Here is a 230,686-nt window from a genome sequence, read left to right as displayed (position 1 = left end):
TCGGGGCCCGCTGGACATGCGTCGCACGGTTCGGTCGAGCTTGCGCACGGACGGCATTCCGTTTCGGTTGGTCACCAGGACACCGGTTCCGGACAAGGTTCGATTGTTGGTGCTGGCGGACGTCTCGTTGTCCGTTCGCCCGATCACCGCATTCACGCTCAGACTTGCCCAGGCGATGCACTCGCGTGCGCATCGCTGCACTGTGATGGGCTTCGTCGATTCTCCGGTGGACGTGACGACCACCTTGCTCGGGAGTACGGGCGACGGTGCTCTGGCTGCAGTACTCGCAGATGCGCGATTGGACCTCGAAGCGAGCAGCGATTACGGCAGGACCTTCGCGGACCTGCTGGACTCGCATGGGGAGGTGTTGAACAAGCGCACCGCGGTGATCATCGTGGGGGACGGTCGGTGCAACGGACGGCCGCCCGGACTCGATGCGTTGGAGAAGATTCGGTCCAAGGTGCACCGCATCGCCTGGATCACTCCCGAAGCTCGTCGTTACTGGGCGCAGGCCGCGTGCTCGATGGAGGAGTACGAGCCATTCTGCGATCGAGTGGTGGTGGCACGAGACGGGGAACAGTTGGCGGCGCAGGCCGCCGATCTGGGGCATGCGCTGTCATGACCCGACCCGTCACACCGCTTACCTGCCCGATCGGGTAGGTAGGAACCTGGCCCGGTGCTGGTGGGAACGGACCGTCTGCGCTCGTAAGGTTGTAACCTGAATCACAGGTCCGGTTCGTGTTCGGATCGAAGGACAGCGAGGGTGTGAACGGTGGACCAGGCAGCTACTGCGAACGTAGGCAAGGCGCTGCACGATCTCGATACTCGGCGCAGCCGAGCCGAGACGCCACGTGTCCTCAAGTTCCATGCGCCCGAGATCGTGTTCGGTCCGGATTCGCTCGGAGAGGTCGCGCATGCGACGCGTCGTCTCGGTGGGGTACGGCCGATGCTCGTCACGGACGCCGGCTTGATCGAGAGTGGCTGGGCCGGGCAGCTCGTCGACCTCCTTCTTGCGCAGGGGCTCGAGCCCCAGGTCTGGAGCGCACTGACGCCCAATCCCAAGGACGTCGAGATCGAGGCCGGCCACGGTTACTACGCGGACTTCGGCTGCGACGTGTTGGTGGCGATCGGGGGAGGGTCGGTGATGGATGCGGCGAAAGGGATTGCCGTCCTCGCCGGCAACGGCGGTCGAATCCTCGACTACGAGGGGGTGGATCGGGCCACCCGGCCGATCCCGCCTCTGGTGATGGTGCCCACGACATCCGGCACCGGAGCCGACGTCTCGCAGTTCTGCATCGTCACCGATACCGCACGCTCGACGAAGATCACCATTCTCGGCCGAGCCCTGGTACCGGACATCACGGTGATCGACCCGATGTTGCTGACCACGATGCCCGAATGGCTCAACGCCGCAACCGGTTTGGATGCTCTGACGCACGGGATAGAGGCGTTCGTGTCGTTGGGTCACAACCAGCTCACCGACCATCATGCGCTCCGAGCCATCACCATGGTGATGTCACAGTTGGCTCGCACCATCGACGAGCCGACCGACATGGTTGCACGAGGGTCGATGGCGCAGGCGAGTCTGGAGGCCGGCCTGGCATTCACGAACGCGATACTTGGTGCGACGCACGCGATGAGCCACCAGGTGGGCGGGCTGCTCGATCTCCCGCACGGGGTGATCAACGGTGTGCTGCTGCCGCACGTCATTCGTTTCAACGCTGCCGAGGATCCGTTGCCGTACGTGGCCATCGCGATGAGTCTCGGGCTGCCCGAGGGCAGGGCCAGGCCGGAGGAGGCCGCAATGGCCGTGGCCGATCGAGTGGACCGCCTCGCTCGTCAGGTCGGTGTTCCCGCCGGCCTGGCCGAGATCGGCGTCAGCGAGTCCGATCTCGATGTGTTGGCCACCAACGCATTACGCGATGCATGCATGTCCACCAACCCGCGCTCGGCCACTCACCGCGAGATGGTCGATCTGTTCAGGACTGCACTGTGACGTCGGGACCCGACCTCTCGTTGCTGACGGGACTGCGTTCGGGCAAGAACACGTTCTACCCCCAGTATCGCGGCGCTGCGGAACGTTTGGAACGCGTCGTCTATGCGCTGGAACTGATCTCGCGAGCGCTGGTGCGCACGGTCGACGGTCCGGAAACGCTGGTGTGCGCTGTGGCCGAGGCGGCACGAGCCCATCTGAGTGCGCGCTGGGTCGTGTTCGCTCTCGCCGACGGGGCGTTCCCCGACGCCGGTCCTCGCAGATTGGTACTCGGACCCGACGCCACACCGTTTCTGGTCGACAACGTCGAAGGGCCACCGTTGCCGGACGACGTCGTCGACTGCCTCGAGTCGATCCGACAGTCGACGTGCGGCGACGGGCTGACCCCGGTGATCTCCGCCCATCACGCCTTCGTGCCGATCGCGTACGACGGGGGTGTCGTGGGCGCTTTTGCAGCGTGGACCGGTGAGCAACGTGTGCTGGACGCCACCGACGCCGCGGTGCTCAGCATCCTGGCCAGGCAAACCGCGGTGGCCCTGCAGAATTCGGCTCTGTTCCAGAGCCGAAGACAACTCCTCGAGCGCACCGAGAATGCCTACGCCGAGGCGAATCGAACAGCGGCCGACCTCGCCGCCCGCAATGCCGAACTCCTGCTGACGCAAAGACAATTGGGTGCCGCGCATCGGCATCAGGTGCTCGACGATGAACGGCATCGCATCGCGCGCGAACTGCACGACAGCGTGACCCAGGCCGTGTTGTCGGCCGGTATGCAGATCGAGGTCTGTCGCAGCGACATCTCGGCGGAAGAGCGCAGTGACAGGCTGGATCTGGCCAAGGATCTGACGCGTCGGGCAGTGGATCAGCTGCGGTCGGCGATCTACGCGCTCAATCACCCTCAGGACGCCGACCGAACGTCGCTTCCCGAAATGCTCGAACAGCTTTCGGTGGTCCACATGCCCGACGAGTTGCAGGTCTCGCTGCGGGTGGAGGGAACTCCCGTCGAGTTGAGCAGCGAATGCGAGCATGCTTTGCTCCGCATCGCCGGAGAGGCGTTGTTCAACACTGCAGTGCACGGACATGCATCCCGGGCCATTCTTCGATTGAGCTACTCGCTCGATCAGGTACAGCTGTCGATTGCCGATGACGGTGACGGCGATCCGGCGCACTTGCGCATGATGCTGCACATGGCCGAGTCCACCGACGTCGACGGCCGCCACCGCGGGTTGGCGAACATGGCGGCGCGCGCCCGCGAACACGGCGGGGTCTTCGAGATCCGCCGTGCCCGCACCGGGGGCGTGCGAGTGGCAGTGCGTATACCGCTCGACCCGAATTCCACGAAGGGCACAGCATGAGCGTCACAGTGGTACGAGACGGTTCGCCTCCGGCGGCGCCGCCCAGGGTTCGGATCGTCCTGGTCGACGATCATGCGATTCTGCGCGACGGGTTACGGTCGGTGCTCGAACGTGAGTCCGACCTGACGATCGTGGGGGAGGCGTCGACGCGGGAGGAGGGCTTGGCCGTCGTCGCTCGGGTCACACCCGACATCGTGCTGATGGACCTCAAGCTCTCTGCCAGCTCCGATTACGAGGGTCTCGCCCTGTGTGCGCAGTTGTCCAAGGCGCACAACGGAATCGGTCTACTCGTCTTGACGACGTTCCTCGACGATCGTCTGGTGGTGGAGGCCGTGCATGCCGGTGCCCGGGGATATGTGGTCAAGGACGTCGACACCACCGAGTTGGTTCGCGCGATCCGCGCGGTGTCGCGCGGTGAGAGTGCGTTCGATTCCCGGAGCGCCTCGGCCGTCGTTCGTTCACTCAACGGCACACCGAGCAGCATCGAGCGGCTGACCGAGCGTGAGCTCGAAGTGCTCCGGCTACTGGCAACGGGTCTGTCCAACAACATGATCGGAACGCGGTTGTTCATCTCGGCGACGACGGTGAAGTTTCACGTCAGCAACATCATGCGCAAACTCGCGGTGTCCCGCCGTGCCGAGGCCGTCTATGCCGCGAGTAAACAGGGATTGATCTGAGCGATGAGCCTTCGGGCACAGAGTGCAAAGTAGACGGCGCTCGGCGTCCTGTCGGGAGCGTCCTCGCGGTGCAGGCTACGGATAACACATACCAGTGATATCCACGCCGAGGAGCACCCATGACGACTGTTCAGGAAGATACGCGCTCACACGACGCCCCGGCCGACCGCCCGACGGAACTCACCGTTCTCGGAGCGTGTGCGCAGGATTGTCCGGATTCGTGCTCGATGGTGGTGACCGTCGAGGACGGGGTGGCGACGAGCGTCAGCGGGAGCAAGACCAACCCGTACACCAACGGCGGCCTCTGCGTGAAGGTGGACAACTATCTCGACAAGGTCTACAGCCCGGACCGAGTGCTGTACCCGCTCAAGCGGTCCGGGCCCAAGGGCTCGGGAGAGTTCGAGCGGATCTCGTGGGACGAGGCCGTGGCCACCATTGCCGAGAAATTCACCTCCATCGCCGAGGAATTCGGCCCCGAGGCGATCATGCCGTGCAATTACCTCGGCACCCAGGGCATTACGCAGGGTCTCAACGTCGGGGATGCATTCTTCAACCGACTCGGGGCGACGGTTGCCGAGCGCACCTACTGCGATGCCGGCTCGTGCACGGCCTACGCGATGACGGTGGGCGACACGGCAGGCGTCGACCCCGAGAGTTTCGTCCACTCCAAGTTCATTCTGATCTGGGCGGCGAACACCATGAGCACCAACCTGCACCTGTGGCCGTACATAGCCGAGGCGAAGAAACGCGGGGCCAAGGTGGTGGTGATCGATCCGATCAAGACCAGAACCGCCAAGGCCGCGAGCTGGTACATCCCCATTCGTCCGGGCACCGACGGCGCTCTCGCCCTGGCGATGATGCACGTGATCATCGACGAGGGATTGACCGACGCGGACTACATCGAACGCTTCACCATCGGTTTCGACGAATTGGCCGAGCGGGTGCAGCAGTACACCCCGCAATGGGCGTCCGAAGAGACGGGCATTCCCGTCGAAGACATCTACACGCTGGCAAGGGAATACGCACAGAGTCAGCCCTCCGTCATTCGGATCGGCGTCGCCATCGAGCGCAGTGCAGGTGGCGGGCAGAGCGTCCGAGCCATCTCCTGTCTACCGTCGTTGGTGGGGGCCTGGCGTAAGCCCGGCGGCGGCATCCTGCAGCTGCCGCTGTGGGCGTTTCCGGTGAACTGGCCCGAGTTTCTGCAGACGGATCTGCAGACTCCGGGTACACGCGTGATCAATCTGTATCAGCTGGGTGAGGCGCTGACCGGCGGGTTGAATCTGGACACGCCCCTCAAAGGACTGATGGTGTACAACTCGAATCCGGTGGTGGTGTGTCCCGATCAGAAGCGCATGATCGACGGGCTCAGCCGGGAGGATCTGTTCACCGTCGTCAGTGACCACTTCATTACCGACACAGCGGATTACGCCGATATCATTCTGCCCGCCACGACACAGCTGGAACAGGACGACATCAACTTCTCCTGGGGACACCTGTTCGTCACGTACAACAACCGGTCGATCGAGCCCCTCGGTGAGGCCGTCCCCAATACCGAGCTGTTTCGCCGATTGGCCGCCGCGATGGGCTTCACCGAACCGGTGTTCTCACGAACCGATGAGGAACTCCTCGCCCTCTCCTACGACTGGAATGCCCCGGCAATGGAGGGCATCACGATCGATTCATTGAAGAAGCTCGGGTGGCAGCGACTCAACCTTCCCGGTCCCGACGAGTACGCACCGCACGCAGAGGGCAATTTCCGGACGCCGTCCGGCAAAACGGAGTTTCTGTCCTCGGCGGCGGCGGGCGGCAACTTCGTGCTGCCGCTCTTCCGGCAGGGATCGAACGACCACCAGCCGGGACAACCGGTGGATCCGCTTCCGCACTACATCCCGCCGCGCGAGTCGTCGAGGACCAATCCCTTACTGGCAGAGGAGTATCCACTCAATCTGCTCACGCCCAAGTCACACGCGTACCTGAATTCGAGCTTCGGGAATCTCGACATGCACCGCAAAGTGCAGAAGGAGCCGACGTTGCTGATCAACCCTGTCGACGGCGAACGGCGGAGAATCGCTTCGGGTGATGTGGTGCGAGTCTTCAACGATCGCGGCGAATTCACCGTCGTTGCCAAACTCGACAAGTCGGTCATGCAGGGTGTCACCGTTTGTGCGATGGGTGCATGGCGCAAGAACATGCTGTCGCTGTCGACTCCGGCCTCGCTCAATCCGACGGTGTTCGCCGACCTCGGGAACGCTCCGACGTTCTCCGACACCCTCGTCGAGGTCGCGGCGCTCGGCGCCTGACAACCCTTTCTCCTACTACGAACATGAGGATTTCGATATGGCCTACGTCGTGACCGAAGCGTGCATCGACCTGCTCGACAAGGCATGCACCGAGGAGTGCCCCGTCGATTGCATCTACGAGGGCGCTCGGATGATGTACATCAATCCCGACGAGTGCGTCGACTGCGGCAAGTGCATGCCCGCCTGTCCCAACGACGCCATCTTCTGGGAGCACAAGATCCCGGAGGAACAGAAGCAATTCGTCGACATCGCCGTCGAATTCTGTGAGGACGCAGGTGCTTCCGGTGGTGCGGAAGATCTCGGCCCGGTTGGGCACGACCATCCCTCGATCGACGAAGTGGCGAAGAAGTGAGTGCCGCAACGGTTTCCGAGAGTGATCTGATCATCGTCGGTGCCGGACCTGCCGGACTGTACGGTGCGTACTACGCGGGTTTCAGGGGCATGACGGTCACCGTGATCGACGCTCTGCCCCATCCGGGCGGGCAATTGGCGGCCCTGTACCCCGAGAAGAAGATATTCGACGTCGCCGGGTTTCCGGCGATCAAGGCGCAACATCTGGTCGACGCATTGGTCGAACAGGCGGATCAGGCGAAGCCGACGTACCTGATGGGGCACGTGGCGACCGAACTCGAAGAATCCGAGAACTTCGTGCGGGTCACGACGGACAAGGGCGAGACCGTCGTCGGCAAGGCCGTTCTCGTGGCCGCAGGTATCGGTAAGTTCACGCCGAGGCCATTGCCGGCCGGAGCCGAGTTCCACGACCGAGGCCTACGGTATTTCGTACCGAAACTCGATGATCTCGCCGGCGAACGGGTGATGATCGTCGGCGGCGGAGACTCGGCGGTCGACTGGGCGTTGAGCCTGGAACCGATCGCAAAATCGGTGGTATTGGTGCACCGTCGCAACGACTTCCGGGCGCACGCTCACAGCCTCGGTCAGCTGGAGCGGTCCGGTGTCGATGTCCTCACCCCGTTCGAGGTGGAGGAAATCCTTGGCGTAGACTCCGTCGAATCGGTAACGATCGTCGACGGCACCGGAGTCGATCGCCGACAGCTCGAAGTATCGAGTGTTGTTGCCGCACTGGGGTTCAAAGCCGCGCTCGGCCCCATCTCCACGTGGGGATTGGACAAGTACCAGCGCGATATCGCCGTCGGACGGACGATGCGCACCAGCCGAAGGCGAGTCTTCGCGGCGGGCGACGTCGCCGGACACGAAGACAAGGTCAAGTTGATCGCAGTCGGGTTCGCCGAGGCCGCGACAGCGGTGAATCACATCGCCCCGCTGGTCGACGGTTCGGCAGCGATCGTGCCCGGCCACTCGAGTGACTCGCTCCACTGACGAGAGACCCGTAGGAGCTCAGTTTCACCGACGAGGACCGTGAGCAGTGCCGACCTCGGGCTGCTCACGGTCGCTCGGCCACATCGGGCGAGTGACAGCTCGCGGGTCGTCGGACTGCGCGCACGCGGCCGCGCGGTACTGACGCGGGCTCATCCCGTACTGCTCGCGAAAGGCGCGGCTGAACACTGCGGAGTCCGCGAAACCCCATCGCCGACTGATCTGGCCGAGCGAGCGGTCCACCGCGACGCTGGCGATGATCTCGCGTCGGCAGCGCTCGAGCCGTTTGACCCGAATGCTGCGCGCCACCGTAGTGCCACTTGCCGCAAACAGGCGATGCAGTTGGCGGGTGGAGACGAGCATGGCCGACGCGACCGTGGTGGGCGACAGATCTGGGTCTGCGAGGTGTTCCTCGATATAGCGTTGCGCCGTCCGAACGAGGGCGGTACCGGGGGAGTCCAGCGCCGGGCTGGTGGTGGTGTTCCTCGCGATGACGCTGACCAGATCTCCGACCTCGTCTGCGATGGCCTGTGCGCCCGCGGTACCCAGCGTCGACCGGGTCGACCCCAGGTCGTGCAGAAATCGGCTGAGGAGACCGCTGAAACCGGCCGAGCCGTCGAAGGCCATGGCCGTCAGGTCGCTGGATTCACGCTCGTCGAGTCGCAGCATGTGACGGGGCCAGGTGAATACTTCGAGCTCCCATTGATCGTCGTCGGGGTGACCGTCGATGATCCAGTCGAAGGGACGAGACGTGTCGTAGATGGCGAAGTCGCCGCGGGAGAGCACGCATTCGCGTCCGTCCTGCACCACGATCGCGCGGCCTCGACGGATCATCCCGATCTGAACGTATTCGATTCGGTCCTTCTCGATGAGCGAGTCGGTTCGCGCGATGCGTTGAGTCGTCGATCGGACAGTCGACACCTGCAGGTGCGCGAGAGACATCGATCGGACGGCTCCGGTGAATCGGCTGTCCGCCACGTCGGCTACGTCCAGGGCGACGAAGTGTTCGTTCAACATGTCGGACCAGTCGCCGCGGCTGGTCGTTCGAGTCGGAATGGAGAATCCGGATCGAGACAGCATGGGGACCCCTTGTCGTAGACGCTCATGGCGATGCAGGAGCTTTCTTCGAGATTAACCCGCAATGTTTCCGGTTGATTCACTGTTCGTAACTTTGCCGGAAAGTCGTGAGGCAGGGTCGTGCGCTGGTCGCTGCACGTCAACTACCGGGCGCGCGCGGTCAAGTGTGAGGCACTGCCGTCCGCGATTCTGGTGTTCGACCGAGTGAAAGGACTACTCCGTGGGTGACCCCGTTCGAGCAGTGCGCAGCCATCCGACCGACCTCGATTCGGGGACGGTGGACGCTCGGGGACGGGCACTTCGGGATCTCCGTATCTCGGTCACCGACCGGTGCAACTTCCGCTGTGTCTACTGCATGCCTCGAGCCGAGTTCGGTCCCGATCACCGATTTCTCGACACCGGCAGGCTGCTGTCCTTCGACGAGATCGACAGAGTGGCGCGGGCGGCGGCGACGATCGGCCTCCGAAAGATCCGTCTGACGGGTGGTGAACCGTTGCTGCGGGCCGGAATCGCCACGCTGGTCGAACGATTGAGCGCCATCGACGGCGTCGATCTTGCGATGACCACGAACGGGTCGTTGCTCGCAGCCCAGGCCGCATCCTTGTACGCGGCCGGTCTGAAACGCGTTACCGTCAGCCTGGATTCGATCGACCCGACGACGTTCGCGCGGATGAGCGACACGCGCGTACCCGTCCGGACCGTGCTCGACGGCATCGACGCGGCAGTGTGCGCCGGGATGTCACCCGTCAAGGTGAATGTGGTGGTGCGACGGGGGGTGAACGGTGATTCGATTCTCGACCTGGCCGAACGGTTCCGAGGGACCGGTATCGTCGTGCGGTTCATCGAGTACATGGATGTAGGGGCGACGAACCGGTGGGAAATGGCGCAGGTGACGGACGTCGACTCCATTGTCGACATCATCGGGGCAGCCCATCCGCTCGAGCGGATCGAGTCGATGTACGAAGGCGAGGTCGCGACGCGCTATCGGTATCGCGACGGGAGCGGAGAAATCGGGGTGATCGGCTCGGTGTCGAAACCGTTCTGCGGCAGCTGTACTCGGGCCAGGCTGTCGGCGGACGGGCAGGTGTACACGTGCCTGTTCGCTTCGGCGGGAACCGATCTGCGCGCGCTGCTGCGTTCGGGGGCATCGCAGGATGCTCTCGTGGCGCGGTTGTCGGCGCTCTGGAACAGCCGTGACGATCGATACTCCGAACTGCGAGCGGGATCGGGGGACACCCCGGCCGGCGAGCGGATCGAGATGTCCTACATCGGCGGATGAGGCGGACCGTAAACTCGACTACCCGTTCGGTGGACGAACACCGTTGTGCCATAGTAGATCTCGGATTGTCAGCCCGAGTGCGGGCGGTACCCATCGGATCGGCGGTCGGCGCAGTTCTCGCCGAGGATGTCGTTGCCGAGCGCGTTCTGCCGGCGTTCGACAATTCTGCAGTCGACGGGTTCGCTGTGCGCCGTACCGATGTGATCGGTTCCTCACGACTGCCGGCCACACTGACCGTCTCGGCGCGTAGCGTCGCCGGACGGTCGAGTACCGAGCTGAGCGTGGCACCGGGTGAATGTGTACAGATCATGACCGGTGCAGTACTTCCGCGAGGGGCCGATCTGGTGGTGCCTGTCGAACAGACCAGCGGATTCGTGACGTCGTTCGGTTCCGATACGGTGACCATCTGTTCGAGTGGTTCCAAGAGCAACATCCGCCGTCGTGCTTCGGATGTCGATGCCGGTGACGTGGCCATCAGGGCCGGTACGGTGCTGACTCCCGCTCAGGTCGGACTGCTTGCGGCACTCGGACGAACGCTTGTCAGGATTGGCTCGACATTGACCGTGGCTGTGTTGTCCACCGGATCCGAAATCCGCTGTGCTGAAGAAACTCCGACGCTCGGCGAGTGTTTCGACGCCAACTCTCCGATGATCGCAGCCGATCTGCTGCGGTGTGGTGCCGATGTGCACCTCGAATCGGCGGTATCCGACGATGTGGAGGCGTGCAGAGCGGCCCTTGCTCGCTGCGCTGCGGTAGCCGACGTCATCATCACGACCGGTGGAATCAGCGCAGGAACCGAGGAGGTGGTCCGGCTTGCGGTGGCGGATCACGACGTCACCTTCGCCTCGGTTGCGGTCAGGCCGGGAAAACCGCAGGGCTGCGGACGATTCGATGGAATACCGATCATCTGCCTGCCCGGAAATCCGGTGAGTGCGCTGATCTCGTACGAACTGTTCGTCCGGCCGGTCGTGGTATCCGCTCTGCAGGATCCGGCGGCGGAGCGAACGGTGAGAACTGTGCGGGTCCGCGGCGACGTGACCTCGGCGTCGAGCACACCTCGGGTTCTGTTGGGATTCATCGACGGCGCGGATGCCGAGGTCACGCAGTCACATTCGATGAGAGCATTGGCAGCCGCGAACGGATTGGTCGTCGTTCCCCCATGCGACTCACTCCCACAGGCAACAGGGCAATATCCCGCGTGGACCTTCGATTCACGTACGGCATCGAGACCGGGCCGGTACGTATGACCGCCACTGCCGCTTCCCCGGCTGCCACCGACCCGCGGCACGCTGCCAAATCGACCACGTGATCCCGTTCGACCACGCCAATCCACTCGGCGGCTGGACCACCGTCAACAACCTCCAATGCCTCTGCGAATACCACCACAGCGTCAAAAACCGCCGGCCACACATCCCCACCCAACCCAGACGATCCGGCGTCATCGCCTACGCCGAACCACCCGACAACCTGACACCCGAACCGAGCGACGAGGAAGCCGACACAGCACCAGCGTTCTAGTACTCCCGCGGATCCCATGCCTGGAGTATCGAGACTGTTCAGACGAGTTGTGGTGCCGTCGTCTTGTCGATCACGAGCCAACCGCCGTGGTAAGTGGAGGTCTCGAAGGGCTTCCCCGTCGATAATCCCAGCTCGGCCAGCGCCGTCTCGTCGAACGTGCGGATGTGCCCGTGGCAGACGGTGGTCTCGGTCTCGAACGGTACCGCGATGACGACGCGGCAGCGCGCCACCCGGAGTGCCTCCGCGACGATGGCAGAGCCCGTTTCGGCGTCGACGTGTTCGAGCAGGTGCAGAGCTGTCACGGTATCGACACTGTTGTCGTCGAACGGGATTCGGGCTGCATGGAACACTGCCGTGTCGAGTCTCGCGCCGAGGTGCGGAGCGACAGTCGCGAGCAAATCCATGGTTCCCGCTGACTGGTCGGTCGCGGTGACCGAACAACCCTGCATTGCCAGCCGCAACGGGAAGAAGCCGAAGCACGAACCCAGATCGAGTACCGAACCGCGGACCGCCGCGGCGGCACGCTCGTGCACAGGAGCGAACTCTGCGCGACCGGAGAGGAGGTCATCCAACGAGTTTCGGTAGTACGTCGTCCATGCCTCGACCGGATCGGCGACAGTGGTGCGCACGATGCCGACCAGTACGTGCTCGAACTCGCTCTGGGATAGCCCGATGTGGCGCGCCTGTTCGGTGATGAGCGGAACGAGGCATTCGCCGATCTCGCGCGCAGCGAGGCAGTGGTTCACCTGGACCGTCGATCCTGCACGCACGGCGTCGAATCGAAGCCCGGGAGTGTGCCGGACGACGACGTTCTCATGAGCCCAGACCCCGTCGGGTCCGGGTGCCAATGCATCGATCTCGGTCATGTAAGTCTTCTTCTGTCGTTTCTGCTGTGACCCTCTGTTGAGTTGAGCTTTCCACAGCGAACCGCGGCAGAACTCGGATCGACCGCTGGTCGGTCCTCTCGGACGCCGCTCACCCCGCAGGCCGGACGGGCCGGTACCTACCCAACTGGACGGTTGATCGCGACGGCCGACCAGTTCCTGCGCCATGACCCGTCGGAAACCTCGACGGCCGTTAGCGTGGTGATCCTGAACACAGTCGATCGGATTGTGGCCGAACAGATTTCGTAGGAGGAATCAGATGTCGAAGAAGAGTGAGAACGCTGTGGTCGGTACGTCGGTTGTCGAGTCCGATCTGGTGGAGGAGTCGTTGGTGGAGGAAGTCTCGATCGACGGTATGTGCGGCGTGTACTGATCATGACTATTGCTGTGCAGGACGCGCTCGATCTGGACGTGCGGTGGATTCTGCATCCGCAGGTGGCGTTGCGTCCCGAGTCGTTCGGGGCGCTGCTCTACCACTTCGGGACCCGCAAGCTGTCGTTTCTGAAGAACCGCACGATCGTGGCGATCATCGAGTCCCTTCCCGACCACCGGGATATGCGGTCGGCGATCGCGGCCGCAGGGATCAGCGATTCGGCATCGGCTCCCTACGTGAGAGCGCTCGAGACGTTGGCGGACTCGAACATGATCACTCGCCCTTAGAACCTGACCCATTCGTAGAAGAGGACGGCCCCTATGACTTCCACCCTCGAAAGACCAGCTCCGGTAGGGAGATTGGTCGATCAGTTCGAGCTCGGTCTCGATGCTCCGATTTGTTTGACGTGGGAGTTGACCTACGCCTGCAATCTGTCGTGTGTGCATTGTTTGTCGTCGTCGGGTCGTCGTGATCCGCGTGAGCTCTCCACCGAGCAGTGCAAGTCGATCATCGACGAGTTGCAGAAGATGCAGGTGTTCTACGTCAATATCGGTGGCGGTGAGCCGACGGTCCGGTCGGATTTCTGGGAGCTCGTCGACTATGCGACGGCGCATCAGGTGGGGGTGAAGTTCTCCACCAACGGGGTCAAGATCGACAAGAAGGTGGCGGCGCGCCTGGCGGCGTCGGATTACGTCGATGTGCAGATTTCCATCGACGGGGCGACGGCGGAGGTCAACGACGCGGTGCGTGGTCCGGGGTCGTTCGACATGGCGTGCCGGGCGTTGGAGAATCTGAAGGAGGCCGGGTTCCGGGATGCGAAGATCTCGGTCGTCGTCACCCGTCACAACGTGAGCCAGCTCGACGACTTCAAAGCGTTGGCCGACAAATATGCTGCGACACTGCGGATCACGCGGTTGCGGCCGTCGGGTCGTGGTGCGGATGTGTGGGATGATCTGCATCCGACTGCGGGTCAGCAGCGCGAGTTGTACAACTGGCTCGTTGCGAACGGTGAGGGTGTGTTGACGGGTGATTCGTTCTTCCACCTCTCGGCGTTCGGTGACGCTCTGCCGGGGTTGAACTTGTGTGGTGCGGGGCGGGTGGTGTGTTTGATCGATCCGATCGGTGATGTGTATGCGTGCCCGTTCGCCATTCACGAGAACTTCCTCGCCGGCAACATCGTCCGAGACGCGAAAGACGGTATGGGCGGTTTCCAATCGGTGTGGCAGACCTCGGAGTTGTTCCAGGAGTTGCGGTCTCCGCAGACCTCGGGTGCGTGCACCAAGTGTGCTCATTTCGATGCGTGTCGGGGTGGGTGTATGGCGGCGAAGTTCTTCACCGGCCTACCGATGGACGGTCCGGATCCCGAGTGCGTGATCGGCAACGGTGAAATGGCGTTGGCAGCGGCGGGGGAGATCCCCAAGTCCAGTGTCGATCATTCGCGTACCGGTCAGCGCAAGACTCCCCGTAAATCGGTGCCGTTGACATTGATGATGCGTCCACCGACGAAGATCTGCGACGAAAATCCGCTCGCCGGAATGGAACAGGAAGCGTAGTCATGGCAAAGAGTGCGTGGTTCGAGACCGTTGCCGAAGCGCAGCGGCGGGCGAAGAAACGTCTACCGAAGTCGGTGTACGCCGCGCTGGTGGCCGGCTCCGAACGCGGCATCACCATCGACGACAACATGGCGGCGTTCGGGGAGCTCGGGTTCGCTCCGCATGTGGCGGGGTTGTCGGACAAGCGGGACTTGTCGACGACGGTGATGGGGCAGCCGCTGTCGTTTCCGGTGATGATCTCCCCGACGGGTGTGCAGGCGGTGCACCCGGACGGTGAGGTTGCGGTGGCGAGAGCTGCTGCAGCGCGCGGCATTCCGATCGGGTTGTCCTCGTTCGCGAGCAAGTCCGTCGAGGAGGTGGCGGCAGCGAATCCGCAGACGTTCTTCCAGATGTACTGGGTGGGTTCGCGCGAGGTGTTGTTGCAGCGGATGGAGCGGGCCCGCGCAGCCGGTGCGGTCGGGTTGATCATGACGTTGGATTGGTCGTTCTCGAACGGCCGCGACTGGGGTAGCCCGTCGATCCCGGAAAAGATGGACCTCAAGGCGATGGTTCAGTTCGCTCCGGAGGGCGTCATGCGTCCGAAGTGGTTGTGGGAGTTCGCGAAGACCGGCAAGATCCCGGATCTGACGACCCCGAACCTGACCCCGCCGACCGGTGGTCCGGCTCCGACGTTCTTCGGTGCGTATGGGGAGTGGATGGGTACTCCGTTGCCGACGTGGGAGGACGTGGCGTGGCTGCGGGAGCAGTGGGGTGGGCCGTTCATGCTCAAGGGAGTCATGCGGGTCGATGATGCGAAGCGGGCTGTCGACGCCGGCTGCACGGCGATCTCGGTGTCCAACCACGGAGGCAACAATCTCGACGGCACCCCGGCACCGATCCGCGCTCTTCCCGCGATCGCCGAGGCCGTCGGTGATCAGGTCGAGATCACCCTCGACGGCGGCATCCGGCGCGGCAGCGATGTGGTGAAGGCGTTGGCGTTGGGTGCTCGGGCGGTGTTGATCGGTCGGGCATACCTGTGGGGTCTGTCGGCCGGCGGTCAGGCCGGGGTGGAGAACGTGCTCGACATCCTGCGTGGGGGAGTCGATTCCGCGGTGTTGGGACTCGGGCACACCTCGGTGCACGATCTGTCACCGTCGGATGTGGTGATGCCCGCCGGATTCGACCGGAAGCTGGGTGTGTGACCGACTGGTTCGAGACTGTCGCCGAAGCGCAACGGCGAGCGCGTAAGCGACTTCCGGCATCGGTGTATTCGGCACTGATGGCGGGGTCCGAACGTGGGCTGACGGCGGGCGACAACACCGCTGCCTTCACCGAGCTCGGGTTCGCCCCACACGTGGCCGACCTGTCGGATTCGCGGGAGTTGTCGACGACGCTGATGGGGCAACCGCTGTCATTTCCGGTGATGATCTCCCCGACGGGTGTGCAAGCCGTGCACCCCGACGGTGAGGTCGCGGTCGCGAGGGCTGCGGCGGCGCGCGGTGTGTCGATGGGTTTGTCGTTGTTCGCGAGCAAGCCGATCGAGGAGGTCGTCGCAGCGAATCCGCAGACGTTTCTTCAGGTGCATTGGGTGGGTTCGCGGCAGTTGTTGGCGCACATGCTCGATCGTGCACGTGCTGCGGGGGCGGTCGGGCTGATCGTGACGATGGATTGGTCGTTCTCGGAGGGCCGCGATTGGGGGAGTCCGGTGATACCGGAACGCCTCGACGCCAGGGCAATATTCCGGTTGGCACCCGAGGTCTTGGCCCGTCCACGGTGGCTGGCGCAGTGGGCGCGGTCGGGGACATTTCCGGATTTGACGGCACCGAATCTTGCTGCGCCCGGGAAATCGGCGCCGACGTTCTTCGCCGCGTATCGGGAGTGGATGTCCACCCCGCTGCCGTCATGGGAGGACATCGCCTGGCTACGTCAGCAGTGGGACGGTCCGTTCATGCTCAAAGGTGTGTCGCGGGGCGACGATGCGTTGCGGGCTGTCGATGCCGGCGTCACGGCGGTGTCGGTGTCCAATCACGGGGGCAACAATCTCGACGGTTCGCCGGCGTCGATCAGGGTGTTGCCGGCGATTGCCGAGGCGGTGGGCGATCAGGTGGAGGTCACCCTCGACGGCGGGATTCGGCGGGGCAGTGACGTGGCGAAAGCACTGGCGTTGGGTGCTCGGGCGGTGCTGATCGGGCGGGCGTATCTGTGGGGTCTGGCCGCGAACGGTCAGGCCGGAGTAGAGAACGTGCTCGACATTCTGCGCGGTGGCTTGGATTCGGCGGTCCTCGGTCTTGGACACTCGTCGGTGCAGGAGCTGTCACCGTCCGACGTCGTTGCACCGCATGACTTCACCCGTGCGAATCAGCTCCCCGGTTCGGGAGATCCGACCATCCTGGCAGAAGAAAGGATCGGAGTCCGGGATACAGAACCGAGGAGCTGATTCGATCGACAACCCAGCGCAGCTGACGCTCAGGCCCTGCTGAATCCGTCGAGCATGCCGGTGTAGAGCTTGGGCGGAGGAGTCGCGAACTCTCCACGCTTGCCGGTGCCGAGTCCCAGGGTGACGAGGGATTGCACGAACAAGGTTCCCGCTGCGACCCCGTCGACGACGGGCACTCCGATTTCGGACGAGATGTGTCGGCAGAGATCGGCCATACCCGCGCAGCCGAGGACCACGGCATCACTACCGTCCGTCTCTACCGCGATGCGGCAGGCCTCGGTGACGATCTTGCGAGCGTCGGGGTCGGTTTCGAGATCGAGGACGGGCAGGTCGCACGCATGGATGCCGAGGCACTGCCGTCCGAAGCCGTAATGGTCGGCCAAATCCTGTGCCCGTCCGATCGTGCGCGCGAGCGTGGTGACGACGCTGAAACCGCGGCCGAGGAAACTCGCGGCATGCATGGCCGCTTCCGCGATCCCGATGACGGGCCCCGATGCGAGCTCGCGGGCCGCGTCGATGCCGGGGTCGCCAAAACAGGCGATGACGTAGCCGTCGACCCCGGTGGCCTCGCCGCGGGCGATCTCGGCGAGAATGCCTGGGACGCTGAGGGCTTCGTCGACGTGGCTTTCGATCGACACCGGTCCCATGGATGGGCTGACCGCATCGACGACCGTGCCCGGGCCGACTACGGCCCGGGCACAGTCACCGATCGTTGCGGTCATCGAACTCGTGGTGTTCGGATTGATGACCTTGATGAGCACGTGCGAGATCCTATGCTTTCACTGGTGTGTCGAAGTTGGTGACGGCCAGCTTGGTCCGCGTTGCGAGGTAGAAGTACATCGCGAATCCGATGCCGCATCCGATGAACCAGCTGTACTTGGACGCCGTCGACATTCCGGCGATCTGCATGCCGTCGATGGCTCCGTTGAACAGCACGGTGAACATGGCCACCAGCGCGCCGACGATGGTGGAGTACACCGCAGCCGGGTTGTATCCCTTGGAGTACCAGTACAGACCCGTCGTCGACATCGAGAACAGCTCGTCGACGACGACCTTCTGCTTGCGGACGAGGTAGTAGTCGGCGATCAGAATGCCGAACAGTGGTCCGATGAATGCGCCCAGAGTTTCGAGCGTCAGGTGGATTACGTCGGGGTTGTTGTACAGGTTCCACGGGGTGATCAGCACCGAGCCGATGGCGGCGATCATTCCGCCTGCGCGCCAGCTGATGCGCTGCGGGCTGACGTTGGAGAAGTCGAACGCAGGGGAGATGAAGTTCGCGACGATGTTGATGCCGATGGTGGCGATCGTGAACGTCAGTGCACCGAGAACGATGGCGAACGTGCTGTCTATTCGAGCGACGGTCTCGACCGGGTCGGTGATCAGCTCACCGAACACCGGAAGCGTCAACGACGCCGTGACGACCACCAGGATGGAGAAGACCAGGAAGTTGACCGGGAGGCCGAGGAAGTTGCCCTTCTTCACCGCGGAGTAGGACTTGCCGTAGCGGGAGAAGTCGCCGAAGTTGAGCATGGGGCCGGAGAAGTACGAGACCACGAGGGCGATGGCTCCGAGCATCACCGGAATCGAGCTCAGGCCCGTGTGCTCGACCTCTTGTAGGTTGAGATCGATTGCGCCCCAGCCTGCTTTCCAGATCAGGTAGCCGCACAGCATGAACATCACGACGTAGACGGCGGGCCCGCAGAAGTCGATGAACTTGCGGATCGATTCCATGCCGCGCCAAAAGACCGCTGCCTGGACGACCCAGAGGAACAGGAAGCTGGCCCATCCGAGCATGGAGAGACCGGCGAAGCCGTAGTCGGCGGTGACGGCGTACGGGGCCAGTGACGGGAACAGCTTGATCAACACGATGTCGAGGGCTGCCGATGCCAGGAACGTCTGGATGCCGTACCAGGCCACGGCGATCAGTCCGCGGATGATGGCGGGGATGTTGGCACCGAGGACGCCGAACACGCTGCGACAGATGACCGGGTAGGGCACCCCGGAGACCTGGCTCGGCTTGGCGACGAGGTTGCAGAAGAAGTACACGATGGTGATGCCGACGAGCAGCGAGATCAGCACCTGCCAGCTCGCCAACCCGAGTGCGAAGAGGCTGCCGGCCGTGACGTAGCCACCCACCGAGTGCACGTCGGACATCCAGAAAGCGAACAGGTTGTAGGAGGTCCAGGTCTGCTTCTTCAGCGGAGCGAGGTCTTCGTTGGTCAGCCGTGGGTCGTAACTGTCCTTGATCAGGCCTCCACCGACGGGGTGGCCCGCGGCTTCCACGAGATCTCCCGTTTGGGCGGGACCGTGCGCTGTATCTGTCATCGATGCTCCTGACGGCCGGGCAATGAATGGAACGAGTGAATGGGGAAAAGCTAGCGGCGAAGTATTGCGCCCTCGTGACGTGAGCGATATATCTTCAGCCCGGCGTTTCCGTGGGTGGATCGGCAAACAATCCGTGATCGTTCGACAATGTCGAAATGACCGAATTGAGACGCGTGTGATGGTGCTGGGCAGCGCGCAACAGTGCGTCGGAGTCGCGATCGAGGAAGGCCGCGATCATGTCGGCGTGGTCGTCGTGCAGTGACGCCCGATCGGATCCGGCGACATGCACCATCGGTTGCACGGGTTCGGTGATGTTCCAGGCGGATTCGAGCATGTGCAGGAGTCGGTGCATCCGCGACGGCCGGGTCAGCGACAGGTGGAATTCGCGAGAGAGGCGGTGATACTCGCGTGAGTCGTCCTCGGTCAACGAGGCCTCGAGCTGCCGGTTGATCTCGATCAGGTGCGCGCGATCGGCATCGGTGGCCTGTTCTACCGCGATGGGGAGTGCGGCAGTTTCGAGAACCTCACGCACGATGTACATTTCGCGCAGTTCAGCCGCTGTCAGCTGCGCCACTCGGTAGCCGAGATTGGGTCGATGGTCGACCAATCCCTCGCCGATCAGAGTCTTCAGGGATTCGCGTACCGGAATGCGGCTCACGCCGAACAATTCCGCGACCTCGTCTATCGGAATGGGTGTATTCGGAGGAGCGTCACCGGCCAGGATGACGCGTCGGAGCTCGTCCAGAATTGTCGGCTGCGGGCCACCCGGTGCCGATATGGACAATTGCGAGAGCAATATCGACCGACGGCGGGGTGGCACGAATCGAAGATTATCGGCCGTGTGTTTCGTCCGCGTGACGGCTCGGTTCCGTCCGATAGCATCTGCACCCATGGCCACTGACACGCTCGGTACCCAGTACTGGCCGGACATCGTCGGACCGAAGCTCCTCGTGGTTCCGGTCGGTTCGCTCGAGCAACATGGGCCGCACCTACCTCTCGATACCGATACCCGCATCGCCGACGCCGTCGCGCGAACGGTTCCGAACGCTCTCGTGGCACCCGCGGTGGCGTACGGCTCCAGCGGCGAGCACGAGGGTTTCGGCGGCACCGTGTCCATCGGGTCCGCCGCGCTCGAGGCGCTGTTGGTGGAGTACGGGCGCTCCGCGTGTCGGTGGGCAGAGAGGGTCGTCTTCGTCAACGGCCACGGCGGCAACGGTCCCACCCTGCGCTCGGCGGTGACGCTGTTGCGCTACGAGGGGCGCGACGTCGTATGGTTCCCGTGCTCGGTGCCGGGAGCGGACGCGCATGCCGGACGCACCGAAACATCGCTGCTGCTGCATCTTTCGGCCGATGTGGTCGACATGACGAAAGCGGCACCGGGAAACACCACCGAGATCGCGGCTCTACTGCCCGAGCTGCGCGCCGGTGGCCTGGCCCCCGTCACGGCCAACGGTGTGCTCGGCAATCCCCTCGGGGCCACCGCCGAGGAGGGACGGCTCATTTTCGAGCAACTGCGGGACCGCGTGCTGGGTGCGGTGCAGAGATGGAGTCCGTCCCCGCACGGCGTCATCGTGTGAGCGATCGCGGTACAGAACCGGCGGAAAGCCTGTTCGAGGCCTCGAACAGAAACGGGGAGCAGGTATGTTCCGACCGATTTACCGGGTGGCCGACACACCGACCGTTTGTCCGCTTACGATGCCCTGATGGGTGAAGGTCGGTTGCCTGACGGCTTCGGGGTGCGAGTGGATCCACGCGTACGCACATTCTCCGAGGGACGCGTTCTGATCGGTGGTTCACCGATGCGGATGCTCACGTTGGCACCGACGGCCGCGGCAATGATCGGTGACGGTTTCATCGAGGTGACCGACTCGCAGTCCGCCCTCGTGGCGCGCAAACTGCTCGACTCGGGGGTGGGCAACCCGCGGCCCATGTCCATCCCGTCGCCCAGTGATGTCACCGTCGTGGTGCCGCTCAAGAACAACGAGGCCGGGCTCGCGCGGCTGATCACGGCGATGCACGGCATGCACGTGATCATCGTCGACGACGGATCCGACGTCCCGGTGGCGGTTCCTGCCGTGTCGTGGAGCGTGGGTAGCGTGACGGTGCTGCGGCACGAGACCTCACGCGGGCCGGCGGCCGCACGTAATACTGGACTACGTTGCGCTACAACAGATTTCGTTGCTTTTCTGGACTCGGACGTGGTACCTCGCAAGGGCTGGCTCGAGGTGATGCTCGGGCACTTCTCGGATCCGGCGGTGGGCCTGGTGGCACCCCGAATCGTCGCGCTGGAGCCCGAGGGCAGCGCACTGGCCCGCTACGAGCACGCCCGCTCCTCGCTCGACCTCGGACGCAAGGAAGCGGCGGTGCGCGCAGGGAGCGCGGTGTCGTACGTACCCAGTGCCGCCATGTTGCTTCGCCGGTCTGCTGCGGTGGAATGCCACGGGTTCGACGAGTCGATGCACGTGGCCGAGGACGTCGATCTGTGCTGGCGTCTGCAGGAGGCGGGCTGGCGACTGCGCTACGAGCCCGTGGCCCACGTGGCGCACGAGCACCGCGTCGCCTTCGTCGAATGGTTCGCCCGCAAACTGTTCTACGGCACCGGTGCCACGCCGTTGTCCGCGCGTCATCCGGGCATGGTGCCGCCGGTCGCGATGTCGCCGTGGACGTTGGTGACGTGTCTGCTCGCCGCCAGTCTGACGCGTATCGGATTGCTCGGCGCTCTGGCCAGTTTCGGGGTCACGGTCGTTCGGCTGCGCAAGATGTTCGTCGGTCTCGATCAGCCCACCCGCATCGCGGCCGTTCTCGCTGCCGAGGGTTTCGTGGCGGGGTTGTGGCAACTTGCCTCGGCGCTGTGTCGACATTATTGGCCGATCACGTTGCTCGCGGTGTTGTTGTCGAGCCGTATCCGGAAGATCGCGCTCGGTATGGCTGTGGCAGAAGCGTGTTCGGATTGGTACAAGCATCGTGAACTGGGCGGGCTCGATCCGGTTCGATACATCTTCTTCAAACGCGCCGACGACATCGCGTACGGAACCGGGCTGTGGAGCGGCGCGCTGTCGGCTCGTTCCATCGAGGCGTTGAAGCCCCGCCTGGACGGCTGACCCGTGCGCCTGGAAGGCCGGGCCGACGACGAGGGAAGTCCACTCGACGCCGACGTCATCGTCGTCGGAGGCGGGTCGTGCGGCTGTGTCGTCGCGGCGCGACTGAGCGAGAATCCCGACCGCTCAGTTTTGCTGCTCGAAGCCGGGCCGGCATCTGCGGGGGTCGACGACATTCCGCGCAGCCTGGGCGACTCGACGACGCTCCCCATCGGTCCGGACAGCCGGTGGGTGAGCCGCTACACCGCCGAACTCACCCGCGACGTCACGCGCACGGTGACCCGGGGCCGAGTGCTCGGCGGATCGGGTGCCGTCAACGGTGGCTACTTCGTCCGGGCGATCCCCGCCGACTTCGATGCGTGGCCACAATCGACCTGGTCGTTCGATCAGGTGCTGCCGTTCTTTCGCCGTTCCGAGAGCGATCACGACCTCGATGCCGCCGGCCGTACTGGCATCGCGCGTCGCTGGCACGGAACGGACGGGCCGATGCCGATCACCCGACCGCCCGCGCGGGCCTGGCATCGGCTGACCGCCGCGTTCGTGGACTCGGCGACGAGCGCCGGGATCGGCTACCGCGAGGACCTGAATGCTCCCGATGCGGGGGCGGGCGGTGTCGGTGCTGTTCCCTCGAACGTTCTGGGCGGGACACGGGTGAGCGCGGCCAGGGCATACCTCCTGCCGAATGCCGACCGGACCAACCTTCGTATCCAGGGTGATACGACAGTGGTGTCGTTGAAGTTCAAAGGCAGCAAGGTGATCGGAGTGGAGATCACCGTCGGCGGAGTTCGCAGAATCGTCCGAGCCGATACCGTGATCGTGTCGGCGGGGTCCGTGCACACGCCCGCGCTGCTGATGCGATCGGGCATCGGTGATCCCGAAAATCTTGTCCCGCTGGGTATCTCGATGGTGGTCGACAGTCCGGGCGTGGGTCGCGGATTCTCCGACCACCCCGAGGTCGCCGTTCCCCTCGTTCCGAAACATTCCCCCGAACATTCCCCGGACGATCGGTTGTCGTCTCCGCTCGAGGCGGTGCTGCACGCGGGCGACGTGGAAATCCGGCCGTACACGAGGCGGTTCGACGAATTGATACCCGGTCTGGACGTGGGGCCGCACTCGTTCGGCGTGGGTCTGATGCGGTCGACCGCGCGAGGACGCATCGCGTTGCGCACGGCGGACGCGTTCACTCCTCCCACGGTGAACTACCACTACCTCGAATCGGAACGGGACCGTCGGGCGATGCGAGACGGGGTCGAACTCGCCGTGGATCTGCTCCGATCCCCGGCCATGGCGTCGGCCGTGGACGTTCCCGCCATCGCCGATCCGCTCGCGCCACTCGGTACGTCGTTGCACCTGTCCGGGAGCGCCCGAATGGGGCCCGAATCGGATCCGGGGTCGGTTCTGGACGACCATTGTCGGGTGCGTGGGGTCGACGGCGTGTACGTCATCGACACCTCGGCGTTCCCGGTAGTGCCCAGCAGAGGGCCCCACGCAACGGCCGTCATGTTCGCCGAGCGGGCCGCGGCGCTGATCGATCGGCACGATCGCGGCGCGTAAGGCGTAGCGTTCGTGGTCTGGGGACCGTTCAGGTTCCCCAACAGATGGGTTTCTGCCATGTCGGACAAATCGCCCCGCAACACGATGACCAAGAAATCCGGCAAATCACTCAAGGACAAGCGCGCCGACAAGCGAGCGAAGTCGAGTGGAGACACCAGCAACGACATCATCACCTCCGCCGTCAAGAAGAAGTAGCCGGTCGTCGTCGACGGGACCGGCCCCGGTCGCACCCGTCGACAGCGGCTGTATCCTTGCCTGTGAGCTGGGTTACAACGATGTGGACAGGTCACGGAGGAAGCGTCGAATGGCAAGCCGATCGGACAGTGGCGGCAACCCCTGGGTCGCAGTGCGCCCCGGTGAGGATGTCACTGTGCTGGCGCGCCAAATGTCCAGTGCCCATCAATCTTTCGTCGACGACATCCGTACACACGGCTCGGCGGTGCGGTCCGTCGTACTCGACTCGTGGATGCGAAGTAGAACCAAGGGTGTCGACCCGGACGGCGGTAGTCAGGCACCGGCCCTGAGTGGGCCGGACCTCGACCGCTACCGCAACGGGCATCCGATGGCACTCATCCGCCCGGTGATTCGCAAACTGCTCGTCGAGGACGCCTCCGACACCGGTCTGCTCGTCGCAATCTCGGACGCGGAGGGCCGCCTGTTGTGGGTCGAGGGCGATTCCTCGGCCAAGGACCGCGCGCTGACGATGGATTTCGCCGAAGGTGTCGACTGGAGCGAGGAGAGCAAGGGGACCAACGCGCCGGGAACGGCACTCGCCGTCGATCACAGCGTGCAGATCTTCGCGTCCGAGCACTTCTCGCGATCGGTCCACGAATGGAGTTGCTCGGCAGCACCGGTGCATCACCCCACCAGCGGCCACATCCTCGGAGCCATCGACATCACCGGCGGGCCGCGGGTGGCCGTACCCGAGGTGCTCTCGCTGGTGCGGGCCACCGTCGCAGCCGCCGAGTCCGAATTACGCCTGCACCTGTTGAACTCACCGAAATCGTTGGGCGATACCGCTCCTCGTCTCGAGGTCCTCGGATCCGGCCGGCCCGGAGTGGTACGCGGCTCGGGTCGAACGCCTCTCTCACAGCGGCACGCCGAGATTCTCCTGTTGCTCGGCGATCATCCGGAGGGGCTCAGTTCGGACCATCTCGCCGTCCTGCTCGACGAGCAGGAACTCGATTCGGTGACCATCCGCGCAGAGATGTCGCGGCTGCGTAAGTCTTTCGGTACCGCAGGCCTCGCATCCCGGCCGTACCGATTGGTCGGCGAGTTGTCCTCCGATGTCGGCGACATCCGACGTGCCCTGGACCGCGGCGACGTCGAGGCGGCTCTGCGGATCTACACCGGACCGGTGTTGCCCGGCTCGTCCGCACCCGGCATCGAGGAGATTCGCGAAGAATTGCGGTCTCGTATGCAGGCTGCACTGTTGCGGCTGGGGGATCCGGTGTTGCTCGCCCAGTGGACCTCCTCTATTCACGGTCGATCCGACGTGATCGCATGGGAGGCCTATCGCGCCACGCTGAGCCGCGATTCCGCACTCTACGGCCAGGTCAGCGCACGTATCGACCTGCTCGACCGCGATCTCGGAGTCTGACGCACCCGTCGCGGCGGTGCCGTCGGAGTGACGGCAACGTAGTTGCAACGTTGCACCCCCTAGTGTCCTGAATCACACACCGCATCAGCAGTGCAGCACGTGTCGATCAGGAGGATTTTCAATGTCCGTCTATGCCCGTCCAGGTACCGCCGATTCCGTCATGTCGTTCCAGTCGCGCTACGACAACTGGATCGGCGGCGAATGGGTGCCACCGGTCAAGGGCCAGTACTTCGAGAACCCGACTCCGGTCACCGGTGAGAACTTCTGCGAGGTCGCCCGTTCCACGTCCGAGGACATCGAACTCGCCCTCGATGCCGCGCACGCCGCCGCTCCCGCCTGGGGCAAGACGTCCGCGGCCGAACGCGCCGTGATCCTCAACAAGATCGCCGACCGCATCGCCGAGAACCTCGAGTCGATCGCTCTGGCCGAGTCCTGGGACAACGGCAAGCCGATCCGCGAGACCCTCAACGCCGACATCCCCCTCGCGGTGGATCACTTCCGGTACTTCGCCGGCTGCATCCGTGCGCAGGAAGGCTCACTGTCCGAGATCGACAGCGACACCGTCGCTTACCACTTCCACGAGCCGCTGGGCGTCGTCGGACAGATCATTCCGTGGAACTTCCCCATTCTCATGGCCGTCTGGAAGCTCGCGCCCGCGCTCGCTGCCGGTAACGCCGTGGTGCTCAAGCCCGCCGAGCAGACTCCCGCCTCGATCCTGCACCTGATCTCGATCATCGGCGACCTCCTGCCCCCGGGCGTGATCAACATCGTCAACGGATTCGGTGTGGAGGCAGGAAAGCCGCTGGCGTCGAGCCCGCGCATCGCCAAGATCGCCTTCACCGGCGAGACCACCACCGGCCGCCTGATCATGCAGTACGCGTCGCAGAACCTGATCCCGGTCACGCTCGAACTCGGTGGCAAGAGCCCCAACGTCTTTTTCTCCGACGTGCTCCAGGCCAACGACGACTACCAGGACAAGGCCCTCGAAGGCTTCACGATGTTCGCCCTGAACCAGGGCGAGGTGTGCACCTGCCCGTCGCGTTCGTTGATCCAGGCTGACATCTTCGACGAGTTCCTCGCACTGGCCGCGATCCGCACGAAGGCTGTGCGGCAGGGTGATCCGCTCGACACCGAGACCATGATCGGTGCCCAGGCGTCCAACGATCAGCTCGAGAAGATCCTCTCGTACATCGAGATCGGCAAGGGCGAGGGCGCACAGGTCGTCACCGGCGGCGAACGCGCACAGCTCGGCGGCGACCTCAACGGTGGTTACTACGTGCAGCCGACGATCTTCACGGGCAAGAACGACATGCGCATCTTCCAGGAAGAGATCTTCGGACCGGTCGTGTCGGTGACGTCGTTCAAGGACTACGACGACGCCATCGACATCGCCAACGACACCCTCTACGGACTGGGCGCAGGCGTCTGGTCCCGCGACGGCGGCGTTGCCTACCGGGCGGGCCGCGACATCAAGGCCGGCCGAGTGTGGACCAACACCTACCACCAGTACCCCGCGCACGCCGCGTTCGGCGGCTACAAGCAGTCGGGTATCGGTCGCGAAAACCACAAGATGATGCTCGATCACTACCAGCAGACCAAGAACCTGCTCGTGAGCTACGCCCAGAAGGCGCAGGGCTTCTTCTGATGGAGAACGCTCGGCCGCCCGCGCGGCTGAAGACAACCGCCGAGGCGATGGATCTTCTCCGTCGCCTCGGCGGTATCCACGGCGAACTGATGATGCATCAGTCCGGCGGATGCTGTGACGGCTCGTCGCCGATGTGTTATCCCGCAGGCGAATTCATCGTCGGCGATCGCGACGTTCTGCTCGGGTACATCGACCTCAGGCTCGGAGTGGGCGAGATCGCCCAGGACCTCCCCGAGGGTGTCGACGGCGTACCGGTGTGGATCTCGGGTTCGCAGTTCCAAGCGTGGAAACACACCCAACTCGTACTCGACGTGGTGCCGGGCCGCGGCGGCGGATTCTCGCTCGAATCGCCCGAAGGCGTGCGGTTCCTGAGCCGTGGGCGCGCGTACACCCCGGAGGAGAACGAACTTCTCGCCGCGCATCCACCTCTCGTCGGAGTCGACTGGGAAGAGGGCCGACGACCGCCGGTACCCGACGACCCACTCGTGGTCGCCGAGGCCGTCGACGCCTGTCCTGTGCCGGGAATGCTCCAGGGCTGAGTGCCTACGGCAGTGGTGCGGCTCCGCTTCCGGGTCGTTCCGCGGGCTATACTCCCGTGTGCCCCAGGCGGCACATAGCCGCACCACTGCGCGCAGCGCATACAGTGCGAACGATGAAGAGCTCATCGAAAACCGACGCGGCCGACGGCGGCGACAGCCTGCGCACCGTGGTGATCGCGTTCGTCGCCAACCTCGGTGTGGCCATCGCCAAGACGTTCGCGGCGGTGTTCACCGGGTCCGCGTCGATGGTCGCCGAGGCCGCCCACTCCTGGGCCGATACCGGTAACGAGATCTTCCTGCTCGTCGCCAATCGCCGCGGGGCGCGCGGCCCCGACGATCGGCGCCCGCTCGGGTACGGCCGGGAGACGTACTTCTGGTCGACGCTCGCGGCCATCGGCTTGTTCGTCGCCGGTGCGGCGGTCTCGGTGTGGCACGGCATCACCTCGTTGCTTGCCGGTGAGTCGAGCAGTGAGAACTACCTCGTCGCCTACGTCGTGCTCGCCATCGCGTTTCTGCTCGAGGGCGTGTCCTTCCTCCAGTCGGTACGGCAAATACGCGGCGAGGCAGCGCAATACGACAAGGACTTTCTCGATTACGCGTCGGAGACGTCGGATCCGACGCTGCGGGCAGTGTTCGCGGAGGACAGCGCGGCTCTGATCGGCATCGTGATCGCCGGTGCGGGAATCGGTTTGCACCAGCTCACCGGTTCGGCGGCGTTCGACGCCATCGGCTCGATTCTGGTGGGCGTTCTACTCGGGATCGTGGCGTTCGTGCTGATCGATCGAAACCGCCGATTCCTCACCGGCGAACCAGGATCGCGAGCATTATGGAACGCGGTAGTGCAGCGCATCGAGCTACTCCCCGAGGTGGCGTCGGTCCGGTTCGTTCGCATCGAGTTCGTCGGTCCCAAACAGATCTACGTGGTGGCGAGTGTCGATCTCGTCGGTGACTTCGCAGAGTCACGCATCGCGCACACGCTCCGGCGGCTGGAGCGTGAGCTGGAAACCAACAGAGCTGTGGTGGACGCAGTACTGACAGTCGCAGAACCGGACGAGGGAGATATCGGTGACGTGAATGCGGTTGCACAGCAGCCGTAATTCGCCCGTCATTCACCGATGACACCCCGCTTACATCACGGACCTATCGTGAACCGGTTCGCGCGCCCCACACACCCGAATGGGCGTCCCCTCGCGAGGGACCTGGTACGAGAGGCTTGCAATGTCCGTGAAAGATCCACAGTCGCCTCACCCGAAATCCGGCTCCTACGAGGGCACACAGTCGCACGTCGAGGGCGGTGACTACCTGGCCAAGAGAACCTTGAAGAAGGGGACCGCCGGGTGGGTACTTCTCGCGGGCCTCGGTGTCAGCTACGTCATCTCCGGTGACTACTCGGGCTGGAACCTCGGTCTCGCCGAAGGCGGCTTCGGTGGTCTGCTCATCGCGGCGATCATCATCGCGGGCATGTACCTGGCCATGGTCCTCGGAATGGCCGAGATGTCCTCGGCACTGCCCGCTGCGGGCGGCGGCTACACCTTCGCCCGCCGTGCTCTCGGACCGTGGGGCGGGTTCGCCACCGGCACAGCCATTCTCATCGAGTACGCCATCGCTCCCGCCGCCATCGCCACGTTCATCGGCGCGTACGTGGAATCGCTCGGACTGTTCGGGATCACCGACGGGTGGTGGGTGTACCTGGTGGTCTATGCCGTGTTCATCGGAATTCACCTCTCCGGCGCAGGCGAAGCCCTCAAGATCATGTTCGTCATCACCGCGATCGCCTTGGTCGGACTCATCGTGTTCGCCATCGCTGCCCTCGGACAATTCGATGCGAGCAACCTGACCGACATCGCGCCGACCGACGCAGCCGGAGCCTCGGGATTCCTGCCGTTCGGCTACCTCGGCATCTGGGCGGCTGTGCCGTTCGCCATCTGGTTCTTCCTCGCCATCGAGGGCGTGCCGCTGGCCGCCGAGGAGGCCAAGGATCCGACCAAGAACGTCCCGCGCGGCATCATCGCCGCCATGGGCGTACTGCTCGTCACCGGTGCCGTCGTGCTGTTCCTGGTGACCGGAGCCGGCGGGGCCGACGCCGTCAAGGAATCGGGAAACCCGTTGGTGGAGGCGCTCGGTGACGGAATTGCGAGCAAGATCGTCAACTACATCGGCCTGGCCGGACTGGTCGCGTCCTTCTTCTCGATCATGTACGCGTACTCGCGTCAGCTCTTCGCGCTGTCCCGTGCCGGCTACCTGCCGAAGACGCTGTCCATCACCAACTCTCGCAAAGCCCCTACGCTCGCGCTGATCGTGCCCGGCGTCATCGGATTCCTGCTCTCGCTGACCGGTCAGGGCGGAATGTTGCTGAACATGGCCGTGTTCGGTGCGGCACTGAGCTACGTTCTGATGATGGTCAGCCACATCGTGCTTCGCCGCAACGAGCCGAACATGGAACGGCCGTACCGAACCCCCGGGGGCGTTGTGACCACCGGATTCGCGTTGATCATCGCGGCACTCGCCGTCGTCGCCACCTTCGTCGTCGATTCCACTGCGGCACTGTGGTGTCTGGCAGTGTTCGTCGCGTTCATGGCCTACTTCGGCATCTACAGCAGACATCATCTGGTCGCCAACTCGCCCGACGAGGAGTTCGCCGCACTGGCCGAGGCCGAGGCCGAACTGGAATGACGATCTACACCCAGCAGGTATCCGGGACCACTTACACGTTCGACGGTCTGGTCGACCTGATGGCCAAAGCGACACCGCTGCGATCGGGTGACGAATTGGCCGGCTGCGCGGCCGAATCCGATGCCGAACGGGCTGCCGCGCAGTGGGCGTTGTCCGAGGTCTCTCTCGATGTCTTCCTGCACGATCTGCTCGTTCCGTACGAAACCGACGAGGTCACCAGGCTCATCATCGATTCTCACGACCGCATCGCGTTCGGGGCCGTCTCACACCTCACCGTGGGGGGTCTTCGGGATTGGTTGCTGCAGGTGACCGCGGGGCCCGATGCGGCCGCGACACTGCGATCGGTCGCGGCCGGATTGACACCCGAGATGGTCGCGGCGGTCAGCAAGATCATGCGGAACCAGGATTTGATCGCGGTCTCTCGGGCCGCGCAAGTGACGTCGGCGTTCCGGACGACGATCGGCCTACCCGGAACTCTCACCACGCGTCTGCAACCCAACCACCCGACTGACGACCCGCGTGGCATCGCCGCGGCCACACTCGACGGGCTGCTCCTCGGGTCGGGTGACGCGGTCATCGGGATCAATCCCGCGACCGACTCACCTCAGGCCACCGCCGACCTGCTGCATCTGCTCGACGAGATTCGGCAGCGATTCGAGATCCCGACGCAGTCCTGTGTGCTCTCGCACGTGACGACGACGATGGAATTGATCGACAAAGGAGTTCCGGTCGATCTGGTGTTCCAGTCCATCGCGGGTACCGAGGGCGCCAATTCCAGCTTCGGCGTGAACATTTCGTTGCTCCGTGAGGCCAACGAGGCGGGTAGATCGCTGCACCGCGGAACCGTCGGGAACAACGTCATGTATCTCGAGACGGGCCAGGGTTCGGCGCTGTCGGCAGGCGCGCACATCGGTACAGGCGACCGGCCCGTCGATCAGCAGACCCTCGAGACGCGTGCGTACGCGGTGGCCCGTGATCTCGAGCCGCTGCTGATCAACACCGTGGTCGGATTCATCGGGCCCGAGTACCTGTACGACGGCAAGCAGATCATCAGGGCAGGCCTCGAAGACCACTTCTGCGGCAAGCTCCTCGGACTACCGATGGGAGTGGACGTCTGCTACACCAATCACGCCGAGGCCGATCAGGACGACATGGACACGCTGCTCACGCTGTTGGGTGCGGCCGGCGTCGCATTCGTCATTGCAGTGCCGGGAGCCGATGACGTCATGCTCGGCTACCAGTCCCTGAGCTTCCACGATGTGCTCTATGTGCGACAGGTCCTCGGTCTGCGGCCCGCACCGGAATTCGAGTCCTGGCTCTCGCGGCTGGGGATGGCGGACGCCGACGGCCGAGTCCTCGACGTCGATGCCGCGGGATCGCCGCTGCGGGCCTTGATGAGTGCGCGATGAGCACGCCCGCGGAACGACCGGATTTGGGAGTGGAGCCTGCGGAACGACCGGAAGCAGAGTTCTGGGGTGAGTTGCGGGCGAGTACCCAAGCTCGGATCGGTCTGGGGCGTATCGGCGATTCGTTGCCGACGACGCGGGTGCTCGAGTTTCGCTCGGCGCACGCCGCGGCCCGGGATGCGGTGCACATGCCACTCGAGGTCGACGAGTTCGTGCGTCGGGTGGAGCAGGTGGGGCTCGGTACACCCTCGGTGGTGACGTCGTTGGCGACGAGCCGGGCCGAGTATCTGCGTCGTCCGGACCTGGGTCGTCAGCCGAAGGATTTGTCGGCGATTGCACATTCGGAGGACGAGATAGGCATCGTGCTGAGCGACGGATTGTCTCCCCGTGCCCTGGCGGATCACGGTGTCGCCATGGTGGAAGCGTTGAAAACCGAACTTGCCGAGCGGTATTCGATTGCTGCACCGGTCGTTGCGACCGAGGCCCGAGTGGCGCTCGGTGATCACATCGCGGCGGCGATGGGCGTGCGGACGGTACTGGTTCTCATCGGGGAGCGGCCGGGCCTGTCCGTCGCGGACAGTCTCGGTATCTACTTGACGCACCTTCCCAAGCCCGGCCGTACCGACGCCGATCGCAACTGCATCTCCAACATCCACCCGCCCGAGGGGCAGGGGTACGCGCAGTCGGCCCGCATCGTGGCAGGTCTGCTGGCCGGAGCCAGGAAGCTCGGACGGTCCGGCGTCGCGCTCAAGGACACGTCGCGCGCCGAGGTGCTCGAGGCTGCGGACGTCATCACGCTGGAGTAGGACCCCCATTCGGGGGTGGCCGGCCGTGACCGGCGTCACTACCGTGAGGCTCATGGACAGTTACGCCCGCGGCGATTCGGACACAGCGATACTCGACGACACGATCGGCCGAAACCTGCATCGCACCGTCGAGCGGCACGCCGAACGCGATGCCCTCGTCGATGTCGCGTCGGGCAGGCGGTGGACCTACTCGGAGTTCGCGGCGGACGTCGAGTTGTTGGCGGCGGGGCTTCTCGTGGCCGGAGTACAAGTAGGCGATCGAGTAGGGATCTGGGCACCGAACTGCCCCGAATGGACGCTGGCGCAATATGCGACGGCGGAGATCGGGGCAATTCTGGTCAACATCAATCCGGCGTACCGCTCGCACGAGCTGCAGTTCGTGCTGAGACAGGCGGGTGTCTCGGTGCTGTTGTCGGCCACCGAGTTCAAAGGGTCCGACTACACGGCCATGATCGACGACGTGCGACCGGAAGTGACAACTCTGCGCGAGGTCCTCTTCATCGGAAGCATTCAGTGGGAAGCGATGACCGATCGAGGGCACCGAGCGTTGGCGAAGACTCCGCGGATGGTCGCCGACGTGTCGAGCACACTCCGCCCGGACGACGCGATCAACATCCAATACACATCGGGTACAACGGGTTTCCCGAAAGGTGCGACGCTCAGTCACCGCAACATACTGAACAACGGCTTCTTCGTCGGCGAGCTCTGCCATTACACCGAGAACGACAGGGTCTGCATTCCGGTGCCGTTCTACCATTGCTTCGGCATGGTGATGGGCAATCTCGCGTGCACGTCGCACGGAGCAACGATGGTCATCCCCGGTCCGGCGTTCGACCCGGTGGCGACCTTGACGGCCGTGGCCGATGAGAAGTGCACCTCGCTCTACGGCGTACCGACCATGTTCATCGCCGAGTTGGCACTGGAGAACATCGGCGAATTCGATCTGAGCAGCCTCCGTACCGGAATCATGGCCGGATCACCCTGTCCCACCGAGGTGATGAAGCAGGTCATCGAACGCATGGGAATGGCAGAGGTGTCCATCTGCTACGGCATGACCGAGACGTCGCCGGTATCGCTGCAGACTCGCAGCGACGACTCGATCGAGCAGCGAGTGTCCACTGTCGGTCGTGTGGGTCCGCATCTCGAAGTGAAGATCGTCGACCCCGTTCTCGGTGAGACACTGCCGCGAGGCGAGGCGGGTGAACTGTGCACCCGTGGCTACTCGGTGATGATCGGTTACTGGGAGCAGCCCGACAAGACCGCGGAGGCCATCGATAGCGACGGGTGGATGCACACCGGCGACATCGGAGTCATGGACGGTGACGGCTACGTCGCGATCACCGGGCGCATCAAGGACATGGTGATTCGCGGCGGCGAGAACATCTATCCCCGCGAGGTCGAGGAATTTCTCTACACCCACCCCGACATCCTCGACGCTCAGGTCATCGGTGTTCCCGACGAGAAGTACGGCGAGGAGTTGATGGCGTGGATACAGCTCAGAGACGGTGCCGCACCACTGGATTCGGACGCGGTGCGGCAGTTCTGCAACGGTCGCCTCGCGCATTACAAGATTCCGCGCTACGTGCACGTCGTCGACGAGTTCCCGATGACCGTCACCGGCAAGGTGCGCAAGGTCGAGATGCGTGAACGCTCGCTCGGATTGATCTGAACCCAGCCGTTGGGCTGACATACTGACGTCCATGACCAGTGCGCTGTGGACGCCCACCGATACCGATGTCGAGCACGCTCGGGTCACCGAGTTCACCCGGTTCGTCGAGGAGCGCCACGAGGTGACGCTGCCCGACTACGCAGCGTTGTGGCGGTGGTCGATCGACGACATCGAATCGTTCTGGACAGCGGTGTGGGACTACTTCGACATTCGCTCCACCATCGAGCCGGAGTCGGTGCTCGAGGGCCACGGTATGCCGGGGGCGCAGTGGTTCCCGGGTGCCGAGCTGAATTACGTCGATCAGGTCGTCCGGCACGCTCGAGGAGATCGAGCCGCCATCGTTCATGCCTCCGAGGACGGTTCGACGCGGACCGTCACGTGGTCCGAGATGATCGCCCAGGCCGGTGCGTTGGCGGGCACCCTGTCCGACGCGGGCGTCCGGCGAGGCGACCGCGTCGTCGGGTACCTGCCGAACGTGCCCGAGGCGATCATCGCCTTCCTGGCGACAGCAAGTCTCGGCGCGGTATGGGCTGCGTGTGGGCAGGACTACTCGGCGGCGGCAGCGCTCGACAGACTGGGGCAGCTCGATCCCGCGGCGTTGATCACCGCGTCGGGGTACGTCTACGGAGGGGCCTTCCGCGACAAAGGTGCGGACGTCGACACCCTCGCTCAAGGACTGCCGACGGTTCGCACTGTGGTGACCATCGGCGACGCTGCCGGGACTGTGGGAACCGCGGCGACGTCGCTGAGCTGGGCGGACGCGACCGCGACACCACGCGAGCTCGCTCCGGTCGCAGTGCCGTTCGATCACCCGTTGTGGGTCGTGTTCTCGTCGGGGACGACGGGACGACCCAAGGGGATCGTGCACGGCCATGGTGGCGTGCTGCTCGAGCATCTCAAATCCGTTGCACTGCACTCGGATCTAGGACCCGACGATGTGTTCTTCTGGTACACGAGCCCGAGCTGGATGATGTGGAATTTCCAGGTGGCCGGTCTGCTCGTCGGTGCCACGATCGTGTCCACCGACGGAAATCCAGCGTTCCCGAGAACGGATGCGCTGTGGGGCATTGCGGCCGCGCAGGGTGTGACGTACCTCGGTACCAGCCCCGGGTACGTCCTCGCGTGCATCAAGGCGGACGCACACCCCGGTGCCGATCACGATCTCTCGAGCCTGCGCGCCATCGGGATCACCGGGTCTGCGATGCCCGCGACGTCGTCGATCTGGTTGTCGGAGAACGTCGGAGCCCACGTACCGGTGTTCTCGATCTCCGGTGGTACCGATGTGGTGTCGGCGTTCGCCGGGGGAGTGCGGACCGTGCCGGTCTGGGCGGGCGAGTTGTCGGTTCCGTTCCTGGGCGTTGCGCTCGACGCCTACGACGAGGCAGGCAACTCGGTGCACGGCGCAGTGGGCGAACTGGTCGTCACCGAACCGATGCCGTCCATGCCGGTGCGGTTCTGGAACGATCCCGACGGAACCCGTTATCGGGACGCGTATTTCGATACCTATCCGGGCATCTGGCGGCACGGCGACTGGATCACCGTGACCGAACGCGGCAGCGTCGTCGTGCACGGTCGTTCCGATGCGACGCTGAACCGCAACGGGATTCGAATGGGAAGCGCAGACATCTATCAGGCCGTCGAATCTCTCGACGAGGTCACCGAGGCCCTGGTGCTCGGCATGGAACAGCCCGACGGGGGATACTGGATGCCGCTGTTCGTGGTGGTCCCGGATGGGCTCACCGCGGAGCTACGCGAGCGCATCGTTGCCGTCATCAGGACACAGGCGTCCCCGCGGCACGTTCCCGACGACATCGTCGCAACGCCCGCGATCCCGCACACGCGGACCGGTAAGAAGCTCGAAGTGCCGCTCAAGAAAATGTTCCAAGGTGCTGCCGAGGCAACTGCTCTCGACACCAGTGCCGTCGACGATCCGGAGGCGGTGCGGTGGTTCGCAGATCGCGCGGCGGAGTATCAGCGAGTCCAGCGCGCGAGGTAGGCCTTCTCCTCGGGCGCTATCCGGCGCAGAGTCTCCGCCCCGACGTCGACCATCGCCATGCGAGTGGTCGCCACCACCGCAGGCGGCGAATCCGGGGCCGCGCCCGCTGCCCGTACCTCGTAGCCGATGGTGAAATCGACCGCACGTACCTTCTCGAACCAGAGTGTGACGTCGAGCGGACCGTCCGAGTGCCGAAGCGGCTTCTTGTACGCGATGGTGACGTTCGCGATCAACGCACTCTTGATCAGGCTTTCGTTGGCCTCGCCCTCGCTGAGCAGCCATTCGATGCGCGCCTCTTCGAGCAGAGTGACCATCCGGGCGTGATTGATGTGCGCGAATGCGTCCATGTCCGACCACCGCACCGTGACGGTCGCGTGATATCCGACGGGGTCGGTCCGATCTGTCTGCATCGCCACAGGCTCTGTCTTCATTGCAAGAGGATGGCATGCGCGCCTGCGTCGGGGGCGACGCTCTAGAGTCCCAGGAGTGATTATCGCCAATGTCGCACTGGATGATTCCGGCGTGCTCTTCGACATCGAACTCGTCGGCTCGACCATCGGGTCCATCACCCCGGCCGGAAGCGATCGCACCCGCGGCGTCGAGGTCGTCGACGGGGCGGGGGGAGTGGCCCTGCCGGGTTTCGTGGACAGTCATGTTCATCTGACGCAATGGGCAGCGGCGCGGCGGCGTATCGACGTCGGGCCGGCCTCGTCGGCGGCCGATGCCGTGGCACTGGTGTTTCCCTATGCGCGCACAGCAGGCGATTCCGTAGTGCGCGCCAACGGGTTTCGGGACGCGCAGTGGCCCGACGAACCACACAAGGACCTGCTCGAGAACGCGCTGCCCGGTGTGCGTGTGGCGATGACGAGCATGGACCTGCACACGCTGTGGCTGAGTCCGGCGCTGCTGCGCGATCTCGGTATCGACCATCCCACCGGAGTGCTTCGTGACGTCGACGGTCTCGAGGCCGTCATGGCGCTGGAGGCCTTGGAGGACCCGGCCGAGCTGGACCGAGCTGTGCTCGACGCCACCGCGGCACTGGCGGTCCGCGGAGTGACCGGCGTCGTCGATTTCGAGTTCGCCGACAACCGGACGGTCTGGGATCGACGCCTGTCGGCCGGATCTCCCGCAGTGCGCGTCGACACCACGGTGTGGCCGCAGTGGCTCGACGAAGCGCTCGATCGTGGGGAGCGCACCGGCGACGTCTCGGCCGTCTCGGACATGATCAGGCGCGGACCGCTGAAGGTCATGCTCGACGGCTCGCTGAACACCAGAACGGCCTGCTGTCACGATCGCTACCCGGGCGTCGACGGTGACAACGCCTACGGACTGTTGCTCGAGACCCACGACGGACTGTACGAGCTCGTCTCTCGCGCAGCTCGCGGCGGAATCACCTCTGCTGTCCATGCGATCGGTGACCGGGCGAACGGTGTTGCGCTCGATGCGTTCGAGCGGGCCGGTTGCGGAGGTCGTATCGAACACGCGCAGCAGCTCGTCCCCGAAGACATCGCACGCTTCGCGGCGCTGGGCGTTGCGGCGTCGGTGCAGCCGCAGCACGCCATGGCCGATCGCGACATCGCCGAGGATCTGTGGGCAGGTCGACGCTCGGTGGCCTACGGCTACGGGTCGCTACATCGAAGCGGTGCCACGCTGCTCTTCGGCTCCGACGCTCCGGTGAGTCCACCGGAGCCACTGGCAGGCGTTGCGGCGGCGGTATTCCGAACCGACGACGACCGGCCGCCGTGGCATGCCGAGGAATCGGTTCCTCTCGGCGCGGCACTGCGAGCGGCGAGCGGCGACCGCGCTGCGCTCCGCGTCGGGGACGTCGCGGACATCGTCGTTCTCGAAGAGCACCCGGTGCATCGCTCGGCGCACGATCTGGCCGACACGGAGGTGCGGGCCACGATCTGCGCGGGTCTGCTCACCCACGTCGGCCCGGCTTAGCATCGTCGATCGGGCGGCACGTCCTGGCCGAGTTCGTCGGTGACGTGAACCTGTCGGTCCGGCCGAGTAGCGTGACGTCGATGACGTCTTTCACCGATCCACGCGTGCGAGAGTTTCTGTCGGCAGGTACCCGCACCGGAAAGGTCGGCTACCTCGCTTCGGACGGACGGCCCCTGGTCGCCCCGATCTGGTTCGTCGTCGAGGACGATTCCATCGTGTTCAACACCGGAGCCGATACCGCCAAGGGGCGAGCGATTCGCAGGGACCCTCGGATCGTGTTGACCGTCGATCTCGAAGAGCCGCCGTACGGGTTCGTGCAGGTGCAGGGCGTTGCCTCGATCGACGAGGATCCCCGAGAACTGGTGCGTACGGCCACCGAGATCGGAGCGCGGTACATGGGCCGCGACAGAGGGGAGGAGTTCGGCAGACGCAACGGAGTTCCGGGCGAATTGATCGTTCGTTTGGTACCTACCAAGGTGATTGCCGCTTTCGACATGACGGCGTGACAACCGACGAACTCCGCGCGTGCGGGCCTGTAGATTGGCCGGGTGCCGAATCCAGCCACCGGTTCTGCACGTACGGGGGCGGGTGCTCTCGACGCGTGCTGGGCATGTAACGGTCCGGCCCATCTCGACGGATAAGTACTGAAAGGTAACTTCCGAGTTGTTCATGGTGAGAAAATAGAGATCGACGTAGTCAGCTTGCTCGATGTGTTCGGTGCCCATCGTTGTCCGCCGCTTCGGCGGCCGGTGGGGGCGCGTGTGATTGTGGGAAAGAGAGGAATCGATTGGACCCGCTAGGTGTGGAAGGTGCTGGAGACGACGACACGGGAGTCGACAGTCGGCAGCATCCCTCGTTCCCACTGTCACCGGCCCAATTGGGGATGTGGTTCGCGCAGCACGTGGACCCCTCGGTACCCGCCAACATCGCGCAGTACGTCGAACTGCGCGGTGATCTCGACGTCGAACTGTTGCGGCGCGCATCGTCACGCGCAGCCCTCGAACTGCAGTCCGGTTTCGTCCGTATCACCGAGATCGACGCGGAGCCACGACAGATCGTCGACCCCACCCTGGACGACTCGCTCGGACTGGTGGATCTGCGCGGCGAGAACGACCCTCGCGCGGCCGCCCTCGAGTGGATGCACGCCGATTACAGCGCTCCGATCGACATTCTTCGCGATCGACTGATCGCCGCCACCGTCCTGCGTATCGAGGACGATGTCTGGTTCTGGTACGAGCGCGTGCACCACGTCGTTCTCGACGGCTTCGGTGCCGTGACCTTCATGAACCGCGCTGCGGAGTTGTACACGTCCGAGGTCGAGGGCACCGAACCGACGAAGAACCTGGCCTCGGATCTGACCAAGGTCTACGACATCGAGATGTCCTACCGCGATTCGAGCCGCTTCCAGGCCGATCGCGAGTACTGGGCGTCGCGGATCGACGGAATCGACGGAGTCACCACCCTCGCCGGGCACACCGCTCCGCCGGCCCCGAAGAGTCAGATCGACAGCACCGCTCTGTCTGCCGACACGATGAGCAGTCTCGATGCCCTGCGCGCCGAGACCGACACGACGATGGCGACCATCGTCATCGCCGCGTTCGCGGCGTATCTGGCCCAGATGACCGGCCGCGAGGACGTCGTGCTGTCACTGCCGGTGACTGCGCGAACCACCGCGGTTCTGCGCCGCTCCGGCGGCATGGTGTCCAACGTAGTGCCGCTGCGGTTCGACGTCTCGGGCGACACCACCGTCGAAACGATGCTGGCGCGCGTCAACGCCGAGGTCTCCGGTGCACTGCGCCACCAGCGGTACCGGCACGAGGACATTCGCCGCGACGCCGGCGGCGCAAGCGGTCAAGCTGCGTTCTTCGGTCCCTGGGTCAACATCATGCTGTTCTTCGGCGAGGTGCGCCTGGGATCGATGGTCGGCGGAATCAACATCCTCTCCACCGGCCTCATCGAGGACTTCGGACTGAACCTCTACACGAGCGTCGCCGGGGCCACGACCCACATCGACTTCGAGTCCAACCCCAACCTGTACGGCCCCGATCAGTCCGGCCGCAATCACGAGCGGTTCGTCGACTTCCTCGGCCGTTTCGTGGCGGCAGCCCCGACGGACCTCGTCTGGGACCTGGCTCTGACCGACGGATCCGAGCGCGCACTGGTCGTCTCCGAGTGGAACCACACCGAACACGAGACCACGCCCAGCACTCTGCTCACCGCCTTCGAGGCTGCTGCGGCAGCTCGTCCCGACGCCACGGCTCTGGTGTACGAGGGCGACGTCCTGACTTACGGAGAACTGTCGGCGCGGGTGAACGGCCTCGCTCGCCATCTGATCGACATGGGCGTCGGCCCGGAGACTCTTGTCGGCTTGTCCATTCGACGCTCGTTCGATCTTGTGGTCGGCATGTACGCCATCGTGGCGGCAGGCGGAGCATGGGTACCGATCGACCCGGATCATCCTGCCGAACGCACGGCCTACATCCTCGATTCCGCGCAGCCTCGGTGCGTACTGATCTCGTCGCGTGACGACGTGTCGCTGCCCGAGGGCACCGAGACGGTCGCCGTCGATCTGGTCGACCTGTCCGCCCGGTCGTCCGCTCCGGTCGGAGACGCGGAACGGATTGCGCCGCTTCGTGTTTCGAACACCGCGTACGTCATCTACACCTCCGGCTCCACCGGCCGCCCGAAGGGCGTCGCCGTGGAGCACGCCGCCATCCACAATCAGATGGAGTGGATGCTGGCGGAGTATCCGATGGATACCACCGACGTCTATCTGCAGAAGACGGCGACGACGTTCGACGTCTCGCTGTGGGGTTTCTTCCTGCCGCTGCGAGTGGGCGCGACGATGGTGCTCGCCACCCCCGACGGGCATCGCGACTCGGTCTACGTGGCGAACAGGATCGCCGAACACTGCGTCACGGTCACCGACTTCGTGCCCTCGATGCTGACCGTGTTCGTCGCCAACGCGCCGGCCAACACCTGTGCTTCGCTGCGTCACGTTTTCGTGATCGGCGAGGCGCTTCCGGTCGAGACGGCAGCAGCATTCCGATCCGTCTGCGCCGCGGGACTGCACAACCTCTACGGTCCCACCGAGGCGGCGGTCTCGGTGACGTACCACGAGAGCAGCCCACAGGACACGCGAACCGTCCCGATCGGTGTGCCCGAGTGGAACACCCGCGCCTTCGTACTGGACAGCCGGCTGCGACCCACTCCGGTGGGAGAAGCGGGCGAGCTCTACCTCGCGGGCGTCCAGCTGGCGCGGGGCTACGTGGGTCGCCCCGACCTGAGCTCGGATCGGTTCGTGGCCAACCCCTTCGGCGACGCCGGAGAGCGGATGTATCGCACCGGCGACCTCGTTCGGTGGCGCAGCGACGGAGTGCTGGACTACATCGGACGCACCGACTTCCAGGTGAAGTTCCGTGGCCAGCGCATCGAGCTGGGCGAGATCGAAACCGTGCTGCTCGCACACGAATCCATCTCGCAGGCAGTGACATTGGTCGTGCAGACGGTTACCGGCGACCAACTCGTCGCCTACGTCGTCGCCGGGCCGGGGAAGTCCATCGACTCCGCCGAGGCCATCGAATTCGCCGGGCATGCGCTGCCGTCCTACATGGTTCCCGCAGCAGTGGTCGTGCTCGATGCGCTGCCGCTCAACACCAGCGGAAAGCTCGATCGAAAAGCGTTGCCGGAGCCGGTGTTCACCAGCGCCAAGAAGTACCGAGCACCGCAGAGCCGCGCGGAATACGTCGTCGCCGGAATCTACGAGGACCTGCTCGGCGCGTCCAAGGTCGGTCTGGACGAGGACTTCTTCGAGCTCGGCGGCAACTCGCTGATCGCCACACAGTTGGTGACACGAGTCGGCGGCGCACTCGGAGTACGCCTGGGAGTGCGCGAGCTGTTCGAGGCCCCCACCGTCGGCGCACTGGCTGCCCGGGCCGAGTCGGCTGCCGGCCGCGGATCCGACACCCCGATCCTCGAATCCCGGGAACGCCCCGAGCGCATCCCACTCTCGCCTGCACAGCAACGCATGTGGTTCCTCAACCGGTTCGATCCGGCCACTGCGGTGTACAACCTGCCGTTCTCGGTCCATCTGAGCGGTCCACTCGACGTGAGTGCCCTGTCGGCCGCATTCGCGGACGTCGTGGAACGACACGAGACGCTGCGCACGGTGTACCCGGAAGTGGACGGATCGCCCGAGCAGGTCGTGCTCAACGCGGCCAGGACACCGGCCACGATCACCCCGATCCGCATCGAACGGCACGAGCTCGGTGGCCGACTGCACGAGTTGGTGGCCAAGGGCTTCGACGTCACCATCGACACGCCGTTCCGAATCGCGCTGTTCGAGATGTCGCCCACCGAGTACGAACTGGCGATGGTCCTGCACCACATCGCTGCCGACGGAGCCTCCTTCGGACCGTTGGCGCGCGACGTCCTGCTGGCCTACTCGAGCCGGATACAGGGCCGCGCTCCCGAGTGGACGCCGCTCGAGGTCCAGTACGCCGACTACGCGCTCTGGCAGCGTGCGGTACTCGGTCCCGAAACCGATCCGCATTCGCTCGCTGCACGCGAAATCGCCTATTGGAGTGCCACACTCGAGGATCTACCCGATCAGCTGGCGCTGCCGTCGAGTAGGCCCCGCCCCGCCGTGTCGTCCAACGCAGGCAGCAAGCTGCGCATCGAGATTCCGGCCCGGTTGCACAGTGCTCTGGCCGATCTCGCCCGCGCGAACAACTCGTCGCTGTTCATGGTGATGCAGTCGGCGTACGCGCTGTTGCTGGCTCGACTGAGCGGCACCACCGACATCGCCATCGGCGCGCCGGTGGCCGGTCGCGGTGAGCCTGCACTCGACGACCTCGTCGGAATGTTCGTCAACACGTTGGTACTTCGTACCGATGTCGATCCGGCACTGTCGTTCGAGCAGCTGCTCGCTCGCGTCCGCGACACGGACCTGTCGGCGTTCGCGCATGCCGACGTTCCGTTCGAGCGCCTGGTCGAGGTTCTCAATCCGGTCCGCTCGACATCACGGCACCCGTTGTTCCAGGTGGCGCTCTCCCTGGAATCGGCCATGTCTCGTGAACTCACCGTCGGCGGGCTCCGCGCCGTGGCCGCCGAATTCGACGTCCCGATAGCGAAATTCGACCTCCAGCTCTGGCTCACCGAGCACCAGGTCGACGGAACTGCCGCGGGTATCGATGCGGTGTTCGAGTACGCGACCGATCTGTTCGACGCAGATCTGGTCGACAGCTTCGCGCGGCGCTTCCTCGGAATTCTGGACGCAGTCACCACCGACGCGTCGGTTCCGGTCGGCGACGTCGACATCGTGGACGCCGCCGAATACGAGTCCGTCGTGTCCACCTGGAACGTGTCCGGGCCGGACGTCTCTCGCGACGTGACGTTGATCGACCTGCTCGACGCTGCGGCCTCGGCACAGCCGGACGGAGTGGCCGTGCGCTTCGGCGACACGTCGCTGACGTACGCCGAGTTCGATGCTCGGACCAATCGCCTTGCCCGCGTACTGATCTCACACGGCGTCGGCCCCGAGAGCCTCGTCGCGGTCGCCTTACCGAGGTCGGCGGAACTCGTCGTCGCGCTGGTTGCGGTCGTGAAGGCCGGTGGCGGTTACCTCCCCGTCGATCCGAGCTACCCGCTGGACCGCGTCGAGTACATGCTCGACGATGCGCGTCCGACATCGATTCTCTTCTCGGGAACGGACCCGATCGAGCTGCCCGCGGACGTCGAATCTCGCATCGGCGCAACGTTCGTCGACATCGACACGGTCGATCTGTCGTCGATCTCGGGCGCACCGGTGACCGACATCGATCGCATTCGCCCGCTTCGCCCCACCAACGTCGCGTACGTCATCTACACCTCGGGGTCGACCGGTCGCCCCAAGGGTGTTCTGGTGCCGCACCGCAACGTGGTTCGGCTGCTCGCGAACACCGATGCGGTCTACGGCTTCGGAGCCGACGACGTGTGGACGATGTTCCATTCCTACGCGTTCGACTTCTCGGTGTGGGAACTGTGGGGTCCGTTGCTGTACGGCGGCACTCTGGTGGTCGTCGACTACTTCACCTCGCGCTCACCCGAGGCGTTCCATCAGCTGCTCGTGGACGAACGGGTGACGGTGCTCAATCAGACTCCGTCGGCGTTCTACCAACTGTCCGAGGCCGATCGCACGGCGGCCTCGACCGGCGGCGAGCTGTCTCTGCGCTACGTGATCTTCGGCGGCGAGGCCCTCGAACAGCGTCGATTGAGCGGCTGGTTCGAGCGGCACGGCGATCGTGCACCGCAGCTGATCAACATGTACGGCATCACCGAGACCACGGTGCACGTGTCGTATCAAGCGTTGGGCTCCGCGTCCGTCGCCACGACCGCATCGGTGGTCGGCAAGCCGATCGCTGGGCTGCGCGTCTACGTTCTCGATACCCGGCTCCATCCGGTCCCGGTCGGGGTGCCCGGCGAGATGTACGTTGCCGGTGGACAATTGGCGCGCGGATACCTGGGACGCGCACCGCTCACCGCGGTGCGGTTCGTGGCCGATCCGTTCGCCTCCGGCTCCGATGCCGGGTCGTTGCTGTATCGCACCGGCGATCTGGCGCAGTGGAACGCGTCGGGCGAGCTCGAATATCTGGGCCGCTCCGACGATCAGGTCAAGGTGCGCGGCTTCCGAATCGAGTTGGGCGAGGTCGAGGCCGCGGTCACCGCGCACCCCGCCGTCACCCAGGCTGCCGTCGTCGTCCGTGAGGATTCACCCGGGGCGGCCCGGTTGGTCGCCTACGTGGTCTCGGCGGTGGCGAACGGTCGGCCTACCCTCGACCTCGAGGATCTGCGAACCGGTATCGCCGAACTGTTGCCGGAGTACATGGTTCCGTCGGCGTTCGTTGCGCTGGAGACGATTCCGCTGACGGTCAACGGAAAGCTGGACCGGCGCGCACTGCCTGCGCCGGTGTTCGAGGTGCGAGATTTCCGCGCACCGACGACACCGATCGAAGAGATCGTCGCCGACGTCTTCGCCGACGTCCTTGGCGTCGAGCGGGTAGGACTGGACGACGACTTCTTCGAGCTCGGCGGTAACTCGCTGATCGCCACCCAGGTGGTCTCGCGGCTCGGAGTGGCACTCGACGCCACCGTGCCGGTGCGCATGCTGTTCGAGGCGTCGACGGTTGCACTGCTCGCGGTGCGCGTCGAACAGGCGGCGGGGGAGGGCGGCCGGACTGCACTGGTCGCGACCGTCCGGCCGGAGCGCATCCCGTTGTCGCTTGCGCAGCAACGCATGTGGTTCCTCAACCGGTTCGACGTCGACTCCGCCGCATACAACATTCCGTTCGCGCTGAAGCTGACCGGCGACCTGGATGTCGCGGCACTGCAGGTCGCCATCATGGATGTGATCGACCGGCACGAGTCGCTGCGCACCGTCTATCCCGACACCGCGCACGGACCGCAGCAGTCCATTCTCGACGCCGCTCAGACGGTGCCGAACCTGATGCCGATTCCGACCTCGGCCGCCGACATTCAGCGACAGGTCTTTGCGCTCGCGTCGACGACGTTCGACGTGACCGTCAACGTTCCGATCCAGGCCCGACTGTTCGAGATCGGCCCACGCGAACACGTGATCGCCATGGTGGTGCACCACATCTCGGCCGACGGGTGGTCGATGGGACCGCTGGCCCGAGACATCATGATCGCCTACGCCTCGCGCACCGCGTGGGAGAACCCGGCCTGGATGCCGTTGGAAGTGCAGTATGCCGACTACAGCCTGTGGCAGCGTTCGGTTCTGGGCTCCGAGGACGATCCGCAGTCGTTGATCTCCGGTCAGGTGAACTACTGGGCCGACATCCTCGCCGGCCTACCCGACCAGCTCGATCTGCCGACCGACCGGCCGCGCCCCAGTCGCCAGTCCTACCAGGGCTCCTCCATCGGATTCGACGTGCCTGCCGATGTGCACCAGGGCCTGTCCGCTCTGGCGCATACCCACAACGCATCGCTGTTCATGGTCGTCCACGCCGCACTGGCCGTGCTGCTGGCCCGACTGTCGGGCACCGAGGACATCGCCATCGGTACTCCGGTCGCCGGCCGCGGTGACGCAGCGCTCGACGACGTGGTCGGCATGTTCGTCAACACGCTCGTTCTGCGCACCGACATCGACTCCGGACGCACGTTCTCCGAACAGATCGGCCGCGCGCGCGAAGTCGCGCTCGGAGCCTTCGGCCACGCCGATCTACCGTTCGAGCGTCTGGTCGAGGTCCTCAACCCGTCGCGGTCGCAGGCTCGACACCCGCTGTTCCAGGTCATGCTCTCGTTCGAGAACCTCACCCGAACACACGTCGACCTGCCGGGCCTGTCGGTGGACAGTGTCGCCCTCGATGCCGAAATCGCCAAGTTCGACCTGCAGCTCACCGTGACCGAGTCGATCGGACTGGACGGCCGCGGACAGGGCATGGCCGCCGAACTGACCTACGCGACAGACCTTTTCGATGCCGAGACCGTTCGCGGGTTCGCCGACCGGTTCGTACGGATGCTCACGGCCGTGGTGGCCGATTCGTCGGTGGCCGTCGGCGACATCGATCTGCTCGACGACGGCGAGCACGACCGCGTGGTGGCGGAATGGAACGACACCGAACACGAGGTCCCCGCCGACATCACTCTGGTGGACCTGTTCGACCGACAGGTCGCCCTGACCCCGGACGCAACTGCGCTGGTCTTCGAGGGTGAGCGGCTGACGTACGCCGAGTTCGATACACGCGCCAACCGTCTTGCGCGCCATCTGGTCTCGCTGGGCGTCGGGCCCGACACGTTGGTCGGCCTCGCGATCGCCCGCAGCCTCGACCTGTTCGTCGGCATGTACGCGATCGTCAAGGCCGGGGCGGGATACGTGCCGATCGACCCGACCCAACCGGCGGATCGCAACGACTACATCGTGGCCACCGCGGCACCGATCCGGGTGTTGTCCACCGTGCGCGATCACGTCGAATTCCCCGACGTCGACACGATCGACATCGACGCGCTCGATACTTCTAACCTGTCGTCGGAACCGTTGCGCAACAACGACCGACGCGCCCCACTGCGTTCGCGGAATCTCGCGTATGTCATCTTCACATCGGGTTCGACGGGCCGTCCCAAGGGTGTCGGGGTGTCGCACGACGCGATCGTCAACCGACTGCTGTGGATGCAGGGCGAATACGCCCTGACTCCGCGCGACGTGGTGCTGCAGAAGACGCCGTCCACGTTCGACGTGTCGGTGTGGGAGTTCTTCTGGGCGCTCCAGGTCGGTGCCTCGGTGGTGATCGCCGTTCCCGACGGTCACCGAGATCCCATCTACTTGCTCGATGTCATTGCACGCGAACGTGTCTCGGTGGTGCACTTCGTGCCGTCGATGATGTCGGTGTTCGTGCCCGAAGTCGAGCGGCGTCGCAGCGCGGGAGCCTCGCTCCGACTGATGTTCGCCTCCGGCGAGGCGCTACCGCCCACCACCGCTCGCGCACTGCGGCGTGCGGTCGCCTCGGTGGAACTGCACAACCTGTACGGACCGACCGAGGCGGCCGTGGACGTGACGTACCACGCGGTCACGGATTCGGACTCCGACGTCATGCCGATCGGTGCTCCGGTGTGGAACACCGCTGTCTACGTATTGGATTCGCGACTGCATCCCACCCCGGTCGGTGTTGCAGGTGAGCTCTATCTCGCCGGCACCCAGCTCGCGCGCGGCTATGTGGGACGCCCCGACCTGACCGCGGACAGGTTCGTCGCTCACCCGTTCGCCGATGGCGGCGCGCGGCTGTACCGCACCGGCGACGTCGTGCGCTGGAATCGCGACGGCGAGCTCGAATACGTCGGACGTTCCGACTTCCAGGTCAAGTTGCGCGGCCTGCGCATCGAACTGGGTGAGATCGAAACGGCGCTGCTCGCCCAGCGGTCGGTCTCTCAAGCCGTAGTCGTGGTCCGCCGCGACCAACTCGTCGGATACGTGGTTCCTTCGGGGGTGTCGGTCGACACCGGAGCCGTTCTGTCGGCGCTACGCGGCCGTCTGGCGGAGTACATGGTGCCGTCGACACTGATCGTGCTGCCCGAGTTCCCGCTCGGCGCCAGCGGAAAGCTCGACCGAAAGGCGTTGCCCGACCCCGCATTCGAGGTCACCGAGTACCGCGAACCGACCAACGACATCGAACGCACCGTCGCCGAGGTGTACGCCCAGGTGCTCGGCGTCGAGCGCGTGGGTCTCGACGACGACTTCTTCGAGCTGGGCGGAAACTCGCTCATCGCCACGCAACTCGTGTCCCGACTCGGCGTCGCGCTGGACACCCGGATCGCCGTTCGCGAGCTGTTCGACGCGTCCTCGGTGGCCGACCTCGCAGCCAGACTGGGCACTCTGGTCGCCACCGGCAGCAGGCCGCCGCTGGTACCGCAGCAGCGTCCGCAGCACATTCCGCTGTCGCTGGCGCAACAGCGGATGTGGTTCCTCAACAAGTTCGACGTCGAATCGGCGGCCAACAACATCCCGATCGCCGTCCGGTTGTCCGGTCTGCTCGACCGCCGAGCCATGCAGATCGCGGTCGCGGACGTCGTCGCCAGGCACGAGTCTCTGCGGACGGTGTTCCCGGAGACCGACGGCACGGCTCATCAGGTGATCGTCGACGCGCAGTCGGCGACACCGGAATTGACGCCGATCGAAATTTCCGCGCATCAGGTGGCCGATGCCATGCGCGAGCTGGCGACGACAGGATTCGACCTGTCGAAGGACCTCCCGTTCCGTACTCGGTTGTTCGAGGTGAGCCCCACCGAGCACCTGCTGGTGTTCGTGGTGCACCACATCGCCGCCGATGGTTTCTCGCTCGGCCCGCTCACTCGCGACGTCATGAATGCCTATGCGGCGCGGTCGATGAACCAGGAGCCGTACTGGACTCCGCTTCCGGTCGACTACGCCGACTACAGCCTGTGGCAGCGCGAGGTGCTGGGCTCCGAGGACGACCCCACGTCCGTGGTCTCGCAGCAGATCGACTACTGGACGACGACGTTGGCCGGTCTGCCGGATCAGCTCGATGTGCCCTCCGACCGTCCCAGGCCGGCGGTGGCGTCGAACAGCGGTGCGCTGGTGCGTTTCTCGATCGACGGAGAACTGCATCGCGCTCTGATCGAGGCGTCCCGACGTGAGAACGCGTCGCTGTTCATGCTGGTGCACACCAGCCTCGCGGTACTGCTCTCGCGGCTGTCCGGCGAGACCGACATCGCGATCGGCACACCGGTCGCGGGCCGCGGTGAGGCGGCGCTCGACGACCTGATCGGCATGTTCGTCAACACCCTCGTGCTCCGAACGGAGATCGACACCGCGCGCAGGTTCGACCAGGTACTCGCCGATGCTCGCGAGACCGATCTGTCGGCGCTGGCACACGTGGACGTTCCGTTCGAGCGTCTGGTGGAGATCCTCAACCCGGTACGTTCCACGGCACGTCATCCCCTCGTGCAGGTGGTGCTCGCGTTCCAGAACCTGGGGCAGAAGGATCTCGAACTACCGGGACTGTCGGTCTCGGGCGTCGACTTCGAGACCCTGGTTGCACTGTTCGACCTGCAGTTCACGTTCGTCGAATCGTTCGGACCCAGTGGCGCGGCGCAGGGTATGACGTTCGATGTCACCTACGCCACCGACCTGTTCGACGAGTCCACGGTGGTCACCCTGGGTGAGCGCCTGATCAAGGTCCTCGAATCCGTCGCCGACAACCTCTCGACCGTCGTGGGCGACATCGAACTGCTCGACGACGTCGAGTACAAGCGCGTGCTCGACGACTGGAACGACACCGACCACGACGTCGACCGGTCGCAGACGCTGGCCTCCCTCGGGCGGTCGGTCGAATCCGACGGAACCGCACTGGTATTCGGTGACGAGTCGGTGTCCTACGGCGAGTTCGACGCACGGGTGGCTCGTCTTGCGCGGTACCTCGTCGATCGTGGTGTCGGGCCCGAGACCACCGTGGCGATCGCTGCCCGTCGTTCGGTGGAGCTCCTCGTCGGAATTCACGCGATCGTCGCGGCGGGCGGTGCCTACGTACCGATCGACCCGGATCAGCCTGCCGAGCGAATCGCGCACATTCTGCGCACCGCGGCACCGGTGTGCGTACTGAGCACGTCACGAGACTCGGTGGATGCCGACGGGCTCGACGTGATCGACATCGACGTTCTCGACCTGTCCGGGGTCTCCGATGCACCGATCACCGACGCGGACCGAATCGGTGCACTGGCCCCGACGAACACCGCATACGTCATCTTCACGTCCGGGTCGACCGGGCAGCCGAAGGGCGTGGCCGTCACACACGAGGCAATCGTCAACCGTCTGCTGTGGATGCAGTCGGAATACGAGCTCGTCGCCGACGATGTCGTGTTGCAGAAGACCCCCGTCACGTTCGACGTGTCGGTGTGGGAACTGTTCTGGCCGTTGCAGATCGGGGCGACGCTGGTCATCGCGAAGCCGGACGGGCACCGAGACCCGCAGTACCTGCTCGAGACCATCGAGGCGCAGTCGGTCACGACGGCACACTTCGTGCCGTCGTTGCTCGAGGTCTTCGTCTCCGTCGTCGCAGCCGAGTCGTCGTCCGCAGCCGCGTCGCTGCGGACTCTGTTCGCCTCCGGTGAGGCGCTGCCCGCCGAGGTCGGCGAACGCGTCCGACGCGTCCTGCCGGGCGTGGCGCTGCACAACCTCTACGGACCCACCGAGGCGGCTGTCGACGTCACCTATCACGAGGTGTCCGAGGCGGACGTCGACCTGGTTCCGATCGGTGTTCCGGTGTGGAACACCAGAACGTACGTCCTCGACTCCCGACTGTCCCCGGTTGCTCCCGGGGTCGCAGGTGAGCTCTATCTCGCCGGAGTCCAACTGGCCCGCGGCTACCTCGGTCGAGTAGATCTGACAGCAGATCGATTCCTGCCGGATCCGTTCGGCGAACCGGGTTCTCGCATGTACCGCACCGGCGATCTGGTGCGCTGGCGGGAGTCCTCGTCTCACACCGGGCGCCTGGAGTACTTGGGCCGCACAGACTTCCAGGTCAAGTTGCGTGGTCTGCGCATCGAACTCGGGGAGATCGAGACCGTGCTGCGCCGGCACCCGTCGGTGGAGTCGGCCGTGGTGCTGGTTCGGCAGACGGCCGTCGCCGGAGATCAACTGGTCGCCTATGTGGTCCCCGCCTCCGGTGCGACCGTCGACGTGGCCGACCTGACGGCGTTCGCCGCCCGGTCGCTCGCCGGATACATGGTTCCGGCTGCGACCGTCGTGCTCGACGCACTTCCGCTGACCGCCAACGGCAAGCTCGACCGGCGCGCGCTCCCGGCACCGGATATAGAGCAGCGTGCCTTCCGCGCTCCGACGACCACGTCGGAAGTCGTGGTGTCGCAGGTGTTCCGCGACGTGCTCGGCGTCGATGTCGTCGGAGCCGACGACGAGTTCTTCGCTCTCGGCGGTAACTCGCTCGTGGCGACCAGGGTGGCGTCGCGCATCGGTGCCGCGACGGACACCACGGTCAGTGTTCGGACCATCTTCGAGGCGTCGACGGTGGCGGCTCTGGCGGCGAAGCTGGACGAACTCTCGGGATCGGGACGAAAGATTCCTCTCGTGCGCACCGAGTTGCCGGACGTCGTTCCGCTGTCGCTCGCCCAGCGCCGGATGTGGTTCCTCAACCGTTTCGACGTCGATTCGGCAACGGAGAATCTGCCCGTCGCCATCGAACTGATCGGTGACCTCGACGTCGTCGCGCTGCGCTCTGCCGTGGCCGACGTGATCGAACGGCACGAATCGCTGCGCACCGTCTACCCCGAGGTGGACGGGGTGGCGTCTCAGGTGATCGTCCCCGCAGCGCAGGTAGCTCCGGAGCTGGCACCGACGAAGGTCACCGCCGACGACGTCACCGCCGCCCTGGCCGAGTTCTTCGTGCAGGGTTTCGACGTCACGGCCGCACCCCCGCTCCGCGCCATCCTGCTCGAGCTCGACTCGAACCGGCATGTGCTTGCCTTGGCCACACATCACATTGCAGCAGACGGTTTCTCGATCGGACCGATGACTCGCGACCTCATGATCGCGTACGCGGCTCGGAGTGCAGGAAGCGAACCGGGTTGGGCACCGCTCGCGGTTCGCTACGCCGACTACACCCTGTGGCAGCAGACCGTGCTCGGTTCCGAGAGCGATCCCGATTCACCGGTGTCCGGCCAGATCCGACACTGGACGCGAACGCTGTCGGGACTGCCGGACGAGAGCACGTTCCCCGGCGACCGAGTGCGTCCCGATCGGTCGTCCTACCGCGGCGGCAACATTCGGCTGACGCTCGATGCGCAGACGCATGCGCGTCTCGGCGCGGTAGCCCGCGCCAATCAGAGCTCACTGTTCATGGTGTTGCACTCTGCTCTCGCGGTGTTGCTGTCCCGGTTGTCGGGCGAAACCGACATCGCCATCGGTACTCCGGTCGCCGGTCGCGGTGAGGCGGCACTCGACGACGTCATCGGTATGTTCGTCAACACCCTCGTGCTGCGCACCGAGATCGATCCCGGTGCTGCCTTCACCGAACTGCTCGCCCGTACGCGCAACACCGATCTGTCGGCGTTCGCGCACGCGGAGGTGCCGTTCGAGCGACTCGTCGAAGTACTCGACCCACCGAGGTCGGCCGCGCGGCATCCGCTGATCCAGGTGATGCTCACCGTGCAGAACATGGAGCAGACCGAACTCGAGCTCCCGGGCCTGACCGTGCGCGGAGTCGATCTCGACGTCGAGACGGCGAAGTTCGACATCCAGTTCACGTTCACCGAGAACCAGGCGGACGGCAGCTCGGCCATCGACGTGACGTTCGCCCGTGATCTCTACGACGAGGACACAGCCCGCGCTTTCGGTGAGCGCCTGATCCGCGTGCTGGAGTCGGTCGGTACCGATGCCGAGCAGCCCGTCGGGGACATCCCGGTGATGGATACGGCCGAGCGCGATCACGTTCTCGCCCTTGCCCAGGACGCACCGGCGGTCGCGGATTCTGCCGACTCCATCGTCTCCCTGTTCGCGGCCAGGGTCGCGGAGAACCCGGACGCTGCCGCCGTCGTCTTCGACGGTCGGTCGCGCACGTACGGAGACATCGACACCGAGTCGACGGCACTGGCGAGACATCTTGTCGCACAGGGTGTCGGCCGCGAATCCGCGGTCGCAGTCGTACTGCCTCGCACGGCCGATCTCGTGGTGGCGCTGCTCGCGGTGCTCAAGGCCGGAGGCGCATACGTACCGATCGATCCGTCGTACCCGGCCGATCGCATCGAGTTCGTGCTCGCCGACTCGCGTCCTGCCGCGGTACTGACCTGGACCGGTGTCGAGGTCGCGCTACCGCCGGAACTGCCCAGAGTCGACATGGACACCCCAGCGGACGAGTCCCAGTTCGCAACGGACGTCCTTCCCGCGGTGACGGCCGCAGAAGCTGCGTACGTCATCTACACCTCGGGTTCGACCGGCACCCCCAAGGGCGTCGTCGTCCCGCACCGCAACGTCGTCCGCCTGCTGGCGAACACCCAGCGGCACTTCGATTTCGGCCCCGCCGACGTCTGGACTCTGTTCCACTCGTACGCGTTCGACTTCTCCGTGTGGGAACTGTGGGGCCCGCTCACCACGGGTGGCACCGTCGTCGTGGTCGACTACTTCACGTCGAGGTCGCCGGAAGCGCTGCGCGAGTTGTTGATTCGCGAACGCGTGACCGTGCTCAACCAGACCCCGTCTGCTTTCTACCAATTCGACCAGGCCGACCGCACGGCATCGGGTGCTGCCGAGTACACACTGCGCTACGTCGTCTTCGGCGGAGAAGCGTTGGAGCTGCGTCGATTGAGCGGTTGGTTCGATCGGCACGGCGATCGTTCCCCGCAGTTGGTCAACATGTACGGCATCACCGAAACCACCGTCCACGTCTCGCATCGGGCGCTCGATGCGCAGGCTGCCGCGGAGGCATCGGGGTCACTGGTGGGTCGGGCGATCTCCGGGTTGTCCGTGTACGTGTTGGATGCGCGGCTCGGCCTCGTGCCGGCGGGTGTCCCGGGAGAGATGTACGTCTCGGGCGGTCAGGTGGCGCGGGGATACCTGGGTCGGCCTGACCTGACGGCGACACGATTCGTGGCAGATCCCTTCGCAGGCGACGGTTCCGTGCTCTATCGCACCGGCGACGTCGCCCGGTGGTCGCCCACCGGTGAGCTCGAATTCGTCGGTCGCGCAGACGATCAGGTCAAGATCCGCGGCTTCCGCATCGAACTGGGCGAAGTCGAATCGTCGGTTCTGTCGGCTCCGGCCGTCGGACAGGCCGCGGTGATCGTGCGCGAGGACGCTCCCGGTGCCGCGCGCCTTGTTGCTTACCTGGTGCCCGCAACCGGTTCCACGATCGACGTCGACGCCGTCCGTGCGTCGGTGGCCGAGCAGCTCCCCGAGTACATGGTCCCGTCGGCGTTCGTGGTGCTCGACGCAATTCCGTTGACCACCAACGGAAAGCTGGACCGGCGAGCGTTGCCCGAACCGGCCGCACGAACCCGTGAGTTCAGGCAACCGACGACTCCGATCGAGTCCTTGGTCGCCGAGGTGTTCGCCGACGTCCTCGGTCTCGACCGGGTCGGTCTCGACGACGACTTCTTCGAACTCGGCGGCAACTCTTTGGTGGCCACCCAGGTGGTGTCCCGACTCGGTGCCTCCGCCGACACGACGGTCCCAGTTCGGGCATTGTTCGAGGCCCCGACGGTCGCGGCACTCGCGGCGAGGGTCGAGCAGGGCTCGGGCGCGCGGCCGGCGCTGGTGCCAGGGCCTCGTCCCGATCGAGTTCCACTGTCGCTCGCGCAGCAGCGGATGTGGTTCCTCAACCGGTTCGACTCGGACTCGACGGCGTACAACATCCCGTTCGCTCTGCGCCTGAGCGGCGATCTGAACGTCGGCGCGTTGCAGAGCGCGGTCTCGGACGTCATCGAGCGGCACGAGACACTGCGATCGGTGTACCCGGATTCGCCCGAGGGACCGCATCAGGTGGTCGTGCCGATGTCCCAGGTGCCGACGACTCTCGACGTGATCGACACCGACGCGGAATCGGTGACCGCTCGGGTGCTGGAGCTGCTGGCGTCGACGTTCGACGTGACCGCAGAGGTTCCGTTGAAGACCTCGCTGTTCCGAGTCTCCGACACCGAGTTCGTGCTGGCGATGGTGGTCCATCACATCAGCGCCGACGGTCTGTCGATGATGCCGTTGTCGACCGACGTCATGACGGCCTATGCCGCCCGTACCCGGAAGTCCGATCCCGCATGGGCTCCGCTGCCGGTGCAGTACGCCGACTACGCGCTCTGGCAACGCGACGTTCTCGGCTCCGAGGACGACGCCGAATCGATTGCAGCGCAACAGATTCGATACTGGTCTGCCGCGCTGTCGGAGTTGCCCGAGCAGATCGAGCTACCTCTCGATCGCCCGCGTCCGGCGAGCCAGACGTTCCGCGGCAATCGCATCGATTTCCGAATCGACGTCGACGCGCACGCGCGTCTCGCAGAACTGGCCCGCGCGCACAACGCGACCGTCTTCATGGCCGTGCATGCGGCCTTCGCAGTGCTGCTTTCGCGGATCTCGGGGTCCTCGGACGTCGTCGTGGGTACACCCATCGCAGGTCGCGGCGAGGCCGAGATCGAGAACCTCGTCGGCATGTTCGTCAACACCCTGGTGTTGCGACTCGATGTTCCGGGCGAGGCGACCTTCGGTGATCTCCTCGACGCCGCGCGTGAAACCGATCTGCAGGCGTTCGCCCACTCGGACATCCCGTTCGAGCGGCTCGTCGACGTGGTCAACCCCACGCGCTCGACGGCTCGGCACCCGCTGTTCCAGGTCGGCTTCTCGTTCCAGAACTTCGCTCGCCGCGAGTTCGAGCTCGACGGGTTGGAAATCTCGGCGCTCGACACCGAGACCGGCAACTCCCAATTCGATCTGCATCTGATCGTGTCCGATGCCCAGCAGGGCGACGGCGCGGCAGGTGGCTTCGATGCCCTGCTGACCTACGCGACGGATCTGTTCGACGAGAGCACCGCCCGTTCACTCGTGGCCCGCTTCGAGGCCGTGCTGGCCGCCGTCGTGGCGTCGCCGTCGACACCCATCGGCGATCTCGACGTGCTGCTGGACGGCGAGCGATCTGCGATCGTCGAGGACTGGAACGACACGGTTCACGATTTCGGTGTCGTGGAACACACGACCCTGCCCGATCTGTTCGGTGCAGCCGCCGAACGCGACCGCGCTGCAGTCGCACTCGTCCACGACGATGGCGTGGTGACGTACGGAGAGTTCGCCGAGCGGGTCTCGCAGCTCGCGCGGCACCTGATCGGCATGGGTGTCGGGCCGGAAGTGCCTGTCGGCCTTGCCATTCGACGCTCGGTCGATCTCCTCGTCGGCATGTACGCCATCTCGACGGCAGGCGGGGCGTACGTTCCGATCGATCCGGACCAGCCGGCCGAGCGCAACGCGTTGGTCCTCGAGACAGCCGCTCCTGCGTGCATTCTGATCTCCGGCGATGTGGGTGCCGAGATCACCGATGCTGCCCCGATCGTGGATCTGGCCCGGTTCGACGCCTATGCCTACTCGGGTGGTCCGGTTGACGCGTCCGAACGCACCGGGGTGCTCACCGCAGCCAACACCGCGTACGTCATCTTCACGTCCGGATCGACCGGTCGTCCGAAGGGCGTTGCGGTCTCGCACGGTGCCGTCGTCAACCAGCTGAACTGGCTGCGTGCGGAGTACGCACTCGACGAGACCGACGCAGCGCTGCTCAAGACCGCAGCGACGTTCGACCTGTCGGTGTGGGAGTTCTGGTCGCAGCTGACCTCCGGCGGACGGCTCGTCGTGGCCGAGGCCGACGGTCATCGTGACCCCGACTACCTGCTGGAGCTGATTCGCACGCAGTCAGTGACGACACTGCACCTGGTGCCGTCGATGCTGTCGATGCTCGGCACCGTCGCCGCGGGCGAGGTATCGCCGAGCCTGCGGCGGGTGCTGGCTATCGGTGAGGCACTGCCCGCTGCCGTCGCACAGGAGTTCCGCAAGCGGAACGGATCGACCGACCTGCACAACCTGTACGGGCCGACCGAGGCAGCGGTGTCGGTGACCGCGCACGCGGTGACGGACGCCGATACGACCGCGGTGCCGATCGGTGTTCCCGAGGCGAACACGACGGTGTTCGTGTTGGACTCGCGGTTGCATCCGGTGCCTGCGGGCGTCAGCGGCGAGCTCTACCTTGCTGGCGCGCAGCTGGCGCGCGGCTACTTCGGGCGTGCGGACCTGACGTCGGAGCGATTCGTCGCCAATCCGTTCGACGCGAACGGTTCTCGGATGTACCGCACCGGCGACCTGGTGCGCTGGCGGGTGCCCGTCGTCGACGGAACGCCGGCCCCGGCGCACCTCGAGTACATCGATCGGGCCGACTTCCAGGTGAAGATTCGCGGATTCCGCATCGAGCTCGGTGAGATCGAAGCGGCCCTGCGGTCGCAGCCGGCAGTGGCAGATTCGGCCGTCGTGGTGCACAGCGGCGAGTCCATGGGCGACCAGTTGGTGGCCTACGTGGTCGGCCGGGCCGGGGAGGTCGTCGATGTCGCGCACGTCGAATCCGAACTCTCGCACCTCGTTCCGTCGTACATGGTGCCTGCGGCATTCGTGGTGCTCGAAGCGCTACCGCTCAATGCCAACGGAAAGCTGGACCGAAAGGCGCTGCCCGCGCCGCACTTCGAGGCCACCGAGTTCCGCGCACCGGTCACCCCGATCGAGGAGATCGTCGCGACGACCGTTGCCGAACTGCTCGGGCTGGACCGCGCGGGGCTGGACGACGACTTCTTCGCCCTCGGCGGAAACTCGTTGATCGCAACCCAACTGGTCTCGCGCCTCGGCCAGGCTCTCGACGCGCAGATTCCCGTGCGATCGGTGTTCGCGGCGTCCACGGTGGCGGGCCTCGCTGCACACATTGCGCCGCTCGTCGGCGGCGGTGCCCGTCGGGAACTGACGGTGCGCGAGCGTCCCGATCGACTACCCTTGTCGATCGCCCAGGAACGGATGTGGACGATCAACCGCATCGACCCGGGTTCGTCCGCGTACAACATCCCCGTTGCGGTGCGGTTGACCGGTGCCCTCGACATCGCCTCGCTCCGCGGCGCGTTCGACGATGTGCTCGGTCGCCACGAGATTCTGCGGACGGCCTACCCCGATTCGGTCGACGGCCCGGTGCAGCAGATCGGTGGCGTAGCCGACGTCGGGGTGGAGCTCGAACCCGAACAGGTGGCACCGGACGCCGTGGTGTCCCGCCTGACGGACGTCCTCGGTGCGGGATTCGACGTGACGAAGACCGTCCCGGTCCGGGCTGCGCTACTGCAGGTCGGCGACGACGAACACGTCCTCGCCGTGGTGGCTCACCACATCGCCGCCGACGGGTTCTCGATGGGGCCGTTGATCCGCGATGTCATGGTCGCCTACACCGCTCGGGTGGCGGGGGAGATGCCGTCGTGGGCACCGCTGCCGGTGCAGTACGCCGATTTCGCGCTGTGGCAGCGTGACGTACTCGGCCGCGAGGACGACCCGGACAGTCCACTGGCGAAGCAGCTGGCCTACTGGACCGCCGAGCTGGCGGGAGCGCCGGAACAACTGGCACTGCCGCTCGATCGCCCACGGCCACCTCGACCGACCATGGAAGGCGCGTCGTACGGCTTCACGTTCGGTTCCGACGTGGCGTCGGCCATAGAGAAGATCGCCCGCGAGCATGCGGCGACGACGTTCATGGTGGTGCACAGCGCGTTCGCGGTTCTGCTGGGCCGGTTGAGCAACTCGTCGGACATCAGCATCGGCACCCCGACCGCAGGACGCGGCGAGGAGCAACTGGACGACCTGGTCGGCATGTTCGTCAACACGTTGGTGCTGCGCACGCAGATCGATCGGAACGGCACGTTCCTGGACCTGGTACGTCAGGCGAAGGACAAGGACCTCGCGGCGTTCGGCCACGCGGACGTTCCGTTCGAGCGGCTGGTCGATGCGCTCGGCCGCGCTCGGTCGAGCGCCTACACACCGCTGTTCCAGGCGATGTTGACGTTCCAGAACCATGCGACGGGCACGTTCGAGCTGCCGGGCCTGCAGGTGCAGGCGCTGCCGGCAGGCGACGATCAGGCGAAGTTCGACCTTCAGCTGACCGCTGTCGAGAACTTCGACGAGACCGGAGCGCTGCAGGACATCGAGGCGACGTTCACCTACGCGACGTCGATCTTCGACGAATCGACGATAGCGACGTTCGCCGAGCGGCTGTCGAAGATTCTGCGGACGGTCGTCTCCGATCCCGAGGTGGTGCTGCGATCCATCGACATCCTCACGGACGAGGAGAAGGCCGAGTTCGCGCCGCGCGCCAAGCCGAAGACGGTCGACGACCTACCGCAGTTGATTGCCGACGCAGCGGCGACCGCGCCCGATGCGGTGGCGCTCGAGCACGAATCGACGAGTGTCGATTTTGCGGCCCTGAACGCCAAATTGACGCAGATGTCGGCGACGATGGGCGCGGCGATGAAGCCTCAGGCTCTGGTGACGGTCACGCTGTCCGCACTGATTCCGGGTATCTTGCCCGCCCTCGGTGCAGAGGGGTTGTCGACCGCTCTGGCATCGTTGATCCAACGGGCGGAGTCGGTGATCGCGTCGTCGTGACGAAAGCCGAGCTCGCCGGTTGTGCACGTGGATCGATCAGGAGGAAAAGTTAGATGGCGGTTGGACGTCGACGCGAGGCAGCATTGACGGTCGAGGACCTTCCGCGCTTGGTTCGGAGCGTCGCTGCGGTCGAACCGGACCGCGTGGCGCTCGCGCACCTCGGCACGGAGTTGACCTACGCCCGGTTGGACGAGGAGATCACCACCCTCGACATGGCCATGGGTGGGGTTCTCGGCCCGGACGCGCTGGTCCCGGTCGTGCTGTCCAACACCGTTCCCGGCCTCATCGAGGCCACCGACGGTGGTCTCGACGCCGTGGTCTCGTCGGTGGTCTCCGATGCCGCGACGGTTCTCGGTGACGACGACTCGGCGTCGAGCCCGGCCGAACCCGAGGCAACCACCCTCTACACCCTGTTCGCCGATCAGGCCGAGCGCACACCGGACGCGCCCGCGCTCGTGTTCGGCGGTGAGAGTCGGTCCTATTCCGAGTTCGCAGAGTCGGTCGAACGCCTCGCCCGGGTTCTGATCGAGCGGGGAGTCGGCCCGGATTCGACGGTGGGGCTGTCGATCCGCCGCTCGTTCGATCTGCTGGTGGGTATGTACGCCATCTCGGCAGCCGGTGGTGCCTACGTTCCGTTGGACCCCGAGCACCCGGTGGATCGACTCGCCTACGTCCTCGATACCGCGCGACCGGTTCTGGTGCTCACGACATCGGAGGACCTGCCGCAGTTGCCGGACGGCACGCAGACTCTGCTCGTCGATGCCGTCGACGTCTCCGGCGTGACTGCAGGGCGCATCACCGATGCGGACCGGCTCGGCACCCTCGGCGAAGACGACCTCGCGTACGTCATCTTCACGTCCGGTTCGACCGGGCGTCCGAAGGGCGTGGCGGTGGGCCACCGCGCGATCGTCGCCAATATTTCCTGGCGGCAGCGGGAATACACGATGACCCCGGCCGACGTCGTCTTGCAGAAGACGCCGTTCACGTTCGACGTGTCGGTCTGGGAGTTCTTCTGGCCGTTGCAGATCGGCGCGACACTGGTGATCGCCGAGCCCGACGGGCACCGCGACCCCGCCTATCTCGCCCGCGTCATCGCTGAACACGGCGTGACGGTGACCCACTTCGTACCGTCGATGCTGTCGGTCTACGTTGCCGAACCCACCGCAGCACAGGCCGATTCGCTTCGCATGGTGTTCGCCTCCGGTGAGGCGCTGCCGGCGCGAACCGTCAACGCGTTCCACGCGATCTCCGGTGCCGAGTTGCACAACCTGTACGGTCCCACCGAAGCAGCCGTCGACGTCACGTACTACCGAACCCAGCAGGTGGAGGACGGCTCGGTACCGATCGGCGCTGCCGTCGACGACACCGACCTCTACGTGCTCGACGAGGGTCTGCGGCGCTCACCCCGGGGAGTCGAGGGAGAGCTCTATCTCGCGGGCGTGCAGCTCGCTCGCGGATACCTCGGACGCACGGACCTGACGTCCGATCGATTCGTCGCCGACCCGTTCGGTGAGCCGGGGGACCGGATGTACCGCACCGGCGACCTGGTGCGCCGACGCGCCGACGGCCAGATCGAGTACATCGGCCGCACCGACTTCCAGGTCAAACTGCGAGGCCTCCGTATCGAACTCGGCGAGATCGAGCAAGCGCTGCTCGCCGAGCCGCAGGTGACCCAGGCCGCGGTGCTCGTTCACGCCGACCGATCGCAGGCCCAGTTGGGTGAGCAGCTCGTCGGCTATGTCGTGAGCACCGAACCCGATATCGATCACGACGGCCTGGCGGATGCGGTGCGCCGGCGCATGCCCGAGTACATGGTGCCGTCGGTGTTCGTCGTGCTGGACGAATTCCCGCTGAACGCCAGCGGCAAGCTGGACCGAAAAGCCTTGCCTGCGCCCGATTTCGCCTCGCTCGTACGCGAATACCGTGCCCCGGGCACCGACACCGAAACGGCCCTGGTGGCAATTTTCGAGACGGTCCTCGGGATGGACCGTATCGGCGTGGACGACGACTTCTTCGTTCTCGGCGGAAACTCGCTCAACGCCACCCGCGTGATCGCGCGAGTCAACGCGGAACTGGGCACAGCAGTGGATGTGCGGTCGTTCTTCGACGCACCGACCGTCGCCGAACTCGCCGCGGCCGTCGATGCCGCAGGCTCGACGCACGCGCGACCTCCGTTGGTGGCGCAGCAGCGGCCCGAACGTGTGCCATTGTCGCTGGCCCAGCAACGGATGTGGTTCCTCAACCGATTCGAGCCGGACTCGGCTGTCAACAACATCCCGGTCGCCATCGCGCTGAGCGGTGAACTCGATTACACCGCCCTGCAGGCGGCCTTGATCGACGTGTTGGACCGGCACGAGTCGCTGCGGACGGTCTACCCCGATCACGACGGCATCGGCTTCCAGCAAATACTCGAATCCGATGCGGTGGCAGTAAAATTGGAGCGCGCGACGGCAACCGATGCAGACGTCCCCGCCGTGCTGCTCGAGTTCGCGCTCAGGCCCTTCGATCTGGCGGTACAGCTGCCCTTCCGGGCGGTGCTTCTCGAGACGGCCGAGACCGAGCACGTGCTCGCGTTCGTGGTGCACCACATCGCGGCCGACGGATTCTCGATGGGCCCGCTGACCCGAGACGTGGTGGCCGCATACGTGGCGCGCACCAACGGGCAGCAACCACAGTGGACCCCGCTCGAGGTGCAGTACGCCGACTTCACGCTGTGGCAGAGGGCCGTCCTCGGCAGCGAGGACGATCCGGAATCTCTGATCTCGGCGCAGGAAAACTACTGGCGGCACCGACTCGGCGGCGCACCCGACCAGTTGGAGCTACCCACCGACCGTCCCCGCCCGGCGGTCGCTACGACCAACGGCGGCACGCACACGTTCGAGATCGACGCCGAACTGGTCCGCGCGCTGGAGAAGCTCGGAAGAGACCACAACGCAACGACATTCATGGTCGTGCACGCCGCGCTGGCCGTGCTGTTGGCCAAGCTCGCGGCCGCCGACGACATCAGTATCGGTACGCCGGTCGCCGGCCGTGGAGACGCGGCCCTCGACGACGTCGTCGGCATGTTCGTCAACACACTGGTGCTGCGCACCGAAGTCGATCCACGGACGTCGTTCGACGATCTGCTGCGCGAGATCCGGGAGGTGGACCTCGCTGCGTTCTCGCACGCCGACGTGCCCTTCGAGCGTCTGGTGGACGTGTTGGCCCCGGCGCGCTCGCAGGCACGCCACCCGCTGTTCCAGGTCATGTTGACGTTCCAGAACCTGGATCGAACCTCGGTCGAGCTCCCCGGCCTGACCATCGCAGCGGTCGACTACGAGGCAGACCTGGCCAAGTTCGATCTGCAGGTGACGCTGTGGGATTCGGCACCGGCCGGCTCCGAGCCCGCGGGCCTGACCGTCGCCCTGACCTATGCCGCGGACCTGTTCGACAAATCGACGATGGCTCGATTCGGAGAGCGGTTCGTTCGTGTTCTTCGTGCGATCACCGCAGCGCCCGCTGCAGCCGTCGGAGAGATCGACCTGCTCGACTCGGTCGAGCGGGAGTCGGTGCTGACGTTCGGTTCGGGACCGGCGCACGAGATCACCAGCGGAACAACGTTGGTGGGGCAGTTCGATGGTCGCGTCGAGCAGACCCCCGACGCGCAGGCCCTGGTGTTCGAGGACGTTCGGCTGACGTACGCCGAGCTCGATGCGCGCGCGAACCGCCTGGCGCGGTACCTGTTGTCGGTGGGTGTCGGGACCGATTCGACGGTCGGTCTCGCAGTCGGCCGCAGTATCGAGTTGTTCGTCGGTATGTACGCGATCGTCAAGGCCGGTGCTGCGTACGTACCCATCGATCCGGCTCAGCCGTCGGAGCGCAACGAGTACATCGTGAGCACGGCCTCGCCGGTACGGGTGCTCTCGAGCACCCGAGATCACGTCGAGTTCCCCGGCGTGGAGACGGTCGACATCGATACCGTGGACGTGTCGGAATTCTCGTCGGCGCCGGTGACCGATGCGGAGCGGACGGCACCGCTGCGGGCAGAGAACCTCGCATACGTCATCTTCACCTCGGGGTCGACGGGTCGGCCGAAGGGCGTCGGCGTATCGCACGCGGCGATCGTCAACCGGTTGTCGTGGATGCAGCACGAGTACCCCCTCGGTCCGCAGGACGTGGTGTTGCAGAAGACACCGGCTACGTTCGACGTGTCGGTGTGGGAGTTCTTCTGGGCCTTCCAGGTCGGCGCATCGGTGGTCGTCGCGGTTCCCGAGGGTCATCGGGATCCGTCGTACCTGCTCGATGTCATTGCACGCGAACATGTCTCGGTAGTGCACTTCGTGCCGTCGATGATGTCGGTGTTCACACCGGAGGCGCTGCGTAGGCCCGACGCGGGAGCGTCGCTGCGTACGGCGTTCGCCTCGGGGGAGGCGCTTGCGCCTGCTACTGCACAGTCGCTGCGCCGCGCACTCCCACAGGTGTCGGTGCACAACCTGTACGGCCCGACCGAAGCTGCTGTCGACGTGACCTATCACGCGGTCTCCGACGCGGACACAGCCGTGGTGCCGATCGGTTCACCGGTGTGGAACACCGATGTGCGCGTTCTGGATTCGTCGTTGCGGCCGGTTCCGGTCGGGGTGTCGGGAGAGCTCTATCTCTCGGGTGTCCAGCTCGCCAGGGGATACGTGAGCCGACCCGATCTGACCGCGGATCGCTTCGTTGCCGATCCGTTCGCGGTCGACGGAGCGCGGATGTACCGAACCGGCGACGTGGTGCGGTGGCTGCCCGCCGGTGAGTTGGAGTACGTGGGCCGGTCCGACTTCCAGGTGAAGTTGCGTGGTCTCCGTATCGAACTCGGCGAAATCGAATCGGCTCTGTTGGATCTTCCCGAGATCGCTCAGGCCGTGGTGCTCGTGCGACGAGAACAACTGGTTGCCTACGTCGTCCCCACCGAAGGCCCGGTCGATCTGGACCGGGTACGCACCGCGCTACGTGGACGTCTGGCCGAGTACATGGTGCCGACCACCGTCGTGGAATTGGCCGAGTTCCCTCTCGGCGGAAGTGGCAAGCTCGATCGAAAAGCGCTGCCCGATCCGGAATTCGAGGCAACGCCCTACCGAGCACCGTCCGATCCGGTCGAAGAGATCGTCGCGAACGTGTTCGGCGCGGTCCTCGGACTCGACCGAGTCGGTGTGGACGACGACTTCTTCGCGCTCGGCGGCAATTCGCTCGTCGCCACTCAGGTCGCCGCACGGCTCGGTGCCGAGCTGGGCACGACGGTGCCCGTCCGAACGATGTTCGAGGCAGGCACGGTGGCAGCCTTGGCTGCTGCGTTGGAAAGCCACGTCGGCCACGGAGTCTCCGCGCCTCTGGTGCCGCAGGAACGCCCCGAACGAATTCCTCTCTCTCTCGCCCAGCAGCGGATGTGGTTCCTCAACCGATTCGAGCCCGAATCGGCGGTCAACAACATCCCCGTGGCGATCCGGCTCACCGGAGCACTCGACACTGCGGCCCTGAACGCAGCGGTCGTCGACGTTCTCGACCGGCACGAAGCACTCCGCACCGTCTACCCGAGTGTGGACGGAGCGGGGCATCAGGTGATCCTGCCTGCCGAATCGGTGGCACCGGACCTGACACCCACCACACCGTCCGCCGACGGTGCGGTGGCCGACCTGATCGCGTTCGCCTCCGAAGGATTCGACGTCACCCAGTCGATTCCCCTGCGCGCGAAACTGTTCCAGGTCACCGACGACGAGTACGTGCTGGTCGTCGTGGTTCATCACATCAGCGCAGACGGGTGGTCCATGGGACCGCTGACCCGCGACGTGATGACGGCTTACCTCGCTCGTGTGGCCGGCGACGCTCCGCAGTGGACGCCGCTGGCGGTGCAGTACGCCGACTTCGCGCTGTGGCAGCGCGCCGTGCTCGGCGACGACGCGGATCCGAGCAGCCTGATGGCAGCACAGGCGGACTACTGGCGTTCGGCCCTGGCGGACCTGCCCAGTGAGCTGACCCTGCCGTACGACCGGCCGCGTCCTGCGGTGCAGTCGTACTCGGGCGGGCGGTTCCAGTTCGACATCGATGCGGATCTGCGTGCCTCGCTCGACGATCTGGCCCGGTCGACCGGAACCACCCTGTTCATGGTGCTCCACGGTGCTCTCGCGCTGTTCCTGGCTCGCATGTCCACCTCGGACGACGTTGCGGTGGGTACCGCCGTCGCAGGCCGCGGCGAGGCCGTCCTGGACGACGTGATCGGCATGTTCGTCAACACCCTGGTGCTCCGCACCTCGGTCGATCGAAGCAAGGGATTCACCGACCTCCTCGGCCACGTCCGGGACGTCGACCTCGATGCATTCGCACACGCGGACATCCCCTTCGAGCGGCTCGTCGATCTGCTCGAACCCGAGCGAACGACGGCCAGGCACCCGCTGTTCCAGGTGGCGATCGCGTTCGAGAACCTGCCGCCGAGCGAATTCCACCTTCCCGATCTGACGGTCTCGGCGGTCGACGTCGAGGTCGACACCGCCAAGTTCGACCTGTCGCTGACGCTGCACGAGAAGGCCGACGGCACCGGTCTGTCCGCCGGTTTCCTCTACGCGCGAGACCTGTTCGACGAGAACACGATCGAGGTGTTCTCGCGACGTTTCCGCTGGCTGCTCGAAGCGATCGTGGCGACACCGAACACCCCGGTGGGCGATCTGTCCATCCTCTACGACGACGAATACGACCGGCTCACCCACGTCCACGGTGACGACGTGTTGGCCGGCGGCACTCTGGCCGAGATCTTCGCTGCCGGAGCCGCACTCGACCCGTCGGCGACCGCGATTCGCTACGAGGGCCGCTCGATCTCGTACGCCGAACTCGATGCGACGTCCTCGCAGCTCGCCCGGGTGCTCATCGAGCGCGGGGCCGGCCCCGAATCCGTTGTGGCTCTGGGGTTCCAACGCTCCTACTTCATGGTGCTCGCGGTCTGGGCAGTGGCGAAATCGGGGGCCGCGCACCTACCCGTCGACCCGACGTATCCGCAGGATCGCGTCGCCCACATGGTCTCGGACTCCGAGGCCCTACTGGGCCTGACCACCCGGGCACACTCGGATCGGCTCGCCGGCGGACAGCAGGACCTGGCCTGGCTGAGCGTCGACGACGACGAGTTCGTGGCCGAGGTCCGCACCCGCTCTGACGAGCCGGTCACCGACGCCGACCGCCTGCGACCCGTCACGTTCCAGAACCCCGCCTACGTCATCTACACCTCGGGCTCGACGGGCAAGCCGAAGGGCGTCGTCGTCACGCACGCCGGACTCGGCGGCGTCCTCGACGCAGCAACCGATCTCTATCACCTGAAACCGGCCTCGCGGTTCCTCCACGTCTGCTCGCCGAACTTCGATCCGTCGGTTCTGGAGTGGATGGCGGCGTTCTCCGTCGGCGCGACGTTGGTGGTGGTACCGGCATCGATTCTCGGCGGCACCGAACTGGCCGAATTGTTGAAGGCGGAGAGGGTCACTCACACGATCATCACGCCCGCGGTGCTCGGCACGATGGATCCCCACGGGATCGATTCGCTCGAGGTGCTCTCGGTGGGCGGCGACGTGACCACTCCCGAACTCCTCGCCCGGTGGGCAGGGGACCGGAAGTACTTCAACGGGTACGGACCGACCGAGACCACGATCATCTCGAGCTTCGCCGAGTTGACGCCCGGCGAGCCGATCACCATCGGTCGACCGATTCACGGCATGTCCGTGCTCATCCTCGATTCCAGGCTCGAACCGGTTCCGACCGGTGTCGCGGGTGACCTGTATCTGTCGGGCGGTGCGCTCGCTCGCGGCTATCTCGGTAGGCCGAGTCTGTCCTCCGAGCGCTTCGTGGCCAATCCGTACGGCATCGACGGCGCACGGATGTACCGCACCGGCGACGTCGTGCGATGGACGGACGACCTGCAGCTGCAGTTCGTCGGCCGCACCGACTTCCAGGTCAAGGTGCGCGGGTTCCGTATCGAGCTCGGCGAGATCGACTCCGCGCTCACCGCTGTTCCCGAGGTCGACTTCGCCGTCACACTCGGACACGAACTGCCCTCGGGTGTCACCACTCTCGTGTCCTACGTGTTGCCGGCGCGTGGTTCGGTCGTCGACGTCGACGAGCTGACCGCCTTCGTCGGAAAATCATTGCCCGCCTACATGATCCCGTCGTCGATCATCGTTCTCGACACCGTTCCACTGACCCCGGTGGGCAAGTTGGATCGCGCCGCGCTTCCCGCACCCGTGTTCGAGGCCCGGGAATTCCGCGCACCCACCACCGCGGTCGAAGAGATCGTCGCCGGAGTGTTCGCCGACGTCCTGCACCTCGAGCGAGTGGGACTGGACGACGACTTCTTCGCCCTGGGCGGTAACTCGTTGATCGCCACCCAGGTGGTCTCGCGGCTCGGCGCGGCCCTGGACACGGTGGTCCCGGTGCGGGCGCTGTTCGAGAGCTCGACCGTGGCCGCACTGGTGGCGCACGTGGAGAGCGCTGTCGGTTCGGGGGGACGAGCTGCACTCGTGGCGGGTCCGCGTCCCGAGCACCCGCCGCTCTCGCCTGCGCAGCAGCGGTACTGGTTCCTCAACCAGTTCGACACGACGTCGTCGGTGGACAACATTCCGTTCGCCGTGCGGTTGTCGGGTGAGCTCGACGTCGCTGCGCTGCAGTCGGCGGTGCGCGATGTCGTCGAGCGCCACGAGTCTCTTCGTACCCGGTACCCGGACTCGGCACAGGGCCCATTCCAGCAGGTGTTGTCGGCGTCCGAGGTACCGATGGACCTCGCCGTGCGAGACGTGGCCGGTGCGAACGTCGTTGCCGCCGTGACCGAGTTCTTTGCGCGGGGCTTCGACGTCACCGCCGAGGTGCCGGTCGACGCGCGCGTGTTCCGCGTCGACGAGAACGAGTACGTCCTGGCCTTCGTCGTCCACCACGTGTCGGCCGACGGCGCGTCGATGGGCCCGCTGGCCGTCGACGTCATGACCGCATACACCGCGAGATCTGCAGGGACGGCTCCGGACTGGGAGCCACTCGAGGTGCAGTACGTCGACTTCGCGCTGTGGCAGCGAACCGTACTCGGCACCGAATCGGATCCCGATTCGGTTGCAGCGCAGCAGGTGTCGTTCTGGAAGGATACGCTCGCCGAGCTGCCGGATCAGCTGGTGCTGCCCACCGATCGCCCGCGCCCGCCTGCGCAGAGTTTCCGTGGCGATGCCGTGCGGTTCACCGTCGACGCCGGCACGCACGCTGCTCTCGCCGAACTCGGACGTACCGAGCAGGCAACGTTGTTCATGGTGGTGCACTCGGCATTCGCCGTGTTGCTCGCACGCCTGTCCGGTTCCGAGGACATCGCGGTCGGAACGCCCATCGCCGGCCGCGGTGAGCGGGCTCTGGACTCGATGATCGGTATGTTCGTCAACACCCTGGTCTTCCGGTCGTCGGTCGAATCGTCGATGACCTTCCGCCAGTTGCTCGCTCAGGCCCGAGAGCGGGACCTGGCCGCGTTCGCGCACTCCGACGTTCCGTTCGAGCGTCTCGTGGAGGTGCTGAACCCGGTGCGGTCGACGGCACGCAACCCGTTGTTCCAGGTAGGACTGTCCTTCCAGAACCTTGCCGAGTCGACGTTCGAGCTGCCGGGTCTGACGGTGAGTGCCGTCGAGGCGGATGCGGTGACCGCGAAAACCGATCTGCAACTGTCGATCTCGGATCGCTACGCCCCGGACGGCTCGCCCGCGGAACTGTCGGCCGAATTCAGTTATGCCACCGATCTTTTCGGTCGCGCGACGGTCGAAGGTTTTGCCGACCGGTTCGTTCGCCTCCTCGCTGCCGTGGCCGAGGACCCGTCGGCCGTCGTCGGCGATCTCGAGCTGCTCTCGCCCGAGGAACGCACCCGAATCGTCCGCACGTGGAACGACACCGATCACGATGTCGATGCATCGCAGACGCTGGTATCGCTGTTCGATCGACAGGTGCAGGCGCAGCCCGACGCGGTCGCGGTGGTCCATGCCGGTCAGTCACTGTCGTACGGCGAGTTCGATCGTCGAATCAACCGGTTGGCCCGCGTCCTGATCGGTGCCGGTGTCGGCCCGCAGGTGACGGTTGCTCTGGCGATCAGGCGCTCGGTGGATCTGCTCGTCGCGATGTATGCCGTCGCCAAGGCGGGCGGGGCGTACGTGCCCATCGATCCGGATCAGCCGGCGGACCGCAATGCCTACATCCTGGAGGTAGCTGCTCCCGCTCTGGTCCTGAGTACTGCGCGGGACGGTGTCGATGTCGACTCGGTTCCGGTGCTGTTGGTCGACACCGATCCGCGAGTGCTCGACGCAGAGGTCTCGGACGCGCCCGTCACCGACAGTGAGCGCACCTCGCCGCTGCGGCCTGCGAACACCGCGTACGTCATCTTCACGTCCGGATCCACCGGCCGCCCCAAGGGTGTCGCGGTGAGTCATGCCGCCATCGTCAATCAGCTACTGTGGCAGAGCGCCCATTACGGACTGGGCAGCACCGACCGAGTACTGCTCAAGACCGCGGCCACCTTCGATCTGTCCGTGTGGGAGTTCTGGGTCGCCACCGTCTCCGGTGGTGCGATCGTCGTGGCCGACGCCGAGGGCCACCGCGATCCCGCCTACCTCGTCGATCTGATGAACCGGGAATCGGTGACGACACTGCACACCGTGCCGTCCGTGCTCGACGCGCTGGTCACGGCGTCGGCGGGCACCCTGCCCGAACCCCTGACGCGGATCCTGGCGATCGGCGAAGCACTGCCGGTCGCCACGGCCGAGCGCGCGCTGCGCAGTTCGGCTGCGCGACTGGACAACCTGTACGGACCGACCGAGGCCGCGGTTTCGGTGACTTCGCATCGGGTGACGACCGTCGACGGCACCACGGTTCCGATCGGTGGCCCGGAGTGGAACACCCGTGTCTACGTGCTGGATTCGCGTCTGGCTCCCGTTCCGGTCGGCGTCGCAGGTGAGCTCTACCTCGCGGGTGCGCAGCTGGCCGACGGGTACTTCGCGCGGCCGGATCTGAGCGCCGAGCGATTCGTCGCGGACCCGTTCACCCACGGCGGCCGTCTGTACCGCACCGGTGACCTCGTATCCTGGCGCGCCGACGGCGAACTGGAGTACGTCGGGCGCACCGACTTCCAGGTGAAGATTCGCGGTTTCCGTATCGAGCTCGGCGACATCGATGCCGCTCTCGGATCGCTCGACGAGATTCGCGACGTCGCCGTGATCGCACTCGCGGACACGGGATCAGGCGCGCGGCTCGTGGCCTATCTCGTGCCCGCCGATGGGGTGACGCTGGATCAGGACGGCATCCGTCGTGCACTCGTCGAACGTCTGCCGTCGTACATGATCCCGGCGGCCTTCGTCGTGCTCGAGGCTCTTCCTCGCGGCGTCAACGGAAAGCTGGATCGACAGGCGCTCCCCGAACCGCAGTTCGAGACAGCCGAATTCCGCGCGCCGACCAATCCGGTGGAAGAGGCCGTCGCGGCGATCTTCGCCGAGGTGCTCGCTGTCGAGCGCGTGGGTCTGGACGACGACTTCTTCGCACTCGGCGGTAACTCGCTCATCGCTACCCAGGTGGTCTCCCGGCTGGGGGCGGCGCTCGATACTCAGGTGCCGGTCCGCTCGATCTTCGAGTCTCCGACGGTGCAGTCGCTCGCACGTGCGATCGAGTCCGAGGTGGGTACCGGTGCGCGCCGGGCACTGACGGCTCGGACGCGACCGGACTCGGTGCCGCTGTCGATGGCCCAGCAGCGCATGTGGTTCCTGAGCCAATTCGATCCGACCTCCGCCGTGAACAACATCCCGGTCGCAATTCGGTTGTCCGGCAGTGTCGATGTCGATGCACTCACCAGCGCGGTGTATGACGTACTGGCTCGGCACGAGATTCTGCGCACCGTGTACCCGGAGGTCGACGGACGAGGCCATCAGGTGGTGCTCGGTACCGCGGAGGCCGGCGTGACGGTTGTCGTCGACGACGTCGACGAGAGTTCGATCGAGCAGGCCCTGCGCGACTTCGTGTCCGCGGGATTCGACGTGACCCGAGCTGTTCCGGTCCGAATCCGGATCCTGCGGGTCAGCGAGACCGAGCACGTACTGGCCTTCGTCGCCCACCACATCGCCGCGGACGGGTTCTCGATGGGACCCCTGACGCGCGACGTCATGGTGGCCTACACCGCCCGTGCCGCGGGGGAGAACCCGCAGTGGGCACCACTTCCGGTGCAGTACGCGGACTACGCGTTGTGGCAACGCGAGGTACTCGGTTCCGAGGACGACCCCGATTCGCCGTTGGCGAAGCAGCTCGCCTACTGGACGACGGCTCTGGCCGGTGCCCCGGCACAGCTCGACCTCGCGACCGACCGGCCGCGTCCGGCGGTGGCGTCGTATCGCGGTGCGGCATACAACTTCTCGATCGACGAGGCTCTGCAGTCGAACATCGCTCGCGCGGCCCGCGCCAACAACGCCACGAACTTCATGGTGGTCCACACCGCGCTCGCGGTGCTCCTCGGCGCGATGGCGGGTACCGACGACGTGACGATCGGAACCCCGGTCGCCGGCCGCGGTGACGCCGATCTGGACGAGCTCGTCGGCATGTTCGTCAACACGCTCGCCCTGCGTACCGCGGTGCACCCCGCGGCAACGTTGCGCGAGCAACTCGCCGCAGTTCGCGAGGCCGACCTGGGAGCCTTCGGGCACGCCGACGTGCCGTTCGAGCGGCTCGTCGACGAGCTGGCCCCGGACCGATCACAGGCTCGCCACCCGATCTTCCAGGTCATGCTGACGTTCCAGAACCTGAACCGCCAGACGTTGGCCCTGCCGGGGTTGAGTGTCGAGGGCATCGATCTGGGTAGCGCGTTCGCGAAATTCGACCTGCAGGTGACGCTCTGGGAGAACACGGACGACCGCGGTGCTCCCGCCGGAATCGACGTGCAGTTCGACTACGCCACAGATCTATTCGAAGAATCCAGCATGGCCTCCCTCGGGCGACGGCTCGTCCGGGTACTGCACGCGCTGACCGACACACCGGACGGGGTCGTCGGCGACATCGACATCCTCGAGGAGGGCGAACGTACCCGCGTCCTCGAGGATTGGAACGCCACCGCGCAGGAGGTGGATCCCGGCGCAACTCTGGTGTCGCTGTTCGAGACCCGAGTTGTCGAGTCCCCGGACAACACCGCCACGAGCTTCCTCGACGATCGGGTGACGTACCGCGAATTCTCCGAACGGGTCAACGCGCTCGCGCGTCTGCTCATCGCCGAGGGAGTCGGCCCGGAAACCGTGGTGGCGACGGCCATGCGCCGCTCCATCGACATGCTGACGGGTATCTACGCCGTGCTCGCCGCCGGTGGTGCCTACGTTCCGGTCGACCCGGATCTACCGGCCGAACGAATCGGCTACATCCTGGACACGGCGGCACCGGTGGTGCTGCTCACGACCGAGCGCGACGGTACAGATCTCGTGACCGACGCCGCCAGAATCCTGGTCGACACCGTCGACACGACAGGTCTGTCCACGGCACCGGTGACCGATGCCGAGCGAACCGCACCATTGCGACCGGCGGACACCGCGTACGTCATCTTCACCTCCGGCTCCACCGGTCGCCCCAAAGGCGTTGCGGTCAGCCACGAGGCCATCGTCAACCGTCTGCTGTGGATGCAGGCCGAATACCGTCTCACCGAGCAGGACAAGGTGTTGCAGAAGACGCCGGTCACGTTCGACGTGTCGGTGTGGGAGCTGTTCTGGCCGTTGCAGATCGGTGCCGAACTCGTCATCGCGGTGCCCGACGGCCATCGAGATCCGGCATATCTGGTGCGCACCGTTGCCGAACGCGGCGTCACGGTCGCGCACTTCGTGCCGTCGTTGCTGGCCGTGTTCGCCGCCGCGGACGGCGTGTCGAACTGCACCGGCCTGCGTGCGGTGTTCGCCTCCGGTGAGGCATTGCCTGCATCGGTTGCCTCGGCCCTGCGCACTGCTCTGCCCGCAACCGAGCTGCACAACCTGTACGGCCCGACCGAGGCCGCTGTCGACGTCACCTATCACCATGTCCTGCCGTCGGACACCGTGTCGGTTCCCATCGGCGCACCGGTGTGGAACACGAGGGTGACCGTGCTCGACGCGCGACTGCACCCCGTTCCCGTCGGGGTGCCCGGGGAGCTGTATCTCGCCGGGCGTCAACTGGCCCGCGGATACCTCGGCCGCCCGGACCTGACTGCCGACAGGTTCGTCGCCGACCCGCACGGCAGTGCCGGCTCGCGGATGTATCGCACCGGAGACCTGGTGCGCTGGAGGCGCGACGGTGAACTCGAGTACCTCGGCCGCACCGACTTCCAGGTCAAACTCCGAGGCCTGCGGATCGAGCTCGGCGAAATCGAAGCTGCGTTGACTGCAGATCCGTCGGTCGACCAAGCCGTCGTTCTCGTGCGCCGGACGCCGTCGGCAGGTGAACTACTGGTCGGCTACGTCGTTCCTGTCGCCGGGGAGACTATCGACTCCACAGCGGTCACCGCCTCGGTTGCGAACCTTGTTCCCGAATACATGGTTCCGGCCGGGCTCATCGTGCTCGATGCCCTGCCACTCGGGCCGAACGGCAAGCTGGACCGCAGAGCACTACCCGAACCGGAATTCGGCAGCGATGCCGAATTCCGTACCGCGACAACCGACACCGAACGCATCATTGCCGAGGTCTTCGCAGACGTCCTCGGCCTCGACGCCGTCGGGGTCGACGATTCGTTCTTCGCGCTCGGCGGCGACAGCATCGTCTCGATTCAGCTCGTCTCTCGCGCCAAGGCCAGGGGAATTCAGTTCGGGCCGCGAGATGTGTTCGAGCGCAAGACCGTTGCCGGTCTCGCCGAGGTCGCCGTGATCGTCGGTGAGGGCAGCGACGCGGTCGTGCTCGAGGAACTCGACGGCGGCGGTGTCGGTTGGCTGCCGCTACCCCCGTTCGGTGTAGCGATGATCGAGCGCGGCGGCGGGTGGTCACGCTTCCATCAGGCCGTCACACTGGAGCTGCCGCTCGGTATCGACCGAGCCGGGATTCTCGCCACGGTGACCGCAGTGGTCGATCGACACGACGTGCTGCGGTCGACCCTGGTGCACGACGACCGCGGCTGGGGTCTCGATGTTGCGGGCGCCGGTACCGTCGACGTGGATACACTGCTCACCCGGGCCGATACCGATTCGGCTGCAACAGTATTCGACGATGCGGTGGGAACGCTCGACCCCACGGCCGGTCGCATGCTCGCCCTCGTCTGGGTCGATCGAGGACCCGAGGTGCCGGGCACGCTGACCGTGGCGGCGCACCACCTCGTGATCGACGGAGTGTCGTGGCGAATCCTGGTCCCCGACTTCGTCTCCGCCTGGGCTCAGGTGTCGGGGGGAGTGACCCCGACCCTCCCCGAGGTCGGGACCTCGATGCGGCGTTGGACCCATGCACTGGTCGACGCGGCAGCGAGCGAGGCGCGGCTGGCCGAATTGCCGCTGTGGCGTTCGATCGCCGACACCGAGGACCCCGTGCTGGGCAACCGCCCATTCGATCCCGCGGTCGATGTCGTGGCGACGCTCGAACGGGTGAACATCGAACTGACACCCGACGTCACGCGCACCTTGCTGACCACCGTTCCGGAGATCTTCCGCGGCGGAGTGGGCGACGGGTTGCTGGCCGGGCTCGCTCTGGCCGTCACGAGACTGCGGTCCGAGCGCGGCATCACTGCACCGGCAACACTGGTGCAGCTCGAAGGCCACGGCCGCGAGGAAGCGGTGGTTCCCGGAGCTGATCTGGGACGTACCGTCGGCTGGCTGACCAGCCTGTTCCCCGTTCGCCTCGACCTGACCGGGATCGACGTCGATGCTGCGTTCGCGGGAGGGTCGCAGCTCGGCGATGCAGTGAAGGCAGTCAAGGAGCAGATGCTGGCGCTGCCCGATCGAGGCATGGGCTGGGGACTGCTCCGCTACCTGAACTCGGAGACCGCTGCGGAACTGGCCGAACTCGGCACCGGACAGATCAGCTTCAACTACCTGGGCCGGGTCGACGCCGGCGAGGTCCCGGACGAGATGAAGTCGCTCGGCTGGTTGCCGGCCGCCGACGGTGAGCTCTCCGCGCCCGGTGACGCCGACATGGCCGCGAACAAGACCGTCGACATCAACGCGATCGTGCTCGACACCGACGAGGGCGGGGTCCTGAGCGCCAGCTTCGCGTTCCCGACCGGAGCCGTGTCCGCGGACACGGTCGAGCGTCTCGCCGGGCTGTGGTCCGAGGCGTTGACGGCGCTGGCCTCGTACGCCGAGGTACCCGGCTCGGGCGGCCTGACCCCGTCGGACGTGCCTCTGGTGGCGCTGTCGCAGGCCGACATCGCGTCGTTCGAGGCGCGTTACCCACAGCTGACCGACATCTGGTCGCTGTCACCGTTGCAGCAAGGACTGCTGTTCCACGCGTTGTTCGCCGACGCGTCGATCGACGTCTACACCATGCAGGTCGTACTCGACCTGGCCGGCGAGGTGGACGCCGAACGGTTGCATCACGCTGCCCAGACACTGCTGGACCGGTACGACAATCTGCGTACCTCGTTCACCGCGACCGCAGACGGCGAGACGGTGCAAATCGTCCATCAGGACGTCGTGTTGCCCTGGACCACGATGGACCTGTCGCACCTCGACGAGCCGGAACGTGGCACAGCAGTCGCCGATGCCCTGGCGGCCGAGCAACGACGGCATTTCGACGTCTCCACTGCACCGCTGCTGCGTTTCGTCCTCGTGCGAATCACCCCGACCACCTACAAGCTCGCGATGACCAACCATCACGTGCTCCTCGACGGGTGGTCTCTGCCGCTGGTGATGAAGGAACTGTTGTACCTGTACGCCGCTCGTGGTTCCACCTCGTCGATGCCGAGGGTTCGCTCGTATCGCTCCTACCTGGCATGGCTGAACCGACAGGACCCGGCCGTGTCTCTCGGTGCGTGGACCACCGCGCTGGCCGGAGTCGAGGAGCCGACGTTCGTCGCACCGCCGAGTGTCGGACGAGAGATCTCCGCCCGCTCGGCAGAGACGGAGCGATTCGTCGATCCCGAGACCACCGCGTCGCTCGTGGCGCTCGGCGGCAGGCTCGGCGTCACCGTCAACACGCTGGTGCAAGCGGCCTACGGCCTGCTGATCGCACACATCACCGGCCGCACCGATGTCGTGTTCGGTGCCACGGTCTCCGGCCGTCCCGCTGCTCTTCCAGGCGTCGAGTCGATGATCGGCCTGTTCATCAACACCATCCCGGTGCGCGTTCGATTCGATCCGGCCGACACTGTCGAGAACTACCTGGTCCGGATTCAGGGAGAACAAGCAGACCTGCTCGACCACCATCACATGGGACTCGTCGACATCCAACGGGCGATCGGAATGGGGAATCTGTTCGACACCCTCACCATCTTCGAGTCCTACCCGGTGGACGAAGCCGAGCTGACGCAGCAGGCAGCAGCGATCGACGGAATGACCGTCGAGTCGGTGAGCTCGAACGACAACACTCACTACCCACTGACGTTGTTGGTCGTGGCCGAGGATCGCATCTCGTTCACGCTCAAGTACATCAGCGATCTGTTCGACGCTGCGTACGTCGAATCGATCCTGTCCCGTCTCGTCGGTGTTCTCGAAACCTTCGTCTCCGACACCACGACGGCGGTCGGCGATATCGATCTGCTCGGCTCGGAAGAACGAACCCGCGTGATCGACACCTGGAACGACACCGCGCACGAGGTCGACGCGGGCATCATGCTGACCGCGCCGTTCCGGGCTCGGGTTGCGGAGAACCCGGACGCCACGGCCGTGCTGTACGAGGGCGCCGCAGTGACCTACGCCGAGTTCTCGGAGCGGGTCAATCGTCTTGCCCGACACCTGATTTCGCTCGGCGTCGGCCCGCAGTCACTCGTCGCTCTCGGCATGAGGCGAGGCATCGACCTGATGGTCGGCATGTATGCCGTCCTCGAAGCCGGCGGCGCCTACGTACCCATCGATCCGGACCACCCGACCGAGCGCATCGAGTACATCCTCGACACCGCGGTGCCCGTCGCCGTTCTCTCGACCAGCCACGATCGGACGGGACTGCCGGAACGGTTCCCGATTCTCGAACTGGACACCCTCGATCTCTCGTACTACCCGGCAGTCGCCGTGGCAGACGCCGACCGACTGGCACCGGTACGCCCGGAGAACACCGCCTACGTCATCTTCACGTCCGGCTCGACCGGGCGGCCCAAGGGCGTCGCGGTGCCGCACCGCGCGATCGTCAACGAGATGGCGTGGATGATCGACCAGTACTCGCTCGACGAGAACGACGTCTACCTGCAGAAGACGGCGACGACGTTCGACGTGTCGCTGTGGGGCTTCTTCCTCCCACTGCAGGTCGGTGCGAGCGTCGTCCTCGCCACCCCCGACGGCCACCGCGACCCGGCGTACGTCGCGGAGCGCATCGCCCGGCACGGCGTCACCGTCACGGACTTCGTGCCGTCGATGCTCACGGTGTTCGCCGCGTACGCCACCGAGGAGCAGTGCCGGTCCCTGCGACACGTCTATGTGGTGGGTGAGGCACTGCCCCCGGAGACGGTGACGGATTTCCGTGCGATCACCTCTGCCGGGATCCACAACCTGTACGGCCCCACCGAAGCCGCAGTGACGGTGACCTATTGGGAGACGTCCACCGAGGAGGGCGCGACCGTCCCCATCGGAGCGCCGGAATGGAACACCCAGGCCTACGTTCTGGACAGCAGGCTGCATCCGGTTGCCGCAGGGACCGCGGGTGAGCTGTATCTGGCCGGAACGCAGCTCGCCGACGGATACCTCGGGCGCGTCGACCTGACGATGGACCGCTTCGTCGCGAACCCGTTCTCGGCTGCCGGCGAGCGCATGTATCGCACCGGAGACCTCGTCCGATGGCGATCGGGGCCGGGCGCTGCAGGCGTCCTGGAGTACATCGGCCGCACCGATTTCCAGGTCAAGTTCCGTGGCCAGCGGATCGAGCTCGGTGAGATCGAGACCGCACTGTTGGCCCATCCCGACGTCAACCAGGCCACGGCCGTGGTGGCGACCACCGGTGCCGGCGACCAGCTCGTCGGATACGTGGTGCCTGCGCCGGGTAGAACGCTGGACCCGGCCGAGGTACGCACCTTCGTCGGCGGCGCTCTGCCGAAGTACATGGTGCCGGCAACGGTGATGGTGCTCGCGGAATTCCCGCTGAACACCAGCGGCAAGCTGGATCGAAAAGCACTGCCGGAGCCGGTGTTCGAGGTTCGCGAGTTCCGCGCTCCCGCAACGCCGGTCGAGGAGATCGTGGCGGAGATCTACGCGGAGCTGCTCGGCGTGCAGCGGGTCGGATCGGACGACGACTTCTTCGATCTCGGTGGTAACTCGCTGATCGCCACAAGAGTGGCGGCACGGGTGTCGGCTGCGCTCGGGAAGAAGGTCGGTGTCCGAGACCTGTTCGAGGCCTCGACGGTCTCGGCACTCGCAGCGCGCGCCGAATCACGCATCGACGACGCGAACGATATGCCGCTGCGTCGCCGACCGGCCGGACAGACCGTTCCGTTGTCGCTCGCGCAACAGCGCATGTGGGTACTGAACCGACTCGACCCCGAGTCCGGGGCATACAACATGCCGCTGGCGCTCCGTCTGCGCGGCGAGCTGGATGTCGCGGCACTGCAGAGCGCCGTGTCCAGCACCGTGGAACGCCACGAGGCGCTGCGCACGCGCTACCCGGAAGATGCGAACGGTTCGCCGTACCAGGAGTTCGTCGACGCCGGATCGGTCGTACCCGATCTGACTCCCATCGACGCGACCGACGACTCCGACACCGCCGAACGGATTCGCGCACTCGTCTACGAGGGCTTCGACGTCACCGTCGCACCCCCGGTCCGGGGAGCACTGTTCCGCTTCGGCCCGGACGAGTACGTCTTCGTCATCGTGATGCACCACATCAGCGGAGACGGCGCATCGATGGCACCACTGGCCCGTGACGTCATGACTGCGTACCTCGCTGCCGCGTCGGGGACCGACTACACGCCCGAACCGCTGACGGTGCAGTACGCGGACTTTGCGGTATGGCAGCGGCAGGTGTTGGGCTCGGACAGCGACCCCACGTCGATTCTGTCGCAGCAGTTGGCCTTCTGGGCGGACGAGCTCAGCGGGATCACCCCGGTCGTGTCGTTGCCGTGGGATCGGCCGCGAGCGGCTACCGCGAACCTGCGTGGAGCCAGTGTGAGTGTCGAGCTGGACGAGTCGGTACACACCGGGCTCGCCGCGATCGCGCGCGAGAACAACGCGACTCTGTTCATGGTGTTGCACGCGGTCCTCGGGGTGCTGTTGTCGCGGATGAGCGGCTCCCGCAGCTTCGCCGTCGGCACGCCCATCGCCGGGCGCGGGCACGAGGCGCTCGACGGACTGGTGGGCATGTTCGTCAACACGTTGGCGCTGCGCACGGACGTGGACCCGGATGCGACGTTCGCAGAGCTGCTGACCGCTCTACGCGAGACCGACCTGCGGGCCTTCGCGAATTCGGACGTCCCGTTCGAGCGGGTCGTCGACACCATCGCACCGGACCGGAACGCCGGGTACACCCCGCTGTTCCAGACGGTCCTGTCGGTGGAGCCCCACGGCGAGGCGCGCTTCGAGCTGCCGAACCTGGTGGTCGAACCCGTCAGCGGCTTCGAGCCGACGGCGAAATTCGACCTGCAGGTCACGGTGGAGACCCAGCACGCCGACGGGAACAGCGGCACCGGAACCCTGAACGTCGAATGGGTGTATGCCGCCGATCTGTTCGACGAGTCCACGGTCGCGTCGCTGGCGGAGCGATTCGCACGCATCGCCGGTGCTGTGGCGGCAACACCAGCGGTCGTCGTCGGCGACATCGACGTGCTCGACGCCGCCGAGCGGGCGGCACTGACCGAGACCCCGCAGACCGCTGACTCCACTGCGGCACCGGTTCGGTCGGACCTGACCCTGCCGCAGGTACTCACCTCGACGGTGGACGCAGATCCCGACGCGCCCGCGTTGTCGTCGGACGGTGTCGAGACCACCTACCGTCAGCTCGACGAACAGTCCTCACGGATGGCTCGGGTACTGATCGAACGTGGCGTCCGAACCGGAGTCGTCGTCGCCGTCTTCGTCACCGACGCTGTTGCGGCAGCCGTGACGCAGTGGGCGGTGGCCAAGGCAGGCGGAGCTGTGGCTCCGATCGCCCCGTCGAACTCTTCGGACGCTCTGGAGCGGGCAGGCGCGTCCGTCCTCGTCCTGGACGGTGACGACGCGCCGAGCTGGGCCGGGTCCGTCACGACCATCCACCTCGGGCATCCGGACGTCGTCGACGCCATTGCCGCGAGTTCTGGGCGGCCGGTGACGTATTCGGACAGAACGGCGGTTCTGGGACCCGACAGCCCAGCGTTGGTCGTGGTCGAAAACGGCACTGCGATCGACCACGGAACACTCGCAGCACTGGCGACGAGCGCAGTGGCGGAGTGGGCCGTGGCCTTCGATTCGCGGCTGGCCGTCCCCACCCGGTTCGATTCCGGTGCAGCAGTTCTGGCCGGTGTGGTCGCCGTGACGGCAGGTGCAGCCCTGGTGACCGATCGGGCGGAGTCCGCCGAGGACGCCGCCGATATCGTGTCCGCAGAATGGGTCACCCATGCGTTCCTTGCCTCAGCAGACATCGCCGCGGTCGATCGACTGCAACCCGAGGACATCGAGGACCTCGTTGCGATCGTGTCGGTCGACGGTGACGGTGCCGAGATGAGCGGTGTCGACATTCCGGTGCATCGTCTGCCCGGGTCGATAGGAACCGCCGCCCGATAAGGTGAGGCGAACTGCAACGCTCGCCGCGTCGTGGACGATGAACGGTCGGATCGGCCGACGCGTCGTCCACGACCGAGCGCGGGGCAACACTGGTGAGGAGTCATAGTTCAGATGAGTTCGGATGGATCGACCGGCACACCGTCCGAGTCGGGCGGCCGAGTGGGTGGACGGTCGAGCCGCCCCAGGCCTACCCGTGCACGACCCACCCGACAGCGACCGGCCCGTACGGTCGCGCTGCCGACTCTGCTCGCTGCGGCGGTGGAAAAGAACCCGGACGGTATAGCGGTGGAGTGCGGCACCCGGTCGCTCACCTATCGGGAGATCGACTCCCGGTCGTCCAGGCTGGCCCGGCTGCTCATCGAACGCGGGGTCGGCCCCGAGGATTTCGTGGCACTGGCACTGACCCGTTCGATCGAATCTGTCACGGCCGTGTGGGCCGTGGCGAAGACCGGTGCTGCATTCGTGCCCATCGACCCCAACTACCCGGCCGCCCGCATCACGCACATGGTGAACGACTCCGGCGTGCGAATGGGTGTCACTGCAACACAATTCGAAGAGGCGATGCCGACGTCGGTGTCGTGGATCAGTCTCGACTCGTCCGACACCGAAGGCGCACTCCAGGGGTTGTCCGACGATCCCGTCGTGGCGGACGACCGACGGGCACCGATTCGCCCGTCCACGCTCGCGTACGTCATCTACACCTCCGGCTCGACCGGTCTGCCGAAGGGCGTCGCCGTCTCCCACGCCGGGCTGGCACCGCTGACCTCCACTCAGGTCGAGATCTACGGGCTGGACTCCGATTCGCGCACACTGCATTTCGCGTCCCCCAGCTTCGATGCGTCCGTGCTGGAGCTACTGATGGCTGTGGGCGCAGGTTCGACGATGGTCATCGTCCCGCCCGGTGTCTACGGCGGTTCCGATCTGGGTGACATGCTCCGCCACCACCGCGTCAGCCATGCGTTCATCACCCCGGCGGCGCTGGCCTCACTCGATCCGGCAGAGGTGCCCGACATGCGAGTGCTCGCGATCGGCGGCGAGGCCTTCACCTCGGAACTGATGTCGAAGTGGTCACCGGGCAGACGTTTTCACAACGTCTACGGCCCCACCGAAGCGTCGATGGTGTGCAACATCTCGCCGCCCTTGAACGCGGGCGAAGCCGTGCTGCTCGGGCCGTCCACCAAGGACATGGGCTACCACGTGCTCGACGACCGGTTGCGGCAGGTGCCCGCCGGGGTGCCGGGGGAGCTGTATCTGACCGGTGCCGGCCTTGCGCGGGGATACCATCGACGATTCGCGCTGACCGCGGCGCGTTTCGTCGCCAATCCGTATGCAGCCGAGGGTAACTCGGAGCAAAGCCGACTGTACCGCACGGGTGACCTGGTGCGCTGGCGGGAAGTGGCGTCCGGACGGGCCATCGAATACCTGGGCCGCAACGACTTTCAGGTCCAGATCCGAGGCTTCAGAATCGAACTCGGTGAAATCGACGCCGTTCTCACCGCGCAGGACGGGGTCGATTTCGCGGTGACCCTCGGTCACCGCAGTCCCACCGGCGCAACCGTTCTCGCAGCGTACGTACTGCCGGTGGCAGGGACGGACGTCGACCTGGACCGGGTGCTGGACGAGGCCGGGCGGAGTCTGCCTGCGCACATGGTGCCCTCGGTGATCACACGGATCGATTCGATCCCGCTGACTCCCACCGGCAAGCTGGACCGAGACGCACTGCCGGAACCGGTGTTCGAGGCCGCGGAGTTCCGGCCCCCGTCGACCACTACCGAACATGTGGTGGCCGATATCTTCGTCGAGCTGCTCGGGGTCGAACGGGTCGGCCTGGACGACGACTTCTTCGCGCTCGGGGGTAACTCCCTGATCGCCACACAGCTTGCGGCTCGATTGGGTTCGGCTCTGGGCGTCCATGTTCCGGCGCGCTCGGTGTTCGAGTCCTCCACCGTCGAGGCCTTGGCGCAGGCCGCCGATTCGGCGGACGGTCCGGTTCGAGCTGCGCTGGACACGTCGAGGCAGCGGCCCGAGCGCATCCCGCTCTCGTCCGCACAGCAGCGAATGTGGTTTCTCAACCGCCTCGACACCGACTCCGCCCTCAACAACGTGCCGGTCGCTCTGTTGCTGCGCGGAGAACTCGATGTCGACGCGCTGCAGGCTGCCGTGGGGGACGTGGTCGGTCGACACGAATCGTTGCGCACCGTGTACCCGGAGATCGACGGTGTCGGGTATCAACAGGTGCGGGACGAGGCCGAGACGCACGTCGGGATGGACGTGGTCCGCATCGCTCGTGACGACGCGCTCGCTGCGGTCACACAGTTCTTCACCCGGGGATTCGACGTCACCGTCGAGATCCCGTTTCGTGTCCGGCTGTTCCACATCACGGACCCCGCCGGTGCAGCACCGGAGTACGTGCTGGCCTTCGTTGCACACCACATCTCGGCGGACGGGCTCTCGATGGCCCCGCTGTCCCGCGACGTCATGACTGCGTACCTCGCGCGGCACGGCGGATCGGCACCGCAGTGGGCACCGCTGCCGGTCCAGTACGTCGACTACACACTCTGGCAACTCGACATGCTCGGCTCCGAATCGGACCCGAAGTCGTTGGCCCGCAAGCAGATCGACTATTGGCGTCGCACGCTCGACGGCCTCCCCGAGCAGTTGGATCTGCCCTCCGACCGGCCGCGCCCGCGGGTCGCATCGGGACAGGGGGCGGTGACGGCGTTCGAGATCGACGCTGCACTGCACACCCGCGTACTCGAGTGTGCACGCGAGCACGACGCCACCGCGTTCATGGTGGTGCACGCAGCGTTGGCGGTGCTGCTGGCCACGTTGTCCGGGACGTCCGACATCGCCGTGGGAGCACCGGTGGGTGGTCGCGGCGACGCACGGTTGGACGACCTGGTGGGCATGTTCGTCAACACGGTGGTCCTGCGAACGCAGATCGCTCGAGACGCCTCGTTCGGTGCGGTACTCGATGCCGTACGTACCTCCGACCTGGAGGCATTCGACAATGTGGACGTACCCTTCGAGCGTCTTGTCGAGGTACTCGATCCGGTGCGATCGCAAGGGCGGCACCCGCTGGTCCAGGTAGCGCTGTTCTTCCAGAACTTCTCCCAGGGATCGTTCGAGCTCCCCGATCTGGGCGTCGAGGCATTCGGGTCCGGGGCGGCGTCGGCAAAGTTCGATCTCCAGGTGACGCTCACCGAACTCGGAGACGGCGCAGGTCTGGCCGGCGAGCTGATGTACGCGACGGATCTGTTCGACGAGTCGACGGTGGCGTCGTTCGGGCGACGGTTGGTGGCTGTACTCGAGGCGGTGACCGCTCGTCCGGATGGCGTGGTCGGTGATATCGACGTTCTCGATTCGGCCGAGCGTGAACGAATCATGGTGCGCGGCAACGGCGACGAGGTGGCCATCGAATCCGCTGAGGTGTTGTTGGACGGCTTCGATCGGGTGGTGGCCGACACGCCCGACGCGGTCGCGGTGGTGTTCGGCGAACGGTCGCTGACGTATCGGGAGTTCTCGGCTCGGGTGGACGCGACTGCGCAGCTGTTGCAGGAGCACGGTGCCGGGCCAGGTGTTCTGGTGGGGCTCGCGATGCGGCGGTCCGTCGAGTTGGTCGTCGGCATGTATGCGGTGCTGCGATCGGGCGCGGCGTACGTTCCGGTGGACCCGGATCAGCCGACCGAACGTAACGACTACATTCTCGACACGGCCGCCCCGGTGGTCGTGTTGTCCACGGCCAGAGATGGTTTCGTCACGGCGACCGCTGTTCCGGTCGTCGACATCACCGATCCACCGGAGCCGTCCGGGTCGGTGGTGTTTCCGCGCGCCTCCGGGGACGACCTGGCGTACGTGTTGTTCACGTCCGGGTCGACCGGTCGTCCGAAGGGCGTGGCGATCGAACACCGGGCCATCGTCAACCAGATGGCCTGGATGGCGCAGGAATACGGCCTCGATGCGTCGGATGTGTACTTGCAGAAAACGGCGACGACGTTCGATGTCTCGCTGTGGGGCTTCTTCCTGCCGCTGCGAACCGGCGGTCGGTTGATCGTTGCTGCCCCGGGCGCGCAGCGTGACGTCGAGGCGGTCGCCGCCGATATCGCGCGGCACGGGGTGACCGTGACGGACTTCGTGCCGTCGATGCTGACGGTGTTCGTCGAAGCGGTGTCGGCGCAGTCGATCGCGTCGCTGCGTCATGTTTTCGTCATCGGTGAGGCGCTGCCCGCGGGTACCGTCGATGCCTGTCGGGCAGTGTCGGATGCGCGGGTGCACAACCTGTACGGGCCTACCGAGGCGGCGGTCAGCGTCACTTATCGCGATGTCTCCGAGGACGGGGCGGGGTCCGGATCGGTGTCCATCGGTGTGCCCGAGTGGAACACCTCGGTGCACGTGCTGGATTCGCGTCTGCATCCGGTACCGGCGGGCGTTCCGGGGGAGTTGTACTTGGCGGGTGTGCAGTTGGCGCGGGGTTACGTTGCGCGGCCGGACCTGTCGGCGGAGCGGTTCGTGGCGAACCCGTTCGACGGCGTGGGGACGCGGATGTACCGGACCGGTGATCTGGTGCGGTGGTCGATGGATGCCGATCGGCTCGAGTACATCGGTCGCACCGATTTTCAGGTCAAGTTCCGTGGGCAGCGAATCGAGTTGGGAGAGATCGAGACTGCGCTGACGGCGCGGTCGTCGGTGAGTCAGGCTGTCGTCGTGGTGTCGCACTCGGCGGTCGGTGAGTCGTTGGTGGCGTACCTGGTTCCTACACCCGGTACCGACATCGATGTCGAGCTCGTTCGGGCGGAGGCAATTTCTACGCTGCCGTCCTACATGGTTCCGTCGGCCTTCGTGGTGCTCGACGCTCTACCGCTCAACGCTGCGGGAAAGCTGGATCGTCGTGCGCTGCCGAGTCCGGAGTTCGAGACCCGCGAGTTCAGGGCGCCGCAGACACCGGTGGAGGAAGCTGTTGCCGGTGTGTTCGCGGACGTTCTGGGAGTCGAACGCGTGGGACTCGACGACGACTTCTTCTCGCTCGGCGGCAACTCTCTGCTGGCCGTCAAGTTGGTCTCCGCGCTGAAGGGGGCCCTCGGTGGTCGGCCTGTTCCTCTGAATTGGTTGTTCGTGGACGCGTCCGTTGCCTCCCTTGCGGCACGGATCACTGCTGCCACGGCATCGGGAGTCGACGGAGCGGAAGCAAGCGGGCTCGAGGTCCTGATACCTCTACGGGTAGGCGGTTCTTCGGCCCCGCTGTTCTGTATCCACCCCATCGTGGGTCTGTCTTGGGCCTTCGGTGCCCTGGCGTCACACATCGGCGACGACCGTCCGATCTACGGATTGCAGTCGCCCGCGCTGTCCGGTGCAGAACCTGTGCCGCAGTCGATAGAACAGTGGGCTGCGGTATTCGTGGACAAGATTCGCGCCGTGCAACCGTCGGGCCCGTATCACCTGCTGGGGTGGTCCATGGGCGGACTGATCGCGCATGCGATGGCCGTGCAACTGCAACGTGAGGGCTACGAGGTCTCGACGTTGGCCATGATGGACTCGTTCGTTGCGGGTGGGTCGGACCACCTCGTCGACAGGCCGGTATCGGCGGACGAGATTCTCGGCGGGCTGGGTGTCGGTGCGGACGACCACCTCGAGATCGCTGAACTCACGGTCGACTCCGTGGCCGAACTGTTGAAGTCGATGCCGGCACCTTTCGACTCGATTTCCCGCGAACGGGTCGCCGGGATACTCGACGGGATCGCACAATCGGCAGAGCTCATCGAAACCTATGTGCCACAGACCTTCACAGGACGAGCGCTGCTGTTCGCATCGGTCACCGACGATCCCACGGGCAACGTGGCGGCGGCGACATGGCGCGGTGCGCTGAGCGAGGGCATGACGGTCGTCCCGGTCCATTCGACCCACTGGCAGATGGCGTCGTCGCCGGCATCGACCGAGATCGGGCCCGTGCTGGACGCGGAATTGCACCGGTAATCCGTTCGGCAACGACGAAGGCCTCACGACACCGTGTCGTGAGGCCTTCGTCGTGGCGTGTGGAGAATGTTCAGCAGGGTGCGGGCGTGGTGGTTGCGTAATCGGGATCGAGTGCGGTCTTCACCATGTACAGGGGAGCAGGATCGGCGACGAGACCGACGTGGGACGTCGTCGCCGTGGGGCACACGTCCTGAACCCAGACGTTGTGCACCATCGCAGGGTCGCCGGACTTGAGGAAGGTGTTCGCGGGCGGTGTCGAGACGGTGTCGTTGCGCGTGGCGATGACGGTGTACTCGACCCCTGGTTCGACGTCTCCGCCTTCGTTCAAGCTCGTCAGCGTCGTCGAACCGACGAGTTGCTGGGCACCCGCCATGTTGTATGTCAGGGGGGTGAGTGCGTCGCCGGGCAGGCCGAGAGAGGTGAGCAGTTCGGAGAGCTGCTGCAAACCACCGAAGGTCGTGCCGTGGTTGGTGGCACCCAGTGTGACCAGTGTGTGCACCTTGTTGCGGGCGGGGTCCTGCGCATCGGTGCCGCCATCGAACTTCATGTACTGCCGAGTGGCGGTGCCACCCTGCGAATGGCCGACCATGTCGACTTGCTCGGCACCGGTCGCCGCGAGAACTTCGTCGACGAAACGGCCGATCTGACGGCCCGACTCAGCGATGTCGCCGGAGCCCCAGATGGTCGTGCCCGGGTCGAGCAGCAGCGATACTCCGCCGTAGTTGGGTGCGAAGACGCAGTAGCCCTCGCTCTTCAGCTGCGGTGCCAGGATCTTCCACGTGGACGCATCCATCTTGGTTCCGTGGACGAGCACGACCGGACGGGGATGGGCCGCGCTGGGAACACAGCCGAAGTCGTTGGCACCCTCGAGGGTAGGCGTGGCAGAAACCGAGGTTCCGGTGGGCGAGGGCGCAGCGACCGCTGTGCCCGTCCCGGTGAAGGACAGGGCACCGGCCACCGCGACAGCAATCGCCGTGGGCAATACTCTCGTGAACTTCTTCGGCATGGCCTCTATCTCGTCCGGGGCGTGGGAATCCGCCGCTGTCACCTGCATCTGCGTCACCGACCGTAACAGCCGGACACACAGGCGTAACAGGCGTGCAGGTCAAGGGTGCCGGTCGGGCAGGCCGATCGGCGAGCCCGTGTGGTGGACATCACCAACCGATGGCTCCGTATCTGATTCCTGCGCGAAGCTCGCCGACCCGGATGACGAACGCACGCAGCCAATGGCCGCGTGACATCCCGGTCAGCGACGTCGGCAGCAGGGGATTGCGCAGCAGCAGCGCCATCCACCAGGACGCGACTCGGCGCACTTTCAGTGCCGGGCACCCCTGAGGCCGGTAGATTCCGCGAAGCTTGGCGAAGCCGAACCCGAGGCGAAACGACTGGCGCAGGAGAGGGCGTAGCTCGTCACGCAGTCGATACGCCACCACTGCCTCGGTACTGAACCCCAAGGTGTAACCCGCCAGTTGCGCGCGCCAACTGAACTCGACATCCTGGCTCGCTCGGTAGCGGTTGTCCATGCCGCCGAGATCGCTGTACACCGATGCCCAGCAGGCCATACTCGCGCCGATCGCGAACGGCAGGAAGTCGGTGCGGCCCTGGTTCTCCGGCGCTGTCGTGGGAGTCCACGACAGCGCCCGGACGCTGTTCAGCGTGTCGGTTTCGACCGCAGTACCGACAACATCGAACGACGACGCCTCCTGTACGAGCGTGGTGAGCCACGACGAGTGCACGACATCGTCCGAGTCGCAGAACGCCAACAGATCGCCGGACGCCTCCCGGGCGCCGCAGTTGCGTGCGTAACCCGCTCCGGTCTCGCGGGAAGCATCGACCGACCTGAGCCGCAGCCGCTCTCGCAAAGGATGAGTGAGTACGTATTCGCCGAGGTCCCCGTCTCGCGTGTTGTCCGCAACGAGCACCTCGAACGGAAACCCGACATCCTGATCGGCCAGAGCCTGCAACTGTGCGTCCAAGTGCGGATCGAGGCCGCCGACAGGAATGATCACCGATACCGACGGATGCTCAGGTCGTGCCCGGTCGACCACAACGAATCCCCCAACGTAGAAATGTCGGCCCGGACTACGCGATCAGCCCGACGCAGATGCCTTCTTGTACCCCCGGATCGCAGGGTAGAGGAAGATCACGACCATTCCCAGAGACCACGCGAGAGTTTGGAGTATCGGAGTCATGACGGGCCCTCCGAGTGCCAGCGCGCGCATCGCGGAGACCGCAACCGACATCGGCTGCGCTGCAACCACCGGCTGCAGCCAGAGCGGATACGCGAGGACGGGGACGAATCCCGCATTGAAGAACATCAACAACGTGCAGAAGATCGACACCACTTCGACCAGTGGTGCGTCGCCGGCCACCGTGGCGAGGAACGTGACCATGACTGCGAACCCGATACCGAACACGACAGGAATCAGGAGCAACAGGATGCCGGCCTGAATTCCCTGGGTGAACCTGAACCCCAGCGCTACACCGGCACAGATGATGACCACGGTGGTCACGAGCACCCGAACTGCTTCGGCGATCATCCTGCCCAGTAGGCCGGCCGCACGGTGAGTGGGCGTTGTCCAGAACCGGGCCAACAGACCCGACTTTCGTTCGCCCTTGAGTCCGACAGCGCTGACGATGGACCCGAACATGGCTCCGACCAGAGCGATCATCGGCACCTGGCCGTAGATCGCCGGCGATCCGGTGGCCGCGGAAATCGAGTTTCCGAGCACGACACGGAACATGACCAGCATCAACGCGGGGTACAGCAACGCCTGAATCATCGTCGACGGATCGCGCATCCATCGCATCAGAAGTCGTTTGGCCTGGATCAGGCTGTGTGTCCCGAGCGCACGAACGGACCCTTCTCGCAGGGCCATGTTGGGTTCGGGAAAGGTCAGGTTGGATACGCGTGCAGCGTTCACCGACGCTTCTGTCATCGTCATCTCGGACTCGTCATTCTGGTCTCGAGCTCGCCCAGATGGCGAGCGGGACGAAGAACAGGAGCAGGCCGGCCACCCAGGCGAGGGATGGCCACAACACCTGGAAGCTGACTCCGCCCTCGGCCATGTCGCGCATAGCGAACGAGAACTGAGAAATCGGTTGATTGCGAACGAACGGTCGGATGAGTTCCGGGAAGCCGCTCTCGGGAACGAATCCGCACGAGGCCATGCCGAGGATGAGCTGGGGCAGGGTCAACACCTGGCTGGTCGCCTCGGGGCTCTTCGACAGCGTTCCGATTGCGTCGGCACCGATCGACAACGTGGTGCTGATCAGCATGGCGAGCGCGCAGAACAACAGGGCCTGACCGAATCCTGCGGAGAACCGAAAGCCGATGACGTAGCCGAAGCCGAGTGCGGATACGAGCGATACCAGTGAGCGGACGACACCGCTCGAGATTCGCGACACCAGCGGGACACCGCGTACGACGGGCATCGTCTTCAGGCGGGAGTTGAGTCCACTCATTGCCTCCGTCGATGCCCTCTGCGCGGCGGAGATGGCGGTGAACGCCATTGCCTGCAGCACGATGATCGGCATCAGAAACTGTGCGTAGTCGATGCCCTGCAGGCCCATCACGAACTTGAGCGGAAGGTAGAAGCCGATGGTGAAGATCAGCGGAGCGATGACCGCGATCAGCAGCTCACCCTGGGTGAGCATCGTCCACAGTGCACGCCCGGTCAGTGCCTGCCACTGCACGAAGCCGGATGGCCGCGTTCGTGACCGGCGTTTGGGCTGCTGCGTCGTCGACCCGGTGGTTGTCCGAGGAGCGGTGACCGCACGCGTATTCGAGACGCCTCGCGTCGTGGCCGTCACGGCGTGGGGCTCGCTTGCGAATGGCCGGTGAGGGTGAGGAAGACGTCGTCGAGCGAGGGGCGGCGCAACGCGATGTCGGCCAGCACGATGCCACGGGCGTCGATACGGCGGAGGATCTCGGACAAGGTTGCGGCACCGTCGGGGGCAGGCACGGACAGGCGGTCGGATGCGGCAGTGATCTCGGCGTGCACCGCCGGAGGCACCATCTCACCCAGCGCCTCGGCCGCTGCTCGTAGCTGACCCGGATCGAGAGGCACCACTTCGCAGTAGCTACCGCCGGTCATGGCCTTGAGCTGATCCGACGTACCTTCGGCGATAACTGTGCCCTTGTCGATGACGATGATGTTGTCGCTCAGTACGTCTGCCTCTTCGAGATATTGCGTCGTCAGCAACACGGTGATGCCCTGCGCCTTCAGTGCCTCGACCAACGACCACACACCCTGTCGGCTCCGAGGGTCGAGTCCGGTGGTCGGCTCGTCCAGGAACACGACTTCGGGACGCACGACCAGGCCACATGCGATGTCGATACGACGGCGCATGCCGCCGGAGTAGCCGCGGACCGGACGCTTGCCGGTATCGGACAGGTCGAATTCGTCGAGCAGGGCCTTGGCGCGAGCCTTGGCAGCCTTCTTGTCCAGACCCATGAGGCGGCCGAACAATTCGATGTTCTCGCGCCCCGAAAGAGTGTCGTCGAGGGCGGCGTACTGACCCGTCATCATGATCGATCGCCGCACCGCGGGAGCGTCGGCAGCAACATCGTGGCCGGCGACGAAGGCTCGGCCGCTGTCGGGCGCGATCAGCGTCGACAGCACTTTGACAGTCGTGGTCTTGCCCGCACCGTTGGGGCCGAGGATGCCGAGTACGGTTCCCCGCTCGGCCGAGAAGCTGATGCCGCGCAGCGCATGCACATCGCCGAAGGACTTGTGTACGTCCTCCACGTGTACGGCTGCGTGCTGAGCTGACGACATCGGATCTCCGAGCTGTGGGGTGAATGGGGCCGGGGCAGTGCCGGGGCCCGTGGAGGGGAGGGCCACTACTTGATACGGGAACTGCCGGGAAATGTTACCTGTGGATTGCAGTCGCAGATGTTCTGCCGTCAGCCCCAATCGATATCGATATTGTCCTCGACGTCCAGCTTTCGGCACAGGGATCGCAGTCCGCTGTAGTCCTGAACCAGCGCTCGACGGCTCTTGTCGGCCTCGACGTCGGCGATCATGGCCTCGGCTCCGCGGACACCTTCGAGTTCGAGAATGCGCGCCCACGTCGAGAAGTCGCTGCTCGAGAACGCATCCATGCCGTCGACGAGACCGTCGAGAAACTTCTGTCGATCGTTGGATCCGAGCCTGTCGAAGACGATCGCCGCCATGTCGTCGGCAATCGATGCGTGGCAGTACTCGTCGCGATTGTGGAGCTTGACCGTCGCCCGATTGATCGGCTGAATGACGTCGTCGTCCTCGATCAGATCGAGGTACGACGTGATGGAAATCTCTGCGACCGTCATGAAGGCGAGCGAGCTGATCGCCGCAGACCACGGGTCGTCGCTCTTCGCCTGAGCGGTCCGCTGGCGACGGACGGTGGAACTGAACGGCAGGGATCGTTCGGACAACGCCCAACCGCGACCGCGACGGGTCGCCGCACTGGCGTTGAGGTGCATCAGCGTGTGGTACTGCTCGTCCACCATGGCCTGAGTCACCGCGACCGCGAGGGTGTCGCCCATCCCGGTCTCGAACACATCCTGGGCGAGCAGGGAAAATCCCGGGTGAACGACGTGCTGCTCGACATCCATCACGTTCTTGTTGAACGCGATCCAGCCCCAGGCCCGCAGCCGATCCTGCTGTTCCGGTTCGGCACCGAGGAATGTGTCGTGTTCTCCGAACGGGATCAAGGCGTCGGGAAAATCTCGCTTGGTCGTGTCGAACAAATCGTCCAACTGGGGTTCGGGCTTCTTGACGGTGGCACGCTGCGACCAGTTCTTCGCCAACCGCGCTACGACCGCGCTCTCGACGACATCGTGGGGGTCGTGCTCCGGCAAGGTCGGCTGTTCCAACATCGTGTGCCCCGCCTCCGCGTCCGGACCGGCGATCACGAATTGTCGCCGGAACCTCGAACGATACCGAACAACTCGGCACAGACGGATCGATAGCGATCGGCGGAGCTGCCGAGGGCGCTGCCTGCTCGGTTCATCAGTTCGGCGAACTCGGACTCCGAGCCGGATTCGACGGTCTCGCCGAGCAGTTGCGTCGCGCGGCGCAACGCCGCCCGCGCGTCGGCGGCGTGTGGATTACCTGCCTGAACGTCCCAGTACACCTCGGGCTCTCCACCGGTGATGCGTGCGAGGAGGGCGAGCATCGTCGTGTGTGGGGGAGGAGCGACGGCGTCGATGTCGCCGAACGGCAGATCTAGCTCGGCCAGGGCGAGCCCGAACGCGAGAACACTGGCGTGAGTGAGCGCTTGGGTCGCCGCAGCGAGTCGGTCGTGACGCTCGGCGTCGAGGAGAACGGTCCGGCCACCCCAGTGCTGCAGTCTGTCGACGAACGCGTCGGCCGAGGTGCCGGGTCGGTGCACGACGACGGCAACGGGGCGTCCGTTCATGCCCAGGGACGGTGCGAACATCGGGTTGATGCCCAGCGTCGGGCCGAGGTGTCCGCCGCGGCCGGCGTACTGCGAGTAGCCGGACTTGACCGACAACGTCTCCACCAGCAGTGCGTCGGGGCGTACCGCGCTCAGATCGGCCGACAGTGCCACGGACTCGGGCACAGCGAGCACGATCGTCGACGCAGTCGACAATGCAGCTGTGACACGGTGGTCGGGTGCGGTGATGTCGCCGACGAGCGTCGCGGCGTCGACCGATGTCGAAGCGGCTCGAGCGTCGACGACGGTCACCTGCACGCCGTCGCCGCGCAGGAGATCGACCAGTAGCCGGCCGACGGCTCCGGAGCCCCCGACCACCACTACCGAGTTCTGCTGCTCCGACCGCGTCACCGTGTCCATCGGTCGAGTATGTCAACGAGAGGCTGCAGATACCCAGATCGTGATGTCGGCGTGCACCACCTCGACGCCCGCGGTGTCACGGATGACAACCGGCACGACGATCTCGCATCCGTCGGTGATGGTCGCGAAATCGGGAATGGTCTCCAGTTCTGCCACCGCGCGCAGTGACGTGGTCGCCTTCGTCAGGTACTGGACGGTCATCGACTTGGGGATCCAGCGGTGCGACGTCGGAACGGTGGCCTCGGCCAGCATCCCCATCGCAACCTCGGCGAGGTTGCACGCGGCGATCGCGTGGAACGTGCCGAGGTGGTTGCGGATCCCCAGCCATTTCGGGGCCGTGACCTCGCAGCGCCCCGGTTCCAGCGCAACCACCCGCGGCAGCACGGACGCGAAGTAGGGCACACGAAGACACATGCCGATGGAGAACACGGTGGATCCGATAGTGTTGTTCGGGAGCTTCGACCAGGCTCGATACGTGGCCCCGGTGGTGGTTGCGACTGTGTTCATGGGCTTACCTTACTGCTGAGTAAGGTCGTGCGGAGCGTATGGATCGACCCCGAGTTGATCTGTCGCGCACACTGCGGCATACTGGTCGGGTTGCCTGGACACGGGACGCGCTTGCGTGCGGCCTGAACCAGGTGAGTCGATCGAGAGATCGGCTGAGCAGAACATGAGACCAGCGCTCCACGTGAGCGCGTCCGGACCACCAGCTCGATCGGTGTGGGTTTCCTCCCTCGGATGGTTGAAGCGAAAGTTTCAGCGCATAAGAATGAGCGGAATCGCGACACGCCCGACCGCGTGGACCGGAGAACCATGACAGATGAAGAGCGGCAACGGATACAGGTCACGCCTGGTCGTCAACGTTTTTCACTGTCGTGTGTGCACGAAGGCAGTTCGAGTCGGAGGGATTCCCCCGGCTCGGGGACTGTGCAGACGAGGTGGAGCAGGCCGAACGGCCCGTTCTACGACCAAGCGGCAAGAAAAGGACACTAAGCGTGGCGGGACAAAAGATCCGCATCAGGCTCAAGGCCTACGACCATGAGGCGATCGACGCGTCAGCGCGCAAGATCGTCGAAACGGTCACCCGTACGGGTGCCCGCGTCGTCGGACCGGTGCCGTTGCCGACAGAAAAGAACGTGTACTGCGTCATCCGTTCGCCGCACAAGTACAAGGACTCGCGCGAACACTTCGAGATGCGTACTCACAAGCGGCTCATTGACATCCTCGACCCGACACCGAAGACGGTGGACGCGCTCATGCGCATCGACCTCCCGGCCAGTGTCGACGTCAACATCCAGTGAGCGCGGAGACAACGATGACTGATAACAAGAACCGGCCTGCGACAGGAATTCTGGGCACCAAGCTCGGAATGACCCAGGTCTTCGACGAGAACAACCGCGTCGTTCCGGTGACCGTGATCAAGGCAGGCCCCAACGTGGTCACCCAGATCCGCACCCAGGAACGTGACGGCTACAGCGCCGTCCAGGTCGCATTCGGTGCGATCGACCCGCGCAAGGTGAACAAGCCCACCACCGGCCAGTTCGAGAAGGCAGGTGTCACGCCGCGTCGCCACATCGTGGAGATTCGCGTTGCCGACGCCTCGCAGTTCGAGGTCGGCCAGGAGCTCACGGCTGCAGTGTTCGAGGACGGCGCATACGTCGACGTCACCGGCACCAGCAAGGGCAAGGGCTTCGCCGGAACCATGAAGCGTCACGGCTTCAAGGGACAGGGCGCGAGCCACGGTGCACAGGCTGTGCACCGTCGTCCCGGATCCATCGGTGGCTGTGCAACGCCGGGTCGCGTGTTCAAGGGAATGCGCATGTCCGGACGTATGGGTGGCGACCGCGTCACGACGCAGAACCTCTCGGTCCACAAGGTGGACAGCGAGAACGGTCTGCTGCTGATCAAGGGAGCGATCCCGGGCCGTCGCGGCAACGTCGTGATCGTCAAGTCTGCATTGAAGGGTGGTGCACGGGCATGACCAGCCTCGAAAAGAACACCGAGACCAAGCTGACGCTCGATGTCAAGGAAGCCGGCGGCAAGACCAACGGCACCGTCGATCTCCCCGCGGAGATCTTCGACGCACCGGCGAACATCGCGCTGCTGCACCAGGTCGTCATCGCACAGCTGGCAGCTGCTCGTCAGGGAACTCACTCCACGAAGACTCGTGGCGAGGTTCGCGGCGGCGGCAAGAAGCCGTACCGGCAGAAGGGCACCGGCCGCGCCCGTCAGGGCTCGACCCGCGCTCCTCAGTTCGTCGGCGGTGGCACGGTCCACGGACCGCAGCCGCGCGACTACAGCCAGCGGACCCCCAAGAAGATGAAGGCCGCCGCACTGCGCGGAGCCCTCTCCGATCGGGCCCGCAGCGAGCGCCTGCACGTCATCACCGAATTGGTTGCCGGACAGGTTCCGTCCACCAAGGGTGCGAAGACGTTCCTCGCCGAGATCTCGGACCGCAAGAAGGTCCTGCTCGTCGTCGGCCGCGAGGACATCGCAGCCTGGAAGAGCGTTCAGAACCTGGACGGCGTGCACCCCATCGCACCCGACCAGCTCAACACGTACGACGTGCTCAACGCCGATGATGTCGTTTTCAGCGTGGAAGCGCTGAACACCTTCATCGCTGGGCCTGCAAAGAACGAGGAGGCAAGCAAGTGACCACGATCGCCGATCCCCGCGACATCTTGCTGGCACCGGTCATCTCCGAGAAGTCCTACGGACTGATCGAAGAAGGCACGTACACGTTCCTGGTGCACCCGGACTCGAACAAGACGCAGATCAAGATTGCCGTCGAGAAGATCTTCGACGTCACCGTGACCAGCGTCAACACGATGAACCGTCAGGGCAAGCGTAAGCGGACCCGGTTCGGTTACGGCAAGCGCAAGGACACCAAGCGCGCGCTCGTAACGCTCTCCGCCGACAGCAAGCCCATCGAGATCTTCGGAGGTCCGGTCGCGTAAGCGACTGGGACTCTTCGGATATAGAGGACGAGAAGACTCATGGCAATCCGTAAATACAAGCCGACAACCCCGGGCCGTCGTGGCTCCAGCGTGTCCGACTTCGCTGAGATCACGCGTTCGACCCCCGAGAAGTCGCTGATCCGCCCGCTGCACGGTCGCGGTGGACGTAACGCACACGGTCGTATCACCACCCGGCACAAGGGTGGCGGTCACAAGCGTGCGTACCGTCTCATCGATTTCCGTCGCAACGACAAGGACGGCGTGCCGGCCAAGGTCGCTCACATCGAGTACGACCCCAACCGCACCGCGAACATCGCACTGCTGCACTTCGCAGACGGCGAGAAGCGCTACATCGTCGCACCCAAGGGCATCGCCCAGGGCTCGCCGATCGAGCAGGGTGCCAATGCCGACATCAAGCCCGGCAACAACCTGCCCCTGCGCAACATCCCGACGGGTACGACCATTCACGCGGTCGAGCTCCGTCCGGGTGGTGGCGCGAAGATGGCCCGCTCCGCCGGAGCGAGCATCCAGCTCCTCGGTAAGGAAGGCCCCTACGCCACGCTGCGTATGCCGTCCGGTGAAATCCGTCGCGTCGACGTGCGCTGCCGCGCAACCGTCGGCGAGGTCGGCAACGCCGAGCAGTCGAACATCAACTGGGGTAAGGCCGGCCGCATGCGCTGGAAGGGCAAGCGCCCGACCGTTCGTGGTGTCGTGATGAACCCGGTCGACCACCCGCACGGTGGCGGCGAGGGCAAGACCTCCGGTGGACGCCACCCGGTCAGCCCCTGGGGACAGCCTGAAGGCCGTACCCGCAAGAACAAGGCGAGCGACAAGCTCATCGTCCGTCGTCGTCGTACCGGCAAGAACAAGCGCTAGGAGGGAGTTCAGAATGCCACGCAGCCTGAAGAAAGGCCCGTTCGTAGACGATCACCTCCTCGCGAAGGTTGACGTCCAGAACGACAAGGGAACCAAGCAGGTCATCAAGACCTGGTCCCGTCGATCGACAATCCTCCCCGACTTCATCGGTCACACTTTCGCCGTCCACGACGGTCGCAAGCACGTACCGGTGTTCGTGTCCGACTCGATGGTCGGCCACAAGCTCGGAGAGTTCGCACCGACCCGCACGTTCAAGGGTCACATCAAGGACGACCGGAAGGCGAAGAGGCGATGACCAACTTCACCCCCACCGCCAATCCGACTGCCAAGGCCGTAGCGAAGCACGTTCGCGTCACGCCGATGAAGGCACGTCGCGTCGTGGATCTGGTTCGTGGGCGCTCCGTCGAGGACGCGCTCAACATCCTCAAGTTCGCGCCGCAGGCAGCGAGCGAGCCGGTCGCCAAGGTGATCGCGTCCGCAGCCGCCAACGCAGAGAACAACCTGGATCTCGATCCCAGCACGCTGATCGTCGCCACTGCATTCGTCGACGAGGGCACCACCCTCAAGCGATTCCAGCCGCGTGCTCAGGGCCGGGCATTCCGGATCCGCAAGCGCACCAGCCACATCACGGTGATCGTCGAAAGCCTGCCCAAGACCGGCGGAACGTCTCGTAACCGTCGTAAGGGCCAGGCGTCCAAGGAAGGGGCTCAGTAGTGGGTCAGAAAATCAACCCGCACGGCTTCCGCTTGGGTATCACCACTGACTGGAAGTCGCGTTGGTACGCAGACAAGCAGTACTCGGAGTACGTCAAGGAAGACGTCGAGATCCGCAAGCTCCTCGCCACCGGCATGGAGCGCGCGGGTATCGCCAAGGTCGAGATCGAGCGCACTCGTGACCGTGTTCGCGTGGACATCCACACGGCACGTCCGGGCATCGTCATCGGTCGCCGTGGTGCCGAGGCCGACCGCATCCGCGGAGCTCTCGAGAAGCTGACCGGCAAGCAGGTTCAGCTCAACATCCTCGAGGTCAAGAACGCCGAGTCCGAGGCTCAGCTCGTGGCCCAGGGTGTTGCCGAGCAGCTCAGCAACCGCGTCGCATTCCGTCGCGCAATGCGTAAGGCCATCCAGTCGGCCATGCGTCAGCCGAACGTCAAGGGCATTCGTGTTCAGTGCTCCGGCCGTCTCGGTGGCGCTGAAATGTCTCGCTCGGAGTTCTACCGCGAGGGACGCGTTCCCCTGCACACGCTCCGCGCCGACATCGACTACGGGCTGTACGAGGCCAAGACCACCTTCGGCCGCATCGGCGTCAAGGTCTGGATCTACAAGGGCGACATCGTCGGCGGACGGCGTGAACTCGCTGCCGCTGCGGCTCCGGCCGCCGGTGCAGACCGTCCCCGTCGTGAGCGTCCCACTCGTCCGCGTCGCAGCGGTGCCTCGGGCACCACGGCGACCAGCACCGAGGCCGGCCGCGCGGCATCCGCAACCGAGGCTCCGGCCTCGACCGAGCCCACTCAGGAGGGCTGACGCATGTTGATCCCCCGCCGGGTCAAGCACCGCAAGCAGCACCACCCGAAGCGTTCGGGTGCCGCCAAGGGCGGAACTCAGGTGACATTCGGTGACTACGGCATTCAGGCTCTCGAGCCCGCCTACATCACCAACCGTCAGATCGAGTCCGCTCGTATCGCGATCACTCGCCACATCAAGCGTGGCGGCAAGGTCTGGATCAACATCTTCCCGGACCGCCCGCTCACCAAGAAGCCTGCCGAGACCCGCATGGGTTCCGGTAAGGGTTCGCCCGAGTGGTGGATCGCGAACGTCAAGCCGGGTCGCGTGCTCTTCGAGCTGTCGTACCCCGACGAGACCATTGCGCGTGAGGCACTGACTCGCGCCATCCACAAGCTGCCCATCAAGGCACGCATCATCACCAGGGAGGAGCAGTTCTGATGGCTACCGGAACCCCAGCCGCAGAGCTCCGCGAGCTCACCGGTGAAGAGCTGGTCACCAAGCTGCGTGAGTCGAAGGAAGAGCTGTTCAACCTTCGTTTCCAGATGGCTACCGGCCAGTTGGACAACAACCGTCGACTGCGCACCGTCCGTCACGAGATCGCGCGCATCTACACCGTCCTGCGCGAGCGTGAGCTCGGCTTGGCATCTGGTCCTTCCGAGGACACTGCAGGTGACGCGGCATGAGCGAGGAAAAGACTGTGACTGAAGAGCGCAACAACCGCAAGACTCGGATCGGCTACGTCGTATCCGACAAGATGGAGAAGACGATCGTCGTCGAGCTCGAGGACAGGGTCAAGCACCCCCTCTACAGCAAGATCATTCGTCGTACCACCAAGGTCAAGGCACATGACGAGAAGGGCGACGCCGGCGTAGGCGATCGCGTTCAGCTCATGGAGACCCGTCCGCTGTCCGCCACGAAGCACTGGCGACTGGTCGAGGTTCTCGAAAAGGCCAAGTAGGACCTTCACAAAAATGCCCGCTCCCTTCCCGGGGGCGGGCATTTGTGCTTTCCGAAGCGTGCGGCTTACCTGCCCAGCAAGCCGCCCAGCGCTCCGCCGACGCCTGCTTGCTCGCCGCCACCGGTACCGCCGACCGGTCCACCCGGCGGCTGTTCCGACGGCTGCACCACCACGAACCCCTGGCCGGCGAATTCCAGCGTGAACCTCTCTCCGGTCGAGCGGCCGATCAACGTTCCGAGCCCGAACGAGTCGTTCTTCTTCACTCTCGTCTGCAGAGACGACGACCACGCAACTGCTGCCTGCGGGTCGGCGAACGTCGGCTGGTCGACGTTCAGGACGACCGGCACTCCGTCGGTGGTGATGGCGATACGGCCCCGACCGGTGAACACACAGTTAAAGAACCCCGCGTTTCCACCCGCAGCGGCACCCTGGACACGCTTGATGTCGTAACTCAGCGAGGAGTCGAACGCGAGAACGTTGGCCCCGTTGATGGTGAGCCCGTCCGTGCCGTCGAGATCGATCAGATGAACGTCCTGTGCGGCGTTGGCGAGGAACAGGTCGCCCTGGCCCGTGACCTTCATCAGGGGGACGCCTTCGCCGGACAGGGCTTGTTTGAGGGCTCGACCTATACCCCCGGAGCCCTTGGCCTCGAACTGCAGATTGCCCTGGTACGCGACCATCGAGCCGGCCCGAGCCATGATCTCGCCGTTCATGCCGACCCGGCACATCTTGCTGCCCTGTTTCTGAATCCCCGATCCGGGAACTTCGGCGTGGGCGGGCGCGAACAGTTCACTTCTCATGGTCAGGACTCCTTGTGGGACAGGTGAATTCACGATCGCTTCGCTTCGGTGCGAGGGTGGTGCCGTCGGTGCCTCGGGTGTGGGCGGATCGTCGTCCTCGACGCTGATACCGAACGCGGTGGCCAGGCCCGCCAACCCATCGGCGTAGCCCTGGCCCACCGCCCGGATCTTCCATTGCTGGTTGCGGCGATAGAACTCCAGGATGACGAGAGCACTCTCGTCGCCGAGTGCGTCGGCGGTGAATCCGACGATCGCACCGCCCGACGTGTCGGAGACGGTCGCCGATGTCGGTCCGGCGGCAGCGAACGTTGCCGGACCGGTACCGTCCAGCGATGCCGCGATGGCAACGGTCTCGATATCGGCTGGAATCGCGGAGGGATCGATCAGGACGAGATGGCCGGACGGCCCGCGCTGGTACTCGAGGCCCGCGCCCTCGGGTTGGTTGTAGAACACCAGATCCGCGTCCGAACGCACCCGTCCGTCCGGCCCCAACAGCAGCGCGGACACGTCGACCGACGTCGAGGCGGCAAGTGTCACCGTCAGCCGGCCGGTCGGAGCGGGGCAGTTCTCCCCGCGAGCGAGGTTTTTCATCGGATCCAGTGTGCCAGTGTCGACGCGTGCTGTCAGGAACGCGCGAGTTCGATGACTTCTTCCTCGGTCGGCGGGCTCTTCGGGTGGTAGGACAGGCACAGGGGAGTGGCGGTTCGCCGGAACTCTGCGCCCTCGACGGCAGCGTAGAACTGCCCCGCGGGCAAACGGCCGACATCGGGTACCGAGCCGCCTTTGACGCGGGCCATCTCCTTGGCCGCCTCGACCTGGGACGGGCTGTTGAGCAGTCCGTAGAACTGCGTCGACGCGTTTCCGGCGATGCGGTTGTGCAACCCCTTCGGTGCCTGCGTGGCAAATACGAGACCGAGACCGTACTTACGCGCCTGCGACGCCAGCGCAAGTGTGCTGTGTGTCGCTGCGGTCGTGCGATCGGAGGGGGCGAAGTTCTGCGCCTCGTCCATCACGAACAGTCCGCCGAGCGGCCGGTCACCCGCCGGGTTCTTCTTGATCCAGGAGAACAGGCCCATCTGCAGCTGATTGACGAAGCTCTGCTTCTGCTCGTCGGTGGTCAGGCCCGCCAGATTGATCACCGATACTCGGGCCTTCTTTCCGTCGGCCGGAGTCAGCAGCACTGCCGGGTCGACCGGGGTGCCCGCCCCTGCGAACATGGGGTCGTTGGCCACGGCAGCCTTCAGATTTTCGGCCAGTCCCTGCGCGATCCGTACGGCATCGCGCAGGTCGCTGGTGTCCTCGGGCAATTCTTCGAGCAGGTCGATGAAGTCCGCCAGCGTGCCGCCCTGTGGGCGTCGACCGAAGAGATCGAGCGTCGACTTCAGCACTGCGCGGCCGTGTTTCGCCTTCTGGGAAGTACCCAGGACGCCGGCGGCGGGCTCGAGCGACGCCAATGCGGATTCGACGGAGGAATCGAACTCGTCGGCATCACCGAGAACGCTGACGAAATCGGGCAGTGGCTGAAAGCTCAGCGGTCGGCCCGCCGACTTGCGGGGCGTCCACACCACGACGTCGGTGTCGCGTAGATACGCCGCCGCCTTGGCCTCGTCGCCCGGCGGCCACGTCCGTTCGTCCTCGGGCCACGCGGTGCCGAGGCGAGCCAGGTCGTTGTTGACGTCCAACACGATCGCCGAAACACCCTGCAGCGCACATTCTTCCACCAGTCGGCGAATCAGTACCGTCTTCCCTGATCCGGAACCCGCGAAGATCGCTGTGTGCTTACGGAGCGCCTCGAGTTGGATTGCGACGTCCGCACCGGTGCTCACTTCCGACCCGGCGACGATCGACGGCCGGCGGCTCGCAATCGGTTCGGCCGCGACGGTGTTCTCGGGTTCGATCAATGCGGTGTCGTCGTCGACGACGCTGACTGCAGGCAACACGGAGGAGAACAGTTCGACCTCGTGTGCGGGCTTGCGCGCGAGCAACCACGACGTGAGAGCGGGGGAGTTCTCGGCCAGCAGCACCGACAGAGCCGCCAAGGCCCTGCGGTCCTCGTCGCCGAACGGCACGACAATGCCGCCTGCACGTCGCAGAGCGGCGACGGTCTGCTCGGTCTTCGCGCCATTGGGCCACGGGTCGTTTCTGATGAGGATCAGTCGCCGTTTCGGCATGTCTGCCCTGAGGCCGGCCGTGGTCACCGCACGCTCCACACGGGCCAACGCGGCCCTGGCATTGCCGGAGGTGACCGCGCGGAAGCACCAGTGCTCCTCGTCGTCCGTATCGGTGTCGACGGTATGTCGCAGCCTGGCATGCAGGGCAGGCTTGCCGCTCGGAGGTGGGTCCTGGGCAAGGCTGTCGTCCGAGGACTGATGCTCGTGGATCCACGCGGTCAGGCCCGCAGACAGGAGTGCGGGGACGATCGAGTCCTCACTGTCGGGCTTCAGCGGAATGGCGACGTCGACCTGTTTGCGCAGTGCTGCGTAGCGATCGTCGAGTATGTCGAGTTCGTCGACCCGTGCTTTGGGGAGGTCCTGCGCATCCGCGGGCCCGGACTTGTCCGTGAAACTCTCCAACTCCGACGCGACGCCGGTGTCGAGGCAGTGCCTGATGTGACGGTCGACCGCGATCAGCAGCTGCCGCGGAGTGAAGTCCGGGGCCTGCTCGAATGCGTCGGGTGCCACCGGCCACGTCGGATGCGGCGGGGTGAAGCCTGCCTCGAGAAAGCACGCCGCCAGACGTCGTCCCAGTAACAGGCGTCCGATGTCGGACGACGGAATCGGCTTGAGAGGCTGCGTCACTCGGAAGCGGTCGCGCATCGGTGCCACGCCGCGGGCGGCGATCAACTCCCACGCGCTCGACAGAGCCGAGAGTACCGACGCGGTGCGAGGAAGCGTTTCGCGCAGCGACATCAGACCGTGCGCCAGTTGCTCGACGACCTTGTCTTCCTGTGCGTCGGCGAACTCCTGATCCGATCCCGTTCGGGATTGCGCGACCAACGTGTCGATCTGGTCTATCGCGAGAATTGTCGGACCGGTGATGGCCAGCAGTCGTGAGATGTTCTCGGCAATGCCTTGGTGACCGAGCTCGGCCCGGCGGATTCCCCAGGGCGAGAATTCTTCGGCATCGACGTCGTCGATCGACTGCAGGTATGCGTCACCGAGATCCTGGACGGCCGAATCGGGGGCGATGGACAGCACCAAGGCGCGCAGAGTGTGCTGCGAGGTGCGCCGATGTCGGGGGTGAACCTTGTATACGGCGGTGACGAAGTCGTTCAGCGTCTCGGCGTCGATCATGTTCTCGCCCATGATCTTTGCGCGTTGTTCGTCGGGAATGTCACCGATCGTGCACAAGCGACGCAGCAGAAGTGCGAGTTGGCTGTCGGATCCTTGGCCGGAGGGCCGCATCAGGTCGTCGAGCATCCCCATGAGAGTCGACCGCCAGAAGCCCGCGGCGTCGAGCAGCCTGATCAGGAAGAAGTACCCGCCCTTCTGCTGCACCTCTTCGCGCACCTGCCCCAGCAGATGCGTCTTGCCGGATCCGGCCGGCCCGCGTACGACGACTCCGAGCGGACTGGCGTCATCCGACGTCTCTGCGTCGTCGTAGGCGTTCATCACCTCGAGGAACACCCGCTCGTGCATGCCGGGAACGTGCACGTTGGACTGCGAACGCCACACGTCGTCGGGGGTCGGGGCCCAGCTCAGCCGTACCGATTCCAGAGCCCGGATCTGCTCGTTGTCCGTCATCGTGGAGTTCACGCCCATCATGATTCGATCGAGAGAAGGTGGTTCTGCTGATTACCGACGACGACGGCCGCAGCGCGTTCCTCGTCGGTCAGCGTCTTCTGGTTTTCCTCGGGTATCAGCGAGACGTCCGCGGCGCGGCGCAGCCGTGCGAGTGCATCGTCGAGATCGGCACGAGGTATGTCTCGCAACTCGTTTCGCAAGCGAGACAGCCGAACGGTGCTACCGGGTTCACGTGCGAGCGACGCGTAGGCCGCGCGAATCGAGGCTTCGATGTCGACGGTCTTGTTGGCCTTCTCGGAGCCGTCGAGGGGGGCGGTCTCGTCCCCGCGGGGCGAAAACACATCGGCCGGACGGCTGTCGGTGCGATCCAGCCAGCGACGTAACCCTGCCAACACGGTGAACATGGCCTTGCCTGCGCCTGTCGACCGAGCCGGTGGTTCACCGCCGATGAGCTCACCGCAGGTGCGCCATCCTTTGTCGGTCAGCTCAAGAGTCATGGGGCTGACGGACCGATCCACCTCGATCAGGCCCCGGTCCTTCAGTTTGTCGCGGGAAGCCTTCGGTAGTTCGGGGCCGAGTCCCTTGAGGACGCTGTTCTTCACCGGACTCGCTTCGGCCATCAGAACGAGCAGTACTGCTGCTTCGGTGCCGTTCAGGTCTTCGGTACTCATCGAGGATCCCCCTTCGATCGTCTTCTCGATACTGCCTCGCGGATGGTAGCCACAGCGCGGTGCGGGTCGTCGATCACCTGAGCGTTGGTGAACCGCAACACCATGTACCCGTGTGTCTGCAGCTGGTTGTCGCGCACGCGGTCCTCGGCGAAGCGCTGGGCGGCACGGTGCTCGTCGCCGTCGATTTCCACGATCACTCTCTCGGTGCGCCACAGTACGTCGACTGTGAACGGACGGCTGAGTTCGCCGAGCCGAATCGAGCGATTGTGCTCTCGACCGGTGGCCCATTCGTGCTGGTCCAGCGCTCTGTACAGGCGCTTCTCCGGATCGCTCGCCGGGTGTGGGTGTCCGGCGATCGGCGGATAGCTCAAAGGCCGGAAGCGATCGAGGACAGTGCTGACGCCGGCAGGCACTTCGGGTGCGCGCACCGATACGGACGGGAATCTGTCCATCCTCGACGACCCACCGCCGGTGAGCCACACGCTCGCCCGTGCGTGAGCACACAGCCATTCCGCTGCGGTCGACACGAAGTCGGCGTCCACGGCGTCGGGTACGACCAGCACGAGAGCGACAACGTCGCGGCCGTGAGCTGCCGCGAGAGCTCGCGCCGAACCTGTCGCGCGGGTCTCGACGGTGAACACCGCCCGGCGTATCGGCCGCCCCGAGGAGGCCGACTCGGCCAGAGCCGCTATGTAGGGGCCGAAGTGTGCCGAGTCGGCAGCCAGGCGAACGGCGGACGTGCGAGCGGCACGCCGCTCCAACGTGGAGGTCCCTGCGTTGTGCTCGAACTCGGGGAGCCACAGCGCGGTCGAGTCGACCGCTGCGGTCTCCAGCGACGTGACCACCATCTCGACCAGGTCTGCCGAACGATGAGATGCCGACTCGTCGACAGTGAAGAAGACGATCGCAGGTGCATCGGCGGGGAGCGGGTTCGCGGATTCGGCGAGCTCGCGTTCGGACGCCCCGCGAAGTCGAGTCACTCGATCTGCGGGAAGACTCGACCACCAGCCTGCGGTCTCACCGTTCCCGGTCACAGCTGCTCCCCGCCCACCCCTGTTGCCCCATCTCCGAACCGTACCGACAAGGTCCGACACGTAGGGGCGAGCACGTCTCCGTGACGGCGATTTGGCTCTGGCATCGGCGTTCCCCTACACTTGGCCGGTTGCCTGTGGCAGCGGTGTGTCTTCGTGCGCCCGCTCTCGGCAGCCGACCGCGCGTGTCGGGACGGAAATCCGGCACGTACGTACATCCAGGTCAAGGAGAAGTTAGTGATTCAGCAGGAGTCGCGAGTACGCGTCGCTGATAACACGGGCGCGAAGGAAATCCTTTGCATCCGCGTTCTCGGTGGTTCGTCACGTCGCTACGCCGGAATCGGCGACATCATCGTAGCTACGGTGAAAGACGCCATTCCCGGTGGAAACATCAAGAAGGGTGAGGTCGTCAAGGCCGTCATCGTCCGCACCGTCAAGGAGCGTCGCCGTCCGGATGGCTCGTACATCCGTTTCGACGAGAACGCTGCGGTGCTGATCAAGCCGGACCACGACCCACGTGGAACCCGCATCTTCGGCCCGGTCGGCCGCGAGCTGCGTGAGAAGAAGTTCATGAAGATCGTCTCGCTCGCCCCGGAGGTGCTGTAAATGAAGGTGCACAAGGGCGACACCGTTCTCGTGATCGCCGGCAAGGACAAGGGTGCCAAGGGCAAGGTCATTCAGGCCTACCCCGCTGACTCCAAGGTTCTGGTCGAAGGCGTGAACCGCATCAAGAAGCACACCGCGGTCTCTGCCAACCAGCGCGGCGCATCCTCGGGTGGCATCGTCACTCAGGAAGCCCCGATCCACGTTTCGAACGTCGCAGTTGTCGACTCGGACGGAAACCCCACTCGCGTGGGCTACCGGACCGACGAAGAATCCGGCAAGCGCGTTCGTGTTTCCCGCAAGAACGGGAAGGACATCTGAGATGACTACCACCGAGAACATCGCGGGCGAACAGCCCCGCCTCAAGGCGCGCTACCGCGCTGAGATCAAAGACGCCCTGAACACCGAGTTTGCATACGAGAACGTCATGCAGATCCCCGGCATCGTCAAGGTCGTCGTCAACATGGGTGTCGGCGACGCCGCCCGTGACGCCAAGCTGATCAACGGCGCAGTTGCAGACCTCGCTGCCATCACCGGCCAGAAGCCGGAGATCCGCAAGGCTCGCAAGTCCATCGCACAGTTCAAGCTGCGCGAAGGAATGCCCATCGGCGCACGCGTCACCCTCCGTGGCGACCGCATGTGGGAGTTCCTCGACCGTCTGGTTTCCATTGCCCTTCCCCGAATCAGGGACTTCCGCGGCCTCTCGGGCACGCAGTTCGACGGCAACGGAAACTACACGTTCGGCCTCAACGAGCAGTCGATGTTCCACGAGATCGACGTGGACAAGATCGACCGTCCGCGCGGCATGGACATCACCGTAGTAACCACCGCAACCAACAACGAAGAAGGCCGCGCGCTGCTCAAGCACCTCGGCTTCCCGTTCAAGGAGAACTGAGTCCATGGCGAAGAAGGCATTGGTCAACAAGGCCAACAAGAAGCCGAAGTTCGCGGTGCGTGCATACACTCGCTGCAACCGCTGCGGCCGTCCCCATTCCGTGTTCCGCAAGTTCGGCCTCTGCCGTATCTGCGTGCGCGAGATGGCACACGCCGGAGAGCTTCCCGGAGTTCGCAAGAGCTCCTGGTGATCTGAGGCCTCCGGGCTTCACCACACCACGCTGATGGGCGTGGGTTCCGAAAGGAACCCGCGCCCATTTTGCGTTGCTCAGGTCCTGACTTTCACACCGACCACACGTCGTGTCGTAGACCCAGAGAGCGGACCAGATCAACCGCCGCATGATGATCCTGGCTGTCGACGAGCAGCAGCAGGCCACGCTCGGACATCGCCGACGCGAGGGCATCGGTGGAGACGGTTCTACATCCAGGCGGCATGTCCGGGTCTCCGAGTTCCCGGTAGGTGTCGGCAATCGCCACTACGTCCTCGACTGGATCGAATCCCCAGACGGTCACGAAATGTCCTAAGTTCCAGTCGAATTCGGTCAACTCTGCAGTATGTACATTCGCCAACGATCCGAAGCGGAAAGGCCCGTCGGCAAGATGGTCGAGCAGCAGACGCAATCTCTCGACGGAGGGCCCCACGATGGGAACCACGGCGACGCGGTGGTCGGTCGCGGTCTCGATGCCCTCCGTGAGACCTGCTGCCGTGGTCCCGGCTGCGTCGATCGATGCGGCTCTCGGCAGTAGATCCCACCCGTCGGTGATTCGGGGGGTTCCGGGAGGACGGGCCGAGTCGATTGCACCCGGCCAGATCGCGGACCTCGACGCGACCGCGAGGGCCGTCACGCCCGGTGCGTCGTCGCCCATGACGGCCGTCAGCGCAACCGATGCCGAGAACGGTCCGCAGAGTTGATCCGGTTGTGGCAGAGCATGATCGAGGGCCGAGACGATTGTGGTTGCCCCGGCAAACCGTCGCAACACGTCAGTAGATCCAGCGCAGCGATTCGAGCAGTTCGTCCTCGGTATGGCTCTCCGCCCACGTGGCATCGGCGTCCCGGCAGGCGACGAACGCGCCCAGAAGTTCCATGCCCAACACGTCTCGGACCAGTGCGGACGACAGGAGGTCTTCGCGCTGCTGCGCGTGGGTCGTCGCGAGTGGGGAGATCCCCGCGGCATCCCGACGAGCATCGTCCCAACCTCCTACGTCCTCCTGGACCGGAGACGGCAACTGCGCCGAATCCGCCACTCCCGCCAGACCGGCCGCGATCGTGACGGCCAGCGCCAGATACGGATTAGCGGACGCGTCGCACGCCTTCAATTCGACGTTGGTGTGTTCCGGGCCGAGAAGGGGCGTGGCCGGTACGAGTCGCACTGCAGCTTCGCGGTTCTCGACGCCCCAGAATCCGAAGGCACCTGCCCAGTACCCCGGTCGACGACGCAGCAGTGACCCCGAACTCGGTGCCGTGATGGCAGTGAGTCCCGGGAGTTCTCGAACGAGGCCCGCGATGTACGCCTGCCCGGTGTCGGACAGTCCGTACTCTCCGTCGCCGGTCAGAGCGTTGTGACCGTCGCGAACCAGTGATGTGTGTAGGTGCCATCCGTTACCCGCACTGCTCGACGAGGGCAGGGGAGCGAAGCTTGCCCTCAGGCCCTGGGCTTTGGCCGCTGAGTGGATGGTCTGCCGCGCGAGTACCTGCGCGTCGGCCGCAGCAAGTGGATCGAGTGGACTCAATGCGATCTCCAGCTGGGAGCCGCCGTACTCGGCATGAATCTGCCCGATGTCGAGGCCATTCGCAGACAGCGCCTCGAGCAATAGAACGACGAATTGATCGACATCGCGGAGTGCGTTCGCCGAGTAGGCAGGTCCGCGATGAGCGGACAGTCCGTCCGACTCGCGAGTCAGGGCGAACTCGATCTCGAATCCGGCCCGTACCTCGAAACCGGCATCGGACGCCTTCTGCACCTGCCGCTCGAGAACTGAGCGCTGATCGTAGGGCCACGGTGTGCCGTCTGCCGAGACCTGTCGTCCGTGCGCCCAGGCCAGCCCCGGCTGTCCGGACAGGGCGACCACGCTCGACGCGCTCTCGATCACCGGAATCAACCGCACATCGCCGGACGGCGTCGACAGTCCTTCGTGGGCGAATGTGATCCCGTCATGCGAATCGAATACCGCGAACACCGCGGTGACTCCCACTCCACGCCGTGCGACTGCAGTCAATTCTGCGGTGGGCACGGTGCGTGATCGGACGATGCCGTTGTTGTCGACCCAGCCGATCGTCACCCCTGCGATGTTGCGGTCACGCAGAGTGTGGGTGAGGTGGTCGATGTCGACTGCCTTCGAGTCCGTCATGGTCCGACGTTAGCGAAGAAGTACTCGTCGGGGTGTCCGACTGGACCCGAGCTGTCCCGCAATGGTAAGGCGATTTGGTCTTCGGGTGCGCGATGCCTACACTAGAGCGGTTGCCCGGGCTTCGTCGTGCCTGCACGCGAGTCCTTGCAATACAACAAACGCAACCTCGAGTTCTCCGCACGTCAGCATTGAACATGCGGAAGCTCGTAACACCTGGCAGTGCAGCGATGCATTGCTTGGAGCGCAACCCCTGACCGGCAACAGTCGGTCAGGACATGTTCACTTCGCTGTAGGCCCACGATGTGACGAGCCAGGCCCGATGGGTTCTCCGGAACCGGAAGGCACCAGCCCGCGCGTGCTGCATGGGAACCGCTGCGAGAAAGGTGCACAGGTCACACCATGACGATGACCGATCCAATTGCAGACTTCTTGACCCGTCTGCGCAACGCCAACTCGGCGTACCACGACGAGGTGAAGCTTCCCCACTCGAAGCTCAAGGCGAACATCGCCGAGATCCTCAAGCGCGAGGGCTACATCTCCGATTACCGCACGGAAGACGCCGAGGTGGGCAAGACCCTCATCGTCGATCTGAAGTACGGCCCGAGCCGTGAGCGCAGCCTCGCCGGCGTGCGACGCGTCTCCAAGCCCGGTCTCCGGGTGTACGCAAAATCCACCAATCTGCCCAAGGTTCTCGGCGGCCTGGGCGTGGCGATCATCTCCACGTCCACCGGTCTGCTCACGGAGCGTCAGGCTGCCAAGCAGGGTGTGGGCGGAGAAGTCCTCGCCTACGTCTGGTAGGGGAGGCCACACCATGTCACGTATTGGAAAATTGCCGGTCGCAGTCCCCGCTGGCGTCGATATCACCATCGACGGCCAGGACGTTGCGGTCAAGGGCCCCAAGGGTGCCCTGAGCCTGACAGTCGCCGAGCCCATCAAGATCGCCCGCGCCGACGACGGCACCATCGCCGTCACTCGGCCCGACGACGAGCGTAAGAGCCGCTCGCTGCATGGTCTCTCGCGCACTCTCGTCGCGAACCTCATCACCGGTGTCACCAACGGTTACACCACCAAGATGGAGATTCACGGCGTCGGTTACCGCGTCGTACTCAAGGGCAAGGACCTCGAGTTCGCACTCGGTTACAGCCATCCCGTGCTGATCGAAGCACCCGAGGGCATCACGTTCACGGTCGAGTCGCCCACGCGATTCACCGTTGTCGGCATCGACAAGCAGAAGGTCGGTCAGATCTCTGCCAACATTCGTCGTCTGCGGCGTCCGGACCCGTACAAGGGTAAGGGCATCCGCTACGAGGGTGAAGTGATCCGCCGCAAGGTCGGAAAGACGGGTAAGTGATATGAGCCAGCAAACAGCAGACAAGGCGAACGTCGTCAAGCGCACACCGCGCGGCACCGACGTCTCGACGAAGCGTCGCCTGTCGAAGGCACGTCGTCACTTCCGCCTTCGCAAGAAGATCTCCGGAACGCCCGAGCGTCCGCGCTTGGTCGTCAACCGGTCCTCGCGTCACATCCACGTGCAGTTGATCGACGACCTGGCGGGCCACACGCTGGCCAGCGCGTCGAGCATCGAAGCCGATGTGCGCGCACTCGAGGGCGACAAGAAGGCCGTCAGCGCGAAGGTCGGCGAGCTCATCGCCAGCCGTGCGAAGGCAGCCGGCGTCGAGGCAGTCGTGTTCGACCGCGGCGGCAACAACTACAGCGGCCGCATCGCGGCACTCGCAGACGCTGCCCGCGAAGGCGGGTTGACGTTCTGATGATGACAATGACTGACAACGGAAGGACAGCCTGATGCCGGGACGTCAACGGCGTGACGGCGGAAGCGGCCCCGCCGGACAGAACAGTGGCCCCAACGCAGGTGGCGACAACAACCAGCGCGGCGACAACCGCGGTGGTGGCGGTCGCGATCGTCGTGACAACGGCCGTGGCGGCAACGCTGCGGACAAGTCGAACTTCATCGAGAAGGTCGTCACGATCAACCGCGTCTCCAAGGTGGTCAAGGGTGGTCGACGCTTCAGCTTCACCGCCCTCGTCATCGTCGGTGACGGCAACGGACTGGTCGGCGTCGGCTACGGCAAGGCCAAGGAAGTTCCCGCGGCCATCCAGAAGGGTGTCGAGGAGGCTCGCAAGAGCTTCTTCCGCGTCCCGATGATCGCCGGCACCATCACCCACCCCATCCAGGGCGAAGCCGCTGCCGGCGTCGTCATGTTGCGTCCGGCCAGCGCCGGTACCGGCGTCATCGCCGGTGGTGCTGTTCGCGCAGTGTTGGAGTGCGCCGGTGTCCACGACGTGCTGTCGAAGTCGCTCGGTAGCGACAACGCCATCAACGTCGTGCACGCGACCGTCGCAGCCCTCAAGGGTCTGCAGCGTCCCGAGGAAGTTGCGGCTCGCCGCGGCCTGACCCTCGAAGAGGTTGCACCCGCCGGAATGCTGCGCGCACGCGCACAGGCAGGAGCGGTGAAGTAATGGCTCAGCTGAAGGTCACTCAGATCAAGAGCACCATCGGCCAGAAGGCGAACCAGCGTGACAGCCTGCGTACTCTCGGGCTCAAGGGCATCCGCCAGACGGTCGTCCGCGAGGACAACCCGCAGAACCGCGGACTGGTCAACACGGTGCGCCACCTCGTAACTGTTGAGGAGGTCTAACCATGACCATCAAACTGCACCACCTGCGCCCCGCAGCCGGATCCAAGTCGACGAAGATTCGCGTCGGCCGTGGTGAAGGTGGCAAGCGCGGCAAGACCGCAGGTCGCGGTACCAAGGGAACCGGCGCACGCAAGAACGTGCCGGCACGCTTCGAGGGTGGCCAGATGCCCCTCCACATGCGGCTCCCGAAGCTCAAGGGCTTCACCAACCGCAACCGTGTCGTGTTCCAGGTCGTGAACCTGCGCGACATCGAGCGCCTGTTCCCCGAGGGTGGTCAGATCGGTATCCCCGAGCTGATCGCCAAGGGAGCTGTTCGCAAGAACGAGCTCGTCAAGGTTCTCGGAGACGGAAACCTCACCGTGAAGGTCGATATCTCGGCCAACAAGTTCACGGGCTCCGCCAAGGAAAAGATCGCCGCTGCCGGCGGTTCTGCAACCGAGGTATGAGCATTGCTTCGATGTGCTGAGTAGCAGCGCGTCGAGCAGCAGTTCGTGACGATGGCCGCAGCCACAGCTCTCGTAGCTGAGCTGCGGCCATCGTTGCCTACACGGAATGTCGTGTGTGTCGACCGATCGGCCAGGGTCCAACACTGACCGTCGGTCCGTTCGATGCGCACTGTTAGAGTTCTAGAGTTCAGAGAAGTTCGTATCGATGCGGTCGACGCATGTCGTCCGCAGTCCATGCTCGTGAGGCTCACGGGAGCATCAGTCGCTCCCGACGAAGCACTCGCGGCGTCAACGCAGTCGTGCCAGGAGGATCTTTGCTTTCCGCCTTCGTGTCGGCCCTCAGGACTCCTGACCTGAGACGGAAGATCCTCTTCACGCTCGGTCTGGTGGCCCTGTATCGCTTCGGTGCAACACTGCCGTCGCCGGGTGTCGACTACGCCAATGTCCGAGCATGCATCGACCAGGTCTCCGGTGGAGATTCGGCGGGCATCTACTCGTTGATCAACTTGTTCTCCGGTGGAGCGCTCCTCCAGCTCTCGGTGTTCGCGATCGGCATCATGCCGTACATCACCGCCAGCATCATCGTGCAGCTGCTCACCGTCGTCATCCCCAAGTTCGAGGAACTCCGCAAGGAGGGACAGTCGGGCCAGGCCAAGATGACGCAGTACACGCGTTACCTGTCGATCGCACTGGCCATCCTGCAGGCGACCGGCCTGGTGGCCCTCGCTTCGCGCGGCCAGTTGCTCCAGGGATGTCAGCAGGACATCATCGCCGACCAGTCCATCTTCGGGCTCGTCATCATCGTGCTGGTCATGACTGCAGGCGCAGCCGTCGTGATGTGGTTCGGCGAGGTCATCACCGAGCGCGGTGTCGGCAACGGAATGTCGCTGCTGATCTTCGCCGGAATTGCCTCGCGCATCCCGTCCGAGGGCAACTCGATTCTGGAGAGCCGCGGCGGGTTGGTCTTCGGGTTCGTCTGCTTCGCAGCGTTCCTCATCATCACCGGTGTGGTCTTCGTCGAGCAGGGTCAGCGCCGAATCCCGGTCCAGTACGCCAAGCGCATGGTCGGCCGGAAGATGTACGGCGGCTCGTCCACGTATCTGCCGCTCAAGGTCAACCAGGCCGGCGTCATCCCGGTGATCTTCGCGTCCTCGCTCCTCTACCTACCCAATCTCATCGCCCAGCTCACGTCCGCCAGCACCGCAACCGATCCGAGCTGGTGGCAGCGGATCATCAACGAGTATCTGGTGAACCCGGCGAACCCGGTGTACATCGCTATCTTCTTCGGGCTGATCGTCTTCTTCACGTACTTCTACGTGGCGATCACGTTCAACCCCGAAGAGCGGGCCGACGAGATGAAGAAGTTCGGTGGATTCATCCCGGGCATCCGACCGGGTAAGCCGACAGCCGATTACCTCAACTACGTTCTCAGTCGCATCACGCTGCCCGGTGCGGTGTACCTGGGCACCATTGCGGTGCTTCCCAACCTGTTCCTCGACATCGGCAGTTCGGGCGGAGCTCAAAACCTTCCGTTCGGTGGTACCGCCGTGTTGATCATGGTCAGCGTGGGCCTCGACACCGTCAAGCAGATCGAAAGCCAGCTGATGCAGCGTAACTACGAAGGGTTCCTCAAGTGAGACTTGTTCTGCTCGGTCCCCCCGGTGCCGGCAAAGGCACTCAGGCCGTCCTCCTCTCCGAGAAGCTGGGCGTGCCACACATCTCGACAGGCGATCTCTTTCGCGCCAACATCGGCGAGAAGACCCCGCTCGGATTGGAAGCGAAGAAGTACCTCGACGCGGGCGACCTCGTGCCGAGCGAACTCACCGTGGACATGGTGCGCAGTCGACTCGCCGAGCCCGACGCCGTCAACGGATTCCTTCTCGACGGTTTCCCGCGTTCGGTCGGCCAGGCCGAAGCTCTGGTCGACATCCTCTCCGACCTGAACGCGCATCTCGATGCAGTGCTGTCCTTTGTCGTCGACGAGGACGTCGTCGTGGACCGCATGCTGGCGCGCGGCCGTGAGGACGACAAAGAGGACGTCATCCGTAATCGGCTCAAGGTATACCGCGACGAGACGGCACCGCTGTTGGACTACTACTCCGACAAGCTGGTCACCGTCGATGCGATCGGTGAGGTGGACGAAGTCAACGCCCGCGCGCTGAAGTCCATCGAGGACCACGGCAAGTAATGGCGTTCGGCCGTAAACGAAAAGTTGTCCCGTTCAAGAGCGCCGGTGAGCTCGACGCGATGGCGGCAGCCGGTGCCGTGGTAGGTGCCGCTCTCGTCGCCGTACGGGATGCAGCCAAGCCCGGGGTCTCGACGCTCGAACTCGACCGAGTTGCCGAGGCGGTCATCCGTGATGCCGGTGCGGTGCCCTCTTTCCTGGGGTACCACGGTTTCACCGGCAGCATCTGCTCCTCGGTGAACGACCGCGTGGTGCACGGCATTCCGTCGGCGGACGAGTTGTTGGTCGCCGGGGATCTCGTGTCCATCGACTGCGGTGCCGTTCTGGACGGTTGGCACGGAGATTCGGCGTGGACGTTCGGCGTCGGCGACATCATCGAGGCCGATGCGTTGCTGAGCGATGCGACGAGGCTTTCCATGGAGGCCGGGATCGCAGCGATGATCCCCGGCAATCGTCTGACCGACATCTCCCACGCCATCGAGTCCGGTACGCACGCGGCCGAGGATGCTCACGGTCGTAAATACGGAATCGTCGACGGTTACGGCGGCCACGGAATCGGCCGCGAAATGCATATGGACCCGTTCCTCGCGAACGAGGGCGCGCCGGGCAAAGGCCCGGAACTCGTGGTGGGTTCCACGCTGGCCATCGAACCGATGTTGACGCTCGGTACCTACGAGACCGACATTCTCGACGACGGGTGGACCGTGGTGACCACCGATGGTTCACGCGCGGCGCACTGGGAACACACGGTCGCGGTGACCGAGGACGGCCCGCGAATCCTGACGGTTCGGCCTCGCTAGAACTACCAGGTCAACGCTCACCAGGTGAGTGACGAGTACCGGCGGCCCCCTCGGATGAGTCCGAGGTGGGCTGCCGTCAGGCGCAGCCAGAGGCGAGTCGGCATCCGAGTCAGTGCGGTCGGCAGCAATGGGTTTCGTACCGCGAGCGCGAGGAGCGCTACGGAAATTGTGCGGATTCGGAACGGCGGGCATCCGGCAGCCCGATACATTCCGCGGACGTGGGCCGATCCGTATCCGAGTGCCCCCGCCTGTTTCCAATTGTCCCGGTAGCCGGTACGCAGACGATATTCGACCAGCGGCTCGGCTATGAAGTGCAGGCGGGCACCCGATTGCTGTGCGCGCCAGGAGAATTCCATGTCCTCGCTGGCATGAACGAATTCGAACATCCCGCCGAGATCTCGGTAGGTCGACGCGCGGCACGCCATACTCGCCCCGATGACGAACGGGCGAAAGGGCGACTTGCCCTGATTCGAAGGTGGGGCGAACGGAACTGCGGCGCGCGTCGCTTCGGAGTTCAGCGCCTCGGTGCTCAGGCCGGTTCCCACGAGGTCGTAGCTGTTCAGTTCGGCGGTGATGCGCCGCAGCCATGTCGGGTGTACGACGTCGTCGGCATCGCAGAAGGCCAGCAGCGGGCCCTCGGCTGCTTCCGCACCGCGATTGCGGGCATGCGACGCGCCCGGGGTGCCGGACGAATCGACGTACTTCAGATTCAAGCGGGCCCGTAGTGCGTGGTCCTGCACGAACTCGCGCACTCCGTCGGTCGAGCCGTTGTCGCTGACGACGACCTCGAACGGGCCGTCGTAGTCCTGGTGGGCGAGCGCGCGTAGTTGCTCGTCGAGCACATCTCTGGCGTTGTGTACGGGAATGATCACGGAGACGGCTGGGCCGGACGGGTTGGAACTCAAGAGGGCACCTTGCGGGCTCGGTGGCTGAACGATGGCGGGCGGACGAAAGGTTAGCTCAGTTAATCTAACGTCGCCATCCGACGCGCTTCGTGCCCGCTTCGCGCGCATTTGGCCAGATGTGTCTTTGCCGGTAACATAGATCGACGGTGCGCCCTGCGTACCGGATGTCCGCATGCCTCGAGGGCTGTGCGGCCCTCCGGCGATACTCCGACTCGGTTCCGAGGAGTCGGTCAGTGGGCATCACGGTAACGGAAACAGATGCAATCAACCAGGTGTGAGAGCCAGGATCGCGGAGGATATGGCCAAGAAAGACGGTGCTATCGAGGTAGAGGGCCGAGTTGTCGAACCGCTGCCCAATGCGATGTTTCGCATTGAGCTCGAAAACGGCCACAAGGTACTCGCCCACATCAGCGGAAAGATGCGTCAGCACTACATCCGCATCCTTCCCGAGGATCGCGTCGTGGTAGAGCTTTCGCCCTACGACCTCACGCGTGGACGCATCGTTTACCGCTACAAGTAAGAGCTTCCTCGGCCATGTCCGGTCGGGGAGAACCATGCTCGGTCCGCTGCTCGCAGCGCGTCCGAGCTACACACAGGAGATCAACGACGTGAAGGTTCAGCCGAGCGTCAAGAAGATCTGCGAGAAGTGCAAGGTGATTCGTCGTAACGGACGCGTCATGGTGATCTGCGACAACCTGCGTCACAAGCAGCGTCAGGGATAACCACCGAGCATCACGCACGTCGGCTTGGCAACAGCTAGAAGATGACCTCCCAGCACCAACCGCAACACACGCGTTGCGGCAGACCCCCGGCACGGAGGCCGGGGCCCCACTGAGTTTGTTGAAAGACGCTTCCCACCCCAGCGGTGAGAAGGACACAGGGGACGGACTGGGAGCAGACCTCCGGACAAGAAAAGGAAATGCCACATGGCACGTCTCGCAGGTGTGGATCTGCCGCGCGAAAAGCGCATGGAGATCGCACTGACTTACATCTACGGCGTCGGCCGTACCCGCTCCAAGGAAATTCTCGCAGCAACGGGCGTCAGCCCCGACCTGCGCAGCAAGGATCTCGGCGACGACGATCTGCGCAAGCTCAGCGATTACATCAACGAGTCCCTCAAGGTCGAGGGCGATCTGCGCCGCGAGGTGCAGGCCGACATCCGACGCAAGATCGAAATCGGCTGCTACCAGGGTCTTCGCCACCGTCGTGGTCTGCCCGTCCGTGGACAGCGCACCAAGACCAATGCGCGTACCCGTAAGGGACCCAAGCGCACCATTGCCGGCAAGAAGAAGGCGAAGTAATGCCCCCCAAAGCACGCGGTACCGGTCCGAAGAAGGCGCAGAAGACGCGTCGCAGGGACAAGAAGAACGTCCCGCACGGATCTGCGCACATCAAGAGCACGTTCAACAACACGATCGTGTCGATCACCGACCCCGCCGGAAACGTCATCTCGTGGGCGTCCTCGGGACACGTGGGCTTCAAGGGCTCGCGCAAGTCGACTCCGTTCGCCGCACAGCTCGCAGCCGAGAACGCTGCGCGCAAGGCTCAGGAGCACGGCGTCAAGAAGGTCGACGTGTTCGTCAAGGGTCCCGGCTCCGGCCGTGAGACCGCGATCCGCTCACTTCAGGCCGCAGGCCTCGAGGTCGGCACCATCTCCGATGTCACCCCTCAGCCGCACAACGGCTGCCGTCCGCCCAAGCGGCGTCGGGTCTAGCGGGAAGGAAAGGTTTAGAAAATGGCACGTTATACCGGTCCTATCACCCGCAAGTCGCGTCGTCTGCGCGTCGACCTCGTCGGAGGCGACCAGGCGTTCGAGCGTCGTCCCTACCCGCCCGGCCAGCACGGCCGCGCGCGGATCAAGGAGAGCGAGTACCTGCTCCAGCTGCAGGAGAAGCAGAAGGCTCGCTTCACCTACGGCGTCATGGAGAAGCAGTTCCGTCTGTACTACAAGGAAGCCAACAGGGCCGCCGGCAAGACCGGTGAGAACCTGCTGACCATCCTCGAGACTCGCCTCGACAACGTCGTCTACCGTGCGGGTCTCGCACGTACGCGTCGTCAGGCACGCCAGCTGGTCACCCATGGCCACTTCCTCGTGAACAACAAGCGAGTGGACATCCCCAGCTACCGCGTCTCGCAGTACGACATCATCGATGTCCGCGAGAAGTCCGCGCAGACCCTGCCGATCCAGATCGCCCGTGAGAGCTACGGCGATCGTCCGGTGGCTCCGTGGCTGCAGGTCGTCCCCAACCGTCTTCGCATCCTGGTTCACCGGGTGCCGGAGCGCGCACAGATCGATGTGCCGCTCCAGGAGCAGCTCATCGTCGAGTACTACTCGAAGTAAGGCGCAGCACGCATGTGAGTCTCCCCGCGAGGCTCACATGCGTCTTCGCCTCCACACGTGGGCGTCAAATAGCGGACGCCCGTACAGGAGGAACACAGAATGCTCATTTCACAGCGCCCGACGCTGACCGAAGAGGTCATCGCCGACAACCGCTCGAAATTCGTCATCGAGCCGCTCGAGCCCGGCTTCGGTTACACACTCGGTAACTCGCTCCGCCGCACCCTGCTGTCGTCGATCCCCGGCGCTGCTGTCACCAGCATCCGTATCGACGGCGTCCTCCACGAATTCACCACCGTTCCCGGAGTCAAGGAAGATGTCACCGACATCATCCTGAACCTCAAGGGACTCGTGGTGAGCTCCGAAGAAGACGAACCGGTCACCATGTACGTCCGCAAGCAGGGCCCCGGCGCTGTCACCGCAGGCGACATCGTGCCTCCGGCCGGCGTCACGGTGAACAATCCGGATCTGCACATTGCGACCCTGAACGACAAGGGCAAGTTGGAGATCGAGCTCGTCGTCGAGCGCGGTCGCGGCTACGTCCCCGCCGTTCAGAACAAGGCATCGGGTGCCGAGATCGGCCGTATTCCGGTCGACTCGATCTACTCGCCCGTGCTCAAGGTCACCTACAAGGTGGAGGCCACCCGCGTCGAACAGCGCACCGACTTCGATCGGCTCGTTCTCGACGTGGAGACCAAGAATTCCATCACCGCGCGGGACGCGCTCGCTTCGGCGGGCAAGACCCTGGTTGAGCTCTTCGGCCTCGCCCGTGAGCTGAACGTCGAAGCAGAAGGCATCGAGATCGGACCCTCGCCCGCCGAGGCCGATCACATCGCATCCTTCGGACTCCCCATCGAGGATCTGGACCTGACGGTTCGTTCCTACAACTGCCTCAAGCGCGAAGGTGTTCACACCGTCGGTGAGTTGGTTGGTCGTACCGAGTCCGATCTGCTCGACATCCGTAACTTCGGGCAGAAGTCCATCGACGAGGTGAAGGTCAAGCTGCACTCGCTCGGCCTTTCCCTCAAGGACAGCCCCGCGTCGTTCGATCCGAGCACCGTGCCTGGCTACGACGCCACCACGGGCACGTGGAGTGACACCGACGCAGGCTCCTTCGGCGATACCGAAGGCGCCGAGCAGGACTACGCCGAGACAGAACAGCTGTAATCAGCTCGCTGGAGCTCTTACTAGGAGATTCATCATGCCCAAGCCCACCAAGGGCCGCCGTCTCGGCGGGTCGGCGTCACACCAGAAGGCCATCCTGGCCAACCTGGCGACGTCACTCTTCGAGCACGGCCGCATCACCACCACCGAGTCGAAGGCCAAGCGCCTTCGTCCCCACGCCGAGAAGCTCGTCACCCATGCCAAGAAGGGTGATCTGGCCCATCGTCGTGAGGTTCTCAAGACGATCAACAACAAAGATGTCGTGCACAAGCTCTTCGCCGAGATCGGGCCTTTCTTCGCCGATCGCGACGGTGGCTACACGCGCATCATCAAGACCGTCCCCCGTAAGGGTGACAACTCGCCGATGGCCATCATCGAGCTCGTCAACGAGCAGACGGTGTCCAACGAAGCCGACCGCGCACGCCGCGTGAAGGCATCGAAGGCTGCTCCCGCCGCAACCGAGGCTCCGGCCGAGGACACGGCAGACGACAACGTCGTCGAGGCTGTCGAAGCCGACGCGACCGACGCCGAGGTGGCCAACGCCGACGCAGTCATCGAAGGCATCGAGGACAACGACGCCCACGCGTCGGACGCCCCCGAGGCCGAGGATGCGAAGAAGGACTAGTCCTTGTGAGCTCCGAGCACGACCGAAGCGGGCCCGCCATTTCCTCAGGAGATGGCGGGCCCGCTTTGTCGGTCCCCACCAGATACCGGCTCGACATCTCGTACGACGGCACGAACTTCTCCGGCTGGGCTCGGCAACCCGGTATCCGAACCGTGTGTGGCGTGCTCGAGGAGGCTTTCTCCACTGTGCTCCGTCAACCGGTCGAGCTGACGGTGGCCGGTCGAACCGACGCCGGAGTGCACGCGACCGGTCAGGTTGCACATTTCGACGCCGTGGGTGTGCCGGACGAGCACGACCGGTTGATTCGAAGAATGGCGCGCTTCCTTCCCGCCGACGTCCGGGTTCGTGCGATAACGGAGGTCTCGCCCGACTTCGACGCTCGGTTCTCGGCATATCGCCGTCACTACGAGTACCGATTCGGCACAGCGCTCTACGGCGTCGATCCTCTGGATGTCGCCGGTGTCGTGTCCTGGCCTCGGCCGATCGATCTGGACGCGGTACGCGAGGCGTCGCAGGCACTGATCGGACTGCACGATTTCGCAGCGTTCTGCAAGAGGCGAGACGGTGCCACGACAGTGCGAGAACTGCAGCGCTTCGACTGGGAACGCGAGGGGGATCGACTGACCGCGTACGTCAGCGCCGATGCGTTCTGCTGGTCGATGGTGCGCAGTCTGGTCGGGGCGATGCAGGCCGTCGGTGAAGGACGACGAACCCCCGACTGGGCACGTTCCCTGCTCGGTCGTCGAGAACGCGCGAGCGAGGTGGCGGTGGCCCCGGCCCACGGGCTTGCCCTGGTGCGGGTCGACTATCCACCCGCCGACATGTTGGCCGCGCGCAATGCTGCCACCCGGGAGACTCGACCGGCAATCGTCGGCGACGAATGTTGTGGAGGAGAAGGATGAGCGACGATTGCGCCGGGTCCGGTGCCGACACGATCCAGCCGATACGTCTCGCGGTGGTCACCGGCAGCGTTCGGGAGGGGCGGGTGGGCCCCACCGTCGCAGCCTGGGTACGCAGCGTGGCGTCGGCGCGCGGCTCCCTCACGGTTGTGGATGTCGATCTCGCGGACTTCGATCTCCCGAACGGCTTGACGTCGAGCGAGGACTCCGAACGTTTCACCCGCATCGTGGGCGAGGCCGACGCGTTCGTCCTCGTCACTCCCGAATACAACCACGCTGTGCCCGGCTCGCTGAAGACCGCACTCGACACGGTGAAGTACGAATGGCGTTCCAAGCCAGTGGGATTCGTTTCCTATGGTGGTCTGGCGGGTGGTGTGCGAGCGACCGAGCAACTGCGCCTCATCGCCGCAGAGCTACACATGGTGTCGGTACGGGATTCGGTATCACTCCATCGCGTGCGTCGGCGTTTCGACGAGGCCGGTGGCGTCGACGATCCCGCTGCTGTCGACTCCTTGGGGCGATTGCTCGACCAACTCGAGTGGTGGGCCGGCGCAGTGTCGAGCGCACGGGCGCGCGTCCCGTACCCCGGCTGACACTGTCAGACTCGGACGGCGGGTCGAAGACTTCTCGGTCGACCGATGAACGCCGTTTCCTGCGGAATGGTGACCAGCGTCAGTTCGATGTCGATGGGACCGGAACGCACCCGAATTCGGTCACCCGACGCACGCGGCTGGACGATCGACAGTGTCGCGGCGAATTCCTGTCGGGTCGGCCCGGGTGCCGCCGGATCATGCGGCGGTTCGTGTTCGGACAGCGAGATCACAGTGACGCCGGGGACAGATTGGTGATCGAGCGAGATGGAGCCGTCTGCGAAGTCGACCACGACGACGTCGTACGAGGGCCGCACCCGTGTGTGGTCGCTGTCGACCAGAAACCGGGCGGGTTCCCCGATGGCGTCGCGGAGGGCTCCCCAGGCGTGCGGTCTGTCCGTTCTGACGACAACTCGCGCTCCGGTCGCCACGGCTCGGAACAGAAGCTGTTGGGCGAGGTAGAGCTCGCCCACGATGCTGACCCGCGGCAGGTTCGCCCCGAAGATCCGCACTGCCACACCGTTTCCGTTCGTATCCGATCCCAGTAGTTGGCCGCAACCACTCACCGGGAACGCCCAGGCCTGCAGTGCGGAGGTCGAGAGGGTTCCGACCGGCATCACTGCCGAGTGTGTTGCCACAGCCAGTGGCAATTGAGCGAGAATGCCGTCTCGTTGACGTCCGGCCATCGAGGTCAGTGAAGCAACATCGGGCCTCGAGATTGCCTCTCGCGCAGCGAATCTGCACGACGCACGAACGCGGACGCGGCTCGGCTCGTCGGTGGGGCGCAGGTGAACGGACATGGTCGTACCCAGCGACGGTGTCGCCCACAAGGCCGAAAGATCCTCGACAGTGATTGTGCTGCAATCGATTCCGTAACCCGTACTCGCGACGCCGGGCAATGGAGCGTAGGACCACACCTGAGTCAGGTCGTCGGTGTCGACACCGCGGCTCAGGTGCAATGCCGCGGCTCGGAGTTCCGTGGCCGTCGACAGCCGTGTGGACAGTCCATGAGATTCCAAGGCGCGTGCAATGCGGAGGGCTGCAACGACCGCGGTTCGGGCCGCCCCCGTCCGGCCCGTGCCCCTCGCTGCCATCGCCCGGGCGTTGGCTCGTACGTCCAGAGTGACGGACACCCACACCGTCCGCTGCGCGACGGCGGGCAACGGGCCGATGAGGCCCTCGTACACGTCGGTGGCCACCGAACCGTCGGCGGTTCGAAACCCGAGCGCGACGATGTCGATTGCGGCAACCTCGACGTCGTGCTGCCGAAAGCACGACGTCAACGCCTCGATGGGCAGCGTGTGTCGTGTGTCGGCTCGCGTTCGCGCCAGCACCGTCGTGTCGTGTTCCGGTGCAATGATCTCCACGGTGCACGTGACGGTATCGCGCTGCCAGTGCACTCCGACGGGCCGGCCGTCGGGGTCGACATGTTCTGTTGTCACCCCGACGGCAGGGACTCGGCCGGATCCGAAGCGTAGAGCGACGACCAGCCAGCCGGCGATCGACGTTCGCCGAAAGGCGACGAACGGTACGAGCGACACCGTCGCTGCGGCGGTGAGCGTCCACTCGACGGGCACGTCGGCCGCGAGTAGCGCGAGAGTTGTTGTCACAGTAGCTATTTCGGCCGCGAGCAACCCTCGAACAGTTGGGACGGCGAACGACACGACCGACGTGCGCCGTCGTCTCCTCGAACGCGTCATCACATACCCTCCCCCCGAAGGTTGCAGCCCGATCGATCGTCGCCGACGCGGTCGCCGATGGGTGCGGACGAACTGTACTGTGTCGCGTGACCCGATGGGGGATCGGGTCGGCACAATCCTGGGGAGGAATCGTGGCATCTACTCCGACGACGAAATGGCAGGTCGGCGGATACCGCTTTCTCGTCCGACGAATGGAACATGCCCTCATCAGGCGCGACGCGCGGATGTTGCACGACCCGATGAAGTCGCAGTCGCGCGCGCTCATGGTGGGTGTCGTCGTCGCATGCGTGGGTCTGGCGGGCTGCGCTGCCCTGGCGCTGTTTCGGCCTCAGGACAAGATCGGCGACGCGTCGATCGTGGTCGGTAAGGAGTCGGCCGCCATGTTCGTCAGCGTCGACGGCGTGTTCCATCCGGTGCTGAACCTGGCTTCGGCGCGGTTGATCGTGGGAAGGCCCGACAACCCTGTGACGGTGAAGGAGTCGGAACTGGCGTCGCGACCTCGCGGTGCGCTGGTCGGAATTCCCGGTGCCCCGTCGGCGTTGCCGCACGACCCGGACGGCGAGGCCGAGTCGTGGACCGTGTGCGACACGGTCGATCCGATCGCCGGCGTCACGTCCACGACGGTGATCGTGGGGGAGCCCCGCTACGGCGAGAACGCGGCTGCGCTCGGCCCATCCGAAGCATTCCTGTGGACTTCGGGCGGTGCGGCGTATCTCGTCCACGACGGCACCAAGTCGCCGGTCGATCTGGCGGACAGAGCTGTCGTTCGTGCGCTGGGCCTCGAGGATGCGACGCCGACGCCGGTCAGTGCCGGTCTGCTCAACGCGGTACCGCAGTCGCCTGCGGTGACGGCTCCGTTCATAGCGCGAGCGGGTGAGATCCCCGCCTACCCGTTCGACAACCGGCCTATCGGCTCCGTGGTCAAGGTTGCCGGCCGCGACGTTCGGTACTACGTCGCGCTCGAGGACGGCATCCAAGCCATCAGCGAAACCGCAGCCCTACTCGTCAAGTTCGCCGACTCGCAGGGCAGCCCCGACATCGCGGCCGTCAATCCCGACATCCTGGCCGACGCTCCCAAGACGATGTCCGGGCTCGACGTATCGACCTTTCCACCGACGACTCCCGACATCGTCGACTCGGGTCAGAGGCCCGTCGGGTGTCTGACGTGGTCACCACTCGATGTCGCCGACGGTGGTCCGACTGCGCAGCTGGTCGAATCCGCAGGACGGTCGTTGCCACTCGATACCACCGCTTCACCGGTGGAACTGGCTCAGGCGGACGGCGGCGGTGATGCGGTCGACCAGGTCCATCTGTCGCCGGGTAGCGGCGGATTCGTTCGAAGCACCGGTATCTCGACGGCCAGTACCCGTCAGGACAGCGTCTTCTTCGTCGCCGACACGGGAGTTCGTTACGGAGTCGAGGGTGCGGATGCAGCGTCGGCATTGGGCTTCGGACTCCCGGCGCCTGCACCGTGGCAGATTCTGCAGTTGCTGGGCAGCGGGCCGACTCTGGGGCGTGGTCAGGCGCTGACCATGCACGACGGGGTCGCGGCGGACCCGCAGGCAGCCGCGCTTTCGTCCAAGTAGTCCCGGCGAGTGGGCGAGCCGATCACAGTCGTCGGCGCAGGGGAATGGAGACTGCCGTTCCGAGGCCCAGAATCACCGCGACCACTACCGACCCGGCCACCGCCGCATCGCGGGGCCGATGATCGGCTGCCGGCGGTGGGAGCGGCGCACCGATCGCGACCGCATCTGCGGGGACGGTTCGCTGCGTCGGTGTCACGACGTCGGTTACCGCAGCGAGTGGATCGACGACGCCGTGGCCGACCGACGGATTCCATCCGTCGGCCGGCGCATGAGCTGTTCGCTCGATGCGGTCGATCACTTGGAGAGCGGACAGATCGGGCCTGTACGCCCGCACCAGTGCGGCTGTCGCAGCGACGAGCGGTGCGGCGAAACTGGTTCCGCTCATGGGAACTACGCCGTCGGTGCCCCGAATGCCGTTGGCCAGACCGTTGCCCGCCGGTGACAGCGACGTCATGTTGGAGCCCGGAGCAGCCACGTCCACCCATGGTCCGGCCAGGCTGAACGACGACGGCGAACCGTCCAACTCGACCGAACCGACGGTCAACACGTCGTCGAACCAGGCGGGTGTCGCGATGGTCGCAAACCCTTCCCACGGGTCCGCCTCGGGCCGGACCGGGTCGGGCATGGGGTTCTGTGCCCTGCACGCGTCGCTTCCGAAGTTGCCCGCCGCGGCCACGACGACGACGTTTCTCTCGCGAACGGCGTACTGCACCGCTGCGCCGAGTGGGCCGTCGGCGACGCCTGCGCCGGCCGGTACGCACGCCACTTCGGAGATGTTGATGACCGATGCGCCTGCGTCGGCCGCCGTCCGGATTGCCATGGCCATCGTCCGTACGTTTCCGTACCCGGCAGCGTTCTCGGGTTCGGTCGACTTCTCCTGGTCGGTCCTGTTGTCCACGACTTGAAACACGTTGCTGGACTGACGGATCGACAGGATGCGGGCGTCCGGAGCGCCGCCGGCGAAACCGCTGCCGGAGGCCGTCTGCGCGGCGATGAGACCGGCCACCATCGTGCCGTGCGCGTCACAGTCGAACAATCCGTCGGCGGTGCCGACGTAGTCGCCCCCAGGAATCAGACCCGGCAGACGTGGGTGAGGCGTGACGCCCGTATCGATGACGGCAATCAGTTGCCCGGCTCCGCGAGTGATCGGCCACACGGACGCGAAGTCGAGTGCTTGCTGCGCCGTCGGAATTTCCTGGGCGTCGATTGTTTCGGAGGGGACGGCGCACGCGTTCTTCTGCTCGGTCGGTTCCAAAGGCGCGGGAGGGCTTGGCGGTGGCAGTTGCACCGGATCGATGAGCGGGCGTTCGGCGTGCGCGAAGGACGGTCCCATCAGGGCTTCGTAGGTGAGGGTCAGGACGGTGAGCGCGGCAACGGTGTGCGCTCGACGCCGGCGCGCGGTCACAGTCCGCGGACGACGCTGTACAGACCGCACACCCATACTGCGATCGGAATGACGAGGGCGATCGCGGCGTATTCCACCAGTTCGGCCGATCGCCGCATCACCGGCGAATAGTTGCGGGTCGGAACCAGGGCTCCGAACACGGATGCGACGACGGCGGCGGCCAACGCCGCGCCGAACAACTCGAGTGCACGGTCCGGAAATGTGATCACTGCCCCGACCGAGAGCGAGAACAGGACGACCGCACCACCACCGACGAGTGGGACGGCATGTGTCACAACGGCATACGTGCGTCCGCGCAGAAGTAGCACCAGCGCGCACAGTGCGGCGAGGGCGATGCCGGGCCACCCAGAACCGGTCGCGGTGTCGCTCGCCGCCGCAGCGAGTACTCCCATCACCACCACGATCGTGAACGCCGTGAGCAATCCCGTCAGGTAGCTCCGTGCGCGCGTAGCTGCCACCTGCAGATCTGCGAACGACATCGAATCGAGCTCTGCCTCCTGGGCGGTGTCCAGTGGGGCACCGGCGGTGGGTACCGGAGGCAACGGAAGCCGCGCCTGCATCATCGACAGTCGGGCCGACACGGCGATTCCGGTCAGACCTACCAGTGCTGCGACGGTACCGATGGCCGCCGGCGTCATCACGGTGAACAACGCGCAGGCCGCCGCGGCGAACGCCGACACTGCCAGCACGATCGACCCGGTGAACACGGCGAGCCCGGCACCGCCGATTCGCAGAGACAACAGCGCCATCGAGCCGGCCATGGCCGAACCCAACATCACGTGAGCTGCCCCGAACTGGCCGGGCACGAACAGCGTTCCACCGGTGAACATCAGCGCCGAAGCGCATCCCCCGAAAAGCACCGCGACGGCCACCTGCTCGTACAGCCGGCCGAGAATCATCCCCGCAACGGCGAACAGGACCGCGGCCGTGACCGCGGCGACTGCCTCGACCGGGCTGCTCGTGTTCTCGGCACCGGCTCGCACCGGGTCACTCAGAACGATTCCGCAGGCGAGCAGGACCGTCGAGCCCGTGACGATCGAACCGACCGTGCGTGCAGTACGCGCGGTCCACTGAGCGACGTCGTCGTTGCCGGCCCGGGCCACGGCGTCCATGAGATCGTCGAACAACGGAGTCGGTGCCGGACGCTCGGCGACACCCAACACGAGCAGGTCGCCGTCACGTACGCCCAGTTCGGACAGTGTGGACGTCGACGGTAGCGGCGGACGTCCGATACGGGACAGCGTCCAGGCCCCCGACAACCCGTCGGATCCGGAGTCCGCGGTCCGGCTCCCGACCGGACCCGGTCCTTCCGCAGGCTCCGCTCGTGACGCGATCATGTCGACGATCCCCGGAATCAACAGCGACACCGGAACGTCCACGGGCAGTGCCATATCAACCTGGGTCGACCTCGCCGACACCGTCACCCGACACACGTCCTGCGCGAAGACGGCACGCAGCCCCTGCGCACGTCGGGCCGGGTCCGAGGCGATGGTCGGTTCGGCTGCGTCGGTCGGTGTGTTCGTCGTTGCGGGACGGCTGTCGGCGCGTGTCATGGATATCCCCCCGGATGCGTGCAGTGCACTGTCGATGCCCGCCCCCCGGGCATCGTGCGTCCACACCCTACGACATCACGCCGACACTCGACCGCTTGTCGCCTCCGCCGAGACCTGCTCGCAGCAGTCAGGCGGGAACCAGCTCGCTCACCTGGGCCAGCAGCTCGAACGACCTGAGCCAGGATCGACGATCGGAGACGCCCGAGGCGACGATCAACTCGTCTGCTCCCGTGCGTTCGGCGAATCGGTCGAGGTACTCCCTGACCATGTCGGGTGTCCCGACGGCCGAGTACTTCGTCATCTTCGAGATCTGTTGCCCCGCAGGTGCTTCCAGCACCATGTCGGCTTCTTCGTCGGTGAAGGTGCGACCCCGTCCGAGCAGCAGGCTCACGCGGCTTCTCTTGGTGCGGAGGAACTGGGCCTGAGCCTCGGCGACGGTGTCCGCGGCGATCACGTTGACGCCCACGATGAGGTGAGGTTCGGACAGCTGCGCCGACGGACGGAAGTCGCGGCGATAGATCTCCACGGCCTGTTCGAGTGCGTCGGGTGCGAAATGCGACGCGAATGCATACGGCAGGCCGAGGGCCGCCGCGAGCTGTGCGCCGAAGAGAGACGATCCGAGGATGTACAGCGGCACCTCGGTGCCGGCACCCGGCGTGGCACTGACCCCGGGGACGAGGGACTGCTGGGACAGGTACCCCTGCAGCTCCTGGACGTCCTGAGGGAATCGGTCCGAGGACGCCGGGTCGCGGCGCATGGCGCGCATGGTCACCTGGTCGCTGCCGGGGGCGCGGCCCAGTCCGAGATCGATCCTGTCCGGGAACAACGTGGCCAACGTGCCGAATTGCTCGGCGATGGTGAGCGGCGCGTGGTTGGGAAGCATGATCCCGCCGGAGCCGAGTCGAATTCGCTTCGTGTGTGCGGCCACGTGCCCGATCAACACCGACGTCGCCGACGATGCGATCGTCTTCATGTTGTGATGTTCGGCGTACCAGATGCGCTGGTAACCCCAGTTCTCGGCATGCTGGGCGAGCGTCACGCTGGCGTCGAAACTGTCTCGGATTGTTTCGCCCTCGCCCACGTGTGCGAGATCGAGGATGGACAGGGGTACGGACACGGAAGCCGACCTTTCGTTCGTCGAACATGTGCGGCCTCGGAGCCGCATTCTTTGTTCAACCGAATGCGGTGCCGTTCTATTTCTGTATCCCGATGCTTCGATGCAACGGTGGACCCTCCGGTTGTGCATGCGTTAGCCTGTCGTCCACGCGGCCTCGGGGGGAGGTCGCCGCGAATGCAGTTGTGGGGGCGCGGCCGTGGGGGCTGATCGATGAGTACCGTGCGCTTCGTTCGCAGCGCGCGCCGGGAAGTACCTCGGTCACCGGGCGGCGAGGTCGTACTTCAACCGCCGCCTCCCGTGCCGCGCGCGGTACCCGGCAATCTCCTGATGAAGCTGATGCCGCTGGTGATGGTCGCCGCCATGGTCGGAATGGTTGCGCTCATGTTCACTTCCGGTGCGGCAGCGAACCCGATGATGTTGATGTTCCCAGCCATGATGCTGATGTCGATGGTGGGCATGTTGGCCGGCGGGGGCAAGTCCGGGGGAGCACGTACCGCCGAGGCGAACGAGGACCGTAAGGACTATCTGCGGTATCTCGACCAGCTTCGACGAGACGTCGCCGACACCGAGCGAGATCAGCGCAGGGCACTCGAGTGGAGCCACCCGGATCCGGGCACTCTGTGGTCGACGGCCGGAACGCAGCGTATGTGGGAACGTCGGCCTCAGGACGCCGACTTCGCCCACGTGCGGGTCGGGCTCGGTGATCAGCGTTTGGCGACCCGACTCGTGCCTCCCGAGACCGGACCTGTGGAAGAGCTGGAACCGGTGTCCGCGGTGTCGCTGCGCCGATTCGTGCGAGCACACTCGGTGGTGTCCGAGTTGCCGATTGCCGTGTCGCTGAGGGGATTCGCCGCTCTGTCGATAGCCGGGGATCGCGATGCCGCTCGTGCGATGGTGCGCTCGATGGTCGCCTATCTCTGTACCTTTCACGGACCGGACCACCTCGCGGTTGCCGTCGTCTGCGGCCCCGACACCGTGGAGCAGTGGGAATGGACCAAGTGGCTGCCGCACACACAACACGACGTGTTGCGAGACGGTGCCGGTTCTGCGCGAATGATCTTCGGCAGTGTCCTCGAGCTCGAGAGCGCGCTGGGGGACGTCCTGTCGATGCGAAATCGCTTCGCACGTGGGGCGGTGAACAGTGGGGTCACGCAGTTGGTGATCGTGGTGGACGGCGGACTGGTCGCCAACCGTTCGACCGACCTCACCGACACCGGCCTCGATTCCGTCACCATCGTCGACCTGTCCGGGTTGTGCACGCGACTGGCGGCAAGTCGCGGGCTCCAGCTGGTGGTCGAGAACGGCTCGATCGGTGCGGTCAGCGGCACGGCAGTCGAGGTCTTCGCTGTGGCGGACGCGATGAGTACCATCGAGGCACACGCCGTTGCTCGACGCCTTTCTCCGTATCGCGCGCCGTCGTCGCCCTCCGCTGTCGATACCGTCACCGACGACGGGGCCGCAGTGTCGGGATGGAACAGCCTCGTCGGAATCGCCGACGTCGGTGCGCTCGATACGGATCGAGCGTGGACCGTGCGTCGCGGTCGAGACCGGTTGCGGGTACCCATCGGCGTCGCACCCGACGGCAGCGCGGTCGAGATCGATTTGAAGGAGTCTGCCGAGAACGGCATGGGTCCACACGGATTATGCATCGGCGCAACGGGTTCGGGTAAGTCGGAGTTTCTGCGTACGCTCGTTCTCGGATTGGTGTCCACCCACGCCCCGCAGCAGTTGAACCTGGTACTGGTCGACTTCAAGGGCGGGGCGACCTTCGCGGGGCTCGAGGCCGCGCCGCACGTGGCGGCCGTGATCACCAACCTGTCCGAGGACCTGGCTCTGGTCGACCGGATGCGTGATGCCCTCGCCGGCGAGATGAACCGTCGGCAGGAGTTGCTGCGCTCGGCCGGAAACTTCGCCAATGTGTCCGACTACGAGAAGGCGCGCGCAGCGGGAGCTGCTCTGGTGCCGTTGCCCGCTCTGTTCGTGGTGGTCGACGAGTTCTCGGAATTGCTCAGTCAGCAACCGGAATTCGCGGATTTGTTCGTGGCGATCGGGCGACTCGGACGTTCGTTGCACATGCATCTGTTGTTGGCCAGTCAGCGTCTGGAAGAAGGGAAGCTGCGCGGACTCGACAGTCATCTGTCCTATCGAATCGGTCTGAAAACGTTCTCGGCCAACGAGTCACGTTCCGTTCTCGGTGTTCCCGACGCGTACCACCTGCCTGCTCAGCCCGGTGCCGGCTATCTCAAGTGCGATTCGGCCGAGATCGTCCGCTTCGCTGCGGCCTACGTGTCCGGACCGTACGTTCCGCCACGTTCGAGTGCGGGGGCACCCGCCGCGCAGGGCGTCGATATCCGTCCGAGGCCGTTCACCGCATATCCGGTCGTGGTCGATCCCATCGAGAACGACGTCCGTGTCGAGCCGGTGGTCGAACCGGATCCGGTCGAGCACGACGACACCGGCGCGACCGTTCTCGACGTCGTCGTCGGCCGAATCGCAGGCCGCGGTATGCCGGCCCACGAGGTATGGCTACCGCCGTTGGACAAGGCACCGACACTGACCCGCTTACTGCCTCGGTCGGTACTGAGCGGCGGCGTCGATGCGCTGAGCACACTTCGTGCGCCGATCGGCATCATCGACAGGCCGTTCGATCAGCGGCGGGATCTGCTCACCGTCGACCTGTCCGGTGCAGCCGGGCACGTCGCGATCGTGGGGGCTCCGCAGTCGGGGAAATCGACGGCCCTTCGGTCGCTGATCATGGCTCTGGCGATGACGCACACACCCGCTCAGGTTCAGTTCTACTGCTTGGACTTCGGGGGTGGAACGCTGGCCGGGTTGGCCGAACTACCGCACGTCGGATCGGTGGCCAACAGATTGGACGTCGACCGAGTGCGCCGGACCGTGGCCGAGGTCGCGGCTGTCGTTCGTCAGCGGGAGAAGACTTTTCGAGATCGCGGCATCGATTCCATGGTCGAGTTCCGGCGGCTGCGGGCGATGCAACCGGTCGATGCGAACGACCGGTTCGGCGACGTCTTCCTGGTGATCGACGGATGGCAGTCCATCAGATCCGACTTCGAGAGTCTCGAACAACAGATCGCGACGCTGACGACCCAGGGACTGGCATTCGGTCTGCACCTCGTTCTGACGGCCTCTCGCTGGGCAGAAGTGAGGCCCGCGACGAAGGATCTGATCGGGACCCGGCTCGAGCTGCGACTCGGAGATCCGTCGGACTCGGACATCGGCCGAACGAAAGCCGCCAGTGTGCCGCAGGGCCGACCGGGCCGGGGCATGACCAAGGACGGTCTCCACCTGCAGATCGCACTGCCTCGGGTCGACGACCGTCGGTCGGTGGCCGACCTGTCCCGAGCTGTCGCAGAGTCCGTCAGCGCGATCGCCGCAGCGTCCACGGGGTCGCCTGCCCCGCCGGTCCGCATGTTGCCGGAGATGCTCGAACGGTCGGAGGTGCTCGATCGACTCGCCGGCGCCTGGCCCCGCGACCGTGGCACCGTTGCGGAACTGAGGGTTCCGATCGGCATCGACGAGGCCGAGCTGGCTCCGGTGACGGTCGACTTCGCCGAGAACCCACATTTCGTCGTCTTCGGCGACAGCGAATGCGGGAAGACGTCCCTGCTGCGGGGGATCTGTCGATCGTTGGTCGATGCGAACCCACCCGATCGGGTGAAACTGATCGTGGCGGACTACCGTCGAACTCTTTTGGGCACAGTCGATTCCGAGCATCTGGCCGGCTATGCGGCCGCGCAGGCGACGTTGACGGCGATGATCGTCGATCTCGCAGGCAGAATGAGCAGGCGCATGCCGGGATCGGACGTGACCCAGCAGCAGCTCCGAGAGCGGTCGTGGTGGGACGGCCCCGAGGTGTTCGTCGTCGTCGACGATTACGACCTGGTGGCCACCGCGTCCGGGAACCCGTTGTCGCCCTTGGTCGAGCATCTGCCACACGCCCGGGACATCGGACTGCACCTCATCGTGGCGCGTCGCTCGGGCGGGGCGGGGCGGGCACTGTTCGACCCGGTGATCGGGCGGCTACGCGACCTGGTGACTCCGGGATTGGTCATGAGCGGGAGCCGAGACGAGGGGAGCTTGATCGGCACCGTGCGTCCGAGCCCGATGCCGCCCGGACGTGGAGTGTTCGTCGATCGGTCCGGCCCCGCGCTCGTGCAGCTCGGACACTCGAGTTGACGAGGCCGCAGTGGCGTTACGCGGCTGTGCATTTGAGTCATTCGGAGATTTCTGTCGTCGCGTCCGGTGCGACGCTGCAGGGTCCACGCGAACACGTCGGATCCGCATACGCGGTATCGGAGGGTGGTCGACTCGTCTTCGGGCGGGCGGGCGCGGACACCGAGGTCCCTCCGCTGCTGTGTCTCGACGATCGATCGATCCTCGTGGGCGACGCAGTGTGGGATCGCGACGACGTCGTGCACGGGATCGTGTGGTCGGCGCTGCAGGGAGCCGGGATACACGAACGACTCGATCTGCTCGAGATCGCGTATCCCTCGACGTGGGGCGACGAGCGTCGAGAGCTCCTCCGAGCCGTGTTCGCCACGTCGGCGAGCGAGGTCGTCGTCGTGGAGACGGCGATCGCCGCGGTCGCGTCGGCGGGAGAACGCGCACCGGCTGCTGCGGTGGTGATCGAAGTGGGCACCCTCGACACGACGGTCGTCCTGGTGGACGAGGCAAGAACTCACGGCGGCGACATCGGTGCAGTACTTGCTGTCGGAGAACGAGACGACAGCTGGCGACGACGAGCCGACGACTACCTTCGATCGTCGGTGTCGCAATGTCCCGAGGACATTTTCATCGTGGCGGAGTCGGGTTCGAGCTCGAGCCCCGCTGCGGAAGATCCGGCACGATGGCTGACCGGACTCGACGTCGCCAGGTCTCTGTATCGACGTGCGGGAGCTGAGGTGGAAACTGCCCCGCCAGGGCGAGCCGCGGCAGGGCGCTCGGCGGCATGGCTCGATGAAGTGACCGTCGCGGTGCCACCTCCCCGAAGAAGCGGATTGCCGGTTCGAGTGTTCGGTGCGGTGGCCGCATCGGTCATCGTTGCCGGTGGTGTCGTTGCACTGACGTTCGTCCTTCGGTCTCCGCAAGAGGTGGCCGTCGCGACCTCGCCGCCGTTCGAGGTGCCTGCCACCCTGGCGGCATCGGCGACCGAAGCCACCCCCGCGACCGAAACGACCCCCGCGACCGAAACGACCTCGGCGACAGCAGTATCGGCGACGAGCGAGTCACCGTCGGTGATCCCGTCGGCGACGTTCGTCTCGGGCCGGGCGTCGCTGCGACTACCGGCGACCTGGACCAGGATGGAGGACCCGGCCCGGATGGTGTTGATTCCGCCGACAGCACCCGAGCGTCGCATCGTCGTCACAGTGCAGGAACTGGTGCCCGGCTCGACGCTCGAACAGGTTGCGTCCGAGCTCGGTGCGGCAGTCGACGCGCGTGGACCCGACTCCCCGATCGGATCGCTGGAGCCTGCCCGTGATTTCGGAGGTCGGGTGGGGATCTCGTACGTCGAGCGGCCGGCCGATGCGTCCACTGTGTTGTGGCGTGTGCTGGTCGAATCGGATGTGCAGGTGAGCATTGGCTGCCAGTTCGAGGGACCGGACTCGTCCGCGATCGACACCGAATGTGATCTGGCCACCCAGACTCTGGAGATCGTGCCGATGAGTTGAGGCCGCCGCGCAGATTTTCGCCGTATGCCGGAACCGAACCAAGGGGTGGCTGCGTCCAAGGAGATGTAGGGGAGTGAGCGGGCCGCACGCGGTCCCTCGGTCGAGCGTCATGTGCGCCGCGGGCGTACGTGAATACGAAAATCGAAGCAGAGGAGTCGAAGTGGGATATCCAGGGGGACCGGAATCTATGGGTTCGTCGAACGGCGTCACCGTCACACCGCAGGAGCTCGTTGCTGCCGGGGCGACGATCGAGGGCCTGAGCGTGTCGATCGATGCGTCCAACTCGGCCGTGCGTTCCATCGTCGAGCAGACCGCCGAGGCGTGGGTGGGCAAGGCCGGCAAGTCGTTTCAGGATGTCATGTCGCAGTGGGACACCAGTGCCCAGAAGATGCGCAGCGCGCTCGAGCAGATCTCGGCGGACATCAAGACCAACGGCCACGGCTACTCCGATGCGGACGACGACAACGTGGCGGCTGTGAATCAGGTGGCGGGATCGCTCGGTTCGGGACTGACCACGTTCAACTGACGGCACGACCGGCCACCGACGGCCGACCACACGACCGAGCTCTATTTAGGAGACTGATTCGACATGAAGTACGACTTCGCTCAGATCGCGGCGTTGACCGAGGCGATGAACAAGCAGGCGAACGTGACCAAAGACCTTCTCGCCGACGTGGACGGCACTGCGAAGAGACTCTACGAATCGTGGGAGGGCGACGCGATGACGTCCTACTACGAACTCCAGCGTCAGTGGAACTCCGCATCCGACGAGCTCAATCTCATTCTGTCGAGCCTCGTCGCGGCCGCCCGCACCGGCGGCGAGGCCATGCACGGGGTGGAGATGGCGAACAAGGCGCGCATGGCGCGCTGACCGTAGACCACGAGCGTCGTATGCCCCGATCGGCACTTGTCGGTCGGGGCATACGACTGTCGAGGGGGCGCGACACCTGGCGTGGGTTGCGGTGGCGGTGTGTACTGGACGGATGACGGATTTCGGGACGGCGATCGATGCCGAGCGTTCTCGCGCCGAACACCGCCTGCACTCCCTTCGCGACGAGCTCGCGTCGGTCATCGAAGGCAGCCGGTGGACCACCGACGACGACGAACACGACCCGGAGGGTTCCACCATCGCCTTCGAGCGTGCCAAGATTGCAGCCCTGATCTCCGACACCGAGTCCGAGATGCGCGAGCTCGACGCCGCGTCCACGCGGTGGGATCTCGGGACGTACGGCACGTGCGAGCGGTGCGGAGAGTCGATACCGGCGATCAGGCTCGAGGCATTGCCTGCGGCCCGCCGCTGTGTGCGGTGCGTTCGCCTGTCCTGAGCCGGTCTTCCGCGTCGGAGGCGTTTTGACCTGGGTGCCGGCTCCCGGTATCGTTCCCCGTTGGCGTGTATGGGCTCGCCGCATTTCTTCGATGCGCAGAGCTCTTGTCCTCGGGTCTCAACTGGCCGCCGAGGGCATCCACACGTCTTGGCCAGCAGCGACATCATGAAGACAGGAATTTTCTGTGTCTACTTACGCCCCGAAGGCCGGGGACACCACCCGGACGTGGCATGTGATCGACGCCACGGACGTCGTGCTCGGACGCCTCGCCGTCCAGGCCGCGACACTGCTCCGCGGTAAGCACAAGCCCACCTACGCACCCAACGTCGACGGTGGCGACTTCGTCGTCATCATCAACGCCGAGAAAGTTGCCATCAGTGGCAACAAGCTCGATGGCAAGTTCCACCACCACCACTCCGGCCATCCGGGCGGTCTGAAGTCGCGCTCGACGCGTCAGGTGCTCGAGAACAACCCCGACCGTCTCGTGGAGAAGGCCGTTGTCGGCATGATCCCGAAGAACAAGCTCGGAAATGCCATCGCGAGCAAGCTGAAGGTCTACGCGGGACCGAACCACCCGCATGCCGCTCAGCAGCCCGTTCCGTTCGAGATCAAGCAGGTGTCCCAGTGACGGCGCCGGAGGGAAATGACGTGACGTCGCAGGAGAACATCGAAGAGATCGCCGCCGACGAGTTCGTGGCAGTGGAAGATCCCGAGGTGGCCACGGAAATCGAAGCTGCTGCAGCTCCGGCCCCCATCGTGTTCGATCGCCCGATCCAGACCGTCGGCCGCCGCAAGGAAGCCGTCGCTCGTGTTCGGTTGTCCTCGGGCACCGGTGGATTCAAGCTCAACGGCCGCACCCTCGAGGATTACTTCCCGAACAAGGTGCACCAGCAGCTGATCAAGGCTCCTCTGGTGCTGGTCGACCGAGCAGAGTCCTTCGACATCGTGGCACTGCTGCACGGTGGCGGACCGTCGGGACAGGCAGGCGCGCTGCGTCTGGCCATCTCGCGTGCGCTGATCGAGCTCACCCCGGACGATCGCCCGGCTCTCAAGGCCGCCGGCTACCTCACGCGTGACGCGCGTGCGGTCGAGCGCAAGAAGTACGGCCTGAAGAAGGCCCGTAAGGCGTCGCAGTACTCCAAGCGCTGACGCGTCTTACCCGTTCCATCCTCGAGGGCAGGCTCCAGCAAGATCGGATGCCTGCCCTCGAGGCATTTTCCGACGACGTTCTCTCTGTTCGAAGGGGTCTTCATTCATGGCGCGATTGTTCGGCACCGACGGAGTGAGGGGACTCGCAGGCGGGGTCCTGACGGCAGAGCTCGCCATGACCATCGCCCGGGCTGCCGCCGCCGTGCTGGCACCGGATGTCGACGGTGGTCGACGGACAGCGGTCGTCGGTCGTGACCCCAGAATCAGCGGTTCGATGCTCGGTGCCGCAGTGTCGGCCGGGCTCACTGCCTCGGGTGTCGACGTGATCGACGTGGGCGTGCTGCCGACCCCCGCGGTCGCCTACCTCACCGGCGAATACGGCGCGGCGCTGGGCGTGATGATCTCCGCCTCGCACAATGCGATGCCCGACAACGGAATCAAAATTTTCGCCGCAGGCGGGCACAAGCTCGACGACGACATGGAAGATCGCATCGAGGCGTTGCTCGGGGTGGACGGCCGCACCGAGAAGCCGGTCGATGTGACCGGCGCTGCCATCGGTCGCATCGACGTCGCTCCCGACGCTGCCGAGCTCTATGCCGGGCACCTCGTCGCACCGCTCTCGCACCGACTCGACGGTGTCACCGTCGTGGTGGATTGCTCGCACGGTGCAGCCTCGACGGTCGGACCGGAGATCTACCGCCGGGCCGGTGCGACGGTCGTGGCGATCAACGCCGAGCCCGACGGGCTGAACATCAACGACGGGTGTGGTTCGACGCACCTGGAAGGGCTGCAGAAGGCTGTCGTCGAGCACGGGGCCGACCTCGGGATCGCGCACGACGGCGACGCCGACCGCTGCCTCGCCGTCGATGCCTCCGGTGCGGTGGTGGACGGGGACGCGATCATGGCTGTGCTGGCCATCGCGATGAGTGAGAACGGCACGCTGACCGACAACACGTTGGTCGCCACCGTCATGAGCAACCTCGGGCTCCACATCGCGATGCGCGAAGCGGGAATCACGTTGCGCACCACCGCAGTCGGTGATCGATACGTCCTCGAGGAGTTGCGCCGCGGAGGGTACGCGCTCGGCGGTGAGCAGAGCGGGCACGTCGTACTGCCCGCGATCGGGACGACCGGCGACGGGATCGCGACCGCGCTGCGTGTGATGGAGCGGATGGCCCGGACCGGACGCACCCTGGCGGATCTGGCGTCGCCGATGCGCACGCTGCCCCAGGTGTTGATCAACGTACGTGTCTCGGACAAAGCTGCGGTGGCGTCGGCACCGTCGGTGTCGGACGCCGTGGCCGTCGCCGAGCTCGAGCTCGGCCAATCGGGGCGAGTTCTGTTGCGTCCCAGCGGGACCGAACAGCTCGTGCGAGTGATGGTGGAAGCGTCGGAACTCGACGTCGCGACCCGGCTCGCCGAGGAGTTGGCGGGCCGGGTCGCGGCGGTCTGATCGTCAGGCGGTGAGTTCTCGCAAGGCGGTGAGCTGCGCGACGCGTCCTGCGGTGTCCTCGGCCAACGGTGCGACGTTGAGTGTCGTCACGCCGGCTTCGGCGAAGGCTGCCACGCGCTCCTTGACGTAGCTCTCCGGTCCGATGAGATTCACCGAACGCGCGAGCTCGTCCGGAACCGCCGCTGCTGCTTCCTCTTTCTTGCCGGCGAGGTACAGGTCCTGAATCTTCTCGGCCTCGGCTTCGTAGCCGTAGCGCTGAGCAAGGGAGTTGTAGAAGTTCTTTCCCTTGGCTCCCATGCCGCCGATGTAGAGCGCCAGGTGCGGCTTGACCCAGGGGAGGTACTTGTCCGCGTCCTCGCCGATGGCCAGGGTGGGACTGGCGAACACCTCGAGTTCGCCGAGTGACGGATCGCGTTTGGCCTTGCCTGCGGCCAGCGATTCGCCCCACACGTCGGCTGCCTTCTCCGGGAAGTAGAAGATGGGCTGCCAGCCCTCTGCGATCTCTGCGGTGAGCTCGACGTTCTTCGGTCCGAGAGCGGCGATGACGACCGGAATTCGTTCGCGCACAGGGTGATTGATCAGCTTGAGTGGCTTGCCCAAGCCGGTTCCCTTGTCCGCCGGCAACGGGATCTGGTAGTGCTTGCCCTGATACTGCACTTTTTCTCGACGCCACACCTGGCGGCAGATCTCGATGACCTCACGGGTTCTGGCGATGGGTGCGTCGTACTTGACGCCGTGGAAACCCTCGACGACCTGTGGCCCGGATGCGCCGAGTCCGAGAACGAAGCGCCCGTCGGAAACGTAGTCGAGGCCGGCGGCCGTCATGGCCGTCAGCGACGGCGTTCTCGTGTAGATCTGGAAGATGCCCGACGCGATCTTGATCGTGCTCGTCTTGGCCGCAAGGAACCCGAGTTGACTGACGGCGTCGAAAGAATAGGCCTCGGGCACGAAGATGATGTCGAGGCCCGCCTTCTCGAGTTCGGCTACCTCGGCAACGGTCTCGGTGAAACCACCGCTGTAGTTCAGCATCGTTCCGATATGCATGGGACTCCTCGTTCTCGAGTAGCTGGTGGAGCTGCTCGGTTGTCTGTTACCGACGTTTCGTATCGGGACGTTACCGCTCGCCGGGGAACCGATGGGAGTCGGCGCACGTCATAGTGGGAAAGGGGCACTTCCAGCGGGAACGGGCGGGCGATGAGCGACGGATTCTGGGTGGACGCGGTCCGCGTGCGCGAGGTGGCGAACTCGATGACGGCGTCGGCGGAGGCCCTGGGCACGGCAGCCGATTCGATCGCATCACCGGGATTCGGTACCGCCGCCGCAGGACGGAACTACGGAGACCTGGGCGCGGCCTATCTCGACGCCCACTCCGGGCTCGGGCGAGCCGTCGGGGTGTGGCGATCGTCGGTCGACGACATCGCGGATGCCCTCGTCGCCGCGATGAGCGCGTACGAAATACAGGACGACGCCGGTGCCCACGCGATCGACTCGTTGCGGTGACTGTTTCTTCCACCTCGCCCGCCGAGGCAGCATCGGTCGACGAGATTCTCGACGCCAATGCCGTCGGGCTGCTGTATTTCGAGCGTTTCCTGCCGTTGGCCGAGCGCGTTCCCGGCAGCGAAGTCCCGCGCTACGACGAGGTGTGTGCACGGTACGACGAGCAGCGCGGCCTGAACCTGGAGGCTCTGGCGTCCGACGCAGATGCGGTCGGGGCTATGGCTGCGGCGCTGGGTGAACAATTGGACGAGCAGACGCAGCTCCTGATCGTTCTTCGACTGCGGTGGCACGGTGACGCCGGTGAGACGGCCCAGCGATATGTGGCCACCGAGCAGGAGAGAGCAGGGGTGCTTCTCGACTCGGTCGAGGATGCGCTGCAAACGATGTACGCGGCTGTGGACGTACTGCGTGAGGCTGTGACCGACAAGGCCGAGCTCGTCGGAAGCCTCGATACCGACGCCGTGGAAGGACACGATCCCGACCGAATCGATGCGCTTCTGCTGGCGTCGGGCATCGAGTGCGTCCCGGTCGACCGGGCAACCGTGTTCGCCCGCCTGGCACCGGCGTTTCCGGAATGGGCCGAGCGATTCGCGCGAGCAGACGTATCGGACGAGTTCGCGGCCGAGGTCGCCGACCGGTCTCGAGAATGGATCGAGGGCGAGTTCGTGCCACATGTGCAACGCACGTGTGCCGCAGTGTCGTCTGCCTGCACGGCCACGGACACGGCCGTTCGAGAGTGCCTGGCCCTGGTGGTGAAGGTCATCGAGGAAGTCGTCCACCCCGTGTTCGACGAGCTCGACGAGCGCAGTTGGGTGCCACTGGCTGTTGCTGAGAAATCGAGTGAGCGGTCGTCGCCCGAGAACTGCCCTGCGGCGGTCACGGCCGGAGCTGGGGGAGAGGCAGCCGTCACCGGACCCGCATCGGCAGCCCACCCTCCGTCCGAGGTGCCGGCCGCGGCTCCGCCGGCGCAACCGGCACCTGCTCCGGATGCACGTGCCACCGGTCCCACGGCGTGGGGCGAAACCGAGAACGACAATGGTCGTGAAGACAGTCGGGTCGATGCAGTCGCCGGACTCGTCGACGGCATTGTGGACGGCATTGTGGACGACATCGTGGACCGGGTTGTCGAGGCGCTCGGTGACACGACCGGCGACGGGAGTGTCAGCGACGAGACCGATGCCGACCCCACTGCAGAATCCGGACCCACCGCAGAACCCAACCCCGCCTCAGAACCCAACCCCACCGCAGAACCCAATCCGACTGCAACGCTCGATGATCCGCCCGCTTCGATCCCGTCGCCGGAATTCGGTGATGCATCGAAGGTCGTCGGCGAGCGCGGACATCTCGAGGCCGAACTCGACGGCCATCGTGCCCGTATCGCGCTCGAACACGATGGGGCCGTAACGCTTCGACTCGAGACACCGGGCCTCGGGGTGCGCACGTTCGAGTTGCGCGTCGGTCCCTTCGGGTTGCCGGAGATCGTCGAAGTTCCCGGGACCGTCGATCCGAGCGGTGTCGGGGTGTCGAACCGGTCTTCGGCGACCGTGGAACCGCCGGAGCCCGCCGCGGGGGATCGAACCACACCCGATGCAGAACCCGAGATCGAACCGGCACCTCCTTCTGCCGAGTCCGGCGCTCCCGAGCCGAACACAGCGACCTCACCGCCGGTGGATGTCGCACCGGCCGACGAGCCGCAGGTGGGTAGTGAACCGACGGACTTGCAGCCCGCATCGACCGCGGACACTCCGGAGGTATGCGTTCCGGAAACTTCGGGCGAGGAGCGCTCCGTCCGGCAGGGCTCGAACGAGACTCATGAGGTACCTGCAGCTCCCGTGGCCCCTCCGGTCACCGAACCTCAGCCCAGCTCGGCGGGGTCCGGCGCGGGCTTGAGCGAGGCGGGTGCACTGTGAATCCGGACCCCGCGTGGCGTCGTGAACTGCACCGTATTCGCGACGCGCATCGGTCGGCGATGGCGGATGCCGCCGAACGGCTACGAAATCCAAGAGAACCGGCGAGAACCGATGTGGGGCAGGGGGTTTCGGACCCGTCGAGCGGAGGCGACACTCGGTCGGCGGCGGGCTCGGTCCTGCGCCCGGCTCACCTGGATCGACGGCACGGCGCACCACACGTCGAACCGGACCCCGACGAGCAACCCCGATCGTGGCTGGTGTGACGACGCCGAGCCCGGTGGGTCAGCCGCGACCCAGCAGTGCCTTGATCGAGGCGGTCGCCTTCGGCTTGGGCTGCTCGGTCAGCGGCGCGTGAGGATCGACAGCACGGGTGCCGGCGATGTCGCCGTTCGTTCCGGCCAATTCCTCGTAGTCTGAGTCGCCGGTCAGGTGGTAGAGCAGAAATGCGGTCAGTGCAGCGCGGGTGCGTTGCTGGGTCTTGCGGTCGGAGCTGTTGACTCCCAGTGCGCGGAGCATTCGCCGGCCTTCGACGAATCCGTCTGCCGTCGAGCCGTCGATCCGTCGGAGGACGGATGGTCCGTGCCAGGCCTGGGCGAGAGCCAGTGAATTGTCGTTGAGCGAATCTGTGTTCGAGCTGTCGCCGACGACCAGTCCGGGCACGTCGAGGCCTGCGGCGGCGTCCTCGGACGACGGTGCCGTCGGTGCTGGAAACAGGGCGGCGACCGCTTTGACGTCCGGTCGTCGGGAGGCAGCGAGTACGGCGGTCCCGGCGCCCATCGCGTGACCGACTGTGGCCAGATTCTCGGGATGCACACTGATGTTGCCCGAGCCCAGGCGAACGCCGGTCATGATGTCGAGCACAGTGCCCAGGTCGGTGGCGAGTCCGCGGTGCGAGGGCACGAGGCCACGCTCGGTGTCGGGTGCTGCCACGACGAACCCCCACGACGCCAGGTGCTTCAGGGTGTCGGTGTAACTGCCGGGGCGCAGCATCCAACCGTGCGCGAACGCCACACCGGGCAGGCCGAAGCCTTCGGCCGGGGTGTAGACGACGCCAGGTTGCCCGGCCAGGGCCAGGTTCCCTCTGAGTACCTTGTGCGGGCCACGCTTGGAGAGAGCAGATGCCAGCTTCTTCGGTTTCGCCACGAGAGATGACGCTACCGAATGTGCTCGGGTATGGGGACGCCGGACACGGCGACCTGAGCGAATGGGTCGTGCGCGTCGTGCCGAGTACCCTGATGCACCATGTGCGGAATCGTTGGATATGTCGGCCACCGCCCAGCTTTGGGTGTGGTGGTCGAGGCGCTTCGGCGTATGGAATATCGGGGCTACGACTCCGCAGGAATCGCGATACTGGACGGCGCGGGCTCTACCGCGGTGGAGCGCAAGGCCGGGCGTCTGGCAAACCTCGAGGCCGAACTGGACGACATCGGCACCGATACGTTCGTCGGGACCACCGGCATGGGACACACGCGGTGGGCGACCCACGGGCGTCCGACCGACCGCAACGCTCACCCACATCGCGACGCGTCCGGAACGGTGGCGGTGGTGCACAACGGCATCATCGAGAACTTCGGTCCGCTGCGTGCCGAACTCGAAACGGCGGGTGTGGAGTTCCTGTCCGACACCGATACCGAGGTCGCTGTCCACCTCGTCGCTCGGGCATACGCGGACGGGCCCACCGCGGGCGATTTCGTCGCCAGTGCGAAGGCGGTGCTGCGTCGCCTCGAAGGTGCGTTCACGCTGGTCTTCACTCATTCCGATCACGCGGACACGATCGTCGCTGCGCGTAGGTCCACCCCTCTGGTGCTCGGAGTCGGCGAGGGCGAGATGTTCCTCGGGTCCGATGTCGCAGCATTCATCGAGCACACGCGCGACGCCGTCGAACTCGGGCAGGACCAGGTCGTAGTCATCACGGCCGATGGCTACGACATCAGCGATTTCGACGGCAACGACGCGCAGGGGCGTCCGTTCCGGATCGATTGGGACCTCGCGGCCGCCGAGAAGGGCGGCCACGACTACTTCATGCTCAAGGAAATCCAGGAGCAGCCCGCCGCCGTGGCCGACACGTTGCTCGGCCACTTCGACAAGGGCCGGATCGTGCTCGACGAGCAGCGTCTCTCCGATCAGGAACTGCGTGACGTCGACAAGGTGTTCGTCGTCGCCTGTGGCAGTGCCTACCACTCCGGTCTGCTCGCCAAGTACGCCATCGAGCACTGGACGCGGCTGCCGGTGGAAGTGGAACTGGCCAGCGAGTTCCGCTATCGCGACCCGGTACTGGATCGGTCGACCCTGGTCGTTGCGATCTCGCAGTCCGGCGAGACCGCCGACACCCTCGAAGCAGTGCGGCACGCCAAGGACCAGAAGGCGCGCGTTCTTGCGGTGTGCAACACCAACGGCTCGCAGATTCCCCGCGAGGCCGACGCAGTTCTGTACACGCGTGCAGGTCCGGAGATCGGCGTCGCGTCGACCAAGGCGTTTCTCGCCCAGGTGACCGCGAACTACCTCGTCGGCTTGGCTCTTGCTCAGGCGCGCGGCACCAAGTACCCGGACGAGGTGGCGCGCGAGTTCGCCGAACTCGAAGCGATGCCGGAGTTGGTGCAGCGGGTGCTCGAGACGGTCGAGCCGGTGCGTGCGCTCGCGCGCGAGCTGTCGACGTCGTCGACGATCCTGTTCCTCGGTCGACACGTCGGTTACCCCGTCGCTCTCGAAGGCGCGCTCAAGCTCAAGGAGCTCGCCTACATGCATGCGGAGGGCTTCGCCGCCGGTGAGCTCAAGCACGGTCCGATCGCGCTGATCGAGGACGGCGTTCCGGTCATCATCGTCATGCCGTCGCCCAAGGGCCGTGCGGTGCTGCACTCGAAGATGCTCAGCAACATCCGCGAGATCCAGGCCCGCGGCGCTCGGACGGTCGTCATCGCGGAGGAGGGCGACGAAGCGGTCCGGCCTTTCGCGGACAGCCTCATCGAGATCCCGGCGGCGTCGACACTGCTGCAGCCTTTGCTCTCGACGATTCCGCTGCAGGTCTTCGCAGCCGAGGTCGCTCAGGCGCGCGGCTACGACGTGGACAAGCCGCGAAATCTGGCCAAGTCCGTCACGGTCGAGTAGTAGGACCGGCGGGGCTCGACACACACGACGGCACGAGCGGGAGGACCTCGGCATGCGCGGCTACTACACACCCGAGCAGATCAGGAACGCCGAGGCTCCGCTGCTGCGATCGTTGCCCGACGGCACGTTGATGCGCCGCGCTGCGTACGGCTTGGCCTCGGTGGTGGCGCGCGAGCTCTTCTCGCGAACCGGCGGCGTCGCGGGGCGACGAGTACTGATACTGGTCGGATCGGGAGACAACGGCGGAGACGGCCTGTGGTCAGGTGCGTTCCTGCGCAGGCGCGGCGTCGCGGTGTCCGCGCTGCTGCTCGATCCGGACCGTGTGCACACCGAAGGTCTTGCGGCCCTGCGAGCCTCGGGGGGACGGGTCGTCACGGAGCCGGACGATCCGGACCTCGTCATCGACGCCATCGTCGGGATATCCGGGAAGGGTCCGCTGCGTCCCCACGCTGCCGGGATGGTCGACCGGATCACCGCGCCCGTTGTCTCCGTGGACATTCCCAGTGGCGTCGATGCAGAAACCGGTGAGGTGTCGGGACCGGCGGTGACCGCCGACGTCACCGTCACGTTCGGCGCTCGCAAACCGGTGCACGTGTTGGCCGTACCTCGTTGCGGCCGAATCGACGTGGTCGACATCGGGCTGACCCTGCCGACGCCCGAGATCGAGTCCTTCGAGCCGGCCGATGTAGGCCGAATCTGGCCGATTCCCACCGCGTCGGACGACAAGTACTCGCAGGGAGTCGTCGGCGTGTTGGCCGGCAGCGCCACGTATCCCGGGGCCGCGTTGCTGTGTGTCGGCGCAGCCGTCGCCGCCACGTCCGGGATGGTTCGGTACGTGGGAAGTGCCGGCGCAGAAGTGGTCTCGCACCACCCGGAGGTCGTCGTCGCACCGGATCTGGATGCAGCGGGGAGGGTGCAGTCGTGGGTCGTCGGCCCCGGCTTCGGCACTGACGAATCCTCGGCGGACATCGTGCGTCGAGTTCTCGAATCGAATCTGCCGGTGGTCGTCGACGCCGATGCATTGACGATCCTCGCGGACAACGAGCAGTGGGTCGTCGATCGCACTGCACCGACGCTGTTGACCCCGCACGCCGGGGAGTTCGCCCGCCTGACCGGATCGGAACCCGGTCCCGACCGCGTAGCGGCCGTACGAGGCCTCGCCGCTCGGTGGGGCGTCACCGTGCTGCTCAAGGGCCGCGCGACGGTCGTCGCCGACTCGGACGGCACCGCGTTCGTCAGTGACGCGGGCGGATCCGCCGCGTCCACCGCCGGATCCGGGGACGTGCTGTCCGGCGTCCTCGGTGCCCTACTCGCAACCGGAATGGCACCGTCGACCGCGGCCGCGTGCGGGGCCAAAGTGCACGCACTGGCCGCAGCCCATGCCGCGCACGGAGCCGATGGCGAATTCGCCGCCCCGATCTCGGCGACACCGTTGTCGAACAGCCTGCGAGAAGCCATCCGGACGGTCCGCTCGGTCGCTGTCTGAGCTGCACTGGGCTCGCCGGCCGACCTGACGGTGTGTCATGAGTTGTGCCACCTGATCCGTGGTGTGTGCGGCAGGGATGGCACTATCGAATGTTGTGACTATCGGTAACGGCGACGTGGAGACCGATCCGCGGACGGATTCGGGTGCTCTGGCAACCGTCGATCTCGATGCCGTGGCCCACAATGTCCGGGTTCTGCAGGAATTCGCAGGCGACGCCGCCGTGATGGCCGTCCTGAAATCCGACGCCTACAACCACGGGGCAGGCCCCGTGGCACACGCTGCCGTCGCGGCCGGCGTGCATGAATTCGGGGTCACGACCATCGGCGAGGCCCTCGAATTGCGCGCAGCCGGAATCACCGTGCCGGTGCTGGCGTGGCTGCACCGGGCCGATTCGGACTTCGGTGCTGCGATCGCCGAGAACATCGGAGTCGGGGTCTCCACGGCCGGCCAGCTGAACTCGGTGATCGCCGCAGCCAGGCGGACCGGTCTCACCGCCGACCTCTCGCTCAAGATCGATACCGGCCTCAATCGCAACGGCGTTGCGCGGGCGGACCTCGACGTCGTCCTGGATGCCACCGCGTCCGCCGTCGCCGAGGGGTCCGTGCGATTGACGGGGATGTTCTCGCATCTCGCCTGTGCCGACGAACCGAATCACCCGGCCAACGACGCCCAGGCAGAGCGGCTCCGCGACGCGGTTGCCCGCGCCGGCCGGCGCGGTATCTCGCCGGCCGTCGTGCATCTGTCCAACTCGGCGGCAACGCTGACCAGGCCGGACCTCGGTTTCGACATGGTGCGTCCGGGTATTGCGCTGTACGGCCTGTCGCCGGTGCCCGATATGGGAGATTTCGGCTTGCGTCCAGTCATGACATTGTCCGCGCAGGTGGCCCACATCAAGAAGGTGAACCGAGGTGAATCGGTGTCGTACGGATACACCTGGACAGCTCCGACCGACACGGTGGTCGCACTGGTGGCGCTGGGTTACGCCGACGGGGTCGTGCGCCGACTCAGCGGTCGTTTCGAGGTGACCATCGACGGTCGTCGCTACCCGTCGGTGGGGCGCGTGTGCATGGACCAATTCGTCGTCGATCTCGGCGGCGACAGCTCGGGTGTCGCCATCGGCGACGAGGCGATACTGTTCGGGCCGGGGGACAGCGGAGAGCCGCACGCTCAGGATTGGGCGGATGCGCTCGACACCATCGGCTACGAGGTCGTCACCGGCGTTCGTGGACGTGTTCGACGTCGTTTCGTCGGCACGCGCTCAGGGGAGGCGACGAAGTAGGCCATGCTGGGATTGCTGGAGAGTCTTGCGATAGTGGTGCGGGAGACGGCGTTTCGATCCAACAAGGATCCGCTGGCGACCGAGAATCTCGACCTGATGGACGCCGATCGAGGCAGTATCGTCACGGCGGACGACGGTGTTCCGCTGGCGGTCCGCGAGGTGGGGCCGGCGGATGCACAACTGACCGTCGTGTTCGTGCATGGATACTGCCTGCGCATGTCGTCGTGGCATTTCCAACGACGTGCGCTCGAACAGCAGTGGGGTTCGAGCGTGCGCATGGTGTTCTACGACCAGCGCGGTCATGGCCGCTCCGGGGTGCCAAGTGCAAGCAGTTGCACCATCGGTCAGCTCGGCCTCGACCTCGACGCGGTCATCCGTTCGGTCGTGCCCAAGGGACGCATCGTCCTGGTCGGGCACTCGATGGGCGGCATGTCGATTCTTTCCATGGCGCGCCAGCGGTCGTCCGTCGTCCGGCAGCGAGTGATCGGTGCCGTGCTGATCTCCACTACGGCTGCCGGCCTCGCACAGACGGGAGTCGGCCGCAGCCTGCAGAATCCGGCGGTCGATGCTTTTCGACTGGCTGTACGCACGTCACCCGGCCTGGTGCAATTCGGGCGAGGAGCGGTGCGCGCCATCATTTCACCGGTGCTGCGCGCGGCCTCGTACGGAACGCGGGTGTCTCCTCGGCTGGTGGCATTCTCGCAGTCGATGATCGACGACACCTCCGTTGTCACCATCGTGAATTTTCTCGAGACCCTCGAACTGCACGACGAGTCGGCGGCTCTGGCGGAATTCGAGAACATTCCGGTGTCGGTGGTGTGCGGCGACGAGGATTGGATCATTCCCTTCGCGAGTTCGGAAGCACTCACCGACGCCCTGCCGAAATCGGAGATGGTGCGGGTGCGTCAAGGTGGGCACCTGGTGCAGTTGGAGTTCCCCGAACAGGTCAACGGTGCGATCCTTCGCCTGGTGGCGCGAGCATCGGAGCCCAAGAAGAAGCGGTGGGGCGTTGTCTGATTCCGAGAGTCCACCGAACTCGCGGCTCGACCTGCCCGTCGAGGCCGAACTGGCGACGGCGACGGACACTGCCGAGTTCGGTGCTCGGCTCGCGGACATTCTGGTCGCCGGCGATCTCGTCGTACTCGACGGTCCGCTCGGTGCGGGGAAGACCGCGATGACCAAGGGGATCGCGGCGGGTCTCGGAGTGCACGGTCGCGTCACCTCACCGACGTTCGTCATCGCCCGCGAGCATCGACCAGGCGTGCGCCCCAACGGTTTACCGCCTGTCGCCCTCGTGCACGTCGACGCCTACCGTCTGGGTATGACGGGACAGTCCGCGTTCGACGAGCTGGACGCGTTGGACCTCGATACCGATCTCGAGCACGCCGTCGTCGTCGTCGAGTGGGGCGAGGGCGTGGTGGAGACCCTGACGGATCAGCATGTCTCCGTGCGCTTGTCACGCGATCCGGAATCGGACGTCCGAAGGGTGAGTGCTCGACGGGTGAATGGCGATGCGCTCGGCCGCCCACCCGCGTGAGCACCGAAGCCCGGCGCGCCCGTAACGGCACTCGACGAAGCGTGCGATGCGGGTATCCCGGGTTCGTGGTGCCGCGGCTACGGGAGTGCTGGGTGCGGCCACCGGGCGGGTAGCCTTGATCCTCGTGCTCGTACTTGCCGTGGACACCTCTACCCCTGCCGTCACCGCAGGTGTGGTGCGGTTGTCCGACTCCGCTGCCGACGGAGCCGATGTCACCACCGTCGCCACCCGCATCAAGGTCGACGCGCGATCGCACGCCGATGTTCTGACTCCTCACATCCTCGAGTGCCTGGCCGAGGCCGGAATCGTGGCTGCCGATCTCGCGGCCGTCGTCGTGGGGGTGGGCCCCGGTCCGTACACCGGCCTGCGGGTGGGGATGGCGACCGCGGCTGCATTCGGTGATGCGCTCGGACTGCCGGTCCACGGTGTCTGCAGTCTCGACGCGATCGCGGCAGACGTCGACGAATCCGGATCGCTGTTGGTGGTCACGGACGCACGTCGTCGCGAAATCTATTGGGCACGTTACGAAGCCGGGGTTCGGGTAGCGGGCCCCCACGTGATCGCTCCGGCCGAACTGGAGCACGGAGGTGTCGACGCCGTTGCCGGTTCCGCGCCGCATGCCGCACTGTTCGGGTTGCCGGTGCGTGACGTGCAGGCCCCGTCCCCGGCAGGTCTGGTCCGGGTGGCTGCCACCGACATCGGCAGCGGGACTGTACCGGGACCGCTCGTTCCGCTCTATCTGCGGCGGCCGGACGCGAAGACACTCGCCGAACGGGCTGCGGAGAAGGCCGCTCGATGACGGTGACGATCGAACCGATGACGGTGCACGACTGCGCACGATGCGCGTATCTGGAGACGGTGCTCTTCGAGGGTGACGACCCGTGGTCGGCAGACGCATTCGTCGCGGAACTGGCTGCGCCGCACAATCATTACGTCACGGCGAAGGAGGCCGGCGAGATCGTCGGTTATGCGGGAATCTCTCTGCTGGGGCAACCGAGCCGCGGCGCATTCGTCGCCGGTGAGGCCGAGGTGCACACCATCGGAGTCGATCCCGCGCACCATCGCCGGGGGATCGGCGGACGACTGTTGAGCGAATTGTTGCGCGTCGCCGACGATCACGGTGGGCCGGTGTTTCTCGAGGTGCGCACCGACAACGACCCGGCCATCGAGTTGTACCGACGTGAGGGCTTCGAGATCGTGGGTACCAGGGCGAAGTACTACCAGCCCAGCGGAGCCGATGCGTTCACCATGCGTCGGCCGGAGAAGACGGAGGCTGCCCGATGATCGTCATGGGTATCGAAAGCTCCTGCGACGAAACAGGAGTCGGCATCGTTCGCTGGCGCGACTCGGGTGTGTGCGAGTTGCTGGCCGACGAGGTGGCATCCAGTGTCGACGAGCACGCCCGGTACGGCGGAGTGGTGCCCGAGGTGGCGTCGAGGGCCCACCTCGAGGCCATGGTTCCGACGATGCGCCGCGCTCTCGCCGCCGCCGACATCGATCGTCCCGACGCGGTCGCAGTGACCATCGGACCAGGACTGGCCGGCGCCTTGCTGGTCGGAGTTGCCGCTGCCAAGGCCTACGCAGCGGCGTGGGACGTCCCCTTCTACGCCGTCAATCATCTGGGCGGCCACGTCGCGGTCGACACCCTCGAGCACGGTCCGATGCCGTCGTGCGTGGCACTTCTGGTCTCCGGTGGCCACACTCATCTGTTGCACGTCGACGATCTGTCCAGGCCCATCGCGGAACTGGGTACCACTGTCGACGACGCGGCCGGTGAGGCGTTCGACAAGGTGGCCCGCCTGCTCGGTCTGGGCTACCCGGGCGGTCCGGCGCTCGACGATGCGGCGCGCGAAGGCGATCCGACTGCAATTGCTTTTCCGCGCGGAATGACCGGCCCACGGGACGCGCGCTACGACTTCTCGTTCTCGGGGGTCAAGACGGCCGTCGCCCGCTTCGTCGAGGCCCGTCAGCAGGCCGGAGATCCGATTCCGGTCGCCGACATCGCGGCGTCGTTCCAGGAGTCCGTTGCGGATGTGTTGACGATGAAGGCGGTACGCGCCGCGACCGACGTGAACGTCGACACCGTCGTTCTCGGTGGCGGTGCAACGGCCAACTCGCGGATCCGCTCGTTGATCGAATCACGGTGCGCCGAAAACGGTTTGACGCTGAGAATTCCGAAGCCGCGGCTGTGTACCGACAACGGTGTCATGATTGCCGCCCTCGGTGCTCACCTGGTTGCCGGGGGCGCGGCACCGTCGGCTCTGACAGCGGTGACGGACCCCGGCCTGTCGGTCGCGACCAGTCAGGTTCCCGGCTGAGCGTCCTGAGGGGGCTCGGAGGTTCGCGGCGCTGCCGTGTCCGGTGACGTCCGGGGTTCGACGCTCTGACCGGACACAGCAGGTGGTGGTGACCAGACCGTCGGCGGAGCGGTCAATTCCGGAGTGGAATCCGAGCCACGGACGACCGTCGTGGGGACGGTGATCGATCCGGTCGGGACTTCCGAGCTTTCCGGAACCGACCCTGCCGAGGGTCGAGGTGTCGGTCCTGGGCTGAGCTCGATCGGGCCGGACGGCGTGGTGGGTTCGGAAGTCTCACCCGGGGCCGGGGTCGGCTCGACGGGCGAGCTGGTGGTCGGCGCGGGCGTCGTCGTGGGCTCGGGCGAGACCGGCGTCGACGGCTTGACGGTGACGCTGGTGCCCGCGTCGGGGGACGACGACTCCGGTGCCGGATCCATGGGCCAGTCGATCCGCGGGAGGTCGGGAGCAGGTCGCAACGTCGGCGTGGTGGTCGGTGCGGAGGACGCGGGGAGTCGGGACGTCGGACGCGAGGAATTGGCTGTGGTCGCTGCGGGGCCGATCGGGTCAGCCGAGTAACGGGTCGAAGTCGGCGTATCGCTCGGCGAGTAGCCCTCGGCTGCGGGTCGTCCTGCGTCCCCGGCTGCGACGGGTTCGGTGGCGCTACCGGCAGGGGACACGCTGGGGTCGTCTGCCGGGGTCATCGTCTGCAGCCCGTAGGCGAGGACCAGCCCGCCTGCGACGACGGCCGCCGCGATCGCACCCGAGTAGCGACCCATCCGGCCCGCAGTCCGGCGTGCGGCCGAGACCAGGGGGTAATCGTTGTCGGTCACCGACGCGGCGACGACGGCCGCGCCCACGGCGAGCACGGCATCCGGCTCGGGGAGGCGAACGATGCGTGCATGGAACGTGTCGGTCAGAGACTTAGCCAGCAGCGGGATGTGGGCACCGCCGCCGATCAGCACGATGGCCTCGGGTTCGTGGGTGCTTTCGTCGAACACGCTGCGCACGAACTGCGCTGCCTCGTCGAAGAGGGGCGACGCAGCGGTCTCGAAAGCAGCGCGGCTCACGGTGAGCGGTACACCGCTGTATCGCTCGATGCGTGCTTCGTTCTCGTGTGAGAGCAGTTCTTTGATCGCCCGGTACCGCGCCGATCCGATTCCGCGGTCGTCGCGAATGTCGTCTCGCAGATTGTCGAGCGTCATGTTCTGAACAAGGTCCTTGACCAGTGCGTCGAGAACGACGCCGCCGATGGCCTCGGATCGGCCGTAGGACAGAACGACCCCGTCGGTACGGCGGGCCACGGTCACCGACAGTCCACTGGCTCCCAGGTCCACCAGGGCGATGGTGTCGTACCCGTCGACCAGACCGGTGGTGGCCAGATGTGCCGACGCGGCGGCGGCTTCCGGAACGAGCCGAACGTCTCGCGTGGTGTGTGCGAGTGCAGCGCGGATGCGCGCCGCATGTTCTTCGGTTCGGAAGGTGACTGCGATGGAATCGGGCTGCCGGTCGCCGGGAACGAGGGACGCCATCAGCTCGACCGCGGACGTCACGAGATCACCGACATCGATCTTCGCCTGGCGATCCGCCGAGACGGTGCGGTATTCGACCGCATGGCTGCCGTCGGATTCGACGGTGACCAGGGCTGCGCACACGCCCTCGGATCCGGTGGATACACCGACTCCTACCCGCATGGTGTACCTCCGCCCCGTTGTCCGTGTGTGGGAACCGTTCGGTTCCGCCGATGTCGTGCAGTGCCTCTCGTCTGTCGAGTCGTGGCACGGCTGTCGATCGTTATCGTTCGGACAGCTCCGTTATCGTAACGTTACCGATCCCGTTGCGCGACCGTAATAATCTGCTCGGTCGGTTACTTCGCAGGCTCGGGTGCGGCCTCACCTGCACCTTCGGCAGTGTCGCGGCGTCGAGAAAAAAGTGTGGGAATCCCCGTGTCGCGTGCCGAGGCGACCGGTGCGGGTCGGGTGGAAGTGCGATCCGGCCGAGTCGGTCTCCCGAACGCAAGCCTGGCGAACCCAGCCCTTGAGTGCTGGCACTCTCGTGTATAGAGTGCTAGTTGGCACCGAGCGAAGTCCCGGCACCCGCGACGACGGGACCGAGTTTCGTGCCGAGTTTGTCAGGACCGCACGAGAAGTACTTACACACAGCTGTCCGGGGATCCGACCCCGGACGCGTACCCCATAACTTTGGAGGGCTCAACGTGGCGAGCGTGAAAATCAAGCCGCTCGAGGACAAGATCCTCGTCCAGGCCAACGAGGCCGAGACGACGACCGCCTCCGGTCTGGTCATCCCCGACACAGCCAAGGAGAAGCCCCAGGAGGGCACCGTCGTCGCCGTTGGCGAAGGCCGTGTCACCGAGAAGGGCAACCGAATCCCGGTCGACGTCAAAGAAGGTGACACCGTCATCTACAGCAAGTACGGCGGCACCGAGATCAAGTACGCCGGCGAGGAGTACCTGATTCTGTCGGCACGCGACGTGCTGGCAGTCATCGCCAAGTAGGCCACAACGCATCCCGCCCCGGAATCCGATTTCAGTGTCGGTCCCGGGGCGGAGTGCGTTCGATCGAGTTTCTTTACTCGAAGGAGTAACACCGAAACATGGCAAAGCAAATCCAATTCAACGAGGAAGCGCGCCGCTCTCTCGAGCGCGGCGTCGACAAGCTCGCCGACGCAGTCAAGGTCACTCTCGGACCGCGTGGTCGCCACGTCGTCCTCTCCAAGGCCTTCGGTGGCCCCACGGTCACCAACGACGGTGTGTCGATCGCTCGTGAAATCGACCTGGAAGATCCGTTCGAGAACCTCGGCGCCCAGTTGGTCAAGAGCGTCGCCACCAAGACGAACGACGTCGCAGGCGACGGCACCACCACGGCGACCGTTCTCGCACAGGCTCTCGTCCGCGGCGGACTGAAGAACATCGCCGCCGGAGCCAACCCCATCGCGCTGGGCACCGGTATCTCCAAGGCAGCGGACAAGGTTGCCGAGGCACTGCTCGCCGCCGCCACCCCGGTCGAGGGCAAGCAGGCCATCGCTCAGGTTGCCACCGTGTCCTCGCGGGACCCCGAGATCGGCGAACTCGTCGGTGAGGCGCTCACTCGCGTCGGTGCAGACGGCGTAGTCACCGTCGAGGAGTCCTCGACTCTGCTCACCGAGCTGTCGGTCACCGAGGGCGTCCAGTTCGACAAGGGCTACCTCTCGCCGTACTTCGTCACCGACGTCGACACGCAGGAAGCTGTGCTCGAGGACGCCTACGTCCTGCTGTACCGCGAGAAGATCACCTCGCTTCCCGACTTCCTTCCGCTGTTGGAGAAGGTTGCCGAGAGCGGCAAGCCGTTGCTGATCATCGCCGAGGACACCGAGGGTGAGGTTCTGTCGACTCTGGTCGTGAACTCCATCCGCAAGACGATCAAGGCCGTTGCCGTCAAGGCTCCGTTCTTCGGCGACCGTCGCAAGGCGTTCCTCGACGACCTCGCAGTCGTCACCGCAGGCCAGGTCATCACTGCAGATGTCGGCCTGAGCCTGAAGGAAGCCGGCCTCGAGCTGCTCGGCCGGGCGCGTCGCGTCGTCGTCACCAAGGACGAGACGACAATCGTCGACGGCGCCGGCTCGCAGGACGACATCGATGCCCGCGTCGGCCAGCTTCGTCGCGAGATCGAGAACACCGACTCCGAGTGGGATCGTGAAAAGCTCGAAGAGCGGCTCGCGAAGCTCTCCGGCGGCATCGCCGTCATCAAGGTCGGTGCCGCAACCGAGACCGAGCTCAAGGAACGCAAGTTCCGCGTCGACGATGCAGTTGCAGCGGCCAAGGCTGCAGTGGAAGAAGGCATCGTTCCCGGCGGTGGCTCCGCTCTGACTCAGGCCGCGTTGTCGCTGGCCGACGATCTCGGCCTCACCGGTGACGAAGCCACCGGCGTCGCAGTGGTGCGCACTGCACTGAACGCACCGCTGTTCTGGATCGCCACCAACGCCGGCATCGACGGTTCCGTCGTCGTCAGCAAGGTGGCCGAGTTGCCGAAGGGCCACGGTTTCAACGCTGCGACCCTGACGTACGGCGACCTGCTTGCCGACGGTGTGGTGGATCCGGTGAAGGTGACCCGATCTGCCGTGGTCAACGCCGCATCCGTCGCGCGCATGATCCTGACGACGGAGAGCTCCATCGTCGAGAAGCCCGAAGAAGAATCCGAGGCCGCAACCGGCCACGGACACGCTCACTGATTTTCGGGTAGTACGACGAAACCCCCAACCCGAACGGGTTGGGGGTTTCGTCGTGTGTGCAGCTGTGAATGTCGTGTGCTCAGACCGCGATGCGACGGCGGTTGTGCCGGGCGTGCAATTCGCGCTCCGTCTCGGACATCCCTCCCCAGATGCCGTACGGCTCGCTGACGTTGAGTGCGTGGGTGCGGCACTGAGCGAGTACCGGACAGCTGCGGCACATCTCTTTGGCGCGCATCTCTCGCTGTGCTCGCGCCCGACCCCGCTCGCCGTCGGGGTGGAAGAACATGGACGAGTCGACGCCACGGCACAAGCCGTGCATCTGCCAATCCCAAATATCGGCGTTCGGCCCAGGGAGGTGATTCGGCTGCGGCATGGAAACTCCTAGGGTGGTGTGGCTTCGACGGATTCGTGATCCGAACAGCGACAACGTTATGTGGGTCGACGAAATCGAGTCAATAGAGCTCGATCGTGGGCAAATGCATAGCGGGAGGGCGAAGAATTAACACGCTCGATATTTACTTCGAGCCGCTCTCATGTGTGCGCCTCCGGTTGAGAAATCGGCCGAGTCGGGAGACGATGCTCATGGCACGACGCGGCGCAGGATCGACGGTGACGTGTCGGCGCGAGCCGGTGCCGCTCCGAATTTCACCGCGCGTTTCTCGAAGACCTGCAGCTCGAAGGTGTTGTCGCAGAGCGTCGAGCGGTGGCGGGCCGGGTTCGGCGTCGCTGCACGAGCGGCCGAGCGGATCGAGCGAGGAGTCGGTCGTTGTTGCCGAACGATTCCGATCGGCGGTGTCGAATGTGCCCGACGCATTCTTCTCCGACTCCGATAAACGACCCGCCGTTTAACCCATTCGCCACACAGCGTTCAGACAACTGTTTCCGAAACAACACCTATTCACATTGTTAATTCTGTGAAAACTGCAGCGGCGTCCTGAAAGGTCGTCGTGAATGCGACAGCCGTCCGGCGCGACATTCGCATTCGTGCGTTGCGTGTCCGTCGTTCTCGGTCGGCCGACTCGCGTGCCTGCAGTCCGTCCGTGGCCATACCCTGACGTCGTGCACAGTGTTTCGAAGTCCTCGCGCGTCACCGGAGAGCCCGATTGCATCGGGCTCTCGCTGAAAAAGGCGGCGTTCGGAGCAGACCCCGGTCGAACCGACCTACCGGCGGCTACCGATGCGCGGCAGAGTTGGTGCCGCGGCGTCGCACTGGCCGGCCAGGGTCGGTACAACGCTGCCCGGGTCGAGCTCCGGCGGTTCCGGCCGACGTCGCAGGCGCTCGAGTCCCTGTACGAGTCGACCAGGGCGTCATGGCTACGCCAGGTCGGTCGGCACCGGCTCGCCCGCGGGTTCGACGGGAGGGCGGTGTTCCTGATCGGGCTCACCGGCGAGGCGCGAACGACGGACGCGGTGGAGGCGCGCAGTGATGCGCTGGTCGGACTGGCGGCGGATGCACTGGGGACCGGCCGATTCGGGTTCGCGGATGCGTTCCTGGCGCGCAACGCAGAGCTGCTCTCGGTGCGTGGCGGGTCGGATCTGTGGCGTCCGGCGCTGCGCGCGCACTGGGTGGCAGCCGAGCTGGCAATGATGCGTGGGGACGGCTCGGGAGCGCTCCGACACGCCGAGTCTGCTCGCGCACTTGCCGACGACACCGATTCGTTACGGCATCGCATCAAAACCGATCTGGTGATGGCCGCTGCCCTGAGCTGCGCCGGTGCGACCGAGCGCGCACGTGCAGGAGCCGTCGACGTGGCCTGCGCTGCGGCGATGCACGGTTTACTGCCCCTGCGCTGGGCCGCGACGATGCTGTGCGAAGGAACCGGGGGAGCGGATCCGAACATGGTTCCGGCGCGCGACCTGGGAGCCGCACTCGAACGACTGGGTGGATCCGCGGTCGGTTGACCTGGACCGTAGCCGCACACGGACCGAGCGGTTCGATTGTGGGCCGTCGGTATCGCTATCCTTGGTTCGTTCCACCACCACGTGGAAGCGCTCCCAGGCGGGTGCGTACCTGTAACGCGGGGAAATTTGTCGACGATGAACAGTGCGGGTGAGGAGTTGGACTCTTTCGTCGTTGCCGCAGCGCAAGGCGATCGACTGGCTCTGTCCCGGGTCTTGGAATTCATCCGACCACTCGTCGTCCGGTATTGCCGGGCTCGAGTCGGTTCGGCTGAGCGTGGTCAGCTTTCGGCCGACGACGTGGCGCAGGAGGTCTGTTTGGCAGTCATGACCGCCTTGCCGCGTTACCAGGATCAAGGTCGTCCGTTCATGGCATTCGTGTACGGCATCGCGGCGCACAAGGTCGCAGATGCTCATCGCAGTGCGTCGCGTAACAAATCGGACCCGGCCGCCGAAGTACCAGATGTCGTGTCGACAGAACACGGTCCGGAGCAGCGAGCTCTGGAATCCGAGTCGAGTCGTCAGATGACTGCACTACTGGACACCTTGCCCGCCAAGCACCGCGAGATTCTGGTGCTCCGACTCATCGTCGGATTGTCGGCCGAGGAGACGGCAGCTGCGGTCGGCAGCACTGCAGGCGCTATCCGCGTGGCTCAGCACCGAGCTATCGCAAAACTGAAGAACGAAGTTGTGAGAGCAGGTGAAATGTATGGCTAGGGACAATGGTCACGGTGGCACCGGTGAGACCCCGCGTCGCGGAATCTCGCGTATCGGAGAGCACGTGACACCCACTGGACCGAAGCAGAACGATCCCTATGCCGACATCGGCGCAGACGGTGGTCCCGTGGACCTCGTCGCCGTTCGTCGTGACGATGCCTTCATCGACGCGATCAGTGGTGACGGACCGATCGCAACCGATGATGCGGACGATTACCAACTCGCGCTCCTGCTCGCCAATTGGCGAGCGGACGTGATCACACCGTCCATGCCGGCCGGTCCTTCTCTCGACACCGTTGTCGCGGCCGTCGAGCGCGAGAAGATGGCTGCCGACATGGCGCGATCCAGCGCTGCGAACCGCGGGGGCCGGATGCGACTGTTGCGTCCTCTCGCCGGTGCCGCCGCCGCGATCGCGGTCGTGATGGGCGGTCTGGTGGTCATCTCGTACAACTCGACGCCCGAGGATCCGCTGTGGAGCGTCAAGTCGGTCGTGTTCTCCGAGCAGGCCGATTCGACTGTCGCGCAGATAGATACGACGTCGAAGCTGCAGGAGGCGGAGAACCTTCTGTCGTCCGGCGATGCCGACGCTGCCCGCGCTCTTCTCGACGGTGCATCGAACCGCAGTTCTGCGGTCATCGACGATGCTCAGCGAGCCGAACTCGACCAGTGGCTGGCCCGTTTGCTGCAGGAGTTGCAGGCCATGACGGTGCCGCCCGTGGTACCTCCGATGGGTGTGGCCCCGGCAGCCCCGTTGTCGGTGCCCAGCCAAGCAACTCTGGTTCCGACGGCTCCGGTGGAGACGGTTGCACCGGAATCCACCGCGGTTCCGAGCACGCCGAATCCGGAAACGACGACACCGGTCAGCCCGCCCGTCACCACGAGTCCGAGTCCGACGACCACCGACGTCACACCGACGGTGCTCGACAACCCGAATCAGCCGACGGCCACTGCCAGTGGCAGTTCGCCCGAGAACGGCGACCGCATGTCGGTTCCGTCCGGCGGAAGCTGAGCGACAGGCCCTGTTCGACGACGCAGACCGTGAACAACGAAGAAGCCCGACACGATGATCGTGTCGGGCTTCTTCGTTTGTCTGGGGTCTCAGCTCTCGAAACCGTCTCCGTGCAGAGCGTCGTTCATGGATGCATCGGCGAAACCACGGCAGTAATCCCACGTGACGTACGCGTCGGGCACCGGGTCGTAGGCCGGCTCGTGCGGGCGCACGGTGCCGTCGACGAGCAGCTGCAGCAGATTCGCACGCAGCATGTCCCAGTCGTGGTAGTGGTCCTGCTGGCAGTCCTCGCAGCACACGACGAGTCCACGGATACCGCGGTGGCCGAGGAGTGCCTCGTAGACAGCGAGGTCCGCCAAGTCTTCTTCTACGGCCAGCCGTTCTTGGGGATCGAGAGGCTGGCCGGGCTCGATTGCATCGAGGGCGGCCGACGGGTCGGCGGGGTCTCCGGCGAACGGATCCGGGGGTAGACCGGGAGGCAGTTGATCGCGCACGCCTCCACGGTACGCAGAACTGGTGGGTCTGCGCCAGCCGTTCGAGCGCGACATGCCGGACGATCCGTACCGCCGGACCCGTCGGGTCTTCGATTCGGTGCCTCCGAGCGTCCGCAGCGGGAGGCGTGCGCACTGATTGTGCCGCAGGCCGATACCATGGTTCCCGGCGCTGAACAGATGAGTGCAAGTGCCGAAACTCCATCCGTTCTCCAACACCGCACCGCGGTGCGCCTGCGAGCTCTCACCGGCCGCATGCCGCGCCCACGATGCAACCAGGCTCTAGGGAGGGCCAGATTCGTATGAGTAGTCCCGGAGCCCACGTCCGCACAGGCGGCGACGATCCCAACAAGGTCGCGATGCTCGGCCTCACGTTCGACGACGTCCTGCTGCTGCCGGCCGCTTCGGATCTGATCCCCAGCGCCGTGGACACGTCCAGTCAGATCACCCGCGAGATCAGGCTGCGAGTCCCGCTGGTCAGTTCTGCGATGGATACCGTCACCGAGGCGCGGATGGCCATTGCTATGGCACGTGCAGGCGGCATGGGTGTGCTGCACCGCAATCTCTCGCTGCACGATCAGGCGTCTCAGGTCGAGACCGTCAAGCGCTCGGAGGCCGGGATGGTCACCGACCCGGTCACCTGCAAGCCCACCGACTCGCTGGCCGAGGTCGACGCGATGTGTGCGCGCTTCCGTATCTCGGGGCTCCCGGTCACCGACGAGACCGGTGCGCTGGTCGGCATCATCACCAACCGCGACATGCGGTTCGAGGTGGATCAGAACCGTCGCGTCGCCGACGTCATGACGAAGGCACCGTTGATCACCGCGCAGGAGGGGGTCACCGCCGAAGCGGCCCTCGGCCTGCTGCGTCGCCACAAGATCGAGAAGCTACCGATCGTCGACGGCAAAGGCGCACTCACCGGCCTGATCACGGTGAAGGACTTCGTCAAGACCGAGCAGCACCCCGACGCCACCAAGGACCGTGACGGTCGTCTGCTGGTCGGAGCAGCAGTGGGCGTCGGGCAGGATGCCTGGGCCAGGTCGATGGCACTGACCGATGCCGGCGTCGACGTCATCATCGTCGACACCGCGCACGGCCACAATTCTCAGGTGCTCGAGATGGTCAGCAAGCTCAAAGCAGAGGTGGGCGAGCGCGTTCAGGTCGTCGGCGGAAACGTCGCCACCCGCGCGGGCGCACTCGCCCTCGTCGAGGCCGGTGCCGATGCGGTGAAGGTGGGCGTCGGACCCGGATCGATCTGCACCACCCGCGTGGTCGCCGGCGTCGGCGCTCCGCAGATCACCGCCATCCTCGAAGCCGTGGCCGCGTGCAAGCCGCACGGTGTGCCGGTCATCGCCGACGGCGGTATGCAGTTCTCCGGTGACATCGCCAAGGCACTCGCTGCAGGCGCGTCGACCGCGATGCTCGGATCGTTGCTGGCCGGCACCGCCGAGTCTCCGGGGGAGCTGATCCTGGTCGGTGGCAAGCAGTTCAAGAGCTACCGCGGCATGGGCTCGCTCGGTGCGATGCAGGGACGCGGGGGAGCGAAGTCGTTCTCGAAGGACCGCTACTTCCAGGACGACGTGCTGGCCGAGGACAAGCTGGTTCCCGAGGGGATCGAGGGACGCGTCCCGTACCGGGGTCCGTTGAACCAGGTCATCCACCAGCTCACCGGTGGGTTGCGCGCTGCCATGGGGTACACCGGGTCGACGTCCATCGAGCACCTGCAGCAGGCTCAGTTCGTGCAGATCACCGCGGCCGGTCTCAAGGAGAGCCACCCGCACGACATCACGATGACCGCTGAGGCTCCGAACTACACCACCCGATAGTCGTGTCGGCCCGTGTGGCCGATCGATTCGCTCTCGAAGTAGAAAGGTGCGCGCGTGCGCGACCTCGTTGAAATCGGCATGGGCAGAGAAGCCCGCCGCACCTACCAGCTGGACGACGTCGATATCGTGCCGTCTCGGCGCACCCGGTCGTCCAAGGAGGTGTCGACTGCCTGGCAGCTCGATGCCTACCGGTTCGACATCCCGGTGCTCGCCCATCCGACCGATGCGTTGGTCTCGCCTGCGTTCGCCATCGAGCTCGGTAAGCAAGGCGGGCTCGGGGTGATCAACGGCGAAGGGCTGTGGGCGCGGCACGCCGACGTGCAGGCCAAGCTCGATCAGTTGATCCACATCGCCGAGACCGATCTCGATCCCGACGCGCCGATCGCATTCCTGCAGGAACTGCACGCTGCGCCGTTGCAGCCCGATCTGTTGGCCGCCGCAGTGGGCCAGGTGCGTGATGCAGGCGTCACTGTCGCTGTACGAGTGAGCCCGCAGAACGCCCGTGCTCTGACGCCTGCGCTGATCGCATCGGGTCTGGATCTGCTGGTCATCCAGGGCACGATCATCTCCGCCGAGCACGTTGCGCACGGCGACGACGAGCCGCTCAACCTCAAGACGTTCATCGCAGAGCTCGACGTCCCCGTCATCGCCGGCGGCGTCAGCGATCACCGGACCGCGTTGCACCTGATGCGCACGGGTGCGGCCGGCGTCATCGTGGGCTACGGCTCCGTCGAAGGCGGCACCACCACCGGTGAAGTTCTCGGCATCGGTGTTCCGATGGCCACTGCGATCGCCGACGCGGCGGCCGCACGTCGGGACTACCTGGACGAAACCGGTGGACGCTACGTGCACGTCATCGCCGACGGTGACATCACCACGTCCGGCGCACTGGCGAAAGCCATCGCCTGCGGCGCAGATGCTGCGGTGCTCGGTGCGCCGTTGGCCGTGGCCGCCGAGGCTCCCGGTGGCGGCTGGTACTGGCCGTCCGCCGCGGCGCATCCGTCGATGCCGCGTGGCGCGTTGCTGCCGATGTCCGCGGGGGAGCGTCCGAGCCTCGATCAGGTGCTGCACGGACCGTCGCGTGAGTCGTACGGCTCGATCAATCTGGTGGGTGGGCTGCGTCGCTCGATGGCGAAGTCGGGCTACTCCGATCTGAAGGAATTTCAGAAGGTGGGCCTGAACGTTCGGGCCTGACAGAACCCCCATACGACAGGGCGCGCACTCGATCTCCGGGTGCGCGCCCTGTGTCGTTCGTCGGGCATGTCCCGGTAAGCCGACCCTCGGTTGGTGATACCTTCCGTAACAGCTAGAATCGCTTGTGGCGGTAGTCACACAGCGATGTGCATACTGTTCGACAGGTAACGGACGTAGCGGAGGTCACCATGGGTTCAGCTGGACGCGCAACGGATTACGACGTTCTCATCGTCGGTTCGGGCTTCGGTGGAAGCGTCACCGCGCTTCGGCTGGTGGAGAAGGGATACCGCGTCGGAATCCTGGAAGCCGGGCAGCGATTCGAGGACAAGGACTTCGCCAAGAACAGCTGGGATCTCAAGCGCTTCCTGTGGGCACCCAAGCTGGGTCTCTACGGCATCCAGCGGGTGCATCTGCTGCGCGACTGCCTGATCCTCGCCGGTGCAGGGGTCGGCGGCGGATCGCTGAACTACGCGAACACGCTGTACAAGCCGCAGGCACCGTTCTTCGAGGACAAGCAGTGGGCGCACATCACCGACTGGAGCAGTGAGCTCTCCCCGTTCTACGACCAGGCCACCCGCATGTTGGGTGTCGTGCGTAACCCGCACATGACCCCCGTCGACGAGGTGATGAAGTCGGTGGCCGAGGACATGGGCGTTGCCGACACGTTCATTCAGACCCCGGTGGGCGTGTTCTTCGGAGACGAACCCGGTAAGACCGTCCCGGACCCGTACTTCGGTGGTGCCGGCCCCGAGCGCACCGGATGTATCGAATGCGGCGAGTGCATGACCGGTTGCCGCCACGGAGCCAAGAACACCCTGCTGAAGAACTACCTCGGCCTGGCCGAGCGCGCAGGAGCCGAGATCGTGCCGATGACCACGGTCACCGGTCTCGTTCCCCGATCCGACGGCACCTGGGACGTCGACACCGAGCGCACCGGAGCGCGTCTGCGCAAGGGTCGCAAGACGTACAGCGCTGCCAATGTCGTGCTGGCAGCCGGCACGTGGGGCACGCAGAACCTCCTGCACAAGATGAAGGACACGGGCACGTTGCCGCGGTTGTCGGACACTCTCGGTGAGCTGACCCGCACCAACTCGGAGTCGATCGTCGGAGCCGCGAAGTTGGCGGTCGATCCGAACATGGATCTCACGCGCGGCGTCGCCATCACGTCCTCGTTCCACCCCAGCCCCAACACCCACATCGAACCGTGCCGCTACGGCAAGGGCTCCAACGCGATGGGCATGCTGCAGACCTTGATGACCGACGGCGGAGGAAGGATTCCGCGCTGGCTCAAGTTCGTCTTCGCGATGATCGCGCATCCGATCCAGTTCGTCCGTGTCGTCAACGTCCGGCACTGGAGCGAACGGACCATCATCGCGCTGGTGATGCAGAACCTCGACAACTCGATCACCACGTTCACCAAGCGGGGCCCGTTCGGCCGCAAGATCTCGAGCCGTCAGGGACACGGTCAGCCCAACCCGACGTGGATTCCCGAGGGCAACGACGCCACTCGGCGCATCGCGAAAAAGATCGGCGGCGTCGCAGGTGGGACGTGGGGCGAGCTGTTCAACATCCCGCTCACCGCACACTTCCTCGGTGGGTGCGCTATCGCCGAGGACGCCCAGCACGGCGTCATCGACCCGTACCACCGCGTCCACGGCTACCCGACTCTCAGCGTGGTCGACGGTGCGGCAGTCTCGGCCAACCTCGGAGTCAACCCGTCGCTGACCATCAGCGCGCAGGCCGAGCGGTCGGCGGCTCTGTGGCCGAACAAGGGCGAGTCGGACCTGCGTCCGGCGCAGGGCCAGCCCTACCAGCGCCTCGATCCGATCGCTCCGAACTCGCCCGTCGTGCCCGTCGACGCACCCGGCGGCCTGCGGCTGCCGATCGTGCAGATCAGGTCCGGTTCGGCGGCCATGCCCGTCGAACATTCGGGTGTCGCGTGAGCGATTCGGGTGCTGCGAGTACACCGAAGCCGTCCCACTAGACTGACCAGGTGACCGACTCCTCTGCACACGATCCCGCACACGCACGGCCGGTTCTGGTCGTCGATTTCGGAGCCCAGTACGCACAGCTGATCGCCCGCCGGGTGCGCGAGGCCAGCGTGTACTCCGAGGTCATCTCGCACACCGCGACCGCCGAGGAGATCGCCGCCAAGGATCCCGTTGCTCTGGTGCTGTCCGGAGGGCCGTCCAGCGTCTACGCCGAGGGTGCACCCGAACTCGACTCCGCCCTGCTCGAACTGGGCGTCCCGGTCTTCGGTATCTGCTACGGCTTCCAGGCCATGGCGCAGGCGCTCGGCGGAACCGTCGAGCACACCGGAACACGTGAGTACGGGCGTACTCAGCTCAGCGTCGACGGCGGCCGCCTGCACGACGGTCTGCCTTCCACCCAGCCGGTCTGGATGAGTCACGGTGACGCGGTCACCGCTGCTCCCGACGGCTTCACCGTCACCGCGACCAGTGCCGGTGCTCCGGTTGCTGCCTTCGAGAACGAAGAGAAGCGGATGGCGGGTGTGCAGTACCACCCCGAGGTACTCCACTCACCACACGGACAGCAGGTCCTGAGCCGATTCCTGCACGAGACCGCCGGAATCAAGCCGGACTGGACCGCCGCGAACATCGCCGACGCGCTGGTCGACGCCGTCCAGGAACAGGTCGGTCCGACGGGTAAGGCGATCTGCGGCCTGTCCGGTGGTGTCGATTCCGCGGTGGCCGCGGCGCTGGTGCAGCGTGCGATCGGTGATCGGCTCACCTGTGTCTTCGTCGACCACGGCTTGCTGCGCGCAGGCGAGCGGGAGCAGGTGCAGCAGGACTTCGTAGCCGCGACCGGTGCCAAGCTCGTCACCGTCGATGCCGTCGACACCTTCCTCGGCGCGCTCGAAGGGGTGTCGGACCCCGAGGAGAAGCGCAAGATCATCGGCCGCGAGTTCATTCGCAGTTTCGAGGGTGCCGTTGCCGAGGTGCTGGGCGAGAACGCCGAGCACGGTGATTCCGTCGAGTTCCTGGTGCAGGGCACCCTGTACCCGGACGTCGTGGAGTCCGGTGGCGGTTCGGGTACCGCGAACATCAAGAGCCATCACAACGTCGGCGGACTGCCCGACGACCTGCAGTTCGCGTTGGTCGAGCCGTTGCGGGCGCTGTTCAAGGACGAGGTGCGCGCCGTCGGACGCGAGCTGGGCCTGCCCGAGGACATCGTCGGCAGACAACCGTTCCCGGGACCGGGACTGGCCATTCGCATCGTCGGCGAGATCACCGCGGACCGACTGGCCACGTTGCGTCACGCGGATTCGATTGTCCGAGAAGAGCTTACGGTCGCGGGCCTGGATCAGCAGATCTGGCAGTGCCCGGTGGTGCTGTTGGCCGACGTGCGCAGCGTCGGCGTGCAGGGAGACGGTCGGACCTACGGCCACCCCATCGTGTTGCGTCCGGTGTCGAGCGAGGATGCGATGACCGCGGACTGGACCCGGTTGCCGGACGACGTGCTGGAAACGATTTCGACTCGGGTGACCAACGAGGTTCCGGAGGTCAACCGAGTCGTACTCGACGTCACGAGCAAGCCGCCGGGCACCATCGAGTGGGAGTAGCGGGTTCAGTGCTTTCTGCTGGGACCCAGCAGTAAGGCCGCGCCCACCACGACCGCAGCGATGACGAACACCCAGCGGAACTGAATCTCGGCCAGGGCGGTGACGGCGTCCTGGCCGATCAGCGCGGCGATCGCCACGATCAGCGCGGCGAGTCCGGCGAGGAACAACGGAGCCGATGGGCCCTGCCTGCTCGAACTCTGTGCCGCGGTGTCCGAAGAACTGTCTCCGTGGCCGTATTCGGTGTGAATCCCGTTGTCGCTCATTGCTGCACCACTTTCAGTTCTCCGAATGTCGCATCGCCTTCGATCGTCAAGACCGGCGCGTCGGGTCGTGCGTCCTTTCCAGCGCGGACGCCGGGATCACCGCACTCGGCCGAACCGAATTCGGCGTTGCATTTCGTCTCGATGCTCATCGTGCTCGGTACGGTCACCACGGCACTGCCGAACGTCACATCGATCGCCACAGTCTTGTTCTGGGTGAGTGTCAGGCCGGTGAGGTCGAGGTCCAGTTCACCGAAGCCGACGTCATAGGCGGGGGCAAGTGCGGCGGCGGTGAGCGGGGCAACCCGTTGCGCGCCCGACACACTGTCGTCCAGATTCACCGGCCCGACAACCGATGCCAGGATGACGAACCCGGCCAGCGGCGCGCCGACGACCAACAGGCCGTAGCCCTTTCGGAGAAATGCACCCAGGATCAGACCCACTGCGATGATCGACAACGCGACGGCACCGACGCGGCCCGGAGTGATCCAGTCGGAACCTGTCAGAGCTCCGAGTCCGGTGGTGACGGCAGCGCCGAGCAATGCTAGGCCGAGAAAGCTTGCCGTCCAACGCGATCGACGCTTACGTTCGATCGCTGCCGGTGGGAAGGTGCCGGCCGGTTCGGGGAGGTCCCACGCAAACGGTGCCACTCCCAACGGGTCCCACGACGGAGGTGTCACGGCCTGGGGTGTGGTCGGAACGGCAGTGGCAGAAATACTTTCGGCACGTGTGCTCTTGGTGAGGTCGACGGTCGGTGCACTACCGGATTCCGATACCGGCTGCGGTGTCGGCTCGTAGCTCTTGGGCAGCGTCGTGTACGGGGTGTACTGCTCGTACTGGAACTGCGGCGGCCGGTATTGCGCGGCGGACCACTGCTCCGCGGAGGTGGTGGACGAGCCGAACGGGGTCGGTGCGTACTGCTGCCGGGTGAATTCCGCTGTTCGCAGGTACGGCGGCGGCTCGGGGCAGCGCTGGTGAAGCAACCACAGTCCGCCGAGCATCGCCGCGAGAGAGATCACGCCGGATCCGCCGAGTCCCACACCGGCCGGACCGAGTGTCGACAGTGCGATCACCAACGCGACCGCCACGACGACGGTCTTCGTCGTCGAATCGGAGCTGTGCCCGCGGCCCACCATGGATTCGACCCCCGAGGCGGAGTCGCCGGCGCGGCTGAGGACCAGCCAGGCCGCGAGGTACAGCACGATTCCGGTGCCGCCGAAGAGGGTGGACACGACGAATGCGACCCGGATCAGTACGGGGTCGACGTCGTATCGGTAGCCGATACCGGCTGCTACACCCGCCACGTGTCCGCGTTGCGGCAAGCGGTGCGGACGGGTGCGCCACATCTGCTGTAGCTGATCCGAGACGGTCACGTTGTTCATGATGACCATCGTGTCGGCTCGAACCTCGGAACACATCAGGGATTCCCCTGATCTCGTACCCCGGACTTGCACCCGGGTCTGTTGCAGGCCGAAAGATCAGGGCGAACCCTGATGCGGTACCGCCCTCGGCCGTGCCAGGATCGTGGGCGTGCACCCTGTCGACAATCCAGCCGTTGACGCCGCCGTCGGCGCGTCCGCCGCGCCCGGTGCTGCGCCGTCGACCCGTCCGCTCCCGCCGCACCCTGTCGTTGCGTCGGGTTCGGCTTCTCGTGCAGCGTTGGAACGGTCGGCCCCCGCACCGTATCGGCGCCGCGGCGGCGGTCGTATCGTCGGCGGCGTCGCGGGCGGACTCGCCGATCATCTGGGTGTCGACGTGTTCAAGATCCGGGTGGCGTTCGCGTTGCTCGCGGCGTCAGCCGGTGCAGGGATCGTTGCGTACGGCCTGATTTGGATGTTCACCCCGGTCGGTGACGACACGGCACGCCCGAGCGCTACCGAGCGGCAACGAGCATTGGGACTGGCCGCCATCGGCCTCGGACTCGCCGTCGGGCTGGCCTGGTTGCTCAGTGGTACTGCGGCATCGGTTGTCGTGCCGGTCGTCGTGGTCGTCGTCGGTGCTGCCCTGGTGTGGCGAGAATTCGATGCCGAGGGGCCGCGGACGGCGCTGGGGCTGCCCAAGCAACCGACCGTGCTCAGCTGGGCTCGTGTCGTCGGCGGCGCGACGTTGATCGTCCTGGGCCTGGCCGTGGTGGTGTTGGCCCGCGTCGATCTCGCGTCGCTTCGGTCGTCCCTGTTGGCGGTGGTGGTCACCCTCGTCGGAGTCGGTCTGTTGACGGTGCCGATCTGGTTGCGGACCTGGCGTGCGCTCGGGGCCGAGCGATCGGCGCGTATCCGAAACGACGAGCGTGAAGAGATTGCGTCGCATCTGCACGATTCGGTGCTGCAGACGCTGGCGCTCATTCAGAAGCAGGCGGATCGGCCGCAGGAGGTCATGCGGCTGGCGCGTGGGCAGGAGCGAGAACTGCGCAAGTGGTTGTTCGACGGCGGCGACACAGACAATTCGAGCTTGGCCGATGCGCTCAAGACCATCTCCGGCGAGGTCGAGGATCAACACGGCGTGACGGTCCGTCCCATCACGGTCGGGGACGTGCATCTGTTGCCGGACGACGTCGAATCGGGGCTGTCGCGCGAGAGCTTCACCGCGCTGCTGGGGGCCACTCGTGAAGCTCTGGTCAACGCGGCCAAGCATTCCGGTGAGACCAACATCGATCTGTTCGCCGAAACCGAACCCGAGCAGGTCAGTGTGTTCGTCCGCGACCGCGGTACGGGTTTCGACGAGTCTGCGGTGCCCGAGGACCGACAGGGACTGGCCAAGTCCATCCGTGGACGAATCGAACGCCGCGGCGGTTCCGTACAGGTGCGGTCCACAGTCGGTAAGGGAACCGAAGTACGAATCTTCATGCCACGCAACGGCGGGGCAGTGACCACCGAATCCGAATCCAACCATCAGGAGCAGCCGACGTGACCGACCCTTTCCGCGTTTTTCTGGTCGACGACCACGCGGTGTTTCGCTCGGGAGTACGCGCCGAACTGGGCCGTGAGGTGGACATCGACGTCGTCGGGGAAGCAGGCGGAGTCGCCGAGGCGGTGTCGGGGATCGATTCCACCAAGCCCGACGTGGTGCTGCTGGACGTGCACATGCCCGACGGTGGTGGCGTGGCCGTGCTCAACCGAATCGCCGAGGGCCCGGTGTGCTTGGCGCTCAGCGTGTCCGACGCAGCGGAGGACGTCATCGCCGTCATCCGGGCCGGCGCGAGGGGGTATGTCACCAAGACCATCTCCGGCTCGGAACTGGCCGATTCCGTCCGACGCGTAGCCGGGGGAGACGCGGTGTTCAGCCCGCGTCTTGCCGGCTTCGTCCTCGACTCGTTCACCGGCCGCAGCGCAGCGCCCGAGCCGCCGTTGGATCCGGAATTGGATTCGTTGACGCCCCGTGAACTCGAAGTGCTGAGGTTGCTGGCGCGCGGCTACACGTATCGGGAGATCGCCGAGGATCTGTTCATCTCGGTCAAAACCGTCGAAACGCACGCGTCCAATGTTCTTCGGAAGACCCAGCAATCGAACAGGAATGCACTGACGCGGTGGGCGCACAAGCGTCGAATCGATTAGGCCGTCTGCGTTGGGCTTGACCTTCGACCGACGGGAAGCTTCAGGATTTCGGCATGACTGATTCGGACGAAGAATTCCTGACCATCGGTGTGTTCGCGCGCGAGAGCGGGCTGACCCCCAGCGCGCTGCGGTTCTACGACGATTGCGGCTTGCTGGCCCCGGCGTCCATCGATGCACAATCGGGTTATCGCTACTACACCCGCGCACAATCGCAGCGGGCGAACATCATTCGCCAGCTGCGCGAGATCGGGCTGCCACTCGACAAGGTTGCCGCTGCCCTCGACGGCGATGGAACTGCCGCCATCGAAATCGTGGATCGACACGTCGAAGCTCTGGCTGCACAGGCGCGGGCGGCAGCCGAGGCAGCAGTGTCGATTCGCCGACTGTTCGACCAGAAAGACTGCACGGCAACGGTATCAGCCGAGGATTTGGCCTCGGCGATGGCGCAGGTCTCGTCGGCGGCCGGGACGAGCGAAGAATTTCCGGTACTGCAGGGCGTACTGATCGAGGTGGACGGAAGCAGTGTCACCCTCACCGCGACGGATCGGTATCGATTGTCCACGCGCAGTCTCGTCGCGCAGTGCTCGCCCGGATTACCGTGGTCGCGAATCGTAGCCGTCGGATCTCTCGAGGCCGTCCCCGCGTCGGGCACCCTCGTGCTGACGCGAACCGAGGAGTCGATGGTGATCGACTCCGACGGTTCTCGGGTGCCGGTGAACACGGTCGACGGTGAATTCCCCGACTGGCGCACGATGATGGACGGTCTGGCTCCGACCGTGACGAGGGTTGTGCTGCAACGAGATTTCGTTCCCGTCGACGGCAGTACCCTGCGTATCGAGGCCGGGCCCGACGGTTTCTCGGTCGATGGTGTTCCGGTTCCTGCACGGGTGACCGGTTCACAGAGCGTTGTGTTCTTCGATGCGGCCGTTCTGCAGGCCGCCGTTGCATCGGCCGTCGGACCGGATCTGATGCTCGATATCGCTGCACCGGATCAACCGATGCTGGTGCGTTCCGCGGTCGACGGCGCTCTGACGACGTTGGTGATGCCGGTTCTCGGCTGAACGGACGGAGTGTGCGGGAGTTGTTACAGCAACAGGACGACGGCCAGGATCAGAAGAATCACGACCACGACGAGTCCGCCGAGGACGGCCGTTGCCGGGATGGACGTCCGGTCGCCGATGACGTCCTCGATGCGCATGAGTGCGTCCTGGACCGGGTTCTTTCTCTTCTTCGGCAGGTCGAACGGCGGCGGTGAGTACGAGGAGGGAGTCGGATCCGTTCGGCTTTCTCCCGGTTGCACGGCGGGCAGACCGGCGATGGTGCGTCCGAATTCTCGGGACGGTCGACGAGATTCCGAGACGGGAGTCGACCGTCTCGCCCAGGCGGGGACGACGCCGTCCGCTGAGGTCAGAGGTACTCCGCGCAACTGAGAGATAGTGCCGCGCTTGCTTATTGCGGCAAGAATGATCTCGTCACGGGCCTGCGCCATGGTGGGGCGTCGAGCTGGATCGGGCTCGAGCATGTGCAGTAGTGGGCCGGTGAGGTCTCCGCTGCGAGTGGGAGAGATGATCTGCCCCTTGGCAACTCGGTGCAGGAGCGCAATCGAATCGTGATCGATGCCGAAGGGCGGCGCACCTTCCATTGCGGTGTACAACGTGGCACCGAGGGAGAACACATCGCTGGCCGCAGTGGGGTCCTGGCCGCGGGCGACCTCGGGGGCGAAGTATGCGGGGGTGCCGGTGATGACGCTGTCGTCGGCTTCCTCCACGTCACCCTTGGCTCGAGAGATGCCGAAATCGCTGATCTTGACGATGCCCAGATCCTTGCCGCGGTCGGCGATCAGAATGTTGCCCGGCTTGATGTCGCGATGCACGATTCCGGCGTCGTGTGCTTCGGTCAGGGCGTCGGCGATCTGCGCACCGATCTGAGCGACTTCGAACGGTGGTAGTGAGTCGGTGACGCCGAGCGCCTGCGCGAGGCTGCGTGAGGACAGGTATTCCATGATCAACCACGGCTCGCCGTCGACGAGAGCGACGTCGTGCATCGCGATGGCGTGTGGGCTCGACAGGCGGGCCGCGATCCGTCCTTCGCGCATGGCCCGGTTGCGCACGTCCACTGCCTGTTCCGGGGTCAATCGGGTGGTGGAGGTGACCTGTTTGACGGCCACCTGCCGGTGCAGAAGGGTGTCGGTGGCGAGCCAGACCGCGCCCATGCCGCCACCGCCGAGCTTGCCGGCGAGACGGTATCTGCCGGCGAGGAGGTAGTCGGGCCCGACTCCCCGTCGAACACGCTGCTGATCGGTCACGTCCACAGGTTAGTGGACGATGCCGCGGTGTGCCCGCAGCAGCGGTACTACCGCCTCTACCAGGGGCTACGGCATCGCCTTGACGAGTTGCCGTCCGAACGGCTTTACTGGGTGCAGATCGAAATTGTGTTCGAATACGTCACTTCCCGCGTCCGTCGAACACCGGTGTTTCGGCTCGATTTTTCATGCAGTGAAGGGGAGTGACATGTCTGTTTCCGAGGCTGCAGCACAGGCTTCCGTACCGCCGGATGCGCTCGACGGGTTGTCGCTTCCCGAGCGGGTGGCGCTGCTACGCAGTCGGATGGCTGCCGTACCGTCTCGCGGTGAAACGGCCTCGGTGCGCATCGAGAGTTCTGCTTCCGTTCGTCCCCGCCCTACCGACCCCGATTCCGACCCCGATTCCGACGTCGTCAACGGCTCGGAGCAGGTGTCGATACCGACCCGTAGGCGGCCTGTTCTTCCGGTGCCGTCGGCGCTGATGGAGGTTCTTCCGCACGGTGGTCTGGTGCGCGGAACGGTGGCCTCGGTGTCCGGTGCCGGTTCGTTGTTGATCGGGTTGGTGGCCGCGGTGACCGGTGCCGGTGGCCATGTCGCCGTCATAGGTCAGCCCCGCTTCGGGCTGCTGGCTGCGGTGGAGATGGGCGCGCAACTGAGCAAGTTGGCTCTGATTCCCGATCCCGGCCCCGACCCGGTGGAAGTGGCGGCGATCCTGCTCGACGGCGTCGATCTCGTCGTCCTCGGTCTCGGCGGCCTGTCGGTACCACCGACTCGGGCCAGGGCAGTAGTGGCGCGCGCCCGCAGCAAGGGGTCGACGTTGGTGGTGACCGACGGGCACTGGGACGGAGCCGAGCTACGACTCGACGCGTCGGTGCACGGTTACGACGGCCTCGGCACAGGCCGTGAGCTGGGGCGTGGCCGGCTGCGCGGGGTTCGATTGTCGGTGTGCGCGCGGGGTAAAGCGATGCGTCCTCGTACGGTTCGATTCGACTTGCGTGCGGAGAACGGCCGCATCGAATGGCATGCCGAACAGCAGGAGTCGAATCCGTTGTCGATCGCGGTCTCGACATGAGTACCGGCCAGTCCAACCGTGTTCTGGCGCTGTGGTGTCCCGACTGGCCTGCCGTCGCCGCAGCAGCTCAGGCCGATCTACCGGCGACGCATCCGGTGGTCGTCACGTCGGCCAACCGGGTCGTCGCCTGCTCGGCCACGGCACGGGCGTCGGGCATCAAGCGTGGCCTACGTCGCCGGGAGGCGCAGGCGCGGTGCCCCGACGTGCATGTGGCCGTTGCCGATACCGATCGTGATGCACGCCTGTTCGAGCCCGTGGTCTCGGCTGTCGCGGCCATTGCCCCCGGCGTCGAAGTGCTGCGGCCGGGCCTGTTGGTTCTTGCAGCGCGTGGTGTCGGACGGTACTTCGGTACCGAGCATCGCGCCGCGGAGCGGTTGATCGACGAAGCGTCGGCTGCCGGTGTCGAATGTCAGATCGGGATTGCCGACGAGTTGTCCACCGCAGTCGTCGCCGCGCGGTACGCACAGGTGGTGCCGCGCGGCGGTGGTGCCGGGTTTCTTTCGCCGTTACCGATCGCCGAACTCTCGGCGGAGCCCAGTATGGCCGCGGCCGATCGTGGTGAACTGGTGGATCTGTTGCACCGCTTGGGTTTACGCAGAATCGGGGACTTCGCTGCCCTGTCTCCGTCGGATGTGGCATCGCGATTCGGTACCGATGCCGTACTGGCGCATCGCAGTGCCCGCGGTGAGCCCGAAAGGCCGCCGTCTGCCCGTGCTCTGCCTCCCGACCTGGATGTGGAGTATCTGTGCGATCCGCCGATCGATCGGGTGGATGCAGCCGCGTTCGCCGGGCGCGCATTGGCCGAGCAGCTGCACACCAAGCTCGCCGCGGCTGCTGTTGCGTGCACTCGGTTGCTGGTGCACGCCAGTACCGGCAACGGTGAGAATCTGTCGCGAATCTGGCGGTGCGCCGAGCCGTTGACGCCGGAGGGCACGGCCGATCGCGTGCGGTGGCAACTCGACGGCTGGATCACCGGACGCAGCGAGAACAAGCCGACGTCGGCGATCACCGTCCTGCGCCTCGAGCCGATCGAAGTGGTGGCAGCGGGGGAGTTGCAGCTGGGTTTGTGGGGCAGTGTCGGTGACGAGGACGACAGGGCGCGTCGGGCGTTGGTACGCGTTCAGGGTCTGCTCGGCGGCGAATCGGTGCTCGGGGGTGTTCTCAGCGGTGGACGCGGGCCGGCCGAGCGGATCACGTTGCGTCCACTGGGGGACGAGCTGGTGCCGCTGTCCGATCCATCGGCCCCGTGGCCTGGCCGACTACCCGAGCCGGCACCGGCGGCGGTGATCGAGACACGCCCGGCAGTGACGCTGATGAATCGGGCGGGTTCGGGAATCGGCGTCACCGACCGCGGTGTGTTCGATGCGCCACCCAAGAGATTGCGGTGGGGGACCAAGGAATGGGAGTTGACGGGCCTGGCCGGGCCGTGGCCCGTCGACGAACGGTGGTGGGACAGCGGGCAAGGATCGACGGGGCCGACGGCGCGGGCACAGGTGGTGCTCGACGACGAGAGGGCGTTGCTGCTGGTGTTCGACGACGGTCTGTGGCGGGTGGAAGGAATCTACGAGTAGGAACCGCTACCGTCGGGGAAATGCAGATGATGTCCGAGACGGTCGACCTCGATGGCGTCGACATCGCGTATCGCTCGTTCGCGCCGCAGGAACACACGAGTGCGGAGCCAGTGATGCTGGTGCACGGCATGGGCGGAGACAGCGGAACCTGGGATCGCTTCGCTCGGGCTCTGACCGCGCACGGTCGCCGGGTGATCACCGTCGACCTCCGAGGGCACGGCAAAAGTGCCCACACGCCCACGTACGAGTTCGACATGTTCGGCGGTGATCTCCTCGCCCTGATCGATCACCTCGGGCTCACCGAAGTCGATCTCGTCGGGCATTCACTCGGTGGATACGCGGTCTCGCTCGTGGCGCAGCGTCGCCCGTCTCTCGTCCGACGCCTGGTTCTCGAAGAACTTCCGATACCGATCAGGCCCGGGGACGCCCCGCCGACCCTGACCGGCCGGATGCCGTCGGTCACCGAACTCTGGCATGCGGCGACCAGCGTTGTTCTGCATCCCCGTGCGGTACTCGCGTTCGATCGATCGATGACCGCCACTGCTCTCGAGCAGTTCCGTCGGCCGAACCCGCGGTGGTGGGAGTCGTTGGCCGACATCACTGCTCCGACGTTGGTACTCCGTGGAGGTCCGGGCGGCATGGTCGATCCGGTTCGGCTCGACGCGATGGTAGCGAGCATTCCGAACTGTCGAGTGGAGGCATTCAGGACCGGACACAGCATCCACCGCGATGGCTACTTAGCCTTCGAAGCGGTAGTTCGTCCATTTCTGACGCAGTAATCTGCTCTCATGTCGCTGACTGTGCTGGATCGGAAGCTACTGGGATGGTCGGCGTTGTTCGTCGTCTCCCAGGCCAATATCGCCCGGTTGCTCGGGCCCGCGGCACCGAAAGTGCTTGCCGTGCAGACGGCCTGGTCCGAACAGCGGTACCGGCAGATTCTGGCGAGCATGGACGAGACGGAAATCGCCCGCTTCCGCAGTCATTATCTGCCCGACTTCGTCCACCCGGCCATCTATGCCATCGCACTGCGTGCGGGTGCGAGGAGCTTGGCTACGAAGACTCCGCTGAGCCCTGCAGTAACGACGGCATTGGCCGTCGCTCCCGTGGCCTCCGCTGCCGGTGACTACATCGAAAACATCGTCGGGCTGATACTGGTGGACAACCGAGAACAGATCTCCGACACCGTCGTACGGGCCACCACCGTGGTCAGCACCGTCAAATGGATACTGGCCATCGGCTCATTGACATACCTGAGTCAGGGATTTCTGCGAGTGTGGGCACAGACGCCCCGACGATAGTCCCCCGAGCGCATTGCCGCGTCGTCGAGCAATTGAACAGAGACATGATCACTATCGATTGCCGAGCTGGGGCCACGGCGCGTTGCGGGTAGATGTACGTCTACCAAGAACCTATTTCTCGACCTATGTCGGTAGGCGGTAGGAACAGGTGGACTGTAGGCATGAACAATCTTTTTCGAGCCTGCGCCGCAGCAACCCTCATCACTACAGTGCTGGCACTGTCGAGTTGCTCGCCCACTGCGAAGCAATGGACCGAGACATTCGAACTCACCGGCCAGCGATTGGATGTCGTGAACTACAACGCGAACATGCCAGTCGATACCTCGGAACAGGTGGGCATCGCGGAAGTGGTGGTCACTGTGCGCACCAAAACCATCGGAAAGAACGCGAGCACTCCGGACTGGTCGCTAGAGGGTGCCACTCTGAACTTGGACACACCGTGCGATGGAGGCATGGTCGGCTATTGCGAAGGAGGCTACTCGATCGTGGTTCCGGCCGGGACCACGGTCAACCTCAACGGCTATCCCGTGGAGACCGACTAGAACGGTACTCATCCTGAGCTCGAAGATACGCGAGAACTGCTGCGACTCTTCGATTTCGATCACTGTTCGGTGCAATGTCGAGTTTCATCATTACGTTCCCCACATGCTTGACGACGGCTGCTTCGCTGATGAACAACATTCGCGCGATGGCAGCATTCGAGTGCCCTTCTGCGACTACGACAAGAACATCGTGTTCGCGTGGAGTCAGTGCGTCGAGAGGATCACGCTTCCGATCGATCATCCGAGTGATGACAGCAGGATCGATGGCGGTGCCGCCGGACTCGACGCGTCGAAGGGTGTCGACGAATTCCCGAACGTCGCCGACTCTGTCCTTCAGCAGATATCCGATTCCAGCCTCGCCTGCGCCGTCGAGCAACTCGGCCACATAACTCTGTTCGATGTACTGACTGAGTACGACGACCGGCAATGTCGGGTTCTCCTGACGCAACTCGAACGCAGCAGCGAGGCCCTCAGATCCGAAGTTCGGCGGCATTCTGACGTCTGTGATGACGAGGTCCGGGCCGTACCGGTAGCACGCAGACACCAGTTCGCTTGCCGAACCGACGGCAGCAACGGTATGGAAACCATTGCGCTCCAACAGCATCTGCAGTCCTTCACGCAGAAGCGTGTTGTCTTCGGCCAGAACTACCCGGATGCTGCGCGACGTAGGAGCACCCATACATGTCATTCCGAACTCCCTCGACGAACCATGATGAAAATATCGGTCGGTCCGCCCACCGGTGATTCGACTGCGAGAGTGCCGTTCACAGCCGCGAGACGGTCGCCGATACCCTCCAGGCCTCCGTTGCGCTTATGTCGATATCCGGCACCACCACATCCATCGTCGTGAACCGTAATATGAACATTCTGCTGCAAGATTTGCATTAGGACGTCGGCGCAACGCGCAGAGCTGTGTTTGACGACGTTCGAAAGTAACTCCGACACACAGAAGTAGAGATTGGTTTCGATGTGGGCCGGTAAACGTTGGCCGAGCTGGTCCTTTACCGTGACCGGAACGGCGAAATTGTCAGCAAATTCGTTGATCGCGGCACCGAGGCCGTGGTCGATGAGCACTCGAGGGTGAATGTTGCGAACAACTCGTTGCAGATTATCGAGGCTCTTGCGAGCTTGCTGCTGAGCGTGCACAACATCCTCACGCCCCGCAGTACCTGTGGGTAACTCAGCGAGTGCGAGGCCCAGCGACATACTGACAGATAGCAGTTGCGGCTGAACCGCATCGTGTAGATCCCGCTCGATGCGTCGACGTTCAACGTCGAAGGCGCGGACCACGCGTGCACGCGATTGCGCGGTTTCGTTGAGATCGTGCCGCAATCGGTTCTCCGGTCTGGTCAGAACCTGAATCACCAGTTCCGCGTGGAAACGGGCAAAGCAGGGTGATGCCCGCACAGCCAGGGCGAGCAGGACACAGCCGACCGTAGCCGCGACAACGCTTTTCGTCACGGTGTCGATAATTACCGGACCGATCACGGCGCGGTCTCCGGTGAGCGTGAGGTAGGGGCTCGCCAACCCCACAATCGACCCTGTCACTGCAAGTAACCCCGCGACCGTGACGGCTCCACCGAGGGTGACCATCACGATGCTGTAGGCAAGTGGCCGGATCAACGACTTCGGCTCGTACAGTGATATTTCCACTGTGCTCGTCACTGATTCGGTACTAAACGCAACAGCTTTCGCCGAGTCAGCCCGCGCGAGTAAGGCCGATACGATCGGTAGACCGATTCCCAGTGCGACCAACCCCGCAGTCGCGAGTGCACCGACGCTGACGGCGTCGAACCTGGAGCTGGTAGCGGCAATGAGTATCGGGGTACCGAGTAGGGCAGTTGCGGCCACCGCGAGCAGCGTTCGCGTAGCTGCAGCGGCAATGTACTGCATTGCACGAAGCGACCCGAGGAGGTGCTGAGCTGAATCTGCCGTCGATGGACTCACTCGAGCATTTTAGGTTCCACTGCTCGGTCGCACGGTATGGCTGGCTCTACCTTTTTTGCTTCGGCAGGAGGCGGGGTTGTTCAATACCGCTCGACACTGTTCACGATCAACTGGCGAACAGTAAGTCGGCCGATCTTTACTCCCCTGGTATCGGTATTCATCGAGCGTGACGGTGGGCGGTCTATCGACTCCGCCCGAGCAGCTCGTCCCCCAGCGAAGTGCGTACGTACAACACCGATCGTCCCTGTCTGACGCGTCGCACCACCGCTGCTTCGCGCAGAACGCGAAGATGCTGGCTCGCTGCGCTGGGTGAGACGGCCAGTGCCGCAGCGAGTTCCCCGGTGGTGGTGGGCGCATCGAGCAGCGTGAGAATCGTTGCACGTTGGGTGCCGAGAAGATTGGTCAGCGCCCGGTTCGGAGCTGTCCGCCCCATGTCCCACACTGCGCCTCGCCCGCGGGCCGGATACACCAGGGAGGGAGCTCGCGTCGGGCTCGTCTGCGTGATCGCGCCGTGCACGAACACCGACGGAATGAGAGGAAGTCCACGTCCGTCGACGTCGACCCACACCTGGTCCTCTAGCCTGTCGACCCACAGCACGCCATCGTCCCATCGGACACGAGAATCGAGATGCTCGAACATCTTTCGTGCCCCGAAGTGCGAAAGCTGTTGCGCGCGGTAGTCCAGATCGCCATCCAATACTGCTCGGATCCTGGACCAGTCGGGTTCGAGGCACGTTGCCCAGTAGTGCGAGAGCGCATGGACTGCACGGGTGCGCACCTCTCGGGCCGGACCGACGAGGACCGCAGGAATGTCAGCGGAGAAGGCGGCCGCGATATCGCGTCGCATCTCCGTTGCCGGTGTTGCCCCGACAACAGCGATCTCGTCGTCGAAAGCCGGCGACTGAGTGGGCGGTCGGGGTGCGAGGAAATCCGGGATTCTCCCATCGGGAGAGACCAGCGCCGTCAGCATCTCGGTGTCACACTGCTGCCATGCCGATCGGACGCGTCGTCGCCAGGGCTCGTGCAGCGGGTGCCGGTTCGGAGCGGTCCATGTGCGCAGGCTCAGGACCGTCTCGAACAGAGGCGAGACGGTCAGTGACGTGTCCGCCAAGTCGGCGGCCCGAAGATGCAGAGCCAACATGTAGCCCCACACTAAATGGTGGACGCCCTCGGTGTGGCTCGCTGTACTCGTTCACATGCCTATCGACTTTCGTGATCCGCGCAACAACAACACCTACTCGAACCGTGAGGCCGACTCCTCTTGGAGCGACGCCGTCGTCCGTATCGTCGATCCGGTCGGAGCGCACGTGGTCGATCTCGGGTGCGGCGGCGGAACCTATGCGCGGGCATGGCGTTCTATGGGGGCGAGTGTGACGGCGATCGATTCGAGTCCGCCGATCCTCGAATCGGCCCGACGCTCGTCGCCCGAAGACATCGAATTCGTCTGCGCTGGTGCCGAGCACACCGGCTTGCCCAACGGACAAGCCGACATCGTGTTCGCTCGCGCCCTCGTTCACCATCTGCCCGACGCCTACACAGTGGCGCTCGAGTCTGCTCGGCTTCTACGACCGGGTGGGACGGTGATCATCCAGGACCGCACGGCCGAGGACGCCGGGCTGTCCGGCTCTGCAACCAACCCGCGCGGCTATTTTTTCGACGCCTTTCCACGGCTGATGGACATCGAACTTCGACGACGGCATGGCGTCGACGATGTCCGTGACGCGTTGTCCCGAGCTGGATTCGTCGATGTCGCTACGCAGCAATTCTGGGAAACCCGTCGCCGCTACTCCGGCCGTGACGAATACCTCGACGAAATCGCGGGCAGAACAGGCCGCTCGATCCTGCACGAACTCTCCGACGTCGAACTTACGGAGTTGGTCGAGCATCTGAGGGCTCGCCTGGCCGAAGGTGAGTTGATCGAACGCGATCGCTGGACCCTGTGGACTGCCGTGGCCCCCTGACGTGCACGTCACCAACTGGTGCCGGGTACCAACCTGCCGATGCGGCGGACGACCTTGCCTATACGCGCGCTGGGGGTCGACGGGTCGTACGGCCGAACCCGATAGGGCGCTTTCCCGTCTTCGACGGGTACCGGCGTTTCGCCCTTGGCGGCGGCCGACTCGGCGAATTTTCGGTAGTGCTGATGCATCGTGCGATCTTTGCCCTTGGGGCTGAAGATGGCCCCGAACTGTCCGAGTGTTCCCAGTGGGGTGTCGATTCGCTTCGGCTTGTCGCTCAGCGCGCGGATGACGATCGCGGCCGCCTTCTCCGGTGAGAAGACAGTGCCGACGTTCTTGTCGCCCGTCGGGGTGATCATCGGGGTGTCCACCAGCGGCATGTGAATGGTCGTGTAGGTGATTCCGTCCGAGAGCGTCTCTGCTGCAGCAACATCGGTGAAACCGTCGAGTGCTGCCTTGCTCGCCACGTACGCCGAGAACCGAGGAGGGTGCCCCAGCACTGCAGCGCTGGAGATGTTGACCACATGCCCGAAGCTGCGTTCGCGCATGTGCGGCAGTAGCGCCAACACCACACGAATCGCTCCGAAGTAGTTGACGGCCATGGTGCGTTCGTAATCGTGCAGTCGGTCGGTGGAACGGTAGAGCGCGCGGCGAATGGATCGGCCCGCGCTGTTGACGAGCATGTCCACATGCCCGTGGTCGTGCAGTATTGCTTTCACTGTTCGTTCGACCGACTCGCTGTCGGTGACATCGCACGAATACCCATGAGCGACATGGCCGTCGGCGCGAATCTGCTCGACGACCTCGTCCAACTGATCTTGGCCGCGCGCGAGCACGATGACCACCGCTCCTTTTCGCGCTGCGGCCTCCGCACTGGCTCTGCCGATACCGGAGGACCCGCCGGTGATGACGATGTGGCGTCCGAACAGCGGACCGCGTGGATCGTCTCGGCGGTTGCGTTTGGGGTCGAGATTCTCCATCCAGTATTGCCACAGGCGGTCGGCGTACGTCCGCAGCGGCGGCGGTGCGATGGAGCTGCCCTGCAATGCTTTCTGTGTCGTTGCGGACTCGAAGACGGTCGGCAGAGTTAGATGATCGAGCATCACCGGCGGCACGCCCAGATCGCGAAGCGCAGCGTTGCGTTGTTTCCGAACCGCTGCGGATGTGGGTGACACCACGGGGGCAACCAGCTTCCCTGGGATGTCGACGATTCTGGCGCGGGATCCGGCAGCCGAAGAGAATGCGGAGTACACCTCGGCCATCGACTGAGGCTCCGGATTCACCAGGTGAAAAACGCTGCCGGACGGGGTGTCTCGGTGAACCAGTTCCACGATGGCGTCCGCGACGTAGTCGACCGGAACCAGGTTGGTGTGTCCGATCTTGGGTACCGTGATCGGCAGGAACGGAGGCAGTTTCGCCAGCTCGGCGAACAGTGGAAAGAAGTAGTACGGGCCATCGATCTTGTCTGTCGCGCCGGTCTCGGAGTGTCCGACCACGGCAGCGGGGCGGTACACCCGCCAGTCTGCGGAGCTGCCGCGAACCAGTTTCTCGGACTCGAACTTGGTGCGGTGATACGCCGTCGGAAAGTTCTGCCCCTTGTCGAAATCGTTCTCGGAGAACGTCCCTCGGTAGTCACCTGCCACTGCGATCGACGAGATGTGGTGCAGACGAGCGCCGGTCCTTTTTGCCAGTTCGACCACCGACGCTGTTCCGGCGACATTGGTCGGGGTTTGCTCGTCTCCCGCCGTGAGGTCGTAGACGGCACCGAGATGCAGAATGTGATCGACGTCGGCCGGAACGTCTTTCAGACCGAGCCCGGGTTCGACGAGATCGCCGATCAGTGGGCGGATTCTGTCGCCGCCGTCCAGATCGTCGGCCAGCTTCTCGAGTCGAGCGACCGATTGCGGTCGAACGAGTACATGGACGAGGGCGTCCGCATCACGTCCGAGAAGTCGGGGCAGCACGTTCTTGCCCAGAAACCCGGTACCGCCGGTCACGATGTAGCTCGCCATGCGAGGCGACCTTACTCCTCGGTAAGTTTGACGGCTAGTGCCCCATACCGGCCTTCTCGTGCACCTTCTTCATCCACGCCGGGGCCCACCAGTTGGCTTCGCCCATGAGCTTGACCAAGGAGGGCACCAGCAGCATGCGGATGATGGTGGCGTCGATGATCAGCGCCAGAATCACGCCGAAGCCGAGGAACTTCATGATCGACAGGCCCGAGATCGTGAACGCTCCGGTGACGACGATCAGGATCAGGGCCGCGGCAGTGACGATGCGTCCGGTGCGTTGGGCTCCGAAAATGACGGCCTCCTCGGTGGAAGCACCTGCCGAGCGCGCTTCCACCATCCGAGACATCAAGAACACTTCGTAGTCGGTCGACAGGCCGAAGATGACTGCGAGAATGAGTACGACGAAGGTCGACTCGAGCGGACCGGGCGTCACTCCCAGCAAGCTTGCACCGTGACCTTCCTGGAACACCCAGGTCAGTGCTCCGAAGGTCGCTGCCAGGCTCAGCCCGGCCATGAGAACTGCTTTGATCGGCAGCACTATCGAGCCGAAGGCCAGGAACAGCAGGACCAACGTCGAGATCACCATGATCGCGATCATCACCGGCAGCCATTTCGCTATCGCGGCATTACCGTCGTCGACGTTCGCGCGTCCGCCGCCGACGAGGATTTCGGTGCCGTCCGGTGGAGTGATCGCTCGGAGGGCAGTCACCGCATTCGATTGGGACCGAGCCTCGGTCGTTCCGTCGCTGGGTTCGCTGTAGGACGCCTGGAATGCCACCAAATCGTCCTTGGATCCGAGGAATTCGGCTCGGGCCACGCCGGGGGTGGTGTTCATCGCTGCGGTCAGTTCCGCAACGGGCGGGCCCTGAGGCTTGACGCCGTCGAGACTCCGCAGCACCACGGTGGCACCGTCGCCGGTGGACTCGAAGTCGGTGGCGAGGGTTTCGAAGGCTGCCCGTGCCGGGTCGTTCTTCGGTAGTGCGGTGTAGTCGACCTCCCCCAGGGAGACCTTCAGAATCGGGGTGGCGACAATCAACAAGCCGGCGACGATGACGGCGGCGACGATTCCTGGATTCTTCATCACTCGGGTGACGACACCACCCCAGAACTTGTGTGCGCGTGCGTCGCTGCGGTCCGAGGCGGTACGCGACCAGGTCCAGGAGTTGATGCGAGTGCCGAGAAGGGCGAGCAGGGCGGGCACCGCGGTCAGGGACAGCAGGGCGGCGCTGGCCACCGCGGCCATGGCACCGAAACCGAGGGATCGGATCACCGCCTGCGGGAAGACCAGCATGCCCGCGAACGCGCAGATCAGGAGCAGTCCGGAGAAGACGACGGTGCGCCCTGCAGTGGACACGGTACGTACGGTCGCCTCCATCGACGACGACCCAGTGCGGAGTTCCTCGCGGAATCGACTGACGATGAACAGTCCGTAATCAATGGCCAAGCCGAGGCCGAGCAGCGACGCGACGTTGATCGAGAACGAGCTCACCTCGGTGAATTCGGTGAGCACCCGCAGGATTGCCAGCGAGCTGAGCACACTGAGAATCCCGACGAATACCGGTACCGCTGCGGCGATCACGCCACCGAAGATGAAGACGAGAAGCAGAAGTGTGATGGGGACGGCGATGATCTCCGAGCGCACGAGGTCTCGCTCGAGGGTTTGGCTGAGCGAGACTCCCACGACCGATGCGCCGGCGAATTGCGACTCGATGCCGGGGACGACGAGTTGTGGAGGTAGCTCACCGAACGTGTTGAACGTAACTCCCGATTTCGCACCGAGGGAGATCGTCACCAGTGCTTTGGTTCGGTCTTTCGAGACCAGGAATTCCTTGGTCACCGGGTCTGCGGTCCAGTAGGAGTTCACGTTTCCGAGGGTGTAGCGGCTGCGGAATTCGTCGAGTGTCGACTGCACCTGTGGTCCGATGTCGTCGATCGTTCGTCCGTCGGGTGCGGTGTAGATCGCGACGATGTCGGGGGTCGGTTGGCCGATGCCCTGGACCAGCCGCGCGACCTGTGACGATTCGCTGCCTGCGTCGGCGTATCCGCCCTCGCTCAGTTTCGAGAAGACGCCCAGTCCCAGCACGCCGCCGACGGCTACGACCGCGACGACGACGGCGAGCACCCATCGCTTGTGCGATACGACGAACGATGCCCAACGCGTCACAACTGTGCTCCGGCTCTGTGGAAGGGGTGAGTAGCGATTCGACTGTAGTTGATCGTGTCGGACCCTCGTGTTCTCATTAGAACAAGTGTTCGACGATGTGTGTGACGGTGTGAAGGAGGTGGTCTCGATGGGATGGAACGACGGGCCGCCCACCTGGTCGGAAATGGAGCGAGTCCTCTCCGGGCGCCCCAAGCCGGTCGTCGAAGGCGATGGGGGCGACAGCCCGGCGTGGTCGCGCAAACGCGACGCCTACCAGGGTCGCCGGCTCGATTCGGTGGGGCCGTCGACACCGTACGCAGAACTGCATGCGCATTCTGCGTTCAGCTTTCTCGACGGCGCATCGCAGCCGGAGGAAATGGTCGAGGAAGCGGTGCGTCTGGGACTCGAATCCATTGCGATCACCGACCACGACGGCTTCTACGGCGTCGTACGTTTCGCCGAGGCAGCACGAGCCCTCGGCATCGGAACGGTGTTCGGTGCCGAGCTGTCGCTCGACACCCACCGGTCCAGGGCCGGAGCGACCGATCCCGACGGTACGCATCTTCTGGTGCTCGCTCGTGGACAGGAAGGGTATCGACGGCTGTCGCGTCGGATCGCGGCCGCGCATCTGGCCGGCGGAGTCAAGGGTGAGCCGCGGTACGACGTGGACGAACTCACCGAATCGGCGGGAGGGCACTGGCAGATCCTGACCGGTTGTCGCAAAGGGCATGTCCGCCAAGCGCTCTCGCGGGGTGGGCCGGAGGCGGCCGATCTCGCGCTGCGTGATCTGGTCGATCGGTTCGGGGCCGAGCGCGTCACCGTCGAGCTCACCAGGCACGGTACTGCCGACGACGACGAGCGCAACGACGCTCTCGCGGCCCTGGCTCGCCGGTACGGTCTGCCGATGATCGCCACCACGGCGGCGCACTACGCCAGTCCACGTAGCCGAAGGTTGGCCATGGCGATGGCTGCGGTACGTGCCCGGAGCAGTCTGGACGAGGCGGCAGGGTGGCTGGCACCGACGGGTGGTGCACATCTGCGGTCGGGGGCGGAGATGGCGGAGCTGTTCGAGCACTATCCCGGTGCAGTGCGCGGTGCCGTCGAACTGGGTCGAGAATGCACGTTCGATCTGAAACTGATTGCGCCTCGTCTCCCACCGTTCGAGGTGCCCGACGGTTACACCGAGATCAGTTACCTGCGGCGGCTCACGTTCGAGGGTGCTGCCCAGCGGTACGGCCCGCAGTCGGCGAACCCGGCTGCATATTCGCAGTTGGAGTACGAGCTCGACATCATCGAGCGGCTCGAATTTCCGGGCTACTTCCTGGTGGTGCACGACATCGTTCATTTCTGCAAGACCCACGACATTCTGTGCCAGGGGCGAGGTTCGGCGGCGAACTCGGCCGTCTGCTACGCCATCGGAATCACGAACGTCGATCCGGTTGCCAACAAGTTGCTGTTCGAGCGGTTTCTCGCACCCGAACGCGACGGACCACCCGACATCGACATCGACATCGAGTCGGATCGGCGGGAAGAGGCCATTCAGCATGTGTACGCCAAGTACGGCCGAACCCATGCCGCTCAGGTCGCCAACGTCATCACCTATCGCGGGAAGTCCTCGGTACGAGACATGGCCCGCGCTCTCGGGTTCTCCCAGGGACAACAGGACGCGTGGAGCAAGCAGATCACCCGGTGGTCCGGAATCGGCGATCAGGACGGCGACGGGATCCCCGATTCCGTTCTCGACCTCGCCCGTCAGATCGAGGGCTTTCCGCGTCACCTCGGCATCCATTCGGGAGGAATGGTGATCTGCGACCGACCGATCGCCGACGTGTGCCCGGTGGAATGGGCGACGATGGAGAATCGCAGTGTGCTGCAATGGGACAAAGACGATTGTGCCGCAGTGGGTTTGGTCAAGTTCGACATGCTCGGGCTCGGGATGCTCTCGGCTCTGCATTACATGATCGACCTGGTCGCCGAACACAAGGGCATCGAGATCGACCTCGCCTCGATCGACCTGTCCGAACATGCGGTGTACGAGATGCTGCAACGGGCCGATTCGGTCGGTGTGTTCCAGGTCGAGTCGCGGGCCCAGATGGCCACTCTTCCGCGGCTCAAGCCGCGTAATTTCTACGATCTCGTCGTCGAGGTCGCCTTGATTCGTCCCGGTCCCATCCAAGGTGGCTCGGTGCACCCGTACGTCAAGCGGCGCAACGGACTCGAACCGGTCACCTTCGATCATCCGTCGCTGAAGAAAGCTCTCGATCGAACTCTCGGCGTGCCGCTGTTCCAGGAACAGCTGATGCAGATGGCCATCGACGTCGCGGGCTTCAGCGCCGCCGATGCCGATCAGCTGCGTCGCGCCATGGGATCGAAACGGTCTCCGGAGAAGATGGAATTGCTTCGTGGACGGTTCTACGACGGAATGCGTGATCTGCACGGCATCACCGGTGCAGCCGCGGATCGAATCTACGAAAAGCTCTCGGCGTTCGCCAACTTCGGCTTTCCCGAGAGCCATTCGCAGAGCTTCGCCTCGTTGGTCTTCTACTCGTCGTGGTTCAAGCTGCACCATCCGGCGGCGTTCTGTGCTGGTCTCCTTCGTGCTCAGCCGATGGGCTTCTACTCACCTCAGTCTCTGGTGGCCGATGCCAGACGGCACGGCGTGGTCGTGCACGGTGCTGACGTCAACGCCAGTCTCGGTCATGCAAATCTCGAGGCAGACGGTCTCGAGATCCGCATGGGTTTGGCGGACGTGAAGTTCATCGGGACGACACTTGCCCAGAAGATCGTCGACGCGCGAGATGCACACGGGCCGTACACCTCGTTTCTGGATCTGACGGGACGCGTCGAACTGTCGGTGGCGCAAGCGGAAGCACTGGCCACGGCCGGCGCGCTGGGGTGTTTCGGCATCACTCGTCGAGAGGCGTTGTGGGCTGCCGGAGCGGCCGCGGGGGAGCGGCCCGGTCTGCTCCCCGGCGTCGGCGCATCGACGAAAGCGCCTGCGCTGCCGGGTATGACGGACCTCGATCTGGCGTCGGCCGATGTCTGGGCAACGGGAGTGTCACCCAATTCCTACCCCACTCAGTTCTTCCGGGATCGGCTGGATTCCCTCGGCGTGGTGCCCGCGAATCGGCTGCTGAAGATCCCCGATGGCGACCGGGTCCTCGTCGGCGGTGCAGTGACGCATCGTCAACGTCCGGCGACCGCGGGAGGCGTCACGTTCATCAACCTCGAAGACGAAACCGGCATGGTCAACGTCGTGTGCTCGGTGGGGTTATGGGCGAAGTACCGCAAACTCGCAATCACCGCTCCGGCGTTGCTTATTCGAGGCAAAGTGCAGAATGCCGAGGGGGCGGTGACCGTGGTGGCAGACCATCTGCAATTGATGGATCTGCGAGTTGCGTCCCGATCCAGAGACTTTCGCTGATTAACTTCCGGCCTGCCCGCGCGTCATCGAGCAGGACGCCGGTGCAGAATCGAAACGTGAAGCTACTGATCATCGCGGACACTCACCTGCCCACCCGAGCGAAAGTGCTGCCCGATCAGGTGTGGGCCGCCGTCGACGACGCCGATGTGGTGATCCATGCCGGCGATTGGGTGAATCTCGCGACGTTCGAGGCACTCTCGCAGCGATCTCGTTCGCTGGTCGCCTGCTGGGGAAACAACGACGGCGACGAGCTGCGTGCGGTCATGCCCGAACGTGCCGACTTGGTACTCGGCGGCGTGCGCTTCACCGTCGTCCACGAGACCGGAGCCGCGACAGGACGCGAGCGCCGGATGGCGACCGCATACCCCGATACCGACGTCCTCGTGTTCGGACACAGTCACATTCCGTGGGATACGACGGCCGACAACGGTCTACGGCTGCTCAACCCCGGATCTCCGACGGACCGGCGTCGGCAGCCGTTCTGTACCTACCTCACCGCCGTTGCCGATGGCGGCGAGCTGACAGACGTCGAGCTGCATCGACTTCCGCCTCGCTGATCGGCATGCCGAGTGTCCGTCACATTCCGCCTGCGACTCTGACGACCGTTCCGGTGGCGTAGCGCGAATCCTCGGACAACAGCCACGACACCGCGCCGGCGATCTCGTCGGGTACTCCAGGGCGGCCGAGGGGGATGCTCGACGCCATCTTCCGTGGTCGCTCACGGTCTTTGTGAAACTCGGTCTCGATGACCCCCGGCGCGACGGCGTTGACACGAATGTTCTGCGCGGCAAGCTCTTTGGACAGACCGACCGTCAAGGTGTCGACGGCTGCCTTGGCCGCGGCGTAGTGCACGTACATACCGGGACTTCCGATGGTGGCTGCCGCGGAGGAGATGTTGACGATGGCACCGCCGTGGTCGGCCATCGCGTGTATGGCGTACTTGCAGCAGGTCAGGACGCCGAGCAGGTTGACGTCCAAGTCTGCCCTGATCGTCTCGATGTCGTTGTTCGCCAGGGTCCCTACTGCACGCGCCGATCCGGCGTTGTTCACCAATCCGGTGACAGTGCCGATCTCGGCAGCAGCAGCGAACAGATCGATCACCGACCGCTCGTCAGTGGCGTCGGCACGTATCGCGACGACCGTTCGGTCGGCGCTCGACAGTTCGTTCACCACTGCGTCGGCGGCCGCAGAATCGGAGCGGTAGGCGATCACGACGTCGTGCCCATCGGCCACGAGACGCCGAGATACTGCGGCTCCGATTCCGCGGCTGCCGCCGGTCACGATCGTCAAAGGGGCATTCATCGTTCGACAATAGCGAGCGGCTCGGCGGCGACAGCTAACCGTCACTGCTGGGTTCTCACTGCTGGGTAGGTGCGGGCTCTCTGGCATGGTCGACCAAGTCGTGCACCAGTCCGATGATGACGTCCATCTGTTCGATGACCTCCACGCGCAGTCGGTCCTGTTGCTCGTCGGGCATGACCGGGGCATTCGGGCCGTCGAGGGACATCAACAGATCGATGTTGGTGCGCAGCGCGGTCAACGGTTCCATCAGTTCGGCACCGGCGTCGACTATCAACTGTCCCTGTCGTGCCCGCGACCGCGAAAGCGCAGCCAGCATCTCGTTGAAACTGTTGGCGAGAGACGCCAGTTCGTCGTCTCCGTTGACGTCGATGGGCTCGAAGTCACCCGTCCTGGCCACTCGTTCCGTTCCGGCGCGCAACCGTCTGACCGGACGAAGGCCGGTGCGAGCGACGGCTGCGCCGGCCACACCAGCGAGGGCGACGAGAAATGCCCCGACGAGGATCAGGGCAAGCGTGAGTTTTCCGAGCAGTGGTGAGGTACCGCTCAGGGCTTCGGCCACCATGATCGTCTCACCGGAATCGGTGCGCTCGGCGGAGATGTAGTAGCCGCGAACCTCCCGCAGTGACCGATCGGTGCGGCCCTCGGTGACCGCCTTCTCCGGATCGTCGAGCCCACCATCGGAGTTGGTGAAGGGGTAGGTGCCGTTGGACGAGGACACCAAGGTGCCATCGGTGGTCATCAACGCAACTTTGACCGCGGTTCCTTCTGTGTCTTCGATCCCGAACCCGAACAGATCGGCCGGCACTCCCGACGCTGCGCTGGCGATCAGCGCATCGCTGTTTCGGCCGACACGGTCGATGATCTGCGAGCGAAGCGACTGCTCTGCGACGAGGTAGATCGCCAGAGCGCTGACCGCAACGGCGAGCGCGGCCAGGCTCATCGTCAACACTCGAATCCGTCCGTGCAACGACAGCGCCCTCGGGCGGGTGTGCGCACGTGAATACCTCATGGATCGAGTATGCCGGTCGGCAGCGACCAGAATTCGCGAGGCCGCCATGAGTAGGCACTGCAGAGCGCACCGATACTCAGAATGGCGGCTCCTCGTCTTCTTCGTTGGTCGATTCTGGTTCGGGGGTCGGGTTGTCGGGTGGGTCGGGGTAGGTGATGATGCCGGATCGTTTGGGTTGGGTGGGGATGTGTGGCCGGAGGTCGTTGCCGATGATGGGTACTGTGGTTCCGTTGGCGGGCAAAGTTATTCGGGTGGTCTTCGAGGTGGAGGTCCATAGGATGGCGCCGCCGGGGAGCATGGCTGCGGTCCAGTAGCCGGCGGTTTTGACGCTGTGGTGGTATTCGCAGAGGCATTGGAGGTTGTTGACGGTGGTCCAGCCGCCGCCGAGGGGGTTGGCGTGGTCGAACGGGTTGACGTGGTCGAGTTGGCAGCGTGCGGCGGGTCGGTGGCAGCCGGGGAAGCGGCAGTGGCGGTCGCGTAGTCGGACGGCGGCGGTGGTGAGGGCGTCGGGTCTGTAGATCAGGGCTCGGTCGGTGAGTGGGTCGCGCCCGAAAGATGTTCCGAGGGTGGGGTCGGCGGCGATGGCGGCTTCGAGTGCTGCGGCGAGGGATGCATTGCCGAGGTAGATGCCGGAGGGGGTGCGGTGTGCGGGTCCGTGGGCTGAGGGTGTGTGCGCTGCTGGGTAGATCGTCTGGTCTACGCGCTGGATTGCGGACGGCAGGTCGAGGGCAGAGCTGTGCCGTGAGCCCCGGCCGACGGGTGTGTGGGTACAGAACAGGGCCGCTGCGGAGGCAAGGGCATTCCGACGCCCTTGCCGGGTGTCGGGATCGGCGGACGGCTCGGGTGGGGCGTCTGTGGTGGTCGAATGAGGTTGTGGTGCAACCGAACCCGAACCTGAACGGAGCTGTGGGCTCGAACATGACCTGGGGTGCGGTTCTGGGTCCGGTGGCGACTGTGGTGGTGGTGCGGCTCGCTGCGCGCGACGTTGTGTGCCGGTGCCTGTGCCCGGAGTATTGGGTCGAGTGGCTGCGTCGATACCGGACTGCGAGCTGTCCGCGGGATCAGCGCCGGCACCGCCTGCGCGCTCGACATCGTCAGCAGCATTGGCATTTGCGTCGTCAGTAGTATTGGCACTGGATTCGTCAATCACGTTGCCCGCGTCTCTCGTTGGCCCAACCGCGCCGGTTCCCGCGGGTGTATCCGACGCTGCAGTACCTGTCGCGGGCGTTCCTGTGGTCGGACCCGTATCCGTCTGTGTTGCTGGCGCATTCGATTCCGCGGCGTTCGTTTCCACTGTATTCGATGCTGCCGAGTTCGGCTGTGCCGGCTCGGGGTCTGCCCTGTTCGGCTCGTCTGTGGTGTCTGTGGATTCAGCGGAGCGTCGTTCCCATTCCCCGGTCTCTGGGTTCTGCACCGCCAGTCCGAGTGTCTCGGCGAGGGTGACTGCTTCGGTGAGCAGGATCTGCCACTGACTGTTGCGCGCCAATTCCCGCGCGAGATCAGGATCGATGGAACCGTGCCCAGCCAGGTACGCAGGGTTCGCGAGCAGTCCGATCAGCGTCGCGATATCGACGGTGACCATCGTCAACGGCACCCGACGATCCGGCAATACGGTCTCGGTCTCGGTCTTCGGGCAGTCCGCGCGTTGGCACAGGCATGTCAGCCTGGGTTCTCCGTGCATTCGCGCCATGAACGCATCGCACAGTCGTTCCTGTTTGCCGCGGGGGTCTTTCGGGCAGAGCGTGTCGGCCATCTCCTCGAGGAGCTGCCATGCGGCTGCCGCTTCGGGGGCGGTCAATTCTGCTCGGATCCGCGCCAACTCCCCAGCCGGGGCGTAGGAAACATTGCGGAACCTCTTTGCGAATTCGCGTAGTGCTGCTGCTTCCTCGGGTGCGACGCGCAGCAGAATGTCCCAGATCTCGTTCTCCAGTGGACCCGGTGACGACCGTCGGGCTGCTTCGACGATGTCGCCCTCGACGGACTTGACGATGTCGTCGGAGAGGTTGTCGAGGATCCGGCACACCGTACGTACGCGGGGGAGGTCGATGTCACCGGCCTCGAATGCGGTTTTCACCAGAGGAAGCCGGGTGTGCAGTGCCACGCCGACGGACACGTACGCTTCGGCGACGGTGGCGGAGCAGCTCAACGCGAGTGCCATCTCGGTGCGTCCGTACCGGCTGTACTGCCGATGCTTCGCATCCTGCGCGATGCAGGTGAGGTGGAAGTCGTAGCAGGCAGCGATCTTTCGGGCCGCATGCCGATTCTCTTCCCGCGCGGCAGCGGTCAACGCATCCAACGACACCACTGGTGCAGCCATTTTTCACCCCCCGGTGACCCCCCAGTTCAGAACATGCGTTCGAACTGAAGAAAGAGTATCTCGACCCACCGACAAGAATGCAAAGGTGCCCGTTGAGCACTTGCCGAGACTGGTTACGTGCGGTGATCGGTGTGGTCGCTGTCCTCGTTCCATCGCTGTGCCCATTGCCATAGCGGTTCGAGTGCAGGTCCGAGTTCGTCACCGATCTCGGTGAGACGGTAAGAGCCATCAGGGCCCTTCGCCAGCACTCGTGCGTCGACGAGAGTGCGTAGCCGGGTGGCGAGCACGCTCGAGGATATGTCGTCGGTGCGTCGCCTCAGTTCGAGGAAGCCGAGCGGTCCGCTGCGTAGCTCGAACAGGATGCGCATGTTCCAGCGCTGCCCCAGAAGGTCGAGCGCGGCCATCATGGCACGGCGCGGTTCGTTTGCCTTTTCCATCTCGACTCATCATAGTGGTTCGAAAATCGAAGCAGTTCGAAATTCGAAGCACTACGAGGAGTGGAGAACGAATGACCGGGCGGGCGGATGGAAAGACGGTGTTGATCACCGGCGCATCTCGGGGAATCGGAGCAGAAACTGCATTGCAGTTGGGTGCTCTCGGTGCTGCGGTCGCGGTGAACTACCGCGAGAAGAAGCGTCGAGCCGAGGCCGTGGTGCGCGCGATCGAGGAGGGCGGCGGCACAGCACTTCCTGTGGGTGCCGACGTCACCGACGCTGACGCGATCGACGCCATGCTGAACGTTGTCGTTGCCGAGTTCGGCGCAATCGACGTTCTGGTTCTCAATGCCTCGGGTGGCCTGGAGTTCGGTGCAGAACCCGACTACGCGATGAGTATCAATCGCGACGTTGGCTCTGGCTCGCGCGAGTATCGCCCGTATGGAGCCGGGCTCGCGGATCGTCTTCCTCACCAGCCACCAGGCGCATTTTCACGGCAAGAAACCGGTCCCCGTCGAATACGAACCCGTTGCTGCGAGCAAACGGGCGGGGGAGGATGCACTGCGTGGGATGATTCCTGAATTGGATTCTCGGGGAATCGAATTGGTCGTGGTGTCCGGGGACATGATCGAGGGCACGATCGTGGTCACCCTGCTCGAACGCCGTAATCCGGACTCAGTCGCTGCGCGAACCGCGCAGGGTGCGCTCCCGACCATTGCGGAGTTCGCGTCGGCTGTGACGGAGGCTGCAATCGGACCCATCGAGAAGTCCGGCCGGACTGTCTACGTAGGTGGAGCCGACTACCTCGACGGGTCCGTGTCGGGGTAGTCGGCTCCGCTCGATCGGATGAAGAATCAGCTACCGAGAACGCAGAACTGACCGCTCGTGAGGTTCAGTGCCAACGACAGCGGCCCGACGCAGTCGACGCCGCGTGCCTCGGATGTGGCACCGGATCCCCATCCTGCGACCGCGAGGGTCGTCTGGCCGGCATCTGCCCACGAGTGCGCGATTCCGCCGCCGAGTGCGAGCGCGTATGCCGTGCCCGCGTTCTTGCTTGCTCCGAGCGCGACACCGTAGCCGTTGGCGTAGGTGTTGGTTGCGCCCGGCCCGTCGTTGACACTGACGGCAGTTCCGCTGTCAGCGGCACCGGCGGTGGCGGTTCCGGGTCCGTTCGAGGTGGCTCCGCAGCTCGCTGTGTCACTCACCTGGATGTCGTTGGCCGAGGGCGGCGACACGCACGTGACCGGTGCCGCCGACGCGGTGGCGGTGCCGGCGAAGGCGGCCACCGTCAGGCCCGATCCGATGGCGAAAATAGCTGCGGTGCGGGCGATTCGACTACCGAACCGACTGAACGTTCGCGCGGAGGAGGAGTTGGAAGAAACCGTACGGGGCAGGGAAACAGAGAACAACAGAAAGCTCCTTCACGAGCGAAACGGGTCGGTGCGGCACACGGTACCCCGCTCCGGGGGTCCGTGACAGCAAGCAGACACAGATTGTGTAACGGTGCCGATGGCATCGGGAGATGAATCGTCGTAGAAGTCCGATTTCTCGGACCCTGCGGTATCGGTCGAGCCGGTTCGTGCCGCCTTTGTACTGCCCAGGTTCTACGTGCGCAGTCCGGTCGATTCCGTTCCGTCAGTTCATGATTGGGGCTTGTTTGTCGGCTCGGTGCCGGTGTCCGAAGCGGGTGGCGATGCTCCGAGTCGGCATGCCCGGGCGACCGCCGAACGAAAGGAAATTGTTATCGGAGGGCTGGCGAGCCGTCGGACGCGGCTCGATAGTTGGGTCTCACAGCGCAGGTGCCGTTCCGACCAGATCGATTTGTCGACGCTCACAATCGATTTGACGTGCGAGGACGCAGACGTGCCCACCGGGCCGAACGGTCCTTTCGATGCGGGCCCCACGGCGACAGAGTCCGTCGTGCCCCGGGCACCACGGAATCGTTCAGTCGAGCGCACTCGAACGCAAATCGTTCAGACGCTGCCCTGATAGTCGTGTTGGCGCCAGGCCTCGTACATCGTCACTGCTGCGGCGTTCGCCAGGTTGAGTGATCGTCGTCCGGGGATCATCGGGATGCGCAGCTGATCGGTCACATGGGGGTCGTTCAAGACGTCGTCGGGGAGTCCGGTGGGTTCCGGTCCGAACAGTAGGACGTCACCGGGTTGGTAGGCGACGTCGGCGTAGGAGCGTGTTGCGTGCGCGGTGAAGGCGAAGACCCGTTCCGGGGCCAGTGCGGACCACGCCGACCGCAGGTCCTGGTGCACGGTGACCGACGCGAGGTCGTGGTAGTCCAATCCCGCGCGTTTGAGCTTGGGTTCGGACATGTCGAACCCGAGGGGGCCAACGAGATGCAGTTCGCATCCGGTGCCGGCGACGAGGCGAATCGCATTGCCGGTGTTCTGCGGAATCCGGGGCTCGAAGAACATGAGTCGAAACACCCGGATCACTCTGCCACCACGAGCCCGGGGAGGATGGGGCAGGTGGACGACGAACAGACCATCGGCGAAGATTTCTCGGATTCTCGACTCGACGGGCGGGAGTGGTCGGGCAGGCAGTTCGTCCGGTGCACCTTCCGTGACGCGGACATGAGCAATGTGCGGACCGACTCGGTCGTCTTCACCGAATGCGACTTCACCGGTACCGACCTCACGGATTCGGTGCACACCAACTCGGCCTTTCGATCGTGCACGTTCACTCGAACCAATCTGCAGCACAGCGTCTTCCGTCACTCGACGTTGATGGGATCGGTGTTCGTGGACACTCGCATGCGTCCGGCCACCTACGACGAAGTCGATTTCACGTTGGCCTCGCTGGGTAATGCCGACCTGCGCGGCGTCGATCTGACCGGATGTCGGATGCGGGAGGCGAACCTGACCTCGACCGATCTTCGCAAAGCGGTGCTGCGGTCCGTCGATCTCGTGGGCGCACGAACCGTCGGTGCCAAAATGGAGGAGTCGGACCTGCGCGGAGCCGTCGTCGATGCGTCGCTGTGGGTCGGCGCACTGGTGCGCGGGGCCAAGATCGAACTGATGCAAGCAGTGGCCTTCGCGGCTGCGCAGGGCTTGATCGTCGAGAGCTGACCGCGGTGATCGGCCCGGCGCGCCGCCGGACGGGCAGAACCTGAAACAATGGCCCGGTGACTGCAACGATCCTCGATGGCAAAGCGACTCGTGACGAGATTTTCGTCGACCTCACCGCCCGTGTGGCACGTCTGCGGGAGCAGGGCATCACTCCCGGCCTGGCGACGGTGCTCGTCGGAGATGATCCGGGTTCTGCCGCGTACGTGCGGGGCAAGCACAACGACTGCGCGAAGGTGGGCATCACTTCCATTCGACGCGATCTTCCCGCGGATATCACTCAGTCCGAACTCGAAGCGGTCATCGACGAGCTCAACGCCAACCCCGACTGCACGGGGTACATCGTGCAGCTTCCGTTGCCCAAGCATCTGGACGAGAACGCCGCGCTCGAGCGCATCGATCCCGACAAGGATGCCGACGGTCTGCACCCGATCAACCTCGGCCGCTTGGTGCTGGGCAAGGACGCCGCATTGCCGTGCACCCCGCGGGGCATCGTCCACTTGCTGCGGCGCTACGACGTCGCACTCGACGGGGCGCGCGCTGTGGTCATCGGCCGCGGTGTGACGGTGGGCCGACCGATCGGACTGCTGCTGACCCGCCGTTCGGAGAACGCGACGGTCACGTTGTGCCACACCGGAACTCGTGATCTTGCCGCAGAGGTCTCCCGCGCCGACATCGTCATCGCGGCCGCCGGGGTTCCCGGTTTGATCACCGCAGACATGGTCAAGCCCGGGGCGGCTGTGCTCGACGTCGGGGTCACCCGCACCGAGGACGGATTGCGCGGAGACGTCGCGGACGACGTCGCCGAGGTGGCCGGTTTCCTGTCGCCCAACCCCGGTGGAGTCGGGCCGTTGACGCGCGCGTTTCTGCTGTCCAATGTCGTGGAGCGAGCCGAACGCACTGCGGCCCAGAGTTGAGCGAGCCGAGGTGAACGACGTACAGGATGCGCGAGGCGATCACGTGCCGGGTTTCCGAGCGGCGCTCGCTCGGAATCTACCGATGGTCGTGGTGTCGATCATCGTGCTCGCCGCGCTGGTCCTGGTTCTCGCCGACCGTTGGCGGCGCGGCTCGTTCATCTTCGGGTGCGCAGCGGTGGTGGCAGCGTTGCTGCGACTGTGCCTACCCGAGTCACGCGTCGGCACCCTGAAGGTGCGCAGCAGGGGATTCGACGTGTTGGCGCTGGGAGGCGTCGGCGGCGCCATCGTCTTTCTGTCGCTGTCGATCGATCCCCTGGGGACGGACTGACGTAGACCGATCGACTCGGGTCAGCGCCGTCCGAGGCGGGCGAGCTCCATTGTCTCGGCCAGCAACTTCGCCACCGAATCGGCCTCGGTGAGAAATCCGTCGTGGCCGTCTCGCGACTGGATCACTTCGAGCCCCCGGCACTGTGGGAGTTCACGCGCAATTTCTTTCTGCAGTCGAAGCGGGTAGAGGCGATCGGAATCGACGCCCCCGACGATGGTCGGAACCGGCACGGACGCAAGGGCTTCGGCGACTCCGCCGCGTCCTCGGCCCACGTCGTGGCGGTTCATCGCTTCGCTCAGAAGAACGTACGTCGCCGCGTCGAATCGATTGACCAGTTTGGCGGCCTGATGCTCGAGGTAGCTCTGCGCGGAGTACCTGCCGCCGGCCCACGGATCCTCGTCGTTCTGCGGAGAGTTTCCGAACCGAATGTCGAGTTCGCTCTCGGTTCGGTACGTCAGATGCGCGATGCGTCGAGCGATCCCGAGTCCGGCGGTCGGGGCGGTGCCGGTGTCGTGGTAATTGCCGCCGAGCCAACCCGGATCGGCCTTGATCGCAGCGATCTGGGTGGTTTGCGTTCCGATCTGGTCCGCTGTCGCGCGGGCACCGACGGCGAGCACCAGCGCGGCACCCACCCGATCCGGATGTCCCACAATCCATTCGAGGGTGCGCATGCCGCCCATCGACCCGCCCACGACGGCGGCGAACCGATCGATGCCCAGAACATCGGCCACCGCGACCTCTGCCGCCACCTGATCGCGAATCGAAATTTCCGGGAAGCGAGAACCGTACGGGGTGCCGTCGGGGGAGATGCTGCTCGGCCCGGTGGTGCCTCCGCATCCGCCGAGCACGTTGGTGGCCACGACACACCATTCGTCGGTGTCGATGGGGCTGCCCGGTCCGACCATCCCGTTCCACCAACCGGGCAGTACGTGGTCGGCATCCGGCGGTCCCGAAACGTGGGAATCACCGGTCAACGCATGTTCGACGAGCACGACGTTGCTGCGATCGGCCGCCATCTCGCCCCAACGCTGCACCGCCACGGTCACGTGCGGAATATGAGAACCGTTCTCGAGATCGAGACCACCGATGTCGATGGTTCCCAACCGCCCGTCCGGAGACGGAAGGACCGCCTCCGGACGAACGCCTGTGTTCAAACTGTGGCTCAAGACGCCGCCGCGCGGAAGCCGACCTCGAGATCGGCGATGATGTCGTCGATTCCTTCTATACCGACGGCCAGACGCACGAGGCCGGGAGTGACGCCGGAGGCCAACTGCTCTTCCGGGGTCAACTGCGAATGCGTGGTGGACGCGGGATGGATGACGAGAGAACGCACGTCTCCGATGTTAGCCACATGACTGTGCAGAGTGAGAGCGTTGACGAACTTCTTGCCCGCGTCCACTCCTCCTTTCAGCTCGAACGCGATGATCGCGCCCTGCCCCTTCGGGAGCAGCTGCTGCCCGCGCTCGTACCAGGGCGAGGACTCGAGTCCGGCGTAGTTGATCGAGACGACGTCGTCGCGACCGGCCAAGAAGGCGGCCACCTTCTGCGCGTTCGCCACGTGCCGCTCGATTCGAAGACTCAACGTCTCGAGGCCCTGGCTGATCAGGAACGCATTGAAGGGTGACACAGCAGCCCCGATGTCACGCAACAACTGCACCCGCGCCTTCAGGGCGAAGGCCGGAGCGCCGAGATCGGCGAAGACGACACCGTGGTAACTCGGATCCGGGGTGGTGAAGTTGGGGTGACGGCCCTGCGTCCAGTCGAACGTTCCGCCGTCGACGATGACGCCCGCGATCGCCGTGCCGTGACCGCCGAGGTACTTCGTCGCCGAGTGCACCACGATGTCGGCACCGTGCTTCAGCGGCTGCAGCAGGTACGGCGTCGCGACGGTGTTGTCGACGATCAGCGGAATGCCGTTCTCGTGGGCGATCGCCGAAATGCCGGGGATATCGAGAACGTCGTTCTTCGGGTTGGAGATCGTCTCACCGTAGAACGCTTTGGTCGACGGTGTGATGGCCGCGCGCCACTGCTCGAGATCGTCCGGATCGTCGACGAACGAGACGGTGATCCCCAGCTTCGGAAGCGTGTAATGAAACAGGTTGTAGGTGCCGCCGTAGAGCCGCGGGCTCGAGACGATGTGATCGCCCGCCTCGGCGAGATTGAGAATGGCGAACGTTTCTGCTGCCTGGCCCGACGCGAGCAGAAGCGCTGCGACGCCCCCTTCGAGAGCGGCGATGCGCTGCTCGACGACATCCTGCGTGGGGTTGATGATGCGGGTGTAGATGTTGCCCGGTTCCGCCAGGCCGAACAGTGCGGCCGCGTGATCGGTGTTGTCGAACGTGTACGAGGTGGTCTGGTAGATGGGCAACGCACGAGCCCTGGTGGTGCCGTCCGGTGTCTGACCCGAATGGATCTGCTTGGTCTCGAAGCTCCAGTCGGCTGCGGGATCGGTGAACGGATCCTCGGTGGGTGCTCCGGTGGCGTCGACGACGTCGGGGGTCGAATCGGTCATGGCTGGTGATACTCCGTTTTCTCAGACGTGTTTTCTGTCGAATGAAGCTCGAGAACTCGAGCGTTACGGGGCGTATCGGTACAGCAACACATGAGAACCTCCTGACATGCCTCGGCCCGTGGGGACCGAAGATCAGTGGGTCCGCTTCGGAGCGGACCCGCGCTTGTCGATACGACACGGATGTGTTGCATCGGCCTGGTCGTTCACCCGGGGCACCCCACCGCGGTTGGAGGGTTGCCGGCCAGCAAGCCGGGGCTCGATGCTGGCACTCATGACCTGGCAGGAATCTTAGCGGGTACGGGTGTCTCGGGGGAACGAGGGCGCTCACGACCCTCGAGCAGATGCTCTGGTGAGGACAATCACCGCCCGACGACTCGAAAACGAGTCGCCTCGGGGAAGACAATGAACACGACGAACGTTGTGCCGTCCGGTCGGGCTGTACTGAATCGATCCACCAGGTCGTCGATTTACCAGGTCGTCGATCCACCAGCCCCTGGCCCGCTCTGTAATCCGATTGCTTACGAAGGTTGTTCTGCTGTGACTGTCACCGATTCCGCTCTCGCCAGAAACGTCAGCGCCGTGCGCGGCAAGGTGTCGAGTGGGTTGAGCGTCGGCCATCGACCGCACTCGACCCGCCGCAGGCTCGCCATGCTGGCCCTGTCCATCGGCGGCTTCGGCATCGGCACCACCGAATTCGCCTCGATGGGCCTGCTCCCGGACATCGCGACGACGATGGGAATATCGGAGCCGTCGGCCGGCCACATGATCTCCGCCTACGCGCTCGGCGTCGTCGTCGGTGCGCCGACAATCGCCGCTCTTGCGGCGCGTGTTCCTCGGCGCATGTTGTTGCTGGCGCTGATGGTGGCGTTCACGCTCGGCAATCTCGGGACGGTCTTCGCGCCGAGTTTCAACGAGTTGGTGGCCTCCCGGTTCGTGGCCGGTCTGCCGCACGGCGCGTATTTCGGCGTTGCCGCACTGGTGGCGGCGCACCTCGCTGAGCCGGGCAAACGAGCCAAGGCCGTCGCGATGGTGATGATGGGTCTATCGGTGGCGAACGTCGTCGGTGTACCGGTGGCGACCTGGATCGGCCAGGCCCTCGGGTGGCGAAGCGCATTCGCCCTCGTCGCCGTGATCGGGTTGCTCACCGTCAGTGCGCTGGTCCTGTGGATGCCGCGACTCGACGCCATGCCGACCACCAGTCCGATCACCGAGCTCGGTGCCCTCCGCCGTGGCCAGGTGTGGATGACCCTGTTCGTCGGCATCGTCGGATTCGGCGGCATGTTCGCGGTGTACACCTACATCGCGTCGACCCTGACCGACGTCGCAGGCCTTGCCCGTGCACTGGTTCCGGTGGCCTTGATGATCTACGGCCTCGGCATGGTTGCCGGCAACTACGCAGGCGGTTGGTTGGCCGACAAGTACAAGCTCAAGGGCACCTTCATCGGGCTGGCCGCGACCGCAGTGTCCCTGGCCGTCTTCGTCGTCGCGGCTCACAACCCGGTGACCGCGCTGCTTCTCGTGTTCTTGATCGGCGCGTCCGGCTCGTCCGTCGTCCCCGGACTTCAGACCCGTCTGATGGACGTGGCGGAGGACGCGCAGACTCTCGCCGCTTCACTCAACCACGCGGCGTTCAACCTGGCCAATGCCATCGGAGCCGCGGTGGGCGGCGCGGTGATCGCCGCAGGTCTCGGCTACACGGCACCGGCCGCCGTCGGCTCGGGTCTCGCTGTTGCCGGCCTGGGCGTTCTGTCCGTCGCCATGTGGATGGAGAAGCGCTCGGCGGCATGAAAGTCAGGACGTGATGGTGGTGGCGGTTCCGCCGAGCGCCTCGGACATTGCCGGAGCCACCTTGTCGATCACGTACGGCAGGCTCAGCACACTCGTGAAGTAGATCGCCCCCGCCGTCACCCCATCGGTGAAGACGAGGTTGCCGTCCTTCACCGGCTGCAGAGCGTTGTACACCGGTTCCTTCTCCAACTGGCCGCGATCGCCCGGGTTCTCCGTTCCCCAGATCAGCACATCTGCAGTGTCGAGGACCGACAGGTTCTCCAGCGGGATGCTCGCCTGCGCACTGCCGTCGGCCGGCACGAACGCGTCGATGTCGTCGGGGATCACAAAACCGAGCTTCGTCAGGAAGTCGGTGCTCAAACCGTCCTGGTACGCGATGGCCTTGCCCTCGTAGAACGCGTTCTGCAGGAAGATCGCCTTCTTCCCTGCGAACTCGGGGTGAGCCGCCGCGGCATCGGCGAACTTCTGATTCACACCGTCGATGAGTCCGTCCACTTCGGCTTTCTTACCCAACGCCCGGCCGATCTTCTCCGCCTGTACGTCCCAGGGCTCGAAGTAGGCGGTCGACGCGTCGGACTGGGCGAGCGTGGGTGCGATGTTGCTCAGAGTCCGGTAGCTGTCCGCGGTGAGACCGGCGTTGGTGGCGATGATCAGATCGGGCTCGAGGGCGGCGATCTTCTCGGTCTCGAAACCGTCGCCGTTGTTGGTGAGCACCTCGGGCTGGGCATTTCCCAGCGCGGCCCGAGCCCAGGGCCAGGTCGCGTACGGCTGGTCGCCGTACCACTCCGTCACTCCGACGGGGATCACGCCGAGGGCCAACACCGTGTCCTGTTCGGTGTATCCCGCCACCACGACGCGCGTGGGTTCCTCGGGAACGACGGTCTCGCCGAACGCATGCTTTACCGAGACGGGAAAGACGCCCGAGCTGGCGGTCGTGGGGGAGTCGGGGCCGTCGGACGTGCCGTCGGAGTTCGAGCAGGCGCTCAGTAGTCCCGCCGTGGTCAGCGCGATCGCGCACACCGCCAAAGTTCTCCGAAGTGGTCGGGTACGCATCGAGTGGGCCTTTCGTCAGGTCGGGTATCGAAAGGAAGGGTAGCCCACCCTTAGTTCGACTTTCAGGTCAACCTTCACCGAACCTCCACATTTCCCGACGAAGTCCTCCATGTCCGACCTCTAGGGTCAATTCTCATGAGCCGCACAGTTCTCGTAGTCGACGATGAACCCACGATCTCCGACGCCGTGGCCGCTCGACTGCGAGGCGAGGGGTACGACGTGGTCACTGCCGCCGACGGCCCCTCCGCGGTGGAAGTGTGCGGCCGGATCGACCCCGACGTGGTGGTGCTGGATCTGATGCTTCCCGGTTTCGACGGACTCGAAGTGTGTCGACGCATCCAGGCATCCCGGCCGGTACCGGTACTGATGTTGACGGCCAAGTCCGACGAGACCGACATGCTCGTCGGGCTGGGCGTCGGTGCGGACGATTATCTGGGCAAGCCGTTCAGCATGCGTGAACTGGTCGCGCGTGTGCACGCTCTCATCAGGCGCGCCGAGCGCGTCGTCACTCCCGAGCAGTACACCACTCGAATCGGCGACGTGCACATCGATCACCGGGAGCGACGCGTCTCCACCGACGCGGGCGACATCCACGTCACCAGAACCGAATTCGACATCCTGGCGTATCTGGCCGCTCGACCTCGCACGGCGGTGTCCAGGGAGACCCTGCTGTCGGAACTGTGGGGTTGGGACGATTCGGCCAGCAGTCGTACCGTCGACAGTCATGTGAAAGCGTTGCGGCGCAAGCTCGGTGGCGACCTGATTCGTACCGTCCACGGCGTCGGATACGCCGTGGAGGCACCGCGATGAGGCCGATGCTGCCGCGTCCGCTCGATCCCTTGCGGTCGTTCAAACTCAAGGTCTCGCTCGTGGTGGGCATCGTGCTGGTGCTGGCGAGCGTCGTCTTCTGGATCGGGGCCGGCTGGCAGTTTCGCTACACACTTCTCGCCGCATTGATCGTGTCTTTGGCCGCAACACAATTCGTCGCGCACGGCATGACGTCGCCCCTGCGAGAGATGACCTCGGCAGCCAAAGCGATGGCGCGAGGCGACTATTCGACCCGGGTGCGTGCCACGTCCCGCGACGAGGTGGGCGAGCTCGCCACCGCGTTCAACACCATGGCGAGCGACTTGGAAGCCGCCGAGAAGTACCGCCGCGAGCTGATCGGAAACGTCTCCCACGAGTTGAAGACTCCCATCGCTGCCTTGCGGGCAGTGCTCGAGAACATGGTCGACGGGGTGACCGAACCCGACCCGGCCACGTTGTCTGTCGCCCTGGGCCAGACCGAGAGACTGGGAAACCTGGTGACCGAACTGCTCGATCTGTCGAGGGTCGAGGGCGGAGTGCTGAGCATCGTCCCGACGGAATTCCCGGTGCGCCCCTTCCTCGAGGAGGCGACCGGCGTTCACCGAGAACGAGTATCGATCGTCGTCTCACCCGGTGCCGGGACGGTCGTCGCCGACCGCGCTCGAATGACGCAGGTGATCACCAATCTCGTCGACAACGCCGTACGGCATTCGCCGCAGTCGGGCACGGTGAGTATCCGAGCGCATCGAACCGGGGACCGGTTCGCGTTCGATGTTCGCGACGAGGGTCCCGGCATCGCACCGGCCGACCGTCACACGGTGTTCGACCGGTTCACTCGCGGCGGATCCACCGACGGCGGAACAGGTCTCGGACTCGGAATCGCACGGTGGGCCACCGAACTGCACGGCGGGACCATCGACGTTCTCGACAGTGAGTCGGGCTGCCACATCAGAGTGGCCATCCCCGAGCGCTGACAACCCACCTTCTTTCACACACCCACTCACCTCGACTGCTCGTCCCTGGACCGCAGCCGCGGTTCGGCATGCCTCGAACACAGAAATGGATCCCAGCCATGACCACGATCGGAATACCCATGCACCCCAGAACGCGGCCTCGTCGGTCGCTGTGGAGCCCTCGAACCTGGCCGGTGCTGCGACACTCTCGGGCACCCCGCGCGGCACTTCTAGGAGCGCTTGCTGCCGGGCTCGTCGCGACAGTGATATTGGGCTACAACAACTTCGGCGTAACCATCACCGCCGCAAGCATCATGGCTGTCGTCGTAGCGGTACGGCGTGCGTCGTTGTCGCCGTGGGAGTGGGTGGGTGTGGCGGGGGTCCTCGCCTTGTCCAGCGTCGCGGCGCTACGAGAGGCGGAGTGGATCGTCGCTCTGTCCGTTGCCCTTGCGGTCGTCGTCGGGTCGGTCGTTCTCTCGCGGGCCTGGACTTGGACGGGCATCGCTCTCGGCGCCGTGCTGCCGCTGCTGCTGCCCTTGCGGGTCGTGCGGTGGACGCGACGAGGGGCGGGAACCATCGATCTCGACGGGCCCAAGCCGATCCGAATCGGCGTGGTCGCCGCCGTCACCGTCGCGCTCTGTGTGGTGTTCGCCGCGCTGTTCGGGGCGGCGGATCGACGTTTCGCGGATGCTCTGGGCTCGGTCACTCCGCAGTTCGATCTCGGATCGATCGTCGGGCGAGTGGTCGTATTCGTACTGACGGCTGCAGGTGCGCTCGCCGCCGCATACGTGGCCGTGCATCCGCCGCGCTTCGACCGCCTGGCGGCAACACCGCGTCGCACACTTCGGTTGTGGGAGTGGGCAATACCGCTCGGCGCTGTCGTCGGCCTGTTCGGCGTGTTCGTCGCCTTTCAGATTCCGAGCTTGTTCGGCGGCCAGGGACACGTTCTGAGCACCGAAGGTTTGACCAACGCCGAGTACGCACGGCAGGGCTTCTGGCAGTTGCTGACGGTGACGGTATTGACCTTGCTCGTCATCGCGGTCACCGTGACCAAGGCCGAACGAACGGACCTACGCGACCGACTTGCATTGCGGGTTCTGCTCGGCGCGCTGTGCGCACTGTCGGTGGTGATCGTGGCGTCGGCGTTGCATCGAATGTCGTTGTACGAGGAGCAGTACGGCTACACCACCCTGCGGCTGTTCGTCACCGCGGTCGAATGGTGGTTGGGTTCGGTGTTCGTACTGCTGCTCGTCGCGGGCGTACGGATGTCGGGTCGCTGGCTTCCGCGAGCAGTCGGCGTGGGAGCAGTGCTGACCGTTCTCGCGCTCGCGGCCGTGAACCCGGACGCGTACATCGCGCGGCAGAACGTCGAACGGTTCGAGGAGACGGGGCGGATCGACGTGTTCTACCTTGGCGGGTTGTCGGCAGACGCAGATCCCGAACTCGATCGCCTACCCCAACGTGTTCGTGAGTGTGTTCAGGCCCGAGGCCCGGTCTCGTGGGGAGACAGCTGGTACCAGTGCACAGACCCGACGGTATCTGTACCCTGAGCAACGACTCGACGATCGGTGACGAAGGACGGAGGTGCACGATGGGCTATCAGAACCTCGTCGTCACGTCGGTGCTGTTCTTCACGCTGCTGCTGACTACTCCGGCCGGACCGGCGGATCTCGCGCTGATCATCGTCGCTGCTCTGGCGGCGGCGGTGTTCTACGCGCATCGTGCCGGGGCGCTGAGCCTTCTGTACCGTCCGTCGAACGTCGGACCGAATGCGGAGGAGCGCCACCTTCGTGGCTCGTTCCGACGTCAACATCGCCCCGACGCACCCGGTCGCCCGCAGCCGCGAGCACCCGGTCTCCTGGTGGGAGCGCTGTAGTTCGACAGCTCTCTCACACCTCACGCGCCCCTGGTCCACGAGGTTCATCGGGAGAATCACTATGTTGTCCATCGACAACGCCACCCGCCGTGTCGGTTCGACGGCTGCATTCGACGTAATTTCCAGGCGTGCGGTGTCGCCGTGGCGAGCCGCAGTGGTCACCCTTGTCGGGGTGGCGGCAGTCCTGCTGGTCGTCTTCGCCGTCGTCGATGCCCAGCCCGCGGCCCAGATAGCGATGTTCGGTGCGTTGGTGGCTGCGGCACTGCTGGTGACGGGTGCATCGGCCGACGTCCTCGTCGTGGTGCCGCCCGCGTCCACAACCGCCGGATCCGACGGCGGCAGACTCCGCGGGGCCTACCGCAGACAAGAGCAACCCGACACGCCAGGCCGCCCTATGCCGAGAGCACCCGGATCGGTTCACGGACCGGATCGGTGGCTCCAGTTCCGCTGAGCCACTGCGAGATCCGGTCGAGACGTCATCCGACCGATTTCTCTCTCAGTGAGGCACTCCATCATGCTCGATTTCGTCTATTACCCCGTCTCCGCGGTGCTGTGGTTCTGGCACCGGGTGTTCGGTTTCGTGCTCGGCCCCGACAACGGCGTCGCCTGGGCCTTGGCCGTCGTATTTTTGGTCTTCACGCTACGAACGCTGTTGATCAAACCGTTCGTCGGTCAGATTCGTTCACAGCTCGCCATGAAGAAACTCCAACCCAGGCTCGAGGAGGTACGGAAGAAGTACTCCGGTGACCGGGCTCGACAGGCCACGGAAATCCGCACAGTGCAAAAGGAACACGGGGTGAACCCACTGATGGGTTGCCTCCCGCTGCTCGCGCAAGCACCGGTGTTCATCGGTCTGCTGCACGTGTTGCGCTCGTTCAACCGGACGGGAACCGGGTTCGGGCATCTCGGTATGTCGGCGCAGGAGAATGCGAGTACAGCCAACTACGTGTTCGGTGCGGGCGATGTGCAGTCGTTTCTCGACGCGCGGCTGTTCGGCGCACCGATCTCCGCTGCCGTCAGTAGCTCTCGAGATGTTCTCGAAGCGTTCGGTCCGTTCGGTGGGGTGCCGTCGGTGTGGAGCATCGCGGTCGTCGCGGTGCCGTTGATGATCGTTGCCGCGGTGGCTACCCACCTGAACTCCCGGGCATCGATCGCGCGTCAGGATGCGGCCGCCGCGGCGAACCCGCAGACCGCGATCATGAACAAACTCGCGCTGTGGGTCTTCCCGGCCGGGGTGCTGATCGGTGGCCCGGTGCTGCCCGTTGCGGTGCTGCTCTATTGGGTGAGCAACAACATCTGGACCTACGCCCAGCAGCACATCGTCTACCGACGGATCGACCGGGAGCCGGTCGCGGTGCCGTCGATGACTTCGGCGGTGACGGCTCCGAAGCCAAGAGCCAAACCGAAGAGAAGGTGAGCCTGCGGAGGCCACCTGCCGGTTGTCGGTGGCCTCCGCTACGGTCGTCGGCGTGCCGATCACTATTTCCACTGTCAACGTCAACGGGATCCGCGCGGCTGTTCGCAAGGGCATGCTTCCGTGGCTCGAGGCCACCGATGCCGACGTCATCTGTCTTCAGGAGACACGCGCCAACGACGGCGAGCTGACCACAGCACTGGCCCCGGCCCTCGATGCGGGATGGCATCTGGCGTCGGCGGAACCGTCGGCAAAGGGACGCAACGGTGTAGCCCTGCTGTCGAGGGCCGCGCCGGAGGCGATCAGAACCGGCATCGGCGTCGCTGAATTCGCCGACGCGGGTCGCTACATCGAAGGAGACTACGGTGACGTCACCGTGGCGAGCCTGTACCTGCCGTCGGGCGAGGTGGGGACCGACCGACAGGACGAGAAGGAACGCTTCATGGCTGCGTTCGCGAAGTATCTCGCCAAGACCGCCAAGGCAACGACGTCCGCCGAGCGCGACGTCGTGGTCTGCGGCGACTGGAACATCGCCCATACCGAAGCAGATCTGAAGTCGTGGAAGACCAACCGCAAGAAGTCGGGTTTCCTGCCCGAAGAACGTGAGTGGGTATCGCGATTGCTCGCCGAGAAGTCACCGTGGACCGACGTCGTGCGTGAGCTGCACCCCGGCGTCGAGGGGCCGTACAGCTGGTGGTCCTACCGCGGTAAGGCGTTCGACAACGACGCCGGGTGGCGCATCGACTACCAACTCGCCACCGGTGATCTGGCCGAGCGTGCGAAAGAAGCTGTCACCGAAAGAGCGGAGGCGTACGACCAGCGGTGGTCCGATCACGCGCCGGTGACGGTGCGCTACCGCTAGGAGCGGAGCCTGCGGAGTGACCGGGGTGTTAGGAGTGGAGCCTGCGGAGTGACCGGGGTGTTAGGAGCGGAGTCTGCGGAGTGACCGGGTGGTGGGAGCGGAGCCTGCGGAGTGACCGGTGTGGTGAGGAGCGGAGCCTGCGGAGCGACTGGTGTGGCAAGGCAATCGGTACGGGTCGGGGACGGCGTGAAAAGATTGCCGCATGTCTTCTCCTGACTCGATCGACACGTCGCAGGGTCCGCGTCGTCGGGTGCTCTCGGGCATCCAACCGACGGCGGATTCGTTCCATCTCGGTAACTACCTGGGTGCTGTGCGGAACTGGGTGGAGTTGCAGGAGGAGTTCGATGCGTTCTACTTCGTTCCCGATCTCCATGCGATCACGGTTCCGCAGGACCCGAAGGAATTGCGTCGGCGCACCCGGATAGCGGCCGCACAACTGTTGGCGGTGGGTATCGATCCCGAGAAGTCGACGTTGTTCGTGCAGAGCCAGGTTCCCGAGCATGCGCAGTTGGCGTGGGTTCTCAACTGCATCACCGGGTTCGGCGAAGCCGGCCGGATGACGCAGTTCAAGGACAAGTCCGCCAAGCAGGGTCGCGATCACACCAGCGTCGGGTTGTTCACCTATCCCATTCTGCAGGCCGCGGACATCCTGCTGTACCGGCCGAATCTCGTTCCGGTGGGCGAGGATCAGCGTCAGCATCTGGAGTTGACTCGCGATCTGGCGCAGAGGTTCAACTCGCGGTTCAAGAAGACCTTCGTGGTTCCCGATGCACACATCATCAAGGGCACGGCCAAGATCTTCGACCTGCAGGATCCGACGGCGAAGATGAGCAAGTCGTCGTCGAATCCGGCGGGCATCGTCAACATCCTGGACGATCCGAAGGTGTCCGCGAAGAAGATTCGTTCGGCAGTGACGGACAACGAACGCGATATCGTCTTCGATCCGGAGAACAAGGCAGGCGTCAGCAATCTTCTGGTGATTCAGTCCGCTTTGTCCGGGAAGAGCATCGATGATCTGGTCGCCGGTTACGCAGGCAAGGGCTACGGCGATCTCAAGTCCGACACTGCCGACGTGCTGACCGAGTTCGTGGTTCCGCTGCGCGAACGAATGGACGGATTCATGTCCGACGTAGCCGAATTGGATCGCCTCCTCGCTGCCGGTGCGGATCGAGCCAGGGAGGTCGCGAGCAGAACGCTGGCTCAGGTGTACGACAGGGTGGGGTTCCTTCCTCCCGGCGCATAGACCTGTCAGTACACGATATTCGCGCTACACGACATTTCGAGGACACGGCCCGAACAGCCGCCGACGACAGCGAAAAGGTGAGTGCCATGCCCGATTTCAAGGCCATGCTCGACGATCGGCGTGCTCGGTGGCCGTGGCTGGATCACACTGTTGTTGCCGCGCAGCGGTATCAGGGGCAGAAGGGCGATTACTACGCCGCTGGAATGACGTATTTCAGTGTGCTGGCGTTGTTTCCGCTGCTGATGGTTGCATTCGCCGTTGCCGGGTTCGTACTGGTGAATCAGCCCGAATGGCTTGCCGAGATTCAGTCGCAGATCGCCGAGAACGTCCCCGGTAGCTTCGGTGAGACGATCAGCTCGCTGATCGATACCGCGATCGAGTCCCGTACCGGTGTCGGTGTCATCGGCCTGCTCGGCGCGCTGTACGCGGGGCTCGGTTGGGTGGCCAATCTGCGTGAGGCCCTGACCGCGATGTGGGAGAGCCAGCACGAGTCGGGTGGATTCCTTGCGACCAAGGCCAAGGACCTCGCGGCTCTGCTCGGCCTGGGAGCAGCTCTGGTGCTTTCTCTCGGGCTGTCCGCGTTGGCCGGGGGCGGCGTCATGCGTGGCATTCTGGAATGGTTGAACCTCGATTCCGTTCCCGGCGTCGGAGTGGCGCTGCGGGTCTTCTCGATACTGCTCGCGCTTGCCGGAACGTGGGCGCTGTTCACCTGGGTGATCTCACGTCTGCCCCGCGAACCGGTGTCGTGGCGCAGTGCGGCCAAAGGTGCACTGTTGGCCGCAGTCGGTTTCGAGATCTTCAAGCAACTCGGCGCGATCTACCTCGCGTCCGTCACGAGCGGGCCCGCCGGAGTCGTGTTCGGTCCCATCATCGGTCTGTTGGTGTTCGTGTTCACGACGTCGCGGTTGGTGCTGTTCTCGACTGCGTTCGCAGCCACCACTCGGGAGAGCCTTGCTGACGCCCATGTGCCGGCGCCGGACCCCGCGGTGATCAACACCCGGGTCGAGGTGAGCGACGGCCCGGGTGTCAAGGGTGGTCTGGCCTTGGTGGGCGCGGGCGCTCTGGCCGCTCTGGGTATCGCTGGACTTCGCAATCGGCGACGCTGATCCGAGGCAACCTACCTGCGAATGTGAGAGGCGGCGGGGGAGTTCAGGGGCGGCGAGACAGTGTGCGTGCGCCCCACAGCAAACCGGCCACGACCAGTGCACCGATGACCCCGATCGCGATGCGCACGACCGTGTCGCCCTGCGCCTGCAGATCGGATTGTCGGGTACCCGATTCGGCACTCGACGCCGACGCAGGGGGTTGAGCAAGGGTTGGCACCGCGCTGGTGGCACGTGTACTCGTCACCGGCGACGTGGAATCCGGTTCGACCAGATCGCCGACGCTGCTGCTCGTATCCAGGGCGAACCCGTAGTCGAGCAGCCGAGCCGCCTGTTCCCACGGCCGGATCGGTAGTACGTCACCCTTCATGAGCGTCACGACCAGACGGCGACCGTTGCGTTCGGCACCCGCCACGAAGGTCTGCCGGGCATCGTCGGTGTAGCCGGTCTTGCCGCCGAGAGCGCCCGGATAGTTGTAGAGCAGCTGGTTGTCGTTGGACAGCGTGAAACCGGGGCGGTCTTGGTCGTCGGGGATCGTGGGATCCTTCGGATAGCCGGGAAACTGCACGTTCTCGGTCGAAATCAGTTGCGCGAAGGTCGAATTGCGCATGGCCTCCCGGTAGAACAGTGCCAGGTCGTAGGCCGAGCTCGCCATGCCGGGCCCGTCCAGGCCGGAGGGGGTCGCGGTCCGTGTGTCGAGCGCGCCCAACTCTGCTGCCTTGGCATTCATCTTCTCGACGGTCGCGGCGTCACCTCCCAGCTGAGCCGACAAGGCATGCGCGGCATCGTTTCCCGACGCCATGACCAGGCCCTGCAACAGTTGCAGATTGGTGTAGACACCGTTCTTCCCGATGCCGACGGCGCTGCCTTCTGCGTCGGCGTCCTCGGCCGTCGCGGTGATCTGTTTGCCGAGGTCCAGCTCGTCCAGAGCGACGAGGGCGAGCAGTATTTTGATCGTGCTCGCCGGTCGGTGCCGACCGTGTGGATCCTTGGCGGCTACCACCGATCCGGAATCGAGGTCTGCCACCACGAACCCGGTTGCCGAGATGTCCGCGGGCAGTGGGGGCGCGCCGTCCGGCACGATCGCGCCGCACTCGGCCAGTCGGGATCCGCCCACCGGGTCCGCCGGGATCGGAACCGGTTGTGGCGCAGTGCTACCCGGAGCCGGAACATCCGAGGAATCGATCGCCGGGGGCGGCGAGGCCGCGAACGGGCACGCGTCGGTGTTCGGCGTCGTGAACGGTGGCGTCGTCGATACGACGGGTGGCTCGACTGCCGGCTGCGCCGATGCCGGGCCGCCGCCGACGCCGGCGAGAGCGAGAGCTGTCGCCCACACGGCTACGAACTTTCGAGTCCTTTTCATCGCGAATTACCATAGGCGCTGCAGAGGTCACCGAGGCCGCGACCCACCGGGGAGCGGGCCGGTTCGAAGGCCCTGCCAAACTACGTCCATCGTCTGTGATCGGCATTACGTTGTACAGACAGTGATCCGCCGAGCTGTACTACCGACAGCTCGGTCGCCCGAGAGGAACCCGGATGACATTTCGACAGGCGGCCCGTACCGGCTCGCTCCGCTCGGTTCGACGCCGCGCCGGTGGGGCGGGTGTCGCACTCGGGTTGGTGATGGTGCTGACGCTGACGGCCTGTTCGAGCACCGGTGGGGCTCCACGATCTACCGACAACGGCAGCAATGCGGGAGTGGCGAACACGCCTGCGGCGACGGTAGCGATGATCACGCACGAGGTACCGGGCGACACGTTCTGGGATCTCATCCGAAAGGGAGCCGAGGCCGCAGCCGCCAAGGACAACATCGAGCTCCGCTACTCGGCCGATCCGGAGGCACCCAATCAAGCCAATCTCGTTCAGAGCGCGATCGACTCGAAGGTGGACGGCATCGCTCTGACACTGGCCAAGCCCGAGGCCATGGCTCCGGCTGTCGAGGCGGCAACCGCAGCGGGCATCCCGGTCGTCGCCTTCAATTCCGGCTACGACGCATGGAGCGCAATGGGGGTGCAGCAGTACTTCGGTCAGGACGAAACCATCGCGGGTAGGGCTGCCGGGGCGCGGCTCACCGACGACGGTGCGCGAAAGACCTTGTGCATCATCCAGGAGCAGGGTGCGGTAGCGCTCGAAGCACGCTGCGCAGGAGTTCGACAGGGCTTCACCGGGGGCAGCACCGAAATTCTGAACGTCAACAGCAAGGACATGCCGTCGGTCGAGGCGACGATCACCGCGAAGCTCCAGCAGGACCCGAGCATCGATCACGTGGTAGCGCTCGCGGCCCCAATCGCACTGACCGCGGTGCAATCGAAGACCAATGCCGGTAGCGACGCCACCGTCGTCACGTTCGACACCAACGCGGCTCTCGTCGACGCGATCGAGTCCGGTGACGTCGCCTGGGCCATCGATCAGCAGCCCTATCTGCAGGGTTATCTCGCCATCGACTCCCTGTGGCTCTACCTCAACAACGGCAACACCATCGGCGGCGGCACCCCGGTGCTCACCGGCCCGGCCTTCGTCGACTCGACCAACATCGAGGCCATCGCCGAGTACGCCCGCAACGGAACTCGCTGAGCGTCGTCCGGACGCGGAAGGAACATCATGCCAACACAGGCCGACCCGGCTTCGGGAACGCACGCCGTGATCCTGGACGAGCGGGTGAAGAAGCAGAAACCGTTGCAGCGCTTGCTGATTCGCCCAGAGATGGGTGCCCTGTTCGGTGCGATCGCCATCTTCGTCTTCTTCTGCATCGTCGCGCCGCCGTTTCGGTCTCCCGAAGCGCTGGCGACCGTGCTGTACGCGTCGTCGACGATCGGAATCATGGCGATCGGTGTCGCGCTGCTGATGATCGGCGGCGAGTTCGACCTGTCCACCGGGGTCGCGGTCACGTTCTCCTCGATCATGGCCTCGATGCTCGCCTACAACCTGCATCTCAACGTGTGGACCGGAGCTGTGCTGGCGCTGGGCCTGGCATCGGCGGTCGGCTTCGTCAACGGGTATCTGGTGACGAAGACGAGAATTCCGTCGTTCCTGATCACGCTGGCATCGTTCCTGATGCTCACCGGCATCAATCTGGCCGTCACCAAACTCGTCACCGGACAGGTTGCGACCCCGTCGATCTCGGACATGCAGGGCTTCGACTCGGCGAAGGCCGTGTTCTCTTCGTCGTTCTCGCTGTTCGGGGTCTCCATCCGTATCACCGTCGTGTGGTGGGTCGTGTTCACACTCGTGGCCACGTGGGTGCTCATGAGAACTCGCATCGGTAACTGGATCTTCGCCGTCGGCGGCGATCAGGAATCGGCCAGGGCCGTCGGTGTTCCGGTGACCAAGGTCAAGATCGGCCTGTTCGTGTTCGTAGGGTTCTGCGCGTGGTTCGTCGGGATGCACCTGCTGTTCGCGTTCGACACCGTGCAGTCCGGCCAAGGCGTCGGCAACGAATTCCTCTACATCATCGCGGCAGTCATCGGAGGGTGTCTGCTCACGGGTGGGTACGGCACCGCCGTCGGAGCCTTCATCGGTGCGTTCATCTTCGGAATGACCAACCAGGGCATCGTGTATGCCGGATGGAATCCCGACTGGTTCAAGTTCTTTCTCGGCGCGATGCTCCTCTTCGCCGTGATCGCCAACAACTCCTTCCGTAACTACGCGGCGAAAAGGTGAGCATGACTACCTCCTCGGACCAGCCCGTCCAGTCGCCGTCGGCGCCGCTCATCGAGCTGAAGAACGTCGGTAAGAACTACGGCAACATCGTTGCGCTGCACGGAATCGACCTACGCGTCGGTGCCGGTGAGGTCACCGGAGTTCTCGGTGACAACGGCGCAGGCAAGTCCACGTTGATCAAGATCATGGCGGGCCTGCACAAGCAGTCCGAGGGGGAGCTGTTCGTCGACGGCACACCGAGGACGTTCGACTCGCCGAGGGATGCTCTCGACCTGGGTATCGCGACGGTCTACCAGGATCTTGCCGTGGTCGCGCTGATGCCGGTGTGGCGCAACTTCTTTCTCGGCCAGGAGCTCACGAAGGGCAGATTCTTCAAGACTCTGGACACGAACGCCATGCGCGCGACGACCATCGAAGAGCTGCGCAAGATGGGCATCGATCTGCCCGACGTCGATGCCCCCATCGGGGCGCTGTCCGGCGGTCAGCGGCAATGCGTGGCAATTGCGCGCGCGATCTTCTTCGGAGCCCGTGTGCTGATTCTCGACGAGCCCACCGCGGCGCTGGGAGTCAAGCAATCCGGGATGGTGCTGCGCTACATCTCTGCCGCCAAGGAACAGGGACTGGGCGTCGTGTTCATCACCCACAATCCTCACCACGCGTACCTGGTGGGCGATCATTTCGTCCTGCTCGACCGCGGCCGCCAGAAATTGGATTGCACCTACGACGACATCTCGCTCGACGAGCTCACGACCGAAATGGCCGGGGGTCAAGAGCTCGCAACCCTTACCCACGAACTCGGTCGCTGAGACCCGCGATGGGTGAGACACGGGCACGGCGGGTAGAAGAGCAGTAGTGGTGCCCGAGGGCGGCACCGGACGAAGGAGTCGACCATGAGCAAGCACGAACCCCTCGGGCCACTGTCGCCGGATTTCCTCGAATCGGATTTCTATGGGTATCAGGGCTTGCTCGACGAAGCCGAGACCGACGTGGTCCTGCGTACCCGCCGGTTCCTCCAGGAGCAGGTTGCGCCGCGAGCCAACGAGTTCTGGGAGAAGGCCGTGTCACCGGTACACCTGATGCCGGCCATCGCCGAACTCGAAATCGCGGGTCTGGGATACACCTTTGACGACCGCAAGGCCTCCCGCAAACTACTCACCGGCTGGCTCGAAATGGAGTTCGCGCGGGTCGATCCGTCCACCGGAACGATGTTCAGCGTGCACAGTTCGCTGGCGATGAGCAGTATCTCGATTCTGGGGTCCGAAGAACAACGGCAGCGCTGGTTGCCCAGCATGCGGCGGATGGAGACGATCGGGGCGTTCGGACTCTCCGAACCGCACGGCGGATCGGACGTCGCCGGCGGGCTGGAGACCACGGCTCGCCTCGATGGAGACCATTGGATTCTCAACGGAAGCAAGCGATGGATCGGTAATGCGACCTTCGCGGACCTGACGATCGTCTTCGCCAAGGACGAGGCCGACGGCGAGGTCAAGGGCTTCGTGGTCGAGAAGGAATTCGAGGGGTTCCGGGCCGAGAAGATCGAAGGGAAGTACTCGCTTCGCGCCGTGGAGAACGCCGACGTTCATCTCGAGAACTGCCGCGTCCCGGTCGCCAACAAGCTGGCCGATGCCAACTCGTTCGCCGACACCGCCAAGGTGCTTCGGCTGACCCGCGGAGGAGTGGCGTTCCAAGCCGTCGGCGTCATGATGGGCGCGTACGAGCGAGCCGTCGCCTACGCGCGCGAACGGGAGCAGTTCGGGTCTCCGATCGCCTCGTTCCAGCTCATTGCCGATCTCATCGCGCGGATGACGGCGAACATCACCGCGTCTCTGGGGATGGCCGTTCGCGTCGCACAACTGCAGGGCAACGGAGTTCATCACGACGAGCATGCGGCGCTCGCGAAGACGTTCTGCACGACGCGTCTGCGCGAGGTGGTCGGATGGGCCCGAGAGATCATGGGCGGCAACGGAATTCTCATCGAGCACGAGGTCATCAGGTTCTTCTCCGATGCCGAGGCGTTGTACTCGTACGAGGGCACCGCTCAGATCAACAACCTCATCGTCGGCCGCGGCGTGACGGGTTACAGCGCGTTCGTGTGACGGACAGACGAAAGCGCCCCTTCGCGTGTGCGAAGGGGCGCTTTCGTCGTAGCCGTGGTGACTAGCGAGCGAACAGCAGTGCGCGCTTGACTTCCTGGATGGCCTTGGTCACCTGGATGCCACGAGGGCATGCGTCGGTGCAGTTGAACGTGGTGCGGCAGCGCCACACACCCTCGACGTCGTTGAGGATGTCCAGACGCTCGGTGGCACCCTCGTCACGGCTGTCGAAGATGAACCGGTGCGCGTTGACGATGGCCGCCGGACCGAAGTAGCTTCCGTCGCTCCAGAACACCGGGCACGAGGTGGTGCAGCACGCACACAGGATGCACTTGGTGGTGTCGTCGAAACGGGCGCGGTCCGCAGCCGACTGAATGCGCTCGCGGGTCGGCTCGTTGCCCGTCGTCATGAGGAACGGCTTCACGGCGCGGAACGCGTCGAAGAAGGGCTCCATGTTGACGATGAGATCCTTCTCCACCGGCAAGCCACGGATGGGCTCGATGGTGATGTTGAGGGTCTTCGACGAATCCTTCGGCAGCATGTCGCGCATCAGCACCTTGCAGGCGAGACGGTTGACGCCGTTGATGCGCATCGCGTCACTGCCACAGACGCCGTGGGCGCACGAGCGACGGAACGTCAGAGTTCCGTCGAGGTAGCCCTTGACGTAGTGCAGCAGGTTCAGCAGGCGGTCGGTGGGCAGCGTGGGGACCTGGAAGGTGTCCCAGTACTGGCCGTCGCCGCTCTCGGGGTTGAAACGAGCGATCTTGAGCGTGACCATGACCGCGCCGTCGGGCACGGGAGGCAGATCGTTCTGTTCGGACTTCTTGTCCAGTGTGGGTGCGCTCATGTCAGTACTTCCGCTCCATCGGCTCGTAGCGGGTCTGGATTACCGGCTTGTAGTCCAGGCGGATCTCGGTGAGCAAACCTTCGCCCTCCTTGTAGGCCATGGTGTGCTTCATGTACTCGGCGTCGTTGCGATCGGGGAAGTCCTCGCGAGCGTGTCCGCCGCGTGATTCCTTGCGATTGAGCGCTCCGACGACGGTCACCTCGGCCATCTCGAGCAGGAAGCCGAGTTCGATGGCCTCGAGCAGGTCGCTGTTGTAGCGCTTGCCCTTGTCCGCGACGGTGATGTGGTTGTAGCGCTCCTTGAGGGCGCGCACATCCTTCAGCGCCGTCTCGAGGCGTTCCTGCGTGCGGAAGACCGACGCGTTGTTGTCCATCGACTGCTGCATCTCGGAACGGATGTCGGCCACCCGCTCGTGACCGTGGTCGGACAGGATCAGCTCGAGCCAGTCCTGCACCATCTTCGCCGGCTCCTCGGGGAGCGGGGTGAAGTCCACCGAGTTGGCGTACTCGGCCGCGGCGATGCCCGCACGACGACCGAAGACGTTGATGTCGAGCAGCGAGTTGGTTCCCAGACGGTTCGCGCCGTGCACCGACACACAGGCACACTCACCTGCCGCGTACAGGCCGGGGACGATGTCCTCGTTGTTGCGCAGCACCTCACCACGAATCTTGGTGGGGATACCGCCCATGACGTAGTGACAGGTCGGGTAGACCGGCACCGGCTCCTTGACGGGGTCGACACCGAGGTAGGTGCGCGAGAACTCCATGATGTCGGGGAGCTTCTCGTCGAGAACTTCCTCGGGGATGTGGGTGACGTCGATGTAGACGTAGTCCTTGTTGGGACCACCGCCGCGTCCCTCGAGAACCTCGAGCACCATCGACCGCGCCACGATGTCGCGCGGAGCGAGGTCCTTGATGGTCGGGGCGTACCGCTCCATGAAGCGTTCACCCGACTCGTTGCGCAGAATGCCGCCTTCGCCGCGGACGGCCTCGGAGATGAGGATGCCCAGGCCTGCGAGGCCGGTCGGATGGAACTGGTGGAACTCCATGTCCTCCAAGGGAAGTCCCTTGCGGAACACGATGCTCATGCCGTCGCCGGTCAGAGTGTGCGCGTTGGAGGTCGTCTTGTAGATACGTCCCGAGCCGCCGGTCGCGAAGATGATCGACTTGGCGTGGAAGATGTGCAGTTCGCCGGTGGCGAGTTCGTAGGCGATGATGCCGGTGGCAACCGGCCCGTCGTCCGTCTCGGTCAGGCAGAGATCGAGCGCGTAGAACTCGTTGTAGAACTCGACGTCGTGCTTGACGCAGTTCTGGTAGAGCGTCTGCAGAATCATGTGACCGGTGCGGTCGGCTGCGTAGCACGCGCGACGAACGGGTGCCTTGCCGTGGTCACGGGTGTGGCCGCCGAAGCGTCGCTGGTCGATCTTTCCTTCGGGCGTCCGGTTGAACGGAAGACCCATCTTCTCGAGGTCGAGGACGGCGTCGATGGCCTCCTTGGCCATGATCTCCACCGCGTCCTGGTCGGCGAGGTAGTCGCCGCCCTTGACGGTGTCGAACGTGTGCCACTCCCAGTTGTCTTCCTCCACGTTGGCCAGGGCGGCACACATGCCGCCCTGAGCTGCTCCGGTGTGGGAGCGGGTGGGGTAGAGCTTGGTCAATACGGCTGTCCGAGCACGGGGTCCGGCTTCGATCGCAGCACGCATTCCGGCACCGCCTGCGCCGACGATCAGTACGTCGTAACGATGTTCCTGCATGTAAGCGTCAGTGTCCTTAGCTCGCCGAGATGTTGGGATCGAAGGTGAAGATGACGTAGGTGCCGACGCCCATGATGAGGATCATCGACAGCACCAGCAAGGTCGTCAGCCAGAATCGCGTCGAGTCCTTGCGGGAGTAGTCGGCGATGATGGTGCGCAGACCGTTGCCGCCGTGCAGCTGTGCCAGCCACAGCATCGTCAGATCCCAGAACTGCCAGAACGGGCTGGCCCAACGGCCGGCGACGAAGGCGAAGTTGATGCGGTGTACGCCGTCGTCGAGCATCAGCATGATGAACATGTGGCCCAGGACCAGCACGACGAGTGCCAGGCCGGAGAACCGCATGAACAGCCACGCGTAGAGCTCGAAGTTGCCCTTGCTCTGACGCCGCGGCGAACGCGGGTTGGCCAGGCTGGCCGGACGGTCGTAGTTCGTGCCGAGGACCTTCGCCTCGGGACCCTGCGTCGACATCAGTGACCACCCGCCGTGAACATGTTGTAGAAGATTCGTCCCGCGCCCGGGATCATGACGACGAGCCAGACGACTGCGATGACCCAGAGCATCAGCTTCTGGTACTGCGGTCCCTTGGCCCAGAAGTCGATCAGCATGACTCGGATGCCGTTCAACGCGTGGTACAGCACTGCCGCGACGAGGCCGAGTTCCATGAGTCCGACGAGCGGGGTCTTGTAGGTTTCGATGATGGCGTCGTACGTCTCGGGATTGACCCGAACCATCGCCGTGTCGAGAACGTGGACGAACAAGAAGAAGAACGTCAACACGCCTGTGATGCGGTGCAGAACCCAGGACCACATTCCCGGGTCCCCGCGGTACAGAGACCGCTTGCGCTCCTTGACCGGAGCGGCTTCCGTCGTGCTACTCATCGAGTGCAATGCCTCCAACGTCGTTGGTGGACGCGTCGAGCCCGGTGGCCGGGCTTAACCTGGCTCGATTTGTCGCGATTCGGCCCTAGTGCTGGTTGTACTAGCCGCTTGATAGAAACTGTAAACCCATTCGAAACACGGAACTAATTCGACTCGAGGTTCGTATGGTGCCGAAATCCCGTGTTAGGTTTGCCTTCCCAATTCAATCGGGCGGTTTCGGGTAGATCTCTGCATCAATTCAGACAGCGTGATTGGATGGGTGACCATGAACGAAATCGACTGGAATGCGTTGCGCGACAATGCCCATGGGGCCATGAGGCACGCATACGCCCCGTACTCCAATTTTCCGGTGGGCGCGGCAGCTCTGGTGGACGACAATCGCATTGTCACCGGGTGCAATGTGGAAAATGTCTCATACGGTTTGGGCCTGTGCGCCGAGTGCGGGTTGGTGTCGAACCTGCACTCGACCGGCGGGGGCAGGCTCGTTGCCTTTTCCTGTTGCGATTCCCGACGCGAGATCCTCATGCCGTGCGGGCGGTGCAGGCAGTTGCTGTACGAGTTCGGCGGCGCGGATCTGCTCGTCGATACCGCCACCGGGCCGCGGCGACTGGCAGAGTTGCTCCCGGACGCATTCGGCCCCGACAACCTCGACGAAGGACGCGTGAACAACCATGCCTGACGCCGTATCGATCATCAGCGCCAAACGCGACGGACGCGTTCTCGACGACGAGCAGATCGAGTGGGTGATCGCCGAGTTCACCCGCGGAAGCGTCGCGCCGGAACAGATGTCGGCGTTGGCGATGGCAATTCTGCTGCGCGGATTGTCGCGCCGGGAGTTGAGTACGTGGACGAACGCCATGATCGCGTCGGGCACGCGAATGGACTTCTCCGCGTTGCCGCTCCCTACCGTGGACAAGCACTCGACCGGTGGCGTCGGAGACAAGATCACGCTGCCGCTCGCACCCTTGGTCGCTGCGTGCGGAGCGGCGGTGCCGCAACTGTCGGGCCGCGGGCTGGGGCATACCGGGGGCACCTTGGACAAGCTCGAGTCCATCCCCGGATGGCGAGCTGATCTCAGCGGCGACGAGATGCACCGGATTCTTGCCGACCCCGCCGTGGGCGCGGTGGTCTGCGCGGCAGGCGCAGATCTGGCTCCGGCCGACAAGAAGCTCTACGCCCTGCGCGACGTCACCGGAACCGTCGAGTCGATTCCGTTGATCGCCAGTTCGATCATGAGCAAGAAGATCGCGGAGGGCACGGGCGCGTTGGTGCTCGACGTGAAGGTCGGGGCGGGCGCGTTCATGAAGAACGTCGACGATGCACGCGAACTGGCAACGGCGATGGTCGAACTCGGAACGGATGCGGGCGTACGGACCCTGGCGGTGCTGACGGCGATGGACACACCGCTCGGCCTCACCGCGGGCAACGCGCTCGAAGTGCAGGAGTCGGTGGAGGTTCTGGCCGGCGGCGGGCCGGCGGACATCGTGGAGCTGACGATCACGCTGGCACGCACCATGCTCGCCGCGGCCGGGATCGAGGGCATCGATCCGGCAGACAAGCTTGCCGACGGGTCCGCCATGGACCGGTGGCGCACGATGATCGCGGCGCAGGGCGGCGACCCCGACGCCGCTCTGCCCGTCGCCCGTGAGAGCCAGGAATTCACTGCGACGCAGGACGGTGTCGTCACCGGCTTGGACGCGATGGGCGTCGGCCTCGCGGCGTGGCGGCTCGGCGCGGGCCGGGAGCGGCAGGGCGAGCCGGTACAGAGCGCAGCCGGCGTGCGTCTGCATGCCAAGCCGGGCGATCGGGTTCGCGCCGGGGATCGGTTGGCCACTCTGTACACCGACACCCCGGAGAAGTTCGACTACGCACAGCAGGCCCTCGAGGGCAGCTGGGAGATCGGCACCACCGCCGCGCAGCCGACCCCCCTCGTCATCGACCGGATCGGGCAGTAACGCCGGCGGTCAGATCAGGTTGCCCGCCTCGGTCAGCACGCTGCGCAGGATCTGTTCCATCTCGTCGAACTCCTTCTGCCCGCAGATCAATGGCGGAGCCAGCTGTACCACCGGGTCGCCGCGGTCGTCGGCCCGGCAGTACAGCCCGGCGTCGAACAGGGCGGTGGACAGGAACCCGCGGAGGATGCGTTCTGCTTCGGCGTCGCTGAACGTTTCCTTCGTGGCCTTGTCCTTCACCAACTCGATGCCGTAGAAGTACCCCTCGCCGCGCACATCGCCGACGATGGGCAGATCGTGCAGTTTTTCGAGCGTCGCGCGGAACGCGGGTGCGTTGTCCGCAACGTGGGCGTTGAGCCCCTCGCGCTCGAAGATGTCGAGATTGGCCATGGCGACGGCTGCGGAGACGGGGTGTCCGCCGAAGGTGTAGCCGTGGGCGAAGCTCGACGTGCCGTCGTCGAACGGCTCGAAGAGCTTGTCGGAGGCGATCATCGCGCCGATGGGGGAGTAGCCCGAGGTCATTCCCTTGGCGCAGGTGATGATGTCGGGCACGTAGCCGAAGTCGTTGCAGGCGAACATCGATCCGATGCGCCCGAACGCGCAGATGACCTCGTCCGAGACCAACAGGACGTCGTAGCGATCGCAGATCTCGCGGACCCGCTCGAAGTATCCGGGTGGAGGAGGGAAGCAGCCACCCGCATTCTGGACCGGTTCGAGGAACACCGCGGCCACCGAGTCGGGGCCCTCGAATTCGATGGCCTCGGCGATGCGGTCGGCCGCCCAGATTCCGAACGCCTTGGGATCGGTGTCCATGGGGGCCGCAGCCCGATAGATATTGGTGTTCGGCACCCGAAATGCGCCCGGGGTCAACGGTTCGAACGGTTCCTTGAGTGCCGGGATACCGGTGATGGCCAGAGCGCCCTGCGGGGTGCCGTGGTACGCGATGGCACGCGAGATCACCTTGTGCTTACCTGGTTTGCCGACCTTCTTGAAATACTGCTTGGCCAGCTTCCATGCGCTCTCGACTGCTTCGCCACCGCCGGTGGTGAAGAAAACTCGATTGAGGTCCCCAGGGGCGTATCCGGCGAGCCGTTCGGCGAGTTCGATGGCAGGCTCGGTGGCATACGACCACAGTGGGAAGAACGCCAATTCCTTGGCCTGCTTCGCTGCGGCCTCGGCCAGTTCTTCGCGGCCGTGCCCCACCTGCACCACGAAGAGGCCCGACAGTCCGTCGATGTAGCTCTTGCCGTTCGAGTCCCAGATGGTCGAACCCTCACCGCGGGTGATGATCGGGGGAGTGACCCCGCCGCCGTGACGGGTGAAGTGGCCCCACAGATGCTTGGCCGCGGAGGCGTCGAGTTCGGATGTGGATCGCGTCATCGTGTTCCCCAATTGTATTGCTGCTTGACGAGTTTCAGATAGACCAGGGTTTCGGTACTGGTGACCGCGTCGAGGCTGCGGATCTGCTTGTTGAGAATCCGTAGTAGTTGTTCGTCGTCCTCGCACACCACTTCGACAACGATGTCGAAGGAGCCTGCCGTGAGGACCACGTAGTCGATCGCGTCGATCGCCGAGAGTTGCTCGGCCAGTGCATGACTGTCTCCGGTGCACTTGATGCCGATCATGGCCTGCCGCTTGAATCCGACCTGTACCGGATCGGTGACGGCGACGATCTGCATGACGCCGGAGTCCGTCAGGCGTTGAACACGTTGCCGCACGGCAGCTTCCGACAACCCGACTGCTTTGCCGATCGCGGCGTAGGAACGTCGCCCGTCCTCCTGAAGTTGTTCGATGATCGCCTTGGAGACGTCGTCGAGTGCGATGGGTGACTGATCCGGCATCGGTCGATCTTGTCACCGACACCGCCGCCGACACAAGCGATAGGCGATGAAATTCGCAATAAATATCTGTGTCGACGACAGAATCGGTTGGTGCGGGATCGGAAACCGGGAGAATCCGTGGATCGGTCGGTATCGTGCAGTCATGGCGAACATTCCTGGTTGTTGGATCGACGGACGCGCAGTGGACGGCAGCGGCGACCGCTGCGGCGTCGAGAACCCGGCGACCGGAACTGTGGTGTCCGAGTTCGGTCTCGCCACGGCAGCGGACGTCGAAGCGGCTCTCGTTCGAGCGCGCTCGGCGCTACCGCAGTGGGCCACCGCAACGCCGGCCCAGCGCGGCGCGGTGCTTGCCGACTTGGCGCGATCGGTGGCGGCCGACGCCGAATTCGCCACCGAAGAGGTGGCCCAGACCGGTAAAACCGTGCGTCTGGCAACGGAGTTCGACGTTCCGGGCAGTGTCGACAACATCGAGTTCTTCGCCGGAGCTGCCCGACATCTGGACGGCAAGGCAGCGGCCGAGTACTCGGGCGAACACACCTCGGCCATCCGACGCGACCCGGTCGGCGTGGTCGGATCGATCACGCCGTGGAACTATCCGCTGCAGATGGCCGTCTGGAAGGCGATCCCGGCGTTGGCGGCCGGGTGTTCCATCGTGCTCAAGCCCAGTGAACTCACGCCTCTGACCACGCTGCGTCTGGCGCGTCTCGCCTCGGAGGCCGGCCTGCCCGACGGGGTGTTCAACGTGGTCACCGGAACCGGAGCGGAGGCCGGAGTCGCGTTGTCCTCGCATGCGGGCCTGGACCTGATGACTTTCACCGGTTCCACTCCCGTCGGGAGGCAGGTGATGTCGCAGGCAGCCGTGCACGGCACCCGGGTGCAGCTCGAACTCGGCGGCAAAGCCCCCTTCGTGGTGTTCGACGATGCCGACCTCGAGGCTGCGATTCACGGTGCCGTCGCCGGTTCGTTGATCAACGGCGGACAAGACTGCACGGCAGCCACCCGCGCCATCGTCGCGGACTCGCTCTACGACGATTTCGTCGCCGGAGTAGCCGAGGTGATGGAACGCGTCGTCATGGGAGATCCGACGGATCCGGCGACCGACATGGGATCGCTGATCTCGATCGCGCATCGGGATCGGGTTGCGGCCATGGTGGATCGGGCTCGCGATATCGGAGCGAGGATCGTCACCGGAGGCCGTGTCCCGGACGGTAGGGGTGCTTTCTACCCGCCGACGTTGATCGCCGATGTGGGTGAGCAGGACGAGATCTACCGCGACGAGGTGTTCGGACCGGTGCTCACGGTGTCGCGGCACTACGGCGACGACGATGCGATTCGGCGGGCCAACGACACCGCGTTCGGACTGGCGGCCTCGGCGTGGACCCGCGACGTGTACCGCGCGGGCCGAGCGTCGCGGGAGATCGCGGCCGGTTGTGTGTGGATCAACGACCACATACCGATCATCAGCGAGATGCCGCACGGCGGTTTCGGAGCGTCGGGCTTCGGCAAGGACATGTCGAGCTACTCGCTCGACGAGTACCTCACCGTCAAACACGTGATGACCGACATCACCGGTGTGGCCCGAAAGTCCTGGCATCGCACCGTTTTCGCCAGCGCAGGACCCGAGGATCAGGAGCTACGACGATGAGCGCATCCTGGGCTACCGAACCCACCGATCGCGGCGTGGCGATGGTTCTCGGAGCAGCGCCGCAGCCCTTCTGGCTCGACCGACCGGAACGACCGACGCCCAGGCTGCGGCACTCCGGTTCGACGTCTGCGGATCTGGTGATCGTCGGCGGCGGGTTCACCGGATTGTGGGCGGCTCTGCACGCGGCAGAGGAGAACCCGCACCGATCGATTGTCTTGCTCGAAGGCGACCGCATTGCCGAGGGTGCCACCGGACGCAACGGCGGCTTCTGCGCGGCCAGCCTGACGCACGGACTGGGCAACGGACTCGACCGGTATGCCGACGAACTACCCGAGTTGCTGCGAATGGGAACCGAGACGCTCGACGCGATCTGCGCGACTGCGAAGAAGTACGGAATCGACGCCGACATCGAACGCACGGGCGAGCTCGACATCGCCAATTTCGACTGGCAGGTCGACGACCTCCGTGAGCTCGGCGACGAGGGGAGACGACTGTCGCAACCGATGGAATACCTCGACGCCGCTGCAGTGAGAGCCAAAATCACCTCACCGATGGCGCGCGGTGCCCTGTTCGACCCCGACGTCGCGATGATCGATCCTGCCAAATTGGCCTGGGGCCTGGCCGACGCGGCGGAGTCGCTCGGCGTACGCATCCACGAGAACACTCGTGCCTTGTCGATCGACAAGTCCGGCAACGGTATTCGGGTGAAGACGGGCTACGGCACCATCGAGGCAGCCAAGGTTCTGCTGGCCACCTCGGCATCGAAATCGTTGCGCCGCAAGCTCCGTCACTGGATAGTCCCGGTGTGGGACTACGTGATCACGACCGAACCACTGACGCCGGCGCAGCTCGCCGCAATCGGCTGGTCCGGCCGCGAGGGATTGGCCGACTCCGGCAATCGATTCCACTATTTCCGGTTGACGGCGGACGATCGCATCCTGTTCGGTGGGTGGGACGCGCACTACTTCTACGGTAGCGACACCGACCCACGCCGAACCCAACATCCAGACGAGTTCGCGTTGCTCGCCGAACATCTGCTGCAGATGTTCCCAGCCCTCGAGGGAATCCGTGCCACCCACGCGTGGGGCGGATCGATCGACACGTGCTCGCGGTTCAGTGCCTTCTGGGATCTGGGTATGAACGGGCGAGTGGCGTCGGTGGCCGGGTTCACCGGCCTCGGCGTCGGCGCGTCGCACTTCGGGGCCCGCACGGCACTGGATCTGCTCGACGGACGCGATACCGAACGAACGCGCCTGAAAATGGTGCGTACCAAGCCGTTGCCGTTTCCACCCGAGCCCCTCAAGTCGATCGGGATCAACATCACTCGTGCGCAATTCGCTCGTGCAGACCGCAACGAGGGACGGCGGGGATTGTGGCTGAAGGGAATGGACGCGTTGGGTCTGGGCTTCGACAGCTGACCGAGCGGCTGCGCCGCACGTGCGTGGAAACTCGGGCTCTGCTACGTGTGCTGTCTTGATACATGTGGGACACGGGTGTCTCGATACATGTGAGACACGATTCTAGGCTGCGGGGCGGTGGAGTTGTCCTTGGTAGCGCTTGTCGGTGTTCAGGTGCAAGTGGCCGAGGACTTCTCCGCTGGCCGTGTAGGTGGTGATGTGGTTGCCGTCGCGCAGGACGGTCACGCGAGTGTGTGCGTGGGGCCGTCCGACCGAGATCGTGTGGTCGCCGACGGAGATCACGCCGGAGCCGGAGACGGAGTGGGTGCCGACTGTGGCGTCGACCTGGGCGGGTAGGTGCTGCGGGCCGCCCAGGGTTGTTGCGCGGTTCCATGCCTGCTGCGGGGGCATGTTCACGGCACTGTGGCGGCGGTCGGTGTTGTAGAACGTCTGGTAGCGGTTGCACGACGTCTGCAACTCGGCGGTGGTGGCGGGCCGGGTGGGTTGGTCGGTGAGCCACTGTTTGAAGGTGCGGTGGTGGCGTTCGACTTTGCCGTTGGTCTGCGGGTGGTACGGGCTCGAGTGAATGAGCCGGGCACCGGACCCGGTGACGAACGCGCCGAACTTCGAGCGGCCCTTCGACGCGGTCGCGCAGAATGCCATTCCGTTGTCGGACAACACGATTGCCGGTACTCCGTAGTCGGTGAACGCTCTGCCGATGGCGGTGATGGCACCGGCGGTGGTCTCGGCGTGGCAGACGTACGTCGCGACGAGGGTGCGGGTGCAGTCGTCGAGAACCTCGAAGACGGTGGCTTTCCCGCCGCCGGAGAGTACGACTTCGGTGGCGTCGATCTGATAGCAGTCACGGGGTCGGGCGTATTGGAACCGGCGGTAGGACGATTTGGGTCGCTTCTTGGGTTCCGGGGTCACCAGGCCGTGGCGGGTGAGGATGTTGTTGATGGTCGATCGGGCCGGGACCTTCCAGCCTTTGCCGGCCCAATCATGTTCGGCGGCAATCTTGGTCAGCTCGTAGCGGATGTTGTCGGCACCGTTGTCGCGGCCCAATTCGCCGCGGAGCGCGATGATGCGGGCTTCGATGGTGTCGGGGGTGCGTGTCGGGCTCGAGCGGGGCCGGCGGGAGTCGAGTTCCCACCGGCCCCGTTCTCGGATCCGGGCGGCGTGACGGTTGGCGGTACTGCGGGAGAGCCCGTGATCGGCGCAGAAGCCTGACAGGCCTCGTTCGTCGAAGA

The 230,686-nt window shown here is 65.2% G+C and carries 182 protein-coding genes, 1 tRNA gene, 2 pseudogenes and 1 riboswitch (1 of these 186 only partly in view); of the genes and pseudogenes, 129 read left to right on the top strand and 56 right to left on the bottom strand.

Features of this window, described 5'->3' with window-relative positions; translation table 11 throughout:
• The 7 genes from madC to VF34_RS20825 all read left to right on the top strand — a co-directional run.
• Positions 1-622, top strand: partial view of a MadC family VWA domain-containing protein gene (madC, locus tag VF34_RS20855; protein ID WP_032373918.1) — the final stretch only. 896 nt of this gene lie to the left of the window's left edge; only the last 622 of its 1,518 coding nucleotides appear in the window; the start codon falls outside the window, past its left edge; the stop codon is at positions 620-622.
• Between the two features lie 186 nt (positions 623-808).
• The gene (locus tag VF34_RS20850; protein ID WP_045842105.1) at positions 809-1,996 is read left to right on the top strand and encodes an iron-containing alcohol dehydrogenase; all 1,188 of its coding nucleotides are present in this window, start codon (positions 809-811) and stop codon (positions 1,994-1,996) included.
• On the top strand, positions 1,993-3,345 hold the full coding sequence (locus VF34_RS20845; protein WP_045841999.1) for a MadS family sensor histidine kinase: 1,353 nt from the start codon (positions 1,993-1,995) through the stop codon (positions 3,343-3,345). Before VF34_RS20850 ends, VF34_RS20845 begins: the two co-directional genes overlap by 4 nt.
• A complete protein-coding gene (locus VF34_RS20840) occupies positions 3,342-4,022 on the top strand; it encodes a MadR family response regulator transcription factor (protein WP_027496266.1) in 681 nt (226 codons plus the stop codon). Before VF34_RS20845 ends, VF34_RS20840 begins: the two co-directional genes overlap by 4 nt.
• A gap of 119 nt (positions 4,023-4,141) precedes the next feature.
• Positions 4,142-6,322: a molybdopterin-containing oxidoreductase family protein gene (locus VF34_RS20835; RefSeq protein WP_032373915.1), complete on the top strand. Its 2,181-nt coding sequence runs from the start codon at positions 4,142-4,144 to the stop codon at positions 6,320-6,322.
• 37 nt (positions 6,323-6,359) lie between these two features.
• Positions 6,360-6,674 (top strand): ferredoxin, encoded by a 315-nt coding sequence (gene fdxA, locus VF34_RS20830; RefSeq protein ID WP_032373914.1) that lies wholly within the window; start codon positions 6,360-6,362, stop codon positions 6,672-6,674.
• Positions 6,671-7,660, top strand: a complete 990-nt coding sequence (locus VF34_RS20825) for an NAD(P)/FAD-dependent oxidoreductase (RefSeq protein ID WP_094694165.1) — start codon at positions 6,671-6,673, stop codon at positions 7,658-7,660. Before fdxA ends, VF34_RS20825 begins: the two co-directional genes overlap by 4 nt.
• 24 nt (positions 7,661-7,684) lie before the next feature.
• Here VF34_RS20825 and VF34_RS20820 read toward each other — a convergent pair whose 3' ends face one another.
• The gene (locus VF34_RS20820; protein WP_080733281.1) at positions 7,685-8,737 is read right to left on the bottom strand and encodes an AraC-like ligand-binding domain-containing protein; all 1,053 of its coding nucleotides are present in this window, start codon (positions 8,735-8,737) and stop codon (positions 7,685-7,687) included.
• Positions 8,738-8,954: 217 nt separating this feature from the next.
• Here VF34_RS20820 and moaA point away from each other — a divergent pair, with 217 nt between their 5' ends.
• From moaA to VF34_RS25915, 3 genes are read left to right on the top strand one after another with little or no spacing between them, the layout of a single operon-like run.
• Positions 8,955-10,013, top strand: coding sequence for a GTP 3',8-cyclase MoaA (moaA, locus tag VF34_RS20815; RefSeq protein WP_032373913.1), 1,059 nt, complete (start codon positions 8,955-8,957; stop codon positions 10,011-10,013).
• Entirely contained in the window at positions 10,010-11,260 is a 1,251-nt protein-coding gene (locus VF34_RS20810) for a molybdopterin molybdotransferase MoeA (RefSeq protein WP_045841998.1), read from the top strand. Before moaA ends, VF34_RS20810 begins: the two co-directional genes overlap by 4 nt.
• Entirely contained in the window at positions 11,205-11,531 is a 327-nt protein-coding gene (locus tag VF34_RS25915) for an HNH endonuclease signature motif containing protein (protein WP_080733280.1), read from the top strand. The genes VF34_RS20810 and VF34_RS25915 overlap by 56 nt, the downstream gene beginning before the upstream one ends.
• A 38-nt stretch (positions 11,532-11,569) precedes the next feature.
• On the opposite strand, the gene mftM is transcribed toward VF34_RS25915, so the two are convergent.
• Positions 11,570-12,397, bottom strand: a complete 828-nt coding sequence (mftM, locus tag VF34_RS20800) for a mycofactocin oligosaccharide methyltransferase MftM (RefSeq protein WP_032373932.1) — start codon at positions 12,395-12,397, stop codon at positions 11,570-11,572.
• A gap of 277 nt (positions 12,398-12,674) precedes the next feature.
• On the opposite strand from mftM, the gene mftA reads away from it, so the two are divergent.
• From mftA to mftD (VF34_RS20780), 5 genes are read left to right on the top strand one after another with little or no spacing between them, the layout of a single operon-like run.
• A complete protein-coding gene (mftA, locus tag VF34_RS24775) occupies positions 12,675-12,788 on the top strand; it encodes a mycofactocin precursor MftA (RefSeq protein WP_069973092.1) in 114 nt (37 codons plus the stop codon).
• Positions 12,789-12,790: 2 nt separating this feature from the next.
• Positions 12,791-13,075: a mycofactocin biosynthesis chaperone MftB gene (mftB, locus tag VF34_RS20795; RefSeq protein WP_032373911.1), complete on the top strand. Its 285-nt coding sequence runs from the start codon at positions 12,791-12,793 to the stop codon at positions 13,073-13,075.
• Positions 13,076-13,108: 33 nt separating this feature from the next.
• Positions 13,109-14,341: a mycofactocin radical SAM maturase gene (gene mftC, locus VF34_RS20790; protein ID WP_032373910.1), complete on the top strand. Its 1,233-nt coding sequence runs from the start codon at positions 13,109-13,111 to the stop codon at positions 14,339-14,341.
• A 2-nt stretch (positions 14,342-14,343) separates the two neighbouring features.
• Entirely contained in the window at positions 14,344-15,522 is a 1,179-nt protein-coding gene (gene mftD / locus VF34_RS20785) for a pre-mycofactocin synthase MftD (RefSeq protein ID WP_032373909.1), read from the top strand.
• Positions 15,519-16,757 (top strand): pre-mycofactocin synthase MftD, encoded by a 1,239-nt coding sequence (gene mftD, locus VF34_RS20780; protein WP_045841997.1) that lies wholly within the window; start codon positions 15,519-15,521, stop codon positions 16,755-16,757. Before mftD (VF34_RS20785) ends, mftD (VF34_RS20780) begins: the two co-directional genes overlap by 4 nt.
• A 29-nt stretch (positions 16,758-16,786) precedes the next feature.
• On the opposite strand, the gene VF34_RS20775 is transcribed toward mftD (VF34_RS20780), so the two are convergent.
• From VF34_RS20775 to VF34_RS20765, 3 genes are all read right to left on the bottom strand, one after another.
• Entirely contained in the window at positions 16,787-17,518 is a 732-nt protein-coding gene (locus VF34_RS20775; protein WP_032373907.1) for an aspartate/glutamate racemase family protein, read from the bottom strand.
• A gap of 10 nt (positions 17,519-17,528) precedes the next feature.
• Positions 17,529-19,082, bottom strand: coding sequence for an NCS1 family nucleobase:cation symporter-1 (locus VF34_RS20770; protein WP_032373906.1), 1,554 nt, complete (start codon positions 19,080-19,082; stop codon positions 17,529-17,531).
• Positions 19,083-19,176: 94 nt separating this feature from the next.
• A complete protein-coding gene (locus VF34_RS20765) occupies positions 19,177-19,902 on the bottom strand; it encodes a GntR family transcriptional regulator (RefSeq protein WP_032371147.1) in 726 nt (241 codons plus the stop codon).
• A gap of 70 nt (positions 19,903-19,972) precedes the next feature.
• Here VF34_RS20765 and mftE point away from each other — a divergent pair, with 70 nt between their 5' ends.
• The 13 genes from mftE (at position 19,973) to VF34_RS20700 (ending at position 36,068) form a co-directional block, all read left to right on the top strand.
• Complete coding sequence (gene mftE / locus VF34_RS20760; protein ID WP_032371070.1) at positions 19,973-20,659, top strand: mycofactocin biosynthesis peptidyl-dipeptidase MftE; 687 nt, start codon at positions 19,973-19,975, stop codon at positions 20,657-20,659.
• A gap of 126 nt (positions 20,660-20,785) precedes the next feature.
• Positions 20,786-22,183: a mycofactocin biosynthesis glycosyltransferase MftF gene (mftF, locus tag VF34_RS20755; protein WP_032373905.1), complete on the top strand. Its 1,398-nt coding sequence runs from the start codon at positions 20,786-20,788 to the stop codon at positions 22,181-22,183.
• Positions 22,184-22,186: 3 nt separating this feature from the next.
• Positions 22,187-23,734, top strand: coding sequence for a mycofactocin dehydrogenase MftG (mftG, locus tag VF34_RS20750; RefSeq protein WP_230595237.1), 1,548 nt, complete (start codon positions 22,187-22,189; stop codon positions 23,732-23,734).
• A gap of 57 nt (positions 23,735-23,791) precedes the next feature.
• Complete coding sequence (locus tag VF34_RS25375) at positions 23,792-23,929, top strand: hypothetical protein (RefSeq protein WP_167326762.1); 138 nt, start codon at positions 23,792-23,794, stop codon at positions 23,927-23,929.
• A 109-nt stretch (positions 23,930-24,038) separates the two neighbouring features.
• A complete protein-coding gene (locus tag VF34_RS20740; protein ID WP_027496283.1) occupies positions 24,039-25,334 on the top strand; it encodes a sigma-54-dependent transcriptional regulator family protein in 1,296 nt (431 codons plus the stop codon).
• 121 nt (positions 25,335-25,455) lie between these two features.
• Positions 25,456-26,979, top strand: a complete 1,524-nt coding sequence (gene exaC, locus VF34_RS20735) for an acetaldehyde dehydrogenase ExaC (RefSeq protein ID WP_027496284.1) — start codon at positions 25,456-25,458, stop codon at positions 26,977-26,979.
• Positions 26,979-27,518: a DUF779 domain-containing protein gene (locus VF34_RS20730; RefSeq protein WP_027496285.1), complete on the top strand. Its 540-nt coding sequence runs from the start codon at positions 26,979-26,981 to the stop codon at positions 27,516-27,518. The genes exaC and VF34_RS20730 overlap by 1 nt, the downstream gene beginning before the upstream one ends.
• A gap of 113 nt (positions 27,519-27,631) precedes the next feature.
• Entirely contained in the window at positions 27,632-28,615 is a 984-nt protein-coding gene (locus VF34_RS20725; protein WP_032373904.1) for a cation diffusion facilitator family transporter, read from the top strand.
• Positions 28,616-28,736: 121 nt separating this feature from the next.
• Positions 28,737-30,191 (top strand): ethanolamine permease, encoded by a 1,455-nt coding sequence (gene eat, locus VF34_RS20720; protein WP_032373903.1) that lies wholly within the window; start codon positions 28,737-28,739, stop codon positions 30,189-30,191.
• Positions 30,188-31,600 carry an ethanolamine ammonia-lyase subunit EutB gene (locus VF34_RS20715; protein WP_032373902.1) on the top strand — a complete coding sequence of 471 codons (1,413 nt, stop codon included), beginning with the start codon at positions 30,188-30,190 and terminating at the stop codon, positions 31,598-31,600. Before eat ends, VF34_RS20715 begins: the two co-directional genes overlap by 4 nt.
• Positions 31,597-32,403 (top strand): ethanolamine ammonia-lyase subunit EutC, encoded by an 807-nt coding sequence (gene eutC / locus VF34_RS20710; protein WP_045841996.1) that lies wholly within the window; start codon positions 31,597-31,599, stop codon positions 32,401-32,403. Before VF34_RS20715 ends, eutC begins: the two co-directional genes overlap by 4 nt.
• A gap of 52 nt (positions 32,404-32,455) precedes the next feature.
• Positions 32,456-34,072, top strand: coding sequence for an AMP-binding protein (locus tag VF34_RS20705; RefSeq protein WP_179274178.1), 1,617 nt, complete (start codon positions 32,456-32,458; stop codon positions 34,070-34,072).
• Positions 34,073-34,103: 31 nt separating this feature from the next.
• On the top strand, positions 34,104-36,068 hold the full coding sequence (locus VF34_RS20700; protein ID WP_032373900.1) for an acetoacetate--CoA ligase: 1,965 nt from the start codon (positions 34,104-34,106) through the stop codon (positions 36,066-36,068).
• On the opposite strand, the gene VF34_RS20695 is transcribed toward VF34_RS20700, so the two are convergent.
• Positions 36,044-36,478 carry an acyl-CoA thioesterase gene (locus VF34_RS20695; protein WP_027496292.1) on the bottom strand — a complete coding sequence of 145 codons (435 nt, stop codon included), beginning with the start codon at positions 36,476-36,478 and terminating at the stop codon, positions 36,044-36,046. The genes VF34_RS20700 and VF34_RS20695 overlap by 25 nt on opposite strands.
• A gap of 76 nt (positions 36,479-36,554) precedes the next feature.
• Here VF34_RS20695 and VF34_RS20690 point away from each other — a divergent pair, with 76 nt between their 5' ends.
• The 3 genes and pseudogenes from VF34_RS20690 to VF34_RS25910 all read left to right on the top strand — a co-directional run.
• Entirely contained in the window at positions 36,555-38,012 is a 1,458-nt protein-coding gene (locus VF34_RS20690; RefSeq protein WP_032373899.1) for an amidohydrolase, read from the top strand.
• Between the two features lie 80 nt (positions 38,013-38,092).
• Complete coding sequence (locus VF34_RS20685; RefSeq protein WP_027496298.1) at positions 38,093-38,518, top strand: PPOX class F420-dependent oxidoreductase; 426 nt, start codon at positions 38,093-38,095, stop codon at positions 38,516-38,518.
• A gap of 296 nt (positions 38,519-38,814) precedes the next feature.
• Positions 38,815-48,363, top strand: a pseudogene (locus VF34_RS25910) (amino acid adenylation domain-containing protein); the annotation flags it as partial.
• A gap of 355 nt (positions 48,364-48,718) precedes the next feature.
• On the opposite strand, the gene VF34_RS25065 reads toward VF34_RS25910, so the two are convergent.
• Positions 48,719-48,825 (bottom strand) — tRNA-OTHER (locus tag VF34_RS25065).
• Between VF34_RS25065 and VF34_RS25060 the strand changes: the two genes are divergently transcribed.
• The 3 genes from VF34_RS25060 to VF34_RS20670 all read left to right on the top strand — a co-directional run bounded on the left by VF34_RS25060 (position 48,778) and on the right by VF34_RS20670 (position 87,461).
• Positions 48,778-59,682 carry a non-ribosomal peptide synthetase gene (locus VF34_RS25060; protein ID WP_155289534.1) on the top strand — a complete coding sequence of 3,635 codons (10,905 nt, stop codon included), beginning with the start codon at positions 48,778-48,780 and terminating at the stop codon, positions 59,680-59,682. The two genes, VF34_RS25065 and VF34_RS25060, sit on opposite strands and share 48 nt — an antisense overlap.
• Positions 59,683-59,735: 53 nt before the next feature.
• Positions 59,736-81,491: a non-ribosomal peptide synthase/polyketide synthase gene (locus VF34_RS20675; protein ID WP_052062973.1), complete on the top strand. Its 21,756-nt coding sequence runs from the start codon at positions 59,736-59,738 to the stop codon at positions 81,489-81,491.
• Positions 81,492-81,602: 111 nt separating this feature from the next.
• Positions 81,603-87,461, top strand: a complete 5,859-nt coding sequence (locus VF34_RS20670; RefSeq protein WP_080733278.1) for an amino acid adenylation domain-containing protein — start codon at positions 81,603-81,605, stop codon at positions 87,459-87,461.
• A 70-nt stretch (positions 87,462-87,531) separates the two neighbouring features.
• Here VF34_RS20670 and VF34_RS20665 read toward each other — a convergent pair whose 3' ends face one another.
• The 8 genes from VF34_RS20665 to VF34_RS20630 form a co-directional block, all read right to left on the bottom strand.
• Positions 87,532-88,467 carry an esterase/lipase family protein gene (locus VF34_RS20665; RefSeq protein ID WP_032365693.1) on the bottom strand — a complete coding sequence of 312 codons (936 nt, stop codon included), beginning with the start codon at positions 88,465-88,467 and terminating at the stop codon, positions 87,532-87,534.
• Between the two features lie 148 nt (positions 88,468-88,615).
• Entirely contained in the window at positions 88,616-89,470 is an 855-nt protein-coding gene (locus VF34_RS20660) for a glycosyltransferase family 2 protein (protein WP_196249544.1), read from the bottom strand.
• An 81-nt stretch (positions 89,471-89,551) separates the two neighbouring features.
• The gene (locus VF34_RS20655) at positions 89,552-90,406 is read right to left on the bottom strand and encodes an ABC transporter permease (protein ID WP_032373896.1); all 855 of its coding nucleotides are present in this window, start codon (positions 90,404-90,406) and stop codon (positions 89,552-89,554) included.
• Positions 90,407-90,416: 10 nt separating this feature from the next.
• Positions 90,417-91,274 (bottom strand): ABC transporter permease, encoded by an 858-nt coding sequence (locus VF34_RS20650; RefSeq protein WP_032365639.1) that lies wholly within the window; start codon positions 91,272-91,274, stop codon positions 90,417-90,419.
• Entirely contained in the window at positions 91,271-92,242 is a 972-nt protein-coding gene (locus tag VF34_RS20645) for a daunorubicin resistance protein DrrA family ABC transporter ATP-binding protein (RefSeq protein ID WP_027496305.1), read from the bottom strand. Before VF34_RS20645 ends, VF34_RS20650 begins: the two co-directional genes overlap by 4 nt.
• Before the next feature lie 128 nt (positions 92,243-92,370).
• On the bottom strand, positions 92,371-93,324 hold the full coding sequence (locus VF34_RS20640; RefSeq protein WP_032373927.1) for an AurF N-oxygenase family protein: 954 nt from the start codon (positions 93,322-93,324) through the stop codon (positions 92,371-92,373).
• A gap of 32 nt (positions 93,325-93,356) precedes the next feature.
• A complete protein-coding gene (locus VF34_RS20635) occupies positions 93,357-94,265 on the bottom strand; it encodes a prephenate dehydrogenase dimerization domain-containing protein (protein ID WP_045841994.1) in 909 nt (302 codons plus the stop codon).
• Positions 94,266-94,277: 12 nt separating this feature from the next.
• Positions 94,278-94,772: a hotdog fold domain-containing protein gene (locus VF34_RS20630; protein ID WP_032373895.1), complete on the bottom strand. Its 495-nt coding sequence runs from the start codon at positions 94,770-94,772 to the stop codon at positions 94,278-94,280.
• 488 nt (positions 94,773-95,260) lie between these two features.
• Here VF34_RS20630 and rpsJ point away from each other — a divergent pair, with 488 nt between their 5' ends.
• From rpsJ to rpsQ, 11 genes are read left to right on the top strand one after another with little or no spacing between them, the layout of a single operon-like run.
• Complete coding sequence (gene rpsJ / locus VF34_RS20625; RefSeq protein ID WP_003938093.1) at positions 95,261-95,566, top strand: 30S ribosomal protein S10; 306 nt, start codon at positions 95,261-95,263, stop codon at positions 95,564-95,566.
• Positions 95,567-95,580: 14 nt separating this feature from the next.
• The gene (rplC, locus tag VF34_RS20620; protein ID WP_027496309.1) at positions 95,581-96,246 is read left to right on the top strand and encodes a 50S ribosomal protein L3; all 666 of its coding nucleotides are present in this window, start codon (positions 95,581-95,583) and stop codon (positions 96,244-96,246) included.
• The gene (rplD, locus tag VF34_RS20615; protein WP_008718317.1) at positions 96,243-96,920 is read left to right on the top strand and encodes a 50S ribosomal protein L4; all 678 of its coding nucleotides are present in this window, start codon (positions 96,243-96,245) and stop codon (positions 96,918-96,920) included. The genes rplC and rplD overlap by 4 nt, the downstream gene beginning before the upstream one ends.
• A complete protein-coding gene (gene rplW, locus VF34_RS20610) occupies positions 96,917-97,222 on the top strand; it encodes a 50S ribosomal protein L23 (protein WP_027496310.1) in 306 nt (101 codons plus the stop codon). The genes rplD and rplW overlap by 4 nt, the downstream gene beginning before the upstream one ends.
• 39 nt (positions 97,223-97,261) lie before the next feature.
• Entirely contained in the window at positions 97,262-98,098 is an 837-nt protein-coding gene (rplB, locus tag VF34_RS20605) for a 50S ribosomal protein L2 (RefSeq protein ID WP_008718311.1), read from the top strand.
• A 13-nt stretch (positions 98,099-98,111) separates the two neighbouring features.
• On the top strand, positions 98,112-98,393 hold the full coding sequence (rpsS, locus tag VF34_RS20600) for a 30S ribosomal protein S19 (protein WP_008718309.1): 282 nt from the start codon (positions 98,112-98,114) through the stop codon (positions 98,391-98,393).
• Positions 98,390-98,812: a 50S ribosomal protein L22 gene (gene rplV / locus VF34_RS20595; protein WP_027496311.1), complete on the top strand. Its 423-nt coding sequence runs from the start codon at positions 98,390-98,392 to the stop codon at positions 98,810-98,812. Before rpsS ends, rplV begins: the two co-directional genes overlap by 4 nt.
• Positions 98,812-99,621: a 30S ribosomal protein S3 gene (rpsC, locus tag VF34_RS20590; protein ID WP_027496312.1), complete on the top strand. Its 810-nt coding sequence runs from the start codon at positions 98,812-98,814 to the stop codon at positions 99,619-99,621. Before rplV ends, rpsC begins: the two co-directional genes overlap by 1 nt.
• A 3-nt stretch (positions 99,622-99,624) precedes the next feature.
• The gene (rplP, locus tag VF34_RS20585) at positions 99,625-100,041 is read left to right on the top strand and encodes a 50S ribosomal protein L16 (protein WP_027496313.1); all 417 of its coding nucleotides are present in this window, start codon (positions 99,625-99,627) and stop codon (positions 100,039-100,041) included.
• Positions 100,041-100,286: a 50S ribosomal protein L29 gene (gene rpmC, locus VF34_RS20580; RefSeq protein ID WP_027496314.1), complete on the top strand. Its 246-nt coding sequence runs from the start codon at positions 100,041-100,043 to the stop codon at positions 100,284-100,286. Before rplP ends, rpmC begins: the two co-directional genes overlap by 1 nt.
• Entirely contained in the window at positions 100,283-100,561 is a 279-nt protein-coding gene (gene rpsQ / locus VF34_RS20575; protein ID WP_027496315.1) for a 30S ribosomal protein S17, read from the top strand. Before rpmC ends, rpsQ begins: the two co-directional genes overlap by 4 nt.
• A gap of 65 nt (positions 100,562-100,626) precedes the next feature.
• Here rpsQ and VF34_RS20570 read toward each other — a convergent pair whose 3' ends face one another.
• From VF34_RS20570 to VF34_RS20555, 4 genes are read right to left on the bottom strand one after another with little or no spacing between them, the layout of a single operon-like run.
• Complete coding sequence (locus VF34_RS20570) at positions 100,627-101,952, bottom strand: AIM24 family protein (RefSeq protein WP_080730089.1); 1,326 nt, start codon at positions 101,950-101,952, stop codon at positions 100,627-100,629.
• A 32-nt stretch (positions 101,953-101,984) separates the two neighbouring features.
• Positions 101,985-105,104 (bottom strand): helicase HerA domain-containing protein, encoded by a 3,120-nt coding sequence (locus VF34_RS20565; protein WP_032373924.1) that lies wholly within the window; start codon positions 105,102-105,104, stop codon positions 101,985-101,987.
• 17 nt (positions 105,105-105,121) lie between these two features.
• Positions 105,122-105,775, bottom strand: coding sequence for a hypothetical protein (locus tag VF34_RS20560; RefSeq protein ID WP_032373894.1), 654 nt, complete (start codon positions 105,773-105,775; stop codon positions 105,122-105,124).
• Entirely contained in the window at positions 105,772-106,809 is a 1,038-nt protein-coding gene (locus tag VF34_RS20555) for an endonuclease domain-containing protein (protein WP_032373893.1), read from the bottom strand. Before VF34_RS20555 ends, VF34_RS20560 begins: the two co-directional genes overlap by 4 nt.
• 234 nt (positions 106,810-107,043) lie before the next feature.
• Here VF34_RS20555 and rplN point away from each other — a divergent pair, with 234 nt between their 5' ends.
• The 4 genes from rplN to VF34_RS20535 are packed head-to-tail and all read left to right on the top strand — an operon-like array spanning position 107,044 to position 108,494.
• Entirely contained in the window at positions 107,044-107,412 is a 369-nt protein-coding gene (gene rplN, locus VF34_RS20550; RefSeq protein ID WP_027496320.1) for a 50S ribosomal protein L14, read from the top strand.
• Positions 107,413-107,730 carry a 50S ribosomal protein L24 gene (rplX, locus tag VF34_RS20545; protein ID WP_008718278.1) on the top strand — a complete coding sequence of 106 codons (318 nt, stop codon included), beginning with the start codon at positions 107,413-107,415 and terminating at the stop codon, positions 107,728-107,730.
• 1 nt (position 107,731) lies between these two features.
• Positions 107,732-108,304, top strand: a complete 573-nt coding sequence (gene rplE, locus VF34_RS20540) for a 50S ribosomal protein L5 (RefSeq protein ID WP_008718275.1) — start codon at positions 107,732-107,734, stop codon at positions 108,302-108,304.
• Between the two features lie 4 nt (positions 108,305-108,308).
• Positions 108,309-108,494 (top strand): type Z 30S ribosomal protein S14, encoded by a 186-nt coding sequence (locus VF34_RS20535; RefSeq protein ID WP_008718273.1) that lies wholly within the window; start codon positions 108,309-108,311, stop codon positions 108,492-108,494.
• Positions 108,495-108,585: 91 nt separating this feature from the next.
• On the opposite strand, the gene VF34_RS20530 is transcribed toward VF34_RS20535, so the two are convergent.
• Both VF34_RS20530 and VF34_RS20525 read right to left on the bottom strand, forming a co-directional pair.
• Positions 108,586-109,284, bottom strand: a complete 699-nt coding sequence (locus VF34_RS20530) for a DUF6885 family protein (RefSeq protein WP_032365632.1) — start codon at positions 109,282-109,284, stop codon at positions 108,586-108,588.
• A 1-nt stretch (position 109,285) separates the two neighbouring features.
• Positions 109,286-110,653: a type I glutamate--ammonia ligase gene (locus VF34_RS20525; protein WP_045841993.1), complete on the bottom strand. Its 1,368-nt coding sequence runs from the start codon at positions 110,651-110,653 to the stop codon at positions 109,286-109,288.
• Positions 110,654-111,052: 399 nt separating this feature from the next.
• Between VF34_RS20525 and rpsH the strand changes: the two genes are divergently transcribed.
• From rpsH to map, 9 genes are all read left to right on the top strand, one after another.
• Positions 111,053-111,451: a 30S ribosomal protein S8 gene (rpsH, locus tag VF34_RS20520; protein ID WP_008718266.1), complete on the top strand. Its 399-nt coding sequence runs from the start codon at positions 111,053-111,055 to the stop codon at positions 111,449-111,451.
• 13 nt (positions 111,452-111,464) lie between these two features.
• Positions 111,465-112,004 (top strand): 50S ribosomal protein L6, encoded by a 540-nt coding sequence (gene rplF / locus VF34_RS20515; RefSeq protein WP_027496323.1) that lies wholly within the window; start codon positions 111,465-111,467, stop codon positions 112,002-112,004.
• A 1-nt stretch (position 112,005) separates the two neighbouring features.
• The gene (rplR, locus tag VF34_RS20510) at positions 112,006-112,422 is read left to right on the top strand and encodes a 50S ribosomal protein L18 (RefSeq protein ID WP_032365631.1); all 417 of its coding nucleotides are present in this window, start codon (positions 112,006-112,008) and stop codon (positions 112,420-112,422) included.
• Positions 112,423-112,456: 34 nt separating this feature from the next.
• Positions 112,457-113,131, top strand: coding sequence for a 30S ribosomal protein S5 (gene rpsE / locus VF34_RS20505; RefSeq protein WP_032365630.1), 675 nt, complete (start codon positions 112,457-112,459; stop codon positions 113,129-113,131).
• Positions 113,131-113,310 (top strand): 50S ribosomal protein L30, encoded by a 180-nt coding sequence (gene rpmD / locus VF34_RS20500; RefSeq protein ID WP_008718256.1) that lies wholly within the window; start codon positions 113,131-113,133, stop codon positions 113,308-113,310. The genes rpsE and rpmD overlap by 1 nt, the downstream gene beginning before the upstream one ends.
• A gap of 2 nt (positions 113,311-113,312) precedes the next feature.
• Positions 113,313-113,756, top strand: coding sequence for a 50S ribosomal protein L15 (rplO, locus tag VF34_RS20495; RefSeq protein WP_027496326.1), 444 nt, complete (start codon positions 113,313-113,315; stop codon positions 113,754-113,756).
• Positions 113,757-114,070: 314 nt separating this feature from the next.
• Positions 114,071-115,393, top strand: a complete 1,323-nt coding sequence (secY, locus tag VF34_RS20490; protein ID WP_027496327.1) for a preprotein translocase subunit SecY — start codon at positions 114,071-114,073, stop codon at positions 115,391-115,393.
• Complete coding sequence (locus VF34_RS20485) at positions 115,390-115,944, top strand: adenylate kinase (protein WP_027496328.1); 555 nt, start codon at positions 115,390-115,392, stop codon at positions 115,942-115,944. The genes secY and VF34_RS20485 overlap by 4 nt, the downstream gene beginning before the upstream one ends.
• On the top strand, positions 115,944-116,741 hold the full coding sequence (gene map / locus VF34_RS20480) for a type I methionyl aminopeptidase (RefSeq protein WP_027496329.1): 798 nt from the start codon (positions 115,944-115,946) through the stop codon (positions 116,739-116,741). The genes VF34_RS20485 and map overlap by 1 nt, the downstream gene beginning before the upstream one ends.
• 17 nt (positions 116,742-116,758) lie before the next feature.
• Here map and VF34_RS20475 read toward each other — a convergent pair whose 3' ends face one another.
• Positions 116,759-117,646 carry a glycosyltransferase family 2 protein gene (locus VF34_RS20475; RefSeq protein WP_032373892.1) on the bottom strand — a complete coding sequence of 296 codons (888 nt, stop codon included), beginning with the start codon at positions 117,644-117,646 and terminating at the stop codon, positions 116,759-116,761.
• 298 nt (positions 117,647-117,944) lie between these two features.
• Between VF34_RS20475 and infA the strand changes: the two genes are divergently transcribed.
• From infA to VF34_RS20430, 9 genes are all read left to right on the top strand, one after another.
• Complete coding sequence (infA, locus tag VF34_RS20470) at positions 117,945-118,166, top strand: translation initiation factor IF-1 (RefSeq protein ID WP_005140011.1); 222 nt, start codon at positions 117,945-117,947, stop codon at positions 118,164-118,166.
• Between the two features lie 88 nt (positions 118,167-118,254).
• The gene (gene rpmJ, locus VF34_RS20465; protein ID WP_025347279.1) at positions 118,255-118,368 is read left to right on the top strand and encodes a 50S ribosomal protein L36; all 114 of its coding nucleotides are present in this window, start codon (positions 118,255-118,257) and stop codon (positions 118,366-118,368) included.
• Between the two features lie 204 nt (positions 118,369-118,572).
• Positions 118,573-118,947, top strand: coding sequence for a 30S ribosomal protein S13 (gene rpsM, locus VF34_RS20460; protein ID WP_027496330.1), 375 nt, complete (start codon positions 118,573-118,575; stop codon positions 118,945-118,947).
• On the top strand, positions 118,947-119,360 hold the full coding sequence (gene rpsK / locus VF34_RS20455) for a 30S ribosomal protein S11 (protein WP_027496331.1): 414 nt from the start codon (positions 118,947-118,949) through the stop codon (positions 119,358-119,360). The genes rpsM and rpsK overlap by 1 nt, the downstream gene beginning before the upstream one ends.
• Before the next feature lie 21 nt (positions 119,361-119,381).
• Positions 119,382-119,987, top strand: a complete 606-nt coding sequence (gene rpsD, locus VF34_RS20450; RefSeq protein WP_008718223.1) for a 30S ribosomal protein S4 — start codon at positions 119,382-119,384, stop codon at positions 119,985-119,987.
• A gap of 99 nt (positions 119,988-120,086) precedes the next feature.
• Positions 120,087-121,151: a DNA-directed RNA polymerase subunit alpha gene (locus VF34_RS20445; RefSeq protein WP_027496332.1), complete on the top strand. Its 1,065-nt coding sequence runs from the start codon at positions 120,087-120,089 to the stop codon at positions 121,149-121,151.
• Positions 121,152-121,185: 34 nt separating this feature from the next.
• Positions 121,186-121,773, top strand: a complete 588-nt coding sequence (rplQ, locus tag VF34_RS20440; protein WP_027496333.1) for a 50S ribosomal protein L17 — start codon at positions 121,186-121,188, stop codon at positions 121,771-121,773.
• Positions 121,774-121,778: 5 nt separating this feature from the next.
• Complete coding sequence (gene truA / locus VF34_RS20435; protein WP_027496334.1) at positions 121,779-122,675, top strand: tRNA pseudouridine(38-40) synthase TruA; 897 nt, start codon at positions 121,779-121,781, stop codon at positions 122,673-122,675.
• Positions 122,672-123,265, top strand: coding sequence for an NADPH-dependent FMN reductase (locus tag VF34_RS20430; RefSeq protein ID WP_045841992.1), 594 nt, complete (start codon positions 122,672-122,674; stop codon positions 123,263-123,265). The genes truA and VF34_RS20430 overlap by 4 nt, the downstream gene beginning before the upstream one ends.
• A gap of 5 nt (positions 123,266-123,270) precedes the next feature.
• Here the strand turns inward: VF34_RS20430 and eccE are convergent, their stop codons facing one another.
• Entirely contained in the window at positions 123,271-124,962 is a 1,692-nt protein-coding gene (eccE, locus tag VF34_RS20425) for a type VII secretion protein EccE (RefSeq protein ID WP_032374679.1), read from the bottom strand.
• 131 nt (positions 124,963-125,093) lie between these two features.
• Between eccE and eccB the strand changes: the two genes are divergently transcribed.
• Positions 125,094-126,548 (top strand): type VII secretion protein EccB, encoded by a 1,455-nt coding sequence (gene eccB / locus VF34_RS20420; RefSeq protein ID WP_032374698.1) that lies wholly within the window; start codon positions 125,094-125,096, stop codon positions 126,546-126,548.
• Positions 126,549-126,570: 22 nt separating this feature from the next.
• Here eccB and mycP read toward each other — a convergent pair whose 3' ends face one another.
• The 3 genes from mycP to VF34_RS20405 all read right to left on the bottom strand — a co-directional run bounded on the left by mycP (position 126,571) and on the right by VF34_RS20405 (position 130,623).
• Entirely contained in the window at positions 126,571-127,989 is a 1,419-nt protein-coding gene (mycP, locus tag VF34_RS20415) for a type VII secretion-associated serine protease mycosin (protein ID WP_045841991.1), read from the bottom strand.
• Positions 127,950-129,506 (bottom strand): type VII secretion integral membrane protein EccD, encoded by a 1,557-nt coding sequence (eccD, locus tag VF34_RS20410; RefSeq protein WP_052063069.1) that lies wholly within the window; start codon positions 129,504-129,506, stop codon positions 127,950-127,952. Before eccD ends, mycP begins: the two co-directional genes overlap by 40 nt.
• A gap of 127 nt (positions 129,507-129,633) precedes the next feature.
• Positions 129,634-130,623: an LLM class flavin-dependent oxidoreductase gene (locus VF34_RS20405; RefSeq protein WP_027496339.1), complete on the bottom strand. Its 990-nt coding sequence runs from the start codon at positions 130,621-130,623 to the stop codon at positions 129,634-129,636.
• 210 nt (positions 130,624-130,833) lie between these two features.
• On the opposite strand from VF34_RS20405, the gene VF34_RS20400 reads away from it, so the two are divergent.
• The 8 genes from VF34_RS20400 to glmM all read left to right on the top strand — a co-directional run bounded on the left by VF34_RS20400 (position 130,834) and on the right by glmM (position 140,240).
• Positions 130,834-134,820 carry a type VII secretion protein EccC gene (locus VF34_RS20400; protein ID WP_032374677.1) on the top strand — a complete coding sequence of 1,329 codons (3,987 nt, stop codon included), beginning with the start codon at positions 130,834-130,836 and terminating at the stop codon, positions 134,818-134,820.
• A complete protein-coding gene (locus VF34_RS20395) occupies positions 134,817-136,313 on the top strand; it encodes a type VII secretion-associated protein (RefSeq protein ID WP_080733354.1) in 1,497 nt (498 codons plus the stop codon). The genes VF34_RS20400 and VF34_RS20395 overlap by 4 nt, the downstream gene beginning before the upstream one ends.
• 187 nt (positions 136,314-136,500) lie before the next feature.
• Positions 136,501-136,839, top strand: a complete 339-nt coding sequence (locus VF34_RS20390) for a WXG100 family type VII secretion target (protein ID WP_032365623.1) — start codon at positions 136,501-136,503, stop codon at positions 136,837-136,839.
• Between the two features lie 63 nt (positions 136,840-136,902).
• The gene (locus VF34_RS20385) at positions 136,903-137,184 is read left to right on the top strand and encodes a WXG100 family type VII secretion target (RefSeq protein ID WP_032365622.1); all 282 of its coding nucleotides are present in this window, start codon (positions 136,903-136,905) and stop codon (positions 137,182-137,184) included.
• Between the two features lie 112 nt (positions 137,185-137,296).
• Positions 137,297-137,638 (top strand): TraR/DksA family transcriptional regulator, encoded by a 342-nt coding sequence (locus VF34_RS20380; protein WP_027496343.1) that lies wholly within the window; start codon positions 137,297-137,299, stop codon positions 137,636-137,638.
• A gap of 184 nt (positions 137,639-137,822) precedes the next feature.
• Positions 137,823-138,266, top strand: a complete 444-nt coding sequence (rplM, locus tag VF34_RS20375) for a 50S ribosomal protein L13 (protein ID WP_027496344.1) — start codon at positions 137,823-137,825, stop codon at positions 138,264-138,266.
• The gene (gene rpsI / locus VF34_RS20370) at positions 138,263-138,787 is read left to right on the top strand and encodes a 30S ribosomal protein S9 (protein WP_027496345.1); all 525 of its coding nucleotides are present in this window, start codon (positions 138,263-138,265) and stop codon (positions 138,785-138,787) included. The genes rplM and rpsI overlap by 4 nt, the downstream gene beginning before the upstream one ends.
• Positions 138,788-138,893: 106 nt before the next feature.
• Positions 138,894-140,240, top strand: a complete 1,347-nt coding sequence (gene glmM / locus VF34_RS20365) for a phosphoglucosamine mutase (RefSeq protein ID WP_027496346.1) — start codon at positions 138,894-138,896, stop codon at positions 140,238-140,240.
• Between the two features lie 3 nt (positions 140,241-140,243).
• Here glmM and VF34_RS20360 read toward each other — a convergent pair whose 3' ends face one another.
• Complete coding sequence (locus VF34_RS20360) at positions 140,244-141,284, bottom strand: LLM class F420-dependent oxidoreductase (RefSeq protein ID WP_027496347.1); 1,041 nt, start codon at positions 141,282-141,284, stop codon at positions 140,244-140,246.
• A gap of 150 nt (positions 141,285-141,434) precedes the next feature.
• Here VF34_RS20360 and VF34_RS20355 point away from each other — a divergent pair, with 150 nt between their 5' ends.
• The gene (locus VF34_RS20355) at positions 141,435-141,740 is read left to right on the top strand and encodes a type VII secretion target (protein WP_027496348.1); all 306 of its coding nucleotides are present in this window, start codon (positions 141,435-141,437) and stop codon (positions 141,738-141,740) included.
• Complete coding sequence (locus VF34_RS20350) at positions 141,737-143,647, top strand: hypothetical protein (RefSeq protein WP_032374675.1); 1,911 nt, start codon at positions 141,737-141,739, stop codon at positions 143,645-143,647. The genes VF34_RS20355 and VF34_RS20350 overlap by 4 nt, the downstream gene beginning before the upstream one ends.
• A 282-nt stretch (positions 143,648-143,929) precedes the next feature.
• Here VF34_RS20350 and VF34_RS20340 read toward each other — a convergent pair whose 3' ends face one another.
• Positions 143,930-144,790, bottom strand: a complete 861-nt coding sequence (locus VF34_RS20340) for a dienelactone hydrolase family protein (protein WP_032374673.1) — start codon at positions 144,788-144,790, stop codon at positions 143,930-143,932.
• Positions 144,791-144,889: 99 nt separating this feature from the next.
• Here VF34_RS20340 and glmS point away from each other — a divergent pair, with 99 nt between their 5' ends.
• From glmS to tsaD, 8 genes are all read left to right on the top strand, one after another.
• On the top strand, positions 144,890-146,752 hold the full coding sequence (gene glmS / locus VF34_RS20335; RefSeq protein WP_032374672.1) for a glutamine--fructose-6-phosphate transaminase (isomerizing): 1,863 nt from the start codon (positions 144,890-144,892) through the stop codon (positions 146,750-146,752).
• 52 nt (positions 146,753-146,804) lie between these two features.
• Positions 146,805-148,238 (top strand): bifunctional ADP-dependent NAD(P)H-hydrate dehydratase/NAD(P)H-hydrate epimerase, encoded by a 1,434-nt coding sequence (locus tag VF34_RS20330; protein WP_032374671.1) that lies wholly within the window; start codon positions 146,805-146,807, stop codon positions 148,236-148,238.
• Positions 148,239-148,314: 76 nt separating this feature from the next.
• Entirely contained in the window at positions 148,315-149,517 is a 1,203-nt protein-coding gene (alr, locus tag VF34_RS25055) for an alanine racemase (RefSeq protein WP_080731003.1), read from the top strand.
• Between the two features lie 3 nt (positions 149,518-149,520).
• A complete protein-coding gene (locus VF34_RS25050; protein ID WP_027496355.1) occupies positions 149,521-150,534 on the top strand; it encodes an alpha/beta fold hydrolase in 1,014 nt (337 codons plus the stop codon).
• Positions 150,527-151,054 carry a tRNA (adenosine(37)-N6)-threonylcarbamoyltransferase complex ATPase subunit type 1 TsaE gene (tsaE, locus tag VF34_RS20315; RefSeq protein ID WP_032374670.1) on the top strand — a complete coding sequence of 176 codons (528 nt, stop codon included), beginning with the start codon at positions 150,527-150,529 and terminating at the stop codon, positions 151,052-151,054. Before VF34_RS25050 ends, tsaE begins: the two co-directional genes overlap by 8 nt.
• A 124-nt stretch (positions 151,055-151,178) precedes the next feature.
• Positions 151,179-151,853 (top strand): tRNA (adenosine(37)-N6)-threonylcarbamoyltransferase complex dimerization subunit type 1 TsaB, encoded by a 675-nt coding sequence (gene tsaB / locus VF34_RS20310; protein ID WP_032374695.1) that lies wholly within the window; start codon positions 151,179-151,181, stop codon positions 151,851-151,853.
• A complete protein-coding gene (gene rimI / locus VF34_RS20305; RefSeq protein ID WP_027496358.1) occupies positions 151,850-152,338 on the top strand; it encodes a ribosomal protein S18-alanine N-acetyltransferase in 489 nt (162 codons plus the stop codon). The genes tsaB and rimI overlap by 4 nt, the downstream gene beginning before the upstream one ends.
• Positions 152,335-153,372, top strand: a complete 1,038-nt coding sequence (gene tsaD / locus VF34_RS20300; RefSeq protein ID WP_032374669.1) for a tRNA (adenosine(37)-N6)-threonylcarbamoyltransferase complex transferase subunit TsaD — start codon at positions 152,335-152,337, stop codon at positions 153,370-153,372. Before rimI ends, tsaD begins: the two co-directional genes overlap by 4 nt.
• Here tsaD and VF34_RS20295 read toward each other — a convergent pair.
• Entirely contained in the window at positions 153,357-155,042 is a 1,686-nt protein-coding gene (locus VF34_RS20295; protein WP_052718698.1) for a DUF7159 family protein, read from the bottom strand. The two genes, tsaD and VF34_RS20295, sit on opposite strands and share 16 nt — an antisense overlap.
• A 521-nt stretch (positions 155,043-155,563) precedes the next feature.
• On the opposite strand from VF34_RS20295, the gene groES reads away from it, so the two are divergent.
• Both groES and groL read left to right on the top strand, forming a co-directional pair.
• A complete protein-coding gene (groES, locus tag VF34_RS20290) occupies positions 155,564-155,863 on the top strand; it encodes a co-chaperone GroES (protein ID WP_008718149.1) in 300 nt (99 codons plus the stop codon).
• A 98-nt stretch (positions 155,864-155,961) separates the two neighbouring features.
• Positions 155,962-157,575 carry a chaperonin GroEL gene (gene groL / locus VF34_RS20285; RefSeq protein WP_027496360.1) on the top strand — a complete coding sequence of 538 codons (1,614 nt, stop codon included), beginning with the start codon at positions 155,962-155,964 and terminating at the stop codon, positions 157,573-157,575.
• A 79-nt stretch (positions 157,576-157,654) separates the two neighbouring features.
• Here groL and VF34_RS20280 read toward each other — a convergent pair whose 3' ends face one another.
• Positions 157,655-157,948, bottom strand: a complete 294-nt coding sequence (locus tag VF34_RS20280; RefSeq protein ID WP_027496361.1) for a WhiB family transcriptional regulator — start codon at positions 157,946-157,948, stop codon at positions 157,655-157,657.
• Between the two features lie 686 nt (positions 157,949-158,634).
• Between VF34_RS20280 and VF34_RS20270 the strand changes: the two genes are divergently transcribed.
• The 3 genes from VF34_RS20270 (at position 158,635) to VF34_RS20260 (ending at position 161,200) form a co-directional block, all read left to right on the top strand.
• The gene (locus VF34_RS20270; protein WP_080733357.1) at positions 158,635-159,477 is read left to right on the top strand and encodes a hypothetical protein; all 843 of its coding nucleotides are present in this window, start codon (positions 158,635-158,637) and stop codon (positions 159,475-159,477) included.
• A gap of 135 nt (positions 159,478-159,612) precedes the next feature.
• Positions 159,613-160,191, top strand: a complete 579-nt coding sequence (locus tag VF34_RS20265) for a sigma-70 family RNA polymerase sigma factor (RefSeq protein WP_027496363.1) — start codon at positions 159,613-159,615, stop codon at positions 160,189-160,191.
• A complete protein-coding gene (locus VF34_RS20260; protein ID WP_045841989.1) occupies positions 160,184-161,200 on the top strand; it encodes an anti-sigma-D factor RsdA in 1,017 nt (338 codons plus the stop codon). The genes VF34_RS20265 and VF34_RS20260 overlap by 8 nt, the downstream gene beginning before the upstream one ends.
• An 89-nt stretch (positions 161,201-161,289) precedes the next feature.
• Here VF34_RS20260 and VF34_RS20255 read toward each other — a convergent pair whose 3' ends face one another.
• Complete coding sequence (locus tag VF34_RS20255) at positions 161,290-161,694, bottom strand: DUF5319 domain-containing protein (protein ID WP_027496364.1); 405 nt, start codon at positions 161,692-161,694, stop codon at positions 161,290-161,292.
• A gap of 299 nt (positions 161,695-161,993) precedes the next feature.
• On the opposite strand from VF34_RS20255, the gene guaB reads away from it, so the two are divergent.
• The 4 genes from guaB to guaA all read left to right on the top strand — a co-directional run bounded on the left by guaB (position 161,994) and on the right by guaA (position 168,294).
• Positions 161,994-163,517 carry an IMP dehydrogenase gene (gene guaB, locus VF34_RS20250; protein ID WP_032365609.1) on the top strand — a complete coding sequence of 508 codons (1,524 nt, stop codon included), beginning with the start codon at positions 161,994-161,996 and terminating at the stop codon, positions 163,515-163,517.
• A gap of 54 nt (positions 163,518-163,571) precedes the next feature.
• Positions 163,572-164,711, top strand: a complete 1,140-nt coding sequence (locus VF34_RS20245) for a GuaB3 family IMP dehydrogenase-related protein (RefSeq protein WP_027496367.1) — start codon at positions 163,572-163,574, stop codon at positions 164,709-164,711.
• 188 nt (positions 164,712-164,899) lie between these two features.
• Positions 164,900-166,654: an FAD-dependent oxidoreductase gene (locus VF34_RS20240; protein ID WP_032400130.1), complete on the top strand. Its 1,755-nt coding sequence runs from the start codon at positions 164,900-164,902 to the stop codon at positions 166,652-166,654.
• Between the two features lie 50 nt (positions 166,655-166,704).
• Positions 166,705-168,294 (top strand): glutamine-hydrolyzing GMP synthase, encoded by a 1,590-nt coding sequence (guaA, locus tag VF34_RS20235; RefSeq protein ID WP_045841988.1) that lies wholly within the window; start codon positions 166,705-166,707, stop codon positions 168,292-168,294.
• A 5-nt stretch (positions 168,295-168,299) separates the two neighbouring features.
• Here the strand turns inward: guaA and VF34_RS20230 are convergent, their stop codons facing one another.
• Together VF34_RS20230 and VF34_RS20225 are read right to left on the bottom strand one after the other, a co-directional pair.
• Positions 168,300-168,557: a hypothetical protein gene (locus VF34_RS20230; RefSeq protein WP_032374666.1), complete on the bottom strand. Its 258-nt coding sequence runs from the start codon at positions 168,555-168,557 to the stop codon at positions 168,300-168,302.
• A complete protein-coding gene (locus VF34_RS20225) occupies positions 168,554-169,936 on the bottom strand; it encodes a PspC domain-containing protein (RefSeq protein ID WP_032374691.1) in 1,383 nt (460 codons plus the stop codon). The genes VF34_RS20230 and VF34_RS20225 overlap by 4 nt, the downstream gene beginning before the upstream one ends.
• Before the next feature lie 277 nt (positions 169,937-170,213).
• On the opposite strand from VF34_RS20225, the gene VF34_RS20220 reads away from it, so the two are divergent.
• From VF34_RS20220 to VF34_RS20210, 3 genes are read left to right on the top strand one after another with little or no spacing between them, the layout of a single operon-like run.
• Complete coding sequence (locus VF34_RS20220; RefSeq protein WP_045842100.1) at positions 170,214-171,461, top strand: sensor histidine kinase; 1,248 nt, start codon at positions 170,214-170,216, stop codon at positions 171,459-171,461.
• Positions 171,458-172,105, top strand: coding sequence for a response regulator (locus VF34_RS20215; protein ID WP_032365604.1), 648 nt, complete (start codon positions 171,458-171,460; stop codon positions 172,103-172,105). The genes VF34_RS20220 and VF34_RS20215 overlap by 4 nt, the downstream gene beginning before the upstream one ends.
• A gap of 53 nt (positions 172,106-172,158) precedes the next feature.
• Entirely contained in the window at positions 172,159-173,166 is a 1,008-nt protein-coding gene (locus VF34_RS20210; RefSeq protein WP_032374665.1) for a DNA polymerase III subunit beta family protein, read from the top strand.
• A 23-nt stretch (positions 173,167-173,189) separates the two neighbouring features.
• Here the strand turns inward: VF34_RS20210 and VF34_RS20205 are convergent, their stop codons facing one another.
• The gene (locus tag VF34_RS20205) at positions 173,190-174,410 is read right to left on the bottom strand and encodes a serine/threonine-protein kinase (RefSeq protein ID WP_174557273.1); all 1,221 of its coding nucleotides are present in this window, start codon (positions 174,408-174,410) and stop codon (positions 173,190-173,192) included.
• 205 nt (positions 174,411-174,615) lie between these two features.
• Between VF34_RS20205 and VF34_RS20195 the strand changes: the two genes are divergently transcribed.
• The 5 genes from VF34_RS20195 to VF34_RS20175 all read left to right on the top strand — a co-directional run bounded on the left by VF34_RS20195 (position 174,616) and on the right by VF34_RS20175 (position 178,890).
• On the top strand, positions 174,616-175,479 hold the full coding sequence (locus VF34_RS20195) for a hypothetical protein (RefSeq protein ID WP_032400129.1): 864 nt from the start codon (positions 174,616-174,618) through the stop codon (positions 175,477-175,479).
• Complete coding sequence (locus VF34_RS20190; RefSeq protein WP_027496378.1) at positions 175,476-177,050, top strand: DNA polymerase Y family protein; 1,575 nt, start codon at positions 175,476-175,478, stop codon at positions 177,048-177,050. Before VF34_RS20195 ends, VF34_RS20190 begins: the two co-directional genes overlap by 4 nt.
• A gap of 20 nt (positions 177,051-177,070) precedes the next feature.
• On the top strand, positions 177,071-177,829 hold the full coding sequence (locus tag VF34_RS20185; RefSeq protein WP_032374662.1) for an alpha/beta fold hydrolase: 759 nt from the start codon (positions 177,071-177,073) through the stop codon (positions 177,827-177,829).
• Positions 177,830-177,838: 9 nt separating this feature from the next.
• Positions 177,839-178,348 carry a hypothetical protein gene (locus VF34_RS20180; RefSeq protein ID WP_032374661.1) on the top strand — a complete coding sequence of 170 codons (510 nt, stop codon included), beginning with the start codon at positions 177,839-177,841 and terminating at the stop codon, positions 178,346-178,348.
• 161 nt (positions 178,349-178,509) lie between these two features.
• The gene (locus tag VF34_RS20175) at positions 178,510-178,890 is read left to right on the top strand and encodes a hypothetical protein (protein ID WP_155289595.1); all 381 of its coding nucleotides are present in this window, start codon (positions 178,510-178,512) and stop codon (positions 178,888-178,890) included.
• On the opposite strand, the gene VF34_RS20170 is transcribed toward VF34_RS20175, so the two are convergent.
• From VF34_RS20170 to VF34_RS20160, 3 genes are all read right to left on the bottom strand, one after another.
• Positions 178,862-179,578 carry a response regulator gene (locus VF34_RS20170; RefSeq protein WP_230593016.1) on the bottom strand — a complete coding sequence of 239 codons (717 nt, stop codon included), beginning with the start codon at positions 179,576-179,578 and terminating at the stop codon, positions 178,862-178,864. The genes VF34_RS20175 and VF34_RS20170 overlap by 29 nt on opposite strands.
• A complete protein-coding gene (locus VF34_RS20165; RefSeq protein WP_196249570.1) occupies positions 179,575-180,543 on the bottom strand; it encodes a sensor histidine kinase in 969 nt (322 codons plus the stop codon). Before VF34_RS20165 ends, VF34_RS20170 begins: the two co-directional genes overlap by 4 nt.
• Before the next feature lie 475 nt (positions 180,544-181,018).
• The gene (locus VF34_RS20160) at positions 181,019-181,978 is read right to left on the bottom strand and encodes an ArsR/SmtB family transcription factor (RefSeq protein WP_032365676.1); all 960 of its coding nucleotides are present in this window, start codon (positions 181,976-181,978) and stop codon (positions 181,019-181,021) included.
• Between the two features lie 55 nt (positions 181,979-182,033).
• On the opposite strand from VF34_RS20160, the gene VF34_RS20155 reads away from it, so the two are divergent.
• Positions 182,034-182,798 (top strand): class I SAM-dependent methyltransferase, encoded by a 765-nt coding sequence (locus tag VF34_RS20155; protein WP_032365597.1) that lies wholly within the window; start codon positions 182,034-182,036, stop codon positions 182,796-182,798.
• An 8-nt stretch (positions 182,799-182,806) separates the two neighbouring features.
• Here VF34_RS20155 and VF34_RS20150 read toward each other — a convergent pair whose 3' ends face one another.
• Positions 182,807-184,807: an SDR family oxidoreductase gene (locus VF34_RS20150; protein ID WP_032365596.1), complete on the bottom strand. Its 2,001-nt coding sequence runs from the start codon at positions 184,805-184,807 to the stop codon at positions 182,807-182,809.
• Between the two features lie 34 nt (positions 184,808-184,841).
• On the bottom strand, positions 184,842-186,971 hold the full coding sequence (locus VF34_RS20145) for an MMPL family transporter (protein WP_032374659.1): 2,130 nt from the start codon (positions 186,969-186,971) through the stop codon (positions 184,842-184,844).
• Positions 186,972-187,098: 127 nt separating this feature from the next.
• On the opposite strand from VF34_RS20145, the gene VF34_RS20140 reads away from it, so the two are divergent.
• A complete protein-coding gene (locus VF34_RS20140; protein ID WP_045842098.1) occupies positions 187,099-190,374 on the top strand; it encodes an error-prone DNA polymerase in 3,276 nt (1,091 codons plus the stop codon).
• A gap of 56 nt (positions 190,375-190,430) precedes the next feature.
• Entirely contained in the window at positions 190,431-190,931 is a 501-nt protein-coding gene (locus VF34_RS20135) for a metallophosphoesterase family protein (protein ID WP_032400177.1), read from the top strand.
• Positions 190,932-190,950: 19 nt separating this feature from the next.
• On the opposite strand, the gene VF34_RS20130 is transcribed toward VF34_RS20135, so the two are convergent.
• From VF34_RS20130 to VF34_RS20115, 4 genes are all read right to left on the bottom strand, one after another.
• Positions 190,951-191,676 (bottom strand): SDR family NAD(P)-dependent oxidoreductase, encoded by a 726-nt coding sequence (locus VF34_RS20130; protein ID WP_032400125.1) that lies wholly within the window; start codon positions 191,674-191,676, stop codon positions 190,951-190,953.
• Between the two features lie 55 nt (positions 191,677-191,731).
• Positions 191,732-192,685, bottom strand: coding sequence for a HAMP domain-containing protein (locus VF34_RS20125; protein WP_032400176.1), 954 nt, complete (start codon positions 192,683-192,685; stop codon positions 191,732-191,734).
• Between the two features lie 76 nt (positions 192,686-192,761).
• Positions 192,762-195,002: an HNH endonuclease signature motif containing protein gene (locus VF34_RS24405; protein WP_082079230.1), complete on the bottom strand. Its 2,241-nt coding sequence runs from the start codon at positions 195,000-195,002 to the stop codon at positions 192,762-192,764.
• Between the two features lie 113 nt (positions 195,003-195,115).
• A complete protein-coding gene (locus tag VF34_RS20115; protein WP_032400124.1) occupies positions 195,116-195,439 on the bottom strand; it encodes a winged helix-turn-helix transcriptional regulator in 324 nt (107 codons plus the stop codon).
• A gap of 71 nt (positions 195,440-195,510) precedes the next feature.
• Here VF34_RS20115 and VF34_RS25770 point away from each other — a divergent pair.
• Together VF34_RS25770 and VF34_RS25765 are read left to right on the top strand one after the other, a co-directional pair.
• Positions 195,511-195,735 (top strand): annotated as a pseudogene (locus VF34_RS25770) (SDR family NAD(P)-dependent oxidoreductase); the annotation flags it as partial.
• 142 nt (positions 195,736-195,877) lie between these two features.
• Positions 195,878-196,264 (top strand): SDR family oxidoreductase, encoded by a 387-nt coding sequence (locus tag VF34_RS25765; protein WP_329955356.1) that lies wholly within the window; start codon positions 195,878-195,880, stop codon positions 196,262-196,264.
• A 26-nt stretch (positions 196,265-196,290) separates the two neighbouring features.
• Here VF34_RS25765 and VF34_RS20105 read toward each other — a convergent pair whose 3' ends face one another.
• Together VF34_RS20105 and VF34_RS20100 are read right to left on the bottom strand one after the other, a co-directional pair.
• Positions 196,291-196,845 (bottom strand): DUF6764 family protein, encoded by a 555-nt coding sequence (locus tag VF34_RS20105; RefSeq protein WP_176456807.1) that lies wholly within the window; start codon positions 196,843-196,845, stop codon positions 196,291-196,293.
• Between the two features lie 564 nt (positions 196,846-197,409).
• Positions 197,410-197,874, bottom strand: coding sequence for a tRNA (cytidine(34)-2'-O)-methyltransferase (locus VF34_RS20100; protein ID WP_196250996.1), 465 nt, complete (start codon positions 197,872-197,874; stop codon positions 197,410-197,412).
• Positions 197,875-197,907: 33 nt separating this feature from the next.
• Here VF34_RS20100 and VF34_RS20095 point away from each other — a divergent pair, with 33 nt between their 5' ends.
• The 3 genes from VF34_RS20095 (at position 197,908) to VF34_RS20085 (ending at position 199,758) form a co-directional block, all read left to right on the top strand.
• Positions 197,908-198,516, top strand: coding sequence for a pentapeptide repeat-containing protein (locus tag VF34_RS20095; RefSeq protein ID WP_032400122.1), 609 nt, complete (start codon positions 197,908-197,910; stop codon positions 198,514-198,516).
• 56 nt (positions 198,517-198,572) lie between these two features.
• Positions 198,573-199,430 carry a bifunctional methylenetetrahydrofolate dehydrogenase/methenyltetrahydrofolate cyclohydrolase gene (locus VF34_RS20090; protein WP_032400121.1) on the top strand — a complete coding sequence of 286 codons (858 nt, stop codon included), beginning with the start codon at positions 198,573-198,575 and terminating at the stop codon, positions 199,428-199,430.
• Between the two features lie 82 nt (positions 199,431-199,512).
• Positions 199,513-199,758, top strand: a complete 246-nt coding sequence (locus VF34_RS20085) for a DUF3017 domain-containing protein (protein WP_045842095.1) — start codon at positions 199,513-199,515, stop codon at positions 199,756-199,758.
• A 20-nt stretch (positions 199,759-199,778) separates the two neighbouring features.
• On the opposite strand, the gene metX is transcribed toward VF34_RS20085, so the two are convergent.
• Together metX and VF34_RS20075 are read right to left on the bottom strand one after the other, a co-directional pair.
• Complete coding sequence (metX, locus tag VF34_RS20080; protein ID WP_261308169.1) at positions 199,779-200,924, bottom strand: homoserine O-acetyltransferase MetX; 1,146 nt, start codon at positions 200,922-200,924, stop codon at positions 199,779-199,781.
• Positions 200,921-202,270, bottom strand: a complete 1,350-nt coding sequence (locus tag VF34_RS20075) for a bifunctional o-acetylhomoserine/o-acetylserine sulfhydrylase (protein WP_080730083.1) — start codon at positions 202,268-202,270, stop codon at positions 200,921-200,923. The genes metX and VF34_RS20075 overlap by 4 nt, the downstream gene beginning before the upstream one ends.
• A gap of 154 nt (positions 202,271-202,424) precedes the next feature.
• Positions 202,425-202,547: riboswitch (SAM riboswitch) on the bottom strand.
• Between the two features lie 371 nt (positions 202,548-202,918).
• On the opposite strand from VF34_RS20075, the gene VF34_RS20070 reads away from it, so the two are divergent.
• Positions 202,919-204,058, top strand: a complete 1,140-nt coding sequence (locus VF34_RS20070) for an MFS transporter (protein ID WP_032367243.1) — start codon at positions 202,919-202,921, stop codon at positions 204,056-204,058.
• Positions 204,059-204,061: 3 nt separating this feature from the next.
• Here the strand turns inward: VF34_RS20070 and VF34_RS20065 are convergent, their stop codons facing one another.
• Positions 204,062-205,111 (bottom strand): ABC transporter substrate-binding protein, encoded by a 1,050-nt coding sequence (locus VF34_RS20065; RefSeq protein ID WP_045841986.1) that lies wholly within the window; start codon positions 205,109-205,111, stop codon positions 204,062-204,064.
• A 135-nt stretch (positions 205,112-205,246) separates the two neighbouring features.
• On the opposite strand from VF34_RS20065, the gene VF34_RS20060 reads away from it, so the two are divergent.
• The 9 genes from VF34_RS20060 (at position 205,247) to yhjD (ending at position 213,372) form a co-directional block, all read left to right on the top strand.
• Positions 205,247-205,921: a response regulator transcription factor gene (locus VF34_RS20060; protein ID WP_032371022.1), complete on the top strand. Its 675-nt coding sequence runs from the start codon at positions 205,247-205,249 to the stop codon at positions 205,919-205,921.
• Positions 205,918-206,892 (top strand): HAMP domain-containing sensor histidine kinase, encoded by a 975-nt coding sequence (locus VF34_RS20055; protein WP_032400119.1) that lies wholly within the window; start codon positions 205,918-205,920, stop codon positions 206,890-206,892. Before VF34_RS20060 ends, VF34_RS20055 begins: the two co-directional genes overlap by 4 nt.
• A 98-nt stretch (positions 206,893-206,990) precedes the next feature.
• Positions 206,991-208,421, top strand: coding sequence for a DUF4153 domain-containing protein (locus VF34_RS20050; protein WP_052061441.1), 1,431 nt, complete (start codon positions 206,991-206,993; stop codon positions 208,419-208,421).
• A 41-nt stretch (positions 208,422-208,462) separates the two neighbouring features.
• The gene (locus tag VF34_RS20045; protein ID WP_032366681.1) at positions 208,463-208,747 is read left to right on the top strand and encodes a DUF6412 domain-containing protein; all 285 of its coding nucleotides are present in this window, start codon (positions 208,463-208,465) and stop codon (positions 208,745-208,747) included.
• Between the two features lie 61 nt (positions 208,748-208,808).
• Positions 208,809-209,198 carry a DUF6412 domain-containing protein gene (locus tag VF34_RS20040; protein ID WP_052061440.1) on the top strand — a complete coding sequence of 130 codons (390 nt, stop codon included), beginning with the start codon at positions 208,809-208,811 and terminating at the stop codon, positions 209,196-209,198.
• 63 nt (positions 209,199-209,261) lie between these two features.
• The gene (gene yidC / locus VF34_RS20035) at positions 209,262-210,164 is read left to right on the top strand and encodes a membrane protein insertase YidC (protein ID WP_052061439.1); all 903 of its coding nucleotides are present in this window, start codon (positions 209,262-209,264) and stop codon (positions 210,162-210,164) included.
• A 52-nt stretch (positions 210,165-210,216) separates the two neighbouring features.
• Positions 210,217-211,023, top strand: coding sequence for an exodeoxyribonuclease III (locus VF34_RS20030; protein WP_082079239.1), 807 nt, complete (start codon positions 210,217-210,219; stop codon positions 211,021-211,023).
• Positions 211,024-211,225: 202 nt separating this feature from the next.
• Positions 211,226-212,266: a tryptophan--tRNA ligase gene (gene trpS / locus VF34_RS20025; RefSeq protein WP_032400118.1), complete on the top strand. Its 1,041-nt coding sequence runs from the start codon at positions 211,226-211,228 to the stop codon at positions 212,264-212,266.
• A gap of 86 nt (positions 212,267-212,352) precedes the next feature.
• Complete coding sequence (gene yhjD, locus VF34_RS20020) at positions 212,353-213,372, top strand: inner membrane protein YhjD (protein ID WP_027496411.1); 1,020 nt, start codon at positions 212,353-212,355, stop codon at positions 213,370-213,372.
• Between the two features lie 43 nt (positions 213,373-213,415).
• Here the strand turns inward: yhjD and VF34_RS20015 are convergent, their stop codons facing one another.
• A complete protein-coding gene (locus VF34_RS20015) occupies positions 213,416-214,732 on the bottom strand; it encodes a D-alanyl-D-alanine carboxypeptidase family protein (protein WP_032374652.1) in 1,317 nt (438 codons plus the stop codon).
• Positions 214,733-214,992: 260 nt separating this feature from the next.
• On the opposite strand from VF34_RS20015, the gene VF34_RS20010 reads away from it, so the two are divergent.
• From VF34_RS20010 to VF34_RS19995, 4 genes are all read left to right on the top strand, one after another.
• Complete coding sequence (locus tag VF34_RS20010) at positions 214,993-215,943, top strand: substrate-binding domain-containing protein (RefSeq protein ID WP_032374683.1); 951 nt, start codon at positions 214,993-214,995, stop codon at positions 215,941-215,943.
• 27 nt (positions 215,944-215,970) lie between these two features.
• The gene (locus VF34_RS20005; RefSeq protein ID WP_032366677.1) at positions 215,971-217,029 is read left to right on the top strand and encodes an ABC transporter permease; all 1,059 of its coding nucleotides are present in this window, start codon (positions 215,971-215,973) and stop codon (positions 217,027-217,029) included.
• 2 nt (positions 217,030-217,031) lie between these two features.
• Positions 217,032-217,835 (top strand): ATP-binding cassette domain-containing protein, encoded by an 804-nt coding sequence (locus VF34_RS20000; protein WP_032371015.1) that lies wholly within the window; start codon positions 217,032-217,034, stop codon positions 217,833-217,835.
• Positions 217,836-217,919: 84 nt separating this feature from the next.
• Positions 217,920-219,125 carry an acyl-CoA dehydrogenase family protein gene (locus VF34_RS19995; RefSeq protein ID WP_045841985.1) on the top strand — a complete coding sequence of 402 codons (1,206 nt, stop codon included), beginning with the start codon at positions 217,920-217,922 and terminating at the stop codon, positions 219,123-219,125.
• 61 nt (positions 219,126-219,186) lie between these two features.
• On the opposite strand, the gene VF34_RS19990 is transcribed toward VF34_RS19995, so the two are convergent.
• From VF34_RS19990 to sdhC, 4 genes are read right to left on the bottom strand one after another with little or no spacing between them, the layout of a single operon-like run.
• Positions 219,187-219,969: a succinate dehydrogenase iron-sulfur subunit gene (locus VF34_RS19990; RefSeq protein ID WP_027496417.1), complete on the bottom strand. Its 783-nt coding sequence runs from the start codon at positions 219,967-219,969 to the stop codon at positions 219,187-219,189.
• A 1-nt stretch (position 219,970) separates the two neighbouring features.
• Complete coding sequence (gene sdhA / locus VF34_RS19985) at positions 219,971-221,722, bottom strand: succinate dehydrogenase flavoprotein subunit (RefSeq protein WP_027496418.1); 1,752 nt, start codon at positions 221,720-221,722, stop codon at positions 219,971-219,973.
• Between the two features lie 16 nt (positions 221,723-221,738).
• Positions 221,739-222,191 carry a succinate dehydrogenase hydrophobic membrane anchor subunit gene (locus tag VF34_RS19980; RefSeq protein WP_027496419.1) on the bottom strand — a complete coding sequence of 151 codons (453 nt, stop codon included), beginning with the start codon at positions 222,189-222,191 and terminating at the stop codon, positions 221,739-221,741.
• Complete coding sequence (gene sdhC, locus VF34_RS19975; RefSeq protein WP_027496420.1) at positions 222,191-222,532, bottom strand: succinate dehydrogenase, cytochrome b556 subunit; 342 nt, start codon at positions 222,530-222,532, stop codon at positions 222,191-222,193. Before sdhC ends, VF34_RS19980 begins: the two co-directional genes overlap by 1 nt.
• Positions 222,533-222,866: 334 nt before the next feature.
• On the opposite strand from sdhC, the gene VF34_RS19970 reads away from it, so the two are divergent.
• Both VF34_RS19970 and VF34_RS19965 read left to right on the top strand, forming a co-directional pair.
• Entirely contained in the window at positions 222,867-223,280 is a 414-nt protein-coding gene (locus VF34_RS19970; protein ID WP_027496421.1) for a cytidine deaminase, read from the top strand.
• Positions 223,273-224,556 (top strand): thymidine phosphorylase, encoded by a 1,284-nt coding sequence (locus VF34_RS19965; RefSeq protein WP_032408072.1) that lies wholly within the window; start codon positions 223,273-223,275, stop codon positions 224,554-224,556. The genes VF34_RS19970 and VF34_RS19965 overlap by 8 nt, the downstream gene beginning before the upstream one ends.
• Before the next feature lie 9 nt (positions 224,557-224,565).
• Here VF34_RS19965 and VF34_RS19960 read toward each other — a convergent pair whose 3' ends face one another.
• Positions 224,566-225,933, bottom strand: coding sequence for an aspartate aminotransferase family protein (locus tag VF34_RS19960; protein WP_032371013.1), 1,368 nt, complete (start codon positions 225,931-225,933; stop codon positions 224,566-224,568).
• Positions 225,930-226,394 carry an Lrp/AsnC family transcriptional regulator gene (locus tag VF34_RS19955; RefSeq protein WP_027496424.1) on the bottom strand — a complete coding sequence of 155 codons (465 nt, stop codon included), beginning with the start codon at positions 226,392-226,394 and terminating at the stop codon, positions 225,930-225,932. The genes VF34_RS19960 and VF34_RS19955 overlap by 4 nt, the downstream gene beginning before the upstream one ends.
• A gap of 142 nt (positions 226,395-226,536) precedes the next feature.
• Here VF34_RS19955 and VF34_RS19950 point away from each other — a divergent pair, with 142 nt between their 5' ends.
• Positions 226,537-228,039 (top strand): gamma-aminobutyraldehyde dehydrogenase, encoded by a 1,503-nt coding sequence (locus tag VF34_RS19950; RefSeq protein WP_032400169.1) that lies wholly within the window; start codon positions 226,537-226,539, stop codon positions 228,037-228,039.
• Positions 228,036-229,457: an NAD(P)/FAD-dependent oxidoreductase gene (locus VF34_RS19945; protein ID WP_045841984.1), complete on the top strand. Its 1,422-nt coding sequence runs from the start codon at positions 228,036-228,038 to the stop codon at positions 229,455-229,457. The genes VF34_RS19950 and VF34_RS19945 overlap by 4 nt, the downstream gene beginning before the upstream one ends.
• A 102-nt stretch (positions 229,458-229,559) precedes the next feature.
• Here VF34_RS19945 and VF34_RS19940 read toward each other — a convergent pair.
• On the bottom strand, positions 229,560-230,686 hold a 1,127-nt coding region (locus VF34_RS19940), incomplete at its 5' end, for an IS481 family transposase (RefSeq protein ID WP_045841983.1).

The organism is Rhodococcus sp. PML026 (genome assembly GCF_000963615.1).
Classification (GTDB): Bacteria; Actinomycetota; Actinomycetes; order Mycobacteriales; family Mycobacteriaceae; genus Rhodococcoides; species Rhodococcoides fascians.
This window is presented reverse-complemented; position numbering and strand designations above follow the sequence as displayed.

Excerpts from the sequence above, each read along its gene's own strand:
- glmM (WP_027496346.1), top strand. The coding sequence starts at position 138,894 with ATGGCGCGATTGTTCGGCACCGACGGAGTGAGGGGACTCGCAGGCGGG.
- VF34_RS19990 (WP_027496417.1), bottom strand. The coding sequence starts at position 219,969 with ATGAGCGCACCCACACTGGACAAGAAGTCCGAACAGAACGATCTGCCT.
- VF34_RS20645 (WP_027496305.1), bottom strand. The coding sequence starts at position 92,242 with ATGTCGTCAGCTCAGCACGCAGCCGTACACGTGGAGGACGTACACAAG.
- VF34_RS20050 (WP_052061441.1), top strand. The coding sequence starts at position 206,991 with ATGACCACGATCGGAATACCCATGCACCCCAGAACGCGGCCTCGTCGG.
- VF34_RS20810 (WP_045841998.1), top strand. The coding sequence starts at position 10,010 with ATGAGGCGGACCGTAAACTCGACTACCCGTTCGGTGGACGAACACCGT.
- VF34_RS20705 (WP_179274178.1), top strand. The coding sequence starts at position 32,456 with ATGGACAGTTACGCCCGCGGCGATTCGGACACAGCGATACTCGACGAC.
- mftE (WP_032371070.1), top strand. The coding sequence starts at position 19,973 with ATGGCCACTGACACGCTCGGTACCCAGTACTGGCCGGACATCGTCGGA.
- VF34_RS20730 (WP_027496285.1), top strand. The coding sequence starts at position 26,979 with ATGGAGAACGCTCGGCCGCCCGCGCGGCTGAAGACAACCGCCGAGGCG.
- infA (WP_005140011.1), top strand. The coding sequence starts at position 117,945 with ATGGCCAAGAAAGACGGTGCTATCGAGGTAGAGGGCCGAGTTGTCGAA.
- VF34_RS19980 (WP_027496419.1), bottom strand. The coding sequence starts at position 222,191 with ATGTCGACGCAGGGTCCCGAGGCGAAGGTCCTCGGCACGAACTACGAC.
- rpsD (WP_008718223.1), top strand. The coding sequence starts at position 119,382 with ATGGCACGTTATACCGGTCCTATCACCCGCAAGTCGCGTCGTCTGCGC.
- VF34_RS20060 (WP_032371022.1), top strand. The coding sequence starts at position 205,247 with ATGAGCCGCACAGTTCTCGTAGTCGACGATGAACCCACGATCTCCGAC.
- VF34_RS20740 (WP_027496283.1), top strand. The coding sequence starts at position 24,039 with ATGGCAAGCCGATCGGACAGTGGCGGCAACCCCTGGGTCGCAGTGCGC.
- rpmD (WP_008718256.1), top strand. The coding sequence starts at position 113,131 with ATGGCTCAGCTGAAGGTCACTCAGATCAAGAGCACCATCGGCCAGAAG.
- VF34_RS19955 (WP_027496424.1), bottom strand. The coding sequence starts at position 226,394 with ATGCCGGATCAGTCACCCATCGCACTCGACGACGTCTCCAAGGCGATC.
- VF34_RS20180 (WP_032374661.1), top strand. The coding sequence starts at position 177,839 with ATGTCGCTGACTGTGCTGGATCGGAAGCTACTGGGATGGTCGGCGTTG.
- yhjD (WP_027496411.1), top strand. The coding sequence starts at position 212,353 with ATGCCCGATTTCAAGGCCATGCTCGACGATCGGCGTGCTCGGTGGCCG.
- VF34_RS20040 (WP_052061440.1), top strand. The coding sequence starts at position 208,809 with ATGTTGTCCATCGACAACGCCACCCGCCGTGTCGGTTCGACGGCTGCA.
- VF34_RS20635 (WP_045841994.1), bottom strand. The coding sequence starts at position 94,265 with ATGGACACGGTGACGCGGTCGGAGCAGCAGAACTCGGTAGTGGTGGTC.
- VF34_RS19965 (WP_032408072.1), top strand. The coding sequence starts at position 223,273 with ATGCCTGACGCCGTATCGATCATCAGCGCCAAACGCGACGGACGCGTT.
- VF34_RS20700 (WP_032373900.1), top strand. The coding sequence starts at position 34,104 with ATGACCAGTGCGCTGTGGACGCCCACCGATACCGATGTCGAGCACGCT.
- eccE (WP_032374679.1), bottom strand. The coding sequence starts at position 124,962 with ATGACGCGTTCGAGGAGACGACGGCGCACGTCGGTCGTGTCGTTCGCC.
- yidC (WP_052061439.1), top strand. The coding sequence starts at position 209,262 with ATGCTCGATTTCGTCTATTACCCCGTCTCCGCGGTGCTGTGGTTCTGG.
- rplX (WP_008718278.1), top strand. The coding sequence starts at position 107,413 with ATGAAGGTGCACAAGGGCGACACCGTTCTCGTGATCGCCGGCAAGGAC.
- fdxA (WP_032373914.1), top strand. The coding sequence starts at position 6,360 with ATGGCCTACGTCGTGACCGAAGCGTGCATCGACCTGCTCGACAAGGCA.
- VF34_RS20265 (WP_027496363.1), top strand. The coding sequence starts at position 159,613 with ATGAACAGTGCGGGTGAGGAGTTGGACTCTTTCGTCGTTGCCGCAGCG.
- eutC (WP_045841996.1), top strand. The coding sequence starts at position 31,597 with ATGAGCACGCCCGCGGAACGACCGGATTTGGGAGTGGAGCCTGCGGAA.
- VF34_RS19945 (WP_045841984.1), top strand. The coding sequence starts at position 228,036 with ATGAGCGCATCCTGGGCTACCGAACCCACCGATCGCGGCGTGGCGATG.
- VF34_RS20280 (WP_027496361.1), bottom strand. The coding sequence starts at position 157,948 with ATGCCGCAGCCGAATCACCTCCCTGGGCCGAACGCCGATATTTGGGAT.
- map (WP_027496329.1), top strand. The coding sequence starts at position 115,944 with ATGGCGTTCGGCCGTAAACGAAAAGTTGTCCCGTTCAAGAGCGCCGGT.
- VF34_RS20190 (WP_027496378.1), top strand. The coding sequence starts at position 175,476 with ATGAGTACCGGCCAGTCCAACCGTGTTCTGGCGCTGTGGTGTCCCGAC.
- VF34_RS20430 (WP_045841992.1), top strand. The coding sequence starts at position 122,672 with ATGAGCGACGATTGCGCCGGGTCCGGTGCCGACACGATCCAGCCGATA.
- VF34_RS25375 (WP_167326762.1), top strand. The coding sequence starts at position 23,792 with ATGTCGGACAAATCGCCCCGCAACACGATGACCAAGAAATCCGGCAAA.
- VF34_RS19960 (WP_032371013.1), bottom strand. The coding sequence starts at position 225,933 with ATGACGCGATCCACATCCGAACTCGACGCCTCCGCGGCCAAGCATCTG.
- VF34_RS20155 (WP_032365597.1), top strand. The coding sequence starts at position 182,034 with ATGCCTATCGACTTTCGTGATCCGCGCAACAACAACACCTACTCGAAC.
- VF34_RS20150 (WP_032365596.1), bottom strand. The coding sequence starts at position 184,807 with ATGGCGAGCTACATCGTGACCGGCGGTACCGGGTTTCTGGGCAAGAAC.
- VF34_RS20385 (WP_032365622.1), top strand. The coding sequence starts at position 136,903 with ATGAAGTACGACTTCGCTCAGATCGCGGCGTTGACCGAGGCGATGAAC.
- VF34_RS20655 (WP_032373896.1), bottom strand. The coding sequence starts at position 90,406 with ATGACGATGACAGAAGCGTCGGTGAACGCTGCACGCGTATCCAACCTG.
- rpsQ (WP_027496315.1), top strand. The coding sequence starts at position 100,283 with ATGAGCGAGGAAAAGACTGTGACTGAAGAGCGCAACAACCGCAAGACT.
- VF34_RS20840 (WP_027496266.1), top strand. The coding sequence starts at position 3,342 with ATGAGCGTCACAGTGGTACGAGACGGTTCGCCTCCGGCGGCGCCGCCC.
- VF34_RS20130 (WP_032400125.1), bottom strand. The coding sequence starts at position 191,676 with ATGAATGCCCCTTTGACGATCGTGACCGGCGGCAGCCGCGGAATCGGA.
- eccD (WP_052063069.1), bottom strand. The coding sequence starts at position 129,506 with ATGACACGCGCCGACAGCCGTCCCGCAACGACGAACACACCGACCGAC.
- VF34_RS20670 (WP_080733278.1), top strand. The coding sequence starts at position 81,603 with ATGAGTTCGGATGGATCGACCGGCACACCGTCCGAGTCGGGCGGCCGA.
- rpsM (WP_027496330.1), top strand. The coding sequence starts at position 118,573 with ATGGCACGTCTCGCAGGTGTGGATCTGCCGCGCGAAAAGCGCATGGAG.
- sdhA (WP_027496418.1), bottom strand. The coding sequence starts at position 221,722 with ATGCAGGAACATCGTTACGACGTACTGATCGTCGGCGCAGGCGGTGCC.
- VF34_RS20075 (WP_080730083.1), bottom strand. The coding sequence starts at position 202,270 with ATGACCGATTCGACCCCCGACGTCGTCGACGCCACCGGAGCACCCACC.
- VF34_RS24405 (WP_082079230.1), bottom strand. The coding sequence starts at position 195,002 with ATGGCTGCACCAGTGGTGTCGTTGGATGCGTTGACCGCTGCCGCGCGG.
- VF34_RS25050 (WP_027496355.1), top strand. The coding sequence starts at position 149,521 with ATGCTGGGATTGCTGGAGAGTCTTGCGATAGTGGTGCGGGAGACGGCG.
- VF34_RS20695 (WP_027496292.1), bottom strand. The coding sequence starts at position 36,478 with ATGCAGACAGATCGGACCGACCCCGTCGGATATCACGCGACCGTCACG.
- VF34_RS20360 (WP_027496347.1), bottom strand. The coding sequence starts at position 141,284 with ATGCATATCGGAACGATGCTGAACTACAGCGGTGGTTTCACCGAGACC.
- VF34_RS20725 (WP_032373904.1), top strand. The coding sequence starts at position 27,632 with ATGAAGAGCTCATCGAAAACCGACGCGGCCGACGGCGGCGACAGCCTG.
- VF34_RS20015 (WP_032374652.1), bottom strand. The coding sequence starts at position 214,732 with ATGAAAAGGACTCGAAAGTTCGTAGCCGTGTGGGCGACAGCTCTCGCT.
- rplV (WP_027496311.1), top strand. The coding sequence starts at position 98,390 with ATGACCAACTTCACCCCCACCGCCAATCCGACTGCCAAGGCCGTAGCG.
- mftB (WP_032373911.1), top strand. The coding sequence starts at position 12,791 with ATGACTATTGCTGTGCAGGACGCGCTCGATCTGGACGTGCGGTGGATT.
- VF34_RS25765 (WP_329955356.1), top strand. The coding sequence starts at position 195,878 with ATGGAGCCGGGCTCGCGGATCGTCTTCCTCACCAGCCACCAGGCGCAT.
- mftC (WP_032373910.1), top strand. The coding sequence starts at position 13,109 with ATGACTTCCACCCTCGAAAGACCAGCTCCGGTAGGGAGATTGGTCGAT.
- alr (WP_080731003.1), top strand. The coding sequence starts at position 148,315 with ATGGCACTATCGAATGTTGTGACTATCGGTAACGGCGACGTGGAGACC.
- VF34_RS19970 (WP_027496421.1), top strand. The coding sequence starts at position 222,867 with ATGAACGAAATCGACTGGAATGCGTTGCGCGACAATGCCCATGGGGCC.
- guaB (WP_032365609.1), top strand. The coding sequence starts at position 161,994 with ATGAGTAGTCCCGGAGCCCACGTCCGCACAGGCGGCGACGATCCCAAC.
- VF34_RS20260 (WP_045841989.1), top strand. The coding sequence starts at position 160,184 with ATGGCTAGGGACAATGGTCACGGTGGCACCGGTGAGACCCCGCGTCGC.
- VF34_RS20175 (WP_155289595.1), top strand. The coding sequence starts at position 178,510 with ATGAACAATCTTTTTCGAGCCTGCGCCGCAGCAACCCTCATCACTACA.
- VF34_RS20570 (WP_080730089.1), bottom strand. The coding sequence starts at position 101,952 with ATGAAAAACCTCGCTCGCGGGGAGAACTGCCCCGCTCCGACCGGCCGG.
- VF34_RS19950 (WP_032400169.1), top strand. The coding sequence starts at position 226,537 with ATGGCGAACATTCCTGGTTGTTGGATCGACGGACGCGCAGTGGACGGC.
- VF34_RS20715 (WP_032373902.1), top strand. The coding sequence starts at position 30,188 with ATGACGATCTACACCCAGCAGGTATCCGGGACCACTTACACGTTCGAC.
- VF34_RS20445 (WP_027496332.1), top strand. The coding sequence starts at position 120,087 with ATGCTCATTTCACAGCGCCCGACGCTGACCGAAGAGGTCATCGCCGAC.
- VF34_RS20125 (WP_032400176.1), bottom strand. The coding sequence starts at position 192,685 with ATGAGGTATTCACGTGCGCACACCCGCCCGAGGGCGCTGTCGTTGCAC.
- VF34_RS20390 (WP_032365623.1), top strand. The coding sequence starts at position 136,501 with ATGGGTTCGTCGAACGGCGTCACCGTCACACCGCAGGAGCTCGTTGCT.
- VF34_RS20055 (WP_032400119.1), top strand. The coding sequence starts at position 205,918 with ATGAGGCCGATGCTGCCGCGTCCGCTCGATCCCTTGCGGTCGTTCAAA.
- VF34_RS20535 (WP_008718273.1), top strand. The coding sequence starts at position 108,309 with ATGGCGAAGAAGGCATTGGTCAACAAGGCCAACAAGAAGCCGAAGTTC.
- VF34_RS20640 (WP_032373927.1), bottom strand. The coding sequence starts at position 93,324 with ATGTTGGAACAGCCGACCTTGCCGGAGCACGACCCCCACGATGTCGTC.
- mftA (WP_069973092.1), top strand. The coding sequence starts at position 12,675 with ATGTCGAAGAAGAGTGAGAACGCTGTGGTCGGTACGTCGGTTGTCGAG.
- rpsK (WP_027496331.1), top strand. The coding sequence starts at position 118,947 with ATGCCCCCCAAAGCACGCGGTACCGGTCCGAAGAAGGCGCAGAAGACG.
- VF34_RS20000 (WP_032371015.1), top strand. The coding sequence starts at position 217,032 with ATGACTACCTCCTCGGACCAGCCCGTCCAGTCGCCGTCGGCGCCGCTC.
- VF34_RS20525 (WP_045841993.1), bottom strand. The coding sequence starts at position 110,653 with ATGACGGACTCGAAGGCAGTCGACATCGACCACCTCACCCACACTCTG.
- VF34_RS20160 (WP_032365676.1), bottom strand. The coding sequence starts at position 181,978 with ATGTTGGCTCTGCATCTTCGGGCCGCCGACTTGGCGGACACGTCACTG.
- rplC (WP_027496309.1), top strand. The coding sequence starts at position 95,581 with ATGACTGATAACAAGAACCGGCCTGCGACAGGAATTCTGGGCACCAAG.
- VF34_RS20820 (WP_080733281.1), bottom strand. The coding sequence starts at position 8,737 with ATGCTGTCTCGATCCGGATTCTCCATTCCGACTCGAACGACCAGCCGC.
- VF34_RS20140 (WP_045842098.1), top strand. The coding sequence starts at position 187,099 with ATGGGATGGAACGACGGGCCGCCCACCTGGTCGGAAATGGAGCGAGTC.
- VF34_RS20565 (WP_032373924.1), bottom strand. The coding sequence starts at position 105,104 with ATGACGGACAACGAGCAGATCCGGGCTCTGGAATCGGTACGGCTGAGC.
- rplQ (WP_027496333.1), top strand. The coding sequence starts at position 121,186 with ATGCCCAAGCCCACCAAGGGCCGCCGTCTCGGCGGGTCGGCGTCACAC.
- VF34_RS20170 (WP_230593016.1), bottom strand. The coding sequence starts at position 179,578 with ATGACATGTATGGGTGCTCCTACGTCGCGCAGCATCCGGGTAGTTCTG.
- VF34_RS20400 (WP_032374677.1), top strand. The coding sequence starts at position 130,834 with ATGAGTACCGTGCGCTTCGTTCGCAGCGCGCGCCGGGAAGTACCTCGG.
- rplB (WP_008718311.1), top strand. The coding sequence starts at position 97,262 with ATGGCAATCCGTAAATACAAGCCGACAACCCCGGGCCGTCGTGGCTCC.
- VF34_RS20630 (WP_032373895.1), bottom strand. The coding sequence starts at position 94,772 with ATGAACACAGTCGCAACCACCACCGGGGCCACGTATCGAGCCTGGTCG.
- VF34_RS20070 (WP_032367243.1), top strand. The coding sequence starts at position 202,919 with ATGCTGGCCCTGTCCATCGGCGGCTTCGGCATCGGCACCACCGAATTC.
- sdhC (WP_027496420.1), bottom strand. The coding sequence starts at position 222,532 with ATGTGGTCCTGGGTTCTGCACCGCATCACAGGCGTGTTGACGTTCTTC.
- VF34_RS20380 (WP_027496343.1), top strand. The coding sequence starts at position 137,297 with ATGACGGATTTCGGGACGGCGATCGATGCCGAGCGTTCTCGCGCCGAA.
- VF34_RS20230 (WP_032374666.1), bottom strand. The coding sequence starts at position 168,557 with ATGAGCGACAACGGGATTCACACCGAATACGGCCACGGAGACAGTTCT.
- rplO (WP_027496326.1), top strand. The coding sequence starts at position 113,313 with ATGACCATCAAACTGCACCACCTGCGCCCCGCAGCCGGATCCAAGTCG.
- VF34_RS20240 (WP_032400130.1), top strand. The coding sequence starts at position 164,900 with ATGGGTTCAGCTGGACGCGCAACGGATTACGACGTTCTCATCGTCGGT.
- rplD (WP_008718317.1), top strand. The coding sequence starts at position 96,243 with ATGACCAGCCTCGAAAAGAACACCGAGACCAAGCTGACGCTCGATGTC.
- rpsS (WP_008718309.1), top strand. The coding sequence starts at position 98,112 with ATGCCACGCAGCCTGAAGAAAGGCCCGTTCGTAGACGATCACCTCCTC.
- exaC (WP_027496284.1), top strand. The coding sequence starts at position 25,456 with ATGTCCGTCTATGCCCGTCCAGGTACCGCCGATTCCGTCATGTCGTTC.
- rplE (WP_008718275.1), top strand. The coding sequence starts at position 107,732 with ATGACTACCACCGAGAACATCGCGGGCGAACAGCCCCGCCTCAAGGCG.
- VF34_RS20685 (WP_027496298.1), top strand. The coding sequence starts at position 38,093 with ATGACGTCTTTCACCGATCCACGCGTGCGAGAGTTTCTGTCGGCAGGT.
- VF34_RS20010 (WP_032374683.1), top strand. The coding sequence starts at position 214,993 with ATGGTGCTGACGCTGACGGCCTGTTCGAGCACCGGTGGGGCTCCACGA.
- rpsH (WP_008718266.1), top strand. The coding sequence starts at position 111,053 with ATGACGATGACCGATCCAATTGCAGACTTCTTGACCCGTCTGCGCAAC.
- VF34_RS20195 (WP_032400129.1), top strand. The coding sequence starts at position 174,616 with ATGTCTGTTTCCGAGGCTGCAGCACAGGCTTCCGTACCGCCGGATGCG.
- mftD (WP_032373909.1), top strand. The coding sequence starts at position 14,344 with ATGGCAAAGAGTGCGTGGTTCGAGACCGTTGCCGAAGCGCAGCGGCGG.
- mftM (WP_032373932.1), bottom strand. The coding sequence starts at position 12,397 with ATGACCGAGATCGATGCATTGGCACCCGGACCCGACGGGGTCTGGGCT.
- VF34_RS20210 (WP_032374665.1), top strand. The coding sequence starts at position 172,159 with ATGACTGATTCGGACGAAGAATTCCTGACCATCGGTGTGTTCGCGCGC.
- VF34_RS20115 (WP_032400124.1), bottom strand. The coding sequence starts at position 195,439 with ATGGAAAAGGCAAACGAACCGCGCCGTGCCATGATGGCCGCGCTCGAC.
- trpS (WP_032400118.1), top strand. The coding sequence starts at position 211,226 with ATGTCTTCTCCTGACTCGATCGACACGTCGCAGGGTCCGCGTCGTCGG.
- VF34_RS20835 (WP_032373915.1), top strand. The coding sequence starts at position 4,142 with ATGACGACTGTTCAGGAAGATACGCGCTCACACGACGCCCCGGCCGAC.
- VF34_RS20185 (WP_032374662.1), top strand. The coding sequence starts at position 177,071 with ATGCAGATGATGTCCGAGACGGTCGACCTCGATGGCGTCGACATCGCG.
- rplR (WP_032365631.1), top strand. The coding sequence starts at position 112,006 with ATGAGCCAGCAAACAGCAGACAAGGCGAACGTCGTCAAGCGCACACCG.
- glmS (WP_032374672.1), top strand. The coding sequence starts at position 144,890 with ATGTGCGGAATCGTTGGATATGTCGGCCACCGCCCAGCTTTGGGTGTG.
- VF34_RS20560 (WP_032373894.1), bottom strand. The coding sequence starts at position 105,775 with ATGAGTACCGAAGACCTGAACGGCACCGAAGCAGCAGTACTGCTCGTT.
- mftF (WP_032373905.1), top strand. The coding sequence starts at position 20,786 with ATGGGTGAAGGTCGGTTGCCTGACGGCTTCGGGGTGCGAGTGGATCCA.
- VF34_RS19995 (WP_045841985.1), top strand. The coding sequence starts at position 217,920 with ATGAGCAAGCACGAACCCCTCGGGCCACTGTCGCCGGATTTCCTCGAA.
- VF34_RS20095 (WP_032400122.1), top strand. The coding sequence starts at position 197,908 with ATGGGGCAGGTGGACGACGAACAGACCATCGGCGAAGATTTCTCGGAT.
- VF34_RS20005 (WP_032366677.1), top strand. The coding sequence starts at position 215,971 with ATGCCAACACAGGCCGACCCGGCTTCGGGAACGCACGCCGTGATCCTG.
- VF34_RS20675 (WP_052062973.1), top strand. The coding sequence starts at position 59,736 with ATGGCGGTTGGACGTCGACGCGAGGCAGCATTGACGGTCGAGGACCTT.
- VF34_RS20085 (WP_045842095.1), top strand. The coding sequence starts at position 199,513 with ATGGTCGTGGTGTCGATCATCGTGCTCGCCGCGCTGGTCCTGGTTCTC.
- VF34_RS20330 (WP_032374671.1), top strand. The coding sequence starts at position 146,805 with ATGCGCGGCTACTACACACCCGAGCAGATCAGGAACGCCGAGGCTCCG.
- VF34_RS20065 (WP_045841986.1), bottom strand. The coding sequence starts at position 205,111 with ATGCGTACCCGACCACTTCGGAGAACTTTGGCGGTGTGCGCGATCGCG.
- rpmC (WP_027496314.1), top strand. The coding sequence starts at position 100,041 with ATGGCTACCGGAACCCCAGCCGCAGAGCTCCGCGAGCTCACCGGTGAA.
- mycP (WP_045841991.1), bottom strand. The coding sequence starts at position 127,989 with ATGGGTGTGCGGTCTGTACAGCGTCGTCCGCGGACTGTGACCGCGCGC.
- tsaD (WP_032374669.1), top strand. The coding sequence starts at position 152,335 with ATGATCGTCATGGGTATCGAAAGCTCCTGCGACGAAACAGGAGTCGGC.
- eat (WP_032373903.1), top strand. The coding sequence starts at position 28,737 with ATGTCCGTGAAAGATCCACAGTCGCCTCACCCGAAATCCGGCTCCTAC.
- VF34_RS20295 (WP_052718698.1), bottom strand. The coding sequence starts at position 155,042 with ATGCGGGTAGGAGTCGGTGTATCCACCGGATCCGAGGGCGTGTGCGCA.
- VF34_RS20665 (WP_032365693.1), bottom strand. The coding sequence starts at position 88,467 with ATGCCGAAGAAGTTCACGAGAGTATTGCCCACGGCGATTGCTGTCGCG.
- VF34_RS20225 (WP_032374691.1), bottom strand. The coding sequence starts at position 169,936 with ATGAACAACGTGACCGTCTCGGATCAGCTACAGCAGATGTGGCGCACC.
- VF34_RS20045 (WP_032366681.1), top strand. The coding sequence starts at position 208,463 with ATGGGCTATCAGAACCTCGTCGTCACGTCGGTGCTGTTCTTCACGCTG.
- VF34_RS20770 (WP_032373906.1), bottom strand. The coding sequence starts at position 19,082 with ATGACAGATACAGCGCACGGTCCCGCCCAAACGGGAGATCTCGTGGAA.
- VF34_RS20355 (WP_027496348.1), top strand. The coding sequence starts at position 141,435 with ATGAGCGACGGATTCTGGGTGGACGCGGTCCGCGTGCGCGAGGTGGCG.
- rimI (WP_027496358.1), top strand. The coding sequence starts at position 151,850 with ATGACGGTGACGATCGAACCGATGACGGTGCACGACTGCGCACGATGC.
- rplP (WP_027496313.1), top strand. The coding sequence starts at position 99,625 with ATGTTGATCCCCCGCCGGGTCAAGCACCGCAAGCAGCACCACCCGAAG.
- rpsE (WP_032365630.1), top strand. The coding sequence starts at position 112,457 with ATGCCGGGACGTCAACGGCGTGACGGCGGAAGCGGCCCCGCCGGACAG.
- rplF (WP_027496323.1), top strand. The coding sequence starts at position 111,465 with ATGTCACGTATTGGAAAATTGCCGGTCGCAGTCCCCGCTGGCGTCGAT.
- groL (WP_027496360.1), top strand. The coding sequence starts at position 155,962 with ATGGCAAAGCAAATCCAATTCAACGAGGAAGCGCGCCGCTCTCTCGAG.